This is a genomic window from Ruegeria sp. CL6 (assembly GCF_056536465.1).
Map to the genome: position 1 here is coordinate 1 of NZ_JBQFPR010000005.1, position 230,686 is coordinate 230,686.

194 protein-coding genes, 1 tRNA gene and 4 pseudogenes (1 of these 199 cut by a window edge) are annotated in these 230,686 nt (G+C 55.5%); 124 read left to right on the forward strand and 75 right to left on the reverse strand.

The features are described from left to right. Nucleotides 1-94, forward strand: a pseudogene (locus tag ACR0LH_RS14620) (FAD binding domain-containing protein); the annotation flags it as partial. A 205-nt stretch (nucleotides 95-299) separates the two neighbouring features. Here ACR0LH_RS14620 and ACR0LH_RS14625 read toward each other — a convergent pair. Beyond that, nucleotides 300-476: an FAD:protein FMN transferase gene (locus tag ACR0LH_RS14625; RefSeq protein ID WP_170668980.1), complete on the reverse strand. Its 177-nt coding sequence runs from the start codon at nucleotides 474-476 to the stop codon at nucleotides 300-302. Nucleotides 477-1,021: 545 nt separating this feature from the next. After that, nucleotides 1,022-2,350, reverse strand: coding sequence for a tetratricopeptide repeat protein (locus tag ACR0LH_RS14630; RefSeq protein WP_170485861.1), 1,329 nt, complete (start codon nucleotides 2,348-2,350; stop codon nucleotides 1,022-1,024). A gap of 170 nt (nucleotides 2,351-2,520) precedes the next feature. On the opposite strand from ACR0LH_RS14630, the gene gntH reads away from it, so the two are divergent. The 5 genes from gntH to ACR0LH_RS14655 all read left to right on the forward strand — a co-directional run bounded on the left by gntH (nucleotide 2,521) and on the right by ACR0LH_RS14655 (nucleotide 8,539). Further along, entirely contained in the window at nucleotides 2,521-3,855 is a 1,335-nt protein-coding gene (gene gntH / locus ACR0LH_RS14635) for a guanitoxin biosynthesis MBL fold metallo-hydrolase GntH (RefSeq protein WP_170418798.1), read from the forward strand. A gap of 62 nt (nucleotides 3,856-3,917) precedes the next feature. Further along, the gene (locus ACR0LH_RS14640; protein WP_480681453.1) at nucleotides 3,918-4,727 is read left to right on the forward strand and encodes a hypothetical protein; all 810 of its coding nucleotides are present in this window, start codon (nucleotides 3,918-3,920) and stop codon (nucleotides 4,725-4,727) included. Next, on the forward strand, nucleotides 4,678-6,456 hold the full coding sequence (locus ACR0LH_RS14645) for a hypothetical protein (RefSeq protein ID WP_170418801.1): 1,779 nt from the start codon (nucleotides 4,678-4,680) through the stop codon (nucleotides 6,454-6,456). Before ACR0LH_RS14640 ends, ACR0LH_RS14645 begins: the two co-directional genes overlap by 50 nt. 4 nt (nucleotides 6,457-6,460) lie before the next feature. After that, a complete protein-coding gene (locus ACR0LH_RS14650) occupies nucleotides 6,461-7,723 on the forward strand; it encodes a HupE/UreJ family protein (RefSeq protein WP_170485862.1) in 1,263 nt (420 codons plus the stop codon). Nucleotides 7,724-8,083: 360 nt separating this feature from the next. Continuing rightward, on the forward strand, nucleotides 8,084-8,539 hold the full coding sequence (locus ACR0LH_RS14655) for an acyl-CoA thioesterase (RefSeq protein WP_170485863.1): 456 nt from the start codon (nucleotides 8,084-8,086) through the stop codon (nucleotides 8,537-8,539). Between the two features lie 58 nt (nucleotides 8,540-8,597). On the opposite strand, the gene ACR0LH_RS14660 is transcribed toward ACR0LH_RS14655, so the two are convergent. Both ACR0LH_RS14660 and ACR0LH_RS14665 read right to left on the reverse strand, forming a co-directional pair. Further along, nucleotides 8,598-9,497 (reverse strand): bile acid:sodium symporter family protein, encoded by a 900-nt coding sequence (locus ACR0LH_RS14660; RefSeq protein WP_480721528.1) that lies wholly within the window; start codon nucleotides 9,495-9,497, stop codon nucleotides 8,598-8,600. Nucleotides 9,498-9,995: 498 nt separating this feature from the next. Next, nucleotides 9,996-10,709: a sterol desaturase family protein gene (locus ACR0LH_RS14665; protein WP_170570488.1), complete on the reverse strand. Its 714-nt coding sequence runs from the start codon at nucleotides 10,707-10,709 to the stop codon at nucleotides 9,996-9,998. A 109-nt stretch (nucleotides 10,710-10,818) separates the two neighbouring features. On the opposite strand from ACR0LH_RS14665, the gene ACR0LH_RS14670 reads away from it, so the two are divergent. Next, nucleotides 10,819-11,754 carry a LysR substrate-binding domain-containing protein gene (locus tag ACR0LH_RS14670; protein WP_170741048.1) on the forward strand — a complete coding sequence of 312 codons (936 nt, stop codon included), beginning with the start codon at nucleotides 10,819-10,821 and terminating at the stop codon, nucleotides 11,752-11,754. A gap of 7 nt (nucleotides 11,755-11,761) precedes the next feature. On the opposite strand, the gene ACR0LH_RS14675 is transcribed toward ACR0LH_RS14670, so the two are convergent. Then, nucleotides 11,762-12,805 (reverse strand): AraC family transcriptional regulator, encoded by a 1,044-nt coding sequence (locus tag ACR0LH_RS14675; protein ID WP_480721529.1) that lies wholly within the window; start codon nucleotides 12,803-12,805, stop codon nucleotides 11,762-11,764. Between the two features lie 198 nt (nucleotides 12,806-13,003). On the opposite strand from ACR0LH_RS14675, the gene ACR0LH_RS14680 reads away from it, so the two are divergent. From ACR0LH_RS14680 to ACR0LH_RS14690, 3 genes are all read left to right on the forward strand, one after another. Then, on the forward strand, nucleotides 13,004-14,293 hold the full coding sequence (locus ACR0LH_RS14680) for an NADH:flavin oxidoreductase/NADH oxidase family protein (RefSeq protein WP_170559435.1): 1,290 nt from the start codon (nucleotides 13,004-13,006) through the stop codon (nucleotides 14,291-14,293). Nucleotides 14,294-14,325: 32 nt separating this feature from the next. Next, nucleotides 14,326-14,790, forward strand: coding sequence for a GFA family protein (locus ACR0LH_RS14685; RefSeq protein WP_170485868.1), 465 nt, complete (start codon nucleotides 14,326-14,328; stop codon nucleotides 14,788-14,790). A gap of 263 nt (nucleotides 14,791-15,053) precedes the next feature. Continuing rightward, on the forward strand, nucleotides 15,054-16,385 hold the full coding sequence (locus ACR0LH_RS14690) for an MATE family efflux transporter (RefSeq protein ID WP_480721530.1): 1,332 nt from the start codon (nucleotides 15,054-15,056) through the stop codon (nucleotides 16,383-16,385). A gap of 36 nt (nucleotides 16,386-16,421) precedes the next feature. On the opposite strand, the gene ACR0LH_RS14695 is transcribed toward ACR0LH_RS14690, so the two are convergent. Next, nucleotides 16,422-17,267: a Rossmann-like and DUF2520 domain-containing protein gene (locus ACR0LH_RS14695; RefSeq protein ID WP_480721531.1), complete on the reverse strand. Its 846-nt coding sequence runs from the start codon at nucleotides 17,265-17,267 to the stop codon at nucleotides 16,422-16,424. Between the two features lie 210 nt (nucleotides 17,268-17,477). Here ACR0LH_RS14695 and paaA point away from each other — a divergent pair, with 210 nt between their 5' ends. Genes paaA through ACR0LH_RS14720 form a run of 5 tightly spaced genes read left to right on the forward strand, consistent with a single transcriptional unit; the run spans nucleotide 17,478 to nucleotide 21,078 of the window. Continuing rightward, entirely contained in the window at nucleotides 17,478-18,473 is a 996-nt protein-coding gene (paaA, locus tag ACR0LH_RS14700; protein ID WP_480721533.1) for a 1,2-phenylacetyl-CoA epoxidase subunit PaaA, read from the forward strand. 4 nt (nucleotides 18,474-18,477) lie between these two features. Then, nucleotides 18,478-18,768, forward strand: coding sequence for a 1,2-phenylacetyl-CoA epoxidase subunit PaaB (gene paaB, locus ACR0LH_RS14705; RefSeq protein ID WP_170415873.1), 291 nt, complete (start codon nucleotides 18,478-18,480; stop codon nucleotides 18,766-18,768). Next, a complete protein-coding gene (paaC, locus tag ACR0LH_RS14710; protein ID WP_480721534.1) occupies nucleotides 18,768-19,535 on the forward strand; it encodes a 1,2-phenylacetyl-CoA epoxidase subunit PaaC in 768 nt (255 codons plus the stop codon). Before paaB ends, paaC begins: the two co-directional genes overlap by 1 nt. Before the next feature lie 5 nt (nucleotides 19,536-19,540). Further along, nucleotides 19,541-19,999, forward strand: a complete 459-nt coding sequence (gene paaD / locus ACR0LH_RS14715; RefSeq protein WP_480721536.1) for a 1,2-phenylacetyl-CoA epoxidase subunit PaaD — start codon at nucleotides 19,541-19,543, stop codon at nucleotides 19,997-19,999. Between the two features lie 11 nt (nucleotides 20,000-20,010). Further along, nucleotides 20,011-21,078: a 2Fe-2S iron-sulfur cluster-binding protein gene (locus ACR0LH_RS14720; RefSeq protein ID WP_480721537.1), complete on the forward strand. Its 1,068-nt coding sequence runs from the start codon at nucleotides 20,011-20,013 to the stop codon at nucleotides 21,076-21,078. Here the strand turns inward: ACR0LH_RS14720 and ACR0LH_RS14725 are convergent. Genes ACR0LH_RS14725 through paaG form a run of 4 tightly spaced genes read right to left on the reverse strand, consistent with a single transcriptional unit; the run spans nucleotide 21,075 to nucleotide 24,222 of the window. Continuing rightward, on the reverse strand, nucleotides 21,075-21,683 hold the full coding sequence (locus tag ACR0LH_RS14725; protein ID WP_480721539.1) for a TetR/AcrR family transcriptional regulator: 609 nt from the start codon (nucleotides 21,681-21,683) through the stop codon (nucleotides 21,075-21,077). The genes ACR0LH_RS14720 and ACR0LH_RS14725 overlap by 4 nt on opposite strands. 4 nt (nucleotides 21,684-21,687) lie before the next feature. Beyond that, nucleotides 21,688-22,998: a phenylacetate--CoA ligase PaaK gene (paaK, locus tag ACR0LH_RS14730; protein ID WP_480721540.1), complete on the reverse strand. Its 1,311-nt coding sequence runs from the start codon at nucleotides 22,996-22,998 to the stop codon at nucleotides 21,688-21,690. Between the two features lie 11 nt (nucleotides 22,999-23,009). Beyond that, nucleotides 23,010-23,435, reverse strand: a complete 426-nt coding sequence (gene paaI, locus ACR0LH_RS14735; RefSeq protein WP_170602810.1) for a hydroxyphenylacetyl-CoA thioesterase PaaI — start codon at nucleotides 23,433-23,435, stop codon at nucleotides 23,010-23,012. Nucleotide 23,436: 1 nt separating this feature from the next. After that, nucleotides 23,437-24,222 (reverse strand): 2-(1,2-epoxy-1,2-dihydrophenyl)acetyl-CoA isomerase PaaG, encoded by a 786-nt coding sequence (paaG, locus tag ACR0LH_RS14740; protein ID WP_480721541.1) that lies wholly within the window; start codon nucleotides 24,220-24,222, stop codon nucleotides 23,437-23,439. A gap of 108 nt (nucleotides 24,223-24,330) precedes the next feature. Between paaG and paaZ the strand changes: the two genes are divergently transcribed. The 5 genes from paaZ (at nucleotide 24,331) to ACR0LH_RS14765 (ending at nucleotide 30,164) form a co-directional block, all read left to right on the forward strand. Next, nucleotides 24,331-26,370, forward strand: a complete 2,040-nt coding sequence (gene paaZ / locus ACR0LH_RS14745) for a phenylacetic acid degradation bifunctional protein PaaZ (protein WP_480721542.1) — start codon at nucleotides 24,331-24,333, stop codon at nucleotides 26,368-26,370. An 87-nt stretch (nucleotides 26,371-26,457) separates the two neighbouring features. After that, nucleotides 26,458-27,195, forward strand: coding sequence for a hypothetical protein (locus tag ACR0LH_RS14750; RefSeq protein WP_480721543.1), 738 nt, complete (start codon nucleotides 26,458-26,460; stop codon nucleotides 27,193-27,195). Nucleotides 27,196-27,304: 109 nt separating this feature from the next. Next, a complete protein-coding gene (locus tag ACR0LH_RS14755; RefSeq protein WP_170698448.1) occupies nucleotides 27,305-28,318 on the forward strand; it encodes a TRAP transporter substrate-binding protein in 1,014 nt (337 codons plus the stop codon). Beyond that, a complete protein-coding gene (locus ACR0LH_RS14760; protein ID WP_480721545.1) occupies nucleotides 28,315-28,821 on the forward strand; it encodes a TRAP transporter small permease in 507 nt (168 codons plus the stop codon). Before ACR0LH_RS14755 ends, ACR0LH_RS14760 begins: the two co-directional genes overlap by 4 nt. A gap of 5 nt (nucleotides 28,822-28,826) precedes the next feature. Continuing rightward, nucleotides 28,827-30,164: a TRAP transporter large permease gene (locus ACR0LH_RS14765; protein ID WP_480721547.1), complete on the forward strand. Its 1,338-nt coding sequence runs from the start codon at nucleotides 28,827-28,829 to the stop codon at nucleotides 30,162-30,164. A gap of 11 nt (nucleotides 30,165-30,175) precedes the next feature. Here ACR0LH_RS14765 and ACR0LH_RS14770 read toward each other — a convergent pair whose 3' ends face one another. Then, on the reverse strand, nucleotides 30,176-30,805 hold the full coding sequence (locus ACR0LH_RS14770) for a response regulator transcription factor (RefSeq protein ID WP_480721549.1): 630 nt from the start codon (nucleotides 30,803-30,805) through the stop codon (nucleotides 30,176-30,178). A gap of 225 nt (nucleotides 30,806-31,030) precedes the next feature. On the opposite strand from ACR0LH_RS14770, the gene ACR0LH_RS14775 reads away from it, so the two are divergent. Genes ACR0LH_RS14775 through ACR0LH_RS14795 form a run of 5 tightly spaced genes read left to right on the forward strand, consistent with a single transcriptional unit; the run spans nucleotide 31,031 to nucleotide 36,355 of the window. Beyond that, entirely contained in the window at nucleotides 31,031-32,266 is a 1,236-nt protein-coding gene (locus ACR0LH_RS14775) for a pyridoxal-phosphate-dependent aminotransferase family protein (protein ID WP_480721668.1), read from the forward strand. Between the two features lie 28 nt (nucleotides 32,267-32,294). Further along, on the forward strand, nucleotides 32,295-33,491 hold the full coding sequence (locus ACR0LH_RS14780) for a malate--CoA ligase subunit beta (protein WP_170389144.1): 1,197 nt from the start codon (nucleotides 32,295-32,297) through the stop codon (nucleotides 33,489-33,491). After that, nucleotides 33,491-34,381 (forward strand): succinate--CoA ligase subunit alpha, encoded by an 891-nt coding sequence (gene sucD / locus ACR0LH_RS14785; protein WP_170602803.1) that lies wholly within the window; start codon nucleotides 33,491-33,493, stop codon nucleotides 34,379-34,381. Before ACR0LH_RS14780 ends, sucD begins: the two co-directional genes overlap by 1 nt. Beyond that, on the forward strand, nucleotides 34,381-35,352 hold the full coding sequence (locus ACR0LH_RS14790) for a 2-hydroxyacid dehydrogenase (protein WP_480721670.1): 972 nt from the start codon (nucleotides 34,381-34,383) through the stop codon (nucleotides 35,350-35,352). The genes sucD and ACR0LH_RS14790 overlap by 1 nt, the downstream gene beginning before the upstream one ends. A 25-nt stretch (nucleotides 35,353-35,377) precedes the next feature. Beyond that, a complete protein-coding gene (locus ACR0LH_RS14795; RefSeq protein ID WP_480721550.1) occupies nucleotides 35,378-36,355 on the forward strand; it encodes an HpcH/HpaI aldolase/citrate lyase family protein in 978 nt (325 codons plus the stop codon). Nucleotides 36,356-36,409: 54 nt separating this feature from the next. Here ACR0LH_RS14795 and ACR0LH_RS14800 read toward each other — a convergent pair whose 3' ends face one another. The 7 genes from ACR0LH_RS14800 to ACR0LH_RS14830 all read right to left on the reverse strand — a co-directional run bounded on the left by ACR0LH_RS14800 (nucleotide 36,410) and on the right by ACR0LH_RS14830 (nucleotide 42,630). Next, a complete protein-coding gene (locus ACR0LH_RS14800; protein WP_480721552.1) occupies nucleotides 36,410-38,161 on the reverse strand; it encodes a SulP family inorganic anion transporter in 1,752 nt (583 codons plus the stop codon). Then, nucleotides 38,161-39,840: a bifunctional protein tyrosine phosphatase family protein/NAD(P)/FAD-dependent oxidoreductase gene (locus ACR0LH_RS14805; RefSeq protein WP_480721553.1), complete on the reverse strand. Its 1,680-nt coding sequence runs from the start codon at nucleotides 39,838-39,840 to the stop codon at nucleotides 38,161-38,163. The genes ACR0LH_RS14800 and ACR0LH_RS14805 overlap by 1 nt, the downstream gene beginning before the upstream one ends. 20 nt (nucleotides 39,841-39,860) lie before the next feature. Next, nucleotides 39,861-40,745: an MBL fold metallo-hydrolase gene (locus tag ACR0LH_RS14810; RefSeq protein ID WP_170415910.1), complete on the reverse strand. Its 885-nt coding sequence runs from the start codon at nucleotides 40,743-40,745 to the stop codon at nucleotides 39,861-39,863. Between the two features lie 24 nt (nucleotides 40,746-40,769). Then, entirely contained in the window at nucleotides 40,770-41,207 is a 438-nt protein-coding gene (locus ACR0LH_RS14815; protein WP_170415912.1) for a DUF6691 family protein, read from the reverse strand. Nucleotides 41,208-41,210: 3 nt separating this feature from the next. Continuing rightward, entirely contained in the window at nucleotides 41,211-41,645 is a 435-nt protein-coding gene (locus tag ACR0LH_RS14820; protein ID WP_480721555.1) for a YeeE/YedE family protein, read from the reverse strand. Next, nucleotides 41,642-41,854, reverse strand: a complete 213-nt coding sequence (locus ACR0LH_RS14825; protein ID WP_480721556.1) for a YgaP family membrane protein — start codon at nucleotides 41,852-41,854, stop codon at nucleotides 41,642-41,644. Before ACR0LH_RS14825 ends, ACR0LH_RS14820 begins: the two co-directional genes overlap by 4 nt. A 107-nt stretch (nucleotides 41,855-41,961) precedes the next feature. Further along, nucleotides 41,962-42,630 (reverse strand): Crp/Fnr family transcriptional regulator, encoded by a 669-nt coding sequence (locus ACR0LH_RS14830; protein WP_170415918.1) that lies wholly within the window; start codon nucleotides 42,628-42,630, stop codon nucleotides 41,962-41,964. A gap of 213 nt (nucleotides 42,631-42,843) precedes the next feature. On the opposite strand from ACR0LH_RS14830, the gene ACR0LH_RS14835 reads away from it, so the two are divergent. From ACR0LH_RS14835 to ACR0LH_RS14870, 8 genes are all read left to right on the forward strand, one after another. Beyond that, nucleotides 42,844-44,169, forward strand: a complete 1,326-nt coding sequence (locus ACR0LH_RS14835; protein ID WP_480721558.1) for a nucleotide disphospho-sugar-binding domain-containing protein — start codon at nucleotides 42,844-42,846, stop codon at nucleotides 44,167-44,169. Between the two features lie 167 nt (nucleotides 44,170-44,336). Next, nucleotides 44,337-45,494 carry an acyl-CoA dehydrogenase family protein gene (locus tag ACR0LH_RS14840; protein WP_170485880.1) on the forward strand — a complete coding sequence of 386 codons (1,158 nt, stop codon included), beginning with the start codon at nucleotides 44,337-44,339 and terminating at the stop codon, nucleotides 45,492-45,494. Further along, nucleotides 45,491-46,741, forward strand: a complete 1,251-nt coding sequence (locus tag ACR0LH_RS14845; RefSeq protein WP_170415924.1) for a HupE/UreJ family protein — start codon at nucleotides 45,491-45,493, stop codon at nucleotides 46,739-46,741. Before ACR0LH_RS14840 ends, ACR0LH_RS14845 begins: the two co-directional genes overlap by 4 nt. Further along, the gene (locus tag ACR0LH_RS14850) at nucleotides 46,741-48,258 is read left to right on the forward strand and encodes an amino acid adenylation domain-containing protein (protein ID WP_170415927.1); all 1,518 of its coding nucleotides are present in this window, start codon (nucleotides 46,741-46,743) and stop codon (nucleotides 48,256-48,258) included. Before ACR0LH_RS14845 ends, ACR0LH_RS14850 begins: the two co-directional genes overlap by 1 nt. Further along, entirely contained in the window at nucleotides 48,239-48,505 is a 267-nt protein-coding gene (locus tag ACR0LH_RS14855) for an acyl carrier protein (RefSeq protein ID WP_170415929.1), read from the forward strand. The genes ACR0LH_RS14850 and ACR0LH_RS14855 overlap by 20 nt, the downstream gene beginning before the upstream one ends. Nucleotides 48,506-48,510: 5 nt before the next feature. After that, on the forward strand, nucleotides 48,511-52,620 hold the full coding sequence (locus ACR0LH_RS14860; RefSeq protein WP_480721560.1) for an amino acid adenylation domain-containing protein: 4,110 nt from the start codon (nucleotides 48,511-48,513) through the stop codon (nucleotides 52,618-52,620). Between the two features lies 1 nt (nucleotide 52,621). Next, nucleotides 52,622-56,461, forward strand: a complete 3,840-nt coding sequence (locus tag ACR0LH_RS14865; protein ID WP_480721561.1) for a non-ribosomal peptide synthetase — start codon at nucleotides 52,622-52,624, stop codon at nucleotides 56,459-56,461. A 274-nt stretch (nucleotides 56,462-56,735) separates the two neighbouring features. Next, nucleotides 56,736-57,473 carry a hypothetical protein gene (locus tag ACR0LH_RS14870; protein WP_480721563.1) on the forward strand — a complete coding sequence of 246 codons (738 nt, stop codon included), beginning with the start codon at nucleotides 56,736-56,738 and terminating at the stop codon, nucleotides 57,471-57,473. Between the two features lie 28 nt (nucleotides 57,474-57,501). Here ACR0LH_RS14870 and ACR0LH_RS14875 read toward each other — a convergent pair whose 3' ends face one another. Next, entirely contained in the window at nucleotides 57,502-59,259 is a 1,758-nt protein-coding gene (locus ACR0LH_RS14875; RefSeq protein ID WP_480721564.1) for an FkbM family methyltransferase, read from the reverse strand. A gap of 260 nt (nucleotides 59,260-59,519) precedes the next feature. Next, a tRNA-Leu gene (locus ACR0LH_RS14880) sits at nucleotides 59,520-59,604 on the reverse strand. 521 nt (nucleotides 59,605-60,125) lie between these two features. On the opposite strand from ACR0LH_RS14880, the gene ACR0LH_RS14885 reads away from it, so the two are divergent. The 12 genes from ACR0LH_RS14885 to ACR0LH_RS14940 all read left to right on the forward strand — a co-directional run bounded on the left by ACR0LH_RS14885 (nucleotide 60,126) and on the right by ACR0LH_RS14940 (nucleotide 75,841). Further along, the gene (locus tag ACR0LH_RS14885; protein ID WP_480681469.1) at nucleotides 60,126-60,530 is read left to right on the forward strand and encodes a hypothetical protein; all 405 of its coding nucleotides are present in this window, start codon (nucleotides 60,126-60,128) and stop codon (nucleotides 60,528-60,530) included. A gap of 2 nt (nucleotides 60,531-60,532) precedes the next feature. Further along, entirely contained in the window at nucleotides 60,533-62,545 is a 2,013-nt protein-coding gene (locus ACR0LH_RS14890; RefSeq protein WP_170485886.1) for a dynamin family protein, read from the forward strand. A gap of 8 nt (nucleotides 62,546-62,553) precedes the next feature. Next, a complete protein-coding gene (locus ACR0LH_RS14895; protein ID WP_480721565.1) occupies nucleotides 62,554-64,275 on the forward strand; it encodes a dynamin family protein in 1,722 nt (573 codons plus the stop codon). Nucleotides 64,276-64,306: 31 nt separating this feature from the next. Beyond that, nucleotides 64,307-64,708 carry a hypothetical protein gene (locus ACR0LH_RS14900; protein WP_170552310.1) on the forward strand — a complete coding sequence of 134 codons (402 nt, stop codon included), beginning with the start codon at nucleotides 64,307-64,309 and terminating at the stop codon, nucleotides 64,706-64,708. Between the two features lie 23 nt (nucleotides 64,709-64,731). Beyond that, nucleotides 64,732-65,592 (forward strand): hypothetical protein, encoded by an 861-nt coding sequence (locus tag ACR0LH_RS14905; RefSeq protein WP_170415941.1) that lies wholly within the window; start codon nucleotides 64,732-64,734, stop codon nucleotides 65,590-65,592. A 67-nt stretch (nucleotides 65,593-65,659) separates the two neighbouring features. After that, nucleotides 65,660-67,702 (forward strand): dynamin family protein, encoded by a 2,043-nt coding sequence (locus ACR0LH_RS14910; RefSeq protein WP_170415943.1) that lies wholly within the window; start codon nucleotides 65,660-65,662, stop codon nucleotides 67,700-67,702. After that, nucleotides 67,699-68,985 (forward strand): dynamin family protein, encoded by a 1,287-nt coding sequence (locus tag ACR0LH_RS14915; protein ID WP_170485890.1) that lies wholly within the window; start codon nucleotides 67,699-67,701, stop codon nucleotides 68,983-68,985. The genes ACR0LH_RS14910 and ACR0LH_RS14915 overlap by 4 nt, the downstream gene beginning before the upstream one ends. A gap of 337 nt (nucleotides 68,986-69,322) precedes the next feature. Further along, nucleotides 69,323-71,440, forward strand: coding sequence for a serine/threonine protein kinase (locus ACR0LH_RS14920; protein ID WP_480721568.1), 2,118 nt, complete (start codon nucleotides 69,323-69,325; stop codon nucleotides 71,438-71,440). Nucleotides 71,441-71,541: 101 nt separating this feature from the next. After that, a complete protein-coding gene (locus ACR0LH_RS14925) occupies nucleotides 71,542-72,651 on the forward strand; it encodes an FHA domain-containing protein (protein WP_480721569.1) in 1,110 nt (369 codons plus the stop codon). A gap of 3 nt (nucleotides 72,652-72,654) precedes the next feature. Beyond that, the gene (locus ACR0LH_RS14930) at nucleotides 72,655-73,443 is read left to right on the forward strand and encodes a PP2C family protein-serine/threonine phosphatase (protein WP_480721570.1); all 789 of its coding nucleotides are present in this window, start codon (nucleotides 72,655-72,657) and stop codon (nucleotides 73,441-73,443) included. A gap of 19 nt (nucleotides 73,444-73,462) precedes the next feature. Continuing rightward, nucleotides 73,463-74,692, forward strand: a complete 1,230-nt coding sequence (locus ACR0LH_RS14935; RefSeq protein WP_170415951.1) for a transporter substrate-binding domain-containing protein — start codon at nucleotides 73,463-73,465, stop codon at nucleotides 74,690-74,692. Between the two features lie 42 nt (nucleotides 74,693-74,734). Further along, on the forward strand, nucleotides 74,735-75,841 hold the full coding sequence (locus ACR0LH_RS14940) for a peptidoglycan-binding protein LysM (protein ID WP_480721571.1): 1,107 nt from the start codon (nucleotides 74,735-74,737) through the stop codon (nucleotides 75,839-75,841). A 165-nt stretch (nucleotides 75,842-76,006) separates the two neighbouring features. Here ACR0LH_RS14940 and ACR0LH_RS14945 read toward each other — a convergent pair whose 3' ends face one another. The 7 genes from ACR0LH_RS14945 to ACR0LH_RS14975 all read right to left on the reverse strand — a co-directional run bounded on the left by ACR0LH_RS14945 (nucleotide 76,007) and on the right by ACR0LH_RS14975 (nucleotide 84,599). Further along, entirely contained in the window at nucleotides 76,007-78,220 is a 2,214-nt protein-coding gene (locus ACR0LH_RS14945; protein WP_170563298.1) for an NADP-dependent isocitrate dehydrogenase, read from the reverse strand. A gap of 207 nt (nucleotides 78,221-78,427) precedes the next feature. After that, on the reverse strand, nucleotides 78,428-79,453 hold the full coding sequence (locus ACR0LH_RS14950; RefSeq protein ID WP_480721572.1) for a trans-3-hydroxy-L-proline dehydratase: 1,026 nt from the start codon (nucleotides 79,451-79,453) through the stop codon (nucleotides 78,428-78,430). A gap of 9 nt (nucleotides 79,454-79,462) precedes the next feature. Continuing rightward, nucleotides 79,463-80,701 carry an FAD-dependent oxidoreductase gene (locus tag ACR0LH_RS14955; RefSeq protein ID WP_170415957.1) on the reverse strand — a complete coding sequence of 413 codons (1,239 nt, stop codon included), beginning with the start codon at nucleotides 80,699-80,701 and terminating at the stop codon, nucleotides 79,463-79,465. Next, nucleotides 80,698-81,630: a 4-hydroxyproline epimerase gene (locus tag ACR0LH_RS14960; RefSeq protein WP_170415958.1), complete on the reverse strand. Its 933-nt coding sequence runs from the start codon at nucleotides 81,628-81,630 to the stop codon at nucleotides 80,698-80,700. The genes ACR0LH_RS14955 and ACR0LH_RS14960 overlap by 4 nt, the downstream gene beginning before the upstream one ends. Continuing rightward, on the reverse strand, nucleotides 81,621-82,580 hold the full coding sequence (locus tag ACR0LH_RS14965) for a dihydrodipicolinate synthase family protein (protein WP_170485894.1): 960 nt from the start codon (nucleotides 82,578-82,580) through the stop codon (nucleotides 81,621-81,623). Before ACR0LH_RS14965 ends, ACR0LH_RS14960 begins: the two co-directional genes overlap by 10 nt. Before the next feature lie 157 nt (nucleotides 82,581-82,737). Next, entirely contained in the window at nucleotides 82,738-83,796 is a 1,059-nt protein-coding gene (locus tag ACR0LH_RS14970) for a sn-glycerol-3-phosphate ABC transporter ATP-binding protein UgpC (RefSeq protein ID WP_170415962.1), read from the reverse strand. Further along, nucleotides 83,793-84,599: an IclR family transcriptional regulator gene (locus ACR0LH_RS14975; RefSeq protein ID WP_170415964.1), complete on the reverse strand. Its 807-nt coding sequence runs from the start codon at nucleotides 84,597-84,599 to the stop codon at nucleotides 83,793-83,795. Before ACR0LH_RS14975 ends, ACR0LH_RS14970 begins: the two co-directional genes overlap by 4 nt. 138 nt (nucleotides 84,600-84,737) lie before the next feature. Between ACR0LH_RS14975 and ACR0LH_RS14980 the strand changes: the two genes are divergently transcribed. The 10 genes from ACR0LH_RS14980 to ACR0LH_RS15025 all read left to right on the forward strand — a co-directional run bounded on the left by ACR0LH_RS14980 (nucleotide 84,738) and on the right by ACR0LH_RS15025 (nucleotide 95,991). Further along, nucleotides 84,738-85,997 carry an ABC transporter substrate-binding protein gene (locus tag ACR0LH_RS14980; protein WP_170485895.1) on the forward strand — a complete coding sequence of 420 codons (1,260 nt, stop codon included), beginning with the start codon at nucleotides 84,738-84,740 and terminating at the stop codon, nucleotides 85,995-85,997. A 94-nt stretch (nucleotides 85,998-86,091) separates the two neighbouring features. After that, the gene (locus tag ACR0LH_RS14985) at nucleotides 86,092-87,015 is read left to right on the forward strand and encodes a carbohydrate ABC transporter permease (protein ID WP_480721574.1); all 924 of its coding nucleotides are present in this window, start codon (nucleotides 86,092-86,094) and stop codon (nucleotides 87,013-87,015) included. A 1-nt stretch (nucleotide 87,016) separates the two neighbouring features. Continuing rightward, the gene (locus ACR0LH_RS14990) at nucleotides 87,017-87,865 is read left to right on the forward strand and encodes a carbohydrate ABC transporter permease (protein ID WP_170389207.1); all 849 of its coding nucleotides are present in this window, start codon (nucleotides 87,017-87,019) and stop codon (nucleotides 87,863-87,865) included. A gap of 22 nt (nucleotides 87,866-87,887) precedes the next feature. Continuing rightward, a complete protein-coding gene (gene melA / locus ACR0LH_RS14995) occupies nucleotides 87,888-89,228 on the forward strand; it encodes an alpha-glucosidase/alpha-galactosidase (RefSeq protein WP_170415968.1) in 1,341 nt (446 codons plus the stop codon). Nucleotides 89,229-89,241: 13 nt separating this feature from the next. Further along, the gene (locus tag ACR0LH_RS15000; protein ID WP_480721575.1) at nucleotides 89,242-90,951 is read left to right on the forward strand and encodes an IlvD/Edd family dehydratase; all 1,710 of its coding nucleotides are present in this window, start codon (nucleotides 89,242-89,244) and stop codon (nucleotides 90,949-90,951) included. Next, a complete protein-coding gene (locus tag ACR0LH_RS15005; RefSeq protein WP_170415972.1) occupies nucleotides 90,951-91,718 on the forward strand; it encodes an SDR family oxidoreductase in 768 nt (255 codons plus the stop codon). The genes ACR0LH_RS15000 and ACR0LH_RS15005 overlap by 1 nt, the downstream gene beginning before the upstream one ends. Nucleotides 91,719-91,722: 4 nt before the next feature. Continuing rightward, complete coding sequence (locus ACR0LH_RS15010) at nucleotides 91,723-92,616, forward strand: 2-dehydro-3-deoxygalactonokinase (protein WP_480721577.1); 894 nt, start codon at nucleotides 91,723-91,725, stop codon at nucleotides 92,614-92,616. Beyond that, nucleotides 92,613-93,218, forward strand: coding sequence for a 2-dehydro-3-deoxy-6-phosphogalactonate aldolase (locus tag ACR0LH_RS15015; protein WP_170415975.1), 606 nt, complete (start codon nucleotides 92,613-92,615; stop codon nucleotides 93,216-93,218). The genes ACR0LH_RS15010 and ACR0LH_RS15015 overlap by 4 nt, the downstream gene beginning before the upstream one ends. Further along, on the forward strand, nucleotides 93,215-94,075 hold the full coding sequence (locus ACR0LH_RS15020) for an SMP-30/gluconolactonase/LRE family protein (protein WP_170415978.1): 861 nt from the start codon (nucleotides 93,215-93,217) through the stop codon (nucleotides 94,073-94,075). Before ACR0LH_RS15015 ends, ACR0LH_RS15020 begins: the two co-directional genes overlap by 4 nt. Next, a complete protein-coding gene (locus ACR0LH_RS15025; RefSeq protein WP_480721578.1) occupies nucleotides 94,072-95,991 on the forward strand; it encodes a beta-galactosidase in 1,920 nt (639 codons plus the stop codon). The genes ACR0LH_RS15020 and ACR0LH_RS15025 overlap by 4 nt, the downstream gene beginning before the upstream one ends. A 38-nt stretch (nucleotides 95,992-96,029) precedes the next feature. Here the strand turns inward: ACR0LH_RS15025 and ACR0LH_RS15030 are convergent, their stop codons facing one another. The 9 genes from ACR0LH_RS15030 to ACR0LH_RS15070 form a co-directional block, all read right to left on the reverse strand. Next, entirely contained in the window at nucleotides 96,030-97,289 is a 1,260-nt protein-coding gene (locus ACR0LH_RS15030; protein WP_170415981.1) for an ABC transporter permease subunit, read from the reverse strand. Next, nucleotides 97,286-98,206, reverse strand: a complete 921-nt coding sequence (locus tag ACR0LH_RS15035; RefSeq protein ID WP_170389216.1) for an ABC transporter permease — start codon at nucleotides 98,204-98,206, stop codon at nucleotides 97,286-97,288. Before ACR0LH_RS15035 ends, ACR0LH_RS15030 begins: the two co-directional genes overlap by 4 nt. A gap of 13 nt (nucleotides 98,207-98,219) precedes the next feature. Further along, nucleotides 98,220-99,332, reverse strand: coding sequence for an ABC transporter ATP-binding protein (locus tag ACR0LH_RS15040; RefSeq protein WP_170415983.1), 1,113 nt, complete (start codon nucleotides 99,330-99,332; stop codon nucleotides 98,220-98,222). 118 nt (nucleotides 99,333-99,450) lie between these two features. Continuing rightward, on the reverse strand, nucleotides 99,451-100,575 hold the full coding sequence (locus ACR0LH_RS15045; protein ID WP_170389218.1) for an extracellular solute-binding protein: 1,125 nt from the start codon (nucleotides 100,573-100,575) through the stop codon (nucleotides 99,451-99,453). 317 nt (nucleotides 100,576-100,892) lie between these two features. Further along, nucleotides 100,893-101,981, reverse strand: coding sequence for an ABC transporter ATP-binding protein (locus tag ACR0LH_RS15050; protein WP_480721580.1), 1,089 nt, complete (start codon nucleotides 101,979-101,981; stop codon nucleotides 100,893-100,895). A 3-nt stretch (nucleotides 101,982-101,984) separates the two neighbouring features. After that, complete coding sequence (locus tag ACR0LH_RS15055) at nucleotides 101,985-103,640, reverse strand: alpha-glucosidase (protein ID WP_480721581.1); 1,656 nt, start codon at nucleotides 103,638-103,640, stop codon at nucleotides 101,985-101,987. Between the two features lie 9 nt (nucleotides 103,641-103,649). Continuing rightward, entirely contained in the window at nucleotides 103,650-104,798 is a 1,149-nt protein-coding gene (locus ACR0LH_RS15060) for a carbohydrate ABC transporter permease (protein ID WP_170415990.1), read from the reverse strand. 4 nt (nucleotides 104,799-104,802) lie between these two features. After that, the gene (locus tag ACR0LH_RS15065; RefSeq protein WP_480721582.1) at nucleotides 104,803-105,810 is read right to left on the reverse strand and encodes a carbohydrate ABC transporter permease; all 1,008 of its coding nucleotides are present in this window, start codon (nucleotides 105,808-105,810) and stop codon (nucleotides 104,803-104,805) included. 66 nt (nucleotides 105,811-105,876) lie between these two features. Further along, a complete protein-coding gene (locus ACR0LH_RS15070) occupies nucleotides 105,877-107,145 on the reverse strand; it encodes an ABC transporter substrate-binding protein (RefSeq protein WP_170415994.1) in 1,269 nt (422 codons plus the stop codon). Nucleotides 107,146-107,365: 220 nt separating this feature from the next. On the opposite strand from ACR0LH_RS15070, the gene ACR0LH_RS15075 reads away from it, so the two are divergent. From ACR0LH_RS15075 to ACR0LH_RS15105, 7 genes and pseudogenes are all read left to right on the forward strand, one after another. Beyond that, entirely contained in the window at nucleotides 107,366-108,403 is a 1,038-nt protein-coding gene (locus ACR0LH_RS15075; RefSeq protein WP_170415996.1) for a substrate-binding domain-containing protein, read from the forward strand. Further along, nucleotides 108,400-109,701, forward strand: a pseudogene (locus ACR0LH_RS15080) (GH1 family beta-glucosidase); the annotation flags it as partial. The gene ACR0LH_RS15075 and the pseudogene ACR0LH_RS15080, both read left to right, overlap by 4 nt. 42 nt (nucleotides 109,702-109,743) lie before the next feature. Then, on the forward strand, nucleotides 109,744-110,724 hold the full coding sequence (locus ACR0LH_RS15085) for a glucokinase (RefSeq protein ID WP_480681609.1): 981 nt from the start codon (nucleotides 109,744-109,746) through the stop codon (nucleotides 110,722-110,724). Nucleotides 110,725-110,762: 38 nt separating this feature from the next. Continuing rightward, nucleotides 110,763-111,689 carry a carbohydrate kinase family protein gene (locus ACR0LH_RS15090; RefSeq protein WP_170416000.1) on the forward strand — a complete coding sequence of 309 codons (927 nt, stop codon included), beginning with the start codon at nucleotides 110,763-110,765 and terminating at the stop codon, nucleotides 111,687-111,689. Nucleotides 111,690-111,706: 17 nt separating this feature from the next. Continuing rightward, nucleotides 111,707-112,372: a D-lyxose/D-mannose family sugar isomerase gene (locus ACR0LH_RS15095; protein WP_170416002.1), complete on the forward strand. Its 666-nt coding sequence runs from the start codon at nucleotides 111,707-111,709 to the stop codon at nucleotides 112,370-112,372. A 243-nt stretch (nucleotides 112,373-112,615) separates the two neighbouring features. Beyond that, nucleotides 112,616-112,861, forward strand: coding sequence for a hypothetical protein (locus ACR0LH_RS15100; protein ID WP_170416004.1), 246 nt, complete (start codon nucleotides 112,616-112,618; stop codon nucleotides 112,859-112,861). Between the two features lie 10 nt (nucleotides 112,862-112,871). After that, nucleotides 112,872-113,342 carry a phage holin family protein gene (locus ACR0LH_RS15105; protein WP_170416006.1) on the forward strand — a complete coding sequence of 157 codons (471 nt, stop codon included), beginning with the start codon at nucleotides 112,872-112,874 and terminating at the stop codon, nucleotides 113,340-113,342. 2 nt (nucleotides 113,343-113,344) lie between these two features. On the opposite strand, the gene ACR0LH_RS15110 is transcribed toward ACR0LH_RS15105, so the two are convergent. From ACR0LH_RS15110 to ACR0LH_RS15120, 3 genes are read right to left on the reverse strand one after another with little or no spacing between them, the layout of a single operon-like run. Continuing rightward, nucleotides 113,345-114,517, reverse strand: a complete 1,173-nt coding sequence (locus ACR0LH_RS15110) for an acetate/propionate family kinase (protein WP_170416008.1) — start codon at nucleotides 114,515-114,517, stop codon at nucleotides 113,345-113,347. Next, the gene (locus ACR0LH_RS15115) at nucleotides 114,510-115,904 is read right to left on the reverse strand and encodes a bifunctional enoyl-CoA hydratase/phosphate acetyltransferase (protein WP_170416010.1); all 1,395 of its coding nucleotides are present in this window, start codon (nucleotides 115,902-115,904) and stop codon (nucleotides 114,510-114,512) included. The genes ACR0LH_RS15110 and ACR0LH_RS15115 overlap by 8 nt, the downstream gene beginning before the upstream one ends. Further along, complete coding sequence (locus tag ACR0LH_RS15120; RefSeq protein ID WP_480721584.1) at nucleotides 115,901-118,312, reverse strand: DUF3141 domain-containing protein; 2,412 nt, start codon at nucleotides 118,310-118,312, stop codon at nucleotides 115,901-115,903. The genes ACR0LH_RS15115 and ACR0LH_RS15120 overlap by 4 nt, the downstream gene beginning before the upstream one ends. Before the next feature lie 259 nt (nucleotides 118,313-118,571). On the opposite strand from ACR0LH_RS15120, the gene ACR0LH_RS15125 reads away from it, so the two are divergent. The 4 genes from ACR0LH_RS15125 to ACR0LH_RS15140 all read left to right on the forward strand — a co-directional run bounded on the left by ACR0LH_RS15125 (nucleotide 118,572) and on the right by ACR0LH_RS15140 (nucleotide 122,227). Next, on the forward strand, nucleotides 118,572-118,898 hold the full coding sequence (locus tag ACR0LH_RS15125; protein ID WP_170416012.1) for a potassium channel family protein: 327 nt from the start codon (nucleotides 118,572-118,574) through the stop codon (nucleotides 118,896-118,898). 188 nt (nucleotides 118,899-119,086) lie between these two features. Then, nucleotides 119,087-120,166, forward strand: a complete 1,080-nt coding sequence (locus tag ACR0LH_RS15130) for an AI-2E family transporter (RefSeq protein WP_170416014.1) — start codon at nucleotides 119,087-119,089, stop codon at nucleotides 120,164-120,166. Then, nucleotides 120,163-121,227: an HlyD family secretion protein gene (locus ACR0LH_RS15135; protein WP_170416016.1), complete on the forward strand. Its 1,065-nt coding sequence runs from the start codon at nucleotides 120,163-120,165 to the stop codon at nucleotides 121,225-121,227. The genes ACR0LH_RS15130 and ACR0LH_RS15135 overlap by 4 nt, the downstream gene beginning before the upstream one ends. Continuing rightward, nucleotides 121,217-122,227 (forward strand): DUF2955 domain-containing protein, encoded by a 1,011-nt coding sequence (locus ACR0LH_RS15140; RefSeq protein ID WP_170416018.1) that lies wholly within the window; start codon nucleotides 121,217-121,219, stop codon nucleotides 122,225-122,227. The genes ACR0LH_RS15135 and ACR0LH_RS15140 overlap by 11 nt, the downstream gene beginning before the upstream one ends. A gap of 49 nt (nucleotides 122,228-122,276) precedes the next feature. On the opposite strand, the gene ACR0LH_RS15145 is transcribed toward ACR0LH_RS15140, so the two are convergent. Continuing rightward, nucleotides 122,277-123,122, reverse strand: coding sequence for a dockerin type I domain-containing protein (locus ACR0LH_RS15145; RefSeq protein ID WP_170485901.1), 846 nt, complete (start codon nucleotides 123,120-123,122; stop codon nucleotides 122,277-122,279). Here ACR0LH_RS15145 and ACR0LH_RS15150 point away from each other — a divergent pair. Then, nucleotides 123,121-123,669 (forward strand): beta-barrel domain-containing protein, encoded by a 549-nt coding sequence (locus ACR0LH_RS15150; RefSeq protein ID WP_480721585.1) that lies wholly within the window; start codon nucleotides 123,121-123,123, stop codon nucleotides 123,667-123,669. The two genes, ACR0LH_RS15145 and ACR0LH_RS15150, sit on opposite strands and share 2 nt — an antisense overlap. A gap of 118 nt (nucleotides 123,670-123,787) precedes the next feature. Here ACR0LH_RS15150 and ACR0LH_RS15155 read toward each other — a convergent pair whose 3' ends face one another. From ACR0LH_RS15155 to ACR0LH_RS15165, 3 genes are all read right to left on the reverse strand, one after another. Then, complete coding sequence (locus ACR0LH_RS15155; protein WP_170389038.1) at nucleotides 123,788-124,489, reverse strand: response regulator transcription factor; 702 nt, start codon at nucleotides 124,487-124,489, stop codon at nucleotides 123,788-123,790. Next, nucleotides 124,489-126,354: a PAS-domain containing protein gene (locus ACR0LH_RS15160; RefSeq protein WP_480681611.1), complete on the reverse strand. Its 1,866-nt coding sequence runs from the start codon at nucleotides 126,352-126,354 to the stop codon at nucleotides 124,489-124,491. Before ACR0LH_RS15160 ends, ACR0LH_RS15155 begins: the two co-directional genes overlap by 1 nt. A 124-nt stretch (nucleotides 126,355-126,478) precedes the next feature. Beyond that, entirely contained in the window at nucleotides 126,479-128,011 is a 1,533-nt protein-coding gene (locus tag ACR0LH_RS15165; RefSeq protein ID WP_170416023.1) for a sulfatase-like hydrolase/transferase, read from the reverse strand. Nucleotides 128,012-128,248: 237 nt separating this feature from the next. On the opposite strand from ACR0LH_RS15165, the gene ACR0LH_RS15170 reads away from it, so the two are divergent. Genes ACR0LH_RS15170 through ACR0LH_RS15185 form a run of 4 tightly spaced genes read left to right on the forward strand, consistent with a single transcriptional unit; the run spans nucleotide 128,249 to nucleotide 132,159 of the window. Next, nucleotides 128,249-129,373 (forward strand): ABC transporter permease, encoded by a 1,125-nt coding sequence (locus tag ACR0LH_RS15170; protein WP_170416025.1) that lies wholly within the window; start codon nucleotides 128,249-128,251, stop codon nucleotides 129,371-129,373. A 1-nt stretch (nucleotide 129,374) separates the two neighbouring features. After that, nucleotides 129,375-130,190: an ATP-binding cassette domain-containing protein gene (locus ACR0LH_RS15175; RefSeq protein ID WP_170389034.1), complete on the forward strand. Its 816-nt coding sequence runs from the start codon at nucleotides 129,375-129,377 to the stop codon at nucleotides 130,188-130,190. Between the two features lie 5 nt (nucleotides 130,191-130,195). Continuing rightward, nucleotides 130,196-131,512 (forward strand): MlaD family protein, encoded by a 1,317-nt coding sequence (locus tag ACR0LH_RS15180; RefSeq protein ID WP_170416029.1) that lies wholly within the window; start codon nucleotides 130,196-130,198, stop codon nucleotides 131,510-131,512. Next, nucleotides 131,509-132,159, forward strand: a complete 651-nt coding sequence (locus tag ACR0LH_RS15185; protein ID WP_480681494.1) for an ABC-type transport auxiliary lipoprotein family protein — start codon at nucleotides 131,509-131,511, stop codon at nucleotides 132,157-132,159. The genes ACR0LH_RS15180 and ACR0LH_RS15185 overlap by 4 nt, the downstream gene beginning before the upstream one ends. A gap of 29 nt (nucleotides 132,160-132,188) precedes the next feature. On the opposite strand, the gene ACR0LH_RS15190 is transcribed toward ACR0LH_RS15185, so the two are convergent. The 3 genes from ACR0LH_RS15190 to ACR0LH_RS15200 form a co-directional block, all read right to left on the reverse strand. Continuing rightward, on the reverse strand, nucleotides 132,189-134,126 hold the full coding sequence (locus ACR0LH_RS15190) for a vWA domain-containing protein (RefSeq protein WP_480721586.1): 1,938 nt from the start codon (nucleotides 134,124-134,126) through the stop codon (nucleotides 132,189-132,191). Then, nucleotides 134,123-134,662 (reverse strand): RNA polymerase sigma factor, encoded by a 540-nt coding sequence (locus ACR0LH_RS15195; protein WP_170416033.1) that lies wholly within the window; start codon nucleotides 134,660-134,662, stop codon nucleotides 134,123-134,125. Before ACR0LH_RS15195 ends, ACR0LH_RS15190 begins: the two co-directional genes overlap by 4 nt. A 61-nt stretch (nucleotides 134,663-134,723) precedes the next feature. Continuing rightward, a complete protein-coding gene (locus ACR0LH_RS15200) occupies nucleotides 134,724-136,304 on the reverse strand; it encodes an FMN-binding glutamate synthase family protein (RefSeq protein WP_170559541.1) in 1,581 nt (526 codons plus the stop codon). 179 nt (nucleotides 136,305-136,483) lie between these two features. Between ACR0LH_RS15200 and ACR0LH_RS15205 the strand changes: the two genes are divergently transcribed. Continuing rightward, nucleotides 136,484-136,891 (forward strand): fluoride efflux transporter FluC, encoded by a 408-nt coding sequence (locus ACR0LH_RS15205; protein ID WP_480681497.1) that lies wholly within the window; start codon nucleotides 136,484-136,486, stop codon nucleotides 136,889-136,891. Then, entirely contained in the window at nucleotides 136,888-137,250 is a 363-nt protein-coding gene (locus tag ACR0LH_RS15210) for a FluC/FEX family fluoride channel (RefSeq protein WP_170559543.1), read from the forward strand. The genes ACR0LH_RS15205 and ACR0LH_RS15210 overlap by 4 nt, the downstream gene beginning before the upstream one ends. Here ACR0LH_RS15210 and ACR0LH_RS15215 read toward each other — a convergent pair. From ACR0LH_RS15215 to ACR0LH_RS15240, 6 genes are read right to left on the reverse strand one after another with little or no spacing between them, the layout of a single operon-like run. After that, nucleotides 137,247-138,770 (reverse strand): DHA2 family efflux MFS transporter permease subunit, encoded by a 1,524-nt coding sequence (locus ACR0LH_RS15215; protein WP_480721587.1) that lies wholly within the window; start codon nucleotides 138,768-138,770, stop codon nucleotides 137,247-137,249. The genes ACR0LH_RS15210 and ACR0LH_RS15215 overlap by 4 nt on opposite strands. Next, nucleotides 138,767-139,750, reverse strand: a complete 984-nt coding sequence (locus ACR0LH_RS15220; RefSeq protein ID WP_170416043.1) for an HlyD family secretion protein — start codon at nucleotides 139,748-139,750, stop codon at nucleotides 138,767-138,769. Before ACR0LH_RS15220 ends, ACR0LH_RS15215 begins: the two co-directional genes overlap by 4 nt. Nucleotides 139,751-139,781: 31 nt before the next feature. After that, nucleotides 139,782-140,108, reverse strand: coding sequence for a cytochrome o ubiquinol oxidase subunit IV (locus ACR0LH_RS15225; protein ID WP_480681499.1), 327 nt, complete (start codon nucleotides 140,106-140,108; stop codon nucleotides 139,782-139,784). Further along, nucleotides 140,101-140,733: a cytochrome c oxidase subunit 3 gene (locus ACR0LH_RS15230; protein ID WP_170416045.1), complete on the reverse strand. Its 633-nt coding sequence runs from the start codon at nucleotides 140,731-140,733 to the stop codon at nucleotides 140,101-140,103. Before ACR0LH_RS15230 ends, ACR0LH_RS15225 begins: the two co-directional genes overlap by 8 nt. After that, nucleotides 140,730-142,820, reverse strand: a complete 2,091-nt coding sequence (locus tag ACR0LH_RS15235; RefSeq protein WP_170485907.1) for a cbb3-type cytochrome c oxidase subunit I — start codon at nucleotides 142,818-142,820, stop codon at nucleotides 140,730-140,732. Before ACR0LH_RS15235 ends, ACR0LH_RS15230 begins: the two co-directional genes overlap by 4 nt. Beyond that, a complete protein-coding gene (locus ACR0LH_RS15240; protein ID WP_480681502.1) occupies nucleotides 142,817-143,779 on the reverse strand; it encodes a cytochrome ubiquinol oxidase subunit II family protein in 963 nt (320 codons plus the stop codon). Before ACR0LH_RS15240 ends, ACR0LH_RS15235 begins: the two co-directional genes overlap by 4 nt. A gap of 185 nt (nucleotides 143,780-143,964) precedes the next feature. Between ACR0LH_RS15240 and ACR0LH_RS15245 the strand changes: the two genes are divergently transcribed. The 7 genes from ACR0LH_RS15245 (at nucleotide 143,965) to ACR0LH_RS15275 (ending at nucleotide 153,578) form a co-directional block, all read left to right on the forward strand. Next, entirely contained in the window at nucleotides 143,965-145,200 is a 1,236-nt protein-coding gene (locus tag ACR0LH_RS15245; protein ID WP_170485908.1) for a lytic murein transglycosylase, read from the forward strand. Between the two features lie 399 nt (nucleotides 145,201-145,599). Continuing rightward, complete coding sequence (locus ACR0LH_RS15250; protein ID WP_170416051.1) at nucleotides 145,600-147,228, forward strand: peptide ABC transporter substrate-binding protein; 1,629 nt, start codon at nucleotides 145,600-145,602, stop codon at nucleotides 147,226-147,228. Between the two features lie 66 nt (nucleotides 147,229-147,294). Beyond that, a complete protein-coding gene (gene oppB, locus ACR0LH_RS15255) occupies nucleotides 147,295-148,218 on the forward strand; it encodes an oligopeptide ABC transporter permease OppB (RefSeq protein WP_170389023.1) in 924 nt (307 codons plus the stop codon). Between the two features lie 10 nt (nucleotides 148,219-148,228). After that, nucleotides 148,229-149,158 (forward strand): ABC transporter permease subunit, encoded by a 930-nt coding sequence (locus ACR0LH_RS15260; protein ID WP_170416053.1) that lies wholly within the window; start codon nucleotides 148,229-148,231, stop codon nucleotides 149,156-149,158. 1 nt (nucleotide 149,159) lies between these two features. Further along, nucleotides 149,160-150,965, forward strand: coding sequence for an ABC transporter ATP-binding protein (locus ACR0LH_RS15265; protein ID WP_170485909.1), 1,806 nt, complete (start codon nucleotides 149,160-149,162; stop codon nucleotides 150,963-150,965). A 315-nt stretch (nucleotides 150,966-151,280) separates the two neighbouring features. Then, nucleotides 151,281-152,174 (forward strand): UTP--glucose-1-phosphate uridylyltransferase GalU, encoded by an 894-nt coding sequence (gene galU, locus ACR0LH_RS15270; RefSeq protein ID WP_170416057.1) that lies wholly within the window; start codon nucleotides 151,281-151,283, stop codon nucleotides 152,172-152,174. Nucleotides 152,175-152,501: 327 nt separating this feature from the next. Beyond that, entirely contained in the window at nucleotides 152,502-153,578 is a 1,077-nt protein-coding gene (locus ACR0LH_RS15275) for a DUF2793 domain-containing protein (RefSeq protein WP_170485910.1), read from the forward strand. Between the two features lie 33 nt (nucleotides 153,579-153,611). Here the strand turns inward: ACR0LH_RS15275 and fcl are convergent, their stop codons facing one another. Further along, nucleotides 153,612-154,589: a GDP-L-fucose synthase gene (fcl, locus tag ACR0LH_RS15280; protein ID WP_480721589.1), complete on the reverse strand. Its 978-nt coding sequence runs from the start codon at nucleotides 154,587-154,589 to the stop codon at nucleotides 153,612-153,614. 10 nt (nucleotides 154,590-154,599) lie between these two features. Then, nucleotides 154,600-155,724 carry a GDP-mannose 4,6-dehydratase gene (gmd, locus tag ACR0LH_RS15285; protein ID WP_480721590.1) on the reverse strand — a complete coding sequence of 375 codons (1,125 nt, stop codon included), beginning with the start codon at nucleotides 155,722-155,724 and terminating at the stop codon, nucleotides 154,600-154,602. A gap of 158 nt (nucleotides 155,725-155,882) precedes the next feature. On the opposite strand from gmd, the gene ACR0LH_RS15290 reads away from it, so the two are divergent. Continuing rightward, on the forward strand, nucleotides 155,883-157,187 hold the full coding sequence (locus ACR0LH_RS15290) for a UDP-glucose dehydrogenase family protein (protein ID WP_170559551.1): 1,305 nt from the start codon (nucleotides 155,883-155,885) through the stop codon (nucleotides 157,185-157,187). Nucleotides 157,188-157,195: 8 nt separating this feature from the next. On the opposite strand, the gene ACR0LH_RS15295 is transcribed toward ACR0LH_RS15290, so the two are convergent. Next, nucleotides 157,196-158,080: a phytanoyl-CoA dioxygenase family protein gene (locus ACR0LH_RS15295; protein ID WP_480721592.1), complete on the reverse strand. Its 885-nt coding sequence runs from the start codon at nucleotides 158,078-158,080 to the stop codon at nucleotides 157,196-157,198. Between the two features lie 105 nt (nucleotides 158,081-158,185). On the opposite strand from ACR0LH_RS15295, the gene ACR0LH_RS15300 reads away from it, so the two are divergent. Then, nucleotides 158,186-159,076 (forward strand): LysR family transcriptional regulator, encoded by an 891-nt coding sequence (locus ACR0LH_RS15300; RefSeq protein ID WP_170485914.1) that lies wholly within the window; start codon nucleotides 158,186-158,188, stop codon nucleotides 159,074-159,076. Here ACR0LH_RS15300 and ACR0LH_RS15305 read toward each other — a convergent pair. Then, entirely contained in the window at nucleotides 159,049-160,131 is a 1,083-nt protein-coding gene (locus tag ACR0LH_RS15305; protein ID WP_480721594.1) for a helix-turn-helix domain-containing protein, read from the reverse strand. The genes ACR0LH_RS15300 and ACR0LH_RS15305 overlap by 28 nt on opposite strands. A 183-nt stretch (nucleotides 160,132-160,314) precedes the next feature. Between ACR0LH_RS15305 and ACR0LH_RS15310 the strand changes: the two genes are divergently transcribed. Together ACR0LH_RS15310 and ACR0LH_RS15315 are read left to right on the forward strand one after the other, a co-directional pair. Continuing rightward, nucleotides 160,315-161,337, forward strand: coding sequence for an Ldh family oxidoreductase (locus ACR0LH_RS15310; RefSeq protein ID WP_480721595.1), 1,023 nt, complete (start codon nucleotides 160,315-160,317; stop codon nucleotides 161,335-161,337). A 64-nt stretch (nucleotides 161,338-161,401) separates the two neighbouring features. Then, nucleotides 161,402-163,708, forward strand: coding sequence for a Tex family protein (locus ACR0LH_RS15315; RefSeq protein ID WP_480721597.1), 2,307 nt, complete (start codon nucleotides 161,402-161,404; stop codon nucleotides 163,706-163,708). Nucleotides 163,709-163,723: 15 nt separating this feature from the next. Here ACR0LH_RS15315 and ACR0LH_RS15320 read toward each other — a convergent pair whose 3' ends face one another. After that, nucleotides 163,724-164,983 (reverse strand): replication initiation protein, encoded by a 1,260-nt coding sequence (locus ACR0LH_RS15320; protein ID WP_480721599.1) that lies wholly within the window; start codon nucleotides 164,981-164,983, stop codon nucleotides 163,724-163,726. A gap of 579 nt (nucleotides 164,984-165,562) precedes the next feature. Between ACR0LH_RS15320 and ACR0LH_RS15325 the strand changes: the two genes are divergently transcribed. From ACR0LH_RS15325 to ACR0LH_RS15370, 10 genes and pseudogenes are all read left to right on the forward strand, one after another. Beyond that, a complete protein-coding gene (locus tag ACR0LH_RS15325) occupies nucleotides 165,563-166,948 on the forward strand; it encodes an AAA family ATPase (protein WP_170485919.1) in 1,386 nt (461 codons plus the stop codon). Then, the gene (locus tag ACR0LH_RS15330; protein WP_170485920.1) at nucleotides 166,941-168,008 is read left to right on the forward strand and encodes a ParB N-terminal domain-containing protein; all 1,068 of its coding nucleotides are present in this window, start codon (nucleotides 166,941-166,943) and stop codon (nucleotides 168,006-168,008) included. Before ACR0LH_RS15325 ends, ACR0LH_RS15330 begins: the two co-directional genes overlap by 8 nt. Nucleotides 168,009-168,286: 278 nt before the next feature. Next, a pseudogene (locus ACR0LH_RS15335) lies at nucleotides 168,287-168,528 on the forward strand (IS6 family transposase); the annotation flags it as partial. 171 nt (nucleotides 168,529-168,699) lie between these two features. Then, nucleotides 168,700-169,185 carry a winged helix-turn-helix transcriptional regulator gene (locus tag ACR0LH_RS15340; RefSeq protein ID WP_480721601.1) on the forward strand — a complete coding sequence of 162 codons (486 nt, stop codon included), beginning with the start codon at nucleotides 168,700-168,702 and terminating at the stop codon, nucleotides 169,183-169,185. Nucleotides 169,186-169,478: 293 nt separating this feature from the next. Further along, a complete protein-coding gene (locus ACR0LH_RS15345; RefSeq protein WP_170416084.1) occupies nucleotides 169,479-169,640 on the forward strand; it encodes a molybdopterin-binding domain-containing protein in 162 nt (53 codons plus the stop codon). Between the two features lie 544 nt (nucleotides 169,641-170,184). Beyond that, complete coding sequence (locus ACR0LH_RS15350) at nucleotides 170,185-170,487, forward strand: Clp protease/crotonase-like domain-containing protein (protein WP_170416088.1); 303 nt, start codon at nucleotides 170,185-170,187, stop codon at nucleotides 170,485-170,487. Continuing rightward, complete coding sequence (locus tag ACR0LH_RS15355; RefSeq protein WP_170416090.1) at nucleotides 170,484-171,704, forward strand: serine hydrolase domain-containing protein; 1,221 nt, start codon at nucleotides 170,484-170,486, stop codon at nucleotides 171,702-171,704. The genes ACR0LH_RS15350 and ACR0LH_RS15355 overlap by 4 nt, the downstream gene beginning before the upstream one ends. After that, nucleotides 171,701-173,683: an acetoacetate--CoA ligase gene (locus tag ACR0LH_RS15360; RefSeq protein WP_170485922.1), complete on the forward strand. Its 1,983-nt coding sequence runs from the start codon at nucleotides 171,701-171,703 to the stop codon at nucleotides 173,681-173,683. Before ACR0LH_RS15355 ends, ACR0LH_RS15360 begins: the two co-directional genes overlap by 4 nt. Beyond that, the gene (locus tag ACR0LH_RS15365) at nucleotides 173,676-174,542 is read left to right on the forward strand and encodes an acyl-CoA thioesterase (protein ID WP_170416094.1); all 867 of its coding nucleotides are present in this window, start codon (nucleotides 173,676-173,678) and stop codon (nucleotides 174,540-174,542) included. The genes ACR0LH_RS15360 and ACR0LH_RS15365 overlap by 8 nt, the downstream gene beginning before the upstream one ends. A gap of 24 nt (nucleotides 174,543-174,566) precedes the next feature. Beyond that, the gene (locus ACR0LH_RS15370; RefSeq protein WP_480721604.1) at nucleotides 174,567-175,580 is read left to right on the forward strand and encodes an amidohydrolase family protein; all 1,014 of its coding nucleotides are present in this window, start codon (nucleotides 174,567-174,569) and stop codon (nucleotides 175,578-175,580) included. 106 nt (nucleotides 175,581-175,686) lie between these two features. Here the strand turns inward: ACR0LH_RS15370 and ACR0LH_RS15375 are convergent, their stop codons facing one another. From ACR0LH_RS15375 to ACR0LH_RS15410, 8 genes and pseudogenes are all read right to left on the reverse strand, one after another. Further along, nucleotides 175,687-176,463 (reverse strand): SDR family oxidoreductase, encoded by a 777-nt coding sequence (locus ACR0LH_RS15375; RefSeq protein ID WP_170416096.1) that lies wholly within the window; start codon nucleotides 176,461-176,463, stop codon nucleotides 175,687-175,689. 11 nt (nucleotides 176,464-176,474) lie between these two features. Beyond that, the gene (locus tag ACR0LH_RS15380; protein WP_170570539.1) at nucleotides 176,475-177,248 is read right to left on the reverse strand and encodes a glucose 1-dehydrogenase; all 774 of its coding nucleotides are present in this window, start codon (nucleotides 177,246-177,248) and stop codon (nucleotides 176,475-176,477) included. A gap of 21 nt (nucleotides 177,249-177,269) precedes the next feature. Further along, complete coding sequence (locus tag ACR0LH_RS15385) at nucleotides 177,270-178,556, reverse strand: acyl-CoA dehydrogenase family protein (RefSeq protein WP_480721671.1); 1,287 nt, start codon at nucleotides 178,554-178,556, stop codon at nucleotides 177,270-177,272. 48 nt (nucleotides 178,557-178,604) lie between these two features. Further along, a complete protein-coding gene (locus tag ACR0LH_RS15390) occupies nucleotides 178,605-179,381 on the reverse strand; it encodes an enoyl-CoA hydratase-related protein (RefSeq protein WP_170389061.1) in 777 nt (258 codons plus the stop codon). Nucleotides 179,382-179,391: 10 nt separating this feature from the next. Then, nucleotides 179,392-180,687 (reverse strand): 3-hydroxyacyl-CoA dehydrogenase, encoded by a 1,296-nt coding sequence (locus ACR0LH_RS15395; protein ID WP_170416100.1) that lies wholly within the window; start codon nucleotides 180,685-180,687, stop codon nucleotides 179,392-179,394. A gap of 3 nt (nucleotides 180,688-180,690) precedes the next feature. Further along, on the reverse strand, nucleotides 180,691-180,918 hold the full coding sequence (locus ACR0LH_RS15400) for a hypothetical protein (protein WP_480681517.1): 228 nt from the start codon (nucleotides 180,916-180,918) through the stop codon (nucleotides 180,691-180,693). A gap of 74 nt (nucleotides 180,919-180,992) precedes the next feature. Then, a pseudogene (locus ACR0LH_RS15405) lies at nucleotides 180,993-181,202 on the reverse strand (AMP-binding protein); the annotation flags it as partial. A 70-nt stretch (nucleotides 181,203-181,272) separates the two neighbouring features. Further along, nucleotides 181,273-182,058: a sulfotransferase family 2 domain-containing protein gene (locus ACR0LH_RS15410; protein WP_170416104.1), complete on the reverse strand. Its 786-nt coding sequence runs from the start codon at nucleotides 182,056-182,058 to the stop codon at nucleotides 181,273-181,275. Between the two features lie 180 nt (nucleotides 182,059-182,238). On the opposite strand from ACR0LH_RS15410, the gene ACR0LH_RS15415 reads away from it, so the two are divergent. The 3 genes from ACR0LH_RS15415 (at nucleotide 182,239) to ACR0LH_RS15425 (ending at nucleotide 186,706) form a co-directional block, all read left to right on the forward strand. After that, nucleotides 182,239-183,498 (forward strand): glycosyltransferase, encoded by a 1,260-nt coding sequence (locus tag ACR0LH_RS15415; RefSeq protein WP_480721605.1) that lies wholly within the window; start codon nucleotides 182,239-182,241, stop codon nucleotides 183,496-183,498. A 320-nt stretch (nucleotides 183,499-183,818) separates the two neighbouring features. After that, entirely contained in the window at nucleotides 183,819-184,796 is a 978-nt protein-coding gene (locus tag ACR0LH_RS15420) for an autotransporter outer membrane beta-barrel domain-containing protein (RefSeq protein ID WP_170416108.1), read from the forward strand. Between the two features lie 377 nt (nucleotides 184,797-185,173). Then, a complete protein-coding gene (locus tag ACR0LH_RS15425; RefSeq protein WP_170416110.1) occupies nucleotides 185,174-186,706 on the forward strand; it encodes a hypothetical protein in 1,533 nt (510 codons plus the stop codon). Nucleotides 186,707-186,794: 88 nt separating this feature from the next. Here the strand turns inward: ACR0LH_RS15425 and ACR0LH_RS15430 are convergent, their stop codons facing one another. Further along, nucleotides 186,795-188,312 (reverse strand): phospholipase D family protein, encoded by a 1,518-nt coding sequence (locus ACR0LH_RS15430; protein ID WP_480721607.1) that lies wholly within the window; start codon nucleotides 188,310-188,312, stop codon nucleotides 186,795-186,797. Between the two features lie 457 nt (nucleotides 188,313-188,769). Here ACR0LH_RS15430 and ACR0LH_RS15435 point away from each other — a divergent pair, with 457 nt between their 5' ends. The 3 genes from ACR0LH_RS15435 (at nucleotide 188,770) to ACR0LH_RS15445 (ending at nucleotide 191,942) form a co-directional block, all read left to right on the forward strand. Continuing rightward, nucleotides 188,770-189,648 carry a hypothetical protein gene (locus ACR0LH_RS15435; protein WP_170416114.1) on the forward strand — a complete coding sequence of 293 codons (879 nt, stop codon included), beginning with the start codon at nucleotides 188,770-188,772 and terminating at the stop codon, nucleotides 189,646-189,648. Next, the gene (locus ACR0LH_RS15440) at nucleotides 189,645-190,409 is read left to right on the forward strand and encodes a hypothetical protein (RefSeq protein WP_170416118.1); all 765 of its coding nucleotides are present in this window, start codon (nucleotides 189,645-189,647) and stop codon (nucleotides 190,407-190,409) included. The genes ACR0LH_RS15435 and ACR0LH_RS15440 overlap by 4 nt, the downstream gene beginning before the upstream one ends. Before the next feature lie 192 nt (nucleotides 190,410-190,601). Further along, complete coding sequence (locus ACR0LH_RS15445) at nucleotides 190,602-191,942, forward strand: mechanosensitive ion channel family protein (protein WP_480721609.1); 1,341 nt, start codon at nucleotides 190,602-190,604, stop codon at nucleotides 191,940-191,942. Between the two features lie 39 nt (nucleotides 191,943-191,981). On the opposite strand, the gene ACR0LH_RS15450 is transcribed toward ACR0LH_RS15445, so the two are convergent. Next, a complete protein-coding gene (locus ACR0LH_RS15450; protein WP_480721611.1) occupies nucleotides 191,982-192,680 on the reverse strand; it encodes a hypothetical protein in 699 nt (232 codons plus the stop codon). 268 nt (nucleotides 192,681-192,948) lie between these two features. On the opposite strand from ACR0LH_RS15450, the gene ACR0LH_RS15455 reads away from it, so the two are divergent. Beyond that, the gene (locus ACR0LH_RS15455) at nucleotides 192,949-193,377 is read left to right on the forward strand and encodes a hypothetical protein (RefSeq protein ID WP_480721613.1); all 429 of its coding nucleotides are present in this window, start codon (nucleotides 192,949-192,951) and stop codon (nucleotides 193,375-193,377) included. Nucleotides 193,378-193,509: 132 nt separating this feature from the next. Here the strand turns inward: ACR0LH_RS15455 and ACR0LH_RS15460 are convergent, their stop codons facing one another. Continuing rightward, nucleotides 193,510-193,950 carry a hypothetical protein gene (locus ACR0LH_RS15460; RefSeq protein ID WP_480721614.1) on the reverse strand — a complete coding sequence of 147 codons (441 nt, stop codon included), beginning with the start codon at nucleotides 193,948-193,950 and terminating at the stop codon, nucleotides 193,510-193,512. 468 nt (nucleotides 193,951-194,418) lie between these two features. Between ACR0LH_RS15460 and ACR0LH_RS15465 the strand changes: the two genes are divergently transcribed. Continuing rightward, nucleotides 194,419-194,931, forward strand: coding sequence for a hypothetical protein (locus tag ACR0LH_RS15465; protein WP_170416127.1), 513 nt, complete (start codon nucleotides 194,419-194,421; stop codon nucleotides 194,929-194,931). A gap of 42 nt (nucleotides 194,932-194,973) precedes the next feature. On the opposite strand, the gene ACR0LH_RS15470 is transcribed toward ACR0LH_RS15465, so the two are convergent. The 3 genes from ACR0LH_RS15470 to ACR0LH_RS15480 all read right to left on the reverse strand — a co-directional run bounded on the left by ACR0LH_RS15470 (nucleotide 194,974) and on the right by ACR0LH_RS15480 (nucleotide 197,718). Next, complete coding sequence (locus ACR0LH_RS15470; protein WP_480721615.1) at nucleotides 194,974-195,990, reverse strand: AraC family transcriptional regulator; 1,017 nt, start codon at nucleotides 195,988-195,990, stop codon at nucleotides 194,974-194,976. A 199-nt stretch (nucleotides 195,991-196,189) separates the two neighbouring features. Beyond that, entirely contained in the window at nucleotides 196,190-196,672 is a 483-nt protein-coding gene (locus ACR0LH_RS15475) for a hypothetical protein (RefSeq protein ID WP_480721616.1), read from the reverse strand. Nucleotides 196,673-196,797: 125 nt separating this feature from the next. After that, the gene (locus ACR0LH_RS15480; RefSeq protein WP_480721617.1) at nucleotides 196,798-197,718 is read right to left on the reverse strand and encodes a helix-turn-helix domain-containing protein; all 921 of its coding nucleotides are present in this window, start codon (nucleotides 197,716-197,718) and stop codon (nucleotides 196,798-196,800) included. A 145-nt stretch (nucleotides 197,719-197,863) separates the two neighbouring features. Here ACR0LH_RS15480 and ACR0LH_RS15485 point away from each other — a divergent pair, with 145 nt between their 5' ends. The 7 genes from ACR0LH_RS15485 to ACR0LH_RS15515 all read left to right on the forward strand — a co-directional run bounded on the left by ACR0LH_RS15485 (nucleotide 197,864) and on the right by ACR0LH_RS15515 (nucleotide 205,794). Continuing rightward, the gene (locus tag ACR0LH_RS15485; RefSeq protein WP_480721618.1) at nucleotides 197,864-199,606 is read left to right on the forward strand and encodes an amidohydrolase; all 1,743 of its coding nucleotides are present in this window, start codon (nucleotides 197,864-197,866) and stop codon (nucleotides 199,604-199,606) included. A gap of 148 nt (nucleotides 199,607-199,754) precedes the next feature. Next, entirely contained in the window at nucleotides 199,755-200,180 is a 426-nt protein-coding gene (locus ACR0LH_RS15490) for a putative quinol monooxygenase (RefSeq protein ID WP_480721619.1), read from the forward strand. A gap of 47 nt (nucleotides 200,181-200,227) precedes the next feature. After that, nucleotides 200,228-201,055, forward strand: a complete 828-nt coding sequence (locus ACR0LH_RS15495; protein WP_480721620.1) for a hypothetical protein — start codon at nucleotides 200,228-200,230, stop codon at nucleotides 201,053-201,055. Between the two features lie 435 nt (nucleotides 201,056-201,490). After that, nucleotides 201,491-201,988 carry a DUF3299 domain-containing protein gene (locus ACR0LH_RS15500; protein ID WP_480721672.1) on the forward strand — a complete coding sequence of 166 codons (498 nt, stop codon included), beginning with the start codon at nucleotides 201,491-201,493 and terminating at the stop codon, nucleotides 201,986-201,988. 235 nt (nucleotides 201,989-202,223) lie between these two features. Then, the gene (locus ACR0LH_RS15505) at nucleotides 202,224-203,948 is read left to right on the forward strand and encodes an amidohydrolase (RefSeq protein WP_480721621.1); all 1,725 of its coding nucleotides are present in this window, start codon (nucleotides 202,224-202,226) and stop codon (nucleotides 203,946-203,948) included. 41 nt (nucleotides 203,949-203,989) lie between these two features. Next, entirely contained in the window at nucleotides 203,990-204,547 is a 558-nt protein-coding gene (locus ACR0LH_RS15510) for a hypothetical protein (protein ID WP_480721622.1), read from the forward strand. A gap of 212 nt (nucleotides 204,548-204,759) precedes the next feature. Beyond that, nucleotides 204,760-205,794 (forward strand): NADP-dependent oxidoreductase, encoded by a 1,035-nt coding sequence (locus ACR0LH_RS15515; RefSeq protein WP_170486543.1) that lies wholly within the window; start codon nucleotides 204,760-204,762, stop codon nucleotides 205,792-205,794. A 625-nt stretch (nucleotides 205,795-206,419) separates the two neighbouring features. Here the strand turns inward: ACR0LH_RS15515 and ACR0LH_RS15520 are convergent. Continuing rightward, the gene (locus ACR0LH_RS15520; RefSeq protein WP_170418575.1) at nucleotides 206,420-206,686 is read right to left on the reverse strand and encodes a DUF4242 domain-containing protein; all 267 of its coding nucleotides are present in this window, start codon (nucleotides 206,684-206,686) and stop codon (nucleotides 206,420-206,422) included. Nucleotides 206,687-206,848: 162 nt separating this feature from the next. Between ACR0LH_RS15520 and ACR0LH_RS15525 the strand changes: the two genes are divergently transcribed. From ACR0LH_RS15525 to ACR0LH_RS15535, 3 genes are all read left to right on the forward strand, one after another. Next, nucleotides 206,849-207,139 (forward strand): LysR family transcriptional regulator, encoded by a 291-nt coding sequence (locus ACR0LH_RS15525; protein WP_170698206.1) that lies wholly within the window; start codon nucleotides 206,849-206,851, stop codon nucleotides 207,137-207,139. 12 nt (nucleotides 207,140-207,151) lie between these two features. After that, the gene (locus ACR0LH_RS15530; RefSeq protein WP_480721623.1) at nucleotides 207,152-207,721 is read left to right on the forward strand and encodes a LysR family transcriptional regulator substrate-binding protein; all 570 of its coding nucleotides are present in this window, start codon (nucleotides 207,152-207,154) and stop codon (nucleotides 207,719-207,721) included. 122 nt (nucleotides 207,722-207,843) lie between these two features. Then, complete coding sequence (locus tag ACR0LH_RS15535; protein WP_480721624.1) at nucleotides 207,844-210,594, forward strand: AsmA family protein; 2,751 nt, start codon at nucleotides 207,844-207,846, stop codon at nucleotides 210,592-210,594. Between the two features lie 12 nt (nucleotides 210,595-210,606). Here the strand turns inward: ACR0LH_RS15535 and ACR0LH_RS15540 are convergent, their stop codons facing one another. Then, nucleotides 210,607-211,074 (reverse strand): hypothetical protein, encoded by a 468-nt coding sequence (locus tag ACR0LH_RS15540; protein WP_480681543.1) that lies wholly within the window; start codon nucleotides 211,072-211,074, stop codon nucleotides 210,607-210,609. Nucleotides 211,075-211,352: 278 nt separating this feature from the next. Between ACR0LH_RS15540 and ACR0LH_RS15545 the strand changes: the two genes are divergently transcribed. The 7 genes from ACR0LH_RS15545 to ACR0LH_RS15575 all read left to right on the forward strand — a co-directional run bounded on the left by ACR0LH_RS15545 (nucleotide 211,353) and on the right by ACR0LH_RS15575 (nucleotide 222,142). Further along, nucleotides 211,353-212,591 carry an NADH:flavin oxidoreductase/NADH oxidase family protein gene (locus ACR0LH_RS15545; RefSeq protein ID WP_480721626.1) on the forward strand — a complete coding sequence of 413 codons (1,239 nt, stop codon included), beginning with the start codon at nucleotides 211,353-211,355 and terminating at the stop codon, nucleotides 212,589-212,591. 181 nt (nucleotides 212,592-212,772) lie between these two features. Beyond that, complete coding sequence (locus tag ACR0LH_RS15550) at nucleotides 212,773-214,551, forward strand: acyl-CoA dehydrogenase (protein ID WP_170559611.1); 1,779 nt, start codon at nucleotides 212,773-212,775, stop codon at nucleotides 214,549-214,551. A gap of 413 nt (nucleotides 214,552-214,964) precedes the next feature. Then, nucleotides 214,965-215,744: a DeoR/GlpR family DNA-binding transcription regulator gene (locus tag ACR0LH_RS15555; protein WP_170418556.1), complete on the forward strand. Its 780-nt coding sequence runs from the start codon at nucleotides 214,965-214,967 to the stop codon at nucleotides 215,742-215,744. 83 nt (nucleotides 215,745-215,827) lie between these two features. Continuing rightward, the gene (locus ACR0LH_RS15560) at nucleotides 215,828-217,516 is read left to right on the forward strand and encodes a Na/Pi cotransporter family protein (protein WP_170418553.1); all 1,689 of its coding nucleotides are present in this window, start codon (nucleotides 215,828-215,830) and stop codon (nucleotides 217,514-217,516) included. A gap of 345 nt (nucleotides 217,517-217,861) precedes the next feature. After that, nucleotides 217,862-218,884 (forward strand): putative 2-aminoethylphosphonate ABC transporter substrate-binding protein, encoded by a 1,023-nt coding sequence (locus tag ACR0LH_RS15565; protein WP_170389096.1) that lies wholly within the window; start codon nucleotides 217,862-217,864, stop codon nucleotides 218,882-218,884. Nucleotides 218,885-219,002: 118 nt separating this feature from the next. Further along, complete coding sequence (locus ACR0LH_RS15570; RefSeq protein WP_170418550.1) at nucleotides 219,003-220,133, forward strand: putative 2-aminoethylphosphonate ABC transporter ATP-binding protein; 1,131 nt, start codon at nucleotides 219,003-219,005, stop codon at nucleotides 220,131-220,133. After that, nucleotides 220,133-222,142, forward strand: coding sequence for a putative 2-aminoethylphosphonate ABC transporter permease subunit (locus ACR0LH_RS15575; protein WP_480721627.1), 2,010 nt, complete (start codon nucleotides 220,133-220,135; stop codon nucleotides 222,140-222,142). The genes ACR0LH_RS15570 and ACR0LH_RS15575 overlap by 1 nt, the downstream gene beginning before the upstream one ends. A gap of 16 nt (nucleotides 222,143-222,158) precedes the next feature. On the opposite strand, the gene ACR0LH_RS15580 is transcribed toward ACR0LH_RS15575, so the two are convergent. Beyond that, nucleotides 222,159-223,043, reverse strand: coding sequence for a LysR substrate-binding domain-containing protein (locus ACR0LH_RS15580; protein ID WP_480721629.1), 885 nt, complete (start codon nucleotides 223,041-223,043; stop codon nucleotides 222,159-222,161). Nucleotides 223,044-223,161: 118 nt separating this feature from the next. Between ACR0LH_RS15580 and ACR0LH_RS15585 the strand changes: the two genes are divergently transcribed. From ACR0LH_RS15585 to pbfA, 4 genes are all read left to right on the forward strand, one after another. After that, complete coding sequence (locus ACR0LH_RS15585; protein ID WP_480721630.1) at nucleotides 223,162-224,349, forward strand: 2-aminoethylphosphonate--pyruvate transaminase; 1,188 nt, start codon at nucleotides 223,162-223,164, stop codon at nucleotides 224,347-224,349. Nucleotides 224,350-224,369: 20 nt separating this feature from the next. After that, nucleotides 224,370-225,614, forward strand: a complete 1,245-nt coding sequence (phnA, locus tag ACR0LH_RS15590) for a phosphonoacetate hydrolase (RefSeq protein ID WP_170389101.1) — start codon at nucleotides 224,370-224,372, stop codon at nucleotides 225,612-225,614. A 17-nt stretch (nucleotides 225,615-225,631) separates the two neighbouring features. Further along, nucleotides 225,632-227,080 carry a phosphonoacetaldehyde dehydrogenase gene (gene phnY, locus ACR0LH_RS15595; protein ID WP_170418539.1) on the forward strand — a complete coding sequence of 483 codons (1,449 nt, stop codon included), beginning with the start codon at nucleotides 225,632-225,634 and terminating at the stop codon, nucleotides 227,078-227,080. A 100-nt stretch (nucleotides 227,081-227,180) separates the two neighbouring features. Further along, nucleotides 227,181-228,536: a (R)-1-hydroxy-2-aminoethylphosphonate ammonia-lyase gene (gene pbfA / locus ACR0LH_RS15600; protein WP_480721631.1), complete on the forward strand. Its 1,356-nt coding sequence runs from the start codon at nucleotides 227,181-227,183 to the stop codon at nucleotides 228,534-228,536. 113 nt (nucleotides 228,537-228,649) lie between these two features. Here pbfA and ACR0LH_RS15605 read toward each other — a convergent pair whose 3' ends face one another. Continuing rightward, entirely contained in the window at nucleotides 228,650-229,675 is a 1,026-nt protein-coding gene (locus ACR0LH_RS15605) for an AraC family transcriptional regulator (RefSeq protein ID WP_170486537.1), read from the reverse strand. Between the two features lie 198 nt (nucleotides 229,676-229,873). Here ACR0LH_RS15605 and ACR0LH_RS15610 point away from each other — a divergent pair, with 198 nt between their 5' ends. Next, nucleotides 229,874-230,686, forward strand: the 5' portion of a protein-coding gene (locus ACR0LH_RS15610) for a coniferyl aldehyde dehydrogenase (protein ID WP_170486230.1). The gene runs 648 nt beyond the window's last position; the window shows 813 of its 1,461 coding nt (coding positions 1-813); it begins with the start codon at nucleotides 229,874-229,876; its stop codon lies beyond the right edge, outside the window.

The following is a 230,686-nucleotide window of genomic DNA, read 5'->3' on the forward strand; positions in this document are numbered from 1 at the left end:
CGCCAACATGATCGGCGACCTGCATGGCAGCAAGGACTACCGCGCGCACCTCGTCAGCGTCATGACAAAACGCGCAATCAACGCCTGCGCTTAAAGACACAACTCAAACCAGGGCCCATATTACTTGGGCCTTGGTTTGGGCGTGAGGGTGCGAATAACGCCGTCAGCACGGACGCGACAGGCCGTCGTCGCATCGGCCTCTTGAACGCTGACTGCGGACCAAGCGGGATCGAGAATATGGGATCGCACAAAGTTCAGCCGCATTGCAAATTGGCTAGAAGTTGCAATGGCTCTGTTCTTCAACTTGACGGTTTTGGAAATACCGTGGCTTGGATCTGGCACCCCAAAGACCAAACCTTTGCGCCAGCGTGGAATTCACCGACATTCACCAGAGTATTTCTCCAACCCGCCTGCTTCTGCACCCGAGCGACCAGATCGGTTGCATACCCTTGAACCACCCCACTTAGCGTCAACATATGCCCCGGGGCCGGGTTCAACCATATGCTGAGAAACTCTTACGCGATCCCAACCGATCAGGTCTCTTGCTGCTGTCAGGTTTCCGCCGCTTGCGGAAGCCGTCTATGACGGCTGAATTGCGCCGCCCTATTCAAGAACAACTTTTGACTTTGCCATGGCGGCAGCTGCTTTTTGGCTGACTTCGGCGCCCATTGCAGAGCGACGCCAATAGGTCGGCCCGGCGGTTTATCCGATAGCGCACAGGGATCAAACCTTCGATTGCCAGAAAGGCAACGCGCGGACAAACATACCGACAAACGACCGTTAAAATCGCAGCGCGCAGACCGGCAAGTATCGCATATTTCAGCCATTTCAAAATCTGGTCCAATTTGTACAAGGGATAAATTTTCGGCACGTGAAGGGCTCTGCTTATGAGGTGCGCAAATTCCTGCAACGCCCAAAAGGGAGCAGCTTCCAGTTCCTCGGCCAGGCTCTGAAAAACCGTGCACAGACCCAAACCGTGAAAAAGGTTGGAGCCAGAAACCTTACTGAGACTTTCTGGAAATTACGAAGGGCCGGACCATCCCAATGCGACCAGCCTGTCAATGACCTCCTCGGCATGGGAGTCATTTTGATAGATACTTTTCAACATTGTATCCACGGGCGCTTCAGGCCACGCCTGTTCCAACTCTGCCAGTTTCGAGCGCGCTTCTTTCTCGCGTCCCAACGCGGCCAGTGAAGCCGTCGCATAGGCCAGGGATGGCGCGCTGAGAGGATCACCCAACTGCTTTGCTTCTTCAAACCTGATAATCGTTGTCTCGTACTCGCCCAGGTGAAAATGCGCAGCCCCGGATATGTTGCGATTGGCAAATCTCTGATTGCTGGACGCCAGCAGAGACTGACGATCCGCCGTCTCAACCGCTGCTTCAAATTCGCCAGAGAACAGGGCCACCGCACCGAAGAAATCCAACACAGCCCCGTCCCGAGGATCAAGCTGAGAGGCGCGGCGCCCTAGCGTCAATGCCTCGTCATAATTGCCATTGGCCAGGTACGCCCAACTTTTTGCCGATTGGCTCCACGCCTGATCCGGTGCCAATCGAACGGCCTCGTCAGCAAATTCCATTGCCGCTGTCGCAAAGTTCTCTTTGTCCTGCGGGTCCGGTGACAATATCGACAGCGTTGCCAGCGCCTGAGCCGCCCCGGCGTAGCCGCCAAAGAAGGTCGAATCCATCTCGATCACGCGTTCAAAAACAGAAAGAACAAGTACTTGGCGTGGCCGATCGAAGATCGGGAAAATCATCGCCCTGGCTTGCCGTGCAAGGTTAAATGCCTGCAAAGCAGCAGGTGATTTCTCATAAATTGCCGCGTGCCGCAAAAGTTCGGGTGTGTTCTGCGCGGCATCCGCGCTTTGTGTATTCAATTCCTCTGCTGGTTTGGATGGCAAGAAACTAGCCGCGATCAGAGCACCCACGATGGCGCCTGCGGAAAATGCCGCGAAAGGTATCCACTGCCTTTTTTGGTTTGCCGCGCGAAGGGGGCCGGAGGCGGTCTTCACTTCCTGAAACCGTGGGCGATATCCTCCTGTGTCGATGTGCAGGCGAACCGGATCACCTTTGCCCGCCCCTTCATAATACAGCTCCAAAAGCTGCCGAAGGCGCCTTGCATCAACCCGAACCACGTTCTCTGGGTCCACACCTTCCGTTGTATCGCGATCATAAACATCTTGCGCAATCGTCTTTCCGCGAATGTCACCGCCGCGACCTGCCAGCTCTTCCTCGACCACGTAGGTCAGAAAGGATCGCAGCCTGTCTGATCCATCGAAATGAGTATCGCCCAACACGCCCGCAAGGGCTTGGCGCTTCGCAGTTTCTGGGATGTCGTCAGGAAAATCCATCACATTCACATACTTGCAACGAAATCCGCGTGAGTCACCCCTATTCTAACCGTGAGTCACTTACGTTGTCTGTCATTCAATAGCAGTGTTGGACCAGAACAACCTGACGAGGCCGGATTCTTGACCTCGATTTTGAACGCACCGTCGTTCGACCGAAAAAGGGGAACCTCATGACACGGCGCACAGATTTCGCGACATTCGGCAAGCACTTTTCTATTGGATTGGCATTTGGAGCCTGGGCCATAGCGCCCCCATCCTTAACCGGAGCATTGGGTGAATTGCTTTCACCAGGTGCCGCATACGCGCAGGAGACCGAGGCGGTTTCACCGACCAAAGTACGTGATCGGCCACGCGACGTTTACTACCCTAACACGGAAGACCTGGCAGAAGACGAAATGCGCGTGATCGCCTGCGGAACCGGGATGCCCACAACGCGCGCGGCACAGGCAGCCGCGTGCTTCCTTGTCGAACTGGGCAACGGTGACAAGTTTCTTTTCGACATTGGTTCGGGTTCGGCCGAACGAATTTCATCGCTGCAAATCCCCTACAACTATCTGGACAAGATATTTATCGGCCACTTGCACACCGATCATTTTGGTGCCTTGCATGACCTCTTTATCGGTGGCGCTCTGATGGGGCGGAATGTCCCGCTGCGGATATGGGGACCAAGCGGACCTGCCGAGGAACTTGGAACCGCCTACGCTTTGGACCACATGCAGAAGATGCTGACATGGGACCTGGCCGGGCGCGCCGGGAATGTTGATTTCCGCGGCTATTCAATGGAGGTCACCGAATTCGACTACAAGCTCGAAAACGAGGTGATCTATGATGAAAACGGGGTTCAGATACGCACCTTCCCCGCCATCCATTCAATCGATGGTGCTGTCAGCTATGCGCTGGAATGGAACGGCCTGAAGTTCGTTTTTAGCTCGGACACCTACCCGAACAAATGGTTCAAGGAATACGCAAAAAACGCTGATCTCGCGATCCATGAATGCTTTATCGCGGTCCCTGAACTGGTGACGAAAATGAAATTCACACCGGAATCCGCTCTTTTGGTCGGAACACAGGTTCACACGGCACCCGAAGCCTTCGGCAAAGTAATGAGCGACATCCAGCCCCGTATGGCTGTGGCCTATCACTTCTTCAACGACTTCGATACGTCTTCCGGCGTTTTTGAGCGCATTCGCTCGACCTATGACGGGCCGCTCAGCATGGCCGATGACTTCATGGTTTGGAACGTCACCAAGGACGACATAACCGTCCGAATGGCGGCCACTGAAGAACGAACTTGGTCACCGCCCCTCGCCGCCCCTGCCGAAGTGCCGTCACAGGACGACAGGGCTGAATTCGCCGAACGATCTGGTGTGCCGCTAGAGGCCATGCAGTTTTCGGACTTCACAAAATCGGGGTATGATGACGTGGATGACGTGCTTCGCCCGATCTTCGAGGAAGCGTCCGAGGCATTGGGTCAAGAGTTTCCCTATCCCGGAGACGAACAGTAACATAGGATGAAAGGTGCGGGGCCAGTTCCCGCGCCTTTTTGTTAGTTATCTGGTGAACCGCAATGCAAAAATACATTGGTTTCATAGCGGGATTGGTTCTGAGTTTCGGGCTTGCAATCTCAACGGCTCAGGTCGCAACGGCACAGTCGCTTGCCCGTTCAGAAGGCGACGACGGGTCTTGGCGACATTCGATCACGCCGTACCTTTTTCTTCCTCTCAGCACTACGGGCACATCCACGGTCGGCGGAACAAGTGTCGATCTCGATTTGAACCTCAGCGAAGTTCTCGACCTGCTGCAAGGGGCAGCGTCGGTCCGGTACGAAGGCTGGAACGGAGATTTCGGGATCATCTCTGAGGTCTACTACGTAAAACTTGGCGAGGATGCGACTTTGCCGGTCGGTGGTGCAACAGTAGATGTGGACATTCGTCAGACCTTCGCAAACGTGCAGGGTGCGTACAGGTTCGCCAACGGAGTGAACGCATCGGGCAAACGCTACGCTGCCGATGTCGCTCTTGGAGTGCAGTGGAACCGGTTGAAACAAGAGTTAGACATAGCTGGCCCCGGTCCGGGTACAACCTTGGGCGGCACAGAAGAGTGGTTTGAACCGATGGTGGCCATTCGCTATGCGACTGAGATCAATGAAAAATGGGGCTTTGCCAGCCGTGCGGAACTAAGCGGCTTTGGTGTGAACGGCGACAACCTTCAGTACCTGATCCTGGCCGGATTTGACTGGAAAGGCTGGGAGAACACCTCGTTGCGGTTCGGTTATCAATTCTATGGAATCGATTTTTCGACGGATCGGTCAGACGGAGAATTTGCGTATGATGTCGATCAAAACGGCCTCTATGCGGCTGTCGCGTTTCACTTCTGAGGCCAGCCAGCGCATCACTCTAAGCCTTTCAGGCGCTATTTTTCTGGGCTGTCTTATGCTTGGCCCCAGTCCCGCCATTGCGGATCTTGTCTCGCCCTATGGAGGCGAGACAGCGCCCAGTTTTGCGGAACTGGTGGTTGAAAACGATCGCGTCCGAGTCGCGCTGGAAATTGACCTGAGCGACTACCCCCACTTCGTCGCGCCGGATGACGGAGAAGGCACTTCTCTGGCGGACCGGACGGGGCAGACGTTTATAGTTTCGGCTGACGGACAACCTCTGAACCCGGTGGTGCGGGCGATCGACGTCCGGCCCAGAACGCCCAGACAGACTGCCGCCAGCAGGGTCGTGGCCCCCCGACCGCGAAGCGCGGATGTCGTCTTTGTGGACATGGAGTTTCAATTTCAGGGCCAACCCGAACAGATCACATTCACGCCGCCATTGAACGAAGCAGGTATTCCTTTGGCTTCGATTGGCATGGTGGCAGAACATGCCGGGGTTCCCGTAACAGACTACCGGTATCTGTCGCGTTCGGAAACCATGCTACCCAATTGGCAAGACCCGTGGTTCACCACATTCGAGAACCCAAACCTGACGCGCCATCACAAGTCACCCCTGATGTCATTCCTATCGATGGAACCACGTGAAGTTCGCCATGAGATCATCTTTCGCTTGAAGGATTTTGAAGAATGGACCGATTTGGATCTGGGCAATGCCGAACGGCTTTCGCCCGATCAGGTCGCCAAGATAAAATCGGAAACGGCGGCGTTTTTCGAGCGCCACAATCCAGTCTCGATCGATGGAGCGAACGTTGATGCCCAAACTGTTCAGGTTTCTCGGATTGCGGTTGGCGCTGACGGATTACGTGTTCTTCCTGACGAGGCAGAAGCCCTGCGAACAACCATGTTGTTGGGCGTTGTTCTGTCCTATCCGCACAACGCGCTTGCAAACCGTGTAGACATGACATGGCAGCTTTTCCCCAATGATGTCGAAACTATTCCTGTTACCCTGAGCGACCCCGCCGGGGCCGTACCCTCGCAGATTTACAAGTCTGATCCTGCCGTGGTCTGGAACAACCACCTTACGTCTTGGGAAGACCCCCAAACGCAGCCCGTTGTGGTGAAAACCGCCGGTATCATGAATCTTCCGTTGTTTGCCATCGGGCTTGGTTTGGCCGCCGCGCTTTGTGCTGTCTTGGCTCGGCGCAGCACGGCGACGCGGCGAACAGTCTTTGTAGGATTGTTTGGCGCCTTCGCAGCCGCATCAGTTGTAACCCTACCGATACGGTATTCTCTGCCCTTCTTAAATGATCGGGCACCGGATGAAGCGGCAACCCATTTGGTTGTGGAAGGCTTGCTTGGCAACATCAGCACCGCGATGCTTGAGCCGAACGCGCAGCGGTTTGAGACCGCTCTGAACCCGTTTGTCGACGCGGACAGTCGAACACAAGTAGGCGATGAACTACGGCGCGGCCTCTCCGTGACGCTGCCGTCAGGGGCATTGGCAAGAACAGACAAGATCGTCGATTTGCAGATCGAAAGCCTTTCCCCCGGAGAAACCCGCGGGGATCATCAAATCCTTGCAAATTGGACAGCACAGGTCAGTGGCGGGCATTGGGGGCATCTACATCGTCAATCTATCCAGTACCGAGGGTTGATGAACGTATCGCGCTATGGTGATCAGTGGCAACTGGACGGATTGACTGTCCTGAGCGCCAAGAAAGAAGGCTAGAAACATGCGGTTCATCGAAACATTCCTCGTCTTTGTGTTATCAGCCATATTGTTCTCTGGCGGCGCACTGGCGCATTTCAACCTGAACCAAAACGTTCGCATTTTTCACGTGGTGCACGACAACGATGGGCTGACCATAATGATGCGGACGCCAATGCCCTATATCGTGGCCGATAAAGTCGGCCCAATGGGTGCGGACGGCCTGCCCAACCCGGCACCTTTCACGACAAACGAGCTTCAGGACGATGCCCTGATGCATCTGGTTGACGCAGACGCAGTGTTCCGAGACCCGCTCGCGCTGGCCGAACTTGTCCGAAACGAGCTTGTCTTTCAACAAGGTGGTGTCAGGCTTCCGGGTCGCAGTGTCGCTCTGAGGGTCTATCCGCTTGGACAAGAACCGGGATTTGCGACAAAAGCCGAGGCATTGCAGGCGTTTGAAACGGAACCCGGTGATTTGCGCCTGGCTGGGCCGGTTTATGTTGGGGACGCTGTCGTCGATGTGATGCTGCAATTCTCGAACGCATCGGATGCCGCTTACACACTGTCCATGTTGGCCGATCCGGGTCTTCCCGAGCAGGACCAAACCGCAAATCTGATCCTGGACTATCGCAATGACGAAACCCGCACCTATCGCGCCAAGGGATTGCTGGCCTCACCTCTGGAAATAACTGGAACGGCGTCCTCTGCCGCTGCTACATTTGTAGTTGAAGGCATCCGGCACATCATTGAGGGCATAGACCACGTACTTTTTGTTCTGTGCATGGTCATCGGCTCACTGAGTTTGCGTGCGTTGCTTGCACGGGTGACGGGATTCACGCTGGGACACAGCGTAACCTTGATCATGGGCTTTTTCGGTTTGGCTCCGTCGGCTCCGTGGTTCATTCCAGCGGTTGAGACGGCCATTGCGCTTACCATTATTCTGGCGGCAGCCGATGCCGTGTTTCAAAGACCCGAACGGAAACATTCTTATCTGGTCGCCGCTGGCGTGACCGCAGGTGTCGGGTTGCTGCACGGCTTTGGCTTTTCGTTCATGCTTCGGGAAATCTTGAAGGTCGACGCCGACAACGTCTGGCAAAGTCTTCTGGCCTTCAATGTCGGGGTCGAGGTCGGGCAATTGATGATCGTGCTGGTAACCTGGCCTCTGGTCGTCATGTTAAGGCGTATGCCCGCGACCATATGGTTCGGGGCACGAACTTTCATAGCCGCGTCGATTTCAGTGGTTGCGATGATCTGGGCTGTGGAACGATTTTCAGCGTTGATTACCTGACGCTTTCGATTGCTCAAAAGGGCTTGAACTCCAGAAAATCAAATTCATTCACTCTGACAGTTCGCCAATCGCGGCTTTCAGACATGGATTTCTGCCACACAACCACAGTCCACTCAGCCCTAAAGAACGCTGCGGAACCAACGCGCTTTAGCGTTGACCACAATTCCAAACCTGCTGACAATATTGGGAAAACAGGAAACACGGGAATGTTCAGAGGTATCAGGCAAGTGTTTTTGGCGACGTCCAAGTTGCGCTCGAAAGCCACAAAACGGCAACGGCATCTGGCTACCATTGCCTGACAGCGCAACCCAATAAATCCAAAAACGGACAATTCCGCCCAATCCAAGCAGGAAAATGGAAATGGAAGCAAATATTGAGGACCTTGCCGATCATCCACATTCATTCTGGAAGCGCTTTCGCGTGACTTCTGATGATCTCGACGGGTTCCACCATGTGAACAATGCAGTCTACCTAAAATGGTTGGACGCTACTGTTTGGGAACATACGCGCTCTGTTGGGCTGACCGAGCAAGCCTGCATTGACCTGAACCGCGGAATGGCGGCTGTGCGCCATGAAATCAATTACTTGTCATCAACGTTTCTGGACGACGAAGTCGTTGTGTTTAATTGGATTTTGTCGAATGACGAGCGCCTTCGGATCAGCCGTCTGTTTCAAGTCGTCCGCCTCGGGGATCAAAAAACAATCCTGCGGGCGCAATCTGACTATGTCAGCACAAATCTGAAAACAGGCCGCCCTGTTCGGATGCCCGAGATTTTCAAAACAAACTACGACGTGAAAATCTCGGTCACGGGCTGACCTGCACGGCCGGTTCTCCTGCCCGACACGATATCGGGCAGGGCTTTAGTTTGAGCGGCTATTCTGCCGCCACGCCTTCGACAGCTTCCTTTCGGCCCGCCCTGCGGAAGTAGAACATGAACGGCAGCACCACCAGGTACATCGTGATCGAATACATGGCCGAAGGCAGTGCCATCGGAACCTCACTGAGTGACGTGCTTGTGCCGGTAATCACGATCGCCAAAGTAATACCAAGCGGCGAGTTCTGGACGCTCGTCTCAATTCCAACCGATCGGCTCTCGGACTTGGTCAATCCGAGAATTTTGCTGAGGGCCAAACCAATCAGCATCAGAACGAATGGCAAGGTCATTGTCGAATACCCAAGCGTTGGCATGTAAGTGACAATCAGATCGCGGTTTGTAACGAACAGCGCAGCGACCAGCAAAGCCCAGAACACAACAGCGACATTCTGCAACGGGCTTTCCAATCGGCGGGCCAGACCGCTGAGGAAGTGACGCACCAAGATGCCCGTCAGGACAGGCAACGTTGTGACAAGAAAGGTAAAGATCGCAATTTCAAAGAACGAAAACTCGGGCGCATTCTCGCCCATGAAGTAGAGGATCGACCAAGTCGCGAGCGGCGGAACCGTGACAAATGCCACGACGCTTGTGACCGCAGTCATCGACACGGACAGGGCAAGATCTCCGCGAGACAGTTTGGTAATCACATTGCTGCTGACACCGCCGGGGCAAAAGCTGAGCAACATGAGACCGGCCGCCATAACCGGAGGCAGATCAAAGGCTACGATTACGCGGAAGGCTACAGCCGGAAGCAGAGCAAGTTGAGAAAACGCTCCGATCGCAAAAGCGGTCCGGCGGCGGAATACGCGGCGGAAGTCTTCGATCTCAAGCCCAAGCCCTAGTGAGAACATTATGAATGCCTGAGCGATCGGCACCCCTACGTTAATTGCAAAATCCATCGTGCTCTCCCGTATTTGTATGAAAATGGGCCCGCCTGTGCCGTCATCGCGGCATTCAAGCGGGCCTACCGGTTGTGGTGACTGGTATTTAAAAATTCACTGTTTTGTTGACCCGACTGCCGATCACTCGGTTGCCTTGATCATTGTAGCCGCAAGTTCATTGATCGCTTCAGTGGTGAACTGACGTACGAAAATGCTTGTGCCTTTTGGTCTCCGTATTGACGGACCGGTGCCTTTGCATCGGCCGGTCCTCCTCCGTCCTGTACGTGGGGTAACCACGCCTCATCCCGTTGCAAAAAAAATACTGGATAGAGCCAGCGGTGACAGCGCTTGACCGGACAATATGTTGACACATTCGGCCAAATATTCATATCGGCGCGGCGGCCTGATCGCGTTGGCCGCCTGCCGATCAAGGGTATTTCCCTAAGCTCGCAGTAAGGCGAGCACTTGAAACGCAAAATGGCGGGCTCAGCCCGCCATCCGCAACGCAAGACTGTATTAGGTTTGCGCCGCCCTGCCCTTCTTTGAGGTCTTCCCGCTCGATTCAGCGTCAAAATACAGGGTGCCGAGTATCCAGTCGAACAACGGCAAGGTGATGTTGAAGTTGCCTTCTGCCATCAGATCGCGGTTGTGATGAACCGTGTGAAACAGGCGCAGATATGTCCATCCTGGAATCAGGCGGAAAATACGTTCGAGAACCGAGCCGCGCTGCAAATGGTAACTGAAGTGCAGAACTTCGTATGCCAGATAGCACGAGGTCATCGTGATGAAGAACAAGTACCCATAGTTTCCACCAAACAGAAAGTAGGACACCAGAGCACCAGGGACCGAGAGGAAGGCGGTTGTCACAAACAGCAGGTAAATCGGGAATATCACCACCCGCCAATCCAGAACCATTTCGTATTCCATCGCCTTATCTACGAAAAAGGTGTGATGATCCCCCGTGTGGCGCTGGTAGAACAACTTGAACAACTTTGTCTTTTTGTGACCCCAATACTTGTGAGACGCCCATTCGCCCAGATTGTACGCAACATATGCCACGACAACGAACCAAAGTTGGTAGAGTTGAAAATCAACAAGCTTGCTCACGCCCCACCAGATCAGCGAACCCGCGCCAAAAACCACCACGGCGAGGTGCAGAAACCCACTGTAGTTGGGGCTTACTTCGGCACGATATTTTGCGCGGAATTTCGCTCTGGCATTGTCATTCACGACTCGATCCTCCCAATTGAAAAAGTTTCGGAGGAAAGTATGTAGAATTGTTATAGTGTCTAATTTATATTATCTAAGAATATTATCATCACGGTGAATGTTGCGAACAATGCTCAGAAACCACGACTTAAACCTGCTTCCGATTTTCGATTCGCTTATGCAGGAACAACATCTCTCTAAAGCCGCCGAGCGTCTGAACATGAGCCAGCCAGCGGTCAGCAACGCGCTCAAGAGGTTGCGACTGGGATTTGAAGATGACCTGTTCGTGCGCACCGGCAGAGGGCTGAGGCCCACGCAACGGGCAATTGAGCTGCACGCGCAAATCGCTCCTGCGCTTGGTCTCATTCGGAGCGGCATCGAAGGACAGGCTTTTTCGGCCGCCACTTTTTCCCGTACAATTGACATCTCGATGAACCACGCTGTCGAACATCTGTGGGCCTCGGTCTTTATGCATGCGGCTCGAAAGCGCGCCCCAAATCTGAAATGGAAGATTCATCCCGATTATCTGGACGACATTCCAACCAGATTGAAAGATGGACGGTTAAGCTATGCCTTTGACTACACCGGACTGCCCGAGGACCACTTTGACTCGCTCAGCCTCCTACAAGAGTCCCTGACCCTGATTTGCGCAACAGATCACCCCTGCGCCCAAACTGGCATTTCGCTGGAACAGTTCCAGACGTTGCCACAAGTGTCTCTGGTTCGGCGTTCCGGCGTGCTACGCAGCCAGAACAGCCGAAGGACAACCCCTTTGGAGTTCATGATGGGCAGTGCCCTTCCTGCGCGGAATATTGTAATGCAGATGTCCAGCTTTGTTTCGATGCCGCAAGTCGTGGCCGAAACCGATCTGATCGCGGTAATACCAAGCCGACTGGCTCATCCGCTTGTTGGTGCAGGAAAGTTGACCACGCTGGAATTGCCATTTGAAAGTCCAAACATTGAGATGAGCCTTTATTGGCACAAAAGCCGAACCACTGATCCGGGTCATTCCTGGCTGACTGATCTCATTGCGCAATCTGCCCGCAGTTTGAACGAAGCCCAGTGAAGCGCTGTCATCCGGTCAAACGCTCGACAGATTGTCCCGCACGCTTTCTCAAAGAGCCCGGAGGATAGCCGTATTGTCCGGTGAACGCTCTGACAAAACTGGAAGGCTCCGAATATCCTGTCCGCCACGCGACGGTCGATACATCCAGCCCGGCCGTACTTAGCAACTCGTAGCCTATGGCCAGGCGCGCCTCGACGTAAATTTTCCTGAAACTGCTACCTTCTTCCGACAGACGCCGCCGTAACGTGCGCTCGCTTACACCCAGCTTGGACGCGATCGAGACGATTGTCGGATCGTTTCCCATCTCCATCAAGGTCGCTTCGCGCACCTGCGAGGTCAGATTGGGCTGTGTGTCTTCCTCGATATTCAGCAGGGTTTGGCACTGACGCAGGCAGTATTCCATCGCGGCGGGATCATGCTTGGGCAGAGGCAGATCAAGCAATTTTTCGGGAAGAACGATGGCATCCGTATCGCACCCAATAGCGACGTTGACGCCAAGATAGCTGTGAACGGCCGTGGCAAAATCGGGGTCCTGGACCGTCGTGCGAAACGTCAGGTTCGACAATGAGAACCCGGGCAACACCTCTTGGCTGAAATTGGCCATGACTGTCAGATGACGCTCTAGCACAAAGCTCCTGATACCTGCAGGCAGATCGCTGGTATCGAAGATCAATCGCGGTGTGTCATCGTCCTCGACCAACTCCAGATTGGCAAAAAGAAAAGACAGGTTCACATAGTCCATAGCAACCTTCAGGCCGGCCCGAAAACTTGGACTGCTGAGGATCGCGTACCCCCATATTCCAAACACTTCGGGTCGAAAACGTCGCCCGATTTCGAGCCCCAATCCATGGCGCCGTGGAGCATGATGCAGAAAGTTTTCAATTGCGGTTATTTCCTGCGTCAGGGACACCTTGGTGTCGTTCCCATACAGGTCAAACGTAACCAGTCCGGTGCCTAGCAGGCAGGTTTCAGGCGCCACCCCAAAGCCGGGGGCCGCCTCGCACAAGATACGTATGCTGCCCGGAGATCTATTTCGCGAATTTCTATCCATGAGTCGCGCAGTACAGAGAATGGCCGAAAATGTCAAAAACATGTCCGCTCCAAACATCGGCATCTTGGATGTGGTGACATACATAGCGTGCAAGAGATCACGGCGCTTTTGCGACCCACAGTGTGACGCCTTGGCATTCAATGACCCAAAGGCTTTCCGCACTGCACAGTCGGCGCCGCAGAAAAGGGAGCAAATCTGATGGTTGCCACTCTGACAACACAGCCGCCTGAAACGAAGACGGCTCAGGAAAATCTTAAACCCGCGACGCTAGGGGATTCCCTGACACTTAGGTCTGGTACGGTCCTTCGGAACCGTATTTGCAAGGCTTCGATGAACGAGGCGTTGGCGACGGCGGATGGGCGTGCGACACCTGCGCATGTGTCGTTGTACGAGGCTTGGGCCAACAGCGGAGCGAGCCTTCTGATCACCGGCAACATGATGGTCGACGGCAAGCACATGAACGAGCCGCTGGTCGTTGACACGCTGCTGGACAGCAACATGGAGCTTCTGCGCAAATGGGCGGCGACGGGGCGGGCGACCAACACGCATATCTGGCCGCAGCTGAACCATCCCGGCAAGCAATCGCCGAAGATGGTGAATGACGCGCCCGTTGCGCCCTCGGTCGTGCCGATCGAGAATGACCTGTTCGTCCCTCCGCGCGCGCTGACGGATGCCGAGATCGAAGAGATCATCGACCGGTTTGCAGAAGCCGCCGCGCGTCTGGAGGAGGCCGGGTTCTCGGGCGTTCAGCTTCACGGCGCGCATGGCTATCTGATCGGCCAGTTCCTGTCGCCGCATCACAACCGGCGCGAGGACAAGTGGGGCGGCAGCTTTGACAACCGCTTCCGCTTTGTCGAGGAGGTCTACAACCGCATCCGAGCGCGCACCGGCGGCGGGTTCAATGTGGGCATCAAGATCAATTCCTCGGACTTCCAGAAGGGCGGCTTCACCGAGGCGGACTCGATCGAGGTGGCCAAGCGTCTGGACCGGCTTGGCGTTGACCTGATCGAAATCTCGGGCGGCAGCTGGGAAAATCCGGTGAACCGCAGGGGCAAGGCCGAGGCCAAGAAAGAAAGCACCAAGAAGCGCGAGGCGTATTTCCTGGAATATGCCGAGAAGGTGAAAAAGCAGATCGACACTCCTTTGGTTGTGACGGGCGGGTTCCGCTCGGCGGCTGGCATGAGCGAGGCGCTGGCCTCGGGTGCCGTCGACATGGCCGGAGTTGCCCGGCCCTTTGCCGTGGACGTGAAGTTTGGCGCGCATGTGATGCAGAACCCCAGCCACGCATCGCCGGTCGCCCCGATCCGCTCGGGCATCAAGAAGATCGACGCGATGGCGATCATGGAGATCAGCTGGTACACGATGCAACTGGAACGGATCTCGCAGGGCAAAAAGGTCCAGACCAAGGCCGACGGCGTCTGGCCCGCTCTTAAGGTCATGTACCGCTTCTGGAAAAACGGAAAAGCCGTCAAACGCGTCAGAGCATGATTGCGTAGCTGCTAAAAAATTGGGGAGCAATCATGACTCAGTCTAACGGACGCTGCGCTTGCGGACAGGTCAAATTCAAAACACAAGGTCGCCCGCTGTTTCGGGCGATCTGCCACTGTACGATCTGTCAGAGGTTCAACAATGCAGAATTTGGCGACGTGCTGTTGTACCAACCCTCGCACGTGGATCAGACAGAATGCGGTCAAATTGCGTATGAGTGTCTGAAACAGCCCCCGGTTGTTCAGCGCGGAAAATGCACAAGCTGCGGAAATCCCGCCTTGGAAAAGCTGGAAATCCCGCTGCTTCCCAAACTGCTGCTGGTGCCTTCGGCGCGGATCGTCGAGCAGGCGCAGCTTCCGCCACCAGATTTCCACATCTTCTATAATCATCGGGTCCGAGATCACGATGACGCCGCACCCAAGGCCAACGGATACCTTCCCAGCCAGATCAGGCTATCACGACATCTTCTCAAGGGGCTTTGGCGCGGACACGGGTGACTTAATTTCGGGCTACCAGCGGGCATGACCGAAAATAACACCCAGCTTTGAAAGCCACACGAATAGTTCTGAATCGAACCTGCCACCCAAGGCCTCGTTTACGCATCATTTTAAGGCAATCGACACTTCCGACCCAGCGTCACGCTCAAAAACGAAAAACGTGACGCAACTGAACAGTTGCAACGATTGACCGGGGCCTTATCGCTCGGACTATTCGCGGCAACTTGCGCCAATCCTCCTCTCACTGCGCGACGCTACTCAACATGATAAAACCCGAACTACTAACTGCACCCATCCTGCCGCAAATGGTCCGCTTTGCGGTCCCCAACCTTGCGGCCATGACGATCGTGACAGCCTCGGCCACGGTCGAGACCTACTATGTCGGGCTTCTTGGCGTTCAGGCGCTTGCTGGCCATGCCTTCATTTTCCCTCTCGTCATGTTGCAACACATGATGTCAGCCGGCGCTTTGGGCGGAGGCGTGTCCTCGGCCGTCAGTCGGGCGCTGGGGTCCGGGGACATTGACCGAGCCAAGGTAATGGGCTTGCACGCGCTTGTTATCGGCGCTCTGCTGGGGCTGACTTTTGCCGCTGGACTGCTTTGGGCCGGACCTACTCTGCTCGGGGCAATGGGTGCTCAGGGGGAAGTTCTGGACTTCACGTGGAGCTATGCGCGGGTTGCCGCCTTTGCAATTCCCGGGCTTTGGATCATGAACGCCCTTGTTTCGGTGTTGCGAGGGTCAGGGCATATGACAGGTCCGGCCATATTAACCATTTCAGTTGCGATCAGCCAGATGGTGCTGGGCGGAGTGTTGGGCATCGTTTTGGATCTGGGAATTGCCGGTATCGCTTGGGGGCAAGTGATCGCCTTTTCCTGCGGCGCAGTGGCAAGCATTGCTATCTTGCGTTTTGGCCCAAGTCAGGTACGGCTCAGCTTTGACCTTGGCAAAATGAACCGGTCGATCCTGTCCGAAATCGGTCGTGTTGGTGGTCTGGCGTGCCTGTCACCGATACAGGGCACGCTGACCGCGATGCTTCTTACGATCTATATTTCGTCGCAGGGTGCAGCCGAAATTGCGGGGTATGGCATTGGGGCACGATTGGAATTCCTCTTGATCCCGATCGCCTTCTCAGTCGGCATTGGAACACTGCCCCTTGTTGGCACAGCAATTGGTGCAGGGGACCTTGCCCGCGCCAGAGCTGCCGGCTGGATCGGAGGGCTGATGGGCGCAGTGGTTCTAGGGTTCGTTGGCTGTGCCGTCGCCATATTTCCAACGCTTTGGTCCGGCTTGTTCACGAATGACCCCGAAGTACTTGCCGCATCCGCCGCATATTTCCGTTGGGCGGGACCCGGATACGCGTTCATGGGCCTTGGACTGTGCCTCTATTTCGCATCTCAGGCTGCGGGACAGGTGATTTGGCCGATCATAGCTGGAACTTCGCGGCTCGTTCTTGTGGCTGTTATGGGTTGGCTCCTTATGCGATCAGGGGCCTCAATTGACCTGTTCTTCAGCACAGTATTTGTCGGAATGGCGGTCTTTGGCCTGATCACTGGCTTAAGTGTCTGGAAACTGGATTGGGGCAAAGCGCTGCGATAAGAGGCGGGTCTTCGGCCGATGACACAGGCCCACGCGCTAGAATGTCTTTCCGCTCTTGCTGAGTGACTTGGCCAGCTTGCTGAGATCGCTGTAAACGCGCCCGGCCCCGGGATGCCAATTGGACACATCCTGACCTTGGGTTTTGACCACAAAATCGTCACCCCTGGCTGCCGGGCCGGTCAAAGCGGCCTGGGGGCCTTGCGCGCAGATATTTTCACACGTTCCGCGCAGCAGCGTTTCATTCAACTGCCGGGCAATGTGATCGGGCACACCTGCCGATTCCCATGCCTCGCGCGCAACGGCCTGCAGAACAACCGTGAAGTTATTCGAGATGACTGCGGCAGCATGGTATAGGCTCTTGCGATCAGAGCTAATGGGAAAGCATGTGGCGCCAAGTGTCTCGAACAGAGCTGTTGCCACTCCGCTTGCATCGCTGTCTCCTTCAACGCCGCAAAGCGCACCCTGGAACTGTGTTTCGGCAACTTTTGGATCGGCAAAAGAAAGAACCGGATGCACACTTGCCAGCCTCCAATTCAACTGGCGCAAGGCGGCCATCTGAGCGGCAGGGAAAAAGCCGCTGCAATGAAACGCAAAGGGCGAAGCAGTGGGCTTTGCCCGCGCCTGAAAGACCTCGGCAAGTTGGCCCGCGACGGAAGCGATCTGAGTATCAGGCACGGTCAGCAGCCAAATATCGGCCGGTCGAACCTCGGCCAGATCATCAACTGCGCGGCCCTGCCCGACCGCACGAACGAGAGCTTGCGCCGATGCCCCGCGCGCGCTCGAGACGTCCTGAAGGACATAGCCCGCCCTGTCCTGTAAAAGTCGGGCAAATGTCTGACCGACCCGCCCGGCGCCAATGATATTAACGCTCAAACTCTGCATTCCGTCGGCCTCCTGTCCTACTTGAAACATCTATTGTCGATGCGGCGCAAACTCTCAAGCAGAGCGTTTCGTCAAAATATGTTACATAAATATTGCTTTTGTACATTTCAGTAACATATTATGCACCAAAGATCCTGACGCTGAATCACTTATGGATTCGCCGACGGGGATCGGCATTTGCAGGTTATTGCGTTTGAGGAGTGCGCAAACATGTATGCACAGATGGTCAAATCCACCGGCAAAGGTGTACAGTCCCGCGACGACATGAGCCCCGAGGACCGGGCCTTTCAGGATCGCATTGATCAAGGCGAAAAGATTGAGCCGAAGGACTATATGCCGGACGCCTACCGGAAAACTCTGATCCGCCAAATCGGTCAGCATGCACATTCCGAGATTGTCGGCCAATTGCCCGAAGGCAACTGGATCACCCGCGCACCGACGCTTGAACGAAAAGCAAACCTGCTGGCCAAGGTGCAAGACGAAGCAGGCCACGGTCTTTACCTGTATTGCGCTGCGGAAACGCTTGGGGTCAGTCGGGACGAGTTGGTTGAAATGCTTCATTCCGAACGGATGAAGTACTCGTCAATCTTCAACTACCCCACCCTGACTTGGGCCGATATGGGCGCGGTCGGCTGGCTGGTCGATGGTGCTGCGATCATGAATCAGGTGCCGCTGCAGCGCACATCCTACGGGCCTTACGCCCGCGCCATGGTGCGTATCTGCAAGGAAGAAAGCTTTCACCAGCGCCAAGGCTATCACATCATGATCAAGATGGCGAAAGAGGGCACCGCCGATCAAAAGCGCATGGCGCAGGATGCGCTGAACCGGTTCTGGTATCCCGCGTTGATGATGTTCGGACCATCGGACAAGGACAGTGTCCATTCCGCGCAGTCAATGGCGTGGAAGATCAAGATCAACACCAACGATGAGCTGCGACAGAAATTCGTTGATGAAACCGTTCCCCAAGCCGAGTTTTTGGGCCTGACGATCCCTGACGAAAACCTGCGCTGGAACGACGAAACCGGCCATTACGAGTTCAGCGAGCCTGACTGGTCGGAATTCTTTGAAGTGATATCCGGCAACGGTCCCTGCAATGCCGAGCGCCTAAGCGCACGCCGCAAAGCGTGGGACGACGGCGCATGGGTTCGTGAGGCGATGCTTGCCCACGCGCAAAAATCCAAGAAACGCTCTCAAGCCGCGGAGTAACCCGATGACACAGAACAACGAATGGCCACTTTGGGAAGTATTTATTCGCGGGCAGCACGGAATGAGCCACCGTCATGTCGGCTCTTTGCACGCTGCGGACGCGGCACATGCAATCCGCAATGCGCGCGACGTTTATACCAGGCGGAACGAAGGCGTCAGCATCTGGGTCGTCGAGGCCGAAAAGATCACGGCATCCAGCCCCTCGGACAAGGGTCCACTGTTTGATCCGGCCCGTGACAAGGTTTACCGGCACCCGACCTTTTATGACATACCCGAAGAAGTGGGGAAAATGTGATGCTGGCGCAGCAGAATAGCCCGTTGTTCGAGTTCCTCTTGCGACAAGGGGACAACGCATTGGTTCTGGGGCACAGGACGTCCGAATGGTGTGGCGTGGCACCGGTTTTGGAGGAAGATATCGCGCTGGCGAACATGGCGCTGGACCTGATCGGACAGACGCAGCTGTGGCTGGGATACGCTGGCGAAGTCGAAGGCGCTGATCGGTCTGCCGATGATCTGGCCTTCCTGCGGGACGTTTACGACTTTCGGAACCTTTTGATGCTCGAAGTGCCAAACGGTGATTTTGGGCACACTCAGATGCGGCAGTTCCTGTTCGACGCGTATCAGGTGCCGTGGCTGACACGGTTGCAGGACTCGGCGGATACTCGCGTGGCCGAAATCGCGGCGAAGTGCCTGAAAGAGGCTCTGTATCACCTCGACCGGTCGTCCCACACCGTTATTGCCTTGGGTGACGGAACCGCCGAAAGCAATCATCGGATGGCTGATGCGCTGTCGTATCTCTGGCCATATAGCGGTGAAATGTTTGCCGACGATGCAACCGACGACGCAATGGCCGAGGCCGGAATCGCCCCTCTGCCCTCGGATATGCGCGCGTTCTGGCTGGACACGGTACAGCGCGTTCTGAACGAGGCATGTCTGACCGTGCCCGAAGGAAGCTACGCGCAGAGCGGAGGCCGCAGGGGTTTCAGACACACGGAACATCTAGGCCACATGCTGGCCGTCATGCAGACCCTGCAACGTTCCTACCCCGGAGCCGCGTGGTAGGTGCCATGTCCGTAAGCGAAGCGCAAATTTGGGATTGGCTCGAAACAGTGCCTGACCCGGAGATTCCGGTGATTTCGGTAGTAGACTTGGGCGTCATCCGCGATGTCTCGGTCGCGCAGGATCAAGTGACTGTGACCATAACGCCGACCTATTCAGGATGCCCGGCAATGGCTGTGATCTCGATGGACATCGAAACCGCGCTTGCACGGAATGGCGTGGACAATTTGAACATCCAAATGCGCATCGCACCTGCCTGGACAACTGATTGGTTGTCCGAGAAAGGCCGTGCAAGGCTTGAAGATTTCGGGATCGCACCCCCCCAACCTGCCGGCGGGCCGTCCCGATGTCCGCATTGCAAATCCGACCAGTTGGAAAAGATCAGTCAATTTGGCTCGACCCCATGTAAGGCGCAATGGCGGTGCAAAGACTGTCTGGAACCCTTCGACTATTTCAAATGCATCTGAGGTCCCACATCATGGCCAAGTTTCATCCTCTCACGGTGACAGATATCCATAAAACTATCCGCGATGCCGTCGTAGTGACGTTGAAGGCGGAAGTTCCAGAGAACTTTGCCTTCGCGCCGGGGCAGTACCTGACCTTCAAAAGAAATTTTGATGGCGAGGAATTGCGCCGGTCCTACTCTATCTGCGCGGCACCGCACGAGGGCATCTTGCAGGTCGGAGTCAAGAGTGTCGACGGAGGAGCCTTTTCAAACTGGGTCAACTCGGAACTGAAAGTGGGGGACGTGATGAACGCGATGCCCCCAATGGGCAATTTTCACGCGGCAGCCGACGTGGATGCGCCACACTATCTGGGGTTTGCTGGCGGGTCTGGCATCACGCCGATCCTGTCGATCCTGAAAACCGCGCTGTCCGAGGACCCATCCGCGCGTTTCACACTGGTTTACGCGAACCGGAACCCAAACACGATCATGTTTCGGGAAGAGTTGGAGGACCTGAAAAACCGCTATCTGCAAAGGCTGAATATCGTTCACATCCTCGAGGATGACAGCCAGGAAATCGACCTTTTCCAAGGGCGGGTAGACGGTGAGAAATGTACGGCACTGTTTCGGCACTGGATCGACATCAATTCGGTATCTCTGGCCTATATCTGTGGGCCGGAACCAATGATGTTGGCGATTTCGCAAGCCTTGAAAGATCACGGACTGACCAAGGATCAGATTAGGTACGAATTGTTCGCGTCTTCGCAACCTGGGCGGGCCAAGTCACGGGCCGCTTCAAGAAACAATGACGACAAGGGGATCAAAGGCCGCGTCACCTTGGGCGGTGTCAGCCGCAGCTTTACCATTCCAAAGGATACGAGTCTGCTGGAAGCCGCCCTTGCCGAAAATCTGGACGCACCGCATGCCTGCAAAGCCGGGGTGTGTTCAACCTGCAAGGCGCGGGTGGTTGAAGGCGAGGTTGAAATGGTGGCGAACCACGCACTGGAAGATTACGAGGTTGAGGCGGGCTTTGTTCTGACCTGTCAGTGTTTTCCTGTGTCAGACAAAGTGGTTTGGGACTACGACGAGGCCGGGCACTAGTCCGCGGCCTGCACGCCCGGCAATCCGGCCACAATGAACCGCGCCATGGTTACCGCATAATCCTCGCGGTCGGAACGCGTCGCCTTTGGGTGCCACATGTAATACCAGTTCAACATCCCAAAGACCGACATAGTCAGCTCGCGCAGCAGCCGTCGTTCTGTGCTCAGCTTGCCGCCGCTGACCGCATCCAGAATGCCGCTCATCTGCGTGACCATGTCCTTCTGGTAGGCTTTCAGCACCTTTTGCTTGTCCTCTGGCAACAACGACACGCCTTCGCTTTGAATGTTGTGCTCATAGTCCATGCCCTCATAGGCCAGCAGGTACTCGCGCAAAACCAGATGCAGTTGTTCTTCGGGAGGCTTGCCTTCCAAGTCCACGCCCGAGACCCGATCGTTCAATTCCGAGAGATATGAGTCCAGGATATCGAACAGCAATGCCTCTTTGCTGTCATAATAGTGGTAGATATTAGCCTTTGATATCCCGGCGCTTTTCGCCACCTGGTTCATCGAGGCACGCGCGATGCCCTCTCGGGCGAAAACACTGGCCGCAACAGAGAGGATGCTCTGACGCTTCTGGTCGTGGTCCTTTGCGATCGTGCGCGCCACGGGCTTACTCCTTTGGTCTGTTGTCGATCACGCGGCGGGCCTTACCCTGACTGCGCTCGACTGTGCCGGGGGCTCCGACGGTCACTTTGGTTCCAACCCCTATGGTGTCTTTGATCTTCTTAGACAAGACCCCTGCCGCAGCGTTTCTCACCTCTGACGAAGCGGCGTCGGACCCAGCCTCGACATGCACGGTCATCGCGTCCATGCGGCCATCGCGGGTCAATTCAATTTGGAAATAGGGTGCAAGGTCAGGGGTCGCCAGAACCAGTTCTTCGACCTGAGTGGGAAAGACATTCACACCGCGCAGGATAATCATGTCGTCGGATCGCCCGGTGATTTTCTCCATCCGCCGCATTGAACGCGCTGTCCCCGGCAACAGCCGGGTCAGATCGCGCGTACGGTAGCGTATCATCGGCAGCCCTTCTTTGGTGAGTGTTGAAAAGACCAACTCACCGATTTCTCCGTCTGGCAGAACCTCACCTGTTTCGGGGTCTATGACCTCGGGGTAGAAATGATCCTCCCATATGTGCAACCCGTCTTTGGTCTCGATACATTCGTTCGCTACACCCGGCCCCATGATTTCCGAAAGCCCATAGATATCGACCGCGTGCATATCGAAGGCATCCTCGACTTCTGCCCGCATCGCGTTGGTCCAGGGTTCTGCGCCGAAAATCCCGACATCCAGCGAACTGTCCCGCGGGTCGATTCCGGCGGCACGAAACTGTTCAAGAATGTTGAGCATGTACGACGGGGTCACCATGATCGTGCTGGGCTTGAAATCCTGTATCAGCATGACTTGCCGCTCTGTCATTCCGCCAGACACCGGAACGACCGTGCAATTCAAACGCTCCGCACCGTAATGCGCACCTAGCCCGCCGGTGAACAGACCATAGCCGTAGGCTATGTGCACGATGTCACCCGGTTTGGTGCCGCTGGCCCTCATCGACCGGGCGACAAGATTTGCCCACATATCGATATCGCGACGCGTATATCCCACGACGGTTGGTTTGCCCGTCGTTCCAGATGAGGCATGGACCCGCACGATCTGTTCACGCGGGACGGCGAATAGCCCAAAGGGGTAGTTTGCGCGTAGGTCGTCTTTGTAAGTGAAAGGAAATTTTGCCAAGTCACTTAACGTTTGCAAATCATCCGGATGCACACCCGCCTCATCGAACCTTTGCCGATACATGGGCACGTTTTCATATGCGTGCTTCACCGACCATTTCAGGCGCTGCAACTGCAAGGCGCGGATCTCGTCGATGGATGCGATTTCAATCGGATCGAGCATATCTCGGGCCGGTGTCAGATCTTTCATTGGCTCCTCCCCTATTCCTCGAACAACTGGCCCGGTACGGCGCGGGAACAGCCTCGGAATTCAGCAATCACTTCGTTGAGCTGGTTGGTAACGGTGACATCATAAATACCGCTGCGTCCCGTCAGGCTGACTTCACGTGCCTCTGCAATAAGCCTGTCCCCCAATCGGCCCGGCGCGATATAGGAAATCGTGTTGTGCTGGGCGACCGTGGATTGATTGCGACTGTTGCAGGCAAACGCAAATGCGCTATCGGCCAGCATAAAGATTATGCCGCCGTGACAGATGCCATGACCATTCGCATGGTGTCGCTCGACCGTCATTGACAACGTGGCTTGGCCTTCGTCGACTTTGTCGATCTGAAGCCCGACCCACGGGCTTGCATTATCCGCGCTCCACATTGCTTGCGCTGCGCGTTCGGCGCGCTCTTTTGGTGTCATGCTAGCGCCCCTCGAAACTTGGTAGCCGTTTTTGCAGAAAGGCCGACACACCTTCGGCGTAATCGGCGCTTTCGCCGCAGGTTTTCTGCAACTTAGCCTCAAGATCCAACTGAGCGTCCAGATCGTTATGCGCGGCTGCCTGAATCGCCTCTTTGGTACGAGACAGACCCAGGGTCGGCCCTTGTGCCAATCTTTCCGCCAACAGCCGCGCCTCGGTCATCAGCGCATCTTGTGCAACGCATTTCCAGATCAGACCCCATGCCTCGGCTTTTTGCGCTGTAAGAGGTTCTGCCGTCATTGCCAGCGCCATGGCGCGCGCCTCACCCAAACGCCTCGTCAGCAACCATGACCCGCCTGCGTCCGGAACCAGACCAACTTTGGAAAACGACTGCACGAATTTAGCTGTGTCAGAGGCCAGCACGATGTCGCAGGCCAACGCCACATTTGCGCCTGCACCCGCGGCAACACCATTCACGGCGCAAATAACCGGTGCCTCAAAGGACCGGATTTGCCGGATCAAGGGATTATAGAAAGTTGCCAGCGTCCGCCCCAGATCCGGCGGCCCGTCGAGGGTTGACGGATCACGATCACCCAAATCCTGACCCGCGCAAAAACCACGCCCCGCACCGGTAAGCAGCACTGCCCTCGCAGCTTCGGAATGTGCGGCATTCAACGCGTCGCGCAGGGCCAGATGCATCTCGTCGTTAAAACTGTTCAGCTTTTCCGGACGGTTCAAAGTAAGCTCGACCCAGTCCGCGTGCCGCGTGACAAGCACAGTGTCGGACACCATATTCTCCTTGATCTTCCTTAGCCTTGTCCTTAAACATTTCATAAACCGACCGGTAGGTCAATTAATGATTGGAGTCATACCGGAACCAGACGCGAGGAATGCCACATGACCGTACAAAGCGTTGAAAGCTATATCGCAGGCCAGTGGATCGGGTGCGACAGTTCGGCCCGCGATATTCATTCCGCCGTAACCGGAGACGTGATCGGTCGCGCAGGCAACAGCGCGTTGGATGTTTCGGCACTGCTGCAATACGCGTACGAAAAGGGCGGCCCTGCCCTGCGCAAGATGACGTTTCACGACCGTGCGCGGATGCTCAAGGCGCTGGCGCTACACCTGGAGCAACAAAAACAGGCGCTATATGATATCTCGTTTTCGACGGGCGCAACACAAAGTGATCACCTGATCGACATTGACGGCGGCATCGGCACGCTGATGGTCTATGCCAGCAAAGGCCGACGCGAGATGCCCGATGACACGGTCTATCTGGATGGCCAGATCGAACGGCTGTCGCGTCAGGGAACGTTTCTGGGTCAGCACATTTGCACCTCACTGACCGGAGTGGCGCTTCACATCAACGCGTTCAATTTCCCGGTATGGGGCATGCTCGAAAAGCTGGCCCCGACCCTTTTGGCGGGCGTCCCGGCGATCGTGAAACCTGCGACGGCGACATGCTATGTCACCGAGCGATGCGTGCGGATGATGTTAGACAGCGGCGTGCTGCCAGAAGGCTCCATTCAACTGATTTCCGGCAGTCTTGGGCCAGTTCTGGATCACTTGGGTGGACAGGATATCGTCAGTTTCACGGGCTCGGCAGCAACGGCCAGGACGTTGCACGGCGCGTCCTGTTTTCACCAGAATGCGACGCGGTTCATTGCCGAACAGGACAGCCTGAATTCCTCGATCCTCGGGCCGGATGCTGTATCCGGCACGCCAGAGTTTGATCTGTTCATCAAGGAAATCACACGCGAAATGACCACCAAGGCCGGTCAGAAATGCACGGCCATTCGGCGCATCATGGCACCAGAATCTCAGGTTGACGCCGTAATAAGCAGGTTACGCGATCAGCTTGGATCGATTGTCATCGGCGACCCGGCCGCGGAAAAGACTCAGATGGGCGCATTGGTGTCTCAGACCCAAAGGCGCGACGTTCTGGAAAAGGCTGCCTTGATCGGGCAAGAGGCGGAACGTGTTTTCGGAAACCCCGACGACTTTGAGGTTCATGGGGCAGACCCCGTTAACGGAGCTTTTGTGCCCCCAATGCTGTTTCATTGCGCGTCACCTGACACCGCCAACCTGCTGCACTCGGTCGAGGCGTTCGGCCCTGTTTCCACCGTGATGCCCTATCGCGATCTGGATCATGCCATAGACATGGCCAATCGGGGCGGCGGTAGCCTTGTGGCATCGGTAATCACCAATGATCTGGACATCGCAAGATCCGTCGCGCTGGGTGCCGGGGCATTCCACGGTCGACTTTATTTCAACAACCGGACTTCGATGAAGGAAAGCACAGGCCACGGCTCTCCTCTGCCGCATATGGTGCATGGCGGACCCGGTCGCGCCGGTGGCGGTGAGGAGATGGGCGGCGTGCGCGGCGTAATGCACTACATGCAGCGCACCGCCATTCAGGGCAGCCCTGACATCCTGACCCGCATTGGGCAACAATGGGTTCCCGGTGCCAAGGAACGCACGGACCGCGCCCACCCGTTCACGCGCACATTCGACGAGCTTGAAATTGGGGAAACCTTGTACACCGGGGAACGTGAAATCACGCTGGATGACATCGAAACCTTTGCCCATTTCACCGGCGACACCTTCTATGCCCACATGGATGATGCTGCCGCCAAACGGAACCCGTTCTTTCCCGGTCGGGTCGCCCACGGGTATCTTTTACTAAGCTTTGCAGCCGGACTTTTTGTTCAACCGGACGAAGGCCCGGTCCTGGCCAATACCGGGTTGGACAACCTGCGGTTTCTAAAGCCCGTTCAGCCGGGCGACAGCATTCATGTGCGCCTTACCGTTCTACAAAAAACGCCGCGCAATCGGGATTATGGTGAGGTTCGGTGGCATGTCTCCCTGCTCAATCAAAATGGCGATATGGCCGCGGAATACCAGTTGCTGACAATGAACGCTTTCAAGAAAGCCTGACCACCGGGTTTTCCCATAGCCACGCAACACGCCCACATGGTATCCAAGAGGCCAGCCCTAGTTTAAGCCTTTTGGAAAGACCCGCATTTGACCCCGGCAGAAACTCTGATTGAAGACCTCAGTACGCTTGAACCAATAAAGACATGGTCACTGATCGTCACCTTGTTCGGCGACCTCAACGGCCAGCATGTTACAGGCAAGGAGCTGGGCTTGCTGTTAGGGCATGTGGGCATAAAAACCGAAGCCATGCGGGTCGCCTTGCACCGGCTCAGAAAAGACGGGTGGATCGTATCTACAAAATCTGGGCGCGAAGTCACCTACAGCCTTTCAGACCACGGCCTTGCAGAAACGCATGCCGCTTACGAGGACGTCTATAGGCAAGATGTCAAATACCCGGAAGGCTGGCAGTTTCTGTTGACCAAGGAAGACATCGAAGCGCCCGACCCGGCAATCCGACTTGAGCGGTCACTGCTTTTGGTTCCGATGGACTCTGCCCTAGGCGATGGGTCCGAAGTCTGCCTGCGGCTGGATATGGACGCGATACCCGATTGGTTTTCTACTCGGATCGTTCCCCCTCAGACTCTGTTTCACGCGCAACGCCTTTTCGACCTGGCGGGCCGCGTCCGGGAAACAGAGCTTGCGCCCCTGCCCCTGGCGGCGGTGCGGCTGCTACTGCTGCATCATTGGCGCAAGATCGCACTACGAAGTTCAAGCTGGGCGCATATTTCCCTTGTCCCTGACGGACCCTTGGCGATCTGTCACGACCGCGTCACTGGTTTGCTGGCGGACCTGCCCAAGCTCTCACCCAAGGCGTATTCGGGCTAAAAACCAGCGCCCGAGGTGGCAAAATGGCGCTCACCAATAGTTGACCGACCGGTTGGTTTATGAAACTGTGTTCAAAAGCTGTCCGCAGCTTTTGTTATGGGAGGACAACATGAAACAGACATTTGCGGCCCTTGGGCTGGGGATTTCCACGTTGCTGGCAGGGGGCTCTGCCTGGGCAGAGAAAACCATGGTGGTTTCATCATGGCTGCCACCCAGCCACATCGTGAACGAGATCATCTGGCCAGAGTTCATTTCACGCATCGAAGAAGCAACCGATGGACGTGTGACCGGTGCTATTGAATACAATCTGGCCTCACCCCCAGCGCAGGCCGACCTGATTGAAGATGGCGGCGCGGATGCGGCTTGGATTTTCCATGGGTATAACCCCGGCCGATTTGTCACCACCAAACTGATCGAGATTCCGGGGCTTGAAGGTGACTCTGCCGCTGCATCCGCCGCCCATTGGCGAGCGCACGAGCAATACCTGGCCGCAGCCAACGAACATGACGGCGTTGTTCCGGTTGCCATGATGGTCCATGCCCCGGGCATGTTGCACCTGTCCAAGGAAGTCAGCTCGCTTGACGATGTCGCGGGTCTCAAAATCCGGTCGGGCGGTGGTGTTATGGGGGATGTTCTCAAAGGGCTGGACATGGCTGGCGTTCAGGTTGCCGCGCCCAAAGTCTATGAAACCGTCTCTAACGGTGTCGCAGACGGGACGTTCTTTCCGGGTGATACGATTGCCATCCTGCGCTTGACCGAAGTTCTACCCTACACCTATCGCGTTCCGGGCGGATTCTATCGCGGCTCTTTCTCGATCATCATGAGTGAAGAGTTCCTTGAGTCCGTCGGCGAAGAGGACGCCGCAGCCATCCGAGCCGCTCTGGGCGAGGATTTCTCGGCCTTCGCGGGCAAAGCATGGGATGTCGGCAACCAGAGGGGTCTGGATGCGCAGGCTGCCTCGGGTCAGATTATTGACCTTGAAGGGGATGCAGCCGCCCCGTTTGAAGCGCTGGTGCCACAGATACAGGCATCGGTGCTTGAAGAAGTCTCTGGCAAGGGCGTCGATGCAGAAGCTGCGATGCAACTGATCCGGGACACCATGTCCGAATACAGCGCGAAATGAGCGCACAATCGAACCTCAAACGGGCAAGCCACTGGTTTGCCCGCTTATGCCTGTTGGGCAGCGGCCTTTGTCTTATGCTCGTAATGGGTCTGACAGTCGTAGAGGTTATCGGTCGCTATATCTTCAACGCTCCGATTTTCGGGCGTCAGGATCTGGCTCAAATCCTGTTGGCGTTGTCTATCTTCTTTGCGTTTCCCGTGGTCACCCTGCGGCGCGAACAGATTGACGTTGACCTGCTTGACCACCTGTTCCCACGCCGCGCTGCGTTTTGGCGCGACCGGTGTATCGACGCACTGACATCACTTTGCCTACTGACGATGGCGGTATGGCTGTTCGCGCGCGCGGACAAGGCACTGGAGCGCGGCGTTACCAGCGAGCTACTGTTCATCCCAAAATATCCGCTCATTTATTTCATCGCGCTCGTCGTGGGAATAACCGGCGTACTGTTGGCGGTCAGTGCAATGCTCAAAATCATCCGGCCATCCGGCCTTGAAGGACTCTGACCAAGATGGAAGTCTCACTGATTGCTTTTGCGCTGGTCATCTTGCTTGTGCTGCTGCGCGTGCCGATCGGAATTGCAATGGGATTTATCGGGGCAATCGGCTTTGTTTACCTGCGCGACGGACGCTGGTCCGCCGGGTTGGGTCCGGCGGCGGACTCGATACTGGACGTGACCCAGAACGACGCGCTGTCGGTGATACCGCTGTTTATCTTCATGGGCATGATCGTCGCGCAAAGCGGCATGGCGCTCGATTTATACCGCGCGGCCTACACGCTGGTCGGACGGTTGCCGGGCGGGTTGGCGATGTCGACGATTTTGGCCTGCGGTGGCTTTTCCGCTGTTTCGGGTTCATCGCTGGCCACGGCTGCGACCATGTCCAAAGTCGCCCTGCCACCGATGCGCAAGTTTGGCTATCACGATAGCCTGTCGACCGCATCCGTCGCCGCAGGCGGTACGTTGGGAATACTTATCCCGCCCAGCATCATCCTGATCATCTACGGTTTCTTGACGGGTCAATCCATCGGGAAGCTGTTTTTGGCCGGCATTTTGCCCGGCCTTCTGGGAATCTTGCTTTATCTGGGGGCTGTCGCCTTCGTCGTCTGGCGCAAACCCGACTACGGTCCTGCGGGTGAAAAAAGCTCATGGCCTGAAACGCGGCAAGCTTTGCTGCGCGTCCTTCCAATCCTCGCGCTGTTCACGTTGATCATTGGCGGTTTGTACGGTCGCGTCTTCACAGCGGACGAGGCCGCGGGCGTCGGCGCATTTGGGGCGATCATCATTTCGATCCTGATCGGTCGGTTCACGTTCAAGGGGCTGATCGAGGCGCTGGTTCAGACAGTGAAAACATCTGTTGGATTGTTCGTCCTATTGATCGGTGCAGACATCTTTAACCGGCTGATTACACGCGCCAGATTGCCAGACGACCTACTAGCGTTGGTCCAAGGGGCCGGGCTGGAGCCGTTCACGATTCTGCTGATCATTATCTTGATCTACATCGTTCTGGGCGCCGTGTTTGAGAGCCTGTCCATGATTACGCTGACCGTACCGGTCTTCGCACCTTTGATCGCGTCATTGGGCTTTTTCGAGGGCGATATAACCGGGGAAACCGCGCTGATCTGGTTCGGGATCATCGTTGTGGTGGTCACAGAAATCTCGCTAATTACACCTCCCATCGGCTTGAATGTGTTTGTTCTAAGGTCCGTCGTGCAAGACGTATCAACAGCCACGATCTTCCGCGGGGTGACGCCTTTCTGGGCCGCCGATATCTTAAGGCTGGCGCTACTAGTGGCTCTGCCTGCGCTTTCCTTGTTCCTGCCCTTGGGCATATTTGGCTTTGGCCCATGAATGCAGAGGAATTATTCTGACGCCGCCTTGGACGAATAATAATACGCGATGGCCTGAGCCCGGTTTCTGACCGACAGCTTTTCATAGATGTTTGAAAGGTGAAACTTCACGGTATTTGCCGATATCTGCAGTTCCTTCGACAATTCTCTGTTCGATAGCCCCTTGGCCAAGGCTTCGAGGATGACAATCTCTTTGCGGGACAGGCCGTGCAGCGGGTCCTTTTGCATCTTGCGCACGTCAATAAATGGAAAGACCATCTTGCCTTTTGCCACGTCCACGCAGGTTTCCAACAAGCCATCAACCTCGCCGGACCGCGACGCGAACCCGGCTGCGCCCGCTTGCATGGCAAGTCGCGGGATGTCTCCCAGTTCGTCTCCATAGATCACGAACCGTGGCGGGTTTTCATGTTCGCGCAACACTTCGATCAGCTTGGCAGCACCCAGAACTGGCAGGTTCCACGAAATCACGCAAACTTGGACGGGCACCCGCATAATCGCACCCAAGAACCCTTCGGCCGTGGCGGATGTCGCCACCAAAGAGAATCGCGGATCGCGTTCAAAAATTTCCGACATCGCCGAAAGGACCAACGGGTTGTTGTCAGCCAGCATGATGTCGATCGGAGCTAAAGTCTTTTCCGTCATTGATTTCCCGTGCAAATTTCGCACTAACTACCCAAACGGGTAGGTCATTCTTTGGTATACAGCCGTATATTTACCAATTTGGGTAGGTTTTTCCCCCTCCAAACAGATAACCATAAGCAGTAGTAAGTTACGTTGCGTTAACTGGCAAGCATCGGTTTTTCTCACCTCCAACGCGACGCATGGGGCCATCACAGACCCCATCACTGAGGAGGATCGCACGTGACATTGCAAGTCTACCCAGCACTCGAAATCCCCGAGACCCTTGCTGCTGGTCCCGGACCCGGCAACACCGATGCCCGAGTCCTGCGGGCCTTTGCCAGCGCAGGCGTGGCAGACCACATGCAGGGTGATGTCCTGCGAGGGATGATCGAATGCAAGCACATGCTGCGCGAGATTTGGGGCACCGAAAACACCTATACCTTCGCGGTTGCCGGAACCGGCTGGAGCGGGCTGGACACGATGTTCGCGGCCGTGATGCCGGGCGACAAAGTCGTTACCTTTACCAACGGCACATTTTCGGGGATCGACGCGCTGACGCTTCGGATCAAGGCTGCAACGCCGCAGGAACACGCGGCCAATCCATTGGACCCACAGGCGGCAAGCGTCACCGTTGTCGAAATTCCCCACGGGCAACCTGTGACTGGCGAGATCGTGGAAGCGGCACTGGCAGAGCACAAACCAAAATGGGCGTTCATGGCGCATTGGGAAACCGGGTCTGGCCGGGTTAACGATCTGCGCGGTTTCTCGGACGCATGTGAACGGCATGGCGCGATGGGCCTGATTGATGCGGTATCGTCGCTGGGTGTTGCGGATTTCCGTATTGATGACTTCCCCGGCATCGCCGGTTGGGCGTCCTGCCCGCAAAAGGGCCTGTGCTGCCTGCCGCTGACCTATGCACCCGTCAGCTTTACCGACGCCTACATAAACACGTTAAAGACGTCAGGGGCTTACACCTATGTCCACAACCCGATTTTCGAGGCCCGTCACTGGGGCATCGTCGACGGTCAGGACGTTGACAAAGGCACCTACCATCGAACCCATTCCGGCTATGCCGTGGCTGCCTTTCACGAATCCCTGCGCCTTACTCTGACCGAGGGGCTGGCCAAACGCGCACATTCCTACAAAACGCACGAAGCCGTCCTGCGGGACGCCGTGACCGCGATGGGATGTCAGGTGACCTCGGACATGCCCAGCCTTGTCGTTCTGAACCTGCCGCCCGAGCTGGCCGGTCGCGAGATGGAACTGGTACAGGCGTGCCGCGCCAAGGGATTTGGCATCTGGCCAACACTCAGCGCCCCCGTTCAGGTGCGGATTGGCATCCTGAATCAGCTAAATCACCAAGCAATAAGCCACATCATCCACCTGTTCGCCCAAGCGATACAGGATCTTGGTGGCACCGTGGACTTTGACGCAATCGAAGCTCTGCTGGAAAGCCGCTACGGGACGTCGATTGCGGCCTGACCGCACTGCATAACGGGAGAACATGCAGATGGATATTCACGAATATCAGGCGAAAGAACTTCTTTCCAAGTTTGGTGTCGAAACCCCTTCGGGGGCTTTGGCCTACAGTCCCGAACAAGCCGCTTACCGCGCGCGCGAGCTGGGCGGCGACAAGTGGATCGTCAAAGCGCAGGTCCATGCAGGCGGCCGAGGCAAGGCCGGGGGCGTCAAGCTGTGCAACTCGGAAAGCGAAATCTACGCCGCTTGCGATGACATGTTTGGTCGCAAGCTGGTGACGCATCAGACCGGCCCCGAGGGAAAAGGCATCTACCGTGTCTATGTCGAGGCAGCCGTGCCGATTGATCGCGAGATCTATCTGGGCTTTGTGCTGGACCGCTCGAGCCAGCGCGTGATGATCGTGGCCTCGTCCGAGGGCGGGATGGAGATCGAGGAGATCTCGGCCGAGCGTCCCGACAGTATCGTTCGCTCAATTGTTGAACCGGCGGTGGGGTTGCAGGAATTCCAGGCGCGTGAGATCGCGTTCAAGCTGGGGCTTGAGCCGAAGTTGATCCAGCACATGGTCCGCACCTTGCAGGGCTGCTACGCCGCCTTCAGCGAGCTGGACGCCACAATGGTCGAGATCAACCCTCTGGTCATCACCGGCGACGACCGGGTGCTGGCGCTGGACGCGAAGATGAGCTTTGACGACAACGCCCTGTTCCGCCGCCCGCAGATCGCCGAGCTGCGCGACAAAAGCCAGGAAGACCCGCGCGAAAGTCGCGCCGCAGACCGGGGACTGTCTTATGTGGGGCTGGACGGCAATATCGGCTGCATCGTGAACGGTGCGGGTCTGGCTATGGCCACGATGGACACGATCAAGCTGGCCGGTGGCGAGCCTGCGAATTTCCTGGACATCGGCGGCGGTGCCTCGCCCGAGCGGGTGGCCAAAGCCTTCCGGCTGGTGCTGTCGGATGACAATGTTCAGGCGGTTCTGGTCAATATCTTTGCAGGCATCAACCGCTGCGACTGGGTGGCCGAGGGTGTGGTGCAAGCGCTGCGCGAATTGGAAATCGACCTGCCGGTGATCGTGCGTCTAGCAGGTACGAATGTCGAGGAAGGTCAGAAAATTCTCGCCAAATCGGGTCTGCCGATCATCCGCGCAACAACTCTGATGGAAGCCGCCGAACGCGCCGTGGGCGCGTGGCGCAATGATCTGACCCAAAACACCAAGATGAGGGCCGTGTAATGAGCATTCTTCTTGACCGCGACAGCCGGGTAATCGTTCAGGGCATCACCGGGCGCATGGCGCGCCTGCACACCAAGGATATGGTGGAATATGGCACCAATGTCGTGGGCGGTGTCGTCCCCGGTAAAGGCGGCGAAACCGTCGAAGGCGTGCCGGTTTTCGACACCGTCAAGCAAGCGGTCGAGGCCACCGGCGCCGATGCCAGCCTTGTCTTTGTGCCGCCTCCGTTTGCGGCGGACTCGATCATGGAGGCCGCAGATGCGGGCATCCGGTATTGCGTCTGCATCACGGATGGCATCCCCGCGCAGGACATGATCCGCGTCAAGCGTTACATGTACCGCTATCCCAAGGACAAACGCATGGTACTGACCGGCCCGAACTGCGCCGGAACCATCAGCCCCGGCAAGGCGCTGTTGGGGATCATGCCGGGCCATATCTATCTGCCGGGCAATGTGGGTATCATCGGACGCTCGGGCACGCTGGGCTATGAGGCTGCGGCGCAGTTGAAAGAGCGTGGCATCGGAGTGTCCACCAGCGTCGGCATCGGCGGCGACCCAATCAACGGCTCGTCCTTCCGCGATATCCTTGAGCGGTTCGAGAAGGATGAAGATACCGAGGTCATTGCCATGATCGGCGAGATCGGCGGTCCGCAGGAGGCAGAAGCGGCGGAGTACATCCGTGACCATGTGACCAAGCCCGTTGTGGCTTATGTTGCCGGTCTGACCGCGCCCAAGGGCCGGACCATGGGCCATGCGGGTGCTATTATCTCGGCCTTTGGTGAAAGCGCGAGCGAAAAGGTGGAAATCCTGACGGCGGCAGGCGTGACCGTGGCCGAAAACCCGGCGGTGATCGGCGAGACCATCGCCCGCGTGATGGGAAAGGCCGCGTGATGGTCAAACCTTCGATCCTTGTCACCCGTCGCTGGCCTGCTGCTGTCGAAGCGCAACTGGCCGAAAACTACAATACCGTGCTGAATACCGGGGACATTCCGATGTCCCCGTCCGAGATCCGCAACGCACTAAAGACATACGACGCGGTTCTGCCCACGGTGACCGACACACTCAGCGCCGAGGCGCTGGACGTGCCCGCCGCGCAGACCAAAATCCTGGCCAACTACGGCGTCGGCTACAGCCATATCTACGAACCGGCGGCCCGCGATCTGGGTATGACGGTCACCAACACGCCGGACGTTCTGTCCGAATGCACGGCTGATCTGGCGATGACCCTTCTGCTGATGGCCGCCCGTCGTGCGGGCGAGGGCGAACGTGAGCTGCGTGCAGGTGGCTGGACCGGCTGGCGGCCCACGCATCTGGTCGGCACCAAAGTCAGCGGCAAGACGCTGGGCATCATCGGCTTTGGCAGCATCGGTCAAGAAATGGCCCGCCGCGCCCATCACGGGTTCGGCATGAAAATCCTCGTGCAAAACCGCAGCGCCGTGTCGCCCGATGTGCTGCAGCAATTCAATGCGACGCAGGTTGAAACGGTGGATGAGTTGCTGCCGCACTGCGATTTCGTCTCGCTGCATTGCCCCGGAGGGGCCGCCAACCGGCACTTGATCAACGGACGCAGGTTGGACCTGATGAAACCCAACGCCTTCCTGATCAACACCGCGCGCGGTGAGGTGGTGGACGAACGCGCTTTGGTACAGTCCCTAGCGTTCGACACGATCGGAGGCGCTGCGCTGGACGTGTTCGACGGCGAACCGCGCATCAGCCCGGACCTGCTGCAATGCGACAACCTTGTGATGTTGCCTCATCTGGGCAGCGCCACAAGGGAATCCCGCGAGGCGATGGGCTTCCGCGTTTTGGACAATCTGGGCGACTTCTTTGCGGGCCGTCCCCCTCGTGACCGCGTCATCTGACAAAAAACTACAAAGGACAGAAATCATGAGCTTTCACGCCATAGAACAAGCCCCCGCGCGCCTGAACCGCAGCGAACTCGCCGTGCCGGGCAGCCAGCCCGGTATGTTCGAGAAAGCGGCCCAATCGGATGTCGATGTGATCTTCCTCGATCTGGAAGATGCAGTCGCACCTGACGAAAAGGAACAAGCCCGCAAGAATATCATCGAAGCGCTCAATGACATTGACTGGGGCACCAAGACCATGTCCGTGCGGATCAACGGTCTGGATACCCACTATATGTATCGCGACGTGGTCGATGTGGTCGAACAGGCGGGCGAACGTCTGGACTTGATCATGATCCCCAAGGTGGGCACCGCTGCCGATGTCTATGCGGTCGACATGATGGTCACGCAGATCGAAGACGCGATGGGCTATGAAAAGCGCATCGGGTTCGAGCACATCATCGAAACCGCATTGGGAATGCAGAACGTGAGCGAGATCGCCGCTGCCTCAAAACGCAATGAAAGCCTGCATTTTGGTGTGGCCGACTATGCGGCCTCGACCCGCGCGCGCACCACGATCATCGGTGGCGTGAATCCCGACTATGCAGTCCTGACCGACCCGGATGGTGATGCGGCCCGTGCATCGCATTGGGGTGACATGTGGCACTATGCGCTGGCACGTATGGTCGTGGCAGCTCGGGCGAACGGGTTGCGCCCGATTGACGGCCCATTCGGTGATTTTCAGGATCCCGAAGGCTACAAAGCGGCGGCCAAACGCGCGGCTGTTCTGGGTTGCGAAGGCAAATGGGCCATCCACCCCAGCCAGATCGCTTTGGCCAATGAGGTCATGTCCCCCAGCGATGCCGAAGTCACCAAGGCGCAGCGCATTCTGGTCGCCATGACCGAGGCTGAAAGCGCTGGAAAAGGCGCTGTATCCCTGGACGGCCGTCTGATCGACTACGCCTCGATCCGGCAGGCCGAAGTGATGGTGGAAAAGGCCAGGCAGATCGCAGCAGCGTAATTTTTCTGATGCGTGCACGCGGCGCGGTCATGTCCCTTGCTGCACCGCGCCACGTTATGCTGCCGCATCGGGTTTCGGCGACCGGGCAAGAAACGTCCACGCATCATATTGCGACAGGAAAACCCGCCCGGTCAGGTCATCTAGGAAATGCGATCGTTTCAACCGATCCATGACCGGCCCCTTGACTTCGGACATGTGCAATCCCACCCCCATTGCCGAAAGGCGGAGATTGATCGTTTCAAGACTTTCCAATGCGGAAAAATCCACTTCATTGACCGCCGAACACATCAAAACCACGTGGCGCACGGCGCAACCATCTGTAACCCGGCGCTGAATCAGATCTTCTAGAAATCGCGCATTCACGAAATACAGACTTTCATCCACGCGCAGAGTGACAATCTCAGGGTCAGTCAGAACCGAATGTCGATGGATGTTTCGGAAGTGCTGAGTTCCAGGAACAAGCCCCACTTCGGCCACGTGGGGACGGGACGTCTTGTAAAGATGCAGCAGGACAGACAGGACCACACCTGACGCCACGCCCACCTCGACGCCCAGACCCAATGTCAAAAGAATGGTCGCGACCACCGCCGCGAAATCCGCACGCGAATAGTTCCAAGTCTTTTTCAAGATGGACAAGTCCACAAGGCCAAGGACAGCCACAATAATTGTTGCCGCCAACGTGGCGTTGGGCAGGAAATAAACCAGCGGCGTCAGAGCCAGCGCAGCAAATGCCAAACCGATAGCCGTAAACGCCCCCGCTGCGGGTGTTTCAGCCCCGGCATCAAAATTGACAACGGATCTGGCAAAGCCACCTGTCACCGGGAACCCGCCGGTAAAGGCCGCTCCTAGATTGGCAGCGCCAAGCCCAATCAGTTCCTGATCAGGGTCGATACTCTCGCGTTTCTTCGCCGCCAGTGTTTGCGCGACCGAAACGCTTTCCACAAAGCCGATGACCGAGATCAGGACTGCCGGGACAAGCAGGGCTTGGATCAATTCTGGTGAAAAGCTGGGAACCGTCCAGGGCGGCAAGCTCTGGGGTACGTCCCCAACGATACGAACGTCCCTGGCCGACAGGTCGAACGCCCAGACGGTTGCCGTGGTTGCCACCACAGCGAAGACCGGTCCGGCCTTGGTCAGAAGATCAGTCAGCAATTGCGGCGCGCGCAAACGGACCAGAGCGGATTTCAGGTGACGGCGCGCCCAGAACAGAAACAGGATCGCCCCTGACCCGATTGCGACCGATATCCAGTTCGTATCAGGCAAATGCGTCAGGATCGAACCTGCAATCTCGGGCAGCGTGTGCCCGTGCGCCTCGACCCCCAGAACATGCTTGAGCTGGCTGGCCGCGATCAGGATTCCCGAAGCTGTGATGAACCCTGCAATCACGGGATGGCTTAGGAAATTGGCAAGCAGCCCCAACCGCAGCACACCCATCAGAACAAGGAAACCTCCTGACAAAAACGCCAATGTCAGGGCAGCTACCGCGTATCCGGCCGTGCCTTGCTCGGCCACCTGCCCCACTGCCGATGCGGTGAGCAGCGAGACCACAGCGACAGGACCGACCGCCAACGACCGGCTCGTTCCGAAAACCGCATATAGGACAATCGGTACAATCGAGGCGTACAGCCCCGCCTCGGGTGGCAGCCCCGCCAAAAGCGCATAGGCCAGCGACTGCGGGATCAGCATAATCGTCACAATCACTGCCGCTATCAGGTCATTGGACAGGGTAGAGCGAGAGTAATTGCGGCCCCAATCCAGCACCGGCACAATGCGCCTCAGGACGGCCAGAGAATCTTGATTGGACATCAGTCAGACGCGACCTTCAGTTTTTCAGGTTTCGCCAGCCACTCTTTCCCACGCAACATGGCCTTCCAGTAGATCGGCGGCAGCAGACGCTCTTTCAACAACCACGCCGCTCGTGAGGGTTTGGTTCCGTCGATCAGGAAAGGCAGAAAGCTCGGTTTGAGCGCGCCACCATAGCCGAATTCGGCAAGCACGATTTTGCCCCGTTCGACTGTCAGCGGACAAGAACCATACCCGTCATATTGCGCCACCGCAGAGCGGCCGGCGATGTCGGCGACAATGTTGTCGGCAACAGTAGGAGCTTGCTTGCGCGCCGCAGCCGCCGTCTTTGCATTGGGCGCGTTCATGACGTCGCCCAAGGACCAGATGTTGTCATAGCTTTTGTGCCGCAGAGTCGCCTGATCCACATCGACCCATCCAGAGGCATCAGCCAAAGCTGACACACGGATAAAATCGGGCGCTGACTGCGGCGGGCAGACATGGATCATGTCGAACTCAACATCGACGGTTTCGGCATCGTTGCCCGGTTTGCTTACCTCAAAACGGGCGGTTCTTGTGGGACCGTCAATGGCGACCAGATTGTGGAAAAAGTTCAGTTTGGCATTGTACTTGCGGACATAGTCCTCAAGCGCGGGCACATAGTCCTTGACCCCAAACAACACTCCGCCCGCGTTCATGAACCGAATATCCATGTCCTCAAGAACACCACGGCGAAACCATGCGTCGCCGGACAGATACATCGCCTTTTGCGGCGCACCAGCGCATTTGATCGGCATCGGAGGCTGGGTGAACAACGCCCTTCCCTTGCGCATCTGCTGCACAAGTTGCCACGTATAGGGGGCAAGGTCATACCGATAGTTCGAGGTTACCCCATTGCGGCCTAGCGTCTCTTCCAAGCCCTCCACTTTGCCCCAGTCCAGTTTGAGTCCCGGGCACACCACCAACCGGTCGTATTTCACCACTCGACACCCATCGAGGATCACGGCGTTGTTGTCGGGCTCGAACGCCGCCACCGCGGATTTTAACCAATGCACGCCCTTGGGGATGAGGCTGCCAAGGGTGCGGGCCGTGCTCTGGGCCTCGAAAATTCCGCCTCCGACCATCGTCCATCCGGGTTGGTAATAGTGAATATCAGCCGGGTCGATTACCGCGATGTTCAAATCGGGACTACGCGCCTTCAAACTGGCCGCGACAGCTATGCCACCAGCACCGCCGCCCACAATAACCACTTCAAAATGTGCATCGCCCTTGTCAGTTGGTGTCTTGCCACCATTGGCAATACGCCGGGCCACTCCGTTCATGTCGTACCCGGCGGCCCCAGTTGCCGCGAGGATTTCGGCCAAAGGACGCCGTTCGGCTTCGTGAAACGACCACAGCGTTGCCGACCGTGTTCCAGTTCGGCAATAGGCGAGTATTGGTTTGGGCGCATCCAGATACGCGGTGCCAAACGCTGCTACATCCTGATCACGGACCATGCCGCTGGTGATCGGAACATAGAGCGTCTCGATCCCCAGCTTCCTAGCCGCAGTCTCGATTTCATCGAACGTAGGCTGGTCGGCGGCTTCTCCGTCCGGTCGATTGCAAATAATGGTGCGAAAACCCTTGGCTGCAATCGCCGCGACATCTTCGACCGTGATCTGCGGGCTGGCTGAAAACTGTTCTGTGATAGTCCGAATGTCCATCTTTCTTATCCCTCGACCAATCACAAGGTATTCACGGGCACTTTGAGCATCGGGTTGCCGTCATTATCCCGAGGCACTTCGCCTGCGCGCATGTTGACTTGAAGCGAAGGTATGATCAGCTTTGGCATATCCAGAACCGCATCGCGCTCGGTTCGGAATTTGACAAACTCGTCTTTCGTCTTGCCGCCACCGACATGGATGTTCAGGGCTTTTTCTTCCCCGACAGTAGTTTCCCACGCAATCTCGCGTCCGTTAGGCCCATAGTCGTGGCACATGAACAAACGTGTTTCGTCCGGAAGCGACAGCACTTTTTGGATCGAGTCGTACAGGACGCCCGCATCCCCGCCGGGAAAATCCGCGCGCGCGGAACCGCCATCAGGCATGAACAGGGTATCCCCGACGAAAGCCGCGTCGCCCATGACATGCACCATACAGGCCGGCGTATGACCGGGCGTGTACATGGCAAAGGCTTGCATGTTGCCGATCTTGTAAGTGTCGCCGTCCTCGAACAAGGCATCAAATTGCGAACCGTCCCGCTGGAATTCCGTTCCTTCGTTGAACACTTTCCCGAACGTGTCCTGCACGACCATGATCTTGGAGCCAATGCCGATTTTTCCGCCCAGCTTGCTTTGAATATAGGGGGCCGCCGACAGGTGATCCGCGTGGACATGGGTTTCGATGATCCACTCCAGCCGCAAGCCCTGCGACTGTATTTGACGGATCAATTCGTCCGCGTGGTCATAGGTGATCCTGCCCGCCGCATAGTCAATGTCCATGACGCTGTCGACAATGGCACAGGCTGGCGACGAAGGGTCTTTGACGATGTAGCTGATGGTATTCGTCGCCGCATCGAAAAAGGCTTGGACGGTCGGTTGCACATTTAGGTCAACGCTATACTCGGTCATTTGGGTAACTCCTCCTCAATAGGTTCAAGACAGGGCTTGAGTTCGGCGAACCGCTGCGTTTTGCAAAAATTTCGCCAATAGAATCCCGGCGACCAAAGCACCGACAAAGGCAAAGACCTGCCAATGCCCCGTCCCAAGTGCCGGCAGTGCTCCGCCGGGGCAAAACCCGGACAAACCCCATCCGACACCAAACAGGACCGAACCGGCCACAAGCTGAATATCTACTGCGTGCTTGGTGGGCAGGTTGAACCCGTCCGCGAAAATTGGCGCCATGCGCCCGAACACCAGCCGATAACCAAAGAAAGTGGTTACCAAAGCGCCGCCCATGACGAATATCAAAGAGGGATCCCAGCTTCCTGCGATGTCGAAAAAGTTAAGCACTTTCGCAGGGTTGGCCATCCCTGAAATCGAGATTCCAAGGCCAAACACTACGCCGATGAGGTATGTTGCGAACAGTTTCATGAATTACCCTCCGATCACGTGGCGCACGACAAAGACGGTGGCAAAGGTGAACAGCATGAACGTTGCTGTCGCCACTATCGACCGCAGGCTCAGCCTGGCCATTCCGCAAACTCCGTGACCTGACGTGCAACCTGATCCAAAGGTCACACCCAGCCCGACAATCACCCCACCTAAAAGCAATGCCAGGGTGGTCACGGGGACTTCGACCGCTGGCATTTGCCCCGAGAACAGCCAGATCAATACTGGCCCGGTCACCATTCCGGCGACCAGAGCCGTGCGCCAGGCGAAATCCGGGCCTGTGGCCGGCTGTACCATCCCGGACAAAATGCCGGTGGCCCCCATGACCCGACCAAGAACGAGCATCAGCAGGGTCGAGGCAATCCCGATCAGAACTCCGCCGGACAGTGAAGCAAAAGGCGTAAACGCAGTTTCCATCATCCCCGGTCCTTGCATGTTTTTAGGCCGAAATTGCTGTAGATCGGGCAGTTCCCGACAATGGCGGTCACCGTGAAAACAGCGGCGACGATCAAGGTCAGCCAAAACATAATGCCCGCGCCGGTCATGCCGGTCCCAAAAGCCGCGATCAGCAGGACAACCGCGATCAGGATGCGAAAAGCACGATCGAGTTTTCCCATGTTGGTGGTCATGTCTCACTCCGTCGAGAATCGATAGAGCGATATTGACACGGGTGTGACCCAGACTTTGGTGACTTGGTCACCAACCGTTCAGTTTTTCAGCCACCTCGGGCACCGGGTTAGATGGCGGTAGCGCGCGTCATTTGTTCCAAACCATCCCGATTGATCAGATGAACCTCGCCGCGCGACTGCTCGATCCATCCACGGCGGTGAAATTCGGACAAAATGCGCGAGATCACCTCGCGCGCTGTACCCAGCTCGGTCCCCAATACGGCGTGGGTTGCGCGAACAATATTGTTATGGTCCGAAAGCTCGAGAAGACGAGCAGCCAGACGGACGTCCATACGTTGAAAAACGATATCATCAATCAGCGTGAAAAGGTCCGTGATCCGCCGTGAATACGCGGCAAAAACAAAATTGCGGAAAACCTCGGACCTTGCCACCAGATCATCAAAAGTTTCACGCGGTATAGCAACGGCGCTGACATCGGTTTCGGCTATGCCATCCGCGGAATAGTCTTCAAAGGCCAGCATGCATGCCGTCGTCAGCACGCAGCTTTCCCCTGCATGGACCCGGTAGAGAAAGACCTCGCGACCCGTATCGGACTTTTGCTGAACACGTATCGTGCCGTCCAACAATAGCAAAAGATTGTCCGCCGTCTGACCCGGCGAGAAAACCTGTGTACCTGCCGGAACGTTGACGATCTGGCTGCCACTTTCCAGTTGGCTGCGAATATCGGCCGGCAGTTGGCTCAGCCCTTTGAATCTATCAATCCACGAAGCGTCCATGTCTGGTTCCTAATTGGCTTGCGAAAGTGTCCAGGCACTCGCCACGATACATTTGGTTTGCCGAATATAACAGAGACCAAGAATGTTGAAGCGAAACCGGGTCAATTCTTGACGGCCCTGAATGTCAGAATACTTCATTCTCTGCTCTCATATCGCCGGGCCGAAGCGATCTTGAGGCGTATTCGCTTTAGCGGCACGTGGGAAGACCGATTAATGACCAAACGCCTGGCAATTATTTCCAGCGGTCTGAACAGCCCGCTAAGCAGCGCCGTCGAGTTTGCCTGCAGAGCCCGAGAGAGTGGATTTGAGATAGACTTCTTCGCCCCTGAAACATCGGCCGGTCTACTGGCCCATGCGGGACTGCAACATCACATTATTCCCAAACCGAAATATGACGCGTTCAGGCCGTTGTTGTCCGCTGACCAAGCCAATCTGATGACAAAGCAAGATCGCTTGGACGCTGCGGTATCAGCCTTTGGCGTCGACGACCTCAAGAGGCAATTGGCTGAACGCTCGCCAGATGCGATTTTTGTCGATTGTGAGTTGCACGCGCATATCATCGTTGCGACGACACTTGGCATTCCGGTCGTCCAATACAGCAATATGTTTCTTTCCCCGCCCAGCCCGCAAGCTCTGCCTTTGAACAGGCGCGGCGTTCCCGGGCAAGGATTTCGAGGTAGTAGACTCGGCATTTCCCTGCTGTGGGCTCATTTTCTGCTCTGGAAGCAGCTAAAGATTCTAAGAAATCGGGTGTCCGGAAAAGGTACGGATTACCCGACGGCCGTTGTAGAACTTGCGCGGCGAAACGGGATTCCGATCTCAAAGATAAGGCGTCGCTTATGCTGGCAGATGCCGTGGACTTACAGGTTACCGACCGCGCTGCTTGTCCCGCAGGCAGTGGACCTTCCGACCAAACCCTATGGCAACATGACCTATCTTGGCCCCATGATCATGGAAGACCGGATCGAGAAGCCCTATGACAAAGAAAAAGTGGCTTATTTTTGCAACCCTGCATTGAAAAGAAAACGCATCTTTGTCGGCTTCGGCACGATGATAAAAACCAAGGGTGACTTGATATCAAAACTCTGCGCTGTGGCAGAACGGCGACCTGAATGGCAGTTTTTGATAACGGCAGGCCGAGATTGGGACAGCGCATCTGCGCTGACAACGCCAGAAAACGTTCTTGTGGTCCCTTGGGTTCCGCAACATCGGGTTCTGAAACACGCGGACTTGGCGATAATGCACGGTGGAACAGGCGGCCTGCTCGAAGCGATCGAGACCGCAACGCCGATATTGATGTATCCCCATGCGATCGACCAAAGAGGAAGCGCGGCTCGGGTCGTGTTTCACAACATCGGCCGCGCGGGAAATCCTAACGATCCTGTTTCAAAAATCGAGGCCGACATCGTGTCTTTGCTGCATGACGAGGACCTGAAACGAACATGTCGTGAGATGCAGACCGCATGCAGATTCGAGCAGGAAAACCAGACCCTAAACCGCTTTTTGGAGCAGTTGACGAGCACAGCGAACGAAAGATAGCGACCGTCAGATCGCCGGGCATTTGGTCACAATTACCACTTGCGATGCCCTACTTGGCAATTGGGAATACAGAAAGTCCACGTCACCGCATCGTCGGCCTAAGTTTTTTTGATCCCGTTGGAATTCTGCTGCGTAGTCCTTTCAAAAGCAGCCGATGAAACCCAACAGTGCACCAAGCAACCCAAAACACCACTTGCGGCTCTGACGTAAAGAGTTTTGCAGCATCGCTTCCGCGCGTGACCTCTGAAAGTTTGCGTGAAATCTGGAGGTCCATAGCGGAATTTGGGCTTTTCCAACGCTTTGCCCCTGTCGAAGTTGGCGGTGATCAGCGTTCCGCCAAAGAGTTCTGTGACCAGTTCATCGCGTTTGGCGAAGCCTGTCGCGACAACGGTTTGGCGATGGCTGTGATCTCGCAAATCTGGACCTTGCAGCAGCCTTTGATCCGCTTTGGAAGTCTACAGATCAAGGACACCAATCTGCCGGACTTGTTGACCGGAGAGGCGATTGGCGCATTTGCCCTGACCGAGACGGCGGCGGGGTCGGATGCCCTTGCCCTTCAGACCCGTGCCGAACGTGTTGAGGGCGGATATGTCCTGAACGGTAGCAAAGCCTTTGTCGGAATGGGGCCGGTCTGCGATTTCGCCATAGTCTTTGCCCAGACAGCGCCCGAAAAGGGTCGCTGGGGATTGTCAGCCTTTATCCTGCGCGCCGAAGATGAAGGTTTTATTCGACATCAGGGGCAGGAAAAGCTGGGGCTGAACTCTATCCCCTTGGGCCAGTTGGAACTTAACGACTGCCGCATTCCCGAAGACCGTCGGTTGGGGCCAGAAGGGTCCGGCGCGGCAATCATTCAATCTACGCTTGATTGGGAAAGAAGTTTCATTCTTACGTCGCAGGTCGGCGCCATGCGTCGGCAACTGGCGGACTGCGTCGAATTTTCAGCCTCTCGCAATTTGTTCGGGCAGGCCATTTCCGAATTTCAGTCTGTGTCAAATCGCATTGCCGACATGCGCGTGCGCCTGGAAACCTGCGAATTGATGTTACAGCGCGCCGCAGACCTGTACGACGCTGGAAAACCCCTCACACAGTTCGCAGCGATGGCGAACCTTCACATATCCGAGGCTTTCCTGAACTCAAGCACGGACGCGCTCAGGATTCATGGCGGACGCGGATACCTCCAAGGTTCGCCGAGCGGGGACGACGTGAAAGACGCGCTAGGCGGCGTGATCTACTCGGGCACCTCGGACATTCAACGTCAGATCATCGCAAAGATGGAAATTGGACAGCAGGCCCGGCCGGGCACGAAAGGGAGATCCGACCTATGACAAACACCCGCTTTTCGGAAAATCCAAGCGGAACCTTCCGTCGGATTGCCGCACAGATGACGCATTTTCTGCAGCTCGGGCTTGGTGCACTGGTCCTAATCACGCTGGCATCCACCGCCTACGCCCACAAATACAACGAAAGCTATGTGTATTTTGACGTGACTGAAGACAGCCTGAGCGGGCGCGTCGAAGCCACACTCACCGACCTTACCCGACTTCAACAAGGCACGGCGGACGTGGAGACAGCGTTGACACGGGACGAAGTCCTTGCTGCGCAGCAAGAGATCTTCGACTATTTCGAGGATCGCATGAACCTGTCGTCCGAAGGCCAGCCCTATCAGGTTGAGTTTGACGACATTTCGTTCCTCGACACTTCCGTCGACACTTTTGCCCAACTCCACTTCAAGGTTCTCGGCATTACCGAGACACCCACTACGATCCAGATGTCGTATGACGGGCTATTTTCGGACGTCGACCCAGCACATCGCGGATTTGCGTTGATTGGAAGCAACACGCGCAACGGCATGGACGAAAACGAAGCTTATATTTCGCTGATTTTTGCGCCTGGGGATGGTGAGAAGAACCTCTATCTGAACGACGAACCGACCAAGGATATTGCCCTGACTTTCTTTGAACACGGGGTTTGGCATATCTGGCTTGGTTTTGATCATGTCCTGTTCCTGCTGACGCTGCTACTGGGCGCTGTAATGCGGATCGAGAACCAGCGCTGGGTTCCGTCCGAAAGCATTCGCGACAGCCTGCGCGAGACTGTGAAAATCGTCACGGTGTTCACCGTTGCGCACACGATCACGCTGTGCCTCGCCACGTTTGAAGTCATCACACTGCCAGTGACGTTGGTCGAAGCGGTCATCGCTTTCTCGATTGCAGCAGTGGCCATTGGCAACCTGGTCCCTCGTTTCCACGCTGGGTCGTGGAAAGTGGTGTTCCTTTTCGGCATCTTCCACGGCTTTGGTTTTGCGAACGTTCTTGAACCACTTGGGCTGGATCCGACGCGCAAGGCGCTTGGTCTGGCGACGTTCAACATCGGCGTTGAAGTCGGACAACTTGCCATTGTGCTGGTGCTTTTCCCAATATTCTTCGCGTTGCGCCGATTGACGGCTTATCGCGTAATCGGGCTGCAATTCGGCTCGGTTGCGCTGATCGCGATTGCGGCCTTTTGGTTCTACGAACGCACGGTTGGCTGGTTTCCAGAGTTCGGCGAAACCTTGGCGCAGGTCGTCAACTGATGATCGATGCAGCTTACCTTGACCACGCAGTCAGGCACTATGCCAGGCTAACACCAGATGCGCCCGCTTTGCGGCTGCTGGGCAAGGTAACGACTTATGCGGACCTGAACACCGAGGTGGACAGGATTGCGGCGCTGCTGTTGGACCGTGGCACCCAAGCAGGGGACCGAGTGATACTCTGTTCAGCCAAGAGCCCAAGAGCCATAGCTGCGCTGCACGCAATTCTTCGCGTTGGGGCTGTCTATGTTCCTCTGGATCCAGCCGCCCCGGCAAAGCGTATCGCCACGCAAGTTTCAGCGATCTCGCCACGGCTTGTCCTGACAGATTCCGACCGAGTCGGTCACTTTTCGGACAGCTTCGCACCATCTCAGATCGTGGACATCTCGGAACCGCTGCCCAAGCTGAACGCGCAAAAGGCTCTGGAATCCCGGCAGTCGCAACGATCAGAGTTTGACGCAGCCTATATCCTGATGACCTCTGGGACGACCGGCACGCCAAAGGGCATCGTTCACACGCACCAAAGTGGCCTTGCCTATGCCAGAATGGCTGCAAATCTGTGTAATTTGACCGCGTCTGATCGTGTCAGTCACCACACCCCACTGCATTTTGACATGTCAATTTTCGACGTGTTCAGCACAGCCTTGGCCGGAGCGTGCTGTGTGATCATCCCTGAGATGCATGCCAAACTTCCGGCGTCGCTGTCTCAACTAACCGAACAAGAGAGCATTACGGTCTGGTATTCCGTGCCCTATGCCATAATCCAAATGTTGGAACGCGGTACGTTGGCAGATCGTAATCTGCAAGCTCTGCGCGTTGTCATGTTCGCGGGGGAAAAAATGCCGCCCGCAGCCCTCAAGGATTTTTCCGCGCACACACCGAACGCAAAGTTCCTTAACGCTTATGGACCAACCGAAACCAACCATTGTACGACTGCCACCTTCACCCATGACGATCTGGACGGCGTTGGACCGCTGCCGATTGGTCACCCAGACGTCGGCGTATCAGCCCGCATCGGAACAGAGGCAGTGGAACCGGATAGCGGGGAACTGCTTATCGCTTCTGATCAGGTGATGTCCGGGTACTGGAACAGACCGGATCAAAATCGGGCGGCTTTCTGCACATTGCCGGACGAAAGCGGGCAGCCAAGACAGTTCTACCGGACCGGGGACATCGTGCGCCGCGCCTTTGACGGGCAACTCATTTTGGTTGGGCGCAAGGACCGGCAGATCAAGCTCAGGGGGTTCCGCATTGAACTGGATGAGATTGAACTGGCACTGGTGAATATCCCTGACGTCACCGAAGCCGCCGCAATTCTGGTCGGAGACGAGATTCATGCCTTCGTGACCTGCAATTCTGACCCGGATTTGAACGCTATCCGATCCGATCTGGTTTCCGTGCTGCCGCAATACGCCGTCCCGCATCGGATAGGCAGTCTCAAGGCAATGCCGCGCACTTCGACCGGCAAAATCGACCGCAAAAAGCTAATAGGAATTGCAAATGAGCAACGAGCAGCCTGACTCACCAGACCAAGCATTGCGGCGCTACATTCAATCGACGCTTCTGGGCGGAAAACACGTATCCGACGATGAAGAACTTCTGCTGAGCGGAATGATCGACTCGCTCGGGGTCATGTCTTTGGTGTCTTTTGTCGAACAAAGCTACCAGATCGAAATACCCTTTGAAGATGTCACGCTGGAAAATCTGGCAACAATTAGCGCGATTTTGAGCTATGCGAAAACACGACAGAAAACGTGTGTGGGCTGATGGGCATGACTTTTCCCCTCACAGACAGCCAGATGCTGTTTTGGAAAGGCCATCTGCTTCATCCAAATAAACCGCTGTACAATATGGCCTGGCGGTTTGATCTGCATTTTGACTTGCAGCCAGATTTGTTCAGGGCCGCTTTTGCAGAAACGCTGCGGCAAAACGAAATCCTGAGAAGCGCGGTCCGTGATACGCCGGACGGTCCAAGACAATACGCCCTAGACGAAACCGGGGATTTGCTTGACGTCAGGGATCTCAGCTCTGACACGCAGCCAGAAAACAGGTTGGCGTCGGATTTACCTTCTTGGGTTCAGACCGCATTCGATCTGTCATCCGGGACCTTGCGAAGCCAGTTGGTCAAACTGGCTGAAACCCACTGGGTCTGGCTTGTTTGCCAGCATCACATTGCCTGTGACGCACAGTCGGGGGCGCTGTTGTTCGCGCAAGTCTCGCAACGCTATTCAAACCTGGAGCAGACCGGAAACAACAACGCCGAAGCTTTGCCGGGCTTTTTTCATAGCTCGGTGTTGCAAGCCCCTTCGCGATCAAACACGACCGTCGCTGCGCCAAAGTCATCCGCCCCCCCTTATGGCAGCAATCCAAAACGGGCGTCCGACTCGAAAAGACTTCCGATCACCGTAGAGCCCGAAGTTTTCACCGCACTCGAGAATGCAATCACGCAACAAGAGTTTCGGCTGTTTACCCCCGAACTGTCCCGCCTGGCCATCTATCTCACGGCTTACTTCGCCTACCTTCACCGAGTAACGGGTGATGAGCGGATTACGATCGGGCTGCCCTCACACAATCGTTTGACGCAAGAGGACCGCAACACCATTGGGCCTTTTGTCGAAGTCTTGCCGTTCTCGGTCGGGATCGAAGATACGGATACGCTGCGCACCCTTTACGACAAGATCAAAACGGGCCTTGGTACATTTCTGAAAAGTGCAAGGCCCGGTGCGGTATCACACGTCGACACGTCGGGCATCAGCGCCGTTTGCAACTACATCCAAGCGCGATTTGGCGGGTTTGCCGGGCGACCCGCCACCGTGGAATGGCTTCATAGTGGCGCACATGATGCCATGCACGCGCTGCGCCTTCATATCATGGATTTTGAAGGCAGCGCGCGCCCGAAACTCTTTCTGGATGTGCAGAATGAAGTTCTGGACTCAGTTTCCGAAGAAGATATGTCCACGCATTTTCTGCGTTGCCTGAAGGCTGTTCTATCGGATCTCCATACTCGAATTTCGACCGTCGGGCTTTCCGGTGACGTCCGAGACAAGGCTATTATACAGGGTCCGCTCGAAACTCCGTCCCCATTTGGGTCTGTGTTGGATGCATTTGTGGCGCAGGTCGAAAAAGACCCTCACTTGGTTGCGCTTTCCTGCGCGGATGAGGTGATGAGCTATGACAAGCTACACCAGCGCAGCGATCAGATCGCGGCCCACCTGTCTGGCTTGGGCATACCGAAAGCATCATGCATAGCCGTCCACCTGCCGCGATCATTCGACTTTATGGCGGCAGTTCTGGGTATTCTCAAAGCTGGCTGCTGTTTTGTCCCTATCGCGTCCAATCTACCCAAGGCGCGGGCATTAGAAATCTTGCAAGGGTGTCGGGCGGCGGCTGTATTCGTGGCACACGAAAACACGGGAACTTATCCGTGTCCGAGCATCTCGGCGGCCGAGACACTGAACCCGGCTAAGATCGACTTTTCAATCCGGCCCCAAGATACGGCCTATGTCCTGTTTACCTCTGGTTCGACCGGAATTCCGAAGGGCGTCGAAGTAAGCCACAAAAACTTGGCGCGGTATATCAACTGGGCCGCATACACCTTCGCGGGCAGCAATCCCGCACATTTCGCTTTCTTTTCGTCCGTGTCTTTCGATCTGACTCTGACGTCGATGTTTGTTCCGCTGATCACAGGAGGATCGGTCAGGATTTACCCGGAAAGATCCGACCCGGACTTGGCGGTTTTGGATGTCTTTGCCGATGACGCTGTCGACATCGTAAAACTGACCCCCTCGCATCTTGCTTTGGCCTGTAAGCAGGGGCAGCCGCTAACGCGCATACAAACACTGGTTCTGGGCGGTGAAAACCTAACCTCGCAACTTTGCAGGCAGGCTCGGGACGTTTTGTCTCCAAACTTGGAGATCATCAACGAATATGGCCCCACGGAAGCCGTCGTGGGCGCGATGCATCACGCATATGACCCCCGTGCCGACGCCGGGCCTTCTGTTCAAATTGGCCAACCTGCCTCGGGAATGTCGATCAGTATCCGGGATACCGCCCTGAATGTCTGTCCTTTGGGAATACCCGGCGAGATCGTGATCGGAGGGCGGCTGGCCCAAGGGTATTTTGGCAATCCTTCACTGTCTGCCGAGAAGTTTATGGACGATCCACTGAACCTTCAGGGTCGCGTCTACCGCACAGGCGACCTCGGTCGGATGACCAATGACGGGAAGGTCGAATATCTTGGCCGTAGTGATCAGCAGATCAAGAAAAACGGTGTCCGCCTGGAGACGGCTGAATATGATCGGGTACTACGGCGACTTTCCGGTGTCGACGCCGTTCATGTCGCGTTTTCCTCAGTGCAACCGGACACACAGCCAAGCCATCAGTGCATTCGCTGCGGCCTGACAAACACTGTTCCCGGAGTACGCTTCGAGGAAAACAACATTTGTACGATCTGCGCGGAATTCGACGACTATAAGGATCGCGCCGGAGCCTATTTCCAAACTGAACCCGAGCTTGAACGCCGGATTGTCGACGCCGCCAAATCCCGCAGGGGGCCGTATGATGCGGTCATGATGCTGAGTGGCGGCAAAGACAGCACCTACGCCGCATATCGTCTGGCCGCGCACACGCATCGCGTGCTCGCGGTTACTTTGGACAACGGGTATATCTCGAAGGAAGCAAAGGACAATATCCAAAGGGTTGTCAGTGACCTGAATTGGGATCACCGGTATCTGTCCACGGACAAGATGAACCAGATTTTCGTGGACAGTCTCAAGACTCATTCCAATGTCTGCCAAGGCTGTTTCAAAGCACTATACACTTTGGCCTTCCGCACGGCTCTGACCGAAGGCGCACCGATCGTCGTGACCGGGCTGTCCCGCGGACAGTTCTTTGAAACCCGGTTGACCCCCGAACTTTTTCGTCACGCGGCCCCGACATGCGGGCAGCTAGACGACTTGGTCACGAAAGCGCGCAAAGCGTATCACGCCGAAGACGATGAGGTGGCGCGGCTGCTGGAAACAGACGATTTGAAGGACGGGCGTTTCCTTAGCGAAGTAGAAGTGCTCGACATTTATCGATATATCGACGTGCCGGTATCAGAAATTTACGACTTTCTGGAAACACGAACCGCGTGGAAGCGGCCTTCGGATACCGGTCGATCAACCAATTGCCTTATCAACGATGCCGGGATTCATGTTCACAAGGCCCGTGAGGGGTTCCACAATTACGCGCTGCCTTATTCGTGGGACGTACGCATGGGGCACAAAACCCGCGAGCAGGCATTGGAAGAGTTGAACGACGAAATCGACACCGGGCGCGTGCAAGCCATCCTGGAAGAAATCGGCTTTGACGAACCTGTAGCGCGCGCCCCGAAACTAACCGTCTACGTCGCCGGTCACGGGCTGGTCGAACCGAATATCTGGGACACATTGCGTGAGAGCCTGCCACGCGAAATGCTGCCAGACCAGATTGTGATCCTTGAAAACATGCCGATCAATGGCAACGGAAAGGTAGACACATCACGGCTGCCCGCTGGGTCTTGGCGCAGTCAACCGCAAGAAGCACATGTAGCCCCGGAAACCGAAACTCAGCGCCGCCTGGCCTCAATCCTCAAAAACGTCTTGGGGGTTGCCGAAATCAGCGCCACCCGGGAATTCTTCGATCTTGGCGTGGACAGCATTACCGCCATAGAAATAGCGATGAGAGCCAACGAAATGGGTCTGAACCTGCCCGCGACCGCATTGTTCGAGCATCGCACTGTCAGGGCACTGGCCGATTACGCTGACACCTTGCCTGCTGAACAAACCAATGCCGACGACCACACACCACTGGTTGATCTGGATGACGACGAACTTTTCCGCATCACGGAGGCATTGGACTGAAATGGGCCTTCCCAAGGGTGTAGTAGATATCCTGCCATTGACGCCAGCACAGCAGGGAATGTTATTTCACTCGGTCGGCGACACTCGTCAGCTTGGGCAATATGTGGCTGTGATTAGCTGTTCCCTGAACGGACCGCTGGAACCGGAACGCCTGATGCGCGCCCTGAACGCCGTACTCGTCGAACGTGACGCCTTTCGTGCCGGGTTCGTCTGGAAAGGTGTGAAGCAACCAGTGCAGGTCATCCGTGAACAGGTTTCCCTACCATGGATCGAGCTGGATTGGACCACTGCGAAAGACGTCGAACAGAAGTGGTCAGACCTGTTGCGGCTAGAACAGATCCGTCAGTTTGACCTGACAAAACCACCGCTGATGACGGCGACGCTGATCAAGATTTCGACCAACGCGTGGCGGCTTGTCTGGACGGTCCACCACCTGATCAGCGACGGTTGGTCGACCGGAGTCGCCCTTCAAGATTTATGTAAGCATTACCAAGGTCTAAAAGCAGATCAACCCAAGGCACCGCCCTTCAGAACCTATCTCGCCTGGCTGCGAAATCAGCATAACCTGACAGACACTGACTTTTGGAAAACCCAGTTTCACGGTCTGGAGGATTCAAGTGTCTTCCCCCGACCAGACGCACATTCAGGCGGCTCGGTGCAAGTCTGGCGGTCTGAAACGCTCGGCAGCGATGTGATGTCGTCCATCGAAAGCTTGGCCGGTCAACTCAGGGTCACATCAAACAGTATTCTGTCTGCAGCGTGGGCTTTGGAATTGCGGCGTTTGCTACAACAGGACGACGTTGTTTACGGAACGACGACGGCAGGCCGTCCGGCTGAAATCGCCGGGATCACAAGGGCTGTAGGCGCATTCGTCAACACACTGCCTGTTCGGTGCAAAATAAACCCATCGGACTCGGTCCGGGATTTCCTGCGAAACCATGCCCAAGCGGAACTTAATCGCCGCAAGCACGAATTTGCTTCGCTTTCTGAAGTGCAGGCTTGCGCCCCGATCGCCAGTGGCTCACCGCTGTTTGATACGATGTTCGTGAACGAAGGGCTTGGCGCCCAAAGTGTCGATCTCGGAGAGGTTGAGGTCTGCGACCTGAAAACCTCGCAGTTCAGCAACTATCCTCTTACGGTACTTGTGACGCCGCAAAAGAAGCTAACGGTCGAAATCTACCATGATCCCGAGATCATTCAGGCCAAGACGGTCGACGCGATATTTTCCGGCTACAAGAACATTCTATCGGCGATAATCAAGAACCCCGAAGTTGCGATCAAGAACCTGTTGCAGCGATCGCAAAACGCCATAGAACTGCGACCCGAACCCCGGCATTTCGACGTCGTTCAACAGTTTTTGTCGCACGCGCAGCAGACTCCGGATGCCCCTGCGATCTCTGACGGGCAGGGAACGACGACCTACGCCGCGCTTTCACTGCGCGCACGACAGATCGCCTTGGCGCTGAAGGAAGCAGGTGTTGAGAAATCCGATATCGTGCCAGTTGCCCTACCTCGGGGCACCGAGGCCATTTCCGCATTTCTAGGGGTGATGATGTCAGGCGCGGCCTATGTGCCGTTGGACATGGATTACCCACCACATCGCATCACGCAGATGTTGGATACGATCCAGCCTCGGTACATTGTCACGGATGCAAGCATGGACGGTCTCCTGCCCGACACCGATGCCAAGATCGTCACGTTGGGGTCGCTCGGCGATGCAATGGACGTGACCGAAGTGGAGTTCGGCGAGCGTGCCTATGTCATGTTCACATCGGGGTCGCAGAACCAGCCCAAGGGGGTCGAGATATCCCGTCAAGGTCTGGCCATTTCAACCGCCGCTCGTGACAACATCTACGGGACGCCGCCAAAGGTATATCTGCTTTTGTCCTCGTTGGCCTTCGACAGTTCGGTTGCAGGCATCTACTGGACGTTGGGCGCGGGCGGACACCTTGTCGTCGCGGACAATCGCAGCGAACAAGAGCCATACAAGCTCGGGAAGTTGATCTCGCAGCACCGCGTTACGCATACACTTTGCTTGCCGGGACTGGCGCAGGTTTTGCTGACAGCCGTGCCAGGCGGTGATCTTGGCAGTCTGGAAACACTGATCACGGCAGGAGAGCCGCTTTACCCCAGCCTCGTAAGGCAATGCCGCACGATCCTGCCGGATTGTCGTCTGGTCAACGAATACGGGCCAACCGAAGCAACAGTCTGGTGCACGTCCTACGACGCCACAAACCACACAGGGGAAGGCGATATTCCCATCGGATCGGGAATTCCCGGCACCTGGGTCGGAATTGTGGACAAAGACGATTGCCCAGCCGAGACCGGACAGGTCGGAGAAATCGTCGTGGCGGGACAAACTGTTGCGCTCGGCTATCTGAATGACCCCAACCAGACCCAAGAGAGTTTCTTCAATATTGGCCCAGAGAGTATCCGCGCCTACCGGACCGGAGATTTAGGTGTCGAAGATGCGTCAGGTCGCATCCTGTTCTTGGGCCGCAAGGACTCGCAGGTCAAAATTCGAGGGCACCGCATCGAGCTGACGGAAATCGAAGCGGCAGCCAGCTTTGTTGCAGGCGATCTGCGAGTGGCCGCAGTTGTTCTGGAACGCTCAGATTCAAAAAGCATAGGCGTTGCCGTCGAAAGCCCGCCAGACGCCAAACTCTGCGACACCGTCCGCCGGCATCTGGAAGCGACACTGCCTACCCCGTTTCACCCAAATGCTGTCGTTTGCATTGAGACGTTTCCAAACCTTCCCAACGGGAAGACGGATCAGACATCGCTTGCTTCGATCGTTGCGCGTTCCGTTGGTAATCAACCCGGTGCCGCACCCAAAGATGCCTTGGAAACGTTGGTCGCAGAGGTTTTTTCGGATGTTTTACGCATCCCTTGCCCGTCTCGCGACGCAAACTTTTTTGACCTCGGCGGAGACAGCCTGGCCACGATCGCAGCCTTTTCCAAGGGTCAGGACGCCGGGCTGCTGTTTGAACCCACCGATCTGTTCAGTTGCCCCACCGTTGCGGAATTGGCCAAGCGAATACGTGACCGAGAAGTGGACCAGTCATTTTCCGAAGATGACAGCACGTTTCAGATCTCCAATCCTGGCGACGGCAAGACAACCGTTGTCATAGCGCATTGCTCTGTCCAGTTCTGTCGCTATATGGCGCGCAGCCTCGGCCCGGATTGTTCCGTCGTTCTTGTTCGCAGTCACCGTACACAGGGAATGGCGGTCCCCTACGGGAAATCGTTTAGCGATCTGGCATCCGACACGATTTCGCATCTGGCGCAATCCTCCAACACAGGTCCGGTTGTGCTATGCGGCTATTCGACGGGATGTCCGATGGTTATGGAAATGGCCAAGAAACTTGGGCCGGAAACTGTGAAGGGAATGGTTCTGTTAGACCCGCCTTTCAAAATGGTCGGGGCCGAACCTGCCCTACAGCCACTGTATTTCCGGACCTACAAAAGATGGAGGTACCTGTTCAAAGGGTTCAAACGCAAAGTCAAAGCTCGCCGCATATTGCCGAGGATCAAAACCTCTCTGGCACAAGAGCCCGAGTCCGAAAAGTTCCGCATCCAAGCTGTTGAAATCGTTCACGCCCTGGCGATCAGCGATTTTCGCGTACCCCAATTTGATCGACCTGCCCATGTGTTTCTGACCAGAGGGAACCCCTCACTGCGGTCTGGCGACGTTCTGGACACGCATTTACGCCAAAAGACATGTCACCCCCTGGACATGAAACACGTAGAGCTTATGCGGCGACCAGATGCCTTTGTGACCGTCGCTGCCGCGCTCAGGGACCTGATAGATCAACCCGTTCAATCGGACAAAAGCGCTTGATCCTTCAGAACGGAAAAAGTGGTGCGGGTGGAGGGACTTGAACCCCCACGCCTTGCGGCGCCAGAACCTAAATTTCACGAGTATTCAATTTAATCAAACTCTTAGCCTTAAAGTTTCCCAAGACATATCGTGAACAAAGACGGAAACGAGATCAACATGGATGAGTGTGCTGTTAAGCTAAACCCGAATCAAACTATATGAAAAACCAAAGTTTCCATATGTGGCCATGTGGAAAATCGTTTATCACAAATTGCGTAACCGAGCGTAGGCAGAAATGGTACAAAGCGCACATATTGGCATCAGCAAGGCTATTTCTGACAGTGAAATCAACATTTTTCAGGTTTACGGCGAACGTCGATCCGGTACAAATTTCATTGAAAAATTGATTAAGAAAAACACCACTTTAAAACCTGTTAGTAGGTTTGGATGGAAGCATGGCATACCCACTTATCCAATACTACCAAGCTGTTGTCTTTTCATCGTAGTCGTGAGAAATCCAAAGGATTGGCTCCAAAGCTTTTATCGTGCTCCCTTTGAGGTGGACCCTGGGATTTCTAAGCTATCTTTTTCGGATTTCATACGAGCTGAATGGGAAAGTATTTATACCCCCTTGGATTCAGGTTGGTCTAGGCATGGGTACGATTTGAATTATCGATTGGGCCGTGGCGAAATCCTTCAGTTGGATCGTCACCCTATTGAAGGGCGCAGGTACAAAAATGTTCTGGAGTTGAGAAGTGTAAAGTTGGCTGGGCATCTTTCGATTTTAAATCGAGGAGTTAACGCACTGATTGTGCGTAATGAAGATATTGTAAACACAACAAGTGATTTACTATTTTTACTAGCAACGGAATTTGGAATACGGTGCAAAACTACTCCCACTCCGGTTAAAAATAGAGTTGGACCAAGCTCGACGCGCCCGAACGCAGACACGATGTTTAAACCAGAAGACTTAGATCACATAACTCAAAATTTGGACCTCAAGTTAGAAGCTCGTTGCGGTTACTCGATTTAGACCCCGTTCTGGGAAATTTTGGTTTTTCCTATCTCAAAATTCGTTGAGGCAACAATAAGAGATATTTTTCAATATCTTCTAATGTTAATTTTTCTCTTCTGACAAACTCCTCCAAACAAAGACTGGCGAGATCAAATGCGCCAACAACACTGTCTGCCAAGATACAAAGCTTAGATAATTGCTCGTCGCTGAAAGATTGTAGGGTTCGAAGATCTCGGATGAAGAACGCATCCCCATCCACTATCTGAGAAAACGCTCGTCGCCGAAACTTCGTTCTTAACGAACGGCTACCCAAAACAGGTTTCAAGAAATCGAAGCTATGGAAAATGAATCCTTGATCTCTCAGCTCCCTCTCAAGATCACCGAATGTTGGTTCCTTTTCATACAATGGAAAAAAGCGAACTTCAGTTTGAACAATCATTGCTTCAGCTAGCTTATTTCGAGCATTTGAAATAACGTTTAACTCTCCACCTTGAATATCGATCTTCAAAAAATCGATGGGGGGCACGACTCCCAAGTCATCTAGCCGATCGGTAGAGATACTTTCCACATCTGCTATCTGCATCGGTCTTTTGAATCCGAGGTAGGTTGCACTTTTTAGGTCAGGCTGAAAAAGCGAAGAAAATCCAGAGTGCCTCGTCAGAAAAAGTCTTTCTTGCCCACCATCTCCAAGTGCTCGGCAGTGATAAGTTTCGTTAGATGCGGCTTTACTCAAAAGTTCTTGGTGAGCTTCAGGATTTGGTTCGAAGCCAACTACTTCAGCTTGGCCGTGTGCAAGCAGGTGTAGATAAGAGGGATCACCTTCTATTGGGTTTGCACCAACATCAACAATTTTAACAGGTTGGAAATACTCTAGTCGATCTATTAACCACACCAGCCTTTCAGTTTTTTCGTTGTTTTCATCAATATTTACTCGGCCACGAACGGGCGATTCTTTAGCCCTATCAAATGTCCTCGACAGTGCCCTGCCTACATGATCCGGTGACGTTGCCAGTATTTTTCTCAATCGGTTTTTCTTCAAGTAACCCTTTTGACCACCTTGAATTCGTTCATATATTTTCGCCATCGGAACTGAAGGGTGTACAACAAGTGTGTCATCATGGCGTTTTTCAACGATTTCATGCAAGTGAGGAGGGTTTGTATCAAAATAGTCTCGGTGAAAAATATCCACATAGTCATAGAGATCAGTAACGTCGAAGCCTCCTTTGTGAGCAGCGGTCGAGAGTATGGCTTCATCGTTTACGCGAAGTGGTAAATGGTGGTTTTGAACCCTTTTCCTAAGCGAGAACATTTCGGGGATCAAATCTGCGCTTACTCGGGTGAACGGAAAAATACATCCATAGTTCGCGTCTTCTCCAATTTGCGCCAGTGGCTTTGAGAACTTGCGCGGTCTATCAAACCTTCGCAAATCAGCAGCAACTGCGTCACTATTATTTCCTTGCAGGATGGCTTTAACCTTTTTCGCTCCGGCATCGCTCAAAAAAACATCGGACTCTATCAAACAAAAATAATCATAACCTGAAAGTTGGTTTGCAGCGGCATAATAGCAGTAGTCTCCGCACAGCCAGCCCCAGTCTCGTGGATGAATTTTGAATTGCCAATCTGCCAGAACGGATTTTGACAAAGAAACTTTTGTCGCGTCTGGGTAGTCTAGGACGCCTTTTGTTTCGTCGCATACAACAAACGTGTTGGGTGAAACATTGCTTCTCAGACAGTCTAAGAGCCTCTGAGTTTGCAAGTTACGTTCGTGAGTTCTCACAAGGAAGGCAGTTTTTTCTATGGTCATAAGAGACTTTTGGAATCGAATACAGGCTTTGGCAACCAGACCTATCAACTAGACAGCTGAGAGTTCTCTAACGGAATTAAACGTATTTGTTCGGACAGCAACTTTGCATTGGATTAAGAACCTGCCGTTTCCCTGTCATAAATGCTTTGTAGCACGTTTCAAGAACGAAAGGTGAAAACGGGAAACAGTATGGGAAACTTTCTGCAAACGGGACTAGGCAAAGGCATCAACAAGAATATTTTTATCTTTTAATTTCAATATGGTGCGGGTGGAGGGACTTGAACCCCCACGACTTGCGTCGCCAGAACCTAAATCTGGTGCGTCTACCAATTTCGCCACACCCGCATCGCTGACATCACCTGTCAGATTGACCGGCTCAATAGCAAAGCTTGAAACCAAGTGCGAGAGGGAAATTGAGCCAACATGAAAGATTATTAAACACAGCCCCGTAGCGTCACGTGGGCAGTGCCTTCTCTGGTCAGTTCCAGCCGGGCAGGTAGCTTACCTTGCCGCCGTTCAAGTACGGCTATCCGCCCCCCTCAAAAGAGATTCGGAGGTCGTTGCACCCATTTTTCAGGGCCCCGAAAGATTCTGAAGCGCCCGTCAGGGAATGCCGCTGCGACATTGGAAACCTTCAATAAATCCTCTGCCAAGTCACAGATTCTTGCGTAGCTGCAAGGCTTCAAAGCCCCCGCATCACATTTGCGCCACATTTCAAACGCCAAAAAATCTTATTCGCGTCAAACAAATTCCGCCTTGCCAGTAATTGATGGAGGCAAGGACTTAGTGAGTCTTTTTGCCCTCGGGCACCGTACGAGTTTTTCTGCTCAACTCTAAAACAAGGGTCGGAAACTGTGACCAATTTGATGACTTCTGCCGCAGCCGAGCAAGACGCCGTTGGTCTTGCACGCGAAAGTTTTCTTGGTGAACTCAAAACCCTGAGCCGCGACCACCCGGACACGGGTTTTGGGGTCGCGCTGCGCACACATTCTGGCGGGCATTACCTGCTCGCAAACTCACGAATGCCGTTGCCCGAAACCAAGTCTGCGGGGTTCCCGACCGGACGCCGTGTCGCCTGCCTTGAGAACAGTGAGCAGTTCAGCTCGATCGAAGTTCTCGCCGACGAGCGCGCGTTCGAGAAGATTTCCCCAAGCGCCGAAGCTGCCATTCTGGGCAACGCTTTGAATTTGATTGCTCGCATTGACACGCTGACCAGTACTCCGACCGACCATGGACAGCATCACATGGCGGCGACAGGAACCGGAGGCTAACCATGGCGCGCAACGACCATCTTCTGTCTGTCGGCAATGAAGCGCTGACGCCAATGACCTCGGCAATGGCTGCGCTGACGACGCAGATTGACCAACTGACAGAGGTGGCAGACGCCCGTTCCTCTGCCCGTCTCGCTACCCTCAAGACGCGCATGGAAAACTTCTCGGCCAGCGTTACGCTGGTTGGGCAGGTCAAGGCTGGGAAGTCCTCGATTGTGAACATCCTTGCCGGGCGCCCTGCGCTGCTGCCATCGGATGTAAACCCGTGGACATCGGTGGTAACCACACTGAACATCAACACCCGCACCGAAGGCGACACAAAGTCCAAGTTCACATTCTTCGAGCAGGAAGAGTGGGACAACCTGATGGTCGGCGGGGGTCGTTTGGGCGAACTGGCGAACCGGGCCGGTGCCGATGACGAAATGGACGATATCCGCCGTCAGATCGGCGAGATGAAGGCCAAGTCAGAGGAACGTCTGGGCAAACATTTCGACCTGATCCTTGGTCAGAGCCATCAGTATGACTATTTCGACGAAGAACTGATTCAGCGGTACGTCTGTCTGGGCGATCAAGACGACCCGGACATCAACCCAAAGACCGGGCGGTTTGCGGACGTGACCAAATCTGCGGAACTGTTCATGGACATTCCGCAATATCCGATCTCGTTGAAACTCTGCGATACGCCCGGCGTCAACGATACTTTCATGGTGCGCGAGCAGATTACCCTTCGCAGCCTGCGCGGGTCCGAAGTATGCATTGTTGTTCTGGCGGCAAGCCAAGCTCTGACGACGATGGACATGGCGCTGATGCGGATTATCGCCCAGTTTGAGAACCGTCAGATCATCTTGTTCGTAAACCGGATCGACGAACTGGCAGATCCGGTCACCCAAGTCCCTGAAATTCGCGACCGAATTCAGGACACTTTGAAGCAGAACAATATCGACACCAACACCAGCGTCGTATTCGGCAGCGCTCTTTGGGCAGAAGCCGCCATAACCGGAAACCCTGATATTCTGAATGAAGATTCCCGTCAGGCGCTGAACACATTCTATCTGGCCGCTGGGTTCGGAGATCAGGCGCCTTCGCTGGATAAGATTTGGGCGTTGTCCGGCCTGCCGGATCTGCTGTTGGCTATGAACGAACGCATTGCAGATGGTGCCGGTAACCGTCTTCTGGACCGAGTCCGGCACAAGGCCCGCAACATCGCGAGCCAAATCCGTGCCACTGCGGTCGCCAAAAGCCTGTCCGCCGGTGAAGGCGTTGTTCGTGATCTGGATGGCGTATCCACCGAAGACGCAATCGCGCAAGTCGCTGAGCAATATGATAAGAAAGCGGCTGAACTGACCTCATCCCTGCGCGAAAAAGTACTTGAGAGACTGACCTCCGCCGAGGCCAACTTTGTCAAACGGGCAACAGATTCTCTGATAGCTCATCTTGAGCAAAACGGCGAGGAAGGTACTTGGCAATACGACCCCGCAGGGCTGCGGACCCTGCAAAAAGCGGCCTATTTCAGCTTTGCTCGTTCGATGCGCAAAGAGGCCGGGGCGTTGTATGGCGCGGCAGCAGCCGACATCGAAGCCCTCTACCAGAAACTACTGGGCAACCATTTGGGCGAATTCACGATCGAAGCGCCTATTGTTCCCCGTGTGCCGCCGCCGTTGGGGATCGGACGCACCATCGCCCTGGACCTTCAAAGCACCTGGTGGCGCCGCTGGTGGCAGCGTCGAAAGGGATTTGAAGCCTATGCAGCGGACTACACTCGTCTGATTGCATCCGAAGCAAACTCGATCACCAAGGATATCGAAGAACATCAGATTGCAGCCGTCCTTGAGAACGTTCGGGCCAGCCTGTCGGATTTCATGCGTGAGCAGAAAGAAACGTTGCTGAGCATTTCAGCAGCGGCCGAAAAAGACCCAAGCCGCAATGCAGCATTGATGGCCGGTATGACGGCAAGAAAATCACCCGACGACATACTGGGCGACATCCTAAAAGATCTTAGCAACGAGGCAGCATAAGTAGCGATATGGCAAAAGATTCACAAACCCGCTTCGTCTCTAACAAAAAATGGGAACGCATCGAGCAGTGGTCCCGGCGCAAACCCGTGTTCGCTCTGATGGGCGAGTTCAGCGCCGGAAAATCCACATTGATGAACTTTCTTTTGCGCTCGCACGCATTGCCCACACAGGTGACGGCGACGCAGTTGCCCCCGGTTTGGTTTAGTTGGGGCAAGCAATCCGCCTATGTGCAAGGTCACGATGGCAGCCGCGAAAATATCGGGTTGGATCAGCTTGAATCTGTTGGGGTAAACGACGCCCAGTTCGTTCGCATTTTCCTGGAATCAGACATTCTGGAAGCTGTTGATCTGATCGACACGCCCGGCATTTCGGATCCCAAGATATCAGACGATGTCTGGCGGCGGGCGGTCGGCCAGGCAAATGGGGTGCTGTGGTGCACCCACGCTACGCAAGCCTGGCGCGAAACCGAGAGGGCAACATGGGTTTCCCTTCCCGAGAGACTTCAGAACAACTCGTTGCTGCTGGTCACGCGGGCCGATGTTCTGGGTTCCAAAGACCGCCAGAAGGTACTGCGCCGCGTCAATCGCGAGGCAGGACACTTGTTTAACCGCTCTATCCTGTTTTCAGCGCGGGACGCTATTGTCGCCCGAGACAAAAGCGGTGACGCCGAGCTGTGGGCACGCTGTGGCGGCGGAAAGATGGTCGACAGTTTTCTTGAGATTACTGAGCAAATCATGGGCAATCGCGCCGAAATTCTGTCTCGTTACCAAATAGATAGCGGCCTTCAGGCTTCGACGCGCGTGCAACCGCTTCGACCTGAAAAATCCGCGAGTGGTTCCAGCCATTCGCGGCCACTGAAACTGGTCGATCCCGTTCAGGCCGAGGACCCATCGGCAGCCAACGACGAGGTTGTGACCAATTTTCCAGTGCGCCCTGCCCGCGTTGAAGCGCGGTCGGGCGAAGCGGAACGGGCACCCAGAATCGACGCTGGCGAGGCTGATCGTTTGAGGGCCGAAATGGGAGCAGCGCCACTGGCGGATACACCCGAACAGGAAGATGATCTGCGCGCGTTCTTCAAGGAATCGCCCAGTCAAAACCTCAACCTCACCGATTTGCACTCGTCATCGATCGAAGCAGACCAGATCGACCCGATAAGTGATGAGGAATTTGGTGACGATGCCGGGATTGAACTGACATCTGCAGCCGAGTTGGACCAACCGGACGATGCTGCGTCCGAGCCGGACGCCTTTGTGGAGTCGCTGGAAGGCAAGCTGGCAAACCTGCCCGAACAAGCCGAGATCGAGGAAGAAGTAGCTGAAAGCCAGCCCGCAGACGTTTCCGTTTCCTCTATCGCTGCGCTGATGGCTGAACAAACCTCCGACACAGACGATGAGTTTGAACCGGAACCTGAATCAAACGACCTGCACGACATGCAAGTCGTGCCACTAACTAATGTCGAAGCATTGAACGGGCCGGAGCAGAACGAGCGGCTTGAGGATCTATTGAACGTTCCCGCCGGAACGCTGATTAGCGCGGCGGCAATGTGGCGCGAGATCACGCAGGACGAAGAACTGCCCCAAGACGCAGATGGATTGAAAACAATGTTCCAGTCCTTCCTTCAGGAATTCGACCAGATCGCGGCAGAACATAACGCGCGCAGTTCCAAGGGAACGATGCCGACCATTCCGAAACCCGACAAAAACAACGGCCCGGAATGGCATGTGTTGTAGATATCACTAAGGCAGAGAAACAGGACGCAAGATGTCTATCGAAGCAGCTTTAAACACCGCGATCCACACCATACCCGACTGTATAGCAGCCGGGTATGTCGATATGGAAACGGGGATGTTGCTGGGAACAAGTTTTGCCAGCCCGGAAGACGCACGCGCGCTGGACAGCTTGGCGATCGCTGTCGCCAACTTGTTTCAGGGACGCGGCATAGGTGGGTTTGAAGAACTTCTGCGTGAGGCCGACTCTGAGGGGTCCGAAAAGACGGGTTTTGGGGAAATTGCGGTGTTTTCCAAAGGTCGGCTGAACATCTTTCTGCGCACTTCGGCCTATCCTGATCATGTGATCTGCTACACATGCCGCGACAGCGCGAATGTCGGATTGGCTCTAACGAAATCACATCTCAGCCTGGGGCCTGTCTCGGCTGCAGTTTAGACAGGACCAGAGGGGGTCTCGACATGATGGACACTGAGATACTCGATCTGCTCGAGGACATTGGGCGCACGACAGTAGCGCGTCTCAATCCCGCAGTTACTCTGACCGGAGAAACCGCTGCGGCAAGGCGTGAACAAGTGCTGCGCACCATTCGCGGCACGGTCTTGCCCCGGCGACTGGAGTTTACGGCGGCCAACGGCGATTGCCTGGCGATCGAGGTTAACAGCTCTCGGGTGACGGATGTTTTTCGCGTCCGGTCCGGCTTGGTGCCTGACTTTGAAACCCAGCAGCGCGACGCGCTGGCCGAAAGTCTGGCGCATCTCGTGTCCGACATCGCCTCGGCACCGGGTCCGCTGGAACTTATATCGCTTCAGCCAGATATCGCGCTTGAGGCCGACGATGTGGGCATTACGTTCAGCGAAATTTCCAAGGCCTGTCTCGCGATTGAGTTGCCGTCCGAACCGGTCGTTTCGATTGTCCCCGATCAAACGACGTCTACGTTGCCAGATAATCCGCCTGTTTCTGACCAGAGCCTCTCAAGCCGGTTCTATGACGGCGCAGATCGTTGTTCCCTTGGGCGGATTCAGGCAAGCAAACAAGACGGAACAACCCACCGGTCCGACGGTGCCTGCGCCCCGGACCAGCCCCTGCATGCGGGTCAGAACCTGTTGAAAAAGTTTGCTGATGATCTGGCCGGTTGGGATGGTGACGCGCTGGTGGAATTGGACTATCCGCAGCTTATTGTCATGAGACCCTCGGGCGGGAATGGCACAGCCTTGGCCGTCCTGCACGATGCCAACGAAATCACAGTGGCCGTGCACGAAGCAAGAAAACTGGGTGCCGTCGTCAATCTTTGGAAGGATCTCACCGAGGACGCGGAATGAGGTCGTTCCAAAAGTTCAAATTTTCAACGAATCCTTTCCTTAACTAGGATTCACCAGGGTAAGAGTTATGAGTGAAAATCAACGACGTGAGTTGATACGTATCGCCGAAGAAATGCACCGAGTCAGCAACGATGAGACCCGGCAGTTCATTTCTCGTATAGTCAGCGATCTTTCCAACCTGAAACCGTCCATCGCGTTTGTGGGCCAAATCAAGGCCGGAAAATCTCGCTTGATCAATGGCTTCACGGCGCAGGCCGGATACCTTCCGTCAGACGTAAACCCGTGGACAACCGTGATCACGGATATGCATTTTGGGCACCCGTCAGGTCGAACAGACGGTGCCGAGTTCCATTTCTTCGACAATCGCCAGTGGCAATCGCTCATCGCTGAGGGCGAAGAGTTGCGCAACATGTTCCCGGATGACGAGGACAGCTACAAGCGCGAGATGATAGAAGAACAGGTCGATGCGATGAAAACCCGCGCCAAGCTGCGCCTGGGTGAAAGCTACAAACACCTGCTGGGGCAACATCACGACCTTGAAAAGCTGACTTCGGACGATCTGGCGCGCTATGTATGCGCGGGCGATGAGCCGTCAGAGGACGGCACGCTTGATCCTGGGTCGGATCGCGGTCTGTATAGTGACATCACCCGCAAGGCCGAAGTGTATTTTGATATCGGTCACTTCCCGTTTCCGGTGACCGTCACGGATACGCCGGGCGTAAACGATCCGCTGCTGATCCGCGAAGAGATCTCTCGCCAATACCTAAAGGAATCTGATTTCTTTGTTGTCGTGCTGTCTGCGCATCAAGCGCTGTCGCGGGCTGATCTGAAACTGTTCCGATTGATGCAGGCACTGGAACTGGGTCAGATCGTGGTCTTTATCAACCGCGTAGACGAGCTGGGCGAGGGCGCGGATGACGCTGCCAAGGTGCGTACCGATGTGATGGACGGTTTGGAAAAGGCACTTGGAAACTCGGACATCGATGTTCTCATGGGCAGCGCACAGTGGGCTCACTATGCGCTGACAGGTGACGAAACCGGAGTGAACCACGACCAGATACTTGCATGGCTGCGTGCACATCCCGAGCTGATGAAACAGTATCTGGACGGCGTTGAAGAAATCAAAAAAGGTCCTGGTCCTATCAGCCGCGAAGGTGTCTTGCGTTTTGCGGCCATGATCGCTTCGGGTCTTCCTGATTTGCGCGGGTATGTGACCCGCGCCCTGAACGATGGTCCGCGCAACGAGCATCTTCACATGGCCTGGCAGCACCTTCACAGCTTTGCGCAAGGCGAACTTGAGCGGACCCAGGCACATCTGCGCGCCATCGAAAGCGAAAGCGCGAACACGCCGGACAGTGGGTCAGAGAATGACAAGACACTTGCGCGGCTGCGCACGCTGGTCAGTGACAAGACCGCAGGAATCGTCAACGATATGGATGAAGTCCTTGCCAACCTGCGAGGGGTAATGGACGACACCGTAGCCGAAGCAGTTTCAGACGTTGTGCGTGGACCAAGCGGTTCTTCGCCCTTGCTGGCCAAGGGCGGCGAGACGGAATTGAATTTTGGCCCCCTGCGCGACCGCATGCGAGAGCTTGTTCAAGGCGCGACACAGGTTGTGCGTCAACGAATGCTCAGCGAGCTTTATGCCATTGATATGCAAAGCAATGCTGCTTTGCGCTCATTGCCCGGATGGCAGGACACAACTGATAACCGGATGAACACCAGCGCTGTCAGGTGGTTCCGCCCGGACACCACCGCTTTGACACGCGGTATCACCGTTGAGTTGCGAGTCACCTGGCTATCGCGCCTGATATCGCGAAAGAGTGTTGTTTCGCGTGCTGAACAGATGATCGTGCAAGAGTTCGAGATGATTGGCGACGATCTTGTGGACACTGCCCGTGGGGACTTGATGGAAAGGCTGAATACAGTGCTGGATCACTATCTGGCGTTGTTGGCCGGCCACCTTGAACACCGGTCCGGTACTGGCGAGACCAACGCACGGGCCGAAGCACAAGAGGCGTTCGACAACGCTCAACGTGTTACAGACGAACTGGACGCCATTTTTGGCTCTGACCCCTCACTCAATAATTTACCCGAGGCCGCAGAATGATCGAATTTCCTGGAACCCAGCAGGAAGTCCGAAAGCTGGAACGCTTTCTGAGCACCACTGAAAATCTTCCTTCAGACCCGGTGCTGGACGACATGCGCGCGCGCGCACTGGGACATGCAGAGCGGCTGTCGAATTCGGTCAATATCGGCTTTGCAGGCGAATTTGGCGCAGGTAAGTCCAGCCTGGCCAATATGCTGGCCGGGGCCGATATTTTGCCGACAGGTCCCCAGCACTTGAAACTGCCGCTGGTGATAGTCGCTTATGCCGAAGCGCCTGAGACCACGGTTGGATGGTGGGGCAAGGAACCCAAGGTTTATTCCGGTATCGCACTTGAAAAAGCAGCGGCCGACAATCCTGACTTTATCTCAGTCGGACTGAACACTCCGGCCCTTCAAGAGATTTCATTGTTTGATTTGCCGGGCACCGGGGCGCTGGACGAATCCTACAAGCCAACACTTGATTTGCTAGAGTTTGTCGATTGCGCGATCTGGTGCACAAACGGCGCGAATGCCTGGCGCGAGACAGAACGCCACCTGTGGTCACAAGTTCCACAGAAGTTGCGCGACAACAGCCTTTTGGCCGTCACCCACGCCGACTTGCCACCTGTCCAAGAAGCCATGGACCGGGTACTGGCACGTCTGGACAAGGAAAAGGACGGAATGTTCCGTTCGGTGGTGCCAATCGGAACCCCGGTCGCGGTTCGGGCAATGGCGCAGGAACCTGAGCCTGATTTTGATCTGTGGGAAACCTGCGGGGGCCAAAACCTGGCCGAGCAGGTGCTGAAGATCGCATCAAACCGCCGATTGTCAGACTTAGAAGCCGCACGAACTGAGATAGACCGCGACTTTCAGCCCTATCTGGATTCGTTGGAGTTGTCCGAACCCGCTTCTGACCGGCCCGAGATTTCGCCGATGCATACGGCACTTGAAGCCTCGATGCCTCCGCTGGAGAACCCAATTCTTGAAGATTGGCTGGCAGCGATTGCAAGCATCTATGAAGACCTGCGCGAAAACTCTGATATTGAGCCTTCCGCGTTTCTGAGCAGTTGCCAGGAGATTGTCGAAGATTTCGCCGAACGGCTGGAACAATCAGGCGAGATCAATCCAGATGCCGATTGGATTCCCGGCGAGTTTGAAAAGGCCACGGACCTGTTGCTCTTGCTGCAATTTGAAAGCGGCGATGCACCCTTGAAGGATGCGATCAGTATTCTGGCGCAACTGAGCGACAACCTCGCTTGGGCCGGCAGCCGGGTTGAAGCCCTAAAGTCGAAAACCGGAACCTGATTTTTCACGCCTAAATTGAGCGTCACGGCAGCGATTCGAGCGCAATGGAATCGAGTCGCTATTGTTTCGGAATCAACGACCAATCCACGAGAAATTGGTACTCAGTCCGCGCTTTTAACATCCCCACAACCAACATGTAGTGGCAACCGTGACGCCCTATACCTCATCTAGTTGATCGCCAAAATCAGTTCTCAGTGAAGCCATGAGGCGGCCCCAATAAAGTCAAATTTGAAACGTCTAACGTTCTTTAGTGTCCTGCGGTTGTGTTTGGTTGTGAGTAGTTGGGCAGTTTGCCCCGTTGAATGAACCGCAAAACGATTAGAACGGGCGGGAAGAAATGAGCCACAACCAGGCTGTCGGCGCAACGCACGACGAACCGAAAATAGAAGGACTTCAACCGGGCGCCAAGCTCTTGCGCGGACAGTATGAAATCCTGCGCTTTCTCAGCAATGGTGGTTTCGGGATCACGTATCTGGCTCGTGACAGCCTCGAGCGGGACGTGGTGATCAAAGAGTGCTACCCCGGCGCCTTGTGTCACCGTAATGGGGATCTCGTCGAACCTGTTGAACCCGGCTACGAAAACGACCTGCGGTCTATTATCGAGCTTTTCATTCAGGAAGCCCGCAATCACGCTCGATTGGTACATCCCAACATTGTGGATGTGCATCAGGTCTTTGAAGACAACAACACAGCCTATATCGCCATGGATTTCATCCGAGGGTGCGATTTGTTGGACTATGTTGAAAACCCCGACAATGACGCAGGCCCAGATTTCATCGTCCAGGTTACCGAAAAGATGCTGTCGGCGGTGTCCTTCGTCCACCAAAGCGGCATGTTGCACCGCGATATCTCACCAGACAACATCCTGATCGACGAAAACGGTGAGCCCGAGTTGATCGACTTTGGCGCGGCCCGGGAACAGGCCGCGAACCAGTCCGCGGCCCTTCTGACCCTGCGGGTGATCAAGGACGGGTATTCGCCTCATGAGTTTTACGTTCGAGGCGCGGAACAAGATCCCAGCAGCGACCTGTATGTCCTTGCTGCCACGCTGTATCACGCCATCAGTGGCGAACGCCCCATTGACGGCCAGACCCGACTGAACGCGTTCAACAACAGTCAGGACGACCCATATAAGCCCCTGACAGGCCGGTTCAAGGGTTATCCTGAAGGCTTCCTCGAGGCGATCGACAAAGCAATGGAAGTACACGCGACGGACCGCGTTCAAAGCGCGCTGGACTGGTTGCGCATGTTCCGCGGGCCGGGTGTGATGTTCGACACGTTCGCCTACCGCCCGGTTTCAGTCATCGTCGCGATGGATCGCAAGGACGAAGCCGCCGAAAAAGCACGGATCAAAGCCGAAAGCGAAAACGCAGAAGCCGTCGTAACCGCACTGCTGGCGGGGAACCCGGACATTGCACTGGGCAACGAAGACAAAAAAGAAGAAGAACTCGCGCAGTTCGCCCCAAAGGAAGAACCTCCAGTCGCCATAGATACAGTCGTCAAAAGCGGTTCGGGCGGCAGCGGCAAGTTGGTCGCGGGCACGGCGATCCTCGTCGCGGCACTGGCCGCCGGTGGTTTTTTCCTGACGGCTGGCAAGGAAGCTGCGACCACACAGGACGATGAAACCTTACTGGCACCAACGGCCGACGTTGCCGAAAGTGCAGACGAGGCAGTGTCTGAACAGGACGATGTGCCAACCGAAAGCGCCCCAGAAGTAACGCCCAAGCAGGTAGCAACAGAGCCAGAGCCTATCGAGCAGACCCTGGACCAACCGGCAGCTACACAAGAGGTCGAAACCTCAGCAGCCGACACCCCATCGCAGGCACCTGCAACCTCCGAGGCGGTCGAACTGAGTGAAACGCAGGTCGCGTTTTCCCACTGGGACGTTGAAATACCGTTTCAAACCTCAAAACGCAGGGCTTCTACTGGCAACGTGATCGCGATCACTGGCGTAGATAGTGCGCAGGACATGTCCGTGATCGGCGAGTGGGTTCAACGTGGTGCCGCGATCTACACCCTAAACGGCAATCCGGTGCAGGCCGACGCCAGCTTTGCCTCGCAGGTTCTTCGTGACCTGAATGTGGACCCTGACGGTTATATTCGCGTTACAGCTCGATACCGTCCATTGGGCGAAACACGCGCAAAGAACGGATTGCTGGCCCTGCCAGCGATGCGCATGGTCGGTCTGAAAAACGGATACGGGTTCACGATCCGCAATTCAAAGGGCGAAGGCTGGACAACCGTCGCCGAAACCGTTCCGTCCACGTCATCAGGCAGTTTGCGAGCTGGCGACATTTTGCTGTCGGAGACACAGACCGGTATCAGGCTTGACGGACCAGAAACACTGGACGCTGTCATGGAAGCCCTCGTGTCCGAAAACCACCCGCAGGCCCGTTTGACTGTGTTGCGAAACGGTGCCGAGGCGGATGCCATCATGCAGTTAGCGCAGGAGTGATCTGACCGGTTCATTTGTAGTCTGCCAGTGTGTTTTTGCTGAGGGATGCGCCCCAAAACCCGCGCATCCTGACGGGGACCGGCCCGTCGCGGAAAGTAAGAGTGACTTTGGTTTTTATCATCAGTGCCGTTGCGCGGTTCCGCGCAGAGGTGAGTAGCAGCCCCATGGGACAGAAGTCCTGTGGCCAAAACAAAGGTGTCGTCACCATGTTCAAATACAAAAGCCCTCTCAGCCGGCTTCTAGAAGGTGCCGGCAAACCAAAAGAAACCGAAGCCGAAGACGTAGCGGCACAGGACACGGAAACCGAAGCCGAGAAACCCGAGCCGATCGCGGATTTCAACGCTCTGCGCGAGGCGCTTGCAGGCGGCAATATGTCGAGTTCCGAAAGCTACGAGGAATCAGACGAACTGCTGCCCGAAGAAGAAATGCCAGAGTTCCCCGAACAGCAGGACGAAGACTCGGAAAAACTTGAAGCCGAGGATGAAATTGTGATGACAGAGGTCATCGCGGAAATTCAGGAAACCTCTGACGAGCCTCAAGAGTCGGAAGACACCGATTCCGAGCCGGTCGTTACGCTGCACGTAGCGAGCGACGAGCCAGAGGAAGAACCAGAGGTCGTTGTGTTCGACGCCACGCCGGAACAGCAGGTTGTCGAAGTCGTTGCCGAAGACCCTCCTATTCAGGATAAAGCACCTGCAGCGGACACGGCAGAAGACGTCGTAGCAGCTCCAGCCCCTGCACCGGCGGCCTCGGATCGTCGCGGTCGGGTCAAAACGACTTTCCTGGGATTTGAACGCGCAGATACACATGTTCAGGATTTGATCGAGACTACGGAACCCATCGACAAGACAGAGTCTGCCCAGCAGACTTTCCCGGTTGGTTGGCTCGTGGTAACGGCCGGTCCGGGCCGCGGCACCAGCATCACACTGTCCGAAGGTCTGATGCAGATCGGGCGCAACGACGATCAGGCTATCCAACTCGACTTTGGCGATACCGGTATTTCCCGCAGCAATCATGCGGTGATCGCCTATGACCCCGAAGATCGCAAATGTTATCTGGGTCATGGCGGCAAAGCCAATTTGGTTCGCCTGAACGGCAAGCCGGTTCTGAGCACCGTAGCGCTGGCCAGTGGCGATCTGATCCGCATCAGCGAAACCTCGATCCGATTCACAGCCTTCTGCGATGACGGCTTTGACTGGCGGGATTCCTGATAGATGCTGGCGAGCCCGGCATATGACATTGCGTTGATCCTCGATCAGGGTCAGCGCGACACACAGGAAGATGCCGTTGCTGCTCGTATGTTCGATGCAGCAGACGCCGCATACATCGTCGTCGCGGACGGCATGGGCGGTCACGCCGCCGGAGAGGTCGCGTCCAATCTGGTCATCAAGGCTTGGCGTGACGCTCTGGACCCCGAACTGGAGCAAGCTACACCGTCCGAGAACGCATTGATCGACGCGCTACCAGTGGCGGCAATGCTGGCCAACGCCGCGGTCGAAAACCACTGTGAAGAACAGGGCGGCGGCCTGAAAATGGGATCGACGCTGTTGGGCGTCCTGCTGTTGGCCCAGCGTGTGTTCTGGATCTCGATCGGTGACAGCCCGCTGTATCTGTTCCGCGACGAAGCCTTAAAACAGGTCAACGAGGATCACTCGATGGCGCCGGTCATAGACGCTCAACTCGCCCAGGGTATTTTGACCGAGGACGAGGCCAGGTCGCACCCTGACCGCAATCAACTGACGTCGGTCATCATGGGCGCGGCCATTCCAAAGGTGGACTGCCCCGAAACCCCGCTGAGCTTGACAGGAACGGATATTCTGATCGCAGGCAGCGACGGGCTGCAATACCTCGGTGACTTGGAAATTCAAGCCATTCTCGAAGCCAATACTGATGCACTTGCCCGAGATATAGCCGACGCGCTGTTTCAGGCGCTAAGGGCCAAAAACGATCCCGACCAGGACAATGTGTCAATCGGTGTCGTGAAACTCACAATAAATGAATGAAGGCAAAGCGACAGGACCAATGAGACCCCATCTGATCATATCCAGCCTGGCACTTGCTGCCGTAGCGGGCGCCGCCTCAGCGCAAGAGGCATGCTCGACCTATGAAATCCAGCGTGGCGACAGCCTGCGCGAACTCACCATAGAAGTCTATTCCACCGAAGACTTTCGCATCATCTATGACGCCAACCGCGATGTGATCGGGAAAAACCCGAACGTCATCCGTGTTGGTGACGTTCTGACGTTGCCCTGCCTCGAAGACATCGGCCGCGCGACGCAGCTTCCACAGACAGAGGCCGAGGCGATGGCCACTGAAATGGCGGCTGAACTGGTCAAGGCTGCCGAGGACCGTGCTGCCAAGGCAATTGCAGAAGCCAAGAAAGCCAGCGAAGACGCTGCTTTAGCCGCCAAGGCAGAGGCCAGAGAGGAAATCGAGGCCGCACGCACAGAGGCTGCGGCACTGATCCGAAATGCCGACACGACCGAGCGTCCGGGTATACGCGACCGGCAGTTGTTGCTGATCACAGGGGGCAACTACGCGCCCTTCACTGACGAAAATCTGCCTAATCGCGGCCTGTACACAAATCTCGTGGAAACCGCGATGCTGCGCGCCGCACCCGAACAAGGGTACAAGATTCAGTTCGTCAATGACTGGTCCTCGCATCTTGATCTGCTGATGCCGACACTGGCCTTCGATGCAACCTTCCCCTGGTCACGTCCGAATTGCGAAGAGACCGCTTCGCTGTCTGAAAATGACCGTGAGCGGTGCGAAACTTACAATTTTTCAAACCCGTTCTATGAAGTTGTGGACACATTCTTTGCGCGGGAAGGGTCTGGTTATGAACAGACGCTGACTTATGCCGACTTTGCGGGCACTACGATCTGCCGCCCCGAAGGATGGTCCCTTTCACATATGGATTCGGTCGGCCTGTACGAGCCTGCAATCTCGCTTATGCGACCGGTTTCACCAGATGACTGCTTCCGCGCATTGATGGACGGAACCGCTGACATCGTCGCCATCGAAGCACACCTGGCCGTCGAAGCAATCGGCCGCCTTGGATACGAGCACCGCATTATCGAAAACCCCAACCTGGCGGCGATCAAGTCGCTTAACGTCATGACCCACAAAGATAATCCGGATGGGGAAGCGATCCTTGAGACGCTCAACCAGGGTCTAGCGATCATGCAGCAATCAGGAGAGTGGCGCGACATCGTCTCAACCGCTCTGCGTCATCAAATGGAAAATGGCTAAGCCCCCCAACGGCCGCACACTTATACAGTCTGGAGAAAGTGGATGTTCAATTCTAATCTGAAAAAGGTCGCGCTGTCGACCACCACCGTCACGGTCCTAAGCGCCGGAGCTGCCGCCGCGCAGGAAGCCTGCAGCAACTACACGGTTGCCGATGGCGACACGATGGCAACAATCGCCATCGCAGCCTACGGCACCTCGAACTATCAGCCGATCTTTAACGCCAACCGGAATGCGATCACCAACCCCAACGCGCTTGAGCCCGGACTTGTTCTGGCCCTGCCCTGTGAAGACGGCAGCCTGCCGAATGGTCAGAGCGCACAAGAAGTGATCGCGGCGGAAGAAAAGCGTGCCGCAAGCATCAAGCGCTCGAACGTCTATGCTCCGCCGATCAAGTTGGTCGCCGGCAACGGATGGGAACCCTTTACAAGTGAATCCCTCAGCGGCGGCGGGATCATGACCCGTCTGGCCACAACAAGCCTGCAGCGTGCAGGCAACAGCCGTGACTTCTCGGTCAGCTTTGTGGATGACTGGGGCTCGCATCTGGACACTCTGCTTCCGCTCGGCGCATTTGACATCTCGATCGCGTGGACCATTCCGGACTGCACCAACCGCACTTATGAGTGGTCGGCTGAAACCGAAGCCCGGTGCACACAGTTCGTCGCCTCCGTTCCAGTTTATGACGTTGTTGGCGGCTTTTACACATTGCCGGAAAGCGAATACACGAACGCAACAACCTTCAAAGACCTTGAAGGCTCAACCATTTGCCGCATGGCAGGCTGGAGCATGGTTGTTCTTGAAGAAATCGGTCTGAACCGGACAAATACCACCGTCGTTCAACCCAACACGGCGCGTGAATGCCTTGACGCTGTATTGACGGGCACTGCGGACGTTGCCGCGTTTGAGGTTGAACTGTTCGCCGCGACCATGAAAGACATGGGTTTGACCTCGGCCGACATAGTTGAAAACCCCTATGTTTCCACCTTGTCGTCGATGAGCTTCCTCGCGCACCGCACTAATCCCTTTGCTCGTGAATACGTCGCGATGATGAATAAGGGTCTGAACGAAATGCGTGAATCCGGCGAATGGTATGCGATCATCTCGGACACACTGCGCGAGCAGAATGAAAAACTGAACGCAGCATCGAACTGATACAACGACCAAACCAGTTGATTTGGGGCCAGTTGTCGAACTGGCCCCTTATTTTTTGCAAGCCGGGCGAGTTCTATCTGAATCGCCAACAAAAAAGGGCCGACTCTAAGAGTCGGCCCCTGTCTTATTTCTGGCGCCCTAGCCTTTCGGTTCGGACGCTGTTGATCAACCAATAAGCGCATTCAATGTCGCGCTGGGACGCATGACCGCTGCGGCCTTGGCGGGATCAGTGTGGTAGTAGCCGCCAAGATCGGCAGCCACACCCTGAGCCGACGCCAGTTCGGACAGGATCTGTTCTTCCTTATCCGCAAGCTCTTTGGCCAGAGGCGCAAATTCAGCCGCCAGCGCCGCGTCGCCGGATTGCGCGGCCAGCGCTTCGGCCCAATAGCGGGCGAACCAGTAGTGACTGTCACGGTTGTCCGGCTGACCCACTTTGCGGCTGGGTGAGCGGTTGTGGTCCAGAATACCCTGTGTTGCGGCTTCGGCGGCTGCACCCAGAACACCCGCCTTGGCATTGCCTTTGCTGTCGGCCAGGAAATTCAGGGATTCACCCAAAGCACAGAACTCACCCATCGAGTCCCAGCGCAGGTGGTTTTCCTCGACCAACTGCTGCACGTGTTTCGGGGCAGACCCACCAGCACCTGTTTCAAACAGACCGCCGCCATTCATCAGCTTGACGATGGACAGCATCTTGGCCGAGGTGCCCAGTTCGAGGATCGGGAACAGGTCGGTCAGATAGTCACGCAGCACGTTGCCGGTGATCGCGATCGAGTCGTTGCCCGCCGTGATCGTCTCCAACGACTGGCGCGTCGCTTCGCGCGGGGCCATGATCAGGAACTTGTCGGCCACACCAGCAGCCTCAAGCGCCGGTTTGACGTATTTGATCAGCTCGGCATCATGGGCACGGTTTGCGTCCAGCCAGAAGATCGCCTCGGACCCGGTCAGGCGCTGACGGTCTATAGCCAGCTGAATCCAGTTCTCGATCGGGGCTTTCTTGACAGTGCAAGAACGCCAGATATCGCCCTTTTCGACTGCATGCTCATGCAACGTCTCACCATTGGCCAGAACGATGCGGATGGTGCCATCGGCAGGCGCTTCAAATGTGGTCGGGTGAGAACCGTATTCTTCAGCCTTCTGCGCCATCAGGCCCACGTTGGCGACCGCGCCAGCGGTGGCCGGGTTCAACGCGCCATTGGCTTTGAAGAAGTTGATCGCTTCATCATAGACGGGCGCATAGCAGCGGTCGGGGATCACGCAGTTGGTGTCGCCCTTGGCGCCTGTCTCATCCCAGCCCTTACCGCCTGCGCGGATCACCGCAGGCATCGAGGCGTCGATGATCACATCCGACGGCACGTGCAGGTTGGTGATGCCTTTATCGCTGTCGACCATATACATGGACGGACGGTCGCCCTTGATCGCGTCGATGGCGGCCACGATATCGGCATTGTCCTTGACCCGATCCAGCAGGTCACCCAGACCCGAGTTCGGGTTCACACCCAGCGCATCCAGTTCAGCACCGAATTTGTCAAAGACCGGAGCCAGCCACGCCTTGACCGCATAGCCAAAGATGATCGGGTCCGAGACCTTCATCATCGTGGCTTTCATGTGCAGCGAGAACATGGTGCCGTCGTTCTTGGTGTCTTCAATGGCGTCCGCCAGGAAGGAAGACAGCGCCTTGACCGACATGAATGTCGCATCGGCCACGGTGCCCTCGGCCAGCGGCCAGCCGTCTTTCAGAACGGTGGTGCTGCCGTCTTTACCGACGAATTCGATCTTGGCGTCACCTGCCTGAGCTGCGGTGATGGTCGCCGATTTCTCATTGGCGTAGAAGTCATTGCCCGACATGGACGAGACTTTGGTCTTGCTGTCCGAAGCCCACTCACCCATCGAATGCGGATTCTTCTGAGCATAGTTCTTCACAGCACGCGCGGCGCGGCGGTCGCTGTTGCCCTCGCGCAGAACCGGGTTCACGGCCGAGCCTTTGATGGCATCAAAACGCGCGCGGATCGCTTTTTCTTCGTCGGACGAAGGTTCCTCGGGGTAGTTCGGGATATCGTAGCCCTGCGCCTGCAGTTCTTCGACGGCCGCAACCAACTGCGGTACCGACGCCGAGATGTTCGGCAGTTTGATCACGTTGGCTTCTGGCGTCTTCACCAATTCACCCAAAGCGGCCAGATCATCGGTAATGCGCTGTTGCTCGGTCAGGTTTTCCGGAAAAGTCGCGATAATGCGCCCAGCCAATGAAATATCCTTGGTGCCAACACTGACGCCCGCGGCCGAGGCGAACTTGCGAATGATGGGCAGGAACGAGGCGCTGGCCAGTTCGGGCGCTTCGTCTACAATGGTATACAATATGTCGAAGTTCGATTTATCTGCCATATTCTTTTACCTTTTTTAAGCCTTTCGGGGCGTGCGATCCAAGAGTTTGCCACGTTTGCGTGGCGTGGGTGGGGCGCGTCTATCCTACCGCCCCAACGGTGACTCTGATTTGACAGGGCTTCCCTTAAAACACGTTTGGCTTGGGATCAATCGCATCTGGATGCGCATTTTGACACGTTTTGCGGAAAACCGCCCGGCGCACCCAGATTAAGCGCCCCAGGTATCGCTCAGCCTATAGCCACCGGGCCACGGGTCGTCAGGGTCCAGCATGTGCTGATGGGTTCCGGTAATCCAGCCACGACCGCTGATCTCGGGCACGATCGCCGCGCGGTCGCCAATCGTGGTGGCCTCGACGATCTTTCCCGAAAACCGCGACCCGATGATCGAGATCGCCTCGAATGTCTGACCTACGACCATTTCCCCTTTGGCAGCCATCAGCGCCATACGCGCCGATACTGCGGTTCCGGTCGGAGACCGATCGACCTTGCCCGGCTGAATGGCCACTGCGGATTTACCGCGCAATCCGGTTTCCGTAGTGTCAAGCGGGCCGCAAAATGCGCAAAATGAGATGTGGTTCCACTCGCTGTTTGTGGGGTGGTTGAATCCAATCTGTTCGTTGGCTGCATTCGTTATTGCCACGCCCAATCGCGCGATTTCGCGTGCTGCGTCTTCGGTAATGTCAAACCCAATAGCAGCCGCATCAACCACAACGAAACTGTCTCCGCCAAATGCGGTGTCCACCGTCAGAGTACCGATGCCCGGCACTTCAAGAGGTACTGCGATCTTGTCGGCATAGCTGGGAAGGTTCCTTACAAAAATTCGCTCGGCTTTACCGTTCCGACACTCGGCACGCACATGGACCAATCCGCCAGGAGCCTCCAACGTCAGATGCGTGACGGGTTCCTGCATCGGGATAATCTCACTATCCAACAGCACCGTAGCCACGCAGATCGAATTCGACCCGGACATAGGCGGCGTGTCTTCAGGCTCCATAATGATAAAAGCGGCGTCAGCGACCGGGTGTTTCGGCGGGACAAGCAGGTTTACATGACGAAAGACTCCACCGCGCGGTTCGTTGAGAACGAAATTCCGCAGTGTCTGATCTTGCGCGATGAAAGACCTCTGGTCCCACAAGGTGTCGCCCGGCGGCGGTTGAACACCCCCGACAATTACGTCGCCAACTTCGCCTTCGGCATGGGCTGAAATGACGTGGACCGTCTTCACACTCCGCATTACCCCTCCTTAAAACCGCGCTGGCGAATACGGGGCCAGCGAGACCGGAGCGTTTTGACCATCCAGAACCGCACCGACAATCTCTGCAGTCCCCGCCGACTGCGTCAGCCCAAGGTGCCCGTGACCGAACGCGTAGATGACGTCGGCTGAATTGGGCGATACTCCGATCACGGGAATACTGTCAGGCAATGACGGTCGAAAACCCATCCATTGGGTGCCGCCTTCGGTTTTCAGGCCCGGCAGGAAGTCCTCGGCCTTTTTAAGCAACGTGTCCGCGCGCTTGAAGTTTGGAGGCAGCTTCAAACCTGCCAACTCGACCGCGCCGCCTACGCGTACACCGCCGTTAATTCGGCTGGCCACGAACCCGTGGCGAGAAAACGTGAGATGCATCCGCAAGTCAAATGCGCCTTCTGGCAGAGTCGTGTTATATCCCCGCTCTGTCTCAAGAGGGATGTGATCGTCTAGCGTCTGCGCAAGGTGATGTGACCACGCACCGGCCGCCACCACAACCTTGGCAGCGTCTATGGCACCCTCCTCCACCGTGATGCGCACGCCGGTTTCCAACGGGGTCAGCGCGCGAATATCGCGCCGCTCGATCCTTCCCTGGCGATCTCGGAACGCCTGCGCCAGATGCTCGACCCATTTCTTCGGATCGACGACATTCAGCCAGTTTGGAGTAAATCCGGCATGCGTGAAACGCGGGCTGAGACCCGGCTGCCTTTCTGCAATCTCGGCCCGGCTTTCCAACAGCTCGAACTCGATTCCATATTCACGGCGCAATTCCCACGCGGGCAGGCTGGCGCGGTATTCATCTTGGGATTCGTAGAGCTGCATCTGCCCGTCACGCTGCATCAGCGCTTCGCCATCGACGGATGGTATCAAACGATCCAATGCCGCGCTGGACAGCTGCATCAAGTTGACCTGAGCGCTAAGCAACTCGGCATATCGACCGGGCTGACTTGCCCGCCAAAAGCGGAACATCCAAGGGGCAATTTTCAATGCGTAAGCCGGAGGAACTGACAACGGCCCCAAAGGGTCCAACAACCACCTTGGCGCTTTTCGCATAATACCGGGCGTCGCCAGCGGCTCGACTTCGGGAAATGCAAAGGCACCGGCATTTCCTGCCGAGGTTTGAGCAGCGACTCCATCCCTGTCCAGAACCAGAACGTTATGTCCCCGGCGCTGCAATTCAAGCGCAGTGGTGATGCCGATTACACCGGCTCCGATGACGACGACCTGTTCAGTCATGGCGCAATTCCCAACCGAAACGGATCAGTTTCAGCAAAGATCAAGTTGGACTCGGCCATAACGAAAGCCTGTCCGGTTATCGAAGGGATAACGCCGCCATCCGAACCGGGCTGGTATGACAGCTGGTAAGTGCTTCCAATCACACTCTGCTGAGTGATTTCCTCTCCCGGAGACAGTAGACCATCAGCAGCCAAACAAGCCAACCGCGCTGAACTGCCGGTGCCGCAGGGGGAACGGTCGTAGTTGTTGTCAGGGCACAGAACAAAGTTCCGGCTGTAAATAGTCTCGTCTGGCGAAGCGTCCTGAAAGATCACGTGATCTATTGGCTCGCCCTTTTCGCCACCGACCCCCTGCGCGATCGACGCTTGCCGGATCGCGATACTCAGATCGGTCAGCTGCCCGATATTGCCAGTTTGGACCGGAATCGGGCTGGGATCGACGATGAAAAACCAGTTTCCCCCGTAGGCAACATCGCCGGTTACTTCCCCATAGTTGGGCACGTGAACTGAAATGTTGTGATGGACCCGCCGGCTTTCGATATTTGTCACGGTCACCGTGTTGGCATCATGAAGCTGGGCGGTGACGACCCCGGCCGGAGTCTCAATCCGGTGCGACCCTATCCCTATCCGCCCCATATGGGCCAGGGTCACTGTCAGCCCGATCGTGCCATGCCCACACATGCCCAGAACGGCATCCACATCGAAAAATATCACGGCGGCAACACATGTCGGGTCCACCGGCTCGACCAGCAAAGCCCCGACCATCGCGGGCTGACCGCGCGGTTCAAGCATAACCGACCGATAGAACTCCTCGTGTTCGCTCGCCAGCCGACGAGCGCGCTCTACCAAAGAGCCGGACCCCAGATCGGGCGCACCGCTCAGGATAACCCGCGTTGGTTCCCCTCCGGTGTGGCTGTCGATCACATGCATTCAGCGATCACCCCGCCCTGTTTCGACCAATCGGCAAACCAAGACCCGAACAGGGCATATTGTTGCTCACAATAATTCCGCTGCGCATCGGTCAACTCGTCCGTTTCATTGAAGTGCAGACGGTATTCTTCTTCACCGTTCAACACCAGCAAGTGCTTGTAATAAAGCACCAGGTCCGGGCCTTCGTCAAAGCTTGAGAGAACATGAATAGCCTCGGTCAATTCTTGCCCACGCTGACGGGCCTCTGCATTGCCCTGAGCCGCTTTTTTGGACAACGCCGCCAACAACAAAGCCTCGCGCGGCAAGGCTGTTCCAATACCAGTGATCGAACCGGTTGCGCCGCAGTTTACGAACCCGTGGTAGACCTCGGTATCGACACCGACCATCAAGGTGACCTGATCGTCTTGGCTGGTGATGTTTTCAGCCGCGTAGCGCAGGTCATCTTTTCCACCAAACTCTTTGAAACCGATCAGGTTGGGATGTTCTGCGCGCAGGGCAAAAAACAAGTCCGCCCGCGTCGCGAAGCCATAATAAGGGCTGTTGTAAATAATCGCGGGCACATCCGGGGCCGCCGTCAAGATAGCCTTGAAATGGTTCTTCTGAGCGGTCGGGGAACTGCCGCGTGACAGAACGCGCGGAATGACCATAAGACCGACGGCACCGACTTTCTGAGCATGGGCGGCAAGAGCGACAGCCGACTTCGTATTTATAGCGCCGGTTCCAACAACCACGGGCAGCCCCGCTGCAATCAAACGCTCAACACCTTCCATGCGCTGCTCATCTGTCAACAAGGGCCAGTCCCCCATTGATCCGCAATAGACGACAGCCGACATTCCTGCTTCGATCATCTGCTGCCCTTTACGGACCAGCGCATCAAAATCAGGGGTGCGGTCGGCCTTACAGGGGGTCATCAACGCAGGCATGGTACCCGTGAAAACATTGGTCGACATCGGCGTTTCCTTCCAAAAAATTGAGTTCGGGCGCAGAAATCTGGCCCTTTGGTTTCGCCTTATCGGATATTGGATACAAAATCCAGAAGAAATGCAGATCAAGAAAAACGCGCCGGATCGATGGACCGGCGCGCTTGCTCCAAGCTGGAATTTGCGATCAACGAAGCCGTTGACCAGTGCCTGAATCAAACAGCATGGCGCGCTCGGGGCGAACGACAATGCCGATCTGCTCACCTTGCTTGCTGCGCTGGTCTTCGCGTTCTTCGACGATCAATTTGTCGCCATTCGGTGTCAGCAGATACGAGTAACTGACTCCACCCAAAGCCTCCGTCAGATCAACGGTGCAGGTCTCACCCGTGCGATCAACCTCGATATGCTCGGGACGGATGCCCAGAGTCACATTGGTCATTTCGGCGGGCACAGTCACACTCAGCGCCAAAGGTTCACTCAGCGCGGGATGTGAAACCCTGCCGTCCACGACATCGCATTCCAGAAAATTCATCGCCGGAGATCCAATGAAACCGGCAACAAAACGATTGTCCGGGTCGCGGTACAGATCCATCGGAGCGCCGACCTGTTCGATCCTTCCGTCGCGCAGCACCACAATCTTGTCGGCCATTGTCATTGCTTCGACCTGATCATGGGTTACGTAGATCATAGTCGCGCCAATTTCATTGTGCAGACGGGCGATTTCAACGCGCATCTCGACCCGCAGTTCGGCATCCAGGTTTGAAAGAGGCTCATCGAACAGAAACACCTCTGGCCCTCGCACAATCGCGCGACCGATTGCGACCCGCTGACGCTGACCGCCTGACAGCGCCTTTGGCTTGCGCTTCAGGTACTGATCCAGCTTCAGGATACTGGACGCTTCCTGCACCTTCTGGTCGATTTCAGATTTAGCGACGCCGTTCATCCGAAGGCCGAAACCCATATTTTCAGCCACCGACATATGCGGATACAGGGCGTATGTCTGAAAAACCATCGCAACACCACGTTTGGCGGGGTCCACATGGGTCACGTCCCGAGCGCCGATGTGAATCTGCCCCTCCGAAGTCTCCTCCAGCCCCGCGATCATCCGCAGCAACGTGGACTTGCCGCAACCCGAAGGCCCGACGAACACGCAAAACTCGCCGTCTTCAATCTGTAGATCAATACCGTGAATAACCTGCGTTTCGCCGTAGCGCTTAATCGCTTGGTTCAGAGTCACACCCGTCATGTCGCTTGCATCCTGTCATTGTCTGCGTCCGGGCGGGTTTCAGGGAACCGCCACGCCTGTGCTTCGGCCCCAATCTGATCCGCCACACGGCGAACACGGGGAACCCAAGTCTCCAACTGGTTAAAATCCATTCGCTCGGTGGTCCCTGTCACCGAAATTGCCCCCAGCATCCGCCCTCCTGCCGTCAGAATGGGGCAGGCAACGCAGATGATGCCGGGCTCGTGTTCCTCGTCATCGACCGCGTACCCGCGATCTCGGATCATCTCCAGATCGGCTCTCAGAGCTTCCTCTGATGCAAGGGTCTTTTCTGTAAACCGATGAAAACTTTGTTGTGACAAGGCTTTGTCCAGCGCCGCATCGTCCAGATAGGCCATCATCGCCTTGCCGACGCCCGTACAATAGGCCGGGCCCACCTTTCCGGCCTGCGAGAACATCTCTATCGGCTGTGTCGCGTTCCGTTTGTCGACATACAACACCTGCCCCGAATCCATCTGCGCCAGATGCACGGTCTCTCCCGTTTCGCGGCTGAGGGCTTCCATAAAGGGCCGCGCAATCGGGGCAAGTGAGCTCTGGGTCCATGCCGCATGCGCCAGCCTGACCAATCGCAGCCCCGGCGCATAGGTCTGCCGGTCGGGATCGTATGACAGCATGCCCTGATTGGTCAGGGATTGCAGAAACCGATACAGCGTTGCCTTGGGGAAAGTGCTGGTGTCCAACAGCTCTCCGAATCGAACCGGGCGCTGAAAGGCAGCCACCTGATCCAGCACATCACATGCTTTTCCTATAGTTCCGTCACCAGCCACGGGCGCGCAGTCTCCTCCGTTTACCCACGTCCATTGGCACGAGGGTCTTGACAAGCGTAACCGATTCGATGTGTAGTTTTCAATATATAAAACTTGGTTTCAATATTTGGAACTGAATGGAAGCTAAGGGAGGAAACCATGCATTCCATCTACAAGCGCACTACGGCCGCGCTGGCCATGAGCGTTGCACTTGCTGTTCCGGCAGCCGCCGAGCTGACTGGTGAACTGCGAATTTTCCTCGATACGTCGAACCCGGCGCCACGCGCGACGATGGAAGCGATGATCGAGCGGTTTCAGGCGCAGCACCCGGACCTTGCTATCGAAACAACCGTCATAGACCGCGAGGCATACAAGACGCAGATCCGCAACTTTCTAACCGCGGACACGCCGGACGTCGCAACCTGGTATGCAGCCAACCGAATGAAGCCATATGTCGAGGCCGGCCTGTTCGAGGACGTGTCCGATCTGTGGGCCGAGCCCGAGATCGCCGACAACCTCGCATCGACCAAAGGCGCGATGACCATCGACGGTAAGCAGTGGGGCGTGCCCTATACCTACTACCAGTGGGGCGTTTACTACCGCAAAGACATCTTTGATGAGCTGGGCCTGTCCGAGCCGACCACCTGGGAAGAAGAACTGGCAAACTGCCAGAAAATCGTCGATTCAGGCCGTGCCTGCTATACGATCGGGACAAAGTTCCTTTGGACCGCGGGTGGCTGGTTCGACTATCTGAACATGCGTACCAACGGCTTCGACTTCCACCAGCAACTGGCCAATGGCGAAGTCAGTTGGGAAGACGATCGCGTCAAACAGACTTTCGCGAACTGGAAACAGCTGATCGATATGGGCGCTTTCATCGACAACCACCAGACCTATAGCTGGCAGGAAGCCCTGCCCTTTATGGTGAATGGTGAAGCTGCCGCCTATCTGATGGGCAACTTCGCTGTCGCACCGCTGCGTGAGGCCGGTCTCAGCGACGATCAACTCGACTTCTACCAGTTCGTTGCCATCAACCCCGATGTTGAACTGGCAGAAGACGCACCGACCGATACGTTCCACATCCCAGCAAACGCGTCCAACAAAGAAGCCGCGCGGGAATTCCTGCGGTTCGTTGTTTCGGCTGACGAACAGACCGAAATCAACAACGGCTCGAACCTTGGACAGCTCCCGGTCAATGCCAAGTCTTCGGTCGACAACGACAAATTCCTGAACCAAGGCTTCGAGATGCTTTCGTCAAACAGCCCCGGCGGTGTGGCCCAGTTCTGGGACCGTGACGCACCGGCTGAAATGGCCAAGGTGTCGATGGAAGGTTTCCAAGAATTCATGGTAAAACCTGACAACGCCGACCAGATCCTCGCCAAGCTCGAGCGCGCGCGTCAGCGTATCTACGACAACTGATCCGGCATGGGCCGGGCTGAAGCCCGGCCTACGTCACCCTCAATTGTAGGGCGAGCATCAGCCCGCCCTCGCCCCACCAGACCCGAGATACCCTATGTCCGCTGTCGACACCCCGGAACAAGAAAGCTGGTTCCACCGAAACCAACAACGCATCGCGCCTTGGCTGTTTCTGGCCCCCGGCCTGTTGTTCTTAATGGTTTACGTGATCATCCCGGTCTTTCAGTCCTTCAACTTGTCACTTTACGAATGGGACGGGCTTGGCGCGGCCGAATATGTCGGCTTTCGCAACTACGAAGACCTGTATTGGGAATGGGTCGACCGGGATGCCTTTTTCGTATCGCTCAAGAACAACCTGATCTGGCTGCTCCTTTATCTGGCGGCCATCCCGGCGGGCCTGTTCATCGCGCTATTCCTGAACCAGACGGTTTGGGGCATCCGGCTTTACAAATCCTTGTTTTTCTTTCCCTTCGTGATTTCGCAGGTCGTCGTCGGGCTGGTTTTCACATGGTTCTATGACCCGACATTCGGGCTTCTGAACGAATTTCTGGGCTTCTTTGGCCTCGGACCGTTGAATGTTCTGGGGGATGAACGGTTCGTCACCTATGGCATCATCGTCGCGGGCCTCTGGCCGCAAACGGCGTATTGCATGATCCTCTATCTGACTGGCCTGAACGCGGTGGACCCCGAACAGATCGAGGCCGGACGTCTGGACGGAGCCAAAGGTGGACGGATGCTGTGGCACATCATCCTGCCGCAACTGCGCCCGGCCACCTTCATCGCCTTTGTCGTTACAATCATCGGCGCATTGCGGTCGTTTGACCTGATCTCAATCATGACACAGGGGGGGCCGTTCGGTTCGTCCCGTGTGCTGGCCTATTACATGTTTGAGGTCGCGCTGTCCGAATACGGTTTCCGCATGGGGTACGGCGCGGCCATCGCGGTGATCCTGTTCCTGATCATGCTCTGCTTCATCGCCTATTTCCTGTGGTCGATGTACCGCGAAGAGAGAGGGCACTGAGATGTTTCCCAAACCTATCGAAAAACAATCTCGCGCGGCACAGATTTCGTATCAGGCCATGTTGCCGCTTGCCCTTCTGCTGTGGCTGGGGCCGTTGCTGGCCGTCGCCCTGTTTTCGGTCAAACCGGCTGCGGACTTTACCAATGCGAACTACTGGGGCATGCCCTCCAGTTTCGAGGGCGCGTTCAACTATGGGCAGGTCTTCTTCAACTCGGACATGCCGCGGTATCTGCTGAACTCGTTCCTGATCACAATCCCAACCGTGATCGGGGCCGTTGCCCTTAGCTGCATGACCGGGTTCGCGCTGGGGATTTACAAGTTCAGATCGAATCTTTGGATTTTCTTCATGTTCGTGGCGGGCAATTTCGTACCGTTCCAGATTCTGATGGTTCCGGTACGCGACCTGACGCTGCAACTGGGCCTGTACAACACCAAAACCGGCCTCGTCCTGTTCCACATCGCGTTCCAAACAGGCTTTTGCACCCTGTTCATGCGCAACTTTATCCGCGCCCTTCCGTTCGAGTTGATCGAAGCAGCCCGGGTCGAGGGTATCAGCGAATGGCGTATCTTCTGGTACGTCGTCCTGCCACTGATGAAACCGGCGATTGCGGCGCTGAGCGTGCTTATCTTTACCTTCATCTGGAACGACTATTTCTGGGCCGTCGTCCTGACCCAAGGGGCCGAAAGCCAGCCGGTCACTGCAGGTATCACCAGTTTCAATGCGCAGTTTCGGGCCGCCTACCAGTTAATGAGTGCTGGTTCGATCGTGGCCGCTCTGCCTCCGGTCGCCATGTTCTTTCTCATGCAGAAACACTTCATCGCGGGGCTGACCCTCGGTGCCGTAAAATAACGCCAAACCAAAGGTTTGCAAAATGACCAAGATTGCATTCGTTGGAGCAGGCTCCACGATTTTCATGCGAAACATCGTGGGCGATGCGCTGCTTACCCCATCCCTGGCGGACAGCCACTTTGCGCTGATGGACATCGACGCAGAGCGGCTGGCCGAAAGCGAAACTGTTGCAAAGGCCATGATCCGATCGGTCGGAACGGGCGCGACGGTCACCACCCACACAGACCGACGGGCGGCCCTCGACGGCGCGGATTTCGTGATCACCGCGTTTCAGGTGGGCGGCTACAAACCCTGCACGGTCACTGATTTTGAAATCCCGAAACAATACGGCCTGCGCCAGACCATCGCCGACACGCTGGGCGTCGGAGGCATAATGCGTGGTCTGCGCACGGTACCCGTGCTTTGGGACGTCGCGCAGGACATGATGCAGCTTTGTCCCAATGCGACATTGCTGCAATACGTCAACCCGATGGCGATCAACACCTGGGCGCTGGCCGAGCGGTTTCCAGCTCTGAAACACGTGGGTCTGTGCCATTCGGTCCAGAACACGGTCGAGGAACTGGCGCATGATCTGGACCTGCCCAAGCATGACATCCGATACAAGGTTGCAGGCGTAAACCACGTCGCCTTTTTCTTGCGGTTGGAGCACGAAGGGCGCGACCTCTACCCGGCGCTTCGTCAGGGCTATGCCAGTGGGCGGTTGCCAAAGCCCCCTTTGCTGATGCCACGGTGCCCGAACAAGGTGCGATACGAAGTGATGGATCACTTGGGCTATTTCTGCACCGAAAGCTCAGAGCATCTGGCCGAGTATGTCCCTTGGTTCATCAAAGAGGGACGACAGGACCTGATTGACCAGTTCGGGATTCCGCTGGACGAGTATCCGACACGTTGCGAGGAACAGGTCGCCAGTTGGAAAGAACAGGCCAAAACGCTTACCGATGGCCGTAACATCACAGTAGAGCGCAGCCACGAATTTGCCGCCGACCTGATGAACGCGATTGTCACGGACACACCCTATGTGGCCTACGGCAACCTGCCCAATACAGGACAGATACCGCAATTGCCGCTTGGCGCAGCAGTTGAGACCCCTTGCCTCGTGGACAGCAACGGCGTTCAGCCTTCTGTCGTAGCAGATATACCGCCGCAACTGGTTGCGCTGATGCGCACTCAGATCAACGTGCAGGAACTGACCGTTCGGGCTTTGGTCGAACAAAACCCGGAGTTTATCTATCACGCTGCGATGATGGACCCGCATACCGCCGCCGAACTGGACCTCCGACAAATCCGAAACATGGTCAGCGACCTTCTGACCGCCCATGCTGATTGGCTGCCTGACTGGTGCCAGCCCGCCAAAGCTGCTTGAAGGGGCAAATCCTATGACCAAGAAACGCCGCTCGGAACACTGGTACGGAAAGCTGGACAAGGACGGATTCATCCACCGCTCGTGGATGAAGAACCAGGGTTTTCCCGATCACGCTTTTGATGGCCGCCCCATCATCGGCATCTGCAACACATGGTCGGAACTGACCCCCTGCAACTCGGGCCTGCGCGATCTGGCCGAGGGCGTGAAATGCGGCGTGTGGGAAGCCGGAGGATTTCCCGTCGAATTCCCCGTCATGTCGCTGGGCGAGACGCAGATGAAGCCCACGGCCATGTTGTTCCGCAACCTGCTGGCGATGGATGTCGAGGAATCCATCCGCGCTTATGGCATCGATGGTGTCGTCCTGCTGGGCGGCTGCGACAAGACCACGCCGGGGCAGTTGATGGGTGCGGCCTCGGTCGATCTGCCGTCCATCGTGGTCAGCTCTGGCCCGATGCTGAACGGCAAGTATCGGGGGCAGGACATCGGGTCGGGCACGGATGTCTGGAAATTCTCCGAAGCCGTGCGCGCCGGAGAGATGACGTTGCAGGATTTCATGAACGCTGAATCCGGCATGTCGCGCAGCGCGGGTGTCTGCATGACGATGGGCACGGCCTCGACCATGGCCTCATTGGTTGAGGCGATGGGGATGAGCCTGCCTACCAACGCCGCCCTGCCCGCAGTTGACGCGCGGCGCATGGCGCTGGCGCATCTGACCGGCAAACGGATTGTCGAGATGGTGGACGAAAACCTGAAGCCGTCGGACATCCTGACCAAAGAAGCGTTTGAAAACGCCATCCTGACCAATGCGGCAGTCGGCGGTTCGACCAATGCGGTCGTGCACCTGTTAGCACTTGCCGGTCGTGTCGGAGTGGATCTGTCGCTGAAAGATTTTGAGATCGGGTCAGAAATTCCCTTGTTGGTGAACTGTATGCCCTCGGGCAAATACCTGATGGAAGATTTCTGCTACGCCGGTGGTGTGCCGGTCGTTCTGAATGAACTCAAACCCTTTCTGCGACCCGCGAAAACCGTGCTGAACAAGGACATCTCGGCCCATTACGAAGGGGCGGAATGTTTTAACCGCGATGTGATCCACGGCTTTGATGATCCTGTGAAACCCGCGGCAGGGCTGCGCGTACTTCGCGGTAATCTGGCACCGAACGGAGCGATTGTGAAACCCTCGGCCGCTACGGATGAATTGCTGGAGACCGAGGCAGAAGCCTATGTTTTTGAAAACATCGAAGACTTGAAAGCCAATATTGACCGCGAAGACCTGCCGGTGACACCCGAGACCATTCTGGTCCTCAAGGGATGCGGTCCCAAGGGCTATCCGGGGATGCCCGAAGTAGGCAACATGCCGATCCCTGCCAAATTGGTAAAAGAGGGCGTACGCGACATGATCCGTATCTCGGATGCGCGCATGTCTGGCACGGCTTTTGGCACCGTCATTCTGCATGTCAGTCCCGAAGCACAGGCGGGTGGCACGCTGGCGCTGGTCAAAACCGGCGACCGTATTCGCGTGTCCGCCCGCAAAGGCGAGCTAGAGCTGTTGGTCGACCAAAATGAACTGGACGCGCGCCGCGCAGCCTGGCAACCGGACGACCCGCATTACACTCGCGGATACGCTAAACTTTACATTGATCACGTGTTGCAGGCCGATCAGGGTGCCGACCTTGATTTCCTTGTCGGCAAGGACACCCGCTTAGTTACCAGAGAGAGTCATTGATGGACCAACCTGCCACTTTTCACGACCTGAACGGGGCCACTGTCTACATCACTGGTGGCGGATCGGGAGTCGGCGCATCGCTGACCGATGGGTTTATGGCTCAGGGTGCCAATGTTGCCTTTATCGGCCGCTCTGACGCCGCCGCGTTTGTCGAGCAGATGCGCGACAAACACGGTCGCGCGCCCTTGTTCATGCAGGGCGACATGACGGATACCGAGTTGCTGCACGCGACGATGAACCAAGCCGCCGAGGAATACGGCCCAATCAACGTGCTCGTGAATAACGCCGCCAACGACAAACGCCACTCCTTAGAAGAAACCACGACCGAATTCTGGGACTGGATGATCGAGGTGAACCTCAAGGCATATTACTTTGCCTGTCAGGAGGCCGCCCGACAGATGCAGGACAAGGGCGGGTCGATCATCAATTTCAGCTCAATCAGCTACATGATGGGCAACGCCGGTTATCCAATTTACACGACCTCAAACGCTGGAATTACCGGGATGACCCGTTCTCTGGCGCGTGAGTTGGGCCCGCAGAACATCAGGGTAAACGCGCTGGCGCCCGGATGGGTGTTGACGCAAAAGCAGTTGGACGTGTGGGCAACGCCCGAGGATCTGGCCGCGCATATGGACCGGCAATGCCTCAAGGAACACCTGACGCCAGAAGACATGATTGCGCCAACCTTGTTTCTGGCGTCCCAAACCAGCCGCGCGATGACAGGGCAATGCATGGTTGTCGATGGTGGCGTAGTGGTGACGGGGTAGCGCAATGAATATTGAGTGGATCGCGGCAGACTGGGGAACCTCTCATCTACGGGTTTGGGCGATGCAGGGTGAAACGATCCTGGATCAGGCACATTCCGATCAGGGCATGGCGAAACTGTCGATGGACAAATTTCAATCCGCGCTGCTTGCGTTGATCGAAGGTTGGCTGGGCAGCTCTCCGACCGACGTTGTCGCGTGCGGCATGGTCGGGGCAAGACAAGGCTGGGTTGAGGCTCCCTATTCTGCCGTTCCTGTCGCCCCACTTCCCGCTGCACCAATCCGCGTGCCCGACACTGATCCCCGAATTAGAGCATTTGTTGTGCCGGGGTTGAAACAGAACGCTCCGCCCGATGTCATGCGCGGCGAAGAAACGCAGATCGCCGGATTTCTGGCGAGCCGACAAAACTGGGACGGGGTCATTTGTCTTCCTGGAACTCACACCAAGTGGGTTCAGATCAGTGCGGACGAAGTCGTCAGTTTTCGCACCTTCATGACTGGCGAGATGTTTGAGCTGCTACGCGGACAATCCGTACTGAAGCACTCAATCGGGGAAGGATGGGACGACAACGCCTTTTCCGATGCTGTCGCCGACACGCTGTCCAAACCCGAACAGCTTGCCGCCCGTCTGTTTGGCTTGCGGGCGGCTGACCTCTTGCGCGGAGACGACCCGATTGTCGCCCGCTCACGGCTGTCAGGTTTCCTGATCGGCGCTGAACTGGCCGCGACCCGCCCGTATTGGCTGGGTCAGCAGATCGTGATCATCGGAGCTCGGGAAATATCTGACGTTTATGCCAGCGCACTCGAAAAACAGGGGGCATTCGTTGAGATTGTCAACAGCACCCAATCCACTTTGGCGGGTCTGATGCGGGCCCGAAACCTTACGAGGCAAACCGTATGAGCCGCCCAATTATCGCCATCCTACGCGGGCTGAAGCCGACCGAAGCCGCTGCAATCGGACACGCGCTTATAGACGCGGGCATAGACAGGATAGAGGTTCCTCTAAACTCTCCCAACCCCTTAGACAGCATAGGAATCCTGGCCGATCAGTGCGGAGACAAGGCGTTGATTGGCGCAGGCACCGTATTGACACCGCAAGAGGTGCAGCAGGTGGCCGATGTTGGCGGTCAGCTTGTCGTTTCTCCCAATTTTGATGCCGAAGTTATCCACCGGTCGGTTTCTTTGAACATGCAAAGCTGGCCCGGTGTTTATACCCCGACCGAGGCTTTCGCAGCGCTCAAGGCCGGAGCGACAGGGCTGAAACTGTTTCCCGGCGTGATGGCAGGACCACAAGGCTTGGCAGCAATGCGGCCGGTCCTGCCGAAAGGCACATTGATCTTTGCGGTTGGAGGGGCCGGTCCCGAGAATTTTGCAGAGTGGATCAAGGCAGGCGCGGACGGTTTCGGCATTGGATCTGCGCTCTTTAAGCCGGGCATGAACGTGACCGAAGTCGCAGACCGGGCAACACGGATCGTTTCGGCTTATGATGAGGCAGCTGGATGAGCTATGTCTTTGACGACCGTCCTTGCGAGCTTGGCGAGGGTCCGCTGTGGCACCCTGGGCGACAGCAGCTTTTCTGGTTCGATATCGTCAACAAATGTCTGATGTCACGGCTGCAGGGGAAACAGCACTATTGGCAGTTTTCCGAACACGTATCTGCCGCCGGATGGGTGGATCGCGACACCCTGCTGATCGCATCAGAAACCGGGCTTTGGCGATATGATCTGAACAGCGGCGATAAAGAGTTGATCCTTCCACTGGAAGCCGAAAATCCAGTCACCCGCTCGAACGACGGACGCGCCGATCCTTGGGGCGGGTTTTGGATCGGGACAATGGGCAAGAACGCCGAACCGGGCGCGGGTTCGATCTATCGCTTTTGGAACGGGGAATTGCGCAGGCTTACCAGCGGCATCACCATCTCGAACGCAATCTGTTTCGCGCCGGACCGATCCTGCGCCTACTACACGGACACGATGACACAACAAGTCATGCGCTGGTCACTGGACCCTGAAACCGGCTGGCCCGAAGGGCGCAGTTCCGTTTTTCTGGACTTACGCGCAGACAAGTTGAACCCGGACGGAGCTGTCGTTGATGTCGACGGCAACATCTGGATAGCACAATGGGGCGCACACCGGGTCGCAGCATACAGTCCCGAAGGCCGGTTTCTGAAAGCGCAGACTTTTGAGGCCGCGCATGTTTCCTGCCCTGCATTTGGCGGACCTGACTTTACAACCTTGTTCTGTACAACTGCGCGTGAGGGTCTGGGCGAAACAGCTCTTAAAGAACAACCTTCCAACGGTATGACTTTTGCAGCTAGCGATGTCGGCAAAGGCCAGCCAGAACCCAGAGTTATCCTATGAAGCCAGAACTTGGAGTTTGCTATTACCCCGAACACTGGCCCGAAGAAATGTGGGCCGACGACGCCGCGTGCATGATCGAAACCGGTCTGAGTTGGGTTCGGATCGGTGAGTTTGCCTGGAGCCGGATCGAGCCAACCCCCGGAGATTTGCGCTTTGACTGGCTGGATCGCGCTGTGGAAATACTCGGGTCTGCGGGGCTGAAGGTTGTGATGGGCACGCCGACTGCGACGCCGCCGCGTTGGATGCAGGAAAAGCACCCCGACATGTTGGCTGTAGACGCGCAGGGGCGACCGCGAAAATTTGGATCGCGCCGTCATTATTGTTTCAGCCACAAAGGCTATATTGCCGAATGCGCACGCATTGCCCGGATCATGGGCGAGCGTTACGGGGGCAACCCCCATATCGCCGCGTGGCAGATCGATAATGAATATGGCTGTCATGATACGACACTCAGCTACAGCGACCCTGCCTTGGTCGCATTTCAGAACTGGCTTGAGGACCAATACGGCACCATTGATGCGTTGAACTCTGCTTGGGGCAATGTCTTTTGGTCGATGGAATATGATGGGTTTGACCAGATCGACCTGCCAAATCTGACCGTGACAGAACCAAACCCGGCACATGTTCTGGCCTTTCGTCGGTTCAGCTCTGATCAGGTGGTAGAGTTCAACAAGGCGCAGGTTGATGAGCTGCGCCCACTGACAAACGCGCCCCTCTTACATAATTACATGGGGCGGATTCTGGACTTTGACCATTTCAAAGTCGGGGCCGATCTGGATATCGCGACATGGGACAGCTACCCGATTGGGTTTCTTTCCGACCGGCTTGAGGCTGACGAAGCACATAAGGCTGCCTTTCTGCAACAGGGTGACCCCGACATGCAGGCGTTTCATCACGACCTTTACCGCACGGTTGGACATGGTCGCTGGTGGGTCATGGAACAGCAACCCGGTCCGGTGAATTGGGCTCCGTACAATCCGGCACCCCTGCCGGGTATGGTGCGGCTGTGGTCGCTGGAAGCCGTGGCACATGGTGCCGAAGTGGTCAGTTATTTCCGGTGGCGGCAGGCTCCGTTCGCACAAGAGCAGATGCACGCAGGGTTGTTGACACCGAACAACCGCCCGGCTCCGGCCTTGTCTGAGGCGCGGCAAACCTGTGATGTGTTGTCCCAACTGGGTGACGTCCAACAGAGTAAGGCTGATGTTGCGATCGTCTTCGACTATGCGTCGGACTGGGCTTGGGCGACACAACCACAAGGCGCTGGTTTCGATTATTTCCGCCTCGTGTTCTCGGCCTACCGCGCGCTGCGGCGTGCTGGGCTTTCAGTCGATTTTCTATCCTCGGACAATATCCCCGAGAACGCTTACAAAGTGATCCTTGCGCCGGGTCTGGCGAGTGTGGACACCGACCTCGAGACCAGCCTGAACAAAGGATGTGATCTGGCTGTCCTCGGCCCGCGCACAGGGGCGATCACGCCGGATTTCCAAATTCCGAAAACAGGACGCCCAGGCCTGTCGGGTTTGGACTGTGATGTCGATCTGGTTGAGACGCTGCCCCCGTCAATAAAGCGCAACGTCGACGGTGGCGGCGCAGCCCAGCACTGGGTTGACCGTTTGTCCGGGACAGCGTCCGATCTGCTGACCTTTGAGGATGGCACCTCTGCCCTGAAAGGCGAAAACGGGTTTTGGTATCTGGCGGGCTTCCCGGATGAGGCGCTTTGGGATCGCGTGATCAATATGGCCTCGCAACAAGTGGGATTGGCGTTGCACCCGATGCCCGACGGCCTTCGTCGGCGAGACACCAAGGGCCATACGTTCCTGATCAACTACAACGCGACCCCCGTGGAATGGAACGGAACAAAGATCAACGCGTGCGACGTTGCCATATTGACAAAAAATGCGCCCGAAGAGGGGTAATCTCTCCGGGCGCAGTCGGCCTTTATCAGGCTCTCCAGTTATTCAGATTTAAGGCTGTTTGGGTCGAATACGCCACCGAACCCACCGTTATTTGACGGCTGCGTTTCGGTGTCCTGACTTTCTTCTTCCTCGTTGCCCAATGTGTTCGGCGCAAACACGTTGCCAAAGCCGCTGTTGTTTGAAGGCTTCGGCGCCGATTGCCCCGCGTCGCCTTGTTCAGCCTCCTCAGCCTCACGCTTTTTGCGCTGTTCCTCGCGCTGCTTACGCAGCTCTTGGATACGCTGTTCGGCTTCTAGACGTTTTTCCTCTTTGACATTGGCGATGCACTGGGCCGGGTTGTACGCGGTCGCAGTGCCGACCACGGTAATCGTGGCAACGGCAAACACGACCAGAAGCACGGCGGCCATATTGCCGGCAAAGAAGCTGGGCAGTTTGATCTTCCCTGCCAGTTCCTCGACCGTGGCATTCTTGCGCGCGGCTGCAACCAGTTCCTGACGCTTCAACTTGGCCTCGTTCAGCAGGGCAAAGAACACGGTCAGCGCCACGATAATGAAGGCCAGTGCCGAGATCGACGGCGTGATGCCATAGCGCACTTTCTGCGCCAGCTCGATCGTCAGTGTCGGATATTCGCCAAAGGTAAAGGTGGTCGTGTTGTAGTTCTCAAACGATGCAAGGAACGCAAGCACAGCCGCCGACGCGATCGCGGGCCGCATGAACGGAAGCAAGATCTTGCGAAATGCCTGCGCGTGCGTTGCACCAAGGTCCAAAGCTGCCTCGGTCAGCGCGATGTCGTATCGCTGTAGCCGCGCCACCAGAACCAGCATGCAATAGCTTGCGATAAAAGTGGACTGACCGATCACAGTCAGGAAAACCCCGTTTGACAATACGCTATCTGCGCCCAGCCCCAGCATCCGATTGATCCGGTCCCAGAATACCAGCGTCGAGATACCCAGAACCACGCCCGGGATCAGGATTGGGGCAATGATGATCGTGTAATACGTCGCACGCAGCTTGGGCCATATCTGGGTCAGCATCAGCGCGCCCGCCAGCCCCATCGCAACCGATAGAACGACCGTTCCCGCACCGATGATCAACGAGTTCTTGATCCCGTTCAGAATACGCTGATCCTGAAACAGATCGCCGAACCACTGAAAGGTCAGACACTCCCACGGAGTCATCCGCGGGAAGGCGGATGAATTGAAGGCCGTAACCGACATGATCACAAGCGGACCAAGCAGGTACAGGAAGAAAAGGGCCAGGTAGACCCAGATGCTTACACGAAGGAAAGAGAGGTTCATTTCCCAATATCCCCCATGTTCACCTTGAACAGGCGCATTATGGCCAGAACGAACAAGATACAGGTCACAAGCAGCACGATCGCGTAGGCGGCACCTTGCGGCCAGTCATTGTTGTCGTTGAACTGCTGATAGATCAGTTGCGTAAACCACAGGCTGGACGGGCCGCCCAGAATCTGCGGCGCGGCAAGGGCACCAGCGGATAGCATGAAGACCATTGTACAGCCCGAACTGATGCCCGGCTTGGCGTAGGGAATAACCACGCGCCAGTGAATCCTCCACCAAGGCGCGCCCAGATCGCGCGCAGCCTCGATCTGGTTGTGATCGAGGCTTTCGATCACGTTGTAGATCGGGAAAATCATCAGCAGGATGTAGGCATATCCAAGACCCGCATAGAGGGCGATGTCGTTGCGGATAAAGTCAAAGGGCGTGTCCCAGATCCCCAGACCCATGAACAGGGTGTTCAGAACTCCGGTCTCGCCAAAGATGATCCGTAACGCGAACGCACGCAGGATTTCGTTGATCCAGTAAGGGATGATCAGCATGATCGCGAAAATGCGAATATGACTACCCTTGGACTGCCCCAGATAGTAGGCGATCGGATAGCAGATGATCAGGTTGAAAATAGTCACGCAGACAGCCGCGAGCAACGTTCTGAAGAACACTCTCAGGTCGACCGAATTGTAGTCCTGAGATCCCCCTTCCGGGCCGTAAATCAGGTATTTGTAGTTCTCGAGCGTATAAACGTCCTTTGGTCCGCCAATTTCCGGCGGCGGCAGGTTCGGACGGAACGAAAAGTCCAACATCGAGAGTTGCGGCAGGATAATCAGGCCGATGGTCCAGAACAGGACCAGCCCCAATATCGCCAGCCCCATCCCGGTGCCGTTGCGATTGAAAAACTCCTTGAGGAATTTGGGCATGTTTCCGACCCTCTTATTCCGCAGCCAGTTCACCCGCCGGGACCAGAACCGCGTTTTGGGTCTCGTATTCCAGCGTGATGTTCTGTCCGGTGTGGTCTTGGAAGGACTGTCCGTGGTTCGGGATCGACACTTTGATCTCTTTGCCGCCTTCACCTTCGGTGAAGATGTTGAACACGTTGCCCTCAAACTCTTCGTGGTTGACCCGCGCCGTCACGAAATGGTTGCCAGATGCGCCTTCGGGTGCGATGGCGAACGCCTCGGGGCGGATGAACATCATCGCCTCATCGCCTTCTTTCACCTTGCCCTGATTGGCGCTGGATATCCGCGCAACCAGATCGCCGGAACGGTTCGTTGCAATCAGTGCTTCCGTCCCCATGATCTGTTTGATCTTGCCCCGGAACACATTGTTTTCACCAACAAATGACGCAGCAAAAGCCGTGTTGGGATCGTTGTAAATCGTCTTGCCGTCAGCGATCTGGTCAATCACTCCGGCCCGCATGACGGCAATATTGTCCGACATGGTCAGAGCCTCACCCTGATCGTGGGTGATATAGATGAATGTGATGCCAACACGCTGCTGAATCTCTCGCAATTCAGTCCGCATGTGCTGGCGCAATTTGAGGTCCAGTGCCGAAAGCGGCTCATCCAGCAACAACACGTCGGGTTCGGCACACAGCGCCCGTGCAATCGCAACGCGTTGACGTTGCCCACCGGACAGTTCGCTTGGCAGCTTGTCGCCCTGACCGGGCAGAGCGATCATGTCCAGCAACTCGTCCGCACGCTTGCGGCGCTGCGTCGCGCTGGAGCCTTTGATCTCCATCGAAAAGGTGATGTTCTCCCAAACTTTCATAAGAGGGAACAACGCGAGGTTTTGAAATATCAGGGCGGTCGGGCGTTTGTTGGGACCGATACCACGCATATCGTTGCCACCGATCAGGACCCTGCCCTCACTTGGGTCCAGAAAACCCGACACAGCGCGCAGGATTGTTGTCTTGCCACATCCCGACGGCCCGAGGAACGAAAAGAAATCGCCCCCGTTGATATTCACATTGGCGTCCCGCACAGCGACAAAGTCACCGAAACGGATCCACAGGTTCTCAAGATCTACACCGACCCCTGCACTCATTTTAGGTATCCCCGTCTGGTGCGTTTGCAAAACGCACCGAAAAAGCATCCGTCACACCTGATCAGTGCGCGGTTTGACTACCCCCCGCCCAGTGGCGGAGGGCTTGAGTTCAACGCGATTAGGCGCTTTTGAACTTGTTGACGAACTCGGTCCGGGTTTCCGCGTACCATGGTGCTTCGGCAGGCCACGGGTTCAGGTTGGCCAGAGAGTCGCCCGGATACGCTTCGGCGAAGTTCTTCTTGTAGGTATCGCCGGAATACTGATCGGCACCCAGAACAGGCGAGTTGTAGCCATGGCTATCAATCGCGACACCAGCCGGTTTCGCCTGGTAAGCAAAGTCGATAAAGGCGTAAACCTGATCGATATTGGCCGCGCCGGTCGGCATTGCCATACCATCAACCCAAGCCATCGCACCTTCGACCGGAGCTTGATAGTGCACCGGCTCACCTGCCGATTTCAGTGCCAGCGGCGGACCATCCCAAGTTTGACCGACCACGACGCCTTCGTTCAGCAGACCGTTTTTCTGGGTATCCGCGTCGTTCCAGATCAGCTTGATCCGGTTCTTGCGCTCGACACACCAGTCGGTGATCTGACCCCAGACTTTACGCATGGTGTCTTCGTCACCATAGGCCGCCCATACAGAACCCGGCTCCATCTCGCCCGCGCGTTCCATATACAGACCCGCACCCAGCATCATGGAGTGTGCGCGGCCCATGGTCTTACCGGCGTTTTCTTCGGACCAGACATCGCCATATGAGGGCGCGTCCCCTTCAGGCAGCCACAGGTCCGTACGGTAAGCAATCCCTTCGGTGCCCCAGATATGCGGCAGCCAGTGAACGCCGCTGTCTGCAAAGTTCCAGGCGTCCGTGCCGATCGCCGCCATCGCCGGGTTCACCAGATCAATCGGCACCTTGTTCATGTCAAAGGGCTGCAACAGTTCCAGCGGCTCCCACTGCAGGGACCGGTTGTTGGTGGGCGAGACAATGTCAAAGCCCTGACCCTTGGTGGCCTTCATCTTGTTGATGATTTCTTCGTTCGACCCGATACCGGTGTAGTTCACCTTGATCCCGGTCAGAGTTTCAAACTCCTCCAGGAAACTGGGCGGCAAGTAGTCAGACCACATCAGAATGTTGATCTCACCCGATGAGGCCAGCGCGCTTTTGCTGTAAAGGGGTGCCGCCAGCGCCGCCGCGCCCGCACCTTTTAGTACCGTCCGGCGGGACAGGTTTTGGTGTTTAGTCATCGTCATAACTCCCGTTGCAAATCCGTTTTTTTGTTTTTGTGGATACAGGCTAGACCTTTGCGATCCGGCTGTCAGTCCAAAAGTGACAGTTGCCAGTTTTCATAAGTCCAGTTTGGAAACGAGAAGCTGCTTATATGCAGTGTAGTGCAATGAAACAAAGGGGCTGATGCTGATTGCCTCAAAAAGCGTAATGCGCCCCAAACAAGGGACGCAACTTGTGTTTGCTGCTTATTTTGGCAGCGGCGCTTCTGTGGGCTGCGTGAAAGGGTATGAACCACGCTCCGACCACAGGTGCGATTCTGTAATCGACGGGGATATCAGGGCTTTTTGCGCATGGATGTGCCATTGTGGAACAGATGCACCTTGTCCGGGCTGGCTGAAAGGGCAACGGTTTTCCCCCGCATGTTGCGCTGAATACCTTGCAACTTGGCAATCACGGAATCGGCCCCTTTGAGGTTCTCGAAATACAGCAAAGTGACCTCTCCCAAGGCTTCAGTGAAGTCCACGACCCCCTGAAAGGCGGCATCCGCGTCGCTCGGAACAAAATCTTCGGGCCGGATACCGACATTCACCTGTTTGCCCTGATCCTCTGCTTCGGTCGCGATACTGCTGGTGATCGTTCCACCGGCTTCCAACTCGACAACGGTCGTCGCACCCGTTTGTACGATGACACCGGGCAGCAGGTTCATCGACGGCGAGCCAATGAACTGCGCGACAAATTCGTTGTCCGGCGTCTCATACAGCTCTAGCGGAGTACCGACCTGAGCAATCCCCTTGTTGGCCAGAACCACAATCCGGCTGGCCAAAGTCATTGCCTCAACCTGATCATGGGTCACGTAGATCATCGTGCTGTCGGGCATCGCCTCTTTCAGACGCGCGATTTCAATCCGCGTGGCCACGCGCAACGCCGCATCAAGATTAGATAGCGGTTCGTCGAACAGATAGACCTTAGGGTCGCGCACGATGGCCCGCCCGATGGCGACCCGCTGACGCTGCCCACCCGACAGCGCCTTGGGCAAACGGTCCAGAAACGGCTCAAGCTGAAGAATACGGGCAGCCCGCTCAACGGCGGCGTTGACCTCGTCGGCAGGTAGTTTGGCAATCTTAAGGGCAAACGTCATATTCTCGCGCACGGTCATGTGGGGATAAAGCGCGTAACTCTGAAACACCATCGCAATACCGCGCTGCGCCGGGGGCACGTCATTCATGACCTGACCCTCGATCTCCAGCGTTCCGCCCGAGATTTTTTCCAGCCCCGCAATCATGCGCAACAAGGTGGACTTGCCACAGCCGGACGGCCCTACGAAAACAATCAGCTCGCCGCGCTCGATGTCGAGGTTGATATCCTTCAAGACATCAATACTGCCGTAGGTCTTTGCGACATCCGTGAGATTGAGTTCCGACATGACCTACCCCTTTTCCCGAACCATCAGACAGAACTGAGCAGCGCCGAGGGTCAGTTCTCCTGACCCGCCGACACTGCCCAACTCCTCCCCGATAACGCGCCAGTTGCCGTCCGGCACGGCGACCTCTGCCGGGTCTGAACCCAGATTGAAGGCACAGAACACCTGCTCACCTTGGTCTTCACGCACAAAGGAAAGAGCCGAGCCGGATTGAACCATCTGAACTTGCGCACCCGACATCAATGCAGAATGCGCGTGGCGCAGCGCAATCGCTTGACGGTAATGGTGCAGCATCGACTTGGGGTCTTGCTCTAACCGGTCCACGGCGCGTTCGGTTTGCGACGAACTGACCGGAAGCCAGGGACGTCCTTTGCTGAATCCAGAGTGTTCGTCCTGCGCTGCCCAAACCATCGGCGTGCGGCACCCGTCGCGGCCTTTGAACTCCGGCCAGAATTCGATGCCGTAGGGGTCTTGCAGGTCTTCAAATGCCACATCCGCCTCGGGCAGGCCCAGTTCCTCGCCTTGATACAGACAGGCCGACCCCCGCAGGCACATCATAAGAACCGCGTGTTGCCGGATGGCCGAGTCGCTTAGCCTCCAGCGTGAGGCGTGGCGCTGCACGTCGTGGTTCGAGAACGCCCAACAGGGCCATGCATCACCGGCCTTTTCCCCCAACTGGTCGAATACCTGTTTAGCGTAAGACGCGGTCAGTGCGCGCTTTTCCAAAAACTCGAAAGCATAGCACATATGCATCCGCTTATCGCCGGATGTGTATTCGCCCATGATTTCAAGCCCGCGTTGTGCGTCGCCGACCTCACCCAGACAGGCGCGGCAGTCATATTCGTCGGTCAACGCGCGCAGGCGCTCAAGGAAAGCGATATTCTCGGATTGGCTCTTGGAGAAAAGGTGATCTTGATGGTTATAGGGGTTCACCATCGGCGCAATCGAGGCGTTGCGTTGGTCCATCGGAAGACCGGGATTATCGCGAAGCTGGGCATCGTGGAAATAGAAGTTAATCGTGTCCAAGCGGAAGCCATCGACGCCCAAATCCAGCCAGAACCGGGCCACGTCCAGCAAGGCGTCCTGCACGTCCGGGCAATGGAAGTTCAAATCCGGCTGTGAGGTCAGGAAGTTGTGCAGGTAATACTGCAACCGCCGCGAGTCCCACTGCCAGGCCGAGCCACCAAAGATCGACAGCCAGTTGTTCGGCGGTGTCCCGTCCGGTTTCGGGTCGGCCCATACGTACCAATCGGATTTGGCGTTCTCGCGGCTCATACGGCTTTCGCTGAACCAAGGATGTTGATCCGAGGTATGCGACAGCACGAGGTCAATCATCACTTTCAGCCCTTGACCATGCGCCTGATCCAGCAGCTCTTTGAAATCCTCCATCGTGCCGAACATCGGATCGACATCGCGGTAGTCGCTGACATCGTACCCGAAATCCTTCATCGGAGACTTGAAAAACGGCGAAATCCAGATCGCATCAACGCCAAGCGAGGCGATATAGCCCAGCCGTTGCGTGATCCCCTTCAAGTCGCCAATTCCGTCGCCATTGCTGTCCTGAAAGCTGCGGGGATAGATCTGGTAGATCACGCCGCCGCGCCACCAGTCGGAGGCTGCTTGGGTTGCTTTTGTTGTGTCTACAGTGTTCTGCACGTTCATCAGACGCCTCTATTTGACGGATCCGGCCAATAGGCCTCGGACCAGGTATTTTTGCATTGCAAAGAAAACGATCAGCGGTACGGCAATCGACACGAAGGCCGCTGTCGCCAAAATTTCCCAGTTGCCGCCCCGTGTGCCCAACAACTCAACAATCCGGTTGGTCATGACGGTGGTCTGACCAGACGCGTCGATCAAAAAGACCTTGGCGACCAGCAGATCGTTCCACGTCCACAGGAACTGGAAGATCGCGAAGGAGGCCAGTGCCGGGAAGCTGAGCGGCAGGATCAGTTTGGTGAAAATCTGAAACTCGGTCGCGCCGTCGACCCGCGCGTTCTCGATCAGATCACGCGGAAGCCCCGCCATGTAGTTGCGCAGCAGGTAGATCGCCAGCGGCATCCCGAACCCGGTATGGGCCATCCAGACGCCCAGATACCCTTTGCCGATCCCGATATTCAGGTGGAATTTCAGAAGCGGGATCAACGCCAACTGCAGCGGAACCACCAGCAACCCAACCACGGCGGCGATTAGCAGGGCGCGGCCCGGGAAGTCCATCCACGCCAGCGCATAGGCTGCAAAGGCCGCCACCAGAATAGGGATGATTGTCGCCGGGATAGTCACGGTCAATGTGTTGAAAAAGGCCCGCCCCATGCTGTCGGTACTGTCTTCGGCCAGCAGGACTTTGTGGTAGTTCGCCAATGTGAACTCGGGCGGCAACTCGGCGGTTACGAACACACGGGCACCACGGCTGCCGGTAAACTCGTCGGGATTCTCCATCCTGTAGTTGCCTTGCGCGTCCACGGTGATCGTTCCACCCCGGCGCATCTCGGCAATCTCACCCGGAACAAACGCATCCACGGCCCGCGAGCTGACGCCCCATTTCGATATCGTGGCCTTGGCGCCCGCATCAAACAAGTTGCCCTCAATCACGTACATCCCGTTTTCCTGCACCTGAGTTTCCGGCCCAGCAGACCGCAATGTCAGGTTCTGTTCAGATGGGAACAGCGACCGCCACCAGCCGCTGGTCGCGATCTGGTCCGCCGTTCGGAAGGATGAGATCAACAGCCCTAGCGTCGGCACCACCCAAAGCACGACCAAAAAGACAACTGAGGCATGGACGACCCAGTGCAGCGCCGGTTTGGTTCCTGCAATATCGCTCATGACCTCACTCCATCTCTTTGCGCGCGTTGCGCACGTTCCAGATCAGGATCGGCGTCACCAGCAGCATGATCACCATGGCCGAGGCCGACCCCACGCCCCAGTCATTCGCGCGGAACAGTTTGTCGTACATGTAGTTGGCCAGAACCTGCGTCTCCCACTGGCCATTGGTCATGGCAAAGACGATGTCGAAAACCTTGAGCACGGTGATGGTGATCGTGGTCCAGACGACGAGAATGGTGGTTTTGATCTGCGGGACTTTAATGCGGAAGAAGATCTGGAACGGGTTGGCACCGTCCAGAATGGCCGCTTCGATGGTTTCTTCGGGGATACCGCGAAGGGCAGCAGACAGGATCACCATGGCGAACCCGGTCTGAATCCAGATCAGCACTACCATCAGAAAGAAACTGTTCCAGAACGGGATGGTCAGCCATGTCTGCGGCTCGGTCCCGCCAAAAAACAGATAGAGCGCGTTCAGCATCCCGATCTGGTCCTGCTCGGCCGGGCGGGTATCATAGACCAGCTTCCAAATCACCGACGCACCCACAAAGGAAATCGCCATCGGCATGAAGATCAGCGACTTGGCGATATTGCCCCAACGGATGCGGTCGGTCAGTTGCGCCACCAAAAGACCCAAAGCGGTGGACATCGCAGGCACGATGATCAGCCAGAACATGTTGTTGCGCATGGCTTCCCAGAATTTGGGTTCGTTGGCCATCTGGATGTAGTTTTCCAGACCCACCCATTCATAGCCCCCACCGGGCACACGATCCGTAAGGGACAGGCGCAGCGTTTCGACCACCGGGTAGGCCAAATACATACCCAACGCAGCCAGCGCCGGGAACAGGAACAACCAGGGTCGGATCACGTTGGCGCGGTTGATATTGCGCCCAGCATTCGGACCCCGCGCCGGAAACAGCACTTTGTCCAGAAACTGGTTGGAGAGGTAGAAATAGCCCACGCAACCTGACACGCCGATGGCGATGGTCAGCAGGCCCTGTAATGCCGGATGCATGCCGCGTCTCCCTTGCGACGATGGGGTGGGGCAACCCGGACGTGCGGGTTGCCCGATCAGGAACGCTTAGTCCAGCGCGTCCCAGGAGGATTGGATTTCGTCGGCAACCTCTTGCGCCGATGCTCCGCCTGCGTAATCGACCATGCCGGTCCAGAACGTGCCTGCGCCGACACCGCCGGGCATCAGGTCAGACCCGTCAAAACGGAAGGTCGTCGCACCCAGAAGAATGTCGTTCATCTTCTTCAGCGTCGGATCCGAGAACAGCGAGGTATCGACACCCTTGTGCGGCGTCAGGAAGCCGGTCAACTGCATCCAAGTCTCATGCGCCTCGGGCGTTTGCAGATACTCGATCAGAGCGTGCGCGCCGGGGCTGTCATTGGTAATGGCCCACAGAGTTCCGGCACCCAAAACCGGGCTGCCGAGGTCCTTGCCTTCATAGGCGGGGAAATAGAAGAAATCGGCATCCTCACCCACGACCGTACCTTCAGGGAAAAACGCCGGGATAAAGGACGCCTGACGGTGCATGTAGCATTGCGGAGGTGAGCTGAACATTCCCTTCGGGCTGTCGCGGAAGTCGGTTGTGGCAACCGCCCCTGCGCCACCGGCGACGTAGTCATCATTACGGGCAAACGCGCCGAATTCCTCGATCGCCGCGATGACTTTGGGGTCGTTGAACTTCATCTCGTTGGCGACCCATGCGTCATAATCCTCGGGCGACTGCGTACGCAGCATCATGTCCTCGACCCAGTCTGTCGCGGGCCAACCGGTCGCGCCACCCGAGCCCAGACCGATACACCAAGGCGTCTCACCATCCGCCACAATCTGGTCGGTCAGCGCCTTGAGCTCCTCCATGGTGGTCGGCACTTCATAGCCGGCATCTTCAAAATTCTCGGGCACGTACCAAACCAGCGATTTTACATCGACCTTGTAGAAAAAGCCGTACAGATTTTCCGCCCCGTCAGGACCGCCATATGTGCCAAGGTCAACCCATGACTGCCCCGCGGCATAGTTGTCGCGAATCCAGTCACCCGTGCCATCGGCAAGCGGCGTAAGGAAGCCGGACTTAGCCATATCCGCCGCCAAACCCGGTTGCGGGAATACGGCAACGTTCGGCGCTGAACCCGCCTCGGCATCAATACGGATTTGCTGTTCAAAACTGTCTGACCCGACATAGGCGTACTCATGCCCGGTAGCTGCGGCAAAGCCATCCAGCACCTTTTCGACATTTTCCTGATCCGGCCCCAACCAAGGGCCGAACACGGTAACCTTGTCCGCCTGCGCAGCGCCCGACATCAGGGCGAACGTGGCCGCACCTGCGTAAAGCGAGTGTTTCATGAATTCTCCTCCCGTATCATCTCTCGCTCTGGAATCACGAATTTCAAAGCGCTTTGGATACCGGGCTTTATCCGCTAACATTCAGGTTCTGTCAATATTTGGTTTGCCTGACCTCAACTATGTTAATATTTTCTGCCTATAGGTTGAAACCTGTTGACGCACAGGCAAATTCCCCACAATACAGGTGACAGTGCAAATTTGAAGGCGCTTTGAAGCGAATATGAACCTAAAGCAGCTCTCAGAAATTCTTGGTTTGTCTCAGACGACGGTCAGCCGCGCTCTGAACGGCTATCCCGAGGTGAACGAGGACACGCGCGTGCGTGTGCAAGCTGCTGCCGCGAAACATGGCTATCGGCCAAACAGCCGCGCGAAAGGGCTGGCCACGGGGCGATCCATGGTCATTGGGCATGTGATTCCCAGTTCCTCACAGCATGAGATGGTGAACCCCATTTTCGGCGATTTCGTCGCCGGGGCCGCACGAAAATACGCGGAACATGGCTATGACATGATGTTCACGAATGCCGACGATACCTCGATCGAGCGCGCATACCGCGACCTGTTCCAACGCGGCGCAGTCGACGGGGTTGTCCTGCAGGGGCCGAAGGTCAACGAACCTCGTATCCGCGTACTATCCCGCATGGGGGTTCCATTCATCGTTCATGGCCGCGCGACTGGAATTGATGAGCCTTACGACTGGATCGACGTAAACAACAAAAGCTCATTCCAAAGGGCCACCAAATTCCTGATCGACCTTGGGCATCGTCGCATCGCACTGATCAACGGGTTAGAGGATATGGACTTTGCCCAACGCCGTCGCGCCGGGTATCTGGAGGCTCTGCGCGAGGCCGGGATAGCCTGCGATCCGTCACTTATGCGCAGTGCCGAGATGACCGAGGTTTATGGCCATCACGAAACGCGTGCCATGCTTGAGATGGATGATCCGCCAACGGCCATATTGATCTCCTCCATGATCTCGGCGATTGGTGTGCGGCGCGCCTTGAATGATGCGGGATTGAAGATGGGGCGAGATGTATCCGTTATCGCTCATGACGACGATCTGTCTTATCTGAAAAACGGACAGGACGTGCCGATCTTTACCGCTACGCGCTCATCCGTCCGACAGGCTGGCGAAATAGCAGCCGAGATGTTGATCGAACGGATCAAGTCGCCTGACGACCCGGTTAAAACAAGATTGCTGGAGGCCGAGCTGGTAGTTGGCGGCTCAACCGGCCCCGCCCCTGACAGGTTCAAATCATGAAATACTCGCGCTCTGACTTTCCCGAAGATTTCCTTTTTGGCGTTGCAACCTCTGCTTATCAGATCGAAGGCCACGCACAGGGCGGCGCGGGACAAACCCACTGGGATACGTTCGCCGCCACACCCGGCAACGTGGTGCGCAATGAAAACGGTGACCGCGCCTGTGATCATTTGAACCGCTTCGGCGAAGACTTTGATCTTGTGCGTGACGCAGGATTTGACAGCTATCGGTTTTCCACCAGTTGGGCGCGTGTTCTGCCTGAAGGGCGCGGTCCAGTTAACCAGGAAGGGCTGGACTACTACGACCGCCTTGCCGACGCATTATTGGAGCGTGGAATACGCCCCTGCGCCACCCTTTATCACTGGGAGCTACCCTCACCTCTGGCCGATCTGGGCGGCTGGAGAAATCGGGACATCGCCAACTGGTTTGCCGACTTTACCGAGGTCATCATGGGTCGCATCGGTGACCGCATGTTCAGTGTCGCGCCGATCAACGAACCTTGGTGTGTGAGCTGGCTCAGCCATTTTGACGGCCACCACGCCCCCGGTTTGCGCGACATTCGCGCCACGGCGCGCGCGATGCATCACGTTTTACTTGCGCATGGACGGGCGATTGAGGCGATGCGCGGTCTGGGCATGTCCAACTTGGGCGCGGTGTTCAATCTGGAATGGGCAGAACCTGCGGATGACAGCGCCGAGGCACGCCGCGCCGCTGATCTTTATGATGGTATCTACAATCGGTTCTTTCTTGGCGGCGTGTTCAACAAAGCCTACCCGGAAAACGTTCTGAACGGGCTAGAACCTTTCCTTCCCACGGGTTGGCAGAACGATTTTGATACGATTGGCACTCCGGTCGACTGGTGTGGCTTGAATTACTACACCCGCAAGCTGATCGCCCCAGCAGATACCGCTTGGCCCAGCTTAAAAGAAGTCTCCGGGCCTCTGCCAAAAACCCAGATGGGTTGGGAGGTCGAACCCAGCGCCCTGACTCGGTTCCTGACCCGCACAATGCGCGACCACACTGGCGATCTTCCGATCTATGTCACGGAAAACGGCATGGCCAGCCCGGAACGCCAACAAGACGACGACCGGATCGACTACTTGAACCAACACCTTTCGGCTGTGCGCGACGCAGTGGACCAAGGCGTGCCGGTCAAGGGATATTTCATCTGGTCCCTGCTGGATAATTACGAATGGGCCTTGGGATACGAGAAACGCTTTGGCCTTGTGGATGTCGACTTTGACACAATGGAGCGCACGCCCAAAGCGTCTTACAACGCGGTGAAATCTGCGCTGAAGGGCAATACGATTTCGCTGCCATTGGCGCAGCGCGCCGGAGCCATGCACGAGCATTGGAACTTGGTTGCCGATATCGGCGGAACCAACACTCGGTTGGGCGTTATTTCAAATGGTAAACTTACCGATCTGCGCAAATACCCGACCGGTAAGCTGCCGCAATTGCTCGAAGCGTTTCACAGCTTGCGGGATGAAATTGGAACCGATCCGCGCGCCGTCGTCGCGGCGGGTGCAGGACCGGTGCGGGACGGTATGATCCGGCTCACAAACGCGCAGCTTGATCTGTCCGAGGCTGACATTGCGCGCGCGACGGGCGCACAGCACACCTTTGTCATCAACGACTTCACCGCCGCTGCGTGGTCGGTTGCCGAGATCACCGGAGACGATGTCGAAGTTCTGCAAGGCGCCGAAACGCCACCGATGGGAACCCGCTTGGTTGTTGGCCCAGGAACCGGGTTGGGCGTAGGTTCTCTGCTCTATTCTGACGGTCGGTTTCACACCGCGTCTGGCGAAGGTGGCCACGTTGGATTGTCGCCCCGTCACGAGGACGAAGTCGAGATTTTCCGCGCTGCACGCGAAATTGCTCCGGACTGTTTTTTTAACGATACCCTGACGCTTGAGGCCGAGATGTTTCTGAGTGGTACGGGATTGCCGATCCTGCATCAGGCCATTCAACTTGCGTCTGGTCTGACGACTGCCGAAACGCGCAGCGCCAAGGATATCCTTGATGATGCCCGCAATGCCTCGGACCCGCTTGCAGTCAGGGCAGCGCAGATGTTCACCTCGCACTTGGGTGCCGTGATGGGCGACTTGGCAGTTGTTATGATGCCAACGGGTGGTGTTTTCCTTGTCGGCGGCGTGGCCGAAAAGAATCGTTGGCTTTTCACCGACGCCTTTATGGATGCCTTCAACGCTGGCGGACGTTTCAGCGATCTGCGACGATCAATGAACCTTTACGTTTCAGAGCAGGACGAATTTGGCATTGTTGGCGCTAACAACTTCTGTAAAAGTGCACTTGCGCGGTAAAATGGCCGCCTGAGTCTCTGGTACAGAAAGGACCCGGCATGATCCTGTGCTGCGGTGAAGCCCTGATCGACATGATCGCCTCGCCCACTGTTTCGGGTGAACAGGGTTTTGTGCCCCATTCTGGGGGTGCGATTTTCAACACGGCGATTGCGCTTGGTCGGCTAGGTGTTCCGGCGGGAATGCTGACAGGTGTTTCGACAGATATGTTTGGGCAGCAGCTCAACAAGTCTCTTCAAGCCAGCCATGTGGACACCAGCCATGTCATCGTTTCCGATCGCCCGACGACTCTGGCGTTTGTTCAGCTAAAGGACGGGCACGCGACCTATAACTTTCTGGACGAAAACTCGGCCGGCCGCATGTTGACGCCCGAGGACATGCCCAGCCAGTTGCCTGCGGTATCGGCGCTGTATTTCGGTGGCATCAGCCTTGCTTGCGAGCCTTGTGCAGATGCCTATGCGTCCTTGTTGAATCAACACGGGTCCGAAAAGGCGGTCATGCTGGATCCAAACATCCGTCCCGGTTTTATCAGCGACCAAACCCGGTATCGCACCCGGCTCAATGCGATGATTGCGCAGGCCGATATCGTAAAGGTTTCGGATGAGGATCTGGATTGGATCATTCCGGGACCAGAGAGCCTGACTGACAAAGTTCCGCTGTTGCTGAAAGAAGGCCCCGCTGTCGTCATCGTCACCAAAGGCAGCGAGGGGGCATCCGGATATCTGGCGGATGGCAGATCAACCTCGGTGCCCGTCAAAAAGGTCAAGGTGGTGGACACGGTCGGCGCCGGGGACACGTTCAATGCCGGCGTACTGGCCGAGCTGGAACGCGCCGGGCATTTGAATAAGCAAGGGCTTCGCACCCTGACCCCCGATCAACTGAAAGCAGCTCTTGCCAATGGTGCCGAGGTCGCCGCCGTTACCGTATCACGCGCAGGGGCAAACCCGCCGTGGGCGAATGAACTTTGACCCCGAAAGGGACATTGATGAAACGATCAGATATCAACGCAATCAAAACCGAAGCCGAGGCTTTCATTCGGTCGTTCGGTACGGTTCTACCGCCCTTTGCCAACTGGTCGCCCGACCAGATGAAAAGCGATCAGGCAGCGGTTATTCGTGAACGTGGTCTGGGATGGGATATCACCGATTACGGACAGGGACGGTTCGACGAATTAGGGCTATTTCTGTTTACGCTGCGAAACGGCGATGTCGCTGACCTAAGCCAAGGGCGCGGCATGCTGTACGCAGAGAAACTGCTTGTCTCGCGGGACAAGCAGCTTTCGCCCATGCATCGTCATATCGTAAAGGCCGAAGACATTATCAATCGCGGCGGCGGCGATCTGGTGATGGAGATTTACGCCTCAGATGCCGAGGGCGGGATCGATCGGGAAAACTCGGTGACAGTGCCCAGCGACGGGTGCCCGGTGACGATCCAGCCCGGCGAGCTTTTACGGCTCGGACCGGGTCAAAGCGTGACGCTGATGCCGGGAATCTGGCACGCTTTCTGGGCCGAAAAAGGTAATTGCCTGATTGGCGAAGTATCGACTGTGAACGATGATCGAACGGACAACGTATTCGAGGACCCAATTCCCCGCTTTGCCACCATCGAAGAAGACGCAGCGCAAGAGTTCCTTTTGGTTGCTGATTATTGAAGCAAAAGCTGTGATCACGGAATAGACCGAACTCTACAACGGCGTATGCCGAAGGTACGTTCTGTATTGAAGCATCTCTTTGGTCAGGCGGCCATGTCGATCTCCCGAAAGGCGTGGCAGCAATATCCCGTGTTCAATCGTTAAGGACGGGACAGCCCTTTGCTGCCCATCCCGATAAGCCCCTTTTGCCAAAACGGAAAAACCGACTAACATGCGGTACAACGCGGTAGAGGGACTTGAACGATGGTGACAAAAGCAGAGCTGGAAGCCGAAGTTGCCGAACTTCGCCGTCAACTTGCCCAGCAAACCAAGGCTGATAAGGCGGAACCAAAGGAAGACCATTCCGACAGTCTGATCGACACGATCGAAAACTGGTCAGACCAGATGGACGAAGTTATGACCGAACTCGGAGAATTGCCGCATAAAAAGCCGATCCTGTTTGCGCTTGGCGTTTTCGCGCTTGGCTATCTGATTGGCCGTTCCCGGTAGGAGCCTGCACATGAGCCGCATTTCCCGCAATCTCTCGATCATTCTGCGTGCCGAAAGGCTGATTGCGCAAAGACAAGTCGCAGTAGCGGCCAAACGTACCGGTATTTACGGGGCAGCGGGGCTGGCAATTGGACTTGCGGTCGTGATGTTGAACGTCGCAGGCTTTTTCTGGCTGTCTGAGTCTGTATCATACGCAACCGCGGCACTGATCATGGCCGGCGTCGATCTGTTGGTGGCTGTGCTATTGGCGCTGATCGCCAATTCCATGTCATCACAGACTGACATCTCTGCGGTGGTTGAGCTCAGGGACCTGGCGCTGCAGGACATTGAGACCGAGATCAAGGACAACCTGGCCGAGGCGCGCGACGCTGTCACAGGTTTCCGGCGCGACCCGCTTGGGGCCGTGACGCCCGAGATCGTCAGCGCCCTGCTGGGCGCCTTGATCAAATTTTCCAAAGCTCGAAAGAAGTCGGGCGACTAACCTTACTGCGTCAGGTCAACCGCAGCACGCGCGATTACCATTTCTTCGTTGGTCGGAATCGACAGAATGCGAACGCGGCTAAAGTCTGTCGACAGAACCGTGCCGCCATCCGCGTTTCGCGCGTGGTCCATTTCGATTCCGATCCAGCGCATTCCGTCACAAACCATCTGCCGGATCGGAGCCGAATTCTCGCCAACGCCGCCCGTAAAGATCAGCGCATCAATGCCTTCCAGCGCGGCGGACAGCGCCCCCAATTCCCGGCGGATGCGGAACACATAATAGTCGATGGCCTTGCGCGCATCAGGCGTATCCGCCGCCAGAAGCGTGCGCATATCGGACGAAACCCCGGACAGGCCCAGCAGACCGGACTTGCGATATAGAACTTCGGCGATCTCATCCGCCGACATTCCATCCTGCTGCATCATGTACAGCACCACACCCGGGTCGAGCTGACCGCTGCGGGTCCCCATCGGAAGACCGTCCAGCGCCGAGAACCCCATCGTCGAGGCAACCGCGCGCCCGCCCGAGACCGCACACATGGACGCGCCATTCCCCAGATGCGCAATCACAACGCGGCCATCGTAGAGACCCGGCGCGATCTCTTTCAGTTTCTGCGAGATATAGTCGTAGCTCAGCCCGTGAAATCCGTACCGTCGGACACCCTTGTCATAATAACTCTGCGGCAACGCGAAAGTATCGTTGACCCAGGGATGGGTACGGTGAAAAGCGGTATCAAAACACGCCACCTGAATCGTATCCGGAAATGCAGCGCTGGCCGCCCGGATTCCAGCCAGTGAATAAGGTTGATGCAAGGGCGCGAACGGGACGAACCCCGTCAGAGTATCAATGACCGTTTCATCAATGAGAACCGGTTCGGAATACACCGTACCACCGTGGACGACCCGATGGCCGACGGCCTTCACGTGGATATCCGGGAGGTATTCCCGTGCCATTTCAAGAAAAGCGTGGATTGCTTCGTCATGACTTTGGGTGTTCGATAACGGTCGCTCGATCGACCGACCTCCGGCAGACTGAGCCAACAATCGGGGGGCATCGCCCAAACGCTCGATCTGGCCACGCCAGCGCATGCTGGGACGGTTTTCTTCGACAACTTCGTACAACGCAAATTTCAGTGATGAAGACCCGGCGTTCAGCGCCAGTACATGATCAGCCATAGAGCTTACCTTTACTTGCATAAGCGTGCAGCGCCGCAACCGCGCAAGACGCCAAGCGCGAGGCATCATCATCGGACCGCGATGTCAAGATGATCGGGGCACCAGCCCCTACGACGATCCCTGCGGCCTCGGCATGAGAGATGAAGGTCAGCTGTTTCGCAACCATGTTGCCCGCCTCAATATTCGGGGCGACAAGAATATCCGCTGACCCGGCGACCTCGGACGTGATGCCCTTGGTTCGGGCTGCTTTCAGGTCGACCGCATTGTCCATCGCAAGAGGGCCGTCAACCAATCCGCCGGTAATCTGTCCCCGTTCAGCCATTTTGGACAGCAGTGCTGCATCCACGGAAGACGGCATATGCGGGTTCACGGTTTCGACGGCAGACAAGACACCGACCTTAGGCGTTTCGATCCCAATGGATTGAGCCAAGTGAATTGCGTTCTGAACGATGTCGGCTTTGGTTTCTAGGTCCGGCGCAATATTCACCGCCGCGTCTGTTACCATGATGGGTCTCGGCATGCCCGGCACATCCATCACAAAGACATGCGACAAACGCCGACCGGTTCGCAGCCCGTTTTCACGTCGCAAGACGGCGCGCAACAGGTCATCCGTATGCAGATACCCCTTCATCAGGGTCTGTGCTTTGCCTTCAACCACCAAATCCACCGCACGATGTGCAGCAAGGCCGTGGTCCCGCGCCTCGACGATTTCGAGATCAGAGATATCCGCCCCTATCTCTGCTGCCGCGGCCATGATCTTGTCAGGATCCCCGACGAGGATCGGCGTGATGATGCTGTTGGCATGACCTAGCATCGCGCCACTCAACGAGTTGCTGTCTTCGGGCGCGACCACTGCCGTCGGCATGGGGTCCAAAGGTTTTGCCTTTTCGAGTAGCGCATCAAAATGACGATGACGCTGGACAACAAGGCCCGGAACTTCGATCGAGTCGAACGCCATGTGCTGGGCCGGAGGTGTGACCTGAACCGTACCGCTCAGAACCAAGGCGTTGTCTCCAACGCGGCGCACTTCGGCGGCGCAGATCAGATCGCCATCATCGCGCTTTTCGGCCACCGAGACGAACGCTGTTAGCTCATCGCCAGCAAGAACAGGAATGTGAAAGGACAGGTCCGCGCGGCGGGTTTGGGTCCCTGCCCCCGGCAACACGTTGCCCAGCACAGCCGCGACCAGACCTGCAGGCCACAAAGCCGGAGCTACCGCTTCGGGTTGCCCGTCGCCGTCGCCATCATAGGCTGCCAGATGCAACGGATTGTGGTCGCCCGATGCAGACGCAAACGCATAGAGGTCATCTACCGTACACAGGCGTGTCAGTTGGGCTTCGTCGCCAACTTCCAATTGGGCAAAAGTGCGGTTTTCGTAAATTTTCATTTTGAACTGGCTTTGCTTTTGTCAGAGGGCCGGACGGTCCGCGATTCAGGCTGGCGCTCTGACGCAGGCTGAGGCTCTGCGAGGTTAAGAACGTTGCTCAAATCCTCTACCATCGCTGTCAGTTCCGGCGAAGGCTCTTGTACCTCACCGGTGATACGGCGGATCAAATCGACTGCTTGTTTGCGATCTTTTTCCAGCGGCAGCAAGTCCGGCAGAGTATCGATTGCCCCTTGCCTGTCAAATGTCACAATAAGCGATTGTTCGTGCAGCAGGCGATGACGCTGATCGACCGTCAGGCTTTTGAACGGATCTTCATGCTTGAAGACGTGCGCCCAGCGATCAAGGATTTCGGCCCTGAAACTTTGATTGCTGCGCGCCAAAAGGATCAACATCCGCACCACGGCTTCTGCAACCCACCCTTGCTTTTTGTGCGCTAGGGCTGCTTCAACCTCTGGCAGGGATTTGAAACTTTCGGGATCGGCCAGCGTTCTGTGTGCCGCATTCTTTTGACCGAACCAAGAGGCCAAGGGGCCGCCCCAAAGAGAAAAGAACGTTAACTCGTACCAAGCGTCTCGAACGTCACGGCCATAGTCCATCGCCTGCTCTATCCAATCCGCTGAGATTTTTTCCAATTCAAGAAATGGATTGTCCGGCGCGGCAGAGGTTCGATTTTCCCGCGCCACGTCAGCCCAATATTTCATGCCCAAGGCGGCAGGCTGGGCAGAAGACATCGCCGCACGCTGTACCCTAAGGGGATGCATATTACGCAGCGCCTTTGCCGTCGCAGGAGTAGAAAGGGACTGAACGATCGGACGGCCAAATGTCTCATAAATATTGGCCTGAGTTTCAGACATATGAGCGACAGCGGCAAAGCTCGCTTCATCCAGTTTCCCGTCGTCCAGCGCCGATACGTCCGCCAGTGTTCGCTCATGAAAGCGAACTTCAAATTTCTTGTCGATGCCTTCGCCTTCGATATTTTCTATCTGCATTTCGTACAGGCCCGGCGCCATTGCTTCGACCGTTTCAAGCGTCGAGGCCAGTTCGCTATGTTCCTTTCGGGCCACCTTTGAAGACACAAATATCCCCAGATGCCCGACCTCGTCATGCAGCATGTAGATAATGCGCTGCCCGCGCAGGCGAATCTCCTCTTCATCTGCATAGGTTTCGGCAATCCAGTTCAGCGCCTGCTGCGGCGGAGTGATATTGTCGCCCTGGCTGGCAAAAACAAAAATCGGACCTTTGATCGCCTTGATATCGATAGGTACACCCGGCTCAAGCTGAGCAGTATTCTTGACCAGGCGATTGCCCACGAAAAGCTGTTCGACGATCCAATGGATCTCGGCCTCGTTCAGAATAAAGTACCCACCCCACCAACGTTCAAAATCGATAAACCGTCTACGACCACCTTCGGGATCCCGGTAGAGATCGAAATACTTGCCAAAGTAGTTTCGACTGGCGTTTAGCTGCTCAAAGTTCATCACCAGATTGGCGCCGTCAAACTGACCAGCGCCTAAGTCCGACCAGAACATCGGCTGCCACGTCCCCCCCAGAACCCCGGCATTATAGCGCATTGGGTTTTCACCAACCGCCCCTGCCCAAGGTGCAACGGGCGCTCCGTTCAAGACCAACGGACCCGTTAGATCGGGATTGCACGCAGCCATCAGCAACGTCGCCCACCCCCCTTGGCAGTTACCTGTGACAACAGGGTGCGGGCTATCTGGATGACGGGCGCGCACTGTTCGGACAAATCCAACCTCGGCATGCATCACATCGGCAAGGGTTTGACCGGGAACCGGATCACGCCCAAAGCTGACGAAATAAACCGGATGCCCCTTGGCCAGGGCGACACCGACCTGACTGTCCGTTTTGAAACCACCGATGCCAGCCCCATGCCCCGCTCTGGGGTCGATGATCATGTAGGGGCGCTTTCGTTCATCCAGCGTCACGCCCTTCGGGGGCACGATCTTCAAAAGCTGATAGTTGCAGGGGCGTGTCAGGTCTTTGCCGTCAACGATGACGTCATAGTCATAGGCCAGCACTGGAGGGCAGCCTAGCGCCTCATGTTCAAGAAAAACGTCTCCTCTCTCGCGCAGCACATCCATAGTCAGGGCGACACGCTGGCCGGCATCCCTCAGATACTCAGACCAGTCACTGACGAACGAGCGGGAGGTCAAAATCCGGCCAGAAGCATCAACGACACGTTCAATCAGTCTGCGGGTCCGCTCTGAGTGTTCCTGCGCGATCCGGCTGGATTGCAAAGCCATCGATTGTGACAGCAAGTTCCACTGAACGCCGGACTGGTCCAAGGCATTGGCGACCGCCCCGACGGTGCGATCATTTACGACGGCTGCATCCTTGGCCAAATCCGAACCAAGCTGAAGGGATTTTGAATGAGGGTTCGGTATCACAAGAAAATCCTTTTTCAAACGATGCTTTCGTTCCATCCAAACGGAACATTGGCCGATTCTCTCAATTTTTCTGCGATGCAGCATACCCTTCGTTTCTGATTATCACAAACTTTACGCGGCGATATGACACTTCGACGAAAATCGGACATCTGCCTGCTTCAGAACAGGCGAAACTGCGAAAGCAGCTTTCCTTTGACACGGCGTTTTGGAAATATTCAAAAATCTGATTACAGTGCTTTCAACAAACAACGAGGGCACAATGAAATCACTGACCAGAATTACACGCGGCATTGGCGTTGCACTAAAAGATGGCCGAGTGAAGGGCATCTTGGCTTTCACAGTCGGCATGATCCTTTGGGCATCCGTTTTCTACCATTTTATCGAAGGGTGGAGCTGGCTCGACTCGATCTACTTTTCTGTCGTGACAATTTCGACAGTTGGTTACGGGGATTTTTCGCCGGAAACTGCCGCCGGAAAGGTCTTTACGATGGTTTATATTATCGTCGGCCTCGGCATCTTCGTTACAGCGGCAACGACAGTTGCGGACACGATCCTTTCTCAGGACGACGAAGACAAAAACAAGTAATCCGTCAGGTTCAAAGGCTTTTACCGGTGGTACCGTGAGGGTGCAGACACTCACGCAAACGACCAATTGCCGTTTGGTTTTTTGGGTTATTCTTCAAACCCATACAAATCACCGAGAAAATTAAAAAATATACATATAAAATTTTTTGAGTCTAATATCCAAGAAAAGAAGAACTTTGGAGGGACGGAATGGAAAAGACTCAAGACGCAAAAATCGTCGATCTGGCAATACGCCTGCTGTTTCTAGGATTGTTCATCTACAGCGCTTTGGTCATGGTCGCGCCTCTTGCAAGCGTCGTTATTTGGGCGGCAATTCTCTGCGTAGCTCTGCACCCAGTATACGATTGGCTGCAGGGAAAGCTGGGGGGTCGAAAATCGCTGGCTGCGACGGTTTTGGTTCTTCTTGGCCTTCTGCTGACACTTGGCCCGGTCGCTACTGCTGTATCCGGGGCTGCTGAGCTGGGGTCGGATTTCGCTGAACAAGCAGACAGCGGCGAACTCAAAATTCCTCCGGCCCCGGAAGGGCTCAAGGAATTGCCATTGGTCGGAGACAAAATTGCGGATGTCTGGACCATGTTCGAGCGAAACCTGGACGGTGCGCTTGCCAAATACGGTGCGCAAATTTTGGAAGTCACCAAATCTCTGTTCGGAAAAGTGTTGGGCATTGGCATCGGACTTCTGGGTCTTGCGCTATCCGTCATAATCATGGGCGCTCTGTTCAAGCCGGGTCCTCAACTGGTTCAGGGGCTTCAAAGATTTGCCAATCGCGTCTTTGCCCCACGCGGCGGAGAGTTTGTGACACTGGCCGGTGCCACAATTCGTAACGTCACCAAAGGTGTAATCGGGGTCGCGGCGATCCAAGCGGTTGTCGTCTGGGTTCTGCTTGCGGTCTTTGGCATTTCGTCCGCCGCAACGCTGGCCTTTGTGAGCCTAATTCTCTCAATCATTCAGATTGGGCCCGGTTTGGTTCTTCTGCCCGTGATCATTTACGCCTGGAGCTCGATGTCCGGCGGTGCGGCCTTGTTGTTTACGGTTCTTGCGATCCCTGTAAGCATCATGGATAGTTTTCTGCGTCCTGTTTTCATCTCGAAAGGGCTGGAAACCCCGATGCTGGTCATCCTGATCGGCGTTCTTGGGGGGATGATGGCATATGGTCTGATCGGCATTTTCATGGGTCCAGTACTGTTCGCAGTGTTCTATGAGCTGTTCAAAGTTTGGATCGACCCGGCGCCAGAGTCTTCGGAATCCGCCGAGGAGGTTGCGGAATGAGAAAGACAATCTGGACGACGCTGGCCGTCATTCTCATATTTTTGATCTGGTATCTGGTCGCCGACCGGAAAACGCCGTTTACCGGCAATGCGCGGGTAAAGGCGGTGGCCACTCAGATTGTTCCCCAAGTGACCGGAACTGTTACCGAGGTATTGGTGGAAAACGGCCAGGTCGTATCCGCCGGAGATGTTCTGGTGCGTATCGATCGCAGACCTTATGAGATTGAGCGCGCAAAGGCCGAAGCCGATCTTGAGGCCGCCACTCAGGAAGTTGGTGCGTCGTCAGCCGAAGTGAGCGCGGCTCAGGCGAAACTGGCCCGAGCACAGAGCGACTTGGACACGATGCGAATCCAGACCGAGCGTGTTTTCGCACTTGAGAAGAAAGGTTTGATCTCTATCTCGCGGGCTGATGACGCCCGCGGCCAGTTGGCCGAGTCCGAGGCAAATCTGGAAAATGCCAAGGCCGATTTGGAAAAGGCGAAACAACGGCTTGGGGATGAAGGGCTTGAAAACCCCAAAATTCAGCGCGCGCTTGCAGCTTTGGCCGATGCAGAGCTGAACCTGGAGTGGACAGAACTGCGCGCGCCTGCAACAGGGGTGATTTCCAACTTGCTGATCGCACCGGGAACTTACGCCCGGTCGGGTCAAGACCTGTTGACCTTTCTTGATGCAACGGATGTCTGGATCGAAGCCTATTTCACCGAAAACAACCTTGGCCGTGCCGGGATTGGGTCACCCGTGGACGTCGTATTGGACATGCATCCCGGTCAGATCGTGCAGGGCAAAATCGAAAGCTTTAGCGCGGCTGTTTCCCTCAGCGGCGGTGACGAGCCCGGCCAACTTGCAAGCCCGCCGAGCACCAAAGGATTTCTGCGCGAACCCGAGCGATTTCCTGTCCGTATCGTTTTGCCGGGCTACGAGGCCGGAAACGCCGAGGATGATCTTAGGTTCCAGTTGAACGGGCAGGCTGATGTGATCATGTATCTCAGCGACAACGCGTTGCTGAACGTTGTGGGGCGCACGTACATCCGCTTGGTATCGATCCTTTCCTATGCGTATTGAAGACAAACGCTCCGTACTCAGGTTGGCGCTTGGGGTAACCGGCGTTTTTGCATTGGGCCTGTTCCTGGGCTGGCCGCTAGCGGTTATCGGAGCGGTATTCACCGCGCTGTTCCTACAGGCACCCATGGCCCTGCCACTGGCGGCATTTGGAAAGCTGTTCGTGTTTTCCATTGGATTGATGTTTATCTCTTTCCTCTTATCGTCGGTTTTCGCGCCCTATCCAGTCGTTTTTCTGGTGTTGGTCGCCATTGGGATCGTGCTGTCCTTTACATGGTCCGTATCCGGTGCCGGGGTGCTGCCCGGCGTCATCGCTCTAATGGGAGCGTTGATGATCCCAAACCTTGTCCTACAGTCTCAGGATTTGGCCTTGGTTCTGGTGTTCTGGATTCCAATGAACCTGTTCTTTGCGGGGTTTGTATCGACTCTGATGTTCGTGCTGATCCCGGCCGAACCACCCAGCGAAGCACAAACGAAAGCCGCCGCCGACCGGGACTTTGACACCAGCCGCCGCATTTTCAGAATGTCGCTGGTCACAGTTCCGTTTGCGATTGCATTCTTTCTGTACGGTGCTTCGGCCTTGCTTGTTTTGTTCTTCGTGGCTCTTCTTAGCCAACAGCTTGCTGCAATGCCCGCCGCTGGAAAAACGGTCGCCAAGGCAATGTTGACCGCGAACTTGCTGGGGGCCGCGGTATCCATAATCTGCTATGAAATAAACGTCATCGCACCGGTTATGCTGACATCGGTACTGCTATGCTTTTTCTTTTGCATTGCCCTTGGCGCATTAGGAAAAACACAAATTCCGCTTGCCGCTGCTGCAGGGTCGGCGATCACGACCGCTCTGATCGTTTACGGCGGCTCGATCGCACCATTTTCCGACGAGGCGGACATCAAAAGCATTACGCGCGTCTTACAGGTCGCCAGCGCTGCGTTTTTCGTGATCATCGCCTATGTCGTCGTCGACGAATTCTGGCCAGAACGAAAACAGCGCGCTACGCCGTGAATACCATTCTTCGCCAATTCAGGTTGGGCCAAGGGTTTGGGGAAAAGGCTTAGAAAGGTTCGATGTTTCCCAAAAGAATTGAGGTCATGTCGGTTTCAAACGCGCCATCAACCGCTGTGACCCCCACTCCGGTCATGTAGTCTACATTGGATCTGGTAATGGCGGAAAGCTCGGCGTTATCATCCAAGAAAACCCACTCTGCACGGTACGCGGTTGATTGACCCACCGCTGTTTGCAAAATGGCCAAAGCATCCAGCGCGTTTATCATTCCATCTTGCGTTATGTCGGCTGCAATCAGGTTTTCAGGCGATGGTGGACCCCAGGTTGGGTTCAGGCCGACAGACATACGCAAGACCTGCAAAGCATCCAAAGCATTGATATCCGCACTGGCAGCCGAATAGGACTTCACGATATCCAGTTCGCCCGAGAATGTGCCGGACGGCAATCCAAGATCAAACCGTCCTTCGTCATCAGCCCGGACACTGACCGTACCGCCACCATCCAATGAGAACCTGATTTCGGCATCCGTCAGCGCAGGGTTGTCGGTCTTGGAATTAAGCGTAACGTTACCCTGAACGCCGTCTGAACTGCCTGGATCCAGTCCTCCGAAGTCACCGAAATCCACTGGAATATGGTCTGGCCCCTCAAATCCGGACCCGAACACCTGTGCCTCGGTCAAGGGTCCGCCGGAAGCGGATATCACTTCGATCTTTTCATCAAGGTATTCGATCTTTGCGCCCCGAACCGTGGACGTGAACGCCAGTTGTCCCGGAGAGCGCAAGAGCGGATAGTCATACATATCCAGACGATCTATTCCGGCCTGAAAATCCGTAATCGTGGTCGGGTCGCTGCCAAACTGCATTACGAAAATGTCTGCGCCGGACCCACCGGTCATGGTTGTCGCACCGGCATTGACAGACCTGGCGGTCACAACGGCAGAACTTGCGGCTTTAAAGCCAGCATTACCAGCGCTACGGGATCGCGCTTTGGTGCGGTCGCCAATACGCGGGATCGTCAATAGAATTCATCGCACGACAATCGGGGGGCTGGCCCGCAGCGGAGAGGAATTGATAGAAATTGTCCCCTTGGACGACGCGCTTCTGGTCGAAGCATATGTTCCCCCGGAAGACATCGCTTTCCTATATGCGGGACAACCGGTGAAAGTGAAAATAACTGCCTATGATTTCGCACGCTGCGGAGCGTTGGACGGAAAAATCACACGAATTGGCGCAAACACAATAACGCGATCGGAAAACAGCGATGAGGAAGTTTTTGTGGTCGAAGTGCAGACCCGTCAATCAATCCTGGATGCCAACGGGGTCGCCGTTGAAATCATTCCGGGCATGATTGCCGAAGTTGACATACTTGCCGGGAAAAAGACGGTTCTGGAGTATTTGTTGCAACCTGTAGTGAAGATCAAAGATCAGGCATTGCGTGAATAGCTTAGGCCACGACCTTTTCTCTTGTAGCCGTCAATCAAAAGTCTACTTCTCGGCGTGTCAGGCCCGACCTAGCGTTCATTCCCCGGGGTCGTGAGCGTTTGATCAACGGAAAGATGCACTACATCCAATCAACATCGCCCAAAAAGATGTATCCGGCCCCATAGATCGTCTTGATCAAACGGGGATTCTTGGGATCTTCACCCAGTTTAGTTCGCAAACGGGATATTCTGACATCCATTGCTCGGTCAAAACTGTCACCCGCAGCTCCGCCCAACGCTTCTTGCATCTGCGCGCGACTAATTAGCCTTTTTGGGCTTTCAAGAAACAGACGCAAAACTTCACCTTCAGCATGGCTGAACGGGGTTTCCTCGCCAGAAGTATCTTCTAGTACGTACCTGTCAAAATGCGCTGTCCAGCCATTGAACCGAGCCGAGTCAGAATGAGTCATCTGCGACCTCGGCGTTCTTAACCTCGCTCGAATTCGTGCGACGACTTCGGCTGGATCAAAGGGCTTTGTGATATAGTCATCAGCCCCAAGTTCCAGCCCCGTCACGCGGTCCTGCACCTGGGCCCGACCCGAAATAATGATCACCGCGGCGCCTTGCTCTAGGGCCAGACGATGGACCAGCGCAAGGCCATCAGTGTCCGGCAAAGACAGGTCCACTAGGCACACATCCGGCGTTACGCGCTTTAGAGATGCCTCAAATTCGCGAGCGCGTGAAAAGCTTTGGGTTCTAAACCCGGCATCTTCGAGCGCATCAGTGAGAATTCGACGAATTTCAGGCTCGTCATCGACAATGGTCACCAGCGGTTGAGTCATCACGCAGCCTCGGTTCGGATCAGGGCGGACAGTTGCGCCCGTGTGAATGGTTTTCGCAGAACCGGCGCAAGCGTCAGTGCCTGCCGGTGCAATGGGTCTGAATACGGCAAAGACGTCATAAGGATGCACGGAAGCCGGGAATTCAACCTTCCCAGCAAATCCAAACCAGTTCCCTCCCCTTCAAGCCGAATATCTGAAAGGACCAACGCGATATCTTCGATATCAGCGGTCAGCGCCAGCGCTTCGTCCGTTGAGGTTGCCTCGATCACCGAAAAGCCCAATTCAACCAGCATATCCCGGAACTGACTTCGCAGATCATCACTGTCTTCGACCAAGAGAACCAAGCCTTCTTGAACAGGAGGGGCGGGACGATAGGGCAATCGCAGAACGACCGAGGCACCGGATGGCGTGTTCCGCAGGTTCAAATCGCCACCGGCCAATTTCACTGTGTCGTAGACCATGGGCAAGCCCAACCCAGAACCCTCGCTGCCTTTTGTCGTAAAAAACGGATTCAGCGCTTTCTCAAGCGCTTCGTTGGAAAACCCCGGACCTGTGTCGGACACGGTAATCTCTATCCAGATTGATCCCACCGTATGGGCGCTGATCGTTATCTGACCAGTCCCTCCGCAGGCGTCCCTTGCGTTGAGAACAAGATTGAGTAGCGCGTCCTGCACCATTCCAGGGTCCAACATCATCGCCTCATCCGGAAGCGTGTTCACTACGGAAAGGCCCACCCCTCGCGGAAGGGACGGCGACGCAAGGATACGCAAATCTTCCAGCAATCCACGCATATCGGTTGCCTTAGGCTGCGGCGTCCGATTTCCGGTCATATCTGCAATGCGGTTCAAAAGCTGCCCGCCCCGGCGGGCAGTTTGCTGGGTTGCGGACACCAATTCGCGGGCGGATTCGGGCAGGTCCATCTTTTCCATTCGAGACTGCATCCCAAGAATAATCGTCAGCAAGTTGGAAAAGTCATGCGCCAAACCGCTCGTCATCTGAGCGGCCATAGCGCGTCGACGGGTTTGTTGCAGCGCAACGCGGGCTTGCGTTTCTTCGGTTATGTCAACGGACATGACATAGACACCACCTTCACCGTCCGGCGTAAAGGATACACGAATCCGTCTTGAGCCTTGATCCTCGGTGAATTCGAACACCGAGGTTTCGCCGTCATAGGCTTTTTGCAGATGTGGCTCGACGCGCAGATATGCCGCCGATCCCAACGCCTGAGAAACATGCATTCCCAGAATTTCAGATGGACGACCTGTCATGACAGAGTTTAAGCGGCGGTTTGAATAGTCGTACCGGCCCTCGGAATCCAAATGCGCGATATGAGCTGGCATCATCTCGGTCGTCATACGCGTTCGGGCTTCGATTTCGGTCAACTGACGCTTGGCCTCTTCCAAAGCCGAGTTCGTCGCAGCCAGTTTTCGGTTTGCTGCCGAAAGTTCTTCGGCTCTGTCCAATAGCTGGCTTGACAGCTCGACGGATCGAGCGCGCAACAGCGCCTCGGCCTGTTTGGTATTGGTTATGTCTGTATAGACGGCAACCCACCCCCCTTTGGGCAACGGAGCCCCTTCAACCGAGATAACCTGACCGTTGGCGCGAACACGCTCTAGGTAATGGGGTTCAAACGTCAAAGCCTGCGCAACCCGAGTATCGACTACGTCATCGACGTCGACGTCTTCACCATATTCGCCATTTTCGGCAAGAAACTGGATGGTATCCCGAAACATTGATCCCGGCTCGACCAGATGATCCGGCAGATTGAACATGACCTGAAACGGACGATTGCTGACGACCAGCCTGAGATTGCTGTCATAAATCGACAAGCCCTGACCAATCAGGTTAAGACCGGCAGTCGTCATAGTCTTGATCTGTTCGTCCGTGATGTTCAATTCCGCCCTCCCCGCGTCACATGCGTAACACCGGTTCCAGCGCAGGTGTAGGGGGCATGAACGCGACAAATAGGGCTAACAGCCGCGCAATTGTTCAATACCGGGATTTTGACATTGGCCCATTCGCCGTAATCGAATGGAGCGACAACGTGTGGTCCATATTCCGCATCCGGTGTCGCAGCATCAAACGCCCTAGTCGAGCCAGCTCTGGCGCGTATTCCGGTTTTGTGGCGACGTTTTCCATTTCTCCATTTTTGCTGTGATCAAACAAGATCGGCGGAAGATCGGCGGCGAACTCAACCAGCGTGAACTTTTCGTCCCGCAAAATTCCCAGGCACGACTCGCTGTTTCCAGTGCCCAAGGTCTTTTGCCAGATCGTCGCCTTTTCCGGCTCAGAGAAGTCAAGCTCGCTAAAGGAATAGTCGCGCCAGTCGTCTGGAACCGCCCCTTGCAGCAAAGGCATCAGGGATCTGCCGTCCATCGCGTTGGGCACCGATTGCCCAACCCAGTCCAAAATGGTGGGGGTGATGTCGATTGACTCAGTGGGCGCAGAAACAAGTTTGCCGGCCTGGGACTGATTGCCCGGCACTCGGATCATCAAGGGGGTGTGAAATGCCGCATCATAGACCGTCATCTTGCCCCAGCTGTGCCGATCACCCAACATCTCTCCGTGATCGGCAGTGATGACGATCAATGTGTCATCATACTGACCGCTTTCCTTTAGGAACCGGACGACTCGACCAATGTGATGGTCCACCTCGCTCGCCAGCCCCAGATAGACCGAACGCAAGATGCGCACGTTCTCGGGCGTCGGTTCGACTTGGTCAAAGCCCAGAACGAAATCCGAAACCGACTGCTTGGCCATTGTCGGCCCAAAAAAGGGGTGAAGCGCCAGCTCGCTGGCTGCATCGGGATAACCGGCTGGCAAGGGCAACGTGGACGGGTCATACATGTCGTTATACGGCGCCGGAGCCACAAGTGGCGGATGGGGTCTGATATAGGTCAGATGCGCGAACCAGCCCTGCCCCGCACGAGGTGCCATATTGTCCAAAAAGGCGTTCGTCAGAAAAGCGGTGTCGCTGTCCTCAGCCGCGTAAATCGCGGGGTCGTTGAGACGGGCCGGGCTTCCGTCCGGGGCAGCCGGTTTATGCACATCCCAGTAGTCGTCGAATTCATACCCTTTCTGCATCAAATGAGACCGCCAAGGATAGGATTCCTCCAGCCTCATCTCGACCACTTCTTCAAACCCGGACATGGCGTTTTCGTATGACCTCAGGATAGGGTCGGATGGATCGTGAACCCGTGGGTCAGCCGACGTGTCAGTGTACCCAAACAGCAGCGGAAGATACCCTGCCTTTCGCATCTCTGTCGCGATGTTTGGGGTGTCGTGACGCAGCGGTGTCCCGTTTCGCACGGATCGATGGTTCATCGCATATTGCCCGGTCAAAATTGACGCCCGGGACGGCCCACATGGGTTCGTCACCGAGAAATGTCGGTCAAAGGAAACCGAGTCCGCCATGAACTCGCGCAAATTCGGCAGTTCAACATGCGCTGCCAATGCTCCGTTCAGGCAATCCGCCCGCAATTGATCGATGATGATGAACAGGACATTCCCCGCGCGCCTCATTCCACTCTCCATGATTCCGTAGACGTGGTCTTGGGCGAACTCTGTCGCGGTTCCGTATTTCGGGCAACAGGATTGTCATCGCCTCAATCCGATTACCTATGAAAGGCACAAGGATCTGATATGCCGCTTGTGCCGGGCACTTGGCCCTTCTTGCAAACGTCATTCCCAAGCCACAGAAATGAGTTCGCCTTCAAAAAATGCGTTGCAGCACACCGCCGTTTCACATCACATACGGCCATGACGCAGCCAACGATACAATCTGACAGGGATGCCAACGGCGTTTACTTCAAAGTGTCTGGCGACCTGCTGACACAATCGCTGAGCAGCGTCGAAAAAACCTTCTCGGCTTTCCAGCCGGACGGCAGCGACGTCGTCGTGGACCTTACCGACGTTCACGCATTGGATACCGGAGGCGCGTGGCTGGTCGCAGACTTGGCCCGGCGCGTCCAGACGTCTGGGGCCCAGGTCCACATTCAAGGCGTTTTACCTGCCTATTCCGACCTGATTGAAACGGTTTCGCAAAACATCCCACAAGAACCGGGCACCGAAGCAGATCGCCGCAGCTTTACCGACTGGGTTGAAAGCATCGGCAAACGAACCGTCGGAGGTTGGAATGACACCCTTTCGATGCTTGAGTTTCTTGGCCTCACCCTACACCGGCTTGTCCGAACCATTCTGATGCCACATCGTCTGCGCCGGGCCGCCTTGGTTTCGCAGATGGAAGAAACCGGGTTCAAGGCAATCCCCATTGTTGCCCTGATGGGGTTCCTGATCGGCGTCGTTCTGGCATTTCAGGGCGCGACACAGCTAAAGCAATTCGGAGCCGAGATTTTCGTGGTCGAACTGATCTCGATCTCAGTGCTGAGAGAGCTTGGCATTCTGCTGACTGCGATCATTGTTGCTGGCCGGTCAGGATCAGCATTCACGGCCTCCATCGGCTCGATGAAGGTTCAGGAAGAAATCGACGCCATGCGGACACTCGGACTAGACCCTATCGAGGTTCTGGTGATCCCGCGTGTCGTTGCCCTGTTGATTATGCTGCCGATCCTCGGCTTTGTTGCAGATATGGCCGCTCTGGTGGGCGGGGGATTGATGAGTTGGATTGATCTTGACGTCAGCCCTGGCATGTTTGCGACCCGGCTGAAAGAGAACACTGGCATCTGGCATTTTGCAATCGGCATGATCAAAGCGCCTTTCTTTGCGCTGGTCATTGGCGTCGTCGCCTGTTGGCAGGCGCTGCAGGTCAAAGGCTCGGCCCAGAGTGTCGGGCAACGCACGACCGCCTCGGTGGTGCAATCCATTTTCATGGTTATCGCACTTGATGCCCTGTTCTCGATCTTCTTCTCGGTCATGGGGGTCTGATATGGACGGAACACCCCTTGAACAGGCAACAAAATCCGACGCAAAACGCGAGGCAGTCATCCGCGTTCGCAATCTGACCAATCAGTTCGGCCCGCAAGTTGTCCACCAGAACCTGAACCTCGATGTCTGGCGTGGCGAAGTGCTGGGCATTGTCGGCGGCTCCGGCACGGGCAAGTCAGTTCTATTGCGTACAATCGTTGGGCTGAACAAACCTGCGGCCGGCAGCATCGACGTGCTGGGCGTTGACGTTCTGAACGGCCCCGAACAGGAAAGACGCCGGATCGAACAGCGCTGGGGCGTTGCGTTTCAGGACGGCGCTCTGTTTTCGTCACTGACCGTTTTGCAGAACGTGATGGCACCGCTGCGTGAACACACACGGCTGAGCGAAAGCCTGATGCGTGCGCTTGGGGGCCTCAAGATCAGCTTGGTTGGCCTGCCTCAGTTGAGTTGCGGCAAGTTCCCGTCCGAATTGTCCGGCGGGATGCGCAAGCGCGCGGCACTTGCGCGGGCGCTCGCTCTGGACCCGGAAATCGTTTTTCTTGACGAACCTACTGCTGGTTTGGACCCGATCGGAGCTGCAGCCTATGACGAGTTGATCGGCGAGTTGCAGCACGCACTTGGCTTAACCGTCTTTATGGTCACACATGATCTGGACAGCCTGTACGCCATTTGCGATCGCATCGCAGTTCTTGCGGAAAAACGCGTGCTTGTTGAAGGTCCGATTGAAGAAATGACCAAAGTCGATCATCCTTGGGTGCAGGAATATTTCACGGGCCCCCGCGCGCGCGCTGCGCAAGAGAAGGGGCAGGACAGGTAGAAGCCATGGAAACCCGAGCGAACTATATCCTGATCGGCGCGTTTACCCTTGCGGGTATTCTGGGCGCGTTCGGATTTTTTCTATGGCTGGCAAAATTCGAGGTGACGCGACAATACGCTTACTACGAGGTCCTGTTTGAAAACGTATCTGGCCTGTCGGCGGCTGGGGGCGTCAGCTATAACGGCTTGCCGGTCGGGCAGGTCATATCGCTGGATTTGGATGACGACGACCCGTCCAAAGTCAGGGTCCGCATTGAAATTGATGCAGACATTCCGGTGACAACAGAAACGATTGCGCAGCTTCAGTCGCTTGGCGTCACTGGTGTCAGCTATGTTGAACTGACAGGAGGCTCACCAGAAGCCGAGAGACTTCCCCAAGACAGCTTGATCAAAAGCAAACGCAGCGCAATCCAGTCCCTTTTTGAAGGCGCGCCGCAGTTGATGGAAAAAGCAATAACGCTACTGGAGGACGTCAACGAAATCGTCGACGAAAAGAACCGCAAAGCCGTTGCGGATATTCTCGAAAATGTCGCCTCGGCGACGGGGCGGCTGGACAAGACGTTGTCGGACTTTGAGTCTTTGTCATCCGATCTGGGCGGGGCCGCCAAAGACATTTCCGCTTTTTCATCGCGTCTGGGCCAACTGGCCGACACCGCGGAAACAACTTTGACCACCGGAACCGATACACTGAACAGTGTGAAAACAGCGTCCGAGTCCGCCACGGCCGCGCTGGATAGTGCGAAAGTCACAATCGAGGCGGCTGACACCGTGATCAAGCAGGACCTGAAACCCTTTCTGGACCGAGCCTCAGCATTGGCAGAAGACTTGACCGAACTTACCGGTGAAGGGTCTGTAGCATTGACGATGGTCACCGAAACCTTTCTGAACGCAAACGAGACGCTGGACTACATTGACAGAGCAATGGACACAGCCCACAGCACATTGACCTCGGCAGAGCGCGCGTTCGACTCGGCCAATCGCGTGATCGATGAGGACGTCGGCAAGGTGGTCGAAGACATTCGCAATGCGGCAAATCAAGTTGCCACGACCGTCACCAAAGTGACAGACAGGCTAGACGAGATTTCGGCCGACATCCTCAGCGCGTCTCAATCCGCTTCTGAACTTTTGGGGACGATCGACGGAATTGTGCAGGACAACCGGCGTCAGTTGTCTGATTTCCTGCGTGTGGGGCTGCCTCAATTCACACGCTTCATCGAAGAATCTCAACGGCTGGTCGTCAGTCTGGACCGATTGGTGGATAGGGTTGAACGAGACCCCGCGCGCTTCTTACTGGGTACCCAAGCATCGGAGTTTCGCCAATGATCAGGTCATTTATTGCCATGCTGGCGATCGTTTCGATGGCTGGCTGCACCGGGCTGGGAACGCTTCAGCAGGCGTCCAAGCCAAACGACCTTTACCTTTTGTCACCCAAAAGTACCTTTTCGCCCTCTCTGCCGCGCGTTCAACGACAGATCGTCGTGGAAGAACCGACGGCAACGGCTGCGGTCAACACGGATCAGATCGCAGTGCAGCCCACCCCCTTGCAAGTGCAATATCTGGCCCGCGCGCGGTGGGTGGATCGCGCGCCGCTGATCGTTCAAACTCTGTTGGTTGAAAGTTTCGAGAATAGCGGGAAAGTTGCTGCTGTCGGCAGATCGACTGTCGGCTTGAGGGCAGACTATGTGATCGTTCCCGATCTGCGCGAATTTCAGGGAATCGTCGTTAGCGAAGCGGACAATTCGTCAAACATTCGAGTTGAAGTTCGCATGAACATCAAGATTATCGACGAGTTTGAGGATAAGATTATTGCGTCGAGTTCCTTTCAGGAAAACGTAGTCTCAGCAAGTGACCAGACTGCGGATCTGGTCACTGCGTTCGACACCGCGCTTGGGAGAACGATGCGCGACGCGGTTGAATGGAGCATTCGCAAAATCCACACCCACGCCGCTAACAATCCAAGTTCGTTTTGACCCTATAACCCGGATCAGCACCGTCCAGCTTATTGAGCCAGTGTTTGCGCAAGGCGCATCAGGGTAATCGCCTCGGCCCTATAGCCAAACGGGTCTTTACCCCGCGCGGAACTGGCCAAGTTTATAGCATCCTCATAGGTCCAATCTCCCAAAAACGTGTCGTCTCGCATCAACTGCCCGAAACCGGCTATTGCGTATGAAAAGCGTACGTCATCCGTGACTTCGCCTTGCCGGAAAACGATGGGTTGCTCGATCAACTCACTTTGGGCGGTCCCTGGTGATTTGTAACGCAATTTAAAATACCCGATTTCATCTGACCCTGCGGTCTCAACCTGTTCGGCATAGCGCAGCGGACCATTCCTGACGGCATCCGATTCGACCGGAGTCACTTCGTATATGGCTGTTACGTTGTGGCCAGCGCCAATATCGCCAGCGTCCACCCTGTCATTCGAGAAGTCTTCGCGACGCAACGCCCGTGTCTCGTAACCAATCAACCGGTACTCGGCGATTTGCGCCGGATTGAACTCGACCTGGATTTTGACGTCGTTGGCAATCGGAAACAAAACACCCGTCAGTTGATCGACCAGAACTTTGCGCGCCTCGCTCAGCGTGTCGATATAGGCCGCCTGACCGTTGCCGTTCTGCGCCAGCGCCTGCATCGTTGCGTCGTCCAGGTTGCCACGACCAAAACCCAAAACACTCAGGAAAGTGCCGCTATCTCGCTTGTCTGCGATGAAATCCGTCAAAGCCTCGGGGTCGGATAGGCCGACGTTAAAGTCGCCGTCCGTGGCGAGAACAACCCGCGTTACTTCTCCTTCCGCGGCCATAGCTTCAGCAACTTGATACGCTTGCTGCAATCCTGCCTGTCCCGCAGTTGACCCTCCGGCCTCAAGCCTGTCCAGCGCGGACATGATCTTGGACTTTTCCGCAACTGTCGTTGGCTCAAGTACCTGCCCCGCACTACCGGCATAGGTGACGATCGAAACCTGATCTTCGGGTCGCAACTCGGACAGCAGCAGGCGGAACGACTGTTTGAGCAAGGGCAACTTGTTCGCATCCTGCATCGACCCAGACGTATCAATCAGAAAGACCAGATTCAGCGGCGGCCGATCGGCAATTTCGGGCATGGCACCTTGAATACCGATATGAACAAGCTGCGTGTCATTGTTCCAAGGTGTCGGGCTTACAGCAATGGTAGGTCGAAACGGTGCGGCTCCTTCCGGGGCAGGGTACGCATAGGGGAAATAATTCACCATCTCCTCGACCCGAATGGCGTCCCGCGGCGGCAAATGTCCACTTAAAAGCGATGAACGCGCGATCGAATAAGAGGCTGTATCCACGTCGATCGAAAACGTCGAAACAGGGTCTTCCGAAGTGACCTTTAGCGGATTGGTATCTGCGTTTGAAAATGCTTCTGTGTCCTGATCCGGCTGCACGACCAGCGATCGTTCTGACGGCGTAGCGGCGATCACCGGTGCCTCCATCAACGCGCCGCCAGTAACGATGGCAGACGGCTGATCCGCCGGAACCAACGCTCTTTCCTGCCGCTTTCTCTGAACGGCCGAGGTCGCCCCCTCATCGGCAAACTGCTCTTGCGAAAGGAGCGTGGCGGCTTCTTCCTGATCCAACCCTGTGCTTGGCGAGGAAAAACGGCTTTCAACCCAGCTTGTCGGTTGGATAACGTAGTCCCGCGTTTGCGGGAGGATCACGATCAGGGCAACGGCTGCAACGGCCGTAGTTGCGGTCAGTACGCCGCGATGGGTCAGGGCATTTAACATGGGCTTCGCTCCTTCTATCAGACGGGCCAAATGGCCTCGCTCGACAGTGGGACGTGCCTCGGTCGCATTTCCTTGGGCATCAAGGAAACTTTTTTGCGCATGAGCCAGGTTTGCAGCGCGCCGTCCCGCATCCGGTGCCGGGGTGGCCGAACTTATTGTGGCCTTCAGCTTTTCAAGTTCATCTGTCATTGGGCCAGCTCCTCCTGCCGCATGACGCGCAGGCGCTTTCGGATTTCCGACATTCGCCAGGACACGGTGCCTTCTGAAACACCCAGCACCTCAGCAGCTTGGGCATGTGTCATTTCGTCTTCCAACGTCAGCGCCAACGTGTCCTGCAACTCGCAGGGCAAAGAGCGCATCGCCCGCACCAACCAGTCCACTGCCTCGGCCGTCTCTGCAGCCTCGGCGCGGCGCATTTTCTCGACATCGCCCCAACTGGCGGCCGCACGGGTGTGACTGGCACGGCGGCGGCGCGTGTCCTCCGCTGCGTTTACAACGACACGGTATAACCATGTTGTGAACTGCGCCTGTGCACGGAATCCGGTTATTTTCCCAGGCAACGCCAAGCAGATATCCTGCGTCAAATCTTCAGCGAGATCCGCACGCCCGGACAGCCGAAACGCCAATCGGAATATCCTGTCGTAGTGCCGCGCCAAAAGGGTGGCAAACGCCTCAGCGTCGCCATTGGCAGCAGCCATTGCCAAGTCCTCATCCGATGTTTTCATACGCATCACGATTGGTAAGACGGATCAGGAAGGTCAATCCTTGGCCAAAACAGAAAAAAAATTAGAACCGATCAGCCGAAGCCATATTCCAGTCCAGCTTGTATTCATCCGGGATAGCATCGGTCAGCAGCACGCCTTGATCCAGAAACGTATACAGTTCTCCGTAGGACCGTTCACGTTCATCAGCGGTCCGGCGGTGAATATCTGACGGTTGCAACTGGGACACGCGGCTTTTTCCCATAGCCCCAAGCAGTTCACGGAAACTTTCAAGCGTAGAGTCGTGATAGCGATGCACCCTTTGGCGCTTTTGCTGAACGTTCACGGCGCGCCCCCGCACCGGGTCTTGCGTTGCGACACCTGATGGACAGCGGTTGGTATTGCAGTGCAACGCCTGGATGCACCCGACAGCGAACATCATTGCACGCGCTGCGTTGCACATATCGGCCCCAAGCGCGCATTTCTCGACCATGTCATAACCAGTCGCCACCTTGCCCGAGCAAATGATACGTATCTCGTCACGCAAACCGGCGCCGCGCAGACAGTTGTTCACAAAGATCAGCGCTTCGTTCAGTGGCATGCCCAGACGGTTCGTAAACTCGACCGGGGCTGCGCCGGTTCCCCCTTCCGAGCCATCAACGGTGATAAAATCGGGCAAGATACCTGTTTCCAGCATCGCCTTGCAGATCGCCATGAATTCCGAGGGGCGACCAATACACAGCTTGAACCCGATAGGCTTGCCGTCCGACAGTTCGCGCAAATGCTGTACAAACTCCAGCAGACCTTTCGGTCCGTCAAACGCGGAATGGACGGGCGGGGAAATAACGTCCTGATGCAACGGAACACCGCGAATATCAGCGATCTCCTGATCAACCTTGGCCGCTGGCAAAACGCCGCCATGCGAGGGCTTTGCCCCTTGAGACAGTTTTATCTCAATCGCTTTTACAACTGGATTTCCTGCCTTTTCAGCGAATTGAACCCTGTCGAATCCACCATCGTCGGTGCGACACCCAAAATAACCTGTCCCGATCTGCCAGATGATGTCGCCACCTTCGGCCAAGTGATGCGGCGACAGGCCACCTTCACCGGTGTTGTGCGCAAAGCCTCCGTCCTTTGCGCCGCCATTCAAAGCCCGGATTGCATTGGCGCTAAGCGCCCCGAAACTCATCGCCGAAACGTTCAGGCGGGACGCGCTGTAAGGTTGCTTGCATTGCGGGCCGCCCAACACAATCCGCCCTTCGCTTTCCGGCACGTCCTTGGGTGCAAGAGAATGGTTTGCCCGGTGATAGCCTACGGACAAAATGTCGTATTGGGTGCCAAATGCCTGAGTATCGACTTGTCCCTTGGCGCGCGCATACACCAGACCCCGGATAATTCGGTTGAAGGGGCGCCCGCTTTCGTTTGTTTCAACAAAGTACTGGCGGATTTCGGGGCTCACAAATTCCAGCATATAGCGGAAATGGCCTAGAACAGGGTAATTGTTCAGCACGTTATGCTTGGTCGTCAGAATATCGTAGAGGCCAACCACGGCGTAGGGCACGAGTATCACAAGCAGCCAATAGGCCGGCGGCCAGAAATAACCCCAAAGCAGAGTTAACGGCAGGCACACATAGCTGAGGAAGTAATAGAGTCTGCGTACAATCATCGTGATCTCCGATACCGAGATAGGCTTAACCAATCGTTGGGCAAAACGACGTTTAGTTGCAAGAGTTTACGCCGTTCTACACCAAAAAGGGCTTAATCGCGAAGCTGGGTCTTCTGTTGATCCGAATGGTTGCCGCCTGTATCTGGAAAGACAGGTGAACTTGGGCAGGATCATTGGCTTTGAAAATAACGCGACCGGCGGTTCGATCCACGGCCCTTATGTTCTTGGCCGTTTTTGTAGGTGGGGCCGCGGGTTCGCTTCTGCGCGAAAGTCTATCCGTCACGATCCCTGGAATTCCGGTTTTGACTGCAACGTTCGGGATCAACATTGTGGCGTGCTTTGTTCTGGGTTGGCTGTTCTCCATCCGCCACTGCGTGCACGCCCATGTCCTGCACCTGGGTGCTGTTGGGTTCTGCGGGGGATTGTCCACTTTTTCGTCATTTGTCGCCGAACTTGAACGCCTCGCCGAGGCGAACTTTCTGACCGCCGCAACAGCGGCCGGTCTCGAGATCGCAATCGGTCTCGCGGCGGCCATCCTCGGCGAAGCGATCGGAAGACGCGGCCTTGGTCGGAGGGCGGGCGGTTGAATGATCTCTACCTTCACGCGATGTTTGGTTTGGGCGGCGGATTGGGCGCGGTTCTACGTCATGCGATCGCGTTGACAATCAGGCACGACCTTCCCTTGTCGACGCTAATCGTGAACGTGCTGGGCAGCCTGCTGTTGGGCTTGTGGGTTGGCTATCTGGGTGGACCAGCGGATATGGGCGAGCAGGAACGGCGCTTGGTTTTCGGTTTCTGCGGTGGCTTCACAACGTTTTCCAGTTTCGCCTATCAATCGCTGGAACTAAGACGAGAGCGCACGATCGCGTTGGCCGCCGGCAACATTCTTATAAGCATATTTTTGTGTTGGTCCGCACTTTGGCTAGGGCTTTTCCTCACCCGCTAATGAGCGTGAACCGTAGCCTGAGTTCCCGGCTTAGGCGCCTTACAGAACAGCAGAAGCGGTATTGAGGCCAAAGCCAGCAAGCCCAGATTATTAAATACGGTCAGGTAAGAAATCAGCTCGGCCTGACGGTTGATCTCCTGACCCAGAATTGCCGCACCTTCGGCGCTGTCCGGTGTCAGGCCCAGCGGTTGCAGATAATTTTGAGCGGCGGTGTTGTATGGCGTCACATTCTGGCTCAACACCGCTGTATTGGTCTGTAACCCACGAACAACCCACGTCCCGACCAGAGAAATTCCGATGGATGATCCAAGCTGCCGCGTAACATTGAACAGACCAGAGGCTTCGTCCTGACGCGCTTGAGAAATGCTTTCAAACGCAAGGATGGACATGGGAACGAAGACAAGACCCATGCCCAAGCCGCTTACGGCACCAGGCCAGGCCAACTGCCAGAACCCGGCATCCAGATTGAGTGCACCAAGCATGAAATTACCGACAGCCGTCAAAAGCATCCCCAGCCCGGCCAGAACACGAGGATCAAACCGTGTAGACAAAACTGCGCCTGTAAGAACCATTGATGCGCCGGCCGCAATCCCTCGGGGAATGAACAGATGGCCAGATTCGATGACCGGATAGTCCAACAGACTTTGAACAAAGGTCGGCAGTATGGCAATTCCACCGAACAGCGAAATGGCAAACCCAGCAATGACCAGATTGCACAGGGCAAAATTCCGGTCGGCAAAAAGGCGAAGATCAACGACCGGTGTCTTTGAGGACAGGGCGTGAACGACGAAACCAACAGCGCCAAGCACCGAAGCGATTAGGGCAACCTGAATGACGCGCGATGACAACCAGTCCTTGGTTTCGCCCTGATCCAGAATGAATTGCAGGCACCCGATTCCCACTGCCAGCAATGCCAAGCCCTTCCAGTCGATGCTAACATCTTCGGTTTTGTCGTCAGGCAACTCTCCGGCCAGCAACAGCAGCGCCATCGCCGCCACCGGAAGGTTCACGAAAAACACCATCCGCCACGAGAAATACTCGGTCAATATCGCGCCAATTGTCGGACCCAGAACCGGTGCAACAACCACCCCGAGGCCGAAAACTGCCATCGCCTGACCTCGTTTCTCGCGCGGGAAAGCATCAAAAAGAATGGATTGTGATAATGGAATAAGAAAGGCTCCGAACATGCCCTGTGCAAGTCGAAAGGCCACGATCGTCTCAAGGCTCCAGGACAATCCGCACATGACCGACATTGTCGCAAAACCAGTCACGGCCGTCAGGATCAACCGGCGTCGCCCTACCCTGCGGGCGACAAATCCGGTCAGGGGCATAACTACGACGGCCGAGACGATGTAGCTTGTTAATATCCACGTCGCCTGATCGGTTGTAGCTCCGAAGGCCGCTTGAATATGAGGCAGCGCGACATTGACGATCGTGCTATCCAAAACTTCGAGAATGGCACTCAGCACCACGGCAATGACAATCACCGGATTGACATGGCCTGTAGCCGAAAGGCTCATTCTCCTGCCCGTTCCGAAGTCGTATCCACCGTGACTTTGCTGCTGCCGCCTGCCCGCAGCGGAGCATCCGTCGGGTCAAGAGACACCCGCACGGGAAACCGGCGGGTGACCTTGACCCAATTACCGCTGGCATTCTCGGACGGCAGCAAGGAAAACGTATCCCCCGATCCGCGGCCAATGGATTGCACTTTCCCGCTCAGCGTCACCCCAGGCAACATGTCGATCTGCACTTTCACCGGCTGACCGGGTCGAATACGGGGCAGCGATGTTTCCTTGAAATTCGCGTCCACCCACCAATCGGAAGACTCGACAATCGAAAACTGGGGCGCGTTCGCTGATACGGCGGAACCGGGGCGCAATGTCAGGTTCGCAATCCATCCGTCAGCAGTTGCAAACACTTTGGTCCAAGCAAGATTGGCCTGATCGATTTCCAACTGCGCGCGCGCCGACAGAACATCATCCTGCTTGGCCTGCAATCCGCTTTGCAAAGCCAAAAGGCTGGATTGACTGGTGGTAAGCCCAGCCGAAGCCTGCGCAAAATCCGAGGTCGCCTGATCCAACGACGCCTGGGCCAGATCACCGGTCGAGAAAAGCGCCTTGGCTCGTTCGAGGCTTTTTTGGGATGTATCGAAAACGGATTGCGCGGATGCAACCGACGCTTCGGCCGCAGCGATCTGAGTGGCGTAGGATTCAGCCTGCTGTACGGCACTGTCCAGGTTTGCCCTGGACTGGTCCACGGCCGCCCGGAACTGAGTCTCATCAATCGTAAACAGCAGATCGCCGGCTTTGACTGCCTGGTTTTCTAACACCGAGACATCATCCACCTGGCCAGTCACCTGCGCGGCCACATTGATGATATTTGCCCCCACATAGGCGTCCTTGGTTGACGGATACCTTTCTTCATGCCGCCAAAACAGAAGCAGGCCAACAGCGATAGCGATCAACATTGTCACGGCAGCGACAGTTTTGAGGGACTTCATGGGTCGATCTCCTTGCTCAATCGCGTTTTGATCACATTGGATAGGTATGCATGCGGACCGCAAGGTTGCCCATGATCCATACGGTTCCGACGATAATGATCAGCAGGACCAATGTAGAAAACAGCACCAAGTCCAAGTCTTCGCGACTGCTGCGTCGACGGTCGATATGAAGGAAATAGACCAGTTGAAGGACAAGCTGCGCCAACCCCAGTAAGCCGATTGTCAGGTAGACGCCCTTTGTCTCGATCCCGAAGACATAAGCGACGGTGAAGACGGCTATGGTCAGGAACAGTGAACCGCCGTAGCCAATCACATAGCGCCGCCTCTCTCGCCTGTGCATTTCGCTGCGTCTATCCATAGGTCAGACCTCCGAAATAAACGATCGTAATTATCCCGATCCAGATCAGGTCGAGGAAATGCCAGAACAGCGCCAGCCGGACCACGCGCGACATCAGCAAATCCGTCAGCCCCATCAGTCGCAGTTGGACACCCAACACGATCAGCCACAGACACCCGGCAGCAACGTGCAAACCATGCAGCGGAACAAGACCGTAAAACGCGGACAAAAACCCACTGCGTTGTGGGATACCGCCTTTGTCCGCCATCGCGATAAAGTCCCGGATTTCCAACACCAGAAAGCTGAGTCCCAGAACCAAGGTCACGCCAAACCACAAAACGATGCGCGAACGCGGCAGGTTGTATTTCAATGCCAGCATTGCCAGCCCGACCGTCAGGCTGCTGGTCAACAGGATCAGGGTCTGTGCAAAGATGCTTTTGAGGTCAAAAAGTTCGTGCGGTCCCGGCCCGCCCGCCTGTGCGTCGATCATTGTGATGTATATGGCGAACATCAGCCCGAAATAGACCAGATCGCTCATCAGAAAGACCCAGAAGCCAAACGTGACGACTTCGCTGGCTTTGTCAGCGCCCGGATGCCGCCGACCAAGGTTCAGGCCGGGATAACTGTGTGTTGGAGCGCGCTTCATGTGGCGACCTCCAAGTCCGGACCCGCGCGCCCCCGGTTATCCGAAGAGAATTCAAAGTCCCGATTGATCGGGGCAGAGGCGTGGACAAGATCCAGCCAGGCCTCATGTTCCCTTTGCACCTGAGCTGCCGGAATAACCTCTTCGATATCCGTTTTGAAAGTCCACGCAACGAAGGACAACAGCATCAGAATGGTGACCAGCGCTGCCAACCACCAGATCCACCACACCAAGGCAAACATCCAGACACCGCTGAGGACGCAGAGCGTGAAACCAATCCGCGTATTGCGCGGCAGGCTGATGTCCTCATAGGCTTCGGGTGCTGGATAAGCCTCGCCCCTTTCCTTTGCGGCGGCAAAGTCATCGCGGTCGGTGACATGCGGAATAATGGCAAAGTTATACGGCGGTGGCGGTGCTGGGATGGACCATTCCAGCGTACGCGCATCCCACGGGTCGCCAACAGGCACGCGGGTTTTCTCACGGTCTCGAATGCTGACCCACAATTGCACCACCACCGCAAGCAGGGCACACAAGATGACCACCGACCCCAAAACGGCCACGATCATATAGGGATGAAAACTCGGGTCTTCCCAACTGAAAGACCGACGTGGCATCCCCATCAGGCCGACAAAGTAGAGGGGTAGGAACGTCAGCATGAAACCGACCGTCCACAGGACAACCGTGATGCGGCCCCAGGATTCGTTCAGGCGGAACCCGAAGGCTTTGGGGAACCAGTAATTATACCCTGCCAGTAGGCCAAACAGGACCCCGGGCAGCAGGACGTTGTGGAAATGGGCAACCAGAAACAGCGTGTTGTGAACCTGATAATCCACGGTTGGGTTCGCAAGGATCACCCCCGAAAGACCCCCGATGACAAAGAGCATCAGAAACGCCAAACCATAGAGCATCGGCACTGAGAACCGAATACGCCCACGGAACAGGGTCGCCATCCAATCATACACTTTTACCCCGGTGGGGATGGCGATCAGCATGGTCGCAATGCCAAAGACCGCATTGATCAGCGCGCTTTGACCCATTGTAAAGAAGTGGTGCAGCCAGACGGTGAACGACAGCACGGCAATGGACATCGTCGCAATGACCAGCGAGTTGTAGCCATAAAGCCGCTTGGCCGAGAACGTTGCGAACACCTCGGAATAAATCCCGTATGCGGGCAGGACCAGCAAATAGACCTCGGGGTGCCCAAACAGCCAGAACAGATTGGCATAGTTCATCATGTTGCCGCCAAGGTCATTGGTGAAGAAGTGGAAATCCAGATACCGGTCGGCGGCCAGCATCAGCGCCGCGACACCCAGCGGTGGCATCGCAAACACGATCAGGATAGAGCTGCAGATAATCGTCCAGCAGTACATCGGCAAACGCATGAATTTCATGCCCGGTGCACGCAACTTATAGATCGTGACCGCGAAATTGATCCCGGTCAGCGTCGTACCGATACCGGAAACAACGATTGCCCATATCCAGTAGTCCGGCCCAACGCCCGGATTGAAAGCGGCCCCCGTATAGGGCGGGTAAGCCGTCCAGCCCCCGGTCGAGAATTCGCCTACAAGCAAAGAAACCATCAGCATCATCCCGGCCGAGACCGTCAGGCCAAGACTGATCTGGTTCATCACGGGAAAAGCGACGTCGCGCGCGCCAATCATCAAGGGAACCAGAAAATTCGCCAATCCGAAGACAAATGGCACGGCCACGAAAAAGATCATGATAGTGCCATGCGTACTGAACAATTCGGCAAAGTGGTCCGCTTCCAGAAATCCGTCCCCCGGACCCGCTGCTTGTTGCGCGCGCATGACAACACCTTCAAGAACACCGCGCGCCAGCATCACAATTGCGAAGACAATGTACATGATGCCGATTTTCTTGTGGTCTGCACTTGTCAGCCAATCGCGCCAAAGCAGTCCCCAAAGGCGGAACCATGTCAGGGCGCCGACAACGACCAGAATACCGATAATCACAACGCCCGCAGCGGCATTGGCGACGATCTCATTCGCGTTCGGAGTTTGTATAAGGCCCGCCAGAGGGAACGACTCCCAGCTTAGTCGGCCAAAGAAACCACTGTCCGCAAAGCTCATTGCTGTGCCTCCTGCCCGAATTGTGCGGTTCCGGGCTGCTGATCGGCGGTCAAAGGTGCACCTTGGTGATACCGATGCAGGATGGATGCGAATAGATCGCTTTCCTCAAGGGTGAAATACAGCGCTTTGTCAGGCATTTCCGGCGTGCCAAGCGCGGCCTGAACTTCATCCCGGTCAGAACGCATGGCCAGTACCCTGTAGGTGTCCGCGGCCAAGGGAATACCGCTGGTGCGCACGGTTTCAACCCAGTGATCGAAATCCTGTGGCGACATGGCAAGAGTCTGAAACTTCTGCTTGGTGAACCCGCGGCCATTATACTGCGTGTTTTCGCCCTGCATGGTCGCCGGGGTATCCGCCACGATGTGCAGCTTGGTTGTCATTCCCGGCATAGCGTAGATTTGACCGGCCAGAGCGGGGATCATGAAGGACTGCATCACTGTGTCCGTTGTCAGTGTCAGCGCAACCTGTTGTTTGACAGGTACTGCCATTTCTCCGACGCTGGCGATCCCAAGGTCCGGATAGATGAACAACCACTTCCAATCCAATCCTACGACCTGCACGTTCAAGGCAGGCGTTTCACCGAATTCCGCAGAATAAGGATCTAAACGATGCGTTGCTTTCCATAGGTAAAATGACAGGATCGCAACGATGAGAACCGGAACGCCCCACATGACGAATTCCAGACGGGCCGAAAAATCCCACTTGGGTCGATAGGTTGAGCTAGCGGTAGTGCGCCGTCTATAGCGCCAAACAATCACTGGCACAAAAACCAAGACTGGAACGACAGCAATCAAAATCAAAACCGTTGCGCGTAGCAGATGAAGCCTCTGAACTTCCGCAATTGGGCCAACAGGGTCCAGAAAACTGTCACTGGCCCAAGATGCTTGCGCGCAGGCTGAAATCAGCACGATGGCGATCAGGATAGGCTGCAAGGCAAATGAAAACCTGTAACTGGCCACTCCTTACGATCCTCTCCTGCCTCCATTTGCAGCCAACTATCGGCAGAGTTCCAAGTTTTCTCAAGGTTTTTTGCGAAACCGGAAATTGTTCGCCACTTTGTGTGATCAACCGCGGAAATACGCACAATCAAATCGTGGAAAACGGCACTGTTGACTTACTCTTTTGGGCGCGAGACCTTTTTCCGATGCGTTGGCTTCTTTTCACCCTTGGCCTGTTGTTTCTTTCCACGAACGCGGCTGCCCTGGATCGCGGGGCGGTCGAACAGCAGTTTCAGGATTGGTTGACTAAAACCATATGGCCACAGGCCAAAGCCAAGGGTGTCTCCAAGCAGACGATGAACCGTGCTTTCGATGGAGTGACCCTTAACTGGAAATTGCCCGATCTCGTGCCTCCGGGAGGGTCAGCCCAAATACCCAAACAGCAAAAACAGGCAGAGTTTGGGTCACCTGGTCGATACTTCAAGGCAGGCACCGTACAAGGGGCCACGTCCATAGGGCGCCAGATGGCGCAACGCCATGCAACGACGCTTTCTCGGGTAGAGGCAAAAACCGGTGTTCCGTCACGCATCGTTCTGGCCATCTGGGGCCGTGAGAGCGGTTACGGTCAGGTTCCAATCCGCCACAATGTTTTTCGAGTTCTTGGGACCAAAGGGTTCATGAGCACCCGAGCAGATTATTTCACCAGCGAGCTGATCTCTGCCTTGCAGATTGCCGAAGCCGGACATGCTCCTCCGGGGGTGATGAAAAGCAGCTGGGCCGGTGCGCTGGGTCAGCCGCAGTTCATGCCATCGAATTTTCTAACCTATGCCAAGGACGGAAACGGTGACGGGCGCGCCGACATCTGGGCTTCGCCCGAGGACACGATCGCGTCCATAGCCAACTACCTTGACCAACATGGCTGGATCGCAGATCGCGACTGGGGGTTTGAGGTCACTGTCCCCAGCTCGGTATCTTGCGCCCTTGAAGGGCCGGATCAGGGGCGCCCAATCAAGGACTGGGCCAAGATGGGTATTTCGCGGGTTTCTGGCAGACCCTTTCCCAAGCATGAACTTTCGGGTCAAGGCTTCCTAATGATGCCTGCCGGTCGAAATGGTCCCGCATTTCTGGTGACCGAAAATTTCTATGTGCTGAAAGAATACAACAAGAGCGATCTTTACGCCCTTTTTGTCGGACATGTCGGTGATCGAATTCAATACGGTGTCGGAGATTTTCAGGGGCGTTGGGGCAAAGTCGGAAATCTTTACAGGTCTGATATCGCAGCGATGCAAATCGCCCTGGAACAGCAAGGCCATGACGTTGGCGGCGCGGATGGCTTACCGGGCTTCAAGACGCGGCGGTCAATCGGACGCTGGCAGCAGGCGACGGGCCAATCGCCAACATGTTTCCCGGACAAGAGCATGAAATCAGCATTGGTACCCTAGCGATTCGCGCTTGAGCCACCCTCGCCAAAAAGTCTTACCTTGCGTAACCGACCGATCCCTTATCGAAGCCTTTCACAAATGTGTCTGGAAGCCGCCAAGTTTCATCATAATATTTCCAGCAATCCCCGGTTTTCTTCACAATTCGCATACAACTGCCTAATTTGCAGGCAGAGGCTTTAACCTTTTTTTAAATAATGCCAACGTCAGCGTCAGTGAAAGGCGACTTTCGCAACTGCGTTCCCGACTGAAAACCGAAAGACTGCCGCGCGGTGTTCCTTGCGATCTGACGAAGCAGAACTTGAACCCGCTCAGAACCCTTTCAACGTCGGGCAAACAAGGTGGCCCGCCGCGATCGTGATCGAACGCGCGCGAATTTCCGCCAAAAAATGGGAGAAAAACATGAACAAGCACATTCGGACAACGCTGGCGGGGCTGCTGACCTCGACCATGATCACCGGCGCGGCATTCGCCGCCGGCACTCATCCTGAAACCGGCGAAGCATTGGCGGATGACCAGACATTCACCTATCGTATTCTGGACGAACACAGCTCGGTCGATCCGCAGGTCGTCGAGGACGTATCGGGCGCCGAGATTGTGCGCGACCTGTTTGAAGGTCTGATGAATCAGGACGAAGACGGCAATCTGGTTCCCGGCGTAGCCACCGAATTCACCACCAACGATACCAAAGACGTCTACACATTTACCCTGCGCGATGACGCCAAGTGGTCCAACGGCGACCCGGTAACCGCTGGTGACTTTGTCTTTGCCTGGAAGCGCGCTGTCGATCCGGCCCTGTCCTCGCCTTACGCATGGTTCATGGAACTGATGTCGATTGAAAACGCGGCCGAAATCATTGCAGGCGACAAGCCAGTGGATGAGCTGGGCGTCACAGCGATCGACGACCACACGCTTGAAGTCAAGCTGAGCGCCCCTCTGCCCTATTTCGCGCAGATGACCACGCATTCCACGACTTTCCCCGCCCCGCAGAAAGTCATCGAAGAATTCGGCGACGCGTGGACCAAGCCTGAAAACATCGTCTCGAACGGGGCATATGTTCTGACCGAACACCTGCCGCAGGAACGCTCGGTTCGTGAGCGCAACGAGATGTACTGGGACAATGACAACACCATCGTCGACAAGGTTGTCGCATTGGTGATCAACGACGAAAACGTCGCCCTGACCCGTTATCTGGCCGGTGAGCTGGACCGCACCGAGGTTCCCGCAGGTCAGTTCCCACGCCTTCAGAAAGAGCACCCCGACGAAGCCATCAGCTTCCCGCGTCTGTGCAACTATTACTACACGTTCAACCTGTCCGACGGTGGCCCCGAAGCGTTCAAGGACCCGAATGTCCGCCAAGCGCTGTCGCTGGCCGTAGATCGCAAGATCATCACTGAAAACATCATGGCAGGTGGCCAGCCTCAGGCTTACACCTTTGCGCCTGAGGCAACCGCCGGGTTTACGGTTCCCGAAGTTGAAATGGCCTCGATGTCTCAGCAGGAACGCGACGAGCTGGCCAAGGAACTGCTGGCTGCCGCAGGTTACGGTCCTGACAATCCGCTGAGCTTTGAGATGGTCTACAACACCTCGGAAGCTCATAAGAAAGTCGCTGTGGCGCTCAGCCAGATGTGGAAGCAGAAACTGGGTGTAAACGCCGAACTTGCCAACATGGAATGGAAGATCTTCCTGGAGGAGCGCGGCAACCAGAACTTCGATCTGGCCCGTGGCGCTTGGTGTGGCGACTATAACGAAGCCTCAACCTTCCTGGATTTGCTGCAGTCGGATTCCGGCTACAACGACGGCAAATACAACAACGCCAAGGTTGATGAACTTCTGGCTTCAGCCAAAACCGCCGATGACGCAGCACCTCTGTACACCGAGGTCGAGCGGATCATCGCACAAGAGACCCCTGTAATCCCGATCTATCACTATGCTGGCGTCTACATGATGGACAGCGATGTCGGGAACTGGCCGGTCAATAACGTAGAGCAGAACTGGTATTCCAAGAACCTCTACAAAATCGCTGAGTAATCATCTGTTGATCACGCTTTGCCCCGGAGACTTCTTTGGGGCAAAGCCAATATTTGGGGGCATGAAATGCTTGCCTATATCGTCCGGCGGTTACTGATCGCCGTCCCAACGATCCTTTTGCTGATCGTTGCAAGTTTCTTTTTGATGCACTTCGCACCCGGCGGGCCATTCACGTCAGAGCGGCCCCTGCCGCCGGCGGTTCTGGCCAATATCGAGGCGCGCTACGGGCTGGACCAACCGCTGTGGAAACAGCTTTGGGACTATCTGTACAACATCGTCGTGCATTTCGATTTCGGCCCGTCCTTCAAGTTCAAGGACCGCGACGTGAATGACATCATCGCGCAGGGCTTTCCGATCTCGCTGACCTATGGCTCGCTGTCCTTCCTTGTCGCCACTGCCGTGGGTGTCAGTCTTGGAATCGCCGCCGCGATCAAGCACAACAGCTGGATCGACTATTTCGCAGTTGGTCTGGGGATCGCGGCACAAGCGCTGCCGAACTTCATCATGGGGCCGATCCTGATCCTGACCTTCACCCTTTGGCTGGGCTGGTTGCCCGGGGGCGGCTGGAATGGCGGGCAATGGCAGTACCTGATCATGCCGGTGATCGCATTGGCGACCTCTTACATGGGGTCGATCGCACGGATCACCCGGTCCTCGATGCTGGAAGTTCTGAACTCGAACTTCATCCGCACCGCACGTGCCAAGGGCTTACCGACAAGGACCGTCATTTGGCGGCACGCGCTGAAACCTACACTTCTGCCGGTCGTATCCTATCTTGGGCCGGTTTTTGTCTACGTTCTGACCGGTTCGGTCTTCGTCGACATCTACTTCTCAACCGGTGGGTTGGGCCAAGCCTATGTGGGGTCCGCCCTTTCGCGAGACTATGCCGTGCTATTGGGCGTCACGATCCTTTATGGCGTCCTGACCGTGCTGGTAAACCTGCTGACCGACCTGGCCTACGCCTGGTTCGATCCGAAAATTCGTTACTGAGGGGCCGGCTATGCTTGGAAAATCACAAAAAGCCGCGCATCTGGCCGAGGATATCACCGACTACACGGTTATTCAGGGCCGCTCGCTCTGGCAGGACGCGCGTATGCGATTTGTCCGAAACAAGGCTGCAATGGCCAGTCTGTTCATTCTGGGTCTGATCGTACTGTTCACCCTTATCGGGCCTTATTTTGCCGTCTGGAACAACGAAGAAATCGACTGGAACGTCATGGGTGACGTCCGGGGCATGGGGATGCCCTCGGTCGAGACCGGGCATTTCTTTGGCGTCGATGATCTGGGGCGCGACCTCTATAGCCGAGTCATTCAGGCGACCACCACGTCGCTTTTGGTGGGGCTGATCGGGGCCGCAACCGCGCTGATCGTGGGAACCTGCTATGGGATTGCGGCTGGATATATCGGTGGCCGTACCGACGGCATCATGATGCGTTTCGTTGACATCTTGCTGGCGATCCCGGCCACGCTGGTCATCATCCTGCTTCTGGTCGTGGCAGGCCGGTCGTTCTTCATGCTGTTCATCGCTCTTGGCGCGGTGGGGTGGCTGACCATGGCGCGGATCGTTCGCGGGCAGACACTAACCCTGAAGAACCGTGAATTCATCGAGGCCGCCCGCGCCGCTGGCGTCAGTGAGTTCACCATCATGTATCGCCACATCCTGCCGAACCTGCTGGGTGTTGTGATCGTCTATGCCTCGTTGCTGGTGCCCGAGATGATCCTGACCGAAAGTTTCATCTCATTCCTTGGATTGGGAATTTCGGAACCCTATACCTCACTTGGCCGTCTGATCGCCGAGGGTGCTGGTACTATGGGCTACGGAACCCTCTGGCAATTGATATTCCCCCTGACATTCTACGTCGCCATCATCATCACGATGTTCTTCATCGGGGATGGCCTGCGTGACGCTCTGGACCCGAAGGATCGCTGATATGAGTCTGTTTTCTGTAAAGGACCTGAGTGTGCAATTCGATACACCGGATGGTGTTGTCGAAGCCGTCAAGGGCATCAGCTTTGACATCAATCCAGGCGAGTGCCTCGGCATCGTTGGCGAAAGCGGATCCGGTAAAAGCCAGACATTTATGGCTGCGATGGGGTTGCTGCCTCCGGCCGGGCGCGCCACCGGGTCGGCCTTGCTGAACGGCAAAGAGATCCTGAACCTGCCCGTTAACAAGCTGAACCAGATTCGGGGCGACGATGTTGGTATGATCTTTCAGGATCCGCTGACAGCATTGACCCCGCATTTGCGCATCGGTCAGCAAATGCGCGAAGTGCTGCAGGTCCACGAAGGGTTGCAGGGAAATGCGGCCCGCGCCCGATGCCTCGAGTGGCTGGATCGCGTTCGCATCCCCGAGGCGAAACGACGTCTGGACCAATACCCGCATGAACTGTCAGGCGGCATGCGTCAGCGGGTCATGATTGCAATGTCGATGCTGTGCAGTCCCAAACTGCTGATCGCGGACGAACCGACAACTGCGCTGGATGTGACGGTTCAGGCAGACATTCTGGACCTGATGGTCCGCCTGCAAAAGGACGAAGGCACGGCCATCGCCCTGATCACGCATGACATGGGCGTTGTCGCCCGCATGTGCGATCGAATTCAGGTGATGCGTCTGGGGCAGTTTGTCGAAGCTGGCGAGACGCGTGAAATCTTTCGCGCTCCGCAGCACGAATACACCCGCACCCTGCTGGAAGCGATGCCGCGCATCGATGCCGGGGACGCACCCAAGGCTCTGGGCAAGACCGAAGAACCTCTGCTTGAGGTCGATGACGTCAAAGTGCATTTCCCGATCCACGTCTCTGGCGGCTTGTTTGGTCGCAAGGTACCTCTGAAAGCTGTTGATGGTGTGACTTTTGACATCCGCAAGGGCGAGACCCTGGGTGTCGTGGGTGAGTCGGGTTGTGGCAAATCGACATTGGCGCGGGCCGTACTGCAGCTGATCGAACCCAGCGGCGGCAATGTTAGCTGGCTGGGTCACCCCATCGTTGGGCTGAAACGGGCCGAGCTGAACAAGTACCGCAAGGATTTGCAGATCGTGTTCCAAGACCCGCTGGCCAGTCTGGATCCCCGGATGACAATTTCAGCTTCGATCGCTGAACCACTTAAAACCTACCGCCCCGACCTTACCGAGCGGGAGCGTAAAAAGATGGTTGCCGAGATGATGGAGAGGGTTGGCCTGAAGGCCAACATGATCAACCGCTACCCGCATGAGCTTTCCGGAGGGCAAAACCAGCGGGTTGGAATCGCGCGGGCGATGATCAACAAGCCGAAACTGATCATTTGCGATGAGGCGGTATCCGCGCTGGACGTCTCGATTCAGGCCCAGATTGTCGAATTGCTGCGGGAACTGCAGCAGGAGTTTGGCCTGTCGATGATCTTCATCAGCCACGATCTGTCCGTGGTTCGCGCCGTATCTAATCGGATCATGGTTCTGTATCTCGGCCGAATCGTCGAACTGGGTGATGGTGAAACCATTTGTTCGGACCCCATTCATCCGTACACAAAGTCGTTGATTTCGGCCGTGCCGATCCCGGACCCGGATGTAGAGCGCAGTCGGCAGAGGCTGAAATTGCCGGGCGAGCTTCCGTCTCCGATGGATCCAAAGGCTGCCCTACGGTTTTTGCCCAGTCGTTTATCTGCCGGGCAGACGGATTACGTGCCTCAATTGAATGAGGTAAAGCCTGATCATTTCGTAGCTGAACACGACCCGCTTGAGGCAATCATGGCCAAAGCCTAGTCAACCCAGCCCAGAGCCAGCCTTTTGGCTTTGGGCTTCCTTCTCACTATGCCTAAAAATTGACCGCATTGCCTACATTTTAGCGATCAATTTCCCACCAATTGATATTATTGTTTCCATTCCTGCGCTAAAGTAAGGCTCCACTGCTGCATGGTGCTGCAGATCGTTTTGACTCCCATTCCTCACAGTGGCACGATTTCTCCTGACACAGTTTACCGCGCCGAATGACGTTGATCATTTTGGGCGCACAGCCTAAGAGGAAGCCGCGAAAGCATTATGATTTTCGGGCAATAATTTATTAACTTGAGAGGTAACATGGCACGCAAGGTCACCAAGGCGATTTTCCCGGTTGCGGGACTGGGTACCCGGTTTTTGCCCGCAACAAAGTCGGTTCCAAAAGAGATTATGACCCTGGTCGATCGCCCTCTTGTTCAATATGCCATCGATGAGGCGCGCGCAGCCGGTATTACCGAGTTCATTTTCGTGACGTCGCGTGGGAAATCTGCACTCGAAGATTACTTCGATCACAACCACATTCTAGAGCAAGAACTGAAGTCCAAGGGCAAAACCGATCTGTTGGAAACCCTTAACGCAACCAACATGGAAAGCGGCGCGATTGCGTATATTCGCCAGCATAAAGCGCTGGGTCTGGGTCACGCTGTCTGGTGTGCACGGCGTCTTATTGGGGACGAACCTTTTGCCGTGATGCTGCCGGACGATGTAATCGCAGCCGACAAACCCTGCCTGCAGCAAATGGTAGAGGCATATGAGGAAACGGGCGGCAACATGGTTGCGGCCATGGAGGTTCCACCAGAAAAAACCCGCTCGTACGGTGTGTTGGACGTTGGTGAAAACATCGGATCCGTCGTGCGCACGCGAGGCATGGTCGAAAAGCCCAACCCCGAGGATGCGCCTTCAAATCTGGCTGTTATCGGCCGCTATATCCTGGGGCCGTCGGTTCTGTACAACCTGAACCAGAAGAAAAAAGGCAGCGGCGGAGAAATCCAGTTGACCGACGCGATTGCCGAAGACATCGGCAACGGCGTTCCGGTCTTTGGCTACAAGTTTGAAGGTCAGCGATTTGACTGCGGCTCAAAATCCGGTTTCCTCCAGGCGACCGTCGCCTATGCGCTTTCTCGCCCAGATTTGCGCGACGACCTGCGCGAATACCTTCACGAAGTTATCTCTGCAGATAAAGCGGCCCAGTAAGGTGTCCACCGTTTAACGCGCTACTTGCCTAAGGCTAGCGCCACAGAGACCTTCAACTCGCAATGGGGGCGCGGACTACCGCGTCCCTTTTGACAAAAACTTCCCCCACGATTGTCAGTCAATATCTTCATTGTCAGGCTCAGTGCCGAATGGCGATGCTGATCAGAATTGGTCCAATTTTCTGTCTTTGATTGGAAACCTTCCAAGCAAATCAGAAGGATTAGCAGAATCCTTCCTGCGCGTGCGCATCAATCAGAACGGTTTAATCCGTCTCGGCCCAGTGTGTCCCGCGACACATGTCAGCGCGACAGCCACAGGAGGACAACCATGTCACAGAATTCGCCCCGACTGGACTTGCCGTTCATTCAACCCTCGCAAGCCCAGAAACATGTCACCCACAACGAAGCCCTGCGGCAACTGGATCTGATCGTCCAACTAAGCCTCTCGTCAACCGAAGCAACCAATCCGCCCGCAGCCCCTGATCAAGGCGATGTCTATGCCTTGGGCGTTGCTTCTACGGGGGAATGGGCCGGTCAGGATGGAAAGCTGGCCGCTTGGCTGGACAATGCGTGGCACTTCACAACACCAGCCACGGGATGGCGCGCTTGGGACGAAAGCCAGCACCGCCTGATTGTATGGGACGGTGCCGAGTGGATTGACGCTCCTATCGTTTCTCAGAATCTGAACGGTGTGGGCATCGCGACGGTTTTCGACGAGACGAACCGACTGTCTGTGCGTTCATCGGCCTCTTTGTTCAGCCACGACGGAGCTGGGCATCAGTTGAAAATCAACAAGGCAAGCGCTGCTGACACCGCCTCCTTGCTGTTTCAGTCGAACTGGACAGGACACGCCGAGATGGGTTTGTCGGGTAGTACAGGATTTTCCATCAAGGTCTCACCTGACGGCGGCACATGGACCGAGGCACTTAGCGTTGACCCCTCGACCGCACTTGCCAGCGGCGCGGCGATTCAGGCCAGCCCCGATGACACAACCCCCGGCCGCTTGATGAGAGCGGATTTCGGATACGGACCCGGAAATTTGCTAGGCACAGTATCCGCAAGTGGCGGCGTACCAACCGGGGCTGTCATCGAACGCGGAACGACACCCAACGCGGAATATATCCGGTTTGCGGACGGAACTCAGATCTGCACCGCCGTCCTTGGGCTGGTTGACTGTACCACCAGCGAAGGGGCCTTGTTCGCCAGTGGATCAGAGGTTTGGGCCTTTCCGATTGCGTTTGCTTCCGGGTCCACACCATCTGTCAGCGGCAGCGGCAGCAGCACCAGCCGGTTCCTGGGATTCGACGCCCCGACCGAAACTGAAGTCTCCTACAAAGTGCTTTCCACTGCGTCCGACACAACGCCCCGCGCTCCGACGGTCACCGCGATCGGTCGTTGGAATTGAGTTTCAGTTTCGCCCAACGCTTGGTTTGGGCGACTACTTAGATCTAAGTTCGGATTCGGCCTGATCCAGAAACCACGCGTAGGTTTCGCGAATACCGTCCTCAAGGCTGACCTCAGAACGCCAGCCCATATCAGCAAGCCGGGATACATCCATCAATTTGCGCATGGTCCCGTCCGGCTTGCTGACATCTTGCGTAATCCGCCCAGTGAAGCCTGTCGTTTTCGCCACCAGCGCTGCCAGTTCAGCGATGGATACATCCTCACCGCAGCCAACGTTAATGTGGCTGAGCATGGGCTGAGTGTTCGCTTGGTAAACATCCCGCGGCAGGTCGAGCACAAACAACGACGCCTCGGCCATATCGTCTACATGAAGGAATTCGCGGCGTGGTTTTCCTGATCCCCAAATCACCACTTCGTCCAGACCATCCTGCTTTGCCTCGTGAAAACGGCGGATCAAAGCGGGCAGAACGTGGCTGTTTTCCGGGTGAAAGTTATCACCGGGTCCATAAAGATTTGTGGGCATGACCGATCGATAGTCGACCCCATGCTGGCGGTTATAACTTTCGCACAGTTTGATCCCGGAAATTTTGGCCACTGCGTAAGGCTCATTGGTCGGCTCCAACACGCCGGTCAGCAAGGCGTCTTCGCGCATAGGCTGTGCAACAGCACGCGGATAGATGCACGAGCTACCCAGTTGCAGCAGAGAGGTAACGCCTGCGGCAAATGCCTGATGAATGACGTTGCACTCGATCATCAGGTTTTCATAAATAAAGTCAGCGGGATATGTATTATTCGCGTGAATTCCACCCACTTTGGCAGCCGCGAGAATGACCACATCGGGGCGTTCCGCCTGCATGAAATCACGCACTGCGGCCTGATCGGTGAGATCAAGTTCGGAATGTGTGCGCGTGATCAACTCAAGCGCTTCACCCGCCGCTTGCCGGTCCTGTAGGCGGCGCAGGATTGCGCCCCCGACCATACCGCGATGCCCGGCAACGTATATTTTGCGCACGCGCCCCACCTCAGCCATTTTCCAGACTGACAGGGAGATCGAACCCATGCTCTTTCAACAGCGCGTGGCGTTTGGCTGTTTTAAGGTCTTCCGACACCATCTCGGCACACATTTCCTGAACGGTCAGCTCGGGTTCCCACCCCAGTTTGTTCTTGGCATTTGATGGGTCGCCCAACAGGGTTTCGACTTCGGCTGGGCGGAAGTACTGAGGATCAATGCGCATGACCACGTCACCCTGTTTCAACGCCGGAGCCTTGTCACCGCGAACAGATTTGACGGTGGCGATCTCATCCACGCCGTCGCCTGTGAATTCGAGCGAGACACCCAGCTCGTCAGCAGACCATTCGATAAACTGCCGAACGGAATATTGAACGCCGGTCGCGATCACAAAGTCTTCGGGCTGATCCTGTTGCAACATCAGCCACTGCATCCGCACATAGTCCTTGGCGTGGCCCCAATCCCGCAGGCTGTCGATATTGCCCATGTACAGACACTTTTCGAGACCCTGCGCGATATTTGCCAGACCGCGTGTAATCTTGCGCGTCACAAAGGTTTCACCCCGGCGCGGGCTTTCATGATTGAACAAGATTCCATTGCACGCATACATGCCATACGCTTCGCGGTAGTTCACCGTGATCCAGTAAGAGTACAATTTGGCAACGGCATAAGGCGAACGCGGGTGAAACGGCGTGGTTTCACGCTGAGGGGTTTCCTGAACCAGACCATACAGTTCGGATGTCGACGCCTGATAGAAACGGGTTTTCTTTTCCAGACCAAGAAACCGGATGGCTTCCAGCAACCGCAAAGTGCCGATCGCGTCCACGTCGGCCGTGTATTCGGGCGATTCAAAACTAACCGCAACGTGAGATTGCGCCCCAAGGTTATATACCTCGTCCGGCTGAACCTCCTGAATGATTCGAGTCAGGTTGGATGTATCGCTCAGGTCACCATAATGCAGGTGCAGCCTTGGGTTGGGGACATGCGGGTCTTGGTAAATATGGTCAATACGTTGGGTATTGAACGAGGACGCCCGACGCTTGATACCGTGAACTTCATAGCCCTTCTCAAGCAAAAATTCGGCCAGATATGACCCATCCTGCCCTGTGATACCGGTTATTAGTGCAGTTTTTGTCATTGTCGTGTTCCACAAAACTCAATCTGGTTGATTGCACTCTCAGAAACAGCAAGATACCCCGGATTGCAAGCCTAGGTCGTCTGCATGCGCTGAAAGCAGCGGAACTTTCCTGAGCGAGCACGCGCCAAGTCCGGCATTTCGGAGAAAGGGAATGAAAAATGCGTATAGCGATGATCGGGACCGGATATGTCGGTTTGGTGTCGGGTGTGTGTTTTTCGGATTTCGGTCATGACGTGGTTTGTGTCGACAAAGCCGCCCAGAAGATCGAGACACTAAAGGCTGGAAACATACCGATATATGAACCCGGTCTTGATGTGCTGATGGCCAAGAATGTGGCTGCGGGTCGTCTGACTTTCACCACTGATCTTGCCGCTGCCGTGGACGGGGCGGATGCCGTTTTTATTGCAGTCGGTACTCCAACCCGCCGCGGGGATGGGCATGCTGATCTGACTTATGTCATGGCTGCTGCTGAAGAAATTGCACGGGCCGTAACCGGCTATACCGTTATTGTAACCAAATCGACGGTCCCGGTCGGAACGAACCGACAGGTTCACGCGGTTGTTTCTGGTGCCAACCCCGACGCCGATTTCGACGTCGCCTCGAATCCGGAATTCCTGCGCGAAGGTGCGGCGATTGACGATTTCATGCGACCTGATCGAGTTGTCGTCGGAGTTGAAAACGATCGTGCCGCCGAAGTCATGGCCGAGATTTATCGCCCTCTCTATCTGCGGGATTTTCCGATTTTGACAACGGATTTGGAAAGCGCCGAGATGATAAAATATGCGGCGAACGCATTTCTGGCGACCAAGATCACCTTCATCAATGAAATAGCGGGGCTGTGCGAACGTGTGAATGCAGATGTCAAAGAGGTTGCGCGCGGCATAGGGTTGGACGGCCGGATCGGGAACAAGTTCCTGCACGCCGGCCCCGGCTACGGAGGCTCCTGTTTCCCCAAGGACACCGCTGCTCTGGCTCGGATCGGACAAGAACACGCGTATCCCATGCAAATCACCGAAACGGTTATTCGCGTGAATGAGGGGGTCAAAAAGCGGATGATCGAGAAGATTCGCGACGCCTGCGACGATCGTTTTAATCAAAAAACTGTCGCTATCCTTGGCGTCACCTTCAAACCCAACACGGACGACATGCGCGATGCGCCGTCATTGACGATCGTGCCCGCCCTGATCGGCGGAGGAGCGAAGGTTCGCGTCGTAGACCCGCAAGGTCATGCAGAAGGCGAGGCTCTGCTGCCCGGCGTTGAGTGGCACAACGACCCCTACTCTGCCGCTGAAGGAGCCGATGTTGTTGTGTTGCTGACCGAATGGAATGAATTCCGCGCGCTCAACCTGCCTGAACTGGCATCAGCAATGAAATCGCCCCGGATGGTCGATTTGCGCAACATCTATTCCAAAGAGGCCGCCAAGAAAGCAGGTTTTCAAAGCTACGTTGGCGTCGGCCGGTAATCCTCGGCTCAGGTCGCGGCATAAAGCGGAACCGAATTGTCAGCGCCTTGCGCCAATGCCTTGCTTTGATCTTGTCGGACTTGCTCATACAAGGTCAGAGCCTCATTCGAGAACAACCCATTCGGGGGTTCCACATGTACAAAATTACCTTGTGCGTCCCGGCCTCGCGCTGGCATGGCGTAATCCCGTTCAGCGACCAGTTGCCTTGCATTCGGATTTAGATATCGGATCGCCAGACCAATTCGCCGGTCATCTGACCGGTTCGGGCCTGAGCCATGTATCGTCAGCCCATGGTGCAAGGACATCTGTCCGGGCTTCAATTCGATGTGGGTCTTGTCTTCATCGGCGACCTCGACGGCGATCTCCTGTCCGCGCGACAGCAGGTTGGTTTCCGAATACGTATCGTTATGCGGCAGAATTGGATTCTTGTGGCTTTCCCGCACAAAATCCATACATCCGCTTTCCACGGTTGCGGGCGACAGCGCAATCCACGCGGTCACCTGATCCGGTGTTTCGCCCATACCCCAATATGTCAGGTCCTGATGCATGCCGACTGTGTGCTTGGTGTGCGGCTCTTTGACAAAGAACTCGGCTGACCAGACCATGATATCTGGCCCCAAGACGCCCTGAACCACATCCAGAACGCGGGCGTCCAGCGCAATGCGCGCGGCGATGGGCATGACGAGATGCGCGTTCACCCGCTTGTATGTATTCAACGGCAGCGGAAGATTCGCTTCTCGCCAGTCACGTTCAATCCCTTCAAACTCGGCGCGTATCTCGGACGCTTCTTGCTCGGACAATACACTTAGAGGAAACAGGAAGCCGTCTTCCCAGTACCGGGCCGATTGCGCCTGGGTCAAAGTGGACTGGTGTTTAGCGGTTTGATCAGACATGCGCGTTCCTCCCCGATGCATGATTGGAGAGGCTAAAGCAGAATTCGATATCGGCAGAACGCGAACTCTTGCCCGTTAGACTAAGTTCAGCTTAGCCTGCTTCACATGGCAACCCGTATCCCCTCCCTGAATTGGCTGCGCGTGTTTGAAGCAGCCGCGCGAACCGAAAGCTTTTCCCGCGCGGCCACGCAATTGAACATGTCGGCCGCAGCCGTCAGCCAACAGGTCAAGGCGCTGGAAACGCAGCTTGGGACACCCTTGTTCCATCGACACCCACATTCCGTCACCTTGACCGAAGCTGGCCGTGCCTATTTACCTTCGGTTCAGCAATCCCTTTTGATGCTTGAAACTGCGACGACCGGACTGTTTGGGGAAACCCGCGAACAACGGCTTTATGTTCAATCCGTGCTGTTGTTTGCGCATGGGATATTGGCAGCAGGCTTGCCGGATTTTCATGGGTCATATCCCCAGATCAACTTGTCTCTAACCACCGGAAACGCGACCTTGGACTTTGCCAACCGGTTCACTGACCTCCAGGTCGTTTTTGGAAACCCATCCTTGTTTGGCACGGAAGGCGACGAGCTGTTTCGCGAGCAGCTCTACCCTGTTGCGCCTCTGGAAGTGGCTGCCCAGATAAATGAGCCTCAAGACTTGTTCAGATTCACACTCATCGAGGTATCCACCCACCGCGCAAGCTGGCCATACCTGTTTGAAACCCTTCGACTACCAGCGGGGCAAGCCAAGTACTTCTTCGCCGATAACTCGATCATGGCAGCAGAGCTGTCCGCCAGCGGAGGTGGCATTGCCTTGGCCCGCGCCCCGGCGTCTGACCGGATCATGTCGTTGTCCGGTCTTGTCCCATGTCTGGAAGATGTCACGGTTCCGGGCCAGGAGGCGTATCACCTAATATACCAGTCACGCTCGGCCCTTCGCCCCCCTGCCCGCGCCTTTCGCGATTGGATCATGGACTACAGCGCGGCCGTCCAGACCCTGTAACGCCCCTGCCCTGTCACTTCGCGGATCAAGCCACGGTCGGTAAAGAGAGCGATATTGCGTTGAACTGCAGCCCGGGACGCTTGGGTCAACTCCTCCGCCAGAGGTGCTGAAACCATTGGCCATGACCTGAGAACATCAATCAACAAGGGTGGCGTGCGTCCGCTTAGGTCGTGGATGGACTCCCGTGCGCGCTGCTCCCATGCGTTCACACGATCAAGGTGCAACAGACCTGCCAAAACCGCCTGTCCTGCCCCCCTGATCCACGCGGAAAGTTTTTCATCAGGTGCACCCACACCGCGCAGAGCACCGGGTCCGGACAAAGCCAAAGGCATGAACATCGCTCCGCCACGGCCCATCGTTGCGCCATGCCTTGCTGCTATGATCGCGGCCTCGGTGTCCTGTCCAACCCCCTCGGACAAGGCACGCCACGCATGAAATCCAATCGCGGCCTGCGTGACCGGATGCAAACCTTCGGTAGTGCCCAACACTTCGGCCAAGTCAGCAACCGCTTCGGGCACATCGTCCAGACCTTGTGCCATGCGATCCAGAAACGCGGTCAGACCTGTACTCCATCCCCCTTCCGAGGGACCAGCACCCGAGGTCAAACGACGCACTGCCCAGCCAGCACGGAACAACGCCTGTACGTCATCACCGGTCGCGCCAATTCTCAGCCCGGTCCACAAAGCCAGTCGATCAACACTGATGCGATCACCCGTCCACCACCCAAGATCCGACACATCCATAAGGGCAAGCCGGTGGGTCCACCCTCTTGGACCAGCTCTTAGACGTTCGTCCAACGCGCCGAATGTCGCAGCCAGGTCCGCCAATTCGTATGACAATTCAGCCTGAGCCGCACGCCAGTCTCGCGGATCAAACAACAGGCGGCGGTCCTCCCTTGGTCCTGGCGGCAGAAAGTTGTCCTCAGGTTCTGCCTCGCCGTCAAACGGCATGAACCACAGATCCTCATCCTCCGGCGGGTCAGCATCATAGATACTGGGAGGACCGAGTGTTTCGTCGTCCTCGTCTTGACCTGGCCTGTCAGAGTTTGAAGTCATGACCGGTATAATTCGGCTATTTCAACCAGTTCACAAGGCGTTTTCTGTGGCACCACGAAAGCGGCCGGCAAAACCTCTGGACAGCACGGCCAGTCAAATTCGCATTGTCCAAAATTATGTAGTTCCCTTTGACTACCCCACCGCGCTATCCCTTGTCACAAAGCAATGAGAGAGACACAGGGCATGAGCGAAACGGTCAAATTAACAGCGGATGAAGCCCGAAACCTGTGCCTGACTGTACTGACCAGTTCAGGGTTTGGTTCCGACCATGCAGAGGCCATCGCGGAAACCCTGATCACATGTCAGTTCGACGACTGCCAATCCCACGGGCTATTCCGCCTGTACATGTGTGCAGACACGATGAAATCCGGAAAAATCGACGGCATGGCAAAACCCGCGGTTACCGCGTCTGACACGGCAATCGTACGAGTGAACGCGCAGGGCGGCATGTCTCTGCTGGCGTTCCAAAGCGCCCTGCCCGTCTTGATAGACAAAACCCGCAGACACGGAATCGCGGCGATGGTTATCAATCGCTGCTTTCATTTCTCTGCGCTCTGGCCCGAAGTGGAACGTTTGTCCTCTGCTGGGCTGGCTGCAATGGCAATGGTACCGAGCCATTCATGGGTTGCGCCAGCCGGAGGGACACGCGGAAGCCTGGGCACAAATCCCCTGGCCTTTAGCTGGCCACGCCAGAACAAAGACCCGTTTACCTTTGACTTCGCCACAAGCGCCTTTGCGCGCGGCGAGATCGAGCTTTATCGTCGCGCAGGAAAACCGTTGCCCGAGGGTGTCGCGATTGACAGTGAAGGAAACCCGACCACCGACCCCCAAGCTGCAATGGACGGGGCGATGCTGACCTTTGGCAGCTATAAGGGCTCTGCCCTGTCAATCATGATCGAGTTGCTGGCCGGTCCGCTAATCGACGATTTGACCAGTCTTGAAAGCATGGAATTCGCTGATGGTACAGGGGGTGCCCCCTATCATGGCGAGATCATTCTGGCCTTTGACCCAGCCCAATTCAGCGATGGAAAGATCCATGAAAACGACGCTCGGGCCGAGCGTCTGTTTGCTGACATAACCGACCAGGGCGCTCGATTGCCGTCCCAACGAAGGTTTGAGGCACGCGCCCGGAACGCGGCACGCGGCTATGTCGAAATCTCAAAATCTCTGTATGATGATCTGCAAGCGCTCGCCCATCAGATTTGACCCCTCTTTTACTTGCTGAGGTGGCTGGCTAAGAAGGTTTTCCAAACGTTTTCAGGAGACCCCCTTGGACCGCATTACCCGCACTATCGCAACTGAAATTAACGCCCGCCCGGAACAGGTCGGTGCAGCGGTCAAGCTGCTGGACGAAGGTGCGACTGTCCCGTTTGTGGCTCGCTATCGCAAGGAGGCGACAGGCGGGCTGGATGACACCCAACTGCGCGACCTTTCTGACCGTCTAACGTACCTTCGGGAAATGGACGCACGACGCGAGACGATCCTGAACTCGATCAAGGATCAAGGGAAATTGACCGAGGATCTTGCGCGTTCCATTTCACGCGCGGATACCAAGGCGCAGTTGGAAGATATTTATCTGCCGTACAAACCCAAGCGTCGAACCAAAGCGATGATTGCGCGGGAAAACGGACTTGAGCCGCTAGCCGACGCAATTCTTGAGGATCGGGCCGCCGATCCGGAAACCTTCGCTCGGGATTATCTGACAGAGGCCGTCGCGACACCCAAAGACGCACTGAACGGTGCGCGGGATATTATAACCGAGCGGCTAACAGAAAATGCTGTGCTGCTGGGTGAGCTCAGGACATTTATGCAGAAAGAGGCATTGCTGTCATCCAAAGTCGTTGACGGCAAACAGACTGAGGGCGCGAAATTCAGCGACTATTTCAGCCATTCGGAACAGTGGGCAAAAACTCCATCTCATCGGGCACTGGCCATGTTGCGTGCCTCGAAGGAAGGCATCGTGACGTTGGACATCGCGCCCGACCCTGAAACAGGTGCCGCACGGGCGGAGGCGATCGTGGCGGCGCATCTACACACCCGCACGGAAGCACCTGGTGATGTTTGGCTGCGCAAGGTGGCCGGATGGACTTGGCGGGTCAAGTTGTCTTTGTCGATGATGGTCGAACTTATGGCAGAGTTGAGAAGTCGTGCCCAAGAGGATGCCATTCAGGTTTTTTCTCGCAACCTCAAGGACTTACTGTTTGCAGCGCCCGCAGGGGAAAAACCAACGCTTGGGTTGGACCCAGGAATTCGGACCGGTGTCAAAGCGGCAGTGGTTGACGCGACCGGAAAAGTTTTGGCAACGGATACGCTCTACCCTTTCCAACCGCGAAACGATCTACGGGGTGCGCAGCATGCAATTCTGAGCCTTGTTGCGGCACATGGAATTGAATTGATTGCGATAGGCAATGGAACTGCAAGCCGCGAAACAGAAAAGCTTGTCTCAGATACACTCAAGCTGTTGCCGAAATCGACGAAAGTCCCCACCAAAGTCGTTGTGTCAGAGGCTGGGGCTTCTGTGTATTCTGCATCCGAACTTGCCGCGCGAGAGTTTCCCGATCTGGACGTTTCACTGCGAGGCGCGGTTTCAATTGCGCGCCGCTTGCAGGACCCTCTGGCGGAACTGGTCAAGATTGAACCGAAGTCAATCGGCGTTGGCCAATATCAACATGATGTTGACCAGCATCGCTTGTCGCAATCGCTGGAGTCTGTAATTGAGGATGTTGTGAACGCTGTTGGCGTTGATCTGAACACCGCGTCTGCCCCTTTGCTCTCACATGTCTCGGGCCTGGGCCCCGGGCTGGCCGAGGCCATTATTGCCCACCGCGATCAAAATGGCGCGTTTAAATCGAGGAAAGAGCTTTTGAAAGTCTCACGGCTTGGCCCGAGGGCGTATGAGCAGTGCGCTGGTTTTCTACGTATCCGAGACGGAGCAGACCCTTTGGATGCGTCTTCAGTTCACCCCGAGGCATATGAAGTCGCTCGGCGTGTGGTCGCGGCCTGTGGGAGGGACATTCGTCAAATAATGGGCCAGGAAGGTGCACTAAAAGGATTGCGCGCCGAACAATTCGTGGATGGCACCTTCGGTTTGCCCACTGTTCGGGACATTTTCTCTGAATTGGAGAAGCCCGGCCGTGATCCGAGGCCAAGCTTCGTGACAGCCTCGTTCGCAGATGGGGTTGAAGATATTTCCGATCTGAAACCAGGTATGACGTTGGAAGGAACAGTGACCAACGTTGCAGCCTTTGGTGCTTTCGTTGACGTTGGGGTCCACCAGGTTGGATTGGTCCACGTCAGTCAACTCGCCGATCGATTCGTCGAAGATCCGCACGAAGTCGTCAAAACCGGGCAAGTGGTGAAGGTCACTGTGGTTGAGGTTGATGTTAGTCGAAAGCGAATTGGACTGAGCATGCGGAAGGATGGAAAGCCGACAGGCAGCAAAAAACTCGGAACGCATGATCGGTTGAAGAGTCAAACCGCACCCGGGACGAAGGGATCGCAACGGTCAAAATTTGGCAAAAATGCACACTACAGCGCGTTAGGCGATGCGCTAAAGTCGGCGATGAAGAACCGCTGATCTTGCCAGCTCGACCTAATCAAAGGCTTCGGGCTCCAACTCCTCCCAGAATTCAAAGATTCTGGTGGCGTTCAGACCCGATCGCCACCCGTGTGCTCTGAAATGCTCTCGGTCCAGGTCATTATCTAGGCCGGCCAAAAACAGACGTTTGTCTGCATCCTTCTGAGTAGGGTTTCGCCGCGAAACCAACTCTTCAACGATGGAGAGCTTTCTGGACCTTTCTGAACGCTCCGCCGACCGAGCCGCGTACTCCCGGTCTTCCAGAGCCTTCTTTTCCTGTCTCAGTCGAGCAGCTTCAATAGCTTCGGGACTCGGAGGCAATGCCTTTTCCTCAGTCGGGGCTTGATAGTCGTCTCTAAGCGCTGCTGACAGATACCCGAGAGTGGACTTAACAGCCCCCTGCCCTTTCATGTAGTCAATCTTTTGCTGAACATAAGTTTCACCATGCTCGGCGATCCACTGGCGGGCCAATCTGTCAGACACTCCTTGCTGTCGCAGAGCTTTGTACACAGGGAGATTACGAACACCGTCACTGTCATCGATCTCAAACATCGCTTTTTGCGGGTTGCCCCTTATTCGAAATCTTATATCGGAGACTGTGCGCCCCTTCTTTTGGAACTCGGGCTCAATGAGGATGTCCGAGCTCTTATTCACTTCGGCAACCGCAGGTTTTATTATCTTGGCATTCAGGTGTTTGAAGCTGCTGTAGTAGTCACTTCCATCCACCCCCATGAGCTTTCTGAACACATCCAATGTCCACCAACCTGTGGAACCAGTCCTTACGAAGCGGTAACAATTTTCATAGAGTGCCAGACCGTGACCTGAACTGAAATTTCGCTGGATCTGGACATTGATCAAAGCATAGATTTTTGGATCATAGAGCTTTTGCGCCAACGCAGGAGAATAGGCGTACTCGCAGACACCGTTCTTTAGCTTGGCAAAACTTAGTAGTGACGAAACACCCCACTCCTGTCTGCCTTGTTCGTCCAACATATCCCATTCCGCTACGGTTTCGGCCAAAGCACGCAGACTGGACCGTAATGTGTCGAAGTCGTTGGAATTGTAGCCAACCATCAACGCCAGGGTACGAGCATCAATTGTATGCGTTGCGGCAGATGTCAGCGTATCATATGCGTTAAGCAGAAGTACATTTGACAGCTTGCGTTGGAGCAGCGTCAGCTTACCGCTAATGTGAATAGCAGCAACGTTCTTTTTGACCGTCTCGCGGCGCAGCGCACCGGAAAGGTTATCCATATCCAATTTAGTTTGCGGCATGATTCTGCCTGACTGCTCGTTTAGACATTTCTGACACGAAAGGTACCTGCGCATCAATCTATTTTGGGTGCCCAAATACAGGATTGGCCCCCTCCCGTGAATGGGTACCTTTAAGCAAATCGAATCCAGCTACCCTCGGAAAGGCATGTGTAGAGAGTCGATACGCGTGTAATGGACGCTACCAGCATCTCGAAAAACCTATATTCAGGGTCTTTTTTCGATGATCTCCAAGAATACTGAGAATCGGGCCTCGTCATACTGACTCTTGGTCCGTTTAGCCCTGTATACGGGTGCCTTTGATCCTGAATACAGGTACCCTACATACCGAAACCAGGTACCTTATTCTATTTATGTTTTTGTTTTCGAACAATAAAATGGTCACAAAGAATCTAAACTAACTAAACAAATTAAACGTTTTGTTGTGTCCAATTCTGGATTTTTAATCAGTTTCGCCACGAAACCAGACACCGAAAGCACTTTCTTCTAGAATTAGCCATTCTTGAGATAGCCTCAGGTAAAAATGTGCGTTATATTGTTATACATACGTCGCAAAGGCGAACATTACCCGAGGCACCGACAGTGAAAAAAACCAACCAACCTCATCTACCGCCGTACCTGAATCTCGACCCCAGAACGTCTGCTGGCAAGTTGCCTGATCCTATCGGAACGACTCGATTCGCCAAAGCTGCTGCTTTTTGCGCTAAAGGCCGAGAGGACCTAGCTCGGAGAGGATATGCTCCAGACGGTGAAAAGAGACTTCGCCGGTTTTCGATTTGGGAGATAACAAAGTACCTAATCCCAGTGGCGCCAGCGCATTTGCGGCGTGTTTTGAAAGCTAATCCAGATTTACCACAAGGAGAAGGTGAAACAGGCTCAAAATGGTTTTCACTTGAAGAAGTGTTGTTACTACGCAAGCATTTTGCGGCCGAGGGAGTAAGTACTAAGGAGTATTTGCCGTACAGACCTGAAGGGTTGCCTGCAAAAGTGGTCGCGGTAGCCAACTTTAAGGGCGGTGTAGGGAAAACGTCTACGGCAGCGCATCTGGCGATGTCTGCTGCTCTGGACGGGTATCGGGTATTGGTGGTCGATTTGGATAGTCAGGGATCCATGACGTCAATACTTGGGGGAAGTGTTGCGGATGAATGGCAGACCGTTTTCCCCTTGATAGCAAAAGATTACGCAAAGGCTGTGCAAGAAGAGAATCGAGTGCGAAATGCGGCGGGGCAAGCCGAGATTCCTTTGGATGAGACTTTGAATGAAGCTCTGAAAACAACTCCTGGTGATGTTATCCAAAAAACCCACTGGCCCAACATAGATTTGTTGGGCGCACAGTTGAACCTATATTGGGCAGAGTTCCAAATACCTGTATGGAGAATGGGGCTAAGGAGTTGGCCACTATGGGATGGTTTGACGAACTTCCTTCACGATGATGGCGTCTTGGATGACTACGATATCGTCTTTCTCGATACCCCTCCTGCACTTGGGTACCTAACAATCAACGCCCTTGCCGCGGCCGATATTTTGCTGGTGCCGCTTGGTGCGTCGTTTCTTGAGTTTGATTCAACAGGCCGCTTCTTCGACATGCTCTATACTACTTTTGCCAGCATTGAGGATGGCGAGAATGCAGCACAACGCGCCGCGGGGCTTCCAGAGCTCAAATTCGAGTGGGATGTTGTTCGGGCAATTATAACTCGGTTTGACGCCAGTCAGCAGACGGACATGGCCAATGTTATTCAAGCTTATTTTGGCGACTTCATGAATGCATACCGGCAAGATTACACGGCTTTGGTCGGGCAGGCCGGTGAGCAGGTTAATGGAATTTACGAGGCTGATTATCGTGACTTCAACCGTGACACTTATGTCCGTGGTCGAGAAACCTTCGATAGGACCTACGCGGAATTCAAGGAAGTGCTGATCGGATGCTGGTGGCGCGACGCTCAAATGGAGGGAAAGCAAGATGGCTAAACGCAGAAGGCTGACAGCCCCAGATACAACCGAGCTCGAGCAATTAGAGGCTGGTTTCGCGGCGAAACCGTCCATGAATCCCTTCGATGCAAAAGGGGCCGCTCCCCCTATCGCGCAGGTTGCTGCCGAGGCCGCTTCCCTCAACGGTATGGCTTCAGTAACAGATCGTGTTGCTCTGGCTCAGGACCAAGGGGATGCCGAGCGGTGGCGCGATGCTCAGGACGCGGGGCTGATTGCGCAGATGCTGTCCTTATCCGCGATTGACGAGGATTTTATCCGCAGAGATCGAATGGTCGAAGATGAAGAGGCCATGGACGAACTCTTGGAATCGTTGCGTGTTCATGGCCTGAGAACTCCGATCGAAGTAGCCCGAGATGGTGACGGCTATGGCTTGATCTCAGGTTTTAGAAGGCTGGGTGCATTCCGTAAATTGGCGGAAACCGACTCGAGATTTTCCGAGATTCCGGCTTTCGTGCGAGAAGCAGATTCGGGTCAAAGTGCGTATGTCTCGATGGTCGAGGAAAATGAACTTCGGTCCAACCTGAGCCCCTATGAGAGGGGCCGCATTGCTGTTTTGGCGGCAGGGCAGGGCGTTTTCGATTCAACCGAAAGCGCTGTTGACGTATTGTTTGCCGCATCTTCCAAGGCAAAACGTTCAAAAGTACGAAGTTTCGCGGTCGTGCATGAGGCACTAGGAGATCTACTTCAACACCCCATTGTTCTCACAGAAAAGGCTGGCCTGAAGTTGGCCTCAGCATTGAGAGCAGGTGCGCAACCCATGTTGCGCCAGGTATTGGCCGGGGCAGGGGTGCTTGAGCCAAGAGAGGAATGGGCATTGCTTGAAGCGGCGCTGAAATCAACCTCAGAACCGGTCAAAAACAAAGCGCGTGGAGGTCGGCCGCAGCAGGTGAAGCGTTTGAAGCCAGTCGCCCTTCCGGGAGGGGGGGATGTCGCGGGTGAACTGACCGCGACTGAAGTGCGAATTCGAGTTCGCTTGGAGGATGTTTCAACTGACGATGCACAAGAACTCCTTCGTCAAATTGCGGTTCACCTAAGCTAGTTTCGCTGCGAAACCTACCTTACCAATGCAAGTGATGCCAAGCTAGCGAAGCATTCTGCCAAGAGCCCAAATTGGACTTTCAAGCCGAACTCACATGTAATGAGCAAAATTGCCATATAATGACCGTTATTCTCAGCGAGGGCTTGTATGTGGAATGTTGGGCCTGCCAACAACCGAGTGTTGGTCGTCAACCTTGGGGGGTTTTCGCAGGCTTTGTTCTCATCTGTCAGGTCGAGCGTGGTTCTGGTAGCGCGTGCTCAAAATAGCAGAAGCAGACCGTGACGATCTCATTCAAGGGCGCGCACTTTCCAAAAGAAGTGATTTTGTACGCTGTATTCTTCTATCTCCGATACGGCATGTCATATCGGGATCTGGAAGAAATCATGGCGGAAATAGGCGTTGAACTGGATCACGCGAGGCTGAACCGTTGGGTGAGCCGATATGCCGGTCTTGTAGCTGATGCTTTGCGGCACAAGAAGTGTCCACCGACCGTTCGGGGCGCATGGATGAGGCCTATGCTTAAGTGAAGGGTGAGTGGGTTTATCTCTATCGCGCCATCTCCTCAGTTTTCAAAGGAACTTGCGACAGAACCCGCAAAACTGTCTGGAAATGACCCAATCTCGCCGGGTCGCGTGCGCGATATTCATGCCCGACATGGACTTACATGACAGATGAGGATACTTCATAAGTTATGAAACGTCGCCATCTCGCTGAAAAATATTGTCCGGTTGCCCGAGCCGGCGCCCAGATCGTGGATAGCTGGACGTTTATCATCCTGCGGGAGATCTTTCTTGGGAATGCGCGGTTTTCGGGTTTGCAGAAACAATCCGACATGTCACCCCGATCCCTGACGCTTCGGCTGCGTAAGCTGGAGGAAGAAGGCATTCTTGAGCGGCGGGCCTCGGAAGAGGGTATAGCGGCAAAGGTGTATGCGCTCACGCCCAAGGGGCACGGTTTGTGGCCGACATTGATCACCCTGAAGCAATGGGGCGAGGAATGGTGCGGCCCCTGGGCGGATGACGGCGCGGCCTTGCGCACGATGCACCGCGGGACTGACCACGAAATGTACGCGGTTCTGGTGTGCCATACCTGCGGCGAGCCTGTGTCCACGCATACGACGCACGCAGTTCTGTCCAAGTGCATGCAAGCCGAGCGTGACGCCGCCGAAGCTGTCTGAGATATTTTCGGCTTAAAAACGCGCTTGTGTCACACCGCCCCTGTGCCTTTAGTGTTGTGGCAACACGGCCCTTGCGACGGAGTCAGTGACATTGGCATTCGATTTTTTCAGCGATATAAAAAATATAGTCAGCTTCTCGGAAGATTCCAATGCAGGAAAAGCGAGTTTTGTGCGCATCGTGTTGCATCTATTGACACGTGGACGTTGACGTCGAAGACGGGGCTGTCCAGCGCGCCCGCGAACGGGGTGCCAAGCTTATCGTTTTGGATCCGCGCTAAACCGACAATGCAAATGTGGCCGACCTGTGGTTGCCGCTTAAGGCCGTGACCGATGCGGTGATGATGTTCGGGTGGCTCAAGGTCACTCTGGACGAGGGACTGTATGACAAGGAGTTTGTCGCCAACTGGACCGTTGGGTTCGACCAGTTCCGCACCCATGGGCACGACATTCGATGAAATGGCGGAGAAATCGCCGGTTCAAATGGAAAAGCTGAAATTCCGCGAACACGAAGAAACCGGTTTTGCCACGCCCTCGGGCAAGGTGGAGCTTTATTCAGAGACGCTCAGGAATTCGGCTTCGACCCGTTGCCTATTGGCGCGACGAACCCGAAGAGGGCAAGGACTGATCGCTGCGACTGTTCACCGGGGTGCGGGAACCGGCGTTTTTCCAGACCGGCCACAGGCATGTCTAGGGTCTGCGTAAATATGTGGTCGACGGGCTGGTTTGGGTGCCGCATGGCTGGTGGCTGTCCAAAGGGGTTGGCAAATCCGGTGGCCTGCCGCGTAAAATTATCAAGGTCCGTGACGTCGCAAACCCCGGCGGTGCAACGGAACAGGTTGAAAAAGAACTGCATCCTGTTTGACTCTGTGGTGGCAACAGAAACTGTAACACGAGAGAGTCAATGAACGGGACATGTACATGCGGCGCGGTTGCTTTTGAGACCGCGCCCCCACTGATGCGGGCGATCTGCCCGTTGGCCCTCTGGTGGTCGCCCGTGCAATGATTGATGCCAACACCTTGCGCCGGCTTCTGCTTACGGGTCAGCCGATCCGCGCCGAGGTGGCCGTCACGCAGGGGATTGTTGATGAGTTAGTCGAAGCTGAAGCCGTAAACGAGACGGCACTCGCCAAAGCCCGCGAAATGGCCGACCTGCCGGCTTCGGCGTTTGGCCGGATCAAGCAACAGCTCCGCGGGCCTGCCATTTCCGTGATCGAAACAGAAATGGCCCGGCTGGTGGACGACGCCGACCGCGGCTGGTTCACGGATGAAACCCGCGACGCGATGCAAAGGATGTTGAAATGACCCATGGCTTTGACGCCGCGCGGCTAGATCGTATCCGGCCTTGGATGCAAAGCTATGTTGACACACGCAAGTATCCTGGCGCGTCGGTCTTGGTTCAACGCAATGGAACCGAAGTCTTTTTTGCCGATTGTGGGTTGCGCAACATCGAAGAAAACCTGCCTTTTTCGCGTGATACCATCGCGCGTATCTATTCGATGACCAAACCGGTGACGTCGGTTGCGCTCATGACGCTGGTGGAACGCGGATTGATCCATCTGGGTCAGCCCGTGTCGGATTTCATTCCCGGCTTTGCGGACATGCAGGCTTTGATCCCCGATGCCGCGCGTTTGGATCAGACCGAGCCTGCTAACGCCCCGACCCTGCAACAACTGCTGACCCACACAAGCGGGTTGAGCTATTCGTTCAACCCCGGTCTGGTGGCCGAGGTAATGGCTGAACAACGTCTCGACTTTGCCCCAAAACGCGGAACGCTGGCCGAGGTGACGGACAAAGTTGCAGCGCTGCCTTTGGCTTTTCAACCCGGCAGGCGTTGGATGTACTCTGTCGGAATCGACATCGCGGGTCGGGTGGTCGAGGTTGTTTCGGGGAAATCCCTGGATGCGTTTTTTGACCTGGAGATCTTTCAGCCCCTTGGCATGACCGAAACCGCATTCAATGTGCCGGTGCATGCAGGCGACCGCTTTGCCAATCTCTACACGCCGCTGGATGACCCCATGGCGCTGAACGCCGCAAAGGGCAGCGCGGGAACACTGCGCCTCGCCGATGATCGCAAGCTCTCTCCTTATTTGACCACGCAGCAGCGCTCAGGCGGGGGCGGGCTGGTTGGCACGATCGACGATTACATGAAGTTTGCCGAGATGCTTCGTCGGGGTGGCGATGCAGGCGAACACCGTATTCTGTCACCCAAAACAATGGCATTTATGATGTCGAACCACCTGAAAGGTGACATTGCCGACATGGGTATGCCCAGCTTTGCCGAACAGCCGATGGTCGGCACAGGCTTTGGCATTGGTGGATCGGTGACATTGAACCCGGGCCGGACCGGTGTGCCGGGCAGTGTCGGTGATTTCGCATGGGGCGGTATGGCCTCAACCTATTTCTGGGTCGATACGCTCCATCAGATGAGTGTCGTATTTTTCACCCAGCTTTCCCCCAGCTCTTCTTACCCTTCACGCGCCGAACTGCGTGCCCTGATCCACGGAGCCCTGATTGCATGACAGCAGATGACACCAGCCGCCGCCCGATCCTTTGGCAGCCCTCGCCCGAGCAGGCCGAAGCCACGACCATGGCGGCCTTTATTCGCTGGCTCGAGGCAGAGCGCGGTCTGTCATTCTCAGATTATCCCGCACTGTGGGACTGGAGCGTTTCTGACCTGGAAGGATTCTGGTCTGCGATCTGGTCGTATTTTGATCTGCGCGCCAGCGTGCCGCCGACGATATTCATGGCCGAGCGCAAAATGCCCGACGCTGTCTGGTGCCCCGGAACCATGCTGAACTATAGCGATCAGGTTATGCGATGGGCCGAGGAACAGCCTGACAGGACTGCGGTGATCGTTGAATCTGAAACCTTTGGGGCTTCGTCCCTGACCTGGGCCGAACTGCGCGACCGGGTCGCCAACCTGGCGGCAAACCTGCGGGACATGGGGGTGGGAAAAGGCGACCGGGTCGTCGCAGTGTTGCCCAATACTGAAACCTCTCTGATTGCGTGCCTCGCGACCGCCAGCCTTGGTGCGATCTGGTCTCTTTGCGCACTGGATATGGGCCACGTCGCAATTCTGGACCGGTTCCAACAAATCGAACCAAAGGTGCTGATCGTCCAAGATGGCTATACCCATGCAGGCAAGGACATTGACCGCCGTCCTTTGCTGGAAACCATCCGCGCTGGGTTGCCATCTCTTGAGCAGACGCTGTGGGTGCCCGTGGCAGGCGCCGCCCCCGAGGGTGCGCAGGAGTTTGCCCCGCTAACGCAGGGCGATGCAGAATACGCTGCGACACCAGTGCCTTTCGATCATCCGTTGTGGATCGTCTATTCCTCGGGCACCACCGGCAACCCGAAACCCATCGTGCATGGCCATGGCGGCGTGCTGCTGGAAAACGCCAAGCGAAGCCTGCATGGCAATCTGAGGCAAGAGGACCGCTATGCCTGGATGACCTCGTCTGGCTGGATCATGTGGAATTCTCAACTTTCGGTTCTGGGGCAGGGGGCCACTCTGGCGATGTTCGATGCGGCCCCCAACCATCCCGACATGATGGCATTCTGGCGGTTTGCAGCGCGCCATCGTCTAAGTTTCGTAGGGGCAGGTGCTGCGTTTTATGAGGCATGTCTCAAGGCAGGCATTCGCCCCGCCGATCTGGACCTGTCGGCGCTACGGGCCATGGGCTCAACCGGATCTCCGCTCAGTTCCGATGGCTATGACTGGATCTATGGCCAGGTCAAATCCGACCTTTGGCTGGCACCTATTTCGGGCGGGACCGATCTGGCCAGCGCCTTCGTGGGCGGCAACCCGATGATGCCAGTACGGGCGGGTGAAATGCAGTGCCGCATGCTGGGCAATGCGGTGCGAGCTTTTGACGAGGCAGGCAACGAGGTGTTCAATACGGTCGGAGAACTGGTCTGCACCGAGCCGCTGCCATCGATGCCGCTGTTTTTCTGGGGGGATAAGGACGGTTCACGGCTGCATGACAGCTATTTCGACACTTATCCGGGAATTTGGCGTCACGGTGACTGGATCGAGATCACGCCCGAAGGTGGCTCGGTCATTTATGGTCGGTCGGACGCCACCATCAACCGCAAGGGGCTGCGCCTGGGATCGTCCGAGATTTATCAGGCGGTCGAAGGGCTGGGCGAGGTGATGGATTCCCTGGTCGTTGATCTTGAGTTTCTGGGCCGCGACAGTTTCATGCCGTTGTTTGTGGTGCTGGCCGACGGGCAGGTGCTTGATGACGCGATGAAAGACAAGATCAACAGCGCGATCCGCACCGCCGTGTCGGCCCGCTTTATCCCCAACGAGATCATCCAGATTGATGAGGTGCCGCGCACCCTATCGGGCAAGAAACTGGAAGTGCCGGTGAAAAAGCTGCTGCTTGGGGGGGATGCGGCGCTTGTAGTTAACCGGGATTCCATGTCCAATCCTGGCAGCTTTGACACCTTTGTCGACTATGCCAAATTACGTGAGGAACATCTGGTTCATGAATAATGCTGCCCTAAAACTGATCGATCTTCTGGACATCGAGCACTTGGAGGTCGATTTGTTTCGCGGCTCAGGAGCAGGAGGGGAAACGCCGCAACGCATTTATGGCGGGCAGGTCATTGCTCAGGCCCTGATGGCGGCTTATCGCACGGTCGATGACCGAATGTGCCACTCGCTGCATGCATATTTCATCCGCGCGGGCGACCCGTCAATTCCTGTCATCTACGAAGTGGACCGTGCCCGCGACGGCGGCAGCTTCACCACCCGCCGCGTGGTGGCCATTCAGCATGGACGCCAGATATTCAACCTGTCCGCCTCTTTCCACGTCGCAGAAGAGGGATGGGCGCACCAGCATCCCATGCCTGTCGTGCCCGGCCCTGAGGGGTTGATGTCTCGGGACGAGCAAAGGGCCAGGGACGCGCATCTTCTGCCGGAAAAGCACCGGGCAGAGTTCACGCGTGCCCGGCCGATCGACGTGTCTGACGTCGATCCGCAGGATATGTTCAAGCCGGGCGTTCAGGACGACCGCAACCACAGCTGGATCCGCATGAAGGAAGCGGCAGGCCATGGCTATCAGATGCAGCATTGCTTGTTGGCCTATGCCTCGGACATGAACCTTTTGGGATCGTCTTTGCGCCCTCACGGACTGACATGGTTTCAGGGCAAAGTCATGAGCGCCAGTCTGGATCATGCCATGTGGTTTCACGCGCCGCTGGCCTTTGAAAACTGGCATCTCTATTCGATGGACGCACCGTTTACCGGCGGCGGTAGGGGTCTCAATCGCGGGGCGATCTACAATCAGGACGGAGTGCTGGTGGCCACGACAATGCAAGAAGGGCTGATACGGCCACGCAAACCAAAATAGCTAAAGCTCAGGGAGGACAATGAGGTGTCAGTGGATGAGGCATGGATACCGCGCATGGCCGCGCGGGATGACTGGCTCGCGCAGGTTCGTGAAGACATCATTGAACCGGATCGTGAAATCGTCGATCCTCATCACCACCTCTGGCGACGCCACGGCTATGTCTATGAAATGGCTGAGCTAGAGGCCGATTCCTCCAACGGGCACAATGTGGTGGAAACCATGTTCATGGAATGCCGGTCCTACTATGATCCCGCCTCATCCAACCCACTGGCGCCGGTTGAGGAAACCCGCACCGTTACGGCCATGGCGCAGGCGCATAAGGGGCCTGCCAAACTGACCGGGATTGTTGGGTTCGCCGATCTGCGCAATCCCGATCTGGATTCCGTTCTGGATGCGCATGTGGCAGCGGGACAGGGCCTGTTCAAGGGCATCCGTCACGCTGGCGCGCGCGATTTGGAACCGGACCGGCTGTTCCTGCCGAAACAAAGCCCAGAGAACCTCTATGCCGACCCCGACTTCCGCAACGGTGTGGCGCGGCTGGGCGAACGTGGCTTGACATATGATACATGGCAATACCATCACCAACTGCCTGCCTTTGTCGATCTGGCGCGCGCGGTGCCGGGCACCACGCTGGTCCTGGACCACCTGTCCACCCCTCTGGGGGTGGGACGGTTTGACGGGCAAAGCGAGATCATTTTTGATCGGTGGCAAGATGATATTGCCGCGCTGGCAGAATGTCCAAACGTGATGGCCAAACTGGGCGGAATGGCCATGCCCGACAATGGCTGGGGCTGGCACGACCGGACTCAGCCGCCGGGATCAGAGGAATTTGCCGATGTGATGGCCCCCTGGTATCGCCATATGATCGCCTGCTTTGGGGCGGACCGTTGCATGTTTGAAAGCAACTTCCCCGTGGATCGCATTTCGATCAGCTACCCGGTCCTGTGGAATGGACTCAAGAAAATCGCAGCGGACTACAGCGAACAGGAAAAGGATGCACTGTTTGCAGGTACGGCCCGCAAGGTGTATCGCCTTTGATCTTCATCTGGCTGAAAATATCCCGGGGAGTGTGAGGGGCTGGCCCCTCACTCCTGCCTTTGCCATCCGGGTGACCGGCAGTGTTTACCCAAGAATACGTAGAAACTCAGCGTTTCAGCGCGTCCCCGTACATCCGGTTCAGTTTGCGCATGCCGCCGATCCATTTGTCATAATTGTCGGTCTTGTTGCGCATATATCCCAACACCTCGGGATGGGGCAGTACCAGAAAGGTTTCGTCTCGGATCGCCTGCAGGCAGGCCTCGGCCACCGGTTCGGGCTCTAGCAGCCCGTCCTGATGGGCAACGCCACCGTCACGTCCACGCGTCATTTCCGATCGCACCGCCTGCGGGCACAGCAGTGAAACGCCGATGCCCTGATCGCGATAGGTGAAGGCCAGGTATTCCGCCGCGCCCACCGCTGCGTGTTTGGTCACGCCGTAGGCCATGGATCCAACCTGGTTCAACAGACCCGCTGCCGAGGCCGTGTTCAGCAAATAGCCGCCACCCCGTTCGGCCATGCGTGGCACCACATGGCGCGCCGCCCAGACATGAGACATCACATTGATTTCCCAGATCTTTTGCCAGGTCTCATTGTCCGTTTCCGGCCCGCCGACGCTGAGGATGCCGGCATTGGAACAAAAGATGCCAATGGGGCCAACCTCGGCCTCAGTCTTTTCGATCAGGGCGGCGATGTCGTTCTCTTTCGACACATCCGCCATGATGGCAATGCCGCCAATGTCCCTGGCGGTGTCTTTTGCGCCCGCAAGGTTCAGGTCGGCGCAGACAACAGATTTGGCCCCTGCCTCGGCGAATGCTTCGGCCAGCGCCTTGCCGATGCCACTGGCTGCGCCCGTGACAACGACGATTTGTCCTTGGATTTCCATGTGTTACCTTTCTACGTCCACATCACGCTGCCGCCATCCACGGTCAGTGCCTGACCGGTGATATAGCGGCTGGCATCCGAGGCCATAAAGGCCGCGATCCCGGTGAAATCCTCGGGCTCGCCCAGGCGCCGCAGAGGCACCTGCTTTAGGTAGTACTCGGCCGTTTCCGGGTTTTCCCACAGGGCGCGGGCAAATTCGGTCTTGATCACACCGGGGCAAAGTGCATTCACCCGAACCCCCGCCGGACCCATCTCCATCGCCAGGTTGCGCACCAGCGCGATCAGCGCCAGCTTCGAGATGTTATAGGTGCCCAGCGTATCAGACGGCTTGAACGCGCCGATCGACGCGGTGAACAGCATCGAGCCGCCGCCCAGATCCTTCATGTCGGGGAAAACCGCATTGGCCAGCCACAGGTTGGACTGGACGTTGGATTGCATGGTTTTCTCATACGCTTCGTCCGGGATGTCGCGCATCTTGCCATAAAACGGATTCACCCCGGCATTGCCAATCAGGATCGAGATCGGCCCAACCTGATCATGCGCGGCTTTGGCTAGGGCCTGTACCTCGTCCTTTTTGCCGATGTTGCAGGTCATCGGCGTGGCGGCCTTGCGGCCCACCGCTTCGTTGATCTCGGTTGCGGCAGCCTCAAGCCCGTCCATCTTGCGGGCCGAGATGACCACGTTGGCACCTTGCAGCGCCAACCCTTTTGCCATCTCCAGCCCCATTCCGCGCGACGCGCCAGTAAGCAGGGCATTGCGCCCGCTCAGGTCAAACATATTGGTCATTCTGTCTTTCCTTTCCTCGCCTTACGGCCCCTGGAACAGTTGGCCACCCGCCGAGTTGCCCGCGGCGCCGGCCTGCCGTTCGTTTGAAGACAGGTAATCCTTGACCTCGGCCCGCGCGACAACGGCGTGGTGCACCTCGTCCGGGCCATCAGCAAAGCGCAGGGTGCGCTGGCCGGTATACATCTCGGACAGCGGCGACCATTGCGAGAGGCCTGTCGCGCCATGGATCTGCATGGCCTGGTCGATGATCTGACAGGCCTTTTCGGGCACCATCGCCTTGATCATCGAAACCCAGATGCGCGCTTCTTTGTTGCCCATCGTATCCATCGCCTTGGCAGCCTTGAGCACCATCAGACGCATGGCTTCAATCTCGATCCGCATGCGGGACAGGGTTTCCATGTTTTTGCCCAGATCCAGAAGCTTGCGGCCGAATGCCTCGCGGCTAATGCCGCGCGCGATCATCAAGTCCAGCGCCTTTTCCGCCTGTCCGATTGAGCGCATGCAGTGGTGAATCCGCCCCGGCCCAAGGCGCAGCTGGGAAATCTCGAACCCACGGCCTTCGCCCCAGAGGATGTTGCTTTCGGGCACGCGCACGTCGGTAAACCGGATCTGCATATGGCCATGCGGCGCGTCATCCTGACCAAAAACATGCATTGGGCCCACGATTTCGACGCCGGGCGTGTCCATTGGCACCAGGATCTGGCTTTGCTGGCGGAAGGTTTCCGCGTCGGGTGAGGTTTTTACCATGACAATCATGATCTTGCAGCGCGAATCACCGGCGCCCGAGATATAATATTTCTCACCGTTGATGACCCATTCGCCGTTTTCCAGCACCGCGCGGGTGCTGATATTGCGCGCATCCGACGACGCCATGTCCGGCTCGGTCATCGCAAATGCCGAGCGGATTTCGCCCGCCAGCAGTGGCTTGAGCCACTGTTCCTTTTGTTCGGGCGTGCCGATGCGCTCCAGCACCTCCATATTGCCGGTGTCGGGGGCCGAACAGTTCAGCGTTTCGGGCGCCAGCGGGTTCTTGCCCAGCTCGGCGGCGATATAGGCATAGTCAAGGTTCGATAGACCTTCGCCGGTTTCCGCATTGGGCAGGAAAAAGTTCCACAGCCCCGCATCCCGCGCCTTTTGCTTGGCGGTTTCCAGCAACTCCAGCTGACCGGGCGCATAAGACCAGCGGTCGGCGCGGCCATGACCAAGGCGGTGAAATTCCTCGGTGATTGGATCAACGTTTTCGGTGATATGTTTGATCACCTTTTCCAAAAGCGGCTTGGCGCCTTCGGACATTTCCAGATTGTTCATATCTGCGACTGTTTGGACCATGTCGGGTCTCCTGTTCTGGCGGGCGTACTAGCGATTGACCCAGTTCGGTTTACGTTTCTCGGCAAAGGCGCTCACGCCTTCCTTGAAGTCTTCGGTCTGGGCCAGATCGGCCAGAACTTCGCGCGAATGCTGCATACTGTCGGGGAAGCCTTCGATCTGGGCCATGCGGTTCAGCACCCGCTTGGTCGCTTTGACCGAGGACGGCGACACGGTGCAGATTTCCTCGGCCAGGGCCATGGCGCGGGTCATCAGATCGTCATGGGGCAGAACCTCGTTCACGCAGCCTAGTTTCAGTGCCTCTTCGGCGTCGATGGTACGGCCCGTGAACATCATTTCCTGCGCAGCCAGACGGCCGATATAACGACTGAGGCGCTGCACCCCGGACGCGGCAGCAAAAAAGCCGACCTTGACCTCGGGCAGAGCGAATTTTGCACGGTCCGAGGCGAGGATGATGTCACAGCTGAGCGCGGTCTCAAAACCCCCGCCCATGGCGAACCCGTTCACCGCAGCAATGACGGGCTTTTCCAGATCATAACGCATGGCGAGCCCGGCAAATCCGGTCTCGGGGATCGGCTGGGGGCCGTGTTTTGCGGTGTGCTTCAGATCGTTGCCGGCGGTGAAGGCCTTGTCGCCCGCGCCGGTCAGGACGGCGACCCACTGGTCTTCGGTTTCGGCAAATTTGTTCCAGCAATCGTGCATCTCGTGATGCATGGGGGCGTGGACCGCGTTATAGACCTCGGGGCGGTTCATGGTGACCAGCAGAACATTGCCGCGCTGTTCGGTTGTAATGAATTCGTAGGACATGACTTCTCCCTCAGTCGCGCGCGGTTTTCAGACCGCCGGTGTCGATTTCCGTAAATTTTCCGCCACTTGCGGCGAGCTTTTTGAGCGTTTCCGCAGGCGCGAAATCTGGGTCTTCTGCGCCAAGTTTTTCCATGACTTCCAGAACCTTGGCTGCACCGATCGTGTCGCCATAGTACATTGGGCCACCCTTGTCGGCGGGCCAGCCATAGCCATTGATCCAGACCACATCGACGTCGCTGGGCCGCTGCGCCTTGTTTTCTTCAAGGATTTTCACTGCCTCGTTGATCATCGGGCAAATGCAGATGTCGATAATTTCATCCTGCGCCATTTGGGATGGTTCCGCCCCGGTGATGTCGGCAATGATTCTCGCGGTGACATCCGAAGGCAGCGGTGTGCGACTTTCGTCATAGTCGTAATAGCCGGCGTTGGTTTTTTGACCCCGCCGGTCCAGTTCGCACAGCGCATCACGGATCGGGTTGTCTGTTGTGGCCCCTTTGGACCAGCCGATATCCAGACCCGCAAGGTCCGACATCTGGAACGGTCCCATCTTGAAGCCAAAGGCGTTTAACGCTGCGTCCACATCCCAAGGCATGATGCCGCGATAGACCAGCTTCATCGCCTGATCCTGCCGTTTGAACAACATCCGGTTGCCGACAAATCCGGGGCAGACGCCAACCACCACAGCGATTTTGTTGATCTCAAGCGCGATGTCGAGACAAGTGGCCAGCACGTCTTGCGCGGTGTGCTCGGCCCGCACGATTTCCAACAGTTTCATGACGTTGGCAGGCGAGAAGAAATGCAGGCCGATCACGTCCTGTGGTCGGCTGGTCATGCTGGCGATTTCGTCGATGTCCAGTGCCGAGGTGTTCGTGGCCAGGATTGCACCCGGTTTCATTATCCGGTCGAGATCGGTGAAAATTTTGCGCTTCAGTTCCATGTCTTCAAACACGGCTTCGATCACCAGATCGCAATCGGCCAGATCCTCAAGTGACAGGCGGCCATCATAGCGCGCCATGCGAATGTCGACCTCTTCCTGAGGGAAGCGGCCACGATCTGCGCTGCGCTGATAATTGCTGCGCACCACGGCCAGACCCCGGTCCAGCGCCTCTTGTTTGGTCTCAACAATCCGGACGTTGTAGCCTGCGGTGACGAAATTCATCGAGATCCCGCCACCCATGGTGCCGGCACCAATGATGCCGATTGTTTTCACCTCGCGGCGCGGAGTCGAGGCGTCGATATCCGGAACCTCCCTCGCGGCTTTGCCCGAGGTGGCGTGGTAAGTGACAAGGTCGTCTTGAGTGGTCATACGTCAATCCTGGTTTAGCAATTCAAGGCATTGGGCGCGCAACACGCGCCGGTCGAGTTTGTCCGTGGCGCCACGCGGCAAAGGCTCGGTATGCAGCCACAGATGTTCGGGAATTTTGAACTTCGCGATGTGTCCGGCCAGATAGTCCTGAATGTCCTGCGCGGTTGCCTCGTGGCCATCACGCAATTGAATCCTGGCACCAACCACTTCACCCAGCCGGGCGTGTGGCACGGAAAAGGCACAACCGCTCCGAAGGTCCTGGAGTGTTCATTGAAAGTGTTGGAGGCTTTCGGGGTGTACAGAATGCAGCGAGATTGAGAGCTGTCCAGCACCCGTTGCACTTCGCTCTGCGTGGCTCTCGCATTCATCATTACGACCCATGCATTCAGTTGGCTAAGCGCAAGGATCGGCACCACGTAAGTGGCGCAGTTTTCGGCCAATAGCGTCACGCGTTCTCCCGCCCGAACTCCGTGTTTCGCAAGCCGGTCAGCCAAGTCTTCGGATAGAGTGTTTATTGCGCCATCTCCTCAGTTTTCAAAGGAATTTGCGACAAAACCCCCTGAGCTACTGTAAATTCTGAAGCGATCAGTAGTTGAACCAAGAATAGTCAACATCGAACAAGCGTCTAATCCGATCGGCTTGTTCGGGAGTAGACGAGAACTCTGAGATAGATTGGTTTACGCGTTTTGCGGCGATCGTCCCGTGTTCCACCTCATGTTCGCTTAACTGCTCCGACAAATTGATCAGTTCTGTGTTCAAAGTCTCCACTTTTGCAATATGGCTATATTTTATGATGTCGGGGCGGAGATTGAAAAATTGAGGGCGAAAATGTGGGTCGAAACGCCGTGGATTTTCTGAAATGCCGCATTCGATATAGTTTAGAAATATATTGAAATTTTGGCTGCTAGAGTTGTTGGAATTGAACCCAAAGCCTTTGATGTAGGGCAAATGGCGGCCGTGCTCGGGGTTTTTGAAATCAAGAAAGAAGTTCTTGAATGCACTTTCGACCCGCTTTTTCGGATCTCGCACAAAGCTAAACTTGAAAACCTTGTCGTCTAGTAAGCCACTTAATAACTCGTGCGGGCAGTCTTTCCCTCGTACTAACTCAGGGCATTGATGTATGTTGCCGGTGTACTTTCTTCCGTACTGCCACTCGTGAATCTTTTCAGCCACAGCGCTCGTGCCACATTTGGGGTTTTTGACATAGACGTACTCCCCATTGTTGGAAAAGATCGATCGACGTGCCAACTCCTGGATTTCTGTGTCTAGTCTTCCCAGATGCGCCTTGTTTTTGAAAGCGGGAAAAAGGGCGGACAGAATTCTGTACCTGTAGATTTTCGGTGCGCTGGAATAACGTACTTTGGACAACATGTAACTTTGCACTCAGCCTCTGGGACAGAAACGATCTCGTACTTGAAGATATCCGGCTTGCATTCTCATGACAATTTCGAGTGACATAGCTCTAACTACAACAGTGCTCCTTTTTGTAGACTGCCAAAATTGCGGAAAAGACGTGTTCTATATTTGGGCGCGAGATCGGAAAGGACGGATTTGGTTACCAAAAAACGCATTGCCATATTCGCACAGGGCTCTCGTGGAGACGTTCAGCCATATATAGCGTTGGCCCCGGGGTTAACGCGGCGTGGGCACGACGTGGTGCTCGCGGCACCCGACGATTTTGCGAGTTGGATCGGCAGTTTCGGTCTGTCGTACGCCACGATGGGTACCAATATACAGAATCTTCTCCAATCCAGTGAAATCCGCAAAATTTTGGCGGGCAATCCGTTTGGTATTGGAAAAATTTGGAAAAGCATTGCAATACCGATGCTCGAAAAGTCGCTCGAGACCCTGTGGGAAGTCGGGCAGAACGCCGATATATTGGTTCATCATCCAAAGGTCATTGGTGCTGCTGATAATGCTGAGGTCACAGGCGCCCCGGTTGTCCTTGCGTCCCCGATCCCGATGATGCCAACATCGGAGTTTCCAATAATCACCATGTCCCGCGATTATGGGAAGTTGGCCAACAAGCTGACGTGGTTGCCGCTTCACTGGGTTCGGACCTTCTATGGCCGGCAATTGTCTCAATGGCGACAGCAAACTCTGGGCCTTTCGAGGACATACCGGCCCAGAAATGGGGCAGACCCTTTCTACGGGGCAGATTTGCGACTGATAGGTGTCTCCAAACTCGTAGTACCGCCCCCTTCGGATTGGGACGAAAACACAATAATGATCGGGTACTGGACACTGCCCGAAAGTACGGGCTGGCGCGCTGACGAGAGGCTTAGTTCGTTTTTGGACGGCGGTTTGACCCCTATCTACGTGGGATTTGGGTCGATGCCTGTAGATAGCCCAGAACGTGCAACGCATCGAATAGTTGAGGCAATTGAATCAGCCAAGTGCCGCGCTGTTCTGTCGTCGGGGTGGGCTGGTCTTGGCGATGAAAAATTGCCGGATAGCGTCATGGCAATCGACAATGTTCCGCATGACTGGCTATTCCCGCGCGTGTCCGGTGTTATTCATCACGGTGGCGCAGGAACAACGGCTGCCGGCTTGATTGCCGGTCGCCCGACACTGATATGCCCCGCGGGTGTTGATCAACCATTTTGGGCGAGGCGCGTTGCCGAGTTGGAATGTGGCCCTCGGCCCTTGCGATTGAAGGACCTGACGGCTGCCGCTTTGACAGATCGAATTGTCGAGCTTTGTCATTCGACATCCTTTGTCGAAAACGCGTCCGCGTTGGGAAATGCTCTATCTAAGGAAGATGGCGTGGCCTGTGCTGTTAACCTGATAGAGGAAAGGTACTGTCTCTAGTCTCCCTGACGCTGCTGGCTGTCGATCACCAATAAGCGCGACGTTCGACATCCATAAGTTGTAGAATACGCCGTTTTGAGAGCGGTGGGGCCAGTGGAGTAATGATCTTTGGTGACCTGAGGTGTGCTGGAAGGGTAAGTCTCTGCGACTTGGTGAGCCCTCTCAACAGGATGCAAAATCGCCACAGATAAACCCGGCGTCTCTTGTGATGTTGCCTCTTGGTTTGGATTCTGGCTCAAATGCTTCCGCGCCGATCAGAAGGCCGAATTGCAGGTGTGTTTTAGGTTCAAAGGTACTCTTGGGCTGCTATGGGGACGTCTATGCGAATTGCGCTAGTGGGGAAATTGACGAACAGCTTGAAGCAGTTGGCGTTGATTGGCGTGGTTTTGATGGCTGTAGCAGATCCATCATCGGCGCAATCGATTGACGACGGGAGTGGGTTCGACGTGCGCGATAATGTTAAAGGCGCGCTTGCGATTTTGGGTATCTCGGCCGCGCCAAATGAATCTGCAAGTGTCCTCCTGTTAGACAAGAATGTAAAAAATGGCGACGACTATGACCTTCGAGGTGGCCAAATCGGTGGCGGCTTCAGAGTTTCGAGCGACGTTCCGGTTTTCCTTGAAGGATACGTTGGGTTCACCAATTATGACCCGGTGTTCTTGTTGTCCGAGGGCGGCACAAACACAGACATACCGTCCTATTGGACAAGTATTGCCGCCACCGGCGGGGTGGGTTGGCAATTTGATATAAGCCAGGGCTGGAAAATTCGCCCCATGGTCAATTTTTCAATCGGCCGAGTTCAAAGTGATAGTTCCATTGCTGCCCAGTTGGTCAACATTATCCTCGAAGATGATTTGGACTTTCTGAGCGACGGGGGCATAACGGCACTGGGATATGGCGGTTCATTGGTTGCGGAATATAATCGCCGTTGGGCGAGTAACCACGAGCTCGACCTGCGATTTAGACATACGCATATCATTCTTGAACCTATGGACGCCGATCTTGTTGGGCAGGCCGAAGCAATTTCGACCGTAGCTTGGTCCCGAGTCAGAGTGTCGACGGGTGTGCGGGTGTTTTCCCAGCCTACGCGATGGGTTGGTGAAGTTTCGGCCTCTTATCTTCCAGGTGACCAGGGAATCGTTTTGGACAGTGAGTGGCTTGCACAGTTGGGTGCAGGGATAGAACTGGACCTGTCCAGAAATGACTCGGCCTGGATCGAAGAGTTTCGCGTTATGGCACGTGTTGCGAAGGGCGACAATATTGAGGGGTACTCAGTCGGTGTAGCCATAAAATTCTGAGATCCTGTGCTGGACATCCAGTTTTATCCTGAACGTCCACCGGGTGAAAAATAGCTTTCGCCGCAGTGCCGCCGCTGGTGGGCGTGGCTTGGTTGTTGCGAGTGTTTTGGACCGGTCCACCATAGTGAGTTCGGGGCGCATTGTCTTGATGCAAGTCCGTTGAATTCGCACTGGAAACTGCCGTAACCAATGCCGCCAGGGTGACAATTCCTGCTATCGTCCATCTGTGAGTCATTCAAAGCCTCCTTCGGTCTTAAATAGTCTCTTTGATGGTACTCAGGTGGGCATAGGAAAGGCTTGGCGAAAGGAAATTACATGTTGCTTTACAGTATTCTACATTGGCAAACTTTGTGACGTGACCAAGCAGGAGAATAGCCGTGCCGGAAAATGTCGACAAAGCGGATATTCTAGAGCAACTGGAACGCATTTTAGCATCCAAGGATTTTGAAGGCAGTGCGAGGACGAAATCGTTTCTAAAGCATCTTGTTCAACGTGAACTTGAAGGTCGTGGCGAGGAGTTGAGGGGAACCGCTTTGGCCATGGATGTCTTTGGGCGAGGTGCCGAATTCGATCCCAATGTCGATCCAATCGTACGGATCGAGGCCGTCAAGCTGCGAAAATCTCTGGATTACTATTATCTGACTTCAGGGGGTGCTGACCCGTTTCGTATTTCGATCCCCAAGGGGCAGTATCGTCCTCATTTTGAAGCGAATTCTGAAAGGGAACAGGAAGGGCAATCGCCGGAGAACGATCCTGGATGGCCTGTTTTGGGAATCGGTGTCTTTTCAGGCTCGGATACGCCACCTGCCAGATTATTGCGCGAGGGTTTCCCAGAGGAATTGGGGCTTGAGCTGGCAAGATTTACCCATATCCGTGTTCTCACCGGGTATGGCGATACGCCTTTCAGCGAAAACTCGGCGCAAGCCGTACCGCGTTGTGACTATGTTCTGGATGGTACTGTGAGGGACGCCCAGAAAAGTCTGCGTCTGATTGTGCAACTCAAAAGGGCTGATGAGGGTTCTATCTTGTGGTCCGACCGGTGTGACTTCAGGCCAGATGAGACGGATAGCTTTAAGTTTCAGGAAGAAGTTGCGAGAAACTGTGCCGTGAAAATAGCTGACGCCTATGGCGTAGTCGCAACGGATGCAGCAGAGCGTTTCGCCAACCGCGCGCCATCTGGGCAAGGGGTCTATCAGGCTTTGCTGGCCTTCCATGCTCACCTGCGAACCTCCAGATCGGGCAGCTTGCAGCAAATGATAGACCTTGCGCGGAATGCCACGGCAAACAACGAAACCGGTGGTTTGGCGCATGCCTTGATTGCGCTGGGTTATGTGGAAGAAGTTGCACTCGGTCAAAAACGCCTGAGTGCGGTTCGGGAGTTGGGACAGACCCATGCAGAAAAGGCCGTGGCGCTTGAACCTCAATGCCAAGAAGCCTTGTTTGCCGCTGCAATTTACGCGCAGATGGCGGGTGACAATTCACGGTTCGACCGCCTGATGGGTGCGGCAATTCAGGCCAATCCCAACGGTGCGTTGTTGATCGCGTTGGCTGGAGCATGGTTGGCGCTTGTCAGCGATATCAAGCTTGGCAGTCAATTGGTTAGGCAGGCTTTGGAAATTAATCCCCTGTTGCCAATCTGGACCAATATCACCCTGTGTCTGGAGGACGTCGAAAACGGGGACTACGTTTTAGCCTCAGAAAAAGTACGTAGGATTGACGCCCGTGAGAACGCGGGTGACTGGCTGCTGATCGCAGCCGTCCACGGGCTGGCAGGCGAGGTTGAGTTGGCACAAGATGCTTTGTCAAACTTTCCAACCGATCAGTTTACGCTCGACGAATATCTTGCGGACCTCCCCTATGCGACTGGTGTTGTGGACTTGTTGCGGGAAGGCATGAAACACTTGCATTAGATTGCGGTGAAAGGGCTGCGGTATCAGATAACCACTGGACGGCTAGCTTTTCAACGTCATGTGGTTGAGGTACTAAATCTTCATTTCCTCAAAGCTGACTTTCGATGGGCAGCCAACCCGATACCGTGGCTACAAACTTACGCCAAAAACCTGCCTTCGGTTCACGGGGAAGCAGTTCGCTTTTCGTAGACGCAGTGTCTTCCCATTGTAGTTTGCCGGTGTCGCCGACAGATACCCGATAAGTATTGTTCGGCAGAGCAGCATCCAATTGCGCATTGATATCTTTGGCAAGGCCTGGGCTGCGAATTAGCATACCGATTTCCGAGTTCTGTCGAATGGATCTTGGGTCAATATTTGCGGAACCTACAAAAACATAAGTCTCGTCAATCGTTGCAATTTTAGTGTGCAAGGTGAGCGGAATTCCACCGTTCAAGTCTGAAGTCGCCGCGTCGGAGCGGACCTCGAAGAAATCAATTCCCGCGTTGATTAACCGTTTGCGGTACCGGGCATAATGGCCGTGCGTGTAGGGATGGTTGGTTGATGCAAGAGAATTTGTCACTACCGAAACATCGATGCCGTTTTCGACAAGTTTTTCAAGAAACTCCGCGCCGTACTCCTCTGGAATAAAATAAGGAGTGACCAGTCTAATATTGCTTTTCGCGCGACGCAGGCTGTTGAAAAAGGCATCCCCAACGACATATGGGCCCGTTCCAGAACGCGAGCGGAGCTTCGTTGGATCGTCAACCACAACCTTTGCCCGGCCAAAATACACGGTTTCCCGACCATTCACGAGCTGCCTGAGGTATTCAGAACCTAAAGCCCGTTCATAAGTGGCCACTTCTTCTCCGAGGGCGCGTTTCTGGAACTGTTCATATGCTTCGGTCAGAGGGGTCAGGTCTCCCTCGTGGATAGCAGAAAATGGTAGGGACCAGGCGTCATTCCAATACAGGTCAAACGCCTTTGACAATTTTAGGACTGGTTTGCCTGCTACAAACAGATCGAAGTCGGCGAAGTCGTATTGTGTCCCGACACTGAAATATTCGTCCGCGATGTTCCTGCCGCCGACAATCGCGAAACTGCCGTCTGTGATAGTAACCTTATTGTGCATTCGTCGGTTCACCCTGGAAAAGTCCAGCAGGAAATTAACAGCCACGGTACTGTTTCGAGACAGCGGGTTAAAAACGCGAATTTCCACATTGGGGTGCGCGTTCAAGGACGCTATCTGATCGTCCTGTGCTGTGGTGAAAACGTCGTCCAACAACAACCTTATCTTCACACCACGTTCAGCGGCGGAATAAAGGGCGAGCCATATCAGCGACCCGGCTAAATCGGGTTTGATTAAAAACGTTTGCAGGTCAATGGAGCTTTCCGCCCTTTCGATCATTCGCAATCGAGCCCCCAGCGCGTCATTGCCATCGTACAAGGGGGCCATTGCTACGACGTCTTTATCCAGCCCAGTAAGCTTTGCCGCAACTCGTTCGGCGTTGGTTCCGGTTGCCGGAATAGCGAAGGAATTCTCTTTTGGTGTATCGAATGGAACATAGGTGCAGCCGCCAATAGCCAACATCAAACCACACCCAAGTAAGAGTTTCCGAACGATCCTCATTGGTCTTCCTGTTTGACCTCAGCAAAGTTGTGGCGAATGCGGCTGATCTGAGAAAATTCCGGCTGAGGGATGAGATTTGCTCAAGTCTTTATGCCTTCTACATTTTTAAGCCACGACACCTGCTAGTCAATCATCGCGTCAGCAATACGGGTCAAGTTCCCAATAAAAGCTATAGCGTCGAGCTGACGTAGAGTGTTGGCCATTTGTCGTATGTGCCGGAGTCTATTCTTAGATGGAAACGTTCGCACAGGAATGCTGTCTGCACTGAGGGAAAACTTATCCATTTTTGCCGACAGCATTGTGGCGACTTTAGTCTGAAAGAATTGCCATGACTCTCAGAGTTAATTGATGTCGAAGCCCGACGGGGTAGGGCGGTGGGATTGCGAATTTTCTCGACTGATCAATGACTATCAACTATTTATTTAAAAAGGGATTTAGGAAAAAAGGACGTTGACGGTTGGTTGGCCTGGTCAAATTCGGCAAAGCCTTTCGAGCAACCCTGATCTTGGTCTTCTCATTTTTTTTGCTCAATCTGCTTTCTGCGTGTGAAGGCGACAGACCTAAACCGTCAGGTGCACTGAATTCTCAGGCACTATTGGTCGCCGCAAAAAATGGAGAAGGAATTGATCCTTCAAAATATGCCGGCGACATTAAGTTTCTTCTACCCAGCGAGGTGCCTATTGGCACCGAGAGTTTCAAGGTCGCATTTTATGCCGGTTTGAGCCCCGCTTCGGAAACCCGTTTGCAGGTGAATGCAATGGCTGATCTCAGGACCGTTCAGGCACGGTTCCCAGAGTTGGCATCGGGGGTCTATGACAGTACCTGCTCGAGAGAAGTGGCGGTTCAGGTTATCGAAACTGAGGCGATAGAAAATCACGTCGAATTGCGTGGGACTATTTTTGTTCGGTTTTTTTCATGTAACCAGACTTCATCAGGTGACGAGCGTGGCAACCCTTGGCTGACACAAGAAATCGACACCACAGCCAGACTAGAAGCCTTCGTCGCAGACCAATGCGTGCGCTTTTCTTTGGTCGAGCTTGAGTTGGACCCGCGGGGAATTACCGGAGCGTTTGCCAGGTTGTTCGGTGTCATTGATAGCGCGCGCGCCGAGATTCTGGAAAAAGCCGAGATATACTTTGATGCCAACCCGGTTTGTTTGGCCATACCTGAGGAGCTAAAGCCGGTGTCACCGAAAGCCACACTCGTGCAAGCGCTTGAAATAGGCGAGGGTGGGGTTGGTGCTGAAATTCAAGGGTCAATCGAAACGGATGCGTCCACACTTGTAAACCTGCTCAGCGTAATGGAGCTGAGCGACATTATCGAGGGGCAACAATGAAACACGCTCAGTTTGCGGCGTTTCTGTTTGGTGGCATTTGCCTCTTTTCTGCGTCCGTCGCCCAGGAAGCCGAATTTGACATAGATGACACGCTGATCGTCGGTACAACGGAAATCGAATACGGTCTCAGTGTGGTAATGACAGCGGTTTCGCCGACACGTGTCGGAGTCGAGGCTGTGCTTGACTTTAGTGACTTGCAGGCTCGTCTACCCGACCTCCTTGCAGAAGAACCTATCTCGGACACATGTGGAAGCCGAACCGAGCTCAGTGAGTTTATGATTGACGTGCAAGGCGAAGTCGTCTCTCTCAGTGGAAAGCTTGATACGCAGTTCTACGAGTGCACGAAAACAAGAGAGAACATCTTTGCACGCGGCGAACCTACGGACAGATGGATATTCGGCTTTTCCGCGTCCGCCACGGCCCGGTTTAGTGAGAAATGCGTTACATACGAGCTTGTGGATGCGGTCGTTCAACCGCTTGAGCATCTAAGAGACATTGAAGGGTTTGTCGAAGATGTTGAGGCTCTGCGCGCTATTTTGCTTGAGGTCGCGGGGCGATTTTTAAGAGAAAGGCCATTTTGCCCGGCCTTCCCCGAGGAATTCGAGCCGTTGGACCCAGTGTACGAAGCAGGCGGTCCCCGCGAAATAGGAGATGGCGGACTGGGAGCCTACCTAAAGGGATCCATTGATACCAGCACGACCACGATCATTGGAATACTGCAGGTACTACAAGAAGAGGGTGTTATCCCGGGGCCTCCATAAACCATTCAGTTCGCCAGGGTTGGCTTCCACTATGTTAAGATGTCCGAATTGTGGAATTATTCTTCCATTTTTGGATATTGATATGTTGAAGGGCTTCGCCCCAAATCCAAAGGTCTGGCCGACGCGACGGGAAACCTTGCAGAAGCCAGGTTGCTGATTGCGAGATTGGACCGAGACCGTGCGAGCAAATACATGAAGAAAAATAATCTGCGGGATGTCGCGAGGACAACAGTCTCAACAATAGCTGCGGTATTGACCGCGGCGTTGCTTTCAACTGCGTTTTTTGGGGTGGCTGGAGCACAACAACTGGCTCAATCAGACCCCTATCAAAACTCAATCGTTATCTCGAGTGATCCAGATGTCCCGGAAGACGTTCTTGCTCGGCACATAGTTGCTTTGGGCGCAGATGATCTTAAGGAAGTTGCAGATATCTGGCAGCGCCGTGTCCAAACCAACCTTGCTAGAATAGCTGCGGATGTAACCCGTTTGGATACCGTAGGAGAGGACAAATTTCCTGATATTGTTGCGGAAATCAAAGCGACCAACCAGAAGAACGTTGGCTATTTTCAAAACTACCTAATTGTTGTTTATGCCTTGGCGCGCAAAGGTGGGCCGAAAGATGAAGTGAAGAAGCACCAGGACTTCATCAAGGGCTTCATTGGCGAACTCCTGTTGTCCTACCAGTGGACTACGATAGCACATCTATCTTGGGATTGGGTAAGATCAGGTAAGGGGGGGCTCCGGGTTGTAAGCGGACTTATTCAAGCGATCGCAGTTCTAACTGTAGCCTTCTTTCTTGGGGGAGCTTTGAAAAGAGCCTCTGACAAGTGGCTTCGCGCTCGTGACGAGGGAAATGAAGTCGCAGCGGTGGTTGTCCCAAATGTAATTCGCTGGGGTGTTCTTCTCATAGGGTTCCTTTTTGCTCTGTGGGGGCTTGGTGTGAACATCGGGGTCACCACTGCCGTCATCGGGGGGTTCGGATTTCTATTGGCCTTCATGATGCAGAACCTGTTTCAGAGTGTGATTGGTGGGTTTCTGCTTCAGGCAACGAACCCTTACGCGAAGGGTGATATCATTTCGGTCGACCAGATTATTGGAACCGTGATCGACGTAAATTTGATTTCAACGAAACTTAGAACTTTTGACAATCGCCTTATTCAGATTCCAAACCAGTCTATCTGGCAGGGTTCGATGGAGAACCTTACCAAGTACCGCGTGCGGCGCGTCGATCTTGTATTTGGAATTGGCTACAAAGATGACATCGAGACCGCTAAGGCGATCCTCTACGAGATGGTGGAGGAAGACAAGCGGTGTCTAAAAAGCCCAGAAGCCCGTGTTTTTGTTGGCGAGTTGGGACCCTCATCAGTCAATATTTTTTGCCGGCCTTGGGTGCGAACCGACGATTACTGGGATGTACAATGGGATCTGACAGAGATCGGAAAAACGCGCCTGCAAAACAAAGGAATATTCATAGCGTATCCACAGATGGATGTGCATGTTCACACCCGACAGGAGCCATCAGGATCAGACTGAAACGCGTTGCAGAACCAAACATAGTTTGCAACGCGTCGATCAGACTAACCCGGACCCAGTTAGAAAATACTTGATCGCGTCCACGATGTAGGCGCACCCCAAGAGACCAAACAAAAGGGGTAGAAACCAGGACGCGGTGTTGCTGATGAATTGATTGAACCATTTCAGGCTATTGAGTACCGACTCGCCCATGAAATTATAGGCCAACGGTATGGCGAGAAATGGAACTGCAAAAGCCAGGTTGTAGGCGATCAATCCAACAAGTTTCGATTGAACATTGAAACGGTACATTTCATTGATGAAGCCGACGTATGGGACGGCGAACGGAATCCCAATTACACAAATGCTCGCGCCCATAACAAATGAAGACAGAATTCCATCTTTCTGTTGCAAGGCTTCGGACTTCCCAGCCTGTTTTTTCATTGAAGCATTTACACTTAGCCACAAGGCAATGGCCAATAAAACGATCCCCAGCAGAAAACCGACGACAAAATAAATGGGTATCGGATTTACAAACGTATCAATGACAAAGTCCACTACCGGCGTGATGAACTCGGCCAAGCCATAGACAATCAGAACTCCAACCAGAAAATACGTAGTTGTATGACCCAAGACCAGCGCAAGACTACTCGCAATCGGCTTCTTTCCAGTCAACGCTATAGCAGTCGCTGCCAAAAGGACTGGGCTCACCACATCGACCAGCAAGATAGGTATTGAAACGATCCACACATCATTCATTCATCAACACCTTTTTGTCCTAGCATAGCGTCGCCGGGAACAGGATTTGACGATCTTCCTAGTCTGGCGCCAGTGTTGCAAAACTGAACAAAGCTCTATGCTACGCAAAGACTAGTGCCCCTAGATTGGAATCTCCAATACCAATGGGCCAATAGCCATCTATGCCAACATTTCGTGTGAAACGTTAACCGTTTGGATACCGTAAAGCACATGTCCCGCACGCGTGTCTCTACATATTTCCCTTTCGTGAAAGAGAGAGGAGGGAGACATGTCACAGTTCAAAGTCTTGAAGTTGTTGCGCAGTAGATATCCTTTGACCACAGCGTCTGCTCATAACTTGGTATTGAGAGCCACAGAGCTACAACAGGTCAGGTTTCACAACGATTGGTTTGAACTGAATAGCGTCGACAGGGCGCAGATTGCCTTTGAAGATGCGCTTAGTGACACATTGTACTGGGCCGCTTTTGAAGCACGCGAAGGTAGCGTCGAGGGACTGTCCAAGTTCACCGAAAATTTCCTGTCTCAGTTCTCGCTTGCTTGTCCAAGTTGGAACGATGTCGTCACAGATATCAAAAGCTACCTTCAGAACACTTGCACCAATAGTGTGTCCATGCTGGCCGCCGCGATTGAAAAGGTGCAAAGCGATTTGCCTCACCTTGTTGGGCAAGGCGCGACGAAAGCGGTTGACCGTTTTTGACGGACCCAATTGAACCTGACAAACCTCGCCACGAGTTTGTAGGCCTTGCTAAGCAGAAATATTAAGGATTCTGGGTCATCCAACAGGTTTCTGAAAGCGGTGCGTTTTGGAGTTCAAGAAACTCAACAGGCTTCAGACGTAAACCGCTTTCTTTTTGCGCTCAAAGACAGAGAGAACATGGGCCGCAACGACCATCGCAAGCCATATCAACAATGATCCGAAGTTTTCAGCCGCAGCGAGCGGTAAAACAGCGAACCCAAATAATATTGATATGAGGTCGCTGGACTGCCAGCCATCAGATAGCAAGTCGGGTAACAGACCAAAAAGGCTACCGATTGCACCGGCAATGAGCGTTGCTAAAACCCCACCTACGAGTGACAAGGCGTACCCTCCAACGCCTGAATGTCCGAACATAGGGGCAAGCAAATACCCCATCAAAGCCCCGCCCAGCGTCATCGCAACCACGTAGCGCGCGACCAATCCAAAATTCTGTTTTGCCCAATCATCACCCAATCCGTCAGGAAGATCGCGAGAAAGAAAAAGCAAAAACAAACTTGCTCCGATCGCGGCCATTACAAGTGTCGCGGGTCGTCGTGGCACTATCCGTCTTGATTTTCCAGTTGTCATTTAACCGGTCCATTTCCAATCAGAATTTGATGGGCGCGAACTGAAGCTGTCCCGCATCCTAGGGCTTTCGCGTAAGCAGGACAATCTTAGTGGAAGTCTCGTTTGATTGTTGGGAAACAGCAATAGGCAGTCGGGAAAAGCAGTTTCAGACTCTCTCCTCATTGACAGTCCTGTTTCTCAGGCTCCAAGGCCGCACTCGACTATTGAGCAATGAATTTGATTTGACGCACACTTTCGGAATCGAACGTAGAGTGTTCCGTCATGCTAGAACTGTACATTGCCCCCAGCTTGGCAGGTTTAACAAAAACTTTGGCTCGTTGTCGAATGAGGAACAGGAAGGTCGACTCCAATATTAAAGCAAAGCACTTAGCAGAGTGCGATGCCAGTAGTTGAGACAAAGTTGGAGCGCCAGTCATGAAGACCGAGTCCATTAGTGCAGTTGAAGTATTCAGTATGCATTTGAATAGGCATTATGAAGCTGATCAACGTGCAGACGCCGTCGTTGAATTGCTTTTGGAAAACGAAATTTCCAGATGGGATTTTTGGCCATTGCTGCAAAATTTGTGGGGTGGATTTGAAAAAATCAATCACACCATGTTTGTTCACGCGATGGGTGCAGAGAACCGGAAATCGAGCTGGAAGCCAACCACCGAGTGGCGCCTGCTTCCCAGAGAAATCCCGATTTATCGCGGTCAAAGCTTGGGAAAGGAAGTTGGCTTGTCTTGGACCAACAGCTTTGAGGCTGCCTTAGACTATGCACTCAAGTGTGGCCGCGCGACAAACACAACTCCGGTCGTGCTCGAAACTAAGATCCCCAAACACGCGGTTGCCCTGGTCATCGACGACTATGGCAGGAACGAGTTTGTATTGTGGAAAGCGCCCCGGATTTCAGACTGTGCGGTGACTCAAGTTTCGTCGCCTCACTAACTGAGCTACTGGCGTACCTCTGCATTGAAGGCGGGCTTAAAGTCAGTTCCTTACTACAGTATTTTGCTGTTGAAATTGCCGTGGTGATAAGCCCGTCCAGCGCTTGAAAGCCGTCGAGAAAGCAGCCTGTCCAGCAAAGCCGAGATAAAACGCAACTTCGCCTATAGAGAAACCGTCTTTCAGATACGTCCGGGCAAGATCGCACCGAATGTCATCGACAATTTGGCGAAAACTCAAACCTTGCTCGCTGAGGCGTCGGGACAACGATCGCGAACTTAGCCCCAGGCCGGTTGCTACATTTTGCAGGTCGGGAATTCGACCTGGCAGTTCGTTCAATAGTTGAGCTTCGACCCTGTTGCGGATTCCCAATTTTCGACCGACTTTCTCTTTCAGCAGGCTTTCCCCATAGTTGATCAAATGCTCTTTGAGGGCGGGATCGTAGCTTGGAATTGGAAGATCGAGAGATGAAAGCGGCAGGATAACCTCGGTTTTTTCCGAGCCAAAGGTTACGACGCATCCGGCTGCTTTTTGTATGTCAGGCCCTGCCGCCTTTACCACGTGCTGAAACCGAACCTCCAATGGATAGAGCTGGGTGTCCGTGACCATGCGCATTACAGCAATTGCCGAGAAGATCAGGAACTCTGTCCGACGATGGAATTTGGCGAGACCTCCGTCAATAATCTGCAGTTGTAGCGAAGCATGATTTCCTGAAACAACCAAAACATAAGAGATGGTGTCGTCGGTTAGCGTGCCAAAGTGTGAAGCATTCTCGATCACTTCCCTAAGGTTCTGGGAATACTTCAAAATGTACCAAACGATGTCACGTGGTGAATTGAAGCCAAGCCCGGCGACTGTCGCAAATGCGGGCGTGCTTAACTGAGCGCAAGCCAGACGGACAAATTGGCCTTCTTTGTAGGGATCAATAAGTCTCGATGGCTCATTCAGGTCACTGGGCGTTAAACCCGACTCGTGCAACACAGTTTCAAACACATGGGTGTCTGATGCCCTTTCTTGAAACATTCGGGAAAAATGTCGTAGCCAAGCGTTGTCGATACCCATGAGCATTTCCTTTTATGCGCGTGGTTCTAGCGTCGAATAATACTCATCTGATCGTTGGCGACAATTGACATGCAAACTGGCGGCTCTTTGCCAGAGTTTCACGCAGACATGGTGGGTGTTCCAATCAACGGCTGTTGCAGACGATAAAACTGCTGCAAAGTTTGCAGCAGTTTTGTTGATTTTCAGACATCGGCACGCCTTAGTGAACGGCGTGGCCAGAGGTGGATGGAGCAGCGTTTGCTGTCATGGGAAAGATAACGTGATAGTCCCCCGGTGCCTCATTCATCTGATTTTTGGCCAAAAGCTCTCTTTGTGCCTGCTCCACCGCGTCGTCAAGTTGCGACGTCTTCACGCTGGTGAGATCCAAAAGGTAATCCGATATCTCGGGAAGCACCTTGTACCAGCCTGGGTTCTCCAGCGAAAACTGAGCGAAAATACTCATTGTGAACTTGAAAAGTCGCTCGGCACTATTTTTGCGTGATTCACGCGCAGCCCAGAGCAGAGTTTCCTTCACGGCGTTTTCAAACGCGACTTGAGCAGTAGAAGAACCGTTCAGGTCGATATGGATTTGGTTTTCCCGCGTTCGCTTCAATTCTGCAGTCCGCAGGACCAGATCCTGAGCGGCGGCTATGGTTGAGGGATAAAGAGCCTGCAACGCTACTAGCTTTTTGTAGTTGGACATCTGATTGCTCCACGCTTGTTTCTGCAATTCAGATATTGGAGTTGAGTGAGGCCGCCAGCAGGTGGTTTACAGTATGATAACGGTTTGAAAGTGATATAGTACTTTGAAATGTAAGTATAACTTTTCTACTTTCCGGCGCGCTTGGCCGTTTCAATCGGCGTCTCTCCAAAGAACTGACGGTAGGCGACGGATGTTCTGCCAAGGTGATTGAAGCCAGCTTCCCCAACCAGTTTCGATACGACCCCATTTTCATATGACGTTTCAAGAAGCAAAGATCTGAGCCGGTGCAATCGAACCAGCGTCTGAAATTTGCTCGGGCCAATTCCCATTTGTTTCTCGAACGCGGCGTATAAGGATCGTCTGGGTACTCCTAGAAAGTGGCAAAGTGTCTGAACAGTTATTCCCGGATTGCTACTATCCATCAGAAACTCCTCTGCGGCAGTGACGATCTTCCAGTGCCCCTCGTCCGATGAACTGGAAACGTCCGCCTTGCCAGAGCGGAAAAGCAAGTCACCCGTAAGGCGTTCAAGTTTCTGAGAAAGCGCACTAAAAATCTGTGTCTGATTTATTGTAGACTTCGACATTCCCTGACCAAGGGTAGCCTCCAAAGCATTCACGTAGTCATTAAGTGTTTCTGATTTGGCCAACCGAATTGGTGTCTTGAAGTCCGCCCAGCCGCGCTGATTGGAAACTGCCCGAGGCACTTCCAGCATCAACACACGTGTTCCGGCCTCAACAACGTAGTCAAACTCTGTCGGTCGCAGGCCGTGCCAACAGACCAAAAATGGCGTGTGATACAAAACCCCTTGAAACCGGACGGGATCACCCTGCGGAAGAAATAGCCCATAGTAGATCGTGTCGTGGTGCTGAATCTCGTGATAGCGCACGCGCGAATGGAATGTCTCAATATGTATGCCAAAATTGTCGAACGGGGCGCTTTCCCAGGTCACGATCGGCCCCTTTGGGTCTAGCACTGTCGCGTTGAACTCGACGTCCGTGTAGACGGGAAGATTTTCAAACGAGTGAATCTGAACGCTTTGCAACATGACGCCTCGGACTTTTCACCCTGTGTCTGTGAGATGGGTTCAAAATTTAAGTTAGTTTGCACAATTCGGATAGCCAACTTCAAGCTTATGCTACACTGTTGATCCCAAGCATAAGAAATCCTTTTTAAACTTCTCGGAGATTCCCATGAGAAAATTCTCCTGCTCTGTTGCAGTTCTGTTGATGACAACCTCGGCCTCTTTTGCACAGGTGGCAGACCTGGTTTTTACCAATGCTTCGGTCTTGACCATGAATGACGATGCGCCAACGGCCCAGGCCGTCGCCGTTACAGGTAATCAGATCAGCTATGTCGGGGATGTCGCGGGCGCTGAGGCGTTGATAGGTGACAACACCGAAGTATTGGACTTGGGCGGCGATACCCTGTTGCCGGGCTTTGTGTCAGGCCACGATCACATCGTTGCGTCGGGCTGGACGTCGCGAGGGGTCAGTCTGTTCGGAATTGAAACGCTGGATGAGGCTTTGGCTAAGATCAAAGAATACGCTGACGCGAACCCCGACGAAGAATTGATCCTCGGCTATGGTTTCAATCAGGTTGCCTATGGGGGATGGCCCACCAAAGAAGATCTGGACTCAGTGGTGTCCGACCGCCCGGTTTTTATCCTGGATTTCACCATCCACGACGTTTGGATGAATTCCAAAGCCTTTGAAGCCGGACAAGTCAGTCCTGACGAGGAAGACCAGGTGCCAGGGGTTATGTTCTGGCAGCGCGATATTGAGGGCAATCAGACCGGAATCGGTATCGAATTCCAATGGGCGGCGGCGTTTAGAAATGCCGGCGCTTGGGACCCGGCAGGGGAAATTCCTGACATCCAGAAAAACCTATACGATCAAGCTGTCAAAACCGGAATTACGGCGGTTCACGTACCCTTGATGGCTATGCCAACGGTTACGGATTTGTCGCTGGTCAAGGATGACGAGAAACTGGCGCTTGCACATCTGCACGAACTAGAGAAGAACGGCGAACTTTCGATCCGTACATTCGTTGCAACCGGCTTTAAGGACCCTACGGCAACTGCCGACGACATTGTCGCGCACACACTTGAGCTGCGCGAGCAATACGACAGCGACATGTTACGCATCTGGGGCATCAAGATTCATCCCGAGGGGAACTGGAGTTCAAAAACAGCGTGGATGTTGGACGATTACGCTGACGGGTCCGCGACGCGCGGGGCGGCTGCGATTGAAGGTCCCATGATAACTTCGGTGTATTTGCAAGCTAACCAGAATGGGTTGCCGGTGGGCACCCATGTCGACGGATCACAAACGGTTCGCAATACGGTCGAGGCGATAATGACCGCGCGCGGCGCGGGATATGACGTCCCCAACAACCTTTTGCACCACTATTTCTGGGTGTCGGATCAGGACCATGAAACCGTTATCGAAAACGAAATTATGGTAAATACCACGCCGCTTTTCCACGTTGATTGGGAAGCTCAGGATGTAAATGCGTTGGATTTGTTGGGGCGTGCAAAGGTGGAAGCCATCTTTGCCCGCTATTCCTCGTTGATGGCACTGGGGCACAATGTTTCGATTTCCTCGGATGTCCCCTCCGCACCGATTGATTTGATAGGTCCGCTTCTGAATGTTGAAATTGCAATGACATTGCAGGACCCGCTGAATCCGGACAGCAAGCCCTTCCCACTGTCGCGCAAACCGGCGTCGTTGGAGGAATCGCTGAAGGCGGTCACAATCTATCCTGCCGCGCAGCAAGCGATGGAAGACAAGATCGGTTCGATCGAAGTAGGCAAGTACGCCGACCTCGTAGTTCTGGATCAGGACATTACTGCCGTTGAACCTCGTGAAATCTCGAACATCAAAGTGTTGGGTACGCTGATGGATGGGCGGTTCACACATCGTGACGGTATCTGACACCCAAATGGCGACCAGCGCGTCATTGATGCGCTAGCTGCTCTTGTGGAGCCCTGATGCTGCCCTTGGAAACAGTCCCACGACCCTGTTGTTTTCCAATCAGACCCAAATTTTGGGGGGCGGATGGAACTCGTAAAAGGAGGCTGAAGTGAAAATTCGACCCAACCTGACTACTCTGGCAATTGTCGCGGGCCTGTCGGCAGGATCTGTTGCCCACGCGGGTGAAGTCGCCTTTATAGCTGTCCTGAAAGTGCTTGATGAAAACACACAAGCGTTCGACGCATTGGCTGAGGAGATGGTCGCCGCGTCTGCCGCAGATGATGGGTTATTGGTCTATGAGTTCGCTCGGGTTGGCGAAACGGTTTATGGCTATGAACGCTATCTGGATGCCGCAGCTCATGCACGGCACGAGACGATTATTGAGCCGTATCTGCCAAAGCTGATGGAACTGGCACAATTTGAACGGATCATCACCCTTTCACAGCTTTCAGAAGACCAGCAAAGGCTGTTTGAAGGCATTGGCGCGGAAATCGGCCAACCCGTTGCAGGCGTGGCGCAGGACCGCCCTCAATAGCCTGAAAGCACCAAAAAAACAGGAACTAAGTCAAAACGGGATTGTTCATGAATATTCGGATTTTCATTTTAGTCTTGCTTTTCCTAGGAGCGCTTACTGTACGCCCGGATGGTGTTTTCGCGTGTGACGCCGCATGCGAGGCCGCTCGAAAGGCGGCTAACCCGCTGGCAGACACAAAGGCGCTCATGACGGACAACACGATCGCTTTCAGGACCGGCACAAATGACGAGGACAGCTATAACTTTCAGCTTCAGCCGGTTTACTCGGTGCCACTTGAAAGTGCATCACTTGTGTTGCGCGGGATCATCCCTATTCAAGGTGTGCAGCCAGGTGCAGTTCTGCCGCCTGGCATCGTCGACCCTTCACCCGAAGATGACCTGACTTGGGGCATAGGCGATTCAACGGTACAGGCCTTTTATGCGCCGACACCGGGCGCGAGCGGGATTGCACTCGGATATGGCCTGCAGGTTTCGATGCCGACCCACACAAATGATGCGCTGGCCGGTGCCGGTTGGGGGGCTGGACCTGCATTTGTGGTCTTTGGGCAGGCGGGCGAACTCTCATGGGGAGCAGTGGTCGCGCACATGTGGGGCGAAGACGACTTTAGCGTAAGCATCCTGCAGCCAATTCTGACCTACGGGTTGGGCGAAGGTTGGTACGTTGGGTACAATAACGTGATTTCCTACAACTGGAATGCCTTGGGAAATGACGAAGCATGGGCGGTTCCGTTGGGTTTAACTGTGGGCAAGACGTCAATAATCAATGAATCCGAGGGGACGGCTATGGATGTAAGCTTGGGGTACTATTTTTTGGAGCGTAGACCTGACGGTGGTCCAGACCGGCAAGTCAAAATTGGCCTTTCGTTCTTTTTCTGAGCGGCAACAAACTCGCCAGAACTCCAGACATCTCTGGCTGCAAGGCCACGAAAATAGCTAAGTTGGAATGTGATTCAACCCAAGGATTCAGTGCCCGCCTCGCAGACCATGTTTGAGGAAGCAGCAATGGCAGAATGTAACCGATACTCGAAAGTGGCCCGCGGCCTTGTTGCACTGGTTCTATGCATCTTTTTGCAGGTATCTCCACGGATTGGCCTTGCTGAAACTGTTCAGTATTTGACTGGGGGCTCACCTTCGGGCGCTCCGAGGTTTAACCAGGGTACGCACCAGATAGACGCTTCGTCCAGTTCAGGTATTTCCGGCATAGACCTGACCTCTCAAAGTCACTTAGCAGTCAACTGGCAGGTACTTTTGCCTCCGCTCAAATCCCTCGAGTTGCCGTTTGCGTCACTGCCCGCTCCGCAATTGGAAGCTATGCGGACACACGTGCGCTGGCGGACTTCTAGTGTATCAGAGCGCTCTGATCAGGGGTTTTTAGCCGAGCATGAAGCAGCAATTGCCCTTTTGAACAGGCACAATGTTGACGTGGAAAATCTCATGCGAGAGCGCCGCAAGATCATCGCCCAAAACAGTGCGAATGGCCGTGGCCCAAATCCGAATATCCTCGGCAAAACAATACGAATTCCAGGTTATATCGTCCCACTGACACTTAGCGGCGGTGTTGTGACCGAGTTTCTTTTCGTGCCTGTTGCCGGGTCTTGCGTTCATACGCCAGCGCCACCTCCAAATCAGGTCATTCACGTTGTTTACCCTGAGGGTGTCGAGTTCAGTTCGATCTTTGAAGCATTCTGGATTGAGGGCGAGTTACAAGCAGAAGAACGGCTAAGCGATGTGTCATTCTACGATGGCGCTTTGAAGGTAGAGTCAAACTACGGCCTAGAGGCTCGAAGCGTTCATTCTTTCGATGGCTAGGTGTGTTGGCAAATCAAGTTTCCGGCCAAGTCGTTTCGGGATTCAAGCCCATGCCCGTGTCTCTGGGTTTGTCCGTTGGTAAAACGACCAAAGCAAAGGAAGGGAACAGCTTTGGACCTGAACGCTGGAAATTTTGATGTTTCACGATATCTTACCGGAGATCCCAGCGGCCAATAAATGCTTGGTGTCTCATTCTTTGTCAGAACCAATTGATATAATGGGGAGTAAGTAATTCATGCGTAGCACGGTACTCTTGGCCGCCGCCTCAAGCCTGCTGGCGACTGCAGTTTCAGCGCAGACAGGGCGTGAGAATCCAACCGCTGATTACGCATTGATAAATGGCGCGATCCACACAATGGACGAAAGCGGGACAGTCGCCGAAGCCATCGGAATAGAAGATGGAGAAATTGTCTATGTGGGCAATGCCGAAGGTCTTCCAAATGTCATAGGGCTGGGAACCGAGGTTATCGACCTTGGCGGTGCGATGGTGCTGCCGGGATTCGTGGATGGTCATATTCATGCCGTTGCCGGTGGTCTCATCATGCTGGGTGTGGATTTACAAACGGATGACAAGGATGAGCTTTTCGCGTTGATCCGCGAAGAAGTTGAGACGAACAAGGATGACCTCATTCTTGGGTACGGTGTGCGCTTCAATCCGTGGACTGAAGGGAATCCGACGGCGGCCATGCTGGACGAAATCGAGTCTGAACGTCCGGTTTACTTTTGGGCGATCGATGGCCATGCGGCTTGGGCAAATTCCAAGGCTTTGGAACTTGCGGGTGTTAACAAGGATACACCAGACACGGTCCCGGGGTTTTCGTTCTTTGAACGCGACACAGAAGGAAACCCGACCGGTTGGATCGTGGAAATTCCCGCGCAGCTTCAGGTTCTCTCGGCGCTGATGGAAATCTCGCCTGAGTTTATGAAGGACGGCGTTGAGGTTTGGATAAACCGTTTCGCGGCTGCCGGTATCACTTCGATTCATGACCATGGCATTCAAGGCATGGGTCAGGACGAAGGGTTTCAAATGCTGACCGACTTTGAAGCCGCAGGAGATTTGCCTCTCAGGGTTGTTGGTTCGTACTATTGGAATGACGGCAATGTCGATCCGCTGCCAGGAACCCTGGAATTGCGTGAGAAGTTTAATTCCGACCTTGTTAAGGCGCGATACCTCAAGATCAACATGGATGGTGGCGATGACAAATGGACCGCGCTCATGGTCGAACCCTATTCTGACAAACCAGAAAATGTCCCACAGCCCATTATCCCCTACGATGTGATGCAGGACGCCGTTATCCGCGCAGATGCGGCTGGGGTCGATGTGACCTGTCACTGTTTCGGAGACCTTGCTGTTCGCAGACTTCTTGACGCAGTAGAAGCCGCAATCGAGGTTAATCCGCAAAGGGATCGGCGTCACAAAATCACCCACGGAGTTTACATTCATCCGGACGATTACGCGCGTTTCGGTCAGCTTGGTGTCACATACGACTCTTCGGGCGCTTGGATGAGTTTTGATCCGTTGATGCAATCAATAGCAACAAGCAGAGTGGGGCCAGAGCGCGTAGACCTCGCCTTTCCGACGACACGCGTTCTTTCTGAGGGTGGAAAGTTCTCTTTCGGGTCAGATTGGCCCGTTTCGGGCTACGTGTCCGAGTACCGGCCGCTTGCAGCCATAGAAGCCGGTGTCACGCGCACTCTGGACGGTCGTAAAAACATAGCCCCCCTTGGCGGCGATGAAGCAAAGATGTCACTCGACCAAGCGCTGCGTGCACATACCATAGATTCAGCATACGGCATGGGATTGGACAGCGAGATCGGCAGCTTGGAAGTCGGGAAGAAAGCCGATTTGGTCGTCTTGTCCCAAAACCTCTACGACATCGACCCGAACGACATTTCGGAAGTCGATGTGCTCTATACCATCATGGATGGCAACATAACTTGGGATCATACGAAACAGTAAATATCCCGGGATGAAAAGCCAACTTCGGGAGGAGGACTGAAGTGACCTACATTCTAAGAACCTTGCTTGCGACAAGTTTGGTGATTGGATTGACGAGCCAGGCGATTGCCTGTGGCAATCCACTGCAATGGGCCATGCTTTTCGAGCGTCACCCGGAGGCAAAGGTAGCTTTTACTGCGGATATGGAGGCGCGCTCCTCAGGATTGGTCCAAGCGAGGCCGTATTTGAGGCGGCCCGGTATTTCCTATCATTCCTGGTCAGTGCAATCCCTAAACCAGCTCGCGCAGGAAATGGCGCCGTCGGTTGCTTCTAGTTTGCAGGACGGAGACACACTTACGATCCTGCTGGCAATCGAAGTTGCCGCGATACGTTTCCACGGCGGAGACCGCGCACCCGAAGTTCTGGCGGCTGCCGAGCTGAAAACGATTTCAGACTACGACGTTACGACAACTGTAAACGTGCTTCATTCAGGTTGGCGGCACGATCTGGACTTCGCCGCGATGGTCGAAAACGAGCTTTTGATTGTTTCCCAGCCTCAAGCCGGTAATGCCCTCTCGGCGGTTTTTGGAGGGATAACCGAGGCTTCGTACAAACCTTGAAATTTGTGATGTGTTGAGAACTATTGGGGTAAACAAAGCAGGGCTATCGATGCCGGGCACGAAATGCAGTTCGGCGTCGGGTGCCGTGAAACTCTCTCAGTCCTTTTAGTTCTTGTCAGTGCCCGCTCAAACCGGTCACTAATAGTAGGTCGTGCAATACGAACAGCACTTATGCGATTTAGACCAACACGTAGCACCATAAGGAGAAATAGATGCCCCAGACAGCCGAAACCAACCGAAGGATTGTTCTGAACGAGCGTCCAGTAGGCTTGCCTGATGCGAACACGCTGCGGATGGAAACGAGCGAAGTGCCGACACCTGGCGAAGGTGAAATGCTGGTTCGTACCGTTTTTCTGTCACTTGATCCTTATATGCGCGGGCGGATGAATGATGCCAAATCCTATGCGGAACCCGTTGCCATAGGCGGGGTCATGACCGCCCAGGTGGTTGGGCAGGTTGTCATCTCTAACCTCAATGGATTTGAACCGGGCGACTATGTTCTGTCCGGGAGTGGTTGGCAGGACTATGCGATTTCCGACGGAACCCAAGTTATCAACCTTGGCAAGTCGCCCCAAAATCCGTCTTGGGCGCTGGGGATATTGGGTATGCCCGGCTACACGGCATATGCGGGTCTTCTCAAGATCGGAGAGCCGAAGCCAGGTGAAACAGTAGTTGTCGCAGCGGCTGCCGGCCCGGTGGGTGCTACGGTAGGGCAGATTGCTAAGCTCAAGGGATGTCGGGTTGTCGGCATTGCAGGCGGGGCAGACAAATGTGCACATGTCGTCGAAAATCTGGGTTTTGACGCGTGTATTGACCACCGTGCTGATGATTTTGCCGCACAGCTTGCCTCGGCCTGTCCTGAGGGTATCGACGTCTATTTTGAGAACGTGGGTGGTAAAGTCCTGTATGCCGTTCTGCCTCTTTTGAATCCGTTCGCACGCATTCCTGTCTGCGGCATAGTTGCGTGGTACAACCTGACTGACCTGCCTGACGGACCCGATATGGGACCCAATATCATGGGAACCCTGTTGCGGATGAAGGTTAAGATGCAGGGTTTCATCATCTTCGACAGTTTTCCGCAATCTGTGTATCACGAATTCAGTCGCGACATGACGGGTTGGATCAAAGATGGCTCGGTAAAGTACAAAGAGCATATGGTCGAAGGTCTGGAGAACGCTCCAGAGGCGCTGAACCAACTGTTGCAGGGCGGTAACTTCGGTAAAATGGTGGTAAACGTGGGATCCTGAAATGACGGATGACCCTGTTGAGTGAAACCTGAACTGGGTCATCCTTTTTCGGTCGGGAACATCCTTAGATCTTTGATATTGGATGCAGCCGGCATTATCCGATTGTGATGTCCGATTGTGCAGAGCAGGGCATTCAGGGAAACCAAGCTACAAGTGGATTGCTAGTTTCTGACGCACGCTGTGCGCCGCACTTTCTGCGCCTGACACTCATTCCTTCTTGTGCAATCGCCCTGAGAGTTTCTGCCGCTTTCAAAGATGCACTTTGGAATGGAGCGGGACCAGCCTTGTCGGGTTGTGCACACATCTTTTCCGGTGCATTGGGTGCCGCCACATGTTCTTGGAACCCACTGTTTCAAGGACTGGTAATTGCTCCACCCGTTGGGGCAGGAGTCCCCGGCAAATGCACAGACGGTGGTTCCGCGAATATCCACTGCGACCCCGCCTGTGCCAGCGCAATCTGCGGCAACGCCGCTTTGTGCGGACGCCGCCAGAAAGATGGTTGCGACCGACAAAAGCATCCTTGCCTGGCAGCGCATTGGACTCTCCGTTCCAGTTTGGTGGTTGGGATAGAGTGCATCATCCGGCTGAATTTGAAAACACTAGGGGTCTGACTGCCAATTCCGATTTACTGCGGGGTCAAATCCATCGCCGCCACAACCTTGTCATACGGCAGCCCGGCCGTGTCGTTCAGGCGACGAACCTGTTCGGCGCTTTCGCCTTCAAACAGGCACATGCAGCGGCCGTCCTCGGGCGCAAAAGTTGATCGGACATAGCTTATTTTGTCGCCATCTGCGGTCATGCGTGCTGCGGTGCCAATCGCCGCTTGCTGGGCTGCGCCAAGGTCTTCCATACTGATGCCCTTGAGGTTTCTTTCGACCATGAAAACAGACATTGTTCTTCCTTTCTGTCCTGTGAAACCGATGGCTCCATTGCACCACGGGGCTATGAAAGAGGGAACTACCGATCCTTTATGGCTTAATAACTCCAGGTTTGAGTAAAAACGTGTATCCTGTTGGCCGACTGACATCGGAAAAGAGAGGTCCCAAAGATGGAGATGTCTCAGATCAGATATGTTTTGTCTGCGGCCAAACACCTGAATTTCACGAAGGCTGCGGCAGAGTGTAATGTGAGCCAACCAGCCCTTACCAAAGGGGTAAAGTCGCTTGAGGCTGAGCTTGGCGCACAGGTGTTTCATCGAGAAGGCCGGAAAATCCTGATCAGCGATTTTGGCCGAACGATGTTGCCGCACCTGCAGCACATCGTTGACGAGGCCGCCGCGACTCGGATGTTGGCCCAGAACTTCAGGCTTTTGGAAAAAGTACCATTACGGCTGGGTGTTCTTTAAACGATCGGCCACGTGCGCCTCGCCCGTTTTCTGGCGCAATTTGAAAAAAGTCACAGTGGATTGGAACTGTCGGTCAATGAAGCGAGCGCCTCAAAGCTGAAGGACATGCTGGTCGAGGGGGAAATCGACGTTGCCTTCATGACATTGACAAACGAGCTTGAGGAAGAATTCCGGGCACATGCCCTATACACCGAGAGGTATGTTGTCGTTTTTTCACCGGATCATCGATTGAGGCAGCTCAATTCAGTTCCGTTGAAAGAACTGTCGGGCGAAAACTACGTGGACCGACTGGCCTGTGAGCTGCGAGAAATGGTGATGTCGGTTTGCCAGACGAAGGGCGTGGAACTTTATGCGCGTTTCCGTTCCGAGCGTGAGGACTGGATTCAGGCAATGGTCGCAGCAGGTATCGGGTTTGCGTTCATGCCGGAATATTCGGTTACCCTGCCGGGGCTGATGCAGCGGCCGCTTGTTCAACCGGATGTCGAACGCACGATCGCCGCCTTCACTGTTCCGGGCCGCAAATATTCCCCTGCTCTGGATGCGTTGATGCGGGCGTCGCATTCGTTTGCGTGGCCGGGGTAAGCGTATCGAGCTTGGCCCTGCGCACCAGGAAAACCACCAAAATTGGCCAACAGACGAGAAATATTGGCGAAATTTGATTTGCTGATAAACTCGATCCTCAGGAAGATGCCTGGGGAGGGGTCATGGGGACTTGGCTGAAAAGAATTATAGGCGCTGTCGTTCTGTTCGTTGTCTTAGCGGTCGCTTCGATCTGGTTGTTGTTTGCGGCGCCGCTTTTCTCGGACATGCGGCGTGGTCTGGTCGAACAAGTCCTTTCGGATCAGATCGGGCGCACGCTGCTGGTCAACGATGATGTCAGTGTCGCACTCGGACGTATCACCAGCATCTATGTCGGAGGGGTGGTCATACCAAGCCAGACCTTTCCCGATACGGCTCTTGCAGAGTTAAAGCTGCTTGAGCTGGAGCTTGATGTCGCGGCGCTTGCCAATGGGCGTTTGCAATTCGACAATTTGGTGGTTGAAGGGCTACAGACAAATTTGCTGACTGCGGCCGATGGCACAACAAGTTGGTCAACAAAGCGGCCTCGCACAAAAACGCCGCCTGAAAGCGCCGAGGCAGAGCCCAGTCGTGAACCTCAGGAGATGGAGGTCACTCCGGCCACGAACACTGAACCGAACAGTGGCATTCTTGCCTTTCTCAGCGACAAGAATGTGACTTTCACGTCTATTGGTTTGAAGGTCGATGACAAGGTTTCAGGGTTTTCTTTTGTGTTCGACCTCGAGTCTCTGGCCTTGGATCAGGTTGATGGTGAACAGCGAACGACAGTCTCTGGAATGGGGTTTGTAAATGGCCAGAGCTTCGGGATCGAGGGCGATTATCCACGCGGAGCGCCGTTCACCACACGCGCCAGTTTTGGCGAAATGACAGCCAGCTTCGATGGTGAGCCGTTGGATGAAGCTCAGGGTGGTGGATTTCAAGCGGCGTTGCAGATGGACACGGGTGAATTCGGCGATTTTCTCGATGTGCTTGGTCTTGAGCGCGTTCTTGAAGGCAACGGCCAGTTCCACGCCGAGATCGTGTCTCAGGATGTTCTCAAAGTAGATACCTTTTCGACATCCATCAGTCTTGAGGAAGGTCAACAGCTAACCGCAGAAGGATCGGTCGAAGACCTCTATACGGTTCAAGGCGTTGATATGGTATTTGACGCGCGCCTCTTTCCCGAAGGCCAGCCGCCCGAAGCGGCCAAGAAAATACAAGACCTAAAGTTCACTGCGCTTGAGATGCATTTGGTCGGGGCGCCGTCCTCGTTCAAGTTTGAGAAGCTGCTGTTCGAGACCAACGCATTCGATCAGGGGCTGGACGTTATCGGCCCTGCCTCTATCGAACGTGTGCGCCGTATGCCGGATGGTCGGTTGGCCATGTTAGGTTTGACGTTACAGGCCGGTCCGATCGAAAACCCAATCCTTGTGGCCCAAGGTGAAATTCTCGACCTGCTTCAGCTTGAGGATGTCACGTTCGAGGGGACTTTGAACGGTCCCGTGAATCTGCTTCTGCCAGATGTAGACGCGCAGTTCGTTGATCAGTTCGGCGGAATAAAAGCCGATTTTAGTCTGTCGAACGAGGGCGGTCCGGTTTCACTCAACAAACTGAACGCAACCAGTTATGGAACTGACCTTTGGGCGATGGATCTTGCGCTTTCCGTGAGTGAGCTAAAAGGTTTGTCGGGTCTGGATTTTGATATTGACCTTGATCTGGGCGACGGGGCGACATTTCTGACTGCTCTCGAATTGGAACCTGTTGAGACTGGTGCGCTTTCTATCAGCGCGGAAACGACAAGGCAGGCCGACGCGTTTCAGGCGTCGGTCGTGTTTGAAGCCGGGTCTTCTCAAATTCAGACAGCTTTGGACGCGAGCTTTCCCGGATCGGGAACTGTTGTTCGTGGCGGTCTGACCAGCGAGAGGCTTGATCTGAACGACCTGAAAAACCTGACTGCTGCGTTGAACCAACTCAAAAGCCTGGTCGGGGGCAATAGGCCAAAAACGGATTCTGAAACCCAACCACTGGTACTTTCTGACGATGATGACCCGGCAATGCAGCCCCTGGTCCTGCCGGAGAAAAAGGGCAAGCCGGCTGATCTTCTGGACGTTCAGCGCATGCTTGCTGAGGCAGATGTCGAGGTGGCGATCGAATTCAAAGAAATCGTTGGCCAGAAAGGTGTGACTGCCGTCACAAGCGATTTGACTGCCAAAGACGGAGTTGTGGATGCCGGGCCGCTGCAAATTAGTTATGGCGGGGGCAATTTCAGTCTGAGGGCGGTCGTGGACCTGCTTGAATCGCCGGATTGGGTATCATTGTCCGGTTCAACATCCGGGTGGGAATTCGGCGAAATCCTTGACGAGTTAGGGATTGGAATTGACGCGTATGGGCGTCTCAGTGGGGACTTCAACGTCGCTGGCAGTCTTGCTTCGGGCAAAGCCTTCTTGAACTCGATGCAAGGAAAGGCGGCGCTCTCTATGTCTCAGGGCTATATCAGCACCAGCCTTCTAGAACTGGCGGGGCTTGGTATCTTCCCGTGGCTGTTCTCGGAAGAACTTCGTCAGGGATACACTGACATTACGTGCGTTGTGGCCCCGGTTCGCATTGACGCTGGACGGGTTTATTCGGAGTCCATCGTGATAGAAACCGGTTCCGTTCAGTTGGTCGCGAAAGGACAGGTAGACTGGGCAAATGATACAATCGCGCTCAGGGCGGAACCGCGCCGCGTTGGAAAACCACTTTCCCGAAGCGCTTGGCCCATTGAAGTCAATGGCCAGCTTTCAGCACCAAAGTTCAAGCTGGACGTAGGCGGGTCAAGACAGTCCGTGTCAGGCAGCGCAGATGAAATGCCGGCGCAACGACAACCCTGCGTTCCAGACCTGCAACAACTGCAATAGCTGGCCGCAGTTTCATTCCGTGAGCGGTTTGGGCTGTTCTGCCTGACAAGCCTGTACAGCTTCAATCGCTTTTGCAGAGCCACTCAGGTCAAGCTGGACCGAAGTCCCGCTTTCGCCGGTTATTGTAACGCCCTGTCGTTTCCCGAATTCACTTACAAACTCGGGGTTATCGAAGAACGCATAACCGCCGGGGACTCCGTTCTTGAAGGTGCCAACCGCGTCCCCAGCGAACTTCGCATCGCCAAAATCGAAATTTACCAGACCTGTGGCACCGTCTTCGATCTGCTCCCACGCCGGGTTATAGGCCGCGAAAAAACCACCTTGCTGATTGGGGGCCGCGCCGATTTCGACCGTCATTCCATCGCCGAATTGCTTCCACGCGAGACACCCGTTGCCCTTTTCAGGATCAATCAAGATCGTCCAGTCGCCAGACTCGCCCCACCGTTCCATGCCAGCGCCAAGTACTGAACTTGCGGACATTAAGACGACTGCGGTTAGACCCCATTTGCGCATCCGGCACCTCGTATCTTGTTCCAAAGTCAGTAAATCAGAACTGTTTTCGCAGGGCCAATACTATTCTTGCCAGAGAATTCTGGGCTTGGATTTTGGCTGGGCGGTCAATTCGCAAGAGCAGCGGTTTTGCCTACGAGAAACCCCAACTAAATTCCGTTGCGGCAGATCAAGCGGCAGAAGGTTGAAGCAGTACGTTTGATTGGTATAGATTTTATACCAAACTGCCTCTTTGATTGAACCTCAGGATGACATCGCCTCTTGCCGTGCCGTTCCAACTTGGAAACAAGGCCACTATCCGCAACCGCTTCTTTAAATCCGCCGCCAGCGAACAGCTGGGGGATAAAAACAGGAACCCCAAACAGGGGCTTGCAACGCTTTATCGAACGTGGGCTGAAGGCGGAAGCGGGCTGGTAATGACCGGTAACGTGATGGTCGATCGGTCTGCCTTGGGTGAGCCGTATAACGTGGTGCTGGATGATCAAAGTGATCTGGACGCTTTTCGCTCATGGGCTCAGGCGGGCAAGGTCGATGGTGCGCATATTTGGATGCAGCTCAACCATCCGGGAAAACAAAGTCCAAAACAGGTTTGCCCTGAACCCATGGCTCCCTCGGCGGTGCCACTTGGACCCGCGTTGTCAAGTGGGTTCAACCCGCCGCGCGCTCTGACCGAGGCCGAGATCGAGGCTATTATTTCGCGCTTTGCGCGCGCGGCCGCCCTCGCTCAGCAGGCGGGGTTCACCGGGGTTCAAATCCACGGTGCGCATGGGTATCTGGTCAGTCAGTTCCTCTCGCCGCATCACAACCGGCGTGACGATAAATGGGGCGGATCGCTTGAAAACCGGATGCGTTTCGTCCTTGAAATCTACGCTGCAATCCGCGCGGCCACCGGGCCTGACTATCCCATTGGCATCAAGCTCAACTCGGCGGATTTCCAAAAAGGCGGGTTCAGCGAAGACGACTCCATCCGTGTCGTCAAAGCGTTGGAGGAGGCCGGAATAGACCTGATCGAAATTTCGGGCGGAACCTACGAGGCTCCGGCGATGATGAAGGGCAAGCGCGAGAAAAATGTGCGTGAGTCGACGCAGAAGCGCGAAGCGTATTTCCTGCAATATGCGGCGGAGTTGCGTAAAACGGTCAACGAGCCGCTTGTTGTGACCGGTGGTTTCCGCAGCCGCGTGGGAATGGAGGAGGCACTGAACAGCGGTGCCACAGACATGGTGGGGCTGTGTCGTCCTTTGATCCTGCGCCCAGACCTGCCAAATGCTGCTTTGGCCGACCCGGATTTCCGGTACGAGCTGAAAGAGCCCAGCACTGGTATCCGGGCGTTGGATTTGATGACAATGATCGGATTGACTTGGTACGAGGGGCAGTTGTGGCGTCTTTCTCCCGGCAAGCCGACGCGAACCAATCTGCCGCCAAAACTGGTCGCGTTGTCAATCATATGGAAATCGCTGACGGGTCCCCGCACCAGATTGCGAGCCTGACCCGGGCTACGACGAACGTTTGATGTGGCATTGACCGGCGGCCCACGCGGCCGTCACTGGGTGAGGGTGATTAAAAGCTGTAATATCCAGCATATTGCAATCGGCCGAGTTGTGCGAGGGAACTTTGCACCGGGCGCGACAAACCTCGCGCCCCGGTTCAACGGAGGGAGGGCAAAAGCTCGTGGACTATATTAATCAAGACGACCTGCGGTTTTTGGTTTTTGACTGGCTGAAAACCGAAGAACTGACAACCCGCGACCAGTTTGCAGAGCACGATCGTGAGACCATGCAGTCGGTTCTTGACCTTTCGGCACAGGTCGCACGCGATAAATTCGCACAGCATTTCAAGGTGTCAGATCGGCAAGAGCCATATTTGTCTGACGGAAAAGTGGTGCTGCCTGAAGAAACGGCTTCGGATCTGGCCGCCTTTCGCGAGGCGGGCTTCTTTGGGATGGGCTTTCCTGCCGAAAGGGGCGGGATGGGATTGCCGATGACGGTAACGATGGCCTCAAGCGCGAACTTTACAGCCGCAAATTGCTCTACCGCCGCGTATCCGTTTCTGACTCAGGGAAACGCCAACCTGATGTTGGCGTTCGCATCGGAAAAGCAGATCGAAACTTGGGTTATGCCTGCGATTGAGGGGCGAAATTTCGGCACGATGTGCCTGAGCGAACCTCAGGCCGGATCGTCTCTGGGGGATATTCGTACAAGGGCAGAGCCGGATGGCTCGGACGAATTGGGCGTGCGGTATCGTCTGCGGGGAAACAAGATGTGGATCTCTGGTGGGGATCAGGAGATCAGCGAGAATATCCTGCACCTCGTTCTTGCCAAAGTGCCCGGCGAAGACGGGAAGCTCATACCGGGGGTCAAGGGAATTTCGATCTTCGCGGTGCCGAAATATCTTCCTGACGGGTCCAAGAATGATGTGGCCGTTGCTGGCCTCAATCACAAGATGGGCTATCGCGGTACAACGAACTGCCTGCTGAATTTTGGTGAGAACGACGGTGCCATCGGGTGGCGGATCGGAGATTTGGGCCAGGGCTTGGCAATCATGTTCCACATGATGAACGAGGCCCGGATCGGGGTCGGTATGGGGGCCGCGGCGATGGCCTATCGCGGGTATGTTCAATCCGCCGAGTACGCGCGTGAACGGCGGCAGGGCCGGTCATTGGAGCGTGGCAAGGGTGGGTCTGATACCGCGATGATCCCCATCATCGAACATGTAGACGTCAAACGTATGTTGCTGTCTCAAAAAGCCTACGCCGAAGGTGCGCTGGCCTTGTGTCTGTATTCCTCCAGACTTTCGGATGATGCACATACGCACCCCGACGAGGATGAGCGCAAGAACGCAGCGCAGCTACTGGATTTGCTCACACCTGTCACCAAAAGCTGGCCCTCTGAATTCGGGCTGGTTGCCAATGACTTGGCCATTCAGGTGCACGGGGGGTATGGCTATACGCGCGATTATGACATGGAGCAACTCTATCGCGACAACCGCCTCAATCCCATTCACGAGGGGACATTCGGCATTCAGTCGGCAGATTTGGTGGGGCGCAAGCTGGGTCAGAACGGTGGTGCGGGCTACCGCATCCTGATTGATCGGGTTTCGCAGACCATCGCGGATGCGAAACAGGACGAGTCTCTGGCGCAGGAAGTTCATCGTCTAGAAGAGGCCGTAGAAGCGATGCAGAAGGCGGTGATTGCGTTGGCCGGGATGGGGCCTGTCCCTGCGGCTCTGGACAACTCCGGTGCCTTCCTCAGCGCCTTCGGCCATGTCGTGCTGGGTTGGCTCTGGGTGTCTCAAGCGCTGGCGGCGCAGGGCGATGATCGGGTGGCACGCGGCAAACAGGCGGCCTGCAGGTATTTCCTGCGCGTTGAACTGCCCAAAGCCGTGGTCGGCTTTTCCCAAGTCGAGCGTGCAGAAGCCTGCATTGCACAGACGGAAGCCGAAATTCTGTAAAACTGTCTTCAACTGGATTGAGAGCCTGCGGAACCGTGATGCGGTTCCGCGTTCAGGTTTTGGGACTTGCCCGATCTCCCGGCAGTGGATCAGCGTCTGTGCTTGCACGACCGGGTCCCCAATCTTCGTGCGGACTGTCCATCATCAGGCCGATGAAAACTGGGACCGGGAAAGCAAGGATCGGCGACCTTTTGCGGGTAGGTGCGAAACAGGTCTTTTTCGCTTAAGTGTTTCTTCGTGTCGCGCTTTGGGTGCTCAAGGGCTGTGGTTTCACAGTATTTTGGGCCCGTGATCATGCTGCTGAAAAATGGGCCCAGCCCGTCGAATTTTTGGGAATTTGCTCCAATTCCAACATTTTTGTGGAACTATGGGCGAAAAACGGTATTTTGCCCAGAATATGTGGAGAATATTGCATGGCCATACACGAAACTGTTTCTCCCAGGGAATTGCAGCTTCTTGAGGCACTGCGCCAACTTGGTGGCCAAGCGCGAAACGTGGAAATCGCGAGCCTGCTGAATGTCTCGGACGAGACGGTACGACGCACGATTAAATCCTTGTCTAAATTGGGCCTCGTTTCGCGGGCGCATGGGGTCGCGCGCCTGCTTGAACCCCAGTATGAGGCAAATTTCTTTCAACGTTTAGGCGAGTTCACGCAGGAAAAAGGTCAAATCGCAAATGCTGCGGCGGCGATGATACCGGACGGGGCAACTCTGTTTCTGGATGTCGGAAGCTCTACTGCAATTGCGGCCGAGGAATTGCGTGCCAAGCGCAATCTGACCGTCGTGACCAATTCGACGAAGATCGCGCACAAGCTGGTCGAGCACAATGGCAACCGCGTGTTTCTGCTGGGCGGTGAGATGCGCAAGGACGAGATGGGAACCTTCGGCTTTGTGGTCGAGGCCCAAGCGCGGCGATATTCCTATGACTTCGCAATAATCAGTGCGGATGCGCTGAACTCGAAATTTGGCTTTTTGTACAACAACTCAGCCGAAGGCGAGCTGGCCTCTGTCATACTTGAGCGCTGCAACCTGTCGATCATTTCAATGGTTCATCAAAAATTTGAAACCGCTGGGCCGCATCAGTGCTTTGACCCGAGTTTGGTCGATCACCTTGTGACGGACCGCGCGCCGGGCAAGAAAATGGGCGCGAAATTGGGACAGTGGGAGGTCAAGGTAACCGTGGCTGCCGAATGAACATGAACTTCCAAAATTCAAGCGACGATTTAGGACGGGTCGTCATGGGTTTTTGCCGGGAAAAGCAAAAGGGCAACTAGAGAATGGCAATTTTAACCTTCCTGATGCAGTTGGCCGGGGCAACGATGTTGCTTCTGTTTGCGGTTAGAATGGTGCGAACCGGGATCGAACGAAGCTATGGCGCTTCGTTCAAAAGGGTCTTGACGCGTAAGGAGAGCATGGTTGAATCCAGCCTGACCGGATTGATCCTGGCTGTTGTTCTGCAAAGTTCGGCTGCGGTCGCTTTGCTTGCTTCGGGATTTGCGGCTGGCGGGTTTTTGTCGTTTTCGAGTGGTTTGGCGATCGTGCTGGGCGGCGATCTGGGGTCGGCTCTTGTTATCCAGATATTGTCGTTCCGGTTGGACTGGCTTGTTCCTCTGCTTCTTGCGGTCGGAGGTTGGTTGTTCGTCAAAACCGAGCGCAAGAAAAGTCGTCAGATCGGGCGCATCCTGATGGGGATCGCTTTCATACTGATTTCTCTAAGATTTCTGCGTGAAGCCATGGACCCAATTCGGGATAGTGCGTTCCTTCCGGCAATCGCTGACTATCTGGTTCGGGACTACGTAACCGCATTTCTGGTGGGCGGTGCGCTGGCTTTTGTAATGCACAGTTCGGTAGCCGCTATTCTGATGTGCGTTACGCTGGTGCAGATCGGTGCTCTGCCGTTTCCAGCAGGTTTGTCACTGGTTCTGGGGGCCAATCTTGGCAGTGCCTTGATCCCGGTCTGGTTGACCCGCGGATTAGACGTGCGCGCGCGGCGTATTCCCTATGCAAATCTTGCACTGCGCGGAGTTTGGGCGGTCGCCTGTCTGTTTGCAGCACAATTGGCACTGCGCTCAGGTGTTTTGGCAGGCGACTATCAGGGTCAGATGCTGGTTAATGCCCATCTGGTCTTTAATGCGTCTCTTTTGATCTTGTCGCTGCCCTTCTGCAGAATCCTGCAGAAGCCGTTTGAGACGATTTTGCCAGACGCACGGCCCGTTTCAGAAACCGACCCTTTAGCGCGTCCGGCCAGCGCACTCGAGCCGGAGATGGCTGATACTCCGGCGTTGGCGATCTCTGCGCTCAAGCGTGAATTGCTGCGTATGGCGGAATTGGTTCAGATGATGTTCAACCCGTTGCTTGGGCTGTACAAGTCAGGCGACGCTGAACAGATCGGGGCAGTTCAAGCCATCGACCTGGAGGTCAATCAGTGCCTGAGCGACATTCGCGCCTTTGTTGCAAAGCTTCCTGCTGAAAAGATGGACAAAAGGAATTCGGATATCGCGCGGGATATGCTGGAATATGCCGTGCGTCTTGAGACTGCTGGCGATGTGGTGGCCAAACGCCTGACTGTATTAGCGACCGAGCTTGGCGGCTCTGGCAAGCAATTCTCGCCCGAAGGATGGTCGGAGGTTCAGGAAATGCACGAAAAGATCCTGGCCAACCTGAAGTTGGCAACCAATGTCATCATCTCTGAGGATCTCGAAAGCGCGCGATTGTTGAATCTTGAAAAAACCGAGATCAAGCGGGCCGAGCGCGACAGTCGTAAACGCCACTTCCGCCGGTTGCAGAAGGGTAGGATCGACAGTTTTGAAACCAGTGACGTTCATCTGGAAACATTGCGGGCATTGCGAGAGTTCAACAGCCACATTGCGGCTATTTCAACACCGATCCTCTATGCGAACGGCCAGTTGCTGGAAACGCGCCTGATCGAAGAATTGCCGCAGCACGAACGCAACGCCGAAGTGTAAAAGCTGCGCGGGTTTGTCTGCTTCGTGGTTTCTGCTGTGCATGCAACGACCACTGGGCGTGTCTCTTTGCGCGTGACGGTCAATTCTGCAACTGCCGAAAATTCCAGCTTCTTCTCAACCCATTGTTCACGCCGGTGGTGGTTTTGCGCAAATCATCGGCGGAGAATTTGTAAATTGCCGCATTTATAGCAGGTCTTGAAACTATAAGTACTGCTTATGATGTAGTAGATATTATCGATTTTTCTTAGTCCTGTATTCTGTCAAATTACTTCCACCAAAAGTTAGAAAATCAAAGCGCCGCACGAGAATGGCGTAGGTGTCATACTCAACTCAACAGAGGGAAACATGAAAAAAACCACGTCTAAGTTTATCGCTACTGTGGCTGCGGCCTTAATGGGAACAGCGGCAGCCGCCGAAACCGAACTGACCGTTTACACGGCTGTCGAGGCCGAAGACCTGGCCCGGTATGCGGAACAATTCAACGCCGCTTACCCGGACATCAAGATTAACTGGGTTCGCGATTCCACTGGTATTATCACGGCAAAATTGCTGGCCGAGCGTGACAACCCGCAAGCCGATGTCGTCTGGGGTTTGGCGGCGACTTCTTTGCTGCTTCTGAAATCAGAAGATATGCTTGAACCCTACGCGCCAGTCGGAGTGGAAAAGCTGGATGCGAAATTTGTCGACAGCGGCGACGTTCCCAGCTGGGTCGGAATGGACGCTTGGGTGGCTTCTGTCTGCTACAACACGGTTGAAGCGGAGAAGGCTGGTTTGACACCGCCGACCTCGTGGAAGGATCTGACAGACCCGCAATACAAGGGGCATGTCATTATGCCGAACCCGAACTCGTCCGGTACCGGATTCCTGGACGTTTCAAGCTGGCTGCAGATGTTCGGTGAAGATGGCGGTTGGGAGTACATGGACGCGCTGCATGAGAATATCGCGCGCTATACGCATTCGGGCTCCAAGCCGTGCAAGCTTGCTGCGGCGGGTGAGATTCCGATCGGAATTTCGTTTGCTTTCCGTGGCGCCAAGTCCAAGGCCGCTGGTGCGCCTCTGGACATCATCGTTCCGTCCGAAGGTGTCGGTTGGGACATGGAGGCGACAGCGATTGTCGCAGGAACAGGCAATCTGGAAGCCGCGCAGAAGCTGGTTGATTTCTCGGTCACCAAAGAGGCCAACGAAATGTACAACACCGGCTATGCGGTTGTCGCGATGCCGGGGATTGCCAAGCCGGTCGAACACTTCCCCGAAGGTTTGCTGGATGCAATGATCGACAATGACTTTGAGTTCGCAGCCAACAACCGGGCGGCCATCCTGAAGGAATGGCAGTCTCGCTACGACGGCAAGTCCGAACCAAAGAACTGATGAGCTTGGCAGGAGGGGCCAGGTGCCCCTCCGCCCTTTGGACAGAAAATCCCACACCTTCATGAGCGGCGCAGTTTCCCCTCGGCCCTGCCTTCGCTAATCTCAAGGATCTCTCCCAGTGCTTAAGAAAACCTCTCCCGGTGATCTCTATCTGAGTATCCAAGACCTATGGAAAGCCTTTGGTGAATTTCTTGCGCTGAGAGACATCTCGCTCGACATCCATGAAGGGGAATTCATTTGTTTTCTTGGTCCCTCAGGGTGCGGAAAGACTACTCTGCTGCGTGCGATCGCGGGTCTTGACCTTCAGACAAAAGGCACGGTGATGCAGGACGGAAAGGATGTTTCCAATCTTCCGCCCTCCGAGCGCGATTTTGGCATCGTGTTTCAGTCCTACGCGCTGTTTCCCAACCTTACGATCGAGAAGAATATCGCGTTTGGTCTGGAAAATACGGGTCGCAGCAAGTCCGAGATAACCGTGCGCGTGGCCGAGCTGTTGAAACTGGTTGGCCTGCCGGATCAGGGCAGCAAATACCCGGCGCAATTGTCCGGAGGGCAGCAACAACGGATCGCATTGGCGCGCGCCATCGCAACAAACCCGGGCCTGTTGCTATTGGATGAGCCGCTATCTGCCCTGGATGCCAAGGTGCGTGTGCATCTAAGGCATGAGATTAAAGAACTACAACGAAAGCTGGGCGTAACAACGGTGATGGTAACCCATGACCAGGAAGAGGCGCTGGCAATGGCCGACCGGATCGTGGTCATGAACCACGGCGTGATCGAGCAGGTCGGCACCCCAACAGAGATCTACCGTCACCCCTCCAACCTGTTTGTTGCAGATTTCATTGGCGAGATGAACCAATTGACCGCTGTCGCAGGGGATACCGATACTTTGGAGCTTGGCGGCTCGGCACTGAAATGCGAGCCACACACCCACCGTAAAGGCGACCGAGTTGTGGCCGCGGTCCGACCCGAGGATATTATTCCGCACGGCGACGGGGCGCGGTCGCCGGGTGCGCCGGATAGCATCTCGACACCCGAGAATGCGTTTGAAGTCCTTATTTCACAAATGGAGTTTCTGGGATCGTTCTGGCGCTGCCGGCTTCAGCATGAAACGTTTGGCGATGAAGAATTGATCGGGGACTTCTCAATCAACGCGGTTCGCCGCCTGGGGCTTGAAGAAGGTGGTCGGATGACAATCGAGCTGCCTTGCAACCGTCTCTTGGCCTTTAGTCCGGCGGAGCAGGGCTGATGACTCAATCCTCTGCACTACCCGCCGGTCCAATCATCAAGGGCAAACTGAGCCGCGACGACATTATCATGCGCGGAGGCATGATCGTAATCGCGCTTTACCTGGTTGTTACCTTAGCCTTCCCCTTATGGGCGATGCTGTCCAAGTCCTTTTCGACATACCGGATGGAATTGTCGCAATATGAATTTCAGGTCAGTGATGAAAACGGTGTTTTCGACGGCACGATCCTGAACGGTGCCCAGTTGAATTCGGAAACTGGGGCGTACTCCGATCAAGACCTGTCGACCGGTTCTGACGGGCGACTTTCGGTGACACCATTTTTCCCGGATTTCAGCTTCCGCAGCCCGGTGATGTACCAAATCCGAAACACGGTTCCAGAAGGCCGCTTTCTTGTCGGCTCGAATCTGCAAAAGGGTACCGATTGGGTCGAGCTTGATTCAAACACGTTTAGACGTGTTCAGCTACGGCCGGTGAAATCGACTGGTGTGGACAACTTCGTCAGCTACTTTTCCACTCCGGCGCTGTTCAATTCGATCAAGAATTCGCTGTGGATTGCGGTTGTCAGCACCGTGATCACTGTTTCGCTGGCCTTCTGGTTTGCCTATGCACTCAATCGCAGTTGCATGCGGTTCAAGGGCGTGTTCCGTCTGGTCGCAATGGCGCCGATCCTTGTGCCGTCGCTTCTGCCCGGTATTGCGCTGGTGTACCTGTTCGGAAATCAAGGGATGCTGAAAGAACTGCTGTTTGGTGCCAGTATTTATGGTCCCATCGGGATTGTGATCGGGTCCGTTTTCTTCACCTTCCCACATGCTTTCCTCATTATTTCGACAGCCTTGGCAATCTCGGACGCGCGTCTGTACGAAGCGGCGTCGAGCCTGCGTTCGACCCCTTGGCGGACCTTCTGGACTGTCACTGTTCCGGGTGCGCGGTACGGTCTGATTTCAGCGGCGTTCGTGGTCTTCAACCTTGTGATAACTGATTTCGGGTTGCCAAAGGTGATTGGCGGTCAATTCAACGTCCTCGCGGTAGACATATACAAACAGGTGATCGGTCAGCAGAACTTTGAGATGGGAGCGGTGGTGTCAGTTGTGCTGGTTGTCCCTGCGATCTTGGCCTTTGCGATTGACCGTCTGGTGCAATCGAAACAGGTTGCGTTGCTGTCCGCGCGGTCCGTGCCATACCAGCCTTCACCGAACGCGCGACTGGATGGGATCATGCTGGCCTATTGCAGCTTGATTGCCATGTTCATTGTCGGGTTGCTGGCTGTCTGCCAGTTTGCGGCCTTGATCAAGTTCTGGCCATACGACCTGAGCCTGAGTTTGAACAACTATCAGTTCGACAAAATGGACGGAGGCGGCTGGGGCTCGTACTTCAATTCGATCAAGATGGCATTTCTGACTGCGGTGTTTGGCACGTCCATAGTGTTTTTCGGAGCCTATTTGGTGGAAAAATCGAATGGTTTCAGAACCGGTCGTGCGTTGTTCCAGATGTTCGCCATGTTGCCGATGGCAATTCCGGGAATGGTGTTGGGTCTTGCCTACATCTTTTTCTTCAACAACCCGTCCAACCCGATGAATGCGATCTACGGAACTATGGCCATTCTGGTCACCTGCTCGGTGACGCATTTCTATACCGTGTCACATCTGACGGCGGTGACGGCACTGAAACAGATGGATACTGAGTTTGAGTCCGTCTCGGCTTCGCTCAAACAACCTACCATGAAACTGTTTGTCCGAGTGACCGTGCCCGTGTGCATGCCCGCGATCTTGGATATCTCGATCTATCTTTTCGTCAATGCCATGACGACGGTTTCAGCGGTTGTGTTCCTGTACTCGCCCAAGACGACATTGGCATCGATCGCTGTGCTGAACATGGACGACGCTGGTGATATTGCGCCTGCGGCGGCGATGGGAATGATGATCTTTTACACCAACGCGGCTGCCAGAATTCTGCACCTGGTCGCGTCTAAGGGTATTCTAAACAGAACTCAGGCATGGCGCAGTCGTTAGTCTGTGAACCTGACGTTCATTCGGCCGCCGCCTTTTCCGATTGGATGCGTTTTACAAAGTCCATGAACGCCCGGATGACTTTGACTTCGACGCGCTGCGTCAGGTGAATCATGCTTTCACCCATTTGCAGGTTTACGCCCTTCAGCTCGATCTGACGCAGCCGGTCGTCGCGACCGTATTCGGCGCGCGAGACAAATCCGATCCCCGCGCCGGATGCCACAAGCTCTCGTACCGCTTCGCGGCCTTCGGCGACGATGGCCGGTTTTAGATTTATTCTTCTGCTGCGCGCTTCATCTTCGAGTTTTTGTCGGGTCTTCGACCCCTGTTCGCGGAAAATCAGAGGTAGGCCTTTCAGCTCGTCGAAGTTCAGTTCAGTTGTAGTTTCCGGTAGAATCTCAGGCCCGGCAAACGCAACTATTTCCGTTGCCCCGAGATTGAGAACAGTCATGTCCTTGCCGGGTGAGGGGCTGCCCACGATCCCAATTTCCGCGTTATACGCCCTGAGCTCATCCAGGATCTCGTTTGTGTTTCCGGATCGGACCAAAACGGTTAAATTCGGATACATCGTCTGAAATGGGCCAAGAAAGTCGGCTAGATGGTGCGCTGAATCCGCAATGATGCGAAGTTCGCCGTCCACGGCCGCACTGGATTCCGACAGATAGTCTTCGATCTGGTTTTCGACCTCAAAATACTGCTTTGTGAAGCGAAACAGCTTTTCTCCCTCTGGGGTGAGAAACACGCGCTTTCGCTCGCGTTGGAAAAGCAGCAGATCGTGATCCTGTTCCAGCTTGCGAACCTGTTCGGAAACTGCGGGTTGGGTCAGGAAAAGCGCCTCGGCCGCTCTGGAAAAACCACCGTAAAGAGCCACATGGTGAAACGCTTTTAACTGGCTGTGCCGCATGTTTTTGCCTTTGAAGTCAAGTATAGGAGGAGCTTATCATAAGATTGATTTTTGCAATTTTACATATAGCCGATGACGTTGCAATTGTGTCTTTGAAACGTGTTATCGGAGCATGGTGATGACCAAACCTGAAAACTCGATTGAGCCTCCGAAGATGGGTGAGCCCTATCTTCTGACCCCCGGCCCTTTGACGACTTCGTATGCCGTCAAGCGCGCGATGCTCAAGGATTGGGGCAGTTGGGATGACGACTTCCGAGCCATGACCCGAGACATGCGCGCTAGGCTGCTGGCTTTGCTGGGCGAGGGGGCCGAGGAATTCGACTGTGTGCCGATACAAGGCAGCGGGACTTTTGCGGTTGAATCCATGTTGTCCTCTTTCATCCCGCGCAAAAGCAAGACGCTGGTCTTGGCAAACGGGGCGTACGGGATGCGTTCAGCGCAGACGTTGGACTATCTGGGACGCGGTCATGTGGTTCTGGACAAGGGCGACTACTTGCCGCCGCGTGGTTCCGAAGTGGCGGAGATTCTGGCCAACGACCCAACCATAACGCATGTCGTGGCAATCCACTGCGAAACGTCCTCGGGTATTTTGAATCCGGTCGAGGAAATTTCAGAAGCAGTCTATGCAGCCGGTCGCAAGTTGCTCATCGATTCAATGTCTGCTTTTGGGGCGATCGACTTGAAGCCTTCGGAAATCCGGTACGAGGCGATGGTCTCGTCCGCCAATAAGTGCATTGAAGGTGTGCCTGGTTTCGGCTTTGTCATCGCGCGCAAATCTGAACTTGTTGCCGCAAAGGGCAATAGTCACTCGCTGTCGCTGGATGCACATGCGCAGTGGGCTCATATGGAAAAAACGGGTCAGTGGCGCTTTACGCCGCCAACCCATGTTGTTGCGGCGTTTCTCGAAGCGTTGAAGGCGCACGAGGCCGAGGGCGGAGTTGCCGGACGCGGCGCGCGGTACACGTCTAACCGGGATGTGATGGTCGCTGGAATGCGGGAACTGGGTTTTGAGACGCTGCTGCAGAACCGCTGGCTGAGCCCTATCATCGTGACTTTTTTCTGCCCGGCTGATGAGCGTTTTGAGTTCGGCCGCTTCTACGATTTGATGAAGGATAGAGGGTTTATCATCTATCCGGGTAAGCTGACTGTTGTCGACAGTTTCCGTGTCGGCTGCATTGGGCAAATGGATGAACAAGTGATGCGGCAGGTTGTGGCCGCAGCCAAGGATTCTCTGGCCGAGATGGGTGTCGCAAACGCTGCCCCCCCGGTTCAGGCATTGGAAGAACGCGCCAAGCTGGCAGCTTAAGACACAAAGGACCACCGAAAATGACAATTCATTCCCCCGTGACCGCAAACGAGCGTGTCTATCCGGCCCCAAAGGTTCCCGCCATTGCCATTTGTCTGGATGGGTGCGAGCCTGAATATCTGGAAGTAGCCATCCAAAAGGGATTGATGCCCACGCTCAAGCGGATACGCGAGACGGGCACCGATCGGCTGGCTCATTCCGTTATTCCGTCCTTCACCAACCCGAATAACCTGTCGATTGCGACGGGTCGCCCTCCGATCGTGCATGGGATTTGCGGTAACTACCTGATTGATCCGGACAGCGGTGAAGAAGTGATGATGAACGATGTGCGGTTCCTGCGCGCGCCGACTATCTTCTCGCAGTTTTACGAGGCCGGGTATCGCGTCGCGATGGTAACCGCCAAGGACAAGCTGCGCGCATTGCTGGGGGCTGGCCTGAAGTTCGACGAAGACCGCGCCGTCGCGTTTTCGTCTGAGCGCGCAGGGGAAACCACCAAGGCAGAACATGGCATCGACAATGCCAGCGCGTGGTTGGGCATGCCCGTGCCCGAGGTTTATTCGGCCGAGCTGTCCGAGTTCGTCTTTGCGGCTGGCGTCAAGCTGCTGAAAGAGTTCAAGCCCGATATCATGTACCTGTCGACGACGGATTATATCCAGCACAAGTTTGCGCCGGACCAACAGGGCGCTCTGGATTTCTATGCAATGTTTGACAGGTACCTCGCACAGTTGGACGAGATGGGAGCGGCCATCGTTGTCACCGCCGATCACGGGATGAAGCCCAAGCACAACGCCGATGGCGAACCAAATGTCATTTATGCGCAGGACCTTATGGATGAATGGCTGGGTGAAGGTCAGGCGCGCGTGATCCTTCCGATCACCGATCCCTACGTGGTGCACCACGGTGCGCTTGGTGCATTTGCCACCGCCTATTTGCCCGAGGGCGCGGATGTTGCGGACATCATGGCCAAACTGGACGCTCGGGAAGAATTGATCCTTGTGGTCGATAAAGACGAAGCGATCCGACGCTTTGAACTTCCTGCGGATCGTATCGGCGATATCGTGATGATCTCGGGCGAGAACATGACCATCGGAACCTCGGCGGACCGCCATGATCTGGCCGCGCTCAAGGAGCCCCTGCGCAGTCATGGCGGGCTGACAGAGCAGGAAGTGCCCTTTATCGTGAACCGCGTGATTGATCTGGGCAACGCGCCCGATCTGCGAAACTTTGATGCGTTCTTCTACGCCACAACAGCGGCGGCGCAGTAACCATGAAAGATCAAGTCATGAGTGAAGCCGAAATCAGAAACGAAGGCATGCGGATCGGCGGAGAGGTTGTCTTTACCGATGACAAGGTTCCAGTTCTCTATCCCTACACGAACGAAGTGGTTGGATATGTTCCTGCGGGTAACGCCGAACATGCGCGCAAGGCGTTCGAGATCGCAGCGAACTACAAGCCCAAGCTGACCCGCTATGAACGCAGCCAAATTCTGCAACGCGCCGGAGAACTGATTGGCGAGCGTCGGGAATATCTGGCGAAGTGGTTGGTGCTGGAATTGGGCATCTGCCACCAGCACGCGATTTACGAAACGAAACGCGCGCAGGATGTCTATCAGTTCGCCGCGGCCGAAGCGCTGAAGGACGATGGTGAGATATTCTCGTGCGATCTGACCCATAACGGCAAGGCGCGTAAAATCTTCACAACGCGAGAGCCGGTGACCGCGATCAGTGCGATCACGCCGTTCAATCACCCGCTCAACATGGTCAGTCACAAGATCGCGCCGTCGATCGCCACCAACAACTGCATGGTCTGCAAACCGACGGAATTGACGCCGATGACCTGCCTGACGTTGGCTGACATTCTGTACGAGGCCGGTCTGCCGCCTGAAATGTTCCAGGTTGTCACTGGCTGGCCGCAGGACATCGGTGACGAAATGGTCACCAATGAAAATATCGACATCATCACTTTTACCGGCGGGGTTCCGGTCGGGAAGATGATCGCGGCCAAAGGTGTCTACAAACGTCAGGCTCTGGAATTGGGCGGAAACGATCCCCTGATCGTTTTGAACGATCTGTCGGATGCGGATTTGGACAAAGCCGCCACCATTGCCGTTGCGGGCGCTACGGGTAACTCGGGTCAGCGGTGCACCGCGATCAAGCGCATTCTGGTTCAGGAAAGTGTCGCAGACAAATTTGTGCCGCTGGTTCTGGAAAAGGCTAAAAAGATCAAGTTCGGCGATCCGCAGGACCCAGAGACAGAGCTTGGGTGTGTGATCCACGACAAGGCAGCGGAAGTCTTCGAGAACCGCGTCTTCATGGCCGAAAAGGAAGGGGCCGAAATCCTGTATCACCCCGGCCGACAGGGGGCTTTGCTGCCTCCGATTGTGGTTGATAAGGTGCCCCATGACAGCGAGCTGGTGATGGAGGAAACCTTTGGTCCCATCGTCCCCATCGTCCGCGTGCCCGACAATGACGATGATGTTATGGCGATTTCAAACTCAACCGAGTTCGGATTGTCATCTGGGGTCTGCACCAACGATCTGAACCGCGCGATTGCTTATATCAACGGGCTGAACGTCGGAACCTGTAATATCTGGGAACAGCCCGGATACAGGATCGAGATGTCACCGTTTGGCGGGATCAAGGACAGCGGGAATGGCGTGAAGGAAGGCGTGATCGAAGCGATGAAGTTCTTCACCAACGTAAAGACCTACTCGTTGCCGTGGCCAAATTGAGCCGTCGCCAGTCAACAATGGAACGGTAATGCGGCGAGGCTCCGGTAACGGTGCCTCGTCGTTTGATTTCAGCAAACAGCCAGCCAAAATCGAGAAACTGATGGACGTTAAAATCACCCATACCGAAGGCGAGTCGAATACGTCTGAAGCCCGCCGAAACTGGTTGAAGTCTTCGATTGGACCTCGATCTGAACCACTGTTAAAGCGCGACTCGAACGCGTTTCTTCATCAGAGTTTGTCCAGCCCCTGTGTGAGTACCATTGCCAAGGCCGAAGGCATTTGGATCGAGGATATGGATGGGCGCAGGTATATGGATTTTCACGGAAATTCCGTGCACCATATTGGGTACGGCCACCCTCGGCTGGTGGCTGCGATCAAAAAACAGCTTGATGATCTGCCCTTTGCTCCGCGTCGGTTTACAAATGATCCTGCCGTTGAGCTGGCCGAGAAACTGGCCGAGATCGCTCCGGGAGACTTGAACAAATCTCTGTTCACAACCGGTGGGTCCGACGCCAATGAGGTCGCATTGAAAGTCGCGCGTGCCTCAACGGGTCGTTTCAAAACCGTTAGCTTCTGGGATGCCTTCCACGGGGCGGGTTTCGGCGCATCCTCGGTCGGCGGCGAGGCGACATTCCGCAGTCATATTGCAGGCCCGTTGCTGCCGGGCGCGGAACATGTGGCACCGTTTGCCTGTTATCGCTGTCCATACAATCATCCCGGCCCGGAAACCTGTGGGCTGGCCTGCGCAAAAATGGTCGAGTTTGCATTGGAACGAGAAGGCGACGTGGCCGCCGTAATCGCTGAACCGATGCGTGCCGTTCCCTATGTGCCGCCGGCCGGGTTTTGGAAGTCCGTGCGCGAGGCATGCAATAAACACGGCGCCCTGCTGATCATGGACGAGATACCGACGGGCTTGGGCAAGACCGGAAAGATGTTCGCCTTCGAGCATGACGAGATAATTCCCGACATTGTAACGTTGGGCAAGTCGCTGGGTGGCGGCATCCTGCCCATCGCCGCGTGTGTCACCCGTCAAGACTTGGACGTCTGCGGTGATTTTGCGATCGGGCACTACACACATGAAAAGAACCCGGTTACGGCCCGGGCTGCATTGACTACGATCGAGATCATCGAAGACGAGGGGCTGGTCGAGCGTTCCGCCGACTTGGGAAGGCACGCCATGGCTCGTTTGCAGACCGAGTTGAGCGAGGTCGAAATAGTAGGGGACATTCGAGGGCGGGGTTTGATGTTCGGTGTTGAAATCGTCAAAAGCCGCAGCACTCGTGAGGCCGACAATGCCTGCGCCGAACGTATCTACTATGCCTGCCTTAATGGAGGCGTGAGTTTCAAGATCAGCCAGGGCTGTGTTCTGACCCTATCTCCGCCTCTAACGATTTCGCGGGAGGATCTGGACAAGGCTTTGGACGTCGTTATTGGTGCGATTAAGCAGCAAAGCTGACGTTTGTTCGGTCTGTGGGCGTAAGAGAGCTGCGTTTGCGCGACGGGTGCGGCATGTTCTGGCCCGCCTCGTTTCATTGACATATCGCAACCGGGGTCGCTGCCAGCGCCCAATTATTCACGGGGGCTCCCGCGCGTGACCCTTCGCGGTGGTCCGCCATATTCGCGGGAATACGCGCGCACGAAACTGGACGGCTCTGAATATCCGACGCGCCAGGCGGCTGCGGAGACGCTCAGCCCCGTTGTCGTCAGAAACTCATGCGCGATAGCGAGGCGTGTTTTTACAAGTGTCTTGCGAAAGGTCGTGCCCTCGTCGCGGAGCCGCCGGTTGAGGGTTCTGGGGCTGACACCTAGCAGAGCTGCGATGTCTTCGATTTTAAGCGTAGGTTTGACTTCGGATAGAACGGCATCCCGCACTCGACTTGTCCAGACGTTCTGGGCCTCAGCAGTGCGATTCAACAGGTCGCGGCATTGCTCAAGGCAGATGGCCAAAGCCTTCGGGTCGTGATGTGGAAGGGCAAGATCCAAAAGTGCCCTCGGCAACACGACGGCGTCCAGCTTGTCGTCTTTCTGTACGATCAGGCCAAGTTCTCTTTGAAGCGTTTCCAAGACCTGCGGGTCGCGCTCGGTCGTTCTGAACACGGGTTGATACAGTGAGGGGTCCACCAAAAGCGCATGGCTGAATGTCTGAAGTACCGCCAGATGCCGTTCAAGAACAAAGGTCTTTACCTCCTTGGGCAGGCCGGTGGTGTCATAGTTCAGCAAGATGCTGTCCCGGTCTTGAATCAGCTCCAGATGTGCGATCAGAAAGGAAAGATTGGCAAACTTTACGGCGGTCTCCAGCCCCGATCCCAGAGTTGGGCTGCTCAGGACAGCATACCCCCAGATACCAAACATCTCGAGGCGATACCTTCGGCCAATTTCAATACCCAAACCCACGCGGCGGGGCGCATGGCGCAGGAAGTTTGAGATCACGGTCAGTTCCTGGTCCCTCTTGATCAGGGTGTCGGAGTCATACAAAGAGAACGGATTTAATCCCGTTCTTTCAAGGCATTGTTCAACCGTTACGCCGAACTCAGGCGCAGCTTCGCACAATATTCTGAGGCTTTCGGGCCCGCGTGTCTGAGGGGTTTGAGTCATTTGGAACAGATATTCTTGATGGCGTAAAATGTCAAAAAATTTGCCGGAACGGGTATCGGCTTTTTGGCGACCTGCCCCAATCTTTAAGTGAGGAGGAGAAAAATGCGTTCATCGTCAACAGTCGTGGTGTCCCTAAGCCCTTTGGGCATTTCTTCGGCTGCCTGACTTTTCCCCTTGGTTCAATCATTGGAGACGAACATGTCTGCCCCTCATCTGACACCTGTCCAATCGGAACTTCCTGACCTTGAGGGTCTTCTTCTGGCGCAGAAGAAGGCGTGTCTTGGAGATCCGCTGCCGGATCGTGCGACGCGTGTGCGGCGTCTGGACAAGTTGCACAATGCGCTTTTGGACAATCGGGCACGGATTATTGCGGCCTGCAACAAGGACTTCTCGAACCGAGCGGCGGCCGAGACCGAGCTGGCCGAGCTCATGCCTCTGCTGGACGGAATTGCCTATTACCGCAAGCGTCTGCGCAAGCTGATGAAGCCCCAGCGCCGCCACGCGCCGATGACGGTGATGCCGGCGAAGGTCGAGGTGCGCTATCAGCCTGTTGGGGTTGTGGGCATCGTGGTGCCGTGGAACTTCCCGTTCTTTCTGGGGCTTTCGCCGCTGATCGGTGCCTTGGCCGCGGGCAACCGGGCGATGATCAAGACCTCGGAATTTGCGCCGGCGTCGGGTGAGCTCATGAAGGAGATCCTCGCGGATATCTATGCAGAGGACGAAGTCACCGTGGTGACAGGCGGTGTCGAGGTTGCGACCGAGTTCACCAAGCTGCCGTTTGACCATCTGGTCTTCACCGGTTCGACCCAGGTGGGTAAGATCGTGATGAAGGCGGCTTCGGACAATCTGACACCCGTGACCCTTGAGCTGGGCGGCAAGTCTCCGGCGATCATCCACGACGACTTTCCGCTGGACGAGGCGGCCAGCCGGATCGGTTTCGGCAAGGGCTTCAATGCCGGTCAGATCTGTGTCTCGCCTGACTATGTCCTGTGCCCGCGCGACAAGGTCAAC

What these genes read in the sequence shown, in the direction of transcription:
- ACR0LH_RS15375 (WP_170416096.1), bottom strand. Translation starts at nt 176,463, where the DNA reads ATGGAAATCCAAGGACAAATCGTCGTTGTCACGGGCGCAGCCAGTGGC.
- ACR0LH_RS15030 (WP_170415981.1), bottom strand. Translation starts at nt 97,289, where the DNA reads ATGAACCTCTCTTTCCTTCGTGTAAGCATCTGGGTCTACCTGGCCCTT.
- ACR0LH_RS14810 (WP_170415910.1), bottom strand. Translation starts at nt 40,745, where the DNA reads ATGACCGAGTATAGCGTTGACCTAAATGTGCAACCGACCGTCCAAGCC.
- ACR0LH_RS15295 (WP_480721592.1), bottom strand. Translation starts at nt 158,080, where the DNA reads ATGTCTGATCAAACCGCTAAACACCAGTCCACTTTGACCCAGGCGCAA.
- paaK (WP_480721540.1), bottom strand. Translation starts at nt 22,998, where the DNA reads ATGAAAGATCTGACACCGGCCCGAGATATGCTCGATCCGATTGAAATC.
- ACR0LH_RS14895 (WP_480721565.1), top strand. Translation starts at nt 62,554, where the DNA reads ATGGCAAAAGATTCACAAACCCGCTTCGTCTCTAACAAAAAATGGGAA.
- ACR0LH_RS14965 (WP_170485894.1), bottom strand. Translation starts at nt 82,580, where the DNA reads ATGTCGACCAATGTTTTCACGGGTACCATGCCTGCGTTGATGACCCCC.
- ACR0LH_RS15245 (WP_170485908.1), top strand. Translation starts at nt 143,965, where the DNA reads ATGCGTTGGCTTCTTTTCACCCTTGGCCTGTTGTTTCTTTCCACGAAC.
- ACR0LH_RS15385 (WP_480721671.1), bottom strand. Translation starts at nt 178,556, where the DNA reads ATGAACAATCTGGAAATGTCCGAAGGCGCCAAGCCGCTTTTGGAAAAG.
- ACR0LH_RS14905 (WP_170415941.1), top strand. Translation starts at nt 64,732, where the DNA reads ATGATGGACACTGAGATACTCGATCTGCTCGAGGACATTGGGCGCACG.
- ACR0LH_RS14825 (WP_480721556.1), bottom strand. Translation starts at nt 41,854, where the DNA reads ATGACCACCAACATGGGAAAACTCGATCGTGCTTTTCGCATCCTGATC.
- ACR0LH_RS14660 (WP_480721528.1), bottom strand. Translation starts at nt 9,497, where the DNA reads ATGGATTTTGCAATTAACGTAGGGGTGCCGATCGCTCAGGCATTCATA.
- ACR0LH_RS14685 (WP_170485868.1), top strand. Translation starts at nt 14,326, where the DNA reads ATGACTCAGTCTAACGGACGCTGCGCTTGCGGACAGGTCAAATTCAAA.
- ACR0LH_RS15265 (WP_170485909.1), top strand. Translation starts at nt 149,160, where the DNA reads ATGAGTCTGTTTTCTGTAAAGGACCTGAGTGTGCAATTCGATACACCG.
- ACR0LH_RS15075 (WP_170415996.1), top strand. Translation starts at nt 107,366, where the DNA reads ATGAACCTAAAGCAGCTCTCAGAAATTCTTGGTTTGTCTCAGACGACG.
- ACR0LH_RS14885 (WP_480681469.1), top strand. Translation starts at nt 60,126, where the DNA reads ATGACTTCTGCCGCAGCCGAGCAAGACGCCGTTGGTCTTGCACGCGAA.
- ACR0LH_RS14645 (WP_170418801.1), top strand. Translation starts at nt 4,678, where the DNA reads ATGATGTCGATCAAAACGGCCTCTATGCGGCTGTCGCGTTTCACTTCT.
- ACR0LH_RS15010 (WP_480721577.1), top strand. Translation starts at nt 91,723, where the DNA reads ATGAATATTGAGTGGATCGCGGCAGACTGGGGAACCTCTCATCTACGG.
- ACR0LH_RS14655 (WP_170485863.1), top strand. Translation starts at nt 8,084, where the DNA reads ATGGAAGCAAATATTGAGGACCTTGCCGATCATCCACATTCATTCTGG.
- ACR0LH_RS14970 (WP_170415962.1), bottom strand. Translation starts at nt 83,796, where the DNA reads ATGACGGGTGTGACTCTGAACCAAGCGATTAAGCGCTACGGCGAAACG.
- ACR0LH_RS14950 (WP_480721572.1), bottom strand. Translation starts at nt 79,453, where the DNA reads ATGCGGAGTGTGAAGACGGTCCACGTCATTTCAGCCCATGCCGAAGGC.
- ACR0LH_RS15100 (WP_170416004.1), top strand. Translation starts at nt 112,616, where the DNA reads ATGGTGACAAAAGCAGAGCTGGAAGCCGAAGTTGCCGAACTTCGCCGT.
- ACR0LH_RS14915 (WP_170485890.1), top strand. Translation starts at nt 67,699, where the DNA reads ATGATCGAATTTCCTGGAACCCAGCAGGAAGTCCGAAAGCTGGAACGC.
- ACR0LH_RS15055 (WP_480721581.1), bottom strand. Translation starts at nt 103,640, where the DNA reads ATGAACGTGCAGAACACTGTAGACACAACAAAAGCAACCCAAGCAGCC.
- ACR0LH_RS14675 (WP_480721529.1), bottom strand. Translation starts at nt 12,805, where the DNA reads ATGGATAGAAATTCGCGAAATAGATCTCCGGGCAGCATACGTATCTTG.
- ACR0LH_RS15215 (WP_480721587.1), bottom strand. Translation starts at nt 138,770, where the DNA reads ATGAGCCTTTCGGCTACAGGCCATGTCAATCCGGTGATTGTCATTGCC.
- ACR0LH_RS15180 (WP_170416029.1), top strand. Translation starts at nt 130,196, where the DNA reads ATGGAAACCCGAGCGAACTATATCCTGATCGGCGCGTTTACCCTTGCG.
- ACR0LH_RS15445 (WP_480721609.1), top strand. Translation starts at nt 190,602, where the DNA reads ATGAAGAAAAATAATCTGCGGGATGTCGCGAGGACAACAGTCTCAACA.
- ACR0LH_RS14690 (WP_480721530.1), top strand. Translation starts at nt 15,054, where the DNA reads ATGATAAAACCCGAACTACTAACTGCACCCATCCTGCCGCAAATGGTC.
- ACR0LH_RS14630 (WP_170485861.1), bottom strand. Translation starts at nt 2,350, where the DNA reads ATGGATTTTCCTGACGACATCCCAGAAACTGCGAAGCGCCAAGCCCTT.
- oppB (WP_170389023.1), top strand. Translation starts at nt 147,295, where the DNA reads ATGCTTGCCTATATCGTCCGGCGGTTACTGATCGCCGTCCCAACGATC.
- galU (WP_170416057.1), top strand. Translation starts at nt 151,281, where the DNA reads ATGGCACGCAAGGTCACCAAGGCGATTTTCCCGGTTGCGGGACTGGGT.
- ACR0LH_RS14955 (WP_170415957.1), bottom strand. Translation starts at nt 80,701, where the DNA reads ATGACTGAACAGGTCGTCGTCATCGGAGCCGGTGTAATCGGCATCACC.
- ACR0LH_RS14800 (WP_480721552.1), bottom strand. Translation starts at nt 38,161, where the DNA reads ATGTCCAATCAAGATTCTCTGGCCGTCCTGAGGCGCATTGTGCCGGTG.
- ACR0LH_RS15230 (WP_170416045.1), bottom strand. Translation starts at nt 140,733, where the DNA reads ATGAAGCGCGCTCCAACACACAGTTATCCCGGCCTGAACCTTGGTCGG.
- ACR0LH_RS15170 (WP_170416025.1), top strand. Translation starts at nt 128,249, where the DNA reads ATGACGCAGCCAACGATACAATCTGACAGGGATGCCAACGGCGTTTAC.
- ACR0LH_RS15560 (WP_170418553.1), top strand. Translation starts at nt 215,828, where the DNA reads ATGGCAATTTTAACCTTCCTGATGCAGTTGGCCGGGGCAACGATGTTG.
- ACR0LH_RS15575 (WP_480721627.1), top strand. Translation starts at nt 220,133, where the DNA reads ATGACTCAATCCTCTGCACTACCCGCCGGTCCAATCATCAAGGGCAAA.
- ACR0LH_RS15320 (WP_480721599.1), bottom strand. Translation starts at nt 164,983, where the DNA reads ATGCCGCAAACTAAATTGGATATGGATAACCTTTCCGGTGCGCTGCGC.
- ACR0LH_RS15360 (WP_170485922.1), top strand. Translation starts at nt 171,701, where the DNA reads ATGACAGCAGATGACACCAGCCGCCGCCCGATCCTTTGGCAGCCCTCG.
- ACR0LH_RS15350 (WP_170416088.1), top strand. Translation starts at nt 170,185, where the DNA reads ATGATTGATGCCAACACCTTGCGCCGGCTTCTGCTTACGGGTCAGCCG.
- phnY (WP_170418539.1), top strand. Translation starts at nt 225,632, where the DNA reads ATGAGTGAAGCCGAAATCAGAAACGAAGGCATGCGGATCGGCGGAGAG.
- ACR0LH_RS15005 (WP_170415972.1), top strand. Translation starts at nt 90,951, where the DNA reads ATGGACCAACCTGCCACTTTTCACGACCTGAACGGGGCCACTGTCTAC.
- ACR0LH_RS15495 (WP_480721620.1), top strand. Translation starts at nt 200,228, where the DNA reads ATGAATATTCGGATTTTCATTTTAGTCTTGCTTTTCCTAGGAGCGCTT.
- gmd (WP_480721590.1), bottom strand. Translation starts at nt 155,724, where the DNA reads ATGACAAAAACTGCACTAATAACCGGTATCACAGGGCAGGATGGGTCA.
- ACR0LH_RS15520 (WP_170418575.1), bottom strand. Translation starts at nt 206,686, where the DNA reads ATGTCTGTTTTCATGGTCGAAAGAAACCTCAAGGGCATCAGTATGGAA.
- ACR0LH_RS15220 (WP_170416043.1), bottom strand. Translation starts at nt 139,750, where the DNA reads ATGAAGTCCCTCAAAACTGTCGCTGCCGTGACAATGTTGATCGCTATC.
- ACR0LH_RS14940 (WP_480721571.1), top strand. Translation starts at nt 74,735, where the DNA reads ATGTTCAATTCTAATCTGAAAAAGGTCGCGCTGTCGACCACCACCGTC.
- ACR0LH_RS15450 (WP_480721611.1), bottom strand. Translation starts at nt 192,680, where the DNA reads ATGAATGATGTGTGGATCGTTTCAATACCTATCTTGCTGGTCGATGTG.
- ACR0LH_RS15135 (WP_170416016.1), top strand. Translation starts at nt 120,163, where the DNA reads ATGAGAAAGACAATCTGGACGACGCTGGCCGTCATTCTCATATTTTTG.
- ACR0LH_RS15355 (WP_170416090.1), top strand. Translation starts at nt 170,484, where the DNA reads ATGACCCATGGCTTTGACGCCGCGCGGCTAGATCGTATCCGGCCTTGG.
- ACR0LH_RS15465 (WP_170416127.1), top strand. Translation starts at nt 194,419, where the DNA reads ATGAAGACCGAGTCCATTAGTGCAGTTGAAGTATTCAGTATGCATTTG.
- ACR0LH_RS15460 (WP_480721614.1), bottom strand. Translation starts at nt 193,950, where the DNA reads ATGGCCGCGATCGGAGCAAGTTTGTTTTTGCTTTTTCTTTCTCGCGAT.
- ACR0LH_RS15250 (WP_170416051.1), top strand. Translation starts at nt 145,600, where the DNA reads ATGAACAAGCACATTCGGACAACGCTGGCGGGGCTGCTGACCTCGACC.
- ACR0LH_RS15235 (WP_170485907.1), bottom strand. Translation starts at nt 142,820, where the DNA reads ATGAGCTTTGCGGACAGTGGTTTCTTTGGCCGACTAAGCTGGGAGTCG.
- paaI (WP_170602810.1), bottom strand. Translation starts at nt 23,435, where the DNA reads ATGACACCAAAAGAGCGCGCCGAACGCGCAGCGCAAGCAATGTGGAGC.
- ACR0LH_RS14960 (WP_170415958.1), bottom strand. Translation starts at nt 81,630, where the DNA reads ATGCATGTGATCGACAGCCACACCGGAGGGGAACCAACGCGGGTTATC.
- ACR0LH_RS15555 (WP_170418556.1), top strand. Translation starts at nt 214,965, where the DNA reads ATGGCCATACACGAAACTGTTTCTCCCAGGGAATTGCAGCTTCTTGAG.
- ACR0LH_RS15015 (WP_170415975.1), top strand. Translation starts at nt 92,613, where the DNA reads ATGAGCCGCCCAATTATCGCCATCCTACGCGGGCTGAAGCCGACCGAA.
- ACR0LH_RS15140 (WP_170416018.1), top strand. Translation starts at nt 121,217, where the DNA reads ATGCGTATTGAAGACAAACGCTCCGTACTCAGGTTGGCGCTTGGGGTA.
- ACR0LH_RS15585 (WP_480721630.1), top strand. Translation starts at nt 223,162, where the DNA reads ATGACCAAACCTGAAAACTCGATTGAGCCTCCGAAGATGGGTGAGCCC.
- ACR0LH_RS15125 (WP_170416012.1), top strand. Translation starts at nt 118,572, where the DNA reads ATGAAATCACTGACCAGAATTACACGCGGCATTGGCGTTGCACTAAAA.
- ACR0LH_RS15580 (WP_480721629.1), bottom strand. Translation starts at nt 223,043, where the DNA reads ATGCGGCACAGCCAGTTAAAAGCGTTTCACCATGTGGCTCTTTACGGT.
- ACR0LH_RS15365 (WP_170416094.1), top strand. Translation starts at nt 173,676, where the DNA reads ATGAATAATGCTGCCCTAAAACTGATCGATCTTCTGGACATCGAGCAC.
- ACR0LH_RS14835 (WP_480721558.1), top strand. Translation starts at nt 42,844, where the DNA reads ATGACCAAACGCCTGGCAATTATTTCCAGCGGTCTGAACAGCCCGCTA.
- ACR0LH_RS14755 (WP_170698448.1), top strand. Translation starts at nt 27,305, where the DNA reads ATGAAACAGACATTTGCGGCCCTTGGGCTGGGGATTTCCACGTTGCTG.
- ACR0LH_RS15160 (WP_480681611.1), bottom strand. Translation starts at nt 126,354, where the DNA reads ATGACGACTGCCGGTCTTAACCTGATTGGTCAGGGCTTGTCGATTTAT.
- ACR0LH_RS14875 (WP_480721564.1), bottom strand. Translation starts at nt 59,259, where the DNA reads ATGACCATAGAAAAAACTGCCTTCCTTGTGAGAACTCACGAACGTAAC.
- ACR0LH_RS15110 (WP_170416008.1), bottom strand. Translation starts at nt 114,517, where the DNA reads ATGGCTGATCATGTACTGGCGCTGAACGCCGGGTCTTCATCACTGAAA.
- ACR0LH_RS15225 (WP_480681499.1), bottom strand. Translation starts at nt 140,108, where the DNA reads ATGGATAGACGCAGCGAAATGCACAGGCGAGAGAGGCGGCGCTATGTG.
- ACR0LH_RS15485 (WP_480721618.1), top strand. Translation starts at nt 197,864, where the DNA reads ATGAGAAAATTCTCCTGCTCTGTTGCAGTTCTGTTGATGACAACCTCG.
- sucD (WP_170602803.1), top strand. Translation starts at nt 33,491, where the DNA reads ATGAGCATTCTTCTTGACCGCGACAGCCGGGTAATCGTTCAGGGCATC.
- ACR0LH_RS15410 (WP_170416104.1), bottom strand. Translation starts at nt 182,058, where the DNA reads ATGTTGTCCAAAGTACGTTATTCCAGCGCACCGAAAATCTACAGGTAC.
- phnA (WP_170389101.1), top strand. Translation starts at nt 224,370, where the DNA reads ATGACAATTCATTCCCCCGTGACCGCAAACGAGCGTGTCTATCCGGCC.
- ACR0LH_RS14920 (WP_480721568.1), top strand. Translation starts at nt 69,323, where the DNA reads ATGAGCCACAACCAGGCTGTCGGCGCAACGCACGACGAACCGAAAATA.
- ACR0LH_RS14765 (WP_480721547.1), top strand. Translation starts at nt 28,827, where the DNA reads ATGGAAGTCTCACTGATTGCTTTTGCGCTGGTCATCTTGCTTGTGCTG.
- melA (WP_170415968.1), top strand. Translation starts at nt 87,888, where the DNA reads ATGACCAAGATTGCATTCGTTGGAGCAGGCTCCACGATTTTCATGCGA.
- ACR0LH_RS15175 (WP_170389034.1), top strand. Translation starts at nt 129,375, where the DNA reads ATGGACGGAACACCCCTTGAACAGGCAACAAAATCCGACGCAAAACGC.
- ACR0LH_RS14945 (WP_170563298.1), bottom strand. Translation starts at nt 78,220, where the DNA reads ATGGCAGATAAATCGAACTTCGACATATTGTATACCATTGTAGACGAA.
- ACR0LH_RS15000 (WP_480721575.1), top strand. Translation starts at nt 89,242, where the DNA reads ATGACCAAGAAACGCCGCTCGGAACACTGGTACGGAAAGCTGGACAAG.
- ACR0LH_RS14865 (WP_480721561.1), top strand. Translation starts at nt 52,622, where the DNA reads ATGGGCCTTCCCAAGGGTGTAGTAGATATCCTGCCATTGACGCCAGCA.
- ACR0LH_RS14845 (WP_170415924.1), top strand. Translation starts at nt 45,491, where the DNA reads ATGACAAACACCCGCTTTTCGGAAAATCCAAGCGGAACCTTCCGTCGG.
- ACR0LH_RS15470 (WP_480721615.1), bottom strand. Translation starts at nt 195,990, where the DNA reads ATGGGTATCGACAACGCTTGGCTACGACATTTTTCCCGAATGTTTCAA.
- ACR0LH_RS14720 (WP_480721537.1), top strand. Translation starts at nt 20,011, where the DNA reads ATGGCCAAGTTTCATCCTCTCACGGTGACAGATATCCATAAAACTATC.
- ACR0LH_RS15500 (WP_480721672.1), top strand. Translation starts at nt 201,491, where the DNA reads ATGCGGACACACGTGCGCTGGCGGACTTCTAGTGTATCAGAGCGCTCT.
- ACR0LH_RS14780 (WP_170389144.1), top strand. Translation starts at nt 32,295, where the DNA reads ATGGATATTCACGAATATCAGGCGAAAGAACTTCTTTCCAAGTTTGGT.
- ACR0LH_RS14935 (WP_170415951.1), top strand. Translation starts at nt 73,463, where the DNA reads ATGAGACCCCATCTGATCATATCCAGCCTGGCACTTGCTGCCGTAGCG.
- ACR0LH_RS14990 (WP_170389207.1), top strand. Translation starts at nt 87,017, where the DNA reads ATGTTTCCCAAACCTATCGAAAAACAATCTCGCGCGGCACAGATTTCG.
- ACR0LH_RS15060 (WP_170415990.1), bottom strand. Translation starts at nt 104,798, where the DNA reads ATGAGCGATATTGCAGGAACCAAACCGGCGCTGCACTGGGTCGTCCAT.
- ACR0LH_RS15070 (WP_170415994.1), bottom strand. Translation starts at nt 107,145, where the DNA reads ATGAAACACTCGCTTTACGCAGGTGCGGCCACGTTCGCCCTGATGTCG.
- ACR0LH_RS14850 (WP_170415927.1), top strand. Translation starts at nt 46,741, where the DNA reads ATGATCGATGCAGCTTACCTTGACCACGCAGTCAGGCACTATGCCAGG.
- ACR0LH_RS14910 (WP_170415943.1), top strand. Translation starts at nt 65,660, where the DNA reads ATGAGTGAAAATCAACGACGTGAGTTGATACGTATCGCCGAAGAAATG.
- ACR0LH_RS14870 (WP_480721563.1), top strand. Translation starts at nt 56,736, where the DNA reads ATGGTACAAAGCGCACATATTGGCATCAGCAAGGCTATTTCTGACAGT.
- ACR0LH_RS14640 (WP_480681453.1), top strand. Translation starts at nt 3,918, where the DNA reads ATGCAAAAATACATTGGTTTCATAGCGGGATTGGTTCTGAGTTTCGGG.
- ACR0LH_RS15305 (WP_480721594.1), bottom strand. Translation starts at nt 160,131, where the DNA reads ATGACTTCAAACTCTGACAGGCCAGGTCAAGACGAGGACGACGAAACA.
- gntH (WP_170418798.1), top strand. Translation starts at nt 2,521, where the DNA reads ATGACACGGCGCACAGATTTCGCGACATTCGGCAAGCACTTTTCTATT.
- paaZ (WP_480721542.1), top strand. Translation starts at nt 24,331, where the DNA reads ATGACCGTACAAAGCGTTGAAAGCTATATCGCAGGCCAGTGGATCGGG.
- ACR0LH_RS15395 (WP_170416100.1), bottom strand. Translation starts at nt 180,687, where the DNA reads ATGACCACTCAAGACGACCTTGTCACTTACCACGCCACCTCGGGCAAA.
- paaD (WP_480721536.1), top strand. Translation starts at nt 19,541, where the DNA reads ATGTCCGTAAGCGAAGCGCAAATTTGGGATTGGCTCGAAACAGTGCCT.
- pbfA (WP_480721631.1), top strand. Translation starts at nt 227,181, where the DNA reads ATGGACGTTAAAATCACCCATACCGAAGGCGAGTCGAATACGTCTGAA.
- ACR0LH_RS15540 (WP_480681543.1), bottom strand. Translation starts at nt 211,074, where the DNA reads ATGTCCGCAAGTTCAGTACTTGGCGCTGGCATGGAACGGTGGGGCGAG.
- ACR0LH_RS15050 (WP_480721580.1), bottom strand. Translation starts at nt 101,981, where the DNA reads ATGTCGGAACTCAATCTCACGGATGTCGCAAAGACCTACGGCAGTATT.
- ACR0LH_RS15330 (WP_170485920.1), top strand. Translation starts at nt 166,941, where the DNA reads ATGGCTAAACGCAGAAGGCTGACAGCCCCAGATACAACCGAGCTCGAG.
- ACR0LH_RS15260 (WP_170416053.1), top strand. Translation starts at nt 148,229, where the DNA reads ATGCTTGGAAAATCACAAAAAGCCGCGCATCTGGCCGAGGATATCACC.
- ACR0LH_RS14625 (WP_170668980.1), bottom strand. Translation starts at nt 476, where the DNA reads ATGTTGACGCTAAGTGGGGTGGTTCAAGGGTATGCAACCGATCTGGTC.
- ACR0LH_RS15430 (WP_480721607.1), bottom strand. Translation starts at nt 188,312, where the DNA reads ATGAGGATCGTTCGGAAACTCTTACTTGGGTGTGGTTTGATGTTGGCT.
- ACR0LH_RS15035 (WP_170389216.1), bottom strand. Translation starts at nt 98,206, where the DNA reads ATGCCCAAATTCCTCAAGGAGTTTTTCAATCGCAACGGCACCGGGATG.
- ACR0LH_RS15185 (WP_480681494.1), top strand. Translation starts at nt 131,509, where the DNA reads ATGATCAGGTCATTTATTGCCATGCTGGCGATCGTTTCGATGGCTGGC.
- ACR0LH_RS15535 (WP_480721624.1), top strand. Translation starts at nt 207,844, where the DNA reads ATGGGGACTTGGCTGAAAAGAATTATAGGCGCTGTCGTTCTGTTCGTT.
- ACR0LH_RS15275 (WP_170485910.1), top strand. Translation starts at nt 152,502, where the DNA reads ATGTCACAGAATTCGCCCCGACTGGACTTGCCGTTCATTCAACCCTCG.
- ACR0LH_RS15155 (WP_170389038.1), bottom strand. Translation starts at nt 124,489, where the DNA reads ATGACTCAACCGCTGGTGACCATTGTCGATGACGAGCCTGAAATTCGT.
- ACR0LH_RS15515 (WP_170486543.1), top strand. Translation starts at nt 204,760, where the DNA reads ATGCCCCAGACAGCCGAAACCAACCGAAGGATTGTTCTGAACGAGCGT.
- ACR0LH_RS14900 (WP_170552310.1), top strand. Translation starts at nt 64,307, where the DNA reads ATGTCTATCGAAGCAGCTTTAAACACCGCGATCCACACCATACCCGAC.
- ACR0LH_RS14680 (WP_170559435.1), top strand. Translation starts at nt 13,004, where the DNA reads ATGGTTGCCACTCTGACAACACAGCCGCCTGAAACGAAGACGGCTCAG.
- ACR0LH_RS15130 (WP_170416014.1), top strand. Translation starts at nt 119,087, where the DNA reads ATGGAAAAGACTCAAGACGCAAAAATCGTCGATCTGGCAATACGCCTG.
- ACR0LH_RS15045 (WP_170389218.1), bottom strand. Translation starts at nt 100,575, where the DNA reads ATGACTAAACACCAAAACCTGTCCCGCCGGACGGTACTAAAAGGTGCG.
- ACR0LH_RS15300 (WP_170485914.1), top strand. Translation starts at nt 158,186, where the DNA reads ATGGCAACCCGTATCCCCTCCCTGAATTGGCTGCGCGTGTTTGAAGCA.
- ACR0LH_RS14855 (WP_170415929.1), top strand. Translation starts at nt 48,239, where the DNA reads ATGAGCAACGAGCAGCCTGACTCACCAGACCAAGCATTGCGGCGCTAC.
- ACR0LH_RS15605 (WP_170486537.1), bottom strand. Translation starts at nt 229,675, where the DNA reads ATGACTCAAACCCCTCAGACACGCGGGCCCGAAAGCCTCAGAATATTG.
- ACR0LH_RS15290 (WP_170559551.1), top strand. Translation starts at nt 155,883, where the DNA reads ATGCGTATAGCGATGATCGGGACCGGATATGTCGGTTTGGTGTCGGGT.
- ACR0LH_RS15145 (WP_170485901.1), bottom strand. Translation starts at nt 123,122, where the DNA reads ATGACCGGTGGGTCCGGCGCAGACATTTTCGTAATGCAGTTTGGCAGC.
- paaC (WP_480721534.1), top strand. Translation starts at nt 18,768, where the DNA reads ATGCTGGCGCAGCAGAATAGCCCGTTGTTCGAGTTCCTCTTGCGACAA.
- ACR0LH_RS15390 (WP_170389061.1), bottom strand. Translation starts at nt 179,381, where the DNA reads ATGTCCTACGAATTCATTACAACCGAACAGCGCGGCAATGTTCTGCTG.
- ACR0LH_RS14860 (WP_480721560.1), top strand. Translation starts at nt 48,511, where the DNA reads ATGACTTTTCCCCTCACAGACAGCCAGATGCTGTTTTGGAAAGGCCAT.
- ACR0LH_RS14890 (WP_170485886.1), top strand. Translation starts at nt 60,533, where the DNA reads ATGGCGCGCAACGACCATCTTCTGTCTGTCGGCAATGAAGCGCTGACG.
- ACR0LH_RS14670 (WP_170741048.1), top strand. Translation starts at nt 10,819, where the DNA reads ATGCTCAGAAACCACGACTTAAACCTGCTTCCGATTTTCGATTCGCTT.
- ACR0LH_RS15340 (WP_480721601.1), top strand. Translation starts at nt 168,700, where the DNA reads ATGAAACGTCGCCATCTCGCTGAAAAATATTGTCCGGTTGCCCGAGCC.
- ACR0LH_RS14795 (WP_480721550.1), top strand. Translation starts at nt 35,378, where the DNA reads ATGAGCTTTCACGCCATAGAACAAGCCCCCGCGCGCCTGAACCGCAGC.
- ACR0LH_RS14830 (WP_170415918.1), bottom strand. Translation starts at nt 42,630, where the DNA reads ATGGACGCTTCGTGGATTGATAGATTCAAAGGGCTGAGCCAACTGCCG.
- ACR0LH_RS14695 (WP_480721531.1), bottom strand. Translation starts at nt 17,267, where the DNA reads ATGCAGAGTTTGAGCGTTAATATCATTGGCGCCGGGCGGGTCGGTCAG.
- ACR0LH_RS14985 (WP_480721574.1), top strand. Translation starts at nt 86,092, where the DNA reads ATGTCCGCTGTCGACACCCCGGAACAAGAAAGCTGGTTCCACCGAAAC.
- ACR0LH_RS14980 (WP_170485895.1), top strand. Translation starts at nt 84,738, where the DNA reads ATGCATTCCATCTACAAGCGCACTACGGCCGCGCTGGCCATGAGCGTT.
- paaA (WP_480721533.1), top strand. Translation starts at nt 17,478, where the DNA reads ATGTATGCACAGATGGTCAAATCCACCGGCAAAGGTGTACAGTCCCGC.
- ACR0LH_RS14930 (WP_480721570.1), top strand. Translation starts at nt 72,655, where the DNA reads ATGCTGGCGAGCCCGGCATATGACATTGCGTTGATCCTCGATCAGGGT.
- ACR0LH_RS15310 (WP_480721595.1), top strand. Translation starts at nt 160,315, where the DNA reads ATGAGCGAAACGGTCAAATTAACAGCGGATGAAGCCCGAAACCTGTGC.
- ACR0LH_RS15165 (WP_170416023.1), bottom strand. Translation starts at nt 128,011, where the DNA reads ATGAGGCGCGCGGGGAATGTCCTGTTCATCATCATCGATCAATTGCGG.
- ACR0LH_RS15095 (WP_170416002.1), top strand. Translation starts at nt 111,707, where the DNA reads ATGAAACGATCAGATATCAACGCAATCAAAACCGAAGCCGAGGCTTTC.
- ACR0LH_RS15475 (WP_480721616.1), bottom strand. Translation starts at nt 196,672, where the DNA reads ATGTCCAACTACAAAAAGCTAGTAGCGTTGCAGGCTCTTTATCCCTCA.
- ACR0LH_RS15085 (WP_480681609.1), top strand. Translation starts at nt 109,744, where the DNA reads ATGCACGAGCATTGGAACTTGGTTGCCGATATCGGCGGAACCAACACT.
- ACR0LH_RS14790 (WP_480721670.1), top strand. Translation starts at nt 34,381, where the DNA reads ATGGTCAAACCTTCGATCCTTGTCACCCGTCGCTGGCCTGCTGCTGTC.
- ACR0LH_RS15525 (WP_170698206.1), top strand. Translation starts at nt 206,849, where the DNA reads ATGTCTCAGATCAGATATGTTTTGTCTGCGGCCAAACACCTGAATTTC.
- ACR0LH_RS15090 (WP_170416000.1), top strand. Translation starts at nt 110,763, where the DNA reads ATGATCCTGTGCTGCGGTGAAGCCCTGATCGACATGATCGCCTCGCCC.
- ACR0LH_RS15150 (WP_480721585.1), top strand. Translation starts at nt 123,121, where the DNA reads ATGGTTGTCGCACCGGCATTGACAGACCTGGCGGTCACAACGGCAGAA.
- ACR0LH_RS15020 (WP_170415978.1), top strand. Translation starts at nt 93,215, where the DNA reads ATGAGCTATGTCTTTGACGACCGTCCTTGCGAGCTTGGCGAGGGTCCG.
- ACR0LH_RS14805 (WP_480721553.1), bottom strand. Translation starts at nt 39,840, where the DNA reads ATGGACATTCGGACTATCACAGAACAGTTTTCAGCCAGCCCGCAGATC.
- ACR0LH_RS14770 (WP_480721549.1), bottom strand. Translation starts at nt 30,805, where the DNA reads ATGACGGAAAAGACTTTAGCTCCGATCGACATCATGCTGGCTGACAAC.
- ACR0LH_RS15455 (WP_480721613.1), top strand. Translation starts at nt 192,949, where the DNA reads ATGTCACAGTTCAAAGTCTTGAAGTTGTTGCGCAGTAGATATCCTTTG.
- ACR0LH_RS15200 (WP_170559541.1), bottom strand. Translation starts at nt 136,304, where the DNA reads ATGATTGTACGCAGACTCTATTACTTCCTCAGCTATGTGTGCCTGCCG.
- ACR0LH_RS14760 (WP_480721545.1), top strand. Translation starts at nt 28,315, where the DNA reads ATGAGCGCACAATCGAACCTCAAACGGGCAAGCCACTGGTTTGCCCGC.
- paaB (WP_170415873.1), top strand. Translation starts at nt 18,478, where the DNA reads ATGACACAGAACAACGAATGGCCACTTTGGGAAGTATTTATTCGCGGG.
- ACR0LH_RS14650 (WP_170485862.1), top strand. Translation starts at nt 6,461, where the DNA reads ATGCGGTTCATCGAAACATTCCTCGTCTTTGTGTTATCAGCCATATTG.
- ACR0LH_RS14820 (WP_480721555.1), bottom strand. Translation starts at nt 41,645, where the DNA reads ATGATGGAAACTGCGTTTACGCCTTTTGCTTCACTGTCCGGCGGAGTT.
- ACR0LH_RS15380 (WP_170570539.1), bottom strand. Translation starts at nt 177,248, where the DNA reads ATGACCAATATGTTTGACCTGAGCGGGCGCAATGCCCTGCTTACTGGC.
- ACR0LH_RS15565 (WP_170389096.1), top strand. Translation starts at nt 217,862, where the DNA reads ATGAAAAAAACCACGTCTAAGTTTATCGCTACTGTGGCTGCGGCCTTA.
- ACR0LH_RS15025 (WP_480721578.1), top strand. Translation starts at nt 94,072, where the DNA reads ATGAAGCCAGAACTTGGAGTTTGCTATTACCCCGAACACTGGCCCGAA.
- ACR0LH_RS15115 (WP_170416010.1), bottom strand. Translation starts at nt 115,904, where the DNA reads ATGAAAATTTACGAAAACCGCACTTTTGCCCAATTGGAAGTTGGCGAC.
- ACR0LH_RS15065 (WP_480721582.1), bottom strand. Translation starts at nt 105,810, where the DNA reads ATGCATCCGGCATTACAGGGCCTGCTGACCATCGCCATCGGCGTGTCA.
- ACR0LH_RS14815 (WP_170415912.1), bottom strand. Translation starts at nt 41,207, where the DNA reads ATGAAACTGTTCGCAACATACCTCATCGGCGTAGTGTTTGGCCTTGGA.
- ACR0LH_RS15505 (WP_480721621.1), top strand. Translation starts at nt 202,224, where the DNA reads ATGCGTAGCACGGTACTCTTGGCCGCCGCCTCAAGCCTGCTGGCGACT.
- ACR0LH_RS15105 (WP_170416006.1), top strand. Translation starts at nt 112,872, where the DNA reads ATGAGCCGCATTTCCCGCAATCTCTCGATCATTCTGCGTGCCGAAAGG.
- ACR0LH_RS15480 (WP_480721617.1), bottom strand. Translation starts at nt 197,718, where the DNA reads ATGTTGCAAAGCGTTCAGATTCACTCGTTTGAAAATCTTCCCGTCTAC.
- ACR0LH_RS15440 (WP_170416118.1), top strand. Translation starts at nt 189,645, where the DNA reads ATGAAACACGCTCAGTTTGCGGCGTTTCTGTTTGGTGGCATTTGCCTC.
- ACR0LH_RS15195 (WP_170416033.1), bottom strand. Translation starts at nt 134,662, where the DNA reads ATGAAAACATCGGATGAGGACTTGGCAATGGCTGCTGCCAATGGCGAC.
- ACR0LH_RS15190 (WP_480721586.1), bottom strand. Translation starts at nt 134,126, where the DNA reads ATGACAGATGAACTTGAAAAGCTGAAGGCCACAATAAGTTCGGCCACC.
- ACR0LH_RS15420 (WP_170416108.1), top strand. Translation starts at nt 183,819, where the DNA reads ATGCGAATTGCGCTAGTGGGGAAATTGACGAACAGCTTGAAGCAGTTG.
- ACR0LH_RS15545 (WP_480721626.1), top strand. Translation starts at nt 211,353, where the DNA reads ATGACATCGCCTCTTGCCGTGCCGTTCCAACTTGGAAACAAGGCCACT.
- ACR0LH_RS15040 (WP_170415983.1), bottom strand. Translation starts at nt 99,332, where the DNA reads ATGAGTGCAGGGGTCGGTGTAGATCTTGAGAACCTGTGGATCCGTTTC.